At 71.1% G+C, this 221,322-nt stretch carries 215 protein-coding genes, 1 tRNA gene and 4 pseudogenes (2 of these 220 only partly in view); 140 read left to right on the forward strand and 80 right to left on the reverse strand.

Annotation, left to right across the window (positions count from 1 at the left end):
* The 4 genes from ACFZ8E_RS08885 to ACFZ8E_RS08900 all read right to left on the reverse strand — a co-directional run.
* A protein-coding gene (locus ACFZ8E_RS08885) for a potassium transporter Kup (RefSeq protein WP_243946310.1) crosses the window boundary here: on the reverse strand, positions 1-1,218 show its 5' portion. Its footprint begins 636 nt before the window's first position; only the first 1,218 of its 1,854 coding nucleotides appear in the window; it begins with the start codon at positions 1,216-1,218; its stop codon lies off the left edge, out of view.
* A 181-nt stretch (positions 1,219-1,399) separates the two neighbouring features.
* Positions 1,400-2,065 carry a dethiobiotin synthase gene (bioD, locus tag ACFZ8E_RS08890; protein ID WP_243946255.1) on the reverse strand — a complete coding sequence of 222 codons (666 nt, stop codon included), beginning with the start codon at positions 2,063-2,065 and terminating at the stop codon, positions 1,400-1,402.
* Positions 2,066-2,266: 201 nt separating this feature from the next.
* Positions 2,267-5,164 carry a preprotein translocase subunit SecA gene (secA, locus tag ACFZ8E_RS08895; protein ID WP_405042613.1) on the reverse strand — a complete coding sequence of 966 codons (2,898 nt, stop codon included), beginning with the start codon at positions 5,162-5,164 and terminating at the stop codon, positions 2,267-2,269.
* A 205-nt stretch (positions 5,165-5,369) separates the two neighbouring features.
* Positions 5,370-5,828 carry a hypothetical protein gene (locus ACFZ8E_RS08900; RefSeq protein WP_243936354.1) on the reverse strand — a complete coding sequence of 153 codons (459 nt, stop codon included), beginning with the start codon at positions 5,826-5,828 and terminating at the stop codon, positions 5,370-5,372.
* A 280-nt stretch (positions 5,829-6,108) separates the two neighbouring features.
* Here ACFZ8E_RS08900 and ACFZ8E_RS08905 point away from each other — a divergent pair, with 280 nt between their 5' ends.
* From ACFZ8E_RS08905 to ACFZ8E_RS08915, 3 genes are all read left to right on the forward strand, one after another.
* Positions 6,109-7,023 (forward strand): peptidylprolyl isomerase, encoded by a 915-nt coding sequence (locus ACFZ8E_RS08905; protein ID WP_243936355.1) that lies wholly within the window; start codon positions 6,109-6,111, stop codon positions 7,021-7,023.
* Positions 7,024-7,208: 185 nt separating this feature from the next.
* Positions 7,209-8,180, forward strand: a complete 972-nt coding sequence (locus tag ACFZ8E_RS08910) for a diguanylate cyclase domain-containing protein (protein WP_405042614.1) — start codon at positions 7,209-7,211, stop codon at positions 8,178-8,180.
* 9 nt (positions 8,181-8,189) lie between these two features.
* On the forward strand, positions 8,190-8,459 hold the full coding sequence (locus ACFZ8E_RS08915) for a hypothetical protein (protein ID WP_405042615.1): 270 nt from the start codon (positions 8,190-8,192) through the stop codon (positions 8,457-8,459).
* 48 nt (positions 8,460-8,507) lie between these two features.
* Here ACFZ8E_RS08915 and ACFZ8E_RS08920 read toward each other — a convergent pair whose 3' ends face one another.
* Complete coding sequence (locus ACFZ8E_RS08920) at positions 8,508-8,663, reverse strand: hypothetical protein (RefSeq protein WP_243933375.1); 156 nt, start codon at positions 8,661-8,663, stop codon at positions 8,508-8,510.
* A gap of 98 nt (positions 8,664-8,761) precedes the next feature.
* Positions 8,762-9,847 carry a ferrochelatase gene (hemH, locus tag ACFZ8E_RS08925; protein WP_405044351.1) on the reverse strand — a complete coding sequence of 362 codons (1,086 nt, stop codon included), beginning with the start codon at positions 9,845-9,847 and terminating at the stop codon, positions 8,762-8,764.
* Between the two features lie 163 nt (positions 9,848-10,010).
* On the opposite strand from hemH, the gene ACFZ8E_RS08930 reads away from it, so the two are divergent.
* The 3 genes from ACFZ8E_RS08930 (at position 10,011) to ACFZ8E_RS08940 (ending at position 13,297) form a co-directional block, all read left to right on the forward strand.
* Positions 10,011-10,964: a bifunctional 2-polyprenyl-6-hydroxyphenol methylase/3-demethylubiquinol 3-O-methyltransferase UbiG gene (locus tag ACFZ8E_RS08930; protein ID WP_243933377.1), complete on the forward strand. Its 954-nt coding sequence runs from the start codon at positions 10,011-10,013 to the stop codon at positions 10,962-10,964.
* Between the two features lie 114 nt (positions 10,965-11,078).
* Positions 11,079-12,611: a bifunctional metallophosphatase/5'-nucleotidase gene (locus ACFZ8E_RS08935; protein WP_405042616.1), complete on the forward strand. Its 1,533-nt coding sequence runs from the start codon at positions 11,079-11,081 to the stop codon at positions 12,609-12,611.
* A complete protein-coding gene (locus ACFZ8E_RS08940) occupies positions 12,608-13,297 on the forward strand; it encodes a uracil-DNA glycosylase (RefSeq protein ID WP_405042617.1) in 690 nt (229 codons plus the stop codon). The genes ACFZ8E_RS08935 and ACFZ8E_RS08940 overlap by 4 nt, the downstream gene beginning before the upstream one ends.
* Before the next feature lie 18 nt (positions 13,298-13,315).
* On the opposite strand, the gene ACFZ8E_RS08945 is transcribed toward ACFZ8E_RS08940, so the two are convergent.
* The gene (locus ACFZ8E_RS08945; RefSeq protein ID WP_243936403.1) at positions 13,316-13,747 is read right to left on the reverse strand and encodes a hypothetical protein; all 432 of its coding nucleotides are present in this window, start codon (positions 13,745-13,747) and stop codon (positions 13,316-13,318) included.
* A 350-nt stretch (positions 13,748-14,097) separates the two neighbouring features.
* Here ACFZ8E_RS08945 and ACFZ8E_RS08950 point away from each other — a divergent pair, with 350 nt between their 5' ends.
* A complete protein-coding gene (locus ACFZ8E_RS08950; RefSeq protein WP_405042618.1) occupies positions 14,098-14,577 on the forward strand; it encodes an AMP-binding protein in 480 nt (159 codons plus the stop codon).
* Between the two features lie 64 nt (positions 14,578-14,641).
* The gene (locus tag ACFZ8E_RS08955; protein ID WP_405042619.1) at positions 14,642-15,436 is read left to right on the forward strand and encodes an enoyl-CoA hydratase; all 795 of its coding nucleotides are present in this window, start codon (positions 14,642-14,644) and stop codon (positions 15,434-15,436) included.
* Positions 15,437-15,476: 40 nt separating this feature from the next.
* On the opposite strand, the gene ACFZ8E_RS08960 is transcribed toward ACFZ8E_RS08955, so the two are convergent.
* From ACFZ8E_RS08960 to ACFZ8E_RS08970, 3 genes are all read right to left on the reverse strand, one after another.
* Complete coding sequence (locus tag ACFZ8E_RS08960; RefSeq protein WP_405042620.1) at positions 15,477-15,974, reverse strand: DUF3016 domain-containing protein; 498 nt, start codon at positions 15,972-15,974, stop codon at positions 15,477-15,479.
* The gene (locus ACFZ8E_RS08965) at positions 15,971-16,186 is read right to left on the reverse strand and encodes a hypothetical protein (protein WP_147728766.1); all 216 of its coding nucleotides are present in this window, start codon (positions 16,184-16,186) and stop codon (positions 15,971-15,973) included. Before ACFZ8E_RS08965 ends, ACFZ8E_RS08960 begins: the two co-directional genes overlap by 4 nt.
* Before the next feature lie 147 nt (positions 16,187-16,333).
* A complete protein-coding gene (locus tag ACFZ8E_RS08970; protein WP_243936363.1) occupies positions 16,334-16,882 on the reverse strand; it encodes a helix-hairpin-helix domain-containing protein in 549 nt (182 codons plus the stop codon).
* 202 nt (positions 16,883-17,084) lie between these two features.
* Between ACFZ8E_RS08970 and ACFZ8E_RS08975 the strand changes: the two genes are divergently transcribed.
* Together ACFZ8E_RS08975 and ACFZ8E_RS08980 are read left to right on the forward strand one after the other, a co-directional pair.
* Positions 17,085-18,971, forward strand: coding sequence for an ABC transporter ATP-binding protein (locus ACFZ8E_RS08975; RefSeq protein ID WP_147858146.1), 1,887 nt, complete (start codon positions 17,085-17,087; stop codon positions 18,969-18,971).
* Between the two features lie 152 nt (positions 18,972-19,123).
* Complete coding sequence (locus tag ACFZ8E_RS08980; RefSeq protein ID WP_405044352.1) at positions 19,124-19,987, forward strand: cell envelope integrity EipB family protein; 864 nt, start codon at positions 19,124-19,126, stop codon at positions 19,985-19,987.
* A 15-nt stretch (positions 19,988-20,002) separates the two neighbouring features.
* Here ACFZ8E_RS08980 and ACFZ8E_RS08985 read toward each other — a convergent pair whose 3' ends face one another.
* Positions 20,003-20,314 (reverse strand): DUF3572 domain-containing protein, encoded by a 312-nt coding sequence (locus tag ACFZ8E_RS08985; protein WP_147728254.1) that lies wholly within the window; start codon positions 20,312-20,314, stop codon positions 20,003-20,005.
* Between the two features lie 79 nt (positions 20,315-20,393).
* On the opposite strand from ACFZ8E_RS08985, the gene ACFZ8E_RS08990 reads away from it, so the two are divergent.
* From ACFZ8E_RS08990 to ACFZ8E_RS09010, 5 genes are all read left to right on the forward strand, one after another.
* Positions 20,394-20,765 carry a response regulator gene (locus tag ACFZ8E_RS08990; RefSeq protein WP_147728258.1) on the forward strand — a complete coding sequence of 124 codons (372 nt, stop codon included), beginning with the start codon at positions 20,394-20,396 and terminating at the stop codon, positions 20,763-20,765.
* Positions 20,766-20,826: 61 nt separating this feature from the next.
* Complete coding sequence (locus tag ACFZ8E_RS08995) at positions 20,827-22,200, forward strand: PleD family two-component system response regulator (RefSeq protein WP_147728255.1); 1,374 nt, start codon at positions 20,827-20,829, stop codon at positions 22,198-22,200.
* Between the two features lie 189 nt (positions 22,201-22,389).
* Positions 22,390-23,343: an acetyl-CoA carboxylase carboxyltransferase subunit alpha gene (locus ACFZ8E_RS09000; RefSeq protein WP_243933411.1), complete on the forward strand. Its 954-nt coding sequence runs from the start codon at positions 22,390-22,392 to the stop codon at positions 23,341-23,343.
* Positions 23,340-24,089 carry a DUF1796 family putative cysteine peptidase gene (locus ACFZ8E_RS09005; RefSeq protein ID WP_405042621.1) on the forward strand — a complete coding sequence of 250 codons (750 nt, stop codon included), beginning with the start codon at positions 23,340-23,342 and terminating at the stop codon, positions 24,087-24,089. The genes ACFZ8E_RS09000 and ACFZ8E_RS09005 overlap by 4 nt, the downstream gene beginning before the upstream one ends.
* Before the next feature lie 152 nt (positions 24,090-24,241).
* A complete protein-coding gene (locus ACFZ8E_RS09010; RefSeq protein ID WP_405042622.1) occupies positions 24,242-25,735 on the forward strand; it encodes a L,D-transpeptidase family protein in 1,494 nt (497 codons plus the stop codon).
* A gap of 79 nt (positions 25,736-25,814) precedes the next feature.
* Here ACFZ8E_RS09010 and ACFZ8E_RS09015 read toward each other — a convergent pair whose 3' ends face one another.
* Entirely contained in the window at positions 25,815-25,988 is a 174-nt protein-coding gene (locus ACFZ8E_RS09015) for a YqaE/Pmp3 family membrane protein (RefSeq protein ID WP_147728777.1), read from the reverse strand.
* Positions 25,989-26,179: 191 nt separating this feature from the next.
* Here ACFZ8E_RS09015 and ACFZ8E_RS09020 point away from each other — a divergent pair, with 191 nt between their 5' ends.
* Positions 26,180-27,454, forward strand: coding sequence for a multidrug effflux MFS transporter (locus tag ACFZ8E_RS09020; RefSeq protein ID WP_405042623.1), 1,275 nt, complete (start codon positions 26,180-26,182; stop codon positions 27,452-27,454).
* 78 nt (positions 27,455-27,532) lie between these two features.
* Positions 27,533-28,045 (forward strand): DoxX family protein, encoded by a 513-nt coding sequence (locus tag ACFZ8E_RS09025; protein ID WP_243983611.1) that lies wholly within the window; start codon positions 27,533-27,535, stop codon positions 28,043-28,045.
* 33 nt (positions 28,046-28,078) lie between these two features.
* Here the strand turns inward: ACFZ8E_RS09025 and ACFZ8E_RS09030 are convergent, their stop codons facing one another.
* Together ACFZ8E_RS09030 and ACFZ8E_RS09035 are read right to left on the reverse strand one after the other, a co-directional pair.
* Entirely contained in the window at positions 28,079-28,495 is a 417-nt protein-coding gene (locus ACFZ8E_RS09030; protein WP_405042624.1) for an MAPEG family protein, read from the reverse strand.
* 41 nt (positions 28,496-28,536) lie between these two features.
* Positions 28,537-29,958, reverse strand: a complete 1,422-nt coding sequence (locus ACFZ8E_RS09035) for an MFS transporter (protein WP_405042625.1) — start codon at positions 29,956-29,958, stop codon at positions 28,537-28,539.
* Between the two features lie 265 nt (positions 29,959-30,223).
* Here ACFZ8E_RS09035 and ACFZ8E_RS09040 point away from each other — a divergent pair, with 265 nt between their 5' ends.
* The 3 genes from ACFZ8E_RS09040 (at position 30,224) to panE (ending at position 33,785) form a co-directional block, all read left to right on the forward strand.
* Positions 30,224-31,105 (forward strand): DUF3313 domain-containing protein, encoded by an 882-nt coding sequence (locus ACFZ8E_RS09040; RefSeq protein WP_405042626.1) that lies wholly within the window; start codon positions 30,224-30,226, stop codon positions 31,103-31,105.
* 183 nt (positions 31,106-31,288) lie between these two features.
* The gene (gene guaB / locus ACFZ8E_RS09045) at positions 31,289-32,782 is read left to right on the forward strand and encodes an IMP dehydrogenase (protein ID WP_147728108.1); all 1,494 of its coding nucleotides are present in this window, start codon (positions 31,289-31,291) and stop codon (positions 32,780-32,782) included.
* Positions 32,783-32,837: 55 nt separating this feature from the next.
* Complete coding sequence (panE, locus tag ACFZ8E_RS09050) at positions 32,838-33,785, forward strand: 2-dehydropantoate 2-reductase (RefSeq protein ID WP_243946285.1); 948 nt, start codon at positions 32,838-32,840, stop codon at positions 33,783-33,785.
* A gap of 36 nt (positions 33,786-33,821) precedes the next feature.
* Here panE and ACFZ8E_RS09055 read toward each other — a convergent pair whose 3' ends face one another.
* Entirely contained in the window at positions 33,822-33,992 is a 171-nt protein-coding gene (locus ACFZ8E_RS09055; protein ID WP_243933395.1) for a hypothetical protein, read from the reverse strand.
* Positions 33,993-34,194: 202 nt separating this feature from the next.
* On the opposite strand from ACFZ8E_RS09055, the gene ACFZ8E_RS09060 reads away from it, so the two are divergent.
* The 4 genes from ACFZ8E_RS09060 (at position 34,195) to ACFZ8E_RS09075 (ending at position 40,714) form a co-directional block, all read left to right on the forward strand.
* Complete coding sequence (locus tag ACFZ8E_RS09060) at positions 34,195-35,496, forward strand: RsmB/NOP family class I SAM-dependent RNA methyltransferase (protein ID WP_405044353.1); 1,302 nt, start codon at positions 34,195-34,197, stop codon at positions 35,494-35,496.
* A 64-nt stretch (positions 35,497-35,560) separates the two neighbouring features.
* Positions 35,561-36,559: an alpha/beta hydrolase gene (locus ACFZ8E_RS09065; RefSeq protein WP_147728848.1), complete on the forward strand. Its 999-nt coding sequence runs from the start codon at positions 35,561-35,563 to the stop codon at positions 36,557-36,559.
* Between the two features lie 136 nt (positions 36,560-36,695).
* Positions 36,696-38,252: a glutamine-hydrolyzing GMP synthase gene (gene guaA / locus ACFZ8E_RS09070; RefSeq protein WP_147728849.1), complete on the forward strand. Its 1,557-nt coding sequence runs from the start codon at positions 36,696-36,698 to the stop codon at positions 38,250-38,252.
* Positions 38,253-38,413: 161 nt separating this feature from the next.
* The gene (locus ACFZ8E_RS09075) at positions 38,414-40,714 is read left to right on the forward strand and encodes a spermidine synthase (RefSeq protein ID WP_405042627.1); all 2,301 of its coding nucleotides are present in this window, start codon (positions 38,414-38,416) and stop codon (positions 40,712-40,714) included.
* Between the two features lie 40 nt (positions 40,715-40,754).
* Here ACFZ8E_RS09075 and ACFZ8E_RS09080 read toward each other — a convergent pair whose 3' ends face one another.
* Positions 40,755-41,681, reverse strand: coding sequence for an acetamidase/formamidase family protein (locus ACFZ8E_RS09080; RefSeq protein WP_405042628.1), 927 nt, complete (start codon positions 41,679-41,681; stop codon positions 40,755-40,757).
* A 143-nt stretch (positions 41,682-41,824) separates the two neighbouring features.
* On the reverse strand, positions 41,825-43,354 hold the full coding sequence (locus ACFZ8E_RS09085) for an acyltransferase family protein (RefSeq protein WP_405042629.1): 1,530 nt from the start codon (positions 43,352-43,354) through the stop codon (positions 41,825-41,827).
* Positions 43,355-43,827: 473 nt separating this feature from the next.
* Here ACFZ8E_RS09085 and ACFZ8E_RS09090 point away from each other — a divergent pair.
* From ACFZ8E_RS09090 to ACFZ8E_RS09115, 6 genes are all read left to right on the forward strand, one after another.
* A tRNA-Arg gene (locus tag ACFZ8E_RS09090) sits at positions 43,828-43,904 on the forward strand.
* A 273-nt stretch (positions 43,905-44,177) separates the two neighbouring features.
* Positions 44,178-44,492, forward strand: coding sequence for a hypothetical protein (locus ACFZ8E_RS09095; RefSeq protein WP_405042630.1), 315 nt, complete (start codon positions 44,178-44,180; stop codon positions 44,490-44,492).
* Positions 44,493-44,887: 395 nt separating this feature from the next.
* Positions 44,888-45,310, forward strand: coding sequence for a sugar 3,4-ketoisomerase (locus tag ACFZ8E_RS09100; protein WP_405042631.1), 423 nt, complete (start codon positions 44,888-44,890; stop codon positions 45,308-45,310).
* The gene (locus ACFZ8E_RS09105; protein WP_405044354.1) at positions 45,307-46,404 is read left to right on the forward strand and encodes a DegT/DnrJ/EryC1/StrS family aminotransferase; all 1,098 of its coding nucleotides are present in this window, start codon (positions 45,307-45,309) and stop codon (positions 46,402-46,404) included. Before ACFZ8E_RS09100 ends, ACFZ8E_RS09105 begins: the two co-directional genes overlap by 4 nt.
* A complete protein-coding gene (locus ACFZ8E_RS09110) occupies positions 46,401-47,048 on the forward strand; it encodes a DapH/DapD/GlmU-related protein (protein WP_405044355.1) in 648 nt (215 codons plus the stop codon). Before ACFZ8E_RS09105 ends, ACFZ8E_RS09110 begins: the two co-directional genes overlap by 4 nt.
* A 47-nt stretch (positions 47,049-47,095) precedes the next feature.
* Positions 47,096-49,168 (forward strand): glycosyltransferase, encoded by a 2,073-nt coding sequence (locus tag ACFZ8E_RS09115; protein WP_405042632.1) that lies wholly within the window; start codon positions 47,096-47,098, stop codon positions 49,166-49,168.
* A 376-nt stretch (positions 49,169-49,544) separates the two neighbouring features.
* Here ACFZ8E_RS09115 and ACFZ8E_RS09120 read toward each other — a convergent pair whose 3' ends face one another.
* Both ACFZ8E_RS09120 and ACFZ8E_RS09125 read right to left on the reverse strand, forming a co-directional pair.
* Positions 49,545-51,119: a calcium-binding protein gene (locus ACFZ8E_RS09120; protein ID WP_405042633.1), complete on the reverse strand. Its 1,575-nt coding sequence runs from the start codon at positions 51,117-51,119 to the stop codon at positions 49,545-49,547.
* Between the two features lie 292 nt (positions 51,120-51,411).
* Positions 51,412-51,612, reverse strand: coding sequence for a S24 family peptidase (locus ACFZ8E_RS09125; RefSeq protein ID WP_405044356.1), 201 nt, complete (start codon positions 51,610-51,612; stop codon positions 51,412-51,414).
* Between the two features lie 176 nt (positions 51,613-51,788).
* Here ACFZ8E_RS09125 and ACFZ8E_RS09130 point away from each other — a divergent pair.
* The 9 genes and pseudogenes from ACFZ8E_RS09130 to ACFZ8E_RS09170 all read left to right on the forward strand — a co-directional run.
* A pseudogene (locus ACFZ8E_RS09130) lies at positions 51,789-52,277 on the forward strand (matrixin family metalloprotease); the annotation flags it as partial.
* A gap of 42 nt (positions 52,278-52,319) precedes the next feature.
* Positions 52,320-53,081 (forward strand): annotated as a pseudogene (locus ACFZ8E_RS09135) (hypothetical protein); the annotation flags it as partial.
* Positions 53,082-53,210: 129 nt separating this feature from the next.
* Positions 53,211-53,468, forward strand: a complete 258-nt coding sequence (locus ACFZ8E_RS09140; RefSeq protein ID WP_405042634.1) for a hypothetical protein — start codon at positions 53,211-53,213, stop codon at positions 53,466-53,468.
* A gap of 449 nt (positions 53,469-53,917) precedes the next feature.
* Positions 53,918-55,059, forward strand: a protein-coding gene (locus ACFZ8E_RS09145; protein WP_405042273.1) for an IS3 family transposase whose coding sequence is annotated in 2 segments (ribosomal slippage) — positions 53,918-54,185 and positions 54,185-55,059 — 1,143 coding nt in all. Because the reading frame shifts where the segments join, the coding sequence is not laid out codon by codon here.
* A 277-nt stretch (positions 55,060-55,336) separates the two neighbouring features.
* Positions 55,337-55,792 carry a hypothetical protein gene (locus ACFZ8E_RS09150; protein ID WP_405042635.1) on the forward strand — a complete coding sequence of 152 codons (456 nt, stop codon included), beginning with the start codon at positions 55,337-55,339 and terminating at the stop codon, positions 55,790-55,792.
* A 179-nt stretch (positions 55,793-55,971) separates the two neighbouring features.
* Positions 55,972-56,906 (forward strand): annotated as a pseudogene (locus ACFZ8E_RS09155) (DUF2891 domain-containing protein).
* 236 nt (positions 56,907-57,142) lie between these two features.
* Positions 57,143-57,304, forward strand: a complete 162-nt coding sequence (locus ACFZ8E_RS09160; RefSeq protein WP_187274833.1) for a YqaE/Pmp3 family membrane protein — start codon at positions 57,143-57,145, stop codon at positions 57,302-57,304.
* A 25-nt stretch (positions 57,305-57,329) separates the two neighbouring features.
* Entirely contained in the window at positions 57,330-57,581 is a 252-nt protein-coding gene (locus ACFZ8E_RS09165) for a hypothetical protein (RefSeq protein ID WP_147727082.1), read from the forward strand.
* A gap of 130 nt (positions 57,582-57,711) precedes the next feature.
* Positions 57,712-57,915, forward strand: coding sequence for a hypothetical protein (locus tag ACFZ8E_RS09170; protein ID WP_405042636.1), 204 nt, complete (start codon positions 57,712-57,714; stop codon positions 57,913-57,915).
* A 196-nt stretch (positions 57,916-58,111) separates the two neighbouring features.
* On the opposite strand, the gene ACFZ8E_RS09175 is transcribed toward ACFZ8E_RS09170, so the two are convergent.
* From ACFZ8E_RS09175 to ACFZ8E_RS09185, 3 genes are read right to left on the reverse strand one after another with little or no spacing between them, the layout of a single operon-like run.
* Positions 58,112-58,678 (reverse strand): YceI family protein, encoded by a 567-nt coding sequence (locus tag ACFZ8E_RS09175; protein ID WP_243934970.1) that lies wholly within the window; start codon positions 58,676-58,678, stop codon positions 58,112-58,114.
* On the reverse strand, positions 58,675-59,280 hold the full coding sequence (locus ACFZ8E_RS09180) for a cytochrome b (RefSeq protein WP_405042637.1): 606 nt from the start codon (positions 59,278-59,280) through the stop codon (positions 58,675-58,677). The genes ACFZ8E_RS09175 and ACFZ8E_RS09180 overlap by 4 nt, the downstream gene beginning before the upstream one ends.
* 52 nt (positions 59,281-59,332) lie before the next feature.
* Entirely contained in the window at positions 59,333-59,908 is a 576-nt protein-coding gene (locus ACFZ8E_RS09185) for a YceI family protein (RefSeq protein ID WP_405044357.1), read from the reverse strand.
* 137 nt (positions 59,909-60,045) lie between these two features.
* Here ACFZ8E_RS09185 and ACFZ8E_RS09190 point away from each other — a divergent pair, with 137 nt between their 5' ends.
* The gene (locus ACFZ8E_RS09190; protein WP_405042638.1) at positions 60,046-60,993 is read left to right on the forward strand and encodes a LysR substrate-binding domain-containing protein; all 948 of its coding nucleotides are present in this window, start codon (positions 60,046-60,048) and stop codon (positions 60,991-60,993) included.
* A gap of 70 nt (positions 60,994-61,063) precedes the next feature.
* On the opposite strand, the gene ACFZ8E_RS09195 is transcribed toward ACFZ8E_RS09190, so the two are convergent.
* Positions 61,064-61,441 carry a hypothetical protein gene (locus ACFZ8E_RS09195; protein WP_405042639.1) on the reverse strand — a complete coding sequence of 126 codons (378 nt, stop codon included), beginning with the start codon at positions 61,439-61,441 and terminating at the stop codon, positions 61,064-61,066.
* 97 nt (positions 61,442-61,538) lie between these two features.
* Here ACFZ8E_RS09195 and ACFZ8E_RS09200 point away from each other — a divergent pair, with 97 nt between their 5' ends.
* On the forward strand, positions 61,539-62,477 hold the full coding sequence (locus ACFZ8E_RS09200; RefSeq protein WP_147843371.1) for a LysR family transcriptional regulator: 939 nt from the start codon (positions 61,539-61,541) through the stop codon (positions 62,475-62,477).
* Between the two features lie 138 nt (positions 62,478-62,615).
* Here ACFZ8E_RS09200 and ACFZ8E_RS09205 read toward each other — a convergent pair whose 3' ends face one another.
* From ACFZ8E_RS09205 to ACFZ8E_RS09215, 3 genes are all read right to left on the reverse strand, one after another.
* Positions 62,616-64,268 (reverse strand): ABC transporter substrate-binding protein, encoded by a 1,653-nt coding sequence (locus tag ACFZ8E_RS09205; RefSeq protein ID WP_243935940.1) that lies wholly within the window; start codon positions 64,266-64,268, stop codon positions 62,616-62,618.
* 211 nt (positions 64,269-64,479) lie between these two features.
* Positions 64,480-66,111 (reverse strand): alpha-D-glucose phosphate-specific phosphoglucomutase, encoded by a 1,632-nt coding sequence (locus tag ACFZ8E_RS09210; RefSeq protein ID WP_405042640.1) that lies wholly within the window; start codon positions 66,109-66,111, stop codon positions 64,480-64,482.
* Between the two features lie 60 nt (positions 66,112-66,171).
* Positions 66,172-66,792, reverse strand: coding sequence for a WHG domain-containing protein (locus ACFZ8E_RS09215; protein ID WP_243935944.1), 621 nt, complete (start codon positions 66,790-66,792; stop codon positions 66,172-66,174).
* Positions 66,793-66,997: 205 nt separating this feature from the next.
* Between ACFZ8E_RS09215 and ACFZ8E_RS09220 the strand changes: the two genes are divergently transcribed.
* A complete protein-coding gene (locus ACFZ8E_RS09220; protein WP_405042641.1) occupies positions 66,998-70,417 on the forward strand; it encodes an acyl-[ACP]--phospholipid O-acyltransferase in 3,420 nt (1,139 codons plus the stop codon).
* 152 nt (positions 70,418-70,569) lie between these two features.
* Complete coding sequence (gene scpA, locus ACFZ8E_RS09225; RefSeq protein ID WP_243934943.1) at positions 70,570-72,735, forward strand: methylmalonyl-CoA mutase; 2,166 nt, start codon at positions 70,570-70,572, stop codon at positions 72,733-72,735.
* Positions 72,736-72,752: 17 nt separating this feature from the next.
* On the opposite strand, the gene ACFZ8E_RS09230 is transcribed toward scpA, so the two are convergent.
* On the reverse strand, positions 72,753-72,956 hold the full coding sequence (locus ACFZ8E_RS09230) for a hypothetical protein (protein ID WP_147727153.1): 204 nt from the start codon (positions 72,954-72,956) through the stop codon (positions 72,753-72,755).
* Positions 72,957-73,064: 108 nt separating this feature from the next.
* Here ACFZ8E_RS09230 and ACFZ8E_RS09235 point away from each other — a divergent pair, with 108 nt between their 5' ends.
* The 5 genes from ACFZ8E_RS09235 (at position 73,065) to ACFZ8E_RS09255 (ending at position 75,889) form a co-directional block, all read left to right on the forward strand.
* The gene (locus ACFZ8E_RS09235; protein WP_187274878.1) at positions 73,065-73,226 is read left to right on the forward strand and encodes a hypothetical protein; all 162 of its coding nucleotides are present in this window, start codon (positions 73,065-73,067) and stop codon (positions 73,224-73,226) included.
* A gap of 313 nt (positions 73,227-73,539) precedes the next feature.
* Entirely contained in the window at positions 73,540-74,154 is a 615-nt protein-coding gene (locus tag ACFZ8E_RS09240) for a hypothetical protein (protein WP_405042642.1), read from the forward strand.
* Complete coding sequence (locus ACFZ8E_RS09245; RefSeq protein WP_147727150.1) at positions 74,141-74,515, forward strand: transcriptional regulator; 375 nt, start codon at positions 74,141-74,143, stop codon at positions 74,513-74,515. The genes ACFZ8E_RS09240 and ACFZ8E_RS09245 overlap by 14 nt, the downstream gene beginning before the upstream one ends.
* Positions 74,516-74,563: 48 nt before the next feature.
* Positions 74,564-75,289 carry a di-trans,poly-cis-decaprenylcistransferase gene (locus tag ACFZ8E_RS09250; RefSeq protein ID WP_147859727.1) on the forward strand — a complete coding sequence of 242 codons (726 nt, stop codon included), beginning with the start codon at positions 74,564-74,566 and terminating at the stop codon, positions 75,287-75,289.
* A 69-nt stretch (positions 75,290-75,358) separates the two neighbouring features.
* Positions 75,359-75,889 (forward strand): ankyrin repeat domain-containing protein, encoded by a 531-nt coding sequence (locus tag ACFZ8E_RS09255; RefSeq protein WP_147842496.1) that lies wholly within the window; start codon positions 75,359-75,361, stop codon positions 75,887-75,889.
* A gap of 4 nt (positions 75,890-75,893) precedes the next feature.
* Here ACFZ8E_RS09255 and ACFZ8E_RS09260 read toward each other — a convergent pair whose 3' ends face one another.
* Entirely contained in the window at positions 75,894-77,060 is a 1,167-nt protein-coding gene (locus ACFZ8E_RS09260) for a transglycosylase SLT domain-containing protein (RefSeq protein WP_244029120.1), read from the reverse strand.
* 314 nt (positions 77,061-77,374) lie between these two features.
* Here ACFZ8E_RS09260 and ACFZ8E_RS09265 point away from each other — a divergent pair, with 314 nt between their 5' ends.
* The 11 genes and pseudogenes from ACFZ8E_RS09265 (at position 77,375) to ACFZ8E_RS09315 (ending at position 89,380) form a co-directional block, all read left to right on the forward strand.
* Entirely contained in the window at positions 77,375-78,568 is a 1,194-nt protein-coding gene (locus tag ACFZ8E_RS09265; protein WP_405042643.1) for an inositol-3-phosphate synthase, read from the forward strand.
* Positions 78,568-79,500: a hypothetical protein gene (locus tag ACFZ8E_RS09270; RefSeq protein WP_405042644.1), complete on the forward strand. Its 933-nt coding sequence runs from the start codon at positions 78,568-78,570 to the stop codon at positions 79,498-79,500. The genes ACFZ8E_RS09265 and ACFZ8E_RS09270 overlap by 1 nt, the downstream gene beginning before the upstream one ends.
* Before the next feature lie 95 nt (positions 79,501-79,595).
* On the forward strand, positions 79,596-80,780 hold the full coding sequence (locus tag ACFZ8E_RS09275; protein ID WP_405042645.1) for a class I SAM-dependent methyltransferase: 1,185 nt from the start codon (positions 79,596-79,598) through the stop codon (positions 80,778-80,780).
* Positions 80,780-81,802 (forward strand): Gfo/Idh/MocA family protein, encoded by a 1,023-nt coding sequence (locus tag ACFZ8E_RS09280; protein ID WP_405042646.1) that lies wholly within the window; start codon positions 80,780-80,782, stop codon positions 81,800-81,802. The genes ACFZ8E_RS09275 and ACFZ8E_RS09280 overlap by 1 nt, the downstream gene beginning before the upstream one ends.
* Positions 81,799-83,388, forward strand: a complete 1,590-nt coding sequence (locus ACFZ8E_RS09285; RefSeq protein ID WP_405042647.1) for a YcaO-like family protein — start codon at positions 81,799-81,801, stop codon at positions 83,386-83,388. The genes ACFZ8E_RS09280 and ACFZ8E_RS09285 overlap by 4 nt, the downstream gene beginning before the upstream one ends.
* On the forward strand, positions 83,385-84,251 hold the full coding sequence (locus tag ACFZ8E_RS09290) for a sugar phosphate isomerase/epimerase (protein ID WP_147727062.1): 867 nt from the start codon (positions 83,385-83,387) through the stop codon (positions 84,249-84,251). Before ACFZ8E_RS09285 ends, ACFZ8E_RS09290 begins: the two co-directional genes overlap by 4 nt.
* A complete protein-coding gene (locus ACFZ8E_RS09295; protein WP_405042648.1) occupies positions 84,248-85,483 on the forward strand; it encodes a glycosyltransferase family 4 protein in 1,236 nt (411 codons plus the stop codon). The genes ACFZ8E_RS09290 and ACFZ8E_RS09295 overlap by 4 nt, the downstream gene beginning before the upstream one ends.
* Before the next feature lie 17 nt (positions 85,484-85,500).
* Positions 85,501-86,259, forward strand: coding sequence for a PIG-L deacetylase family protein (locus ACFZ8E_RS09300; protein WP_405042649.1), 759 nt, complete (start codon positions 85,501-85,503; stop codon positions 86,257-86,259).
* Positions 86,246-86,904: pseudogene (locus tag ACFZ8E_RS09305) on the forward strand (uracil-DNA glycosylase). Before ACFZ8E_RS09300 ends, ACFZ8E_RS09305 begins: the two are co-directional and overlap by 14 nt.
* Before the next feature lie 145 nt (positions 86,905-87,049).
* Positions 87,050-88,087 carry a lysylphosphatidylglycerol synthase domain-containing protein gene (locus tag ACFZ8E_RS09310; RefSeq protein WP_147842486.1) on the forward strand — a complete coding sequence of 346 codons (1,038 nt, stop codon included), beginning with the start codon at positions 87,050-87,052 and terminating at the stop codon, positions 88,085-88,087.
* Between the two features lie 18 nt (positions 88,088-88,105).
* Positions 88,106-89,380, forward strand: coding sequence for an ATP-binding protein (locus tag ACFZ8E_RS09315; protein WP_405042650.1), 1,275 nt, complete (start codon positions 88,106-88,108; stop codon positions 89,378-89,380).
* On the opposite strand, the gene ACFZ8E_RS09320 is transcribed toward ACFZ8E_RS09315, so the two are convergent.
* The 8 genes from ACFZ8E_RS09320 to ACFZ8E_RS09355 form a co-directional block, all read right to left on the reverse strand.
* Complete coding sequence (locus tag ACFZ8E_RS09320; protein WP_147727057.1) at positions 89,371-90,735, reverse strand: sigma-54 dependent transcriptional regulator; 1,365 nt, start codon at positions 90,733-90,735, stop codon at positions 89,371-89,373. The two genes, ACFZ8E_RS09315 and ACFZ8E_RS09320, sit on opposite strands and share 10 nt — an antisense overlap.
* Positions 90,736-90,818: 83 nt before the next feature.
* Entirely contained in the window at positions 90,819-91,157 is a 339-nt protein-coding gene (gene fliN / locus ACFZ8E_RS09325; RefSeq protein WP_147727056.1) for a flagellar motor switch protein FliN, read from the reverse strand.
* 17 nt (positions 91,158-91,174) lie between these two features.
* Positions 91,175-91,786, reverse strand: coding sequence for a FliH/SctL family protein (locus ACFZ8E_RS09330; RefSeq protein ID WP_147859732.1), 612 nt, complete (start codon positions 91,784-91,786; stop codon positions 91,175-91,177).
* Complete coding sequence (locus tag ACFZ8E_RS09335; RefSeq protein WP_147728882.1) at positions 91,783-92,835, reverse strand: flagellar motor switch protein FliG; 1,053 nt, start codon at positions 92,833-92,835, stop codon at positions 91,783-91,785. Before ACFZ8E_RS09335 ends, ACFZ8E_RS09330 begins: the two co-directional genes overlap by 4 nt.
* 50 nt (positions 92,836-92,885) lie before the next feature.
* On the reverse strand, positions 92,886-94,502 hold the full coding sequence (gene fliF / locus ACFZ8E_RS09340) for a flagellar basal-body MS-ring/collar protein FliF (protein WP_147728883.1): 1,617 nt from the start codon (positions 94,500-94,502) through the stop codon (positions 92,886-92,888).
* Between the two features lie 220 nt (positions 94,503-94,722).
* On the reverse strand, positions 94,723-94,998 hold the full coding sequence (locus ACFZ8E_RS09345; protein WP_147728884.1) for a DUF1153 domain-containing protein: 276 nt from the start codon (positions 94,996-94,998) through the stop codon (positions 94,723-94,725).
* Positions 94,999-95,090: 92 nt separating this feature from the next.
* Positions 95,091-95,771 (reverse strand): flagellar hook assembly protein FlgD, encoded by a 681-nt coding sequence (locus tag ACFZ8E_RS09350; protein WP_243935999.1) that lies wholly within the window; start codon positions 95,769-95,771, stop codon positions 95,091-95,093.
* A 13-nt stretch (positions 95,772-95,784) separates the two neighbouring features.
* A complete protein-coding gene (locus ACFZ8E_RS09355) occupies positions 95,785-97,137 on the reverse strand; it encodes a flagellar hook-length control protein FliK (RefSeq protein WP_243948072.1) in 1,353 nt (450 codons plus the stop codon).
* 264 nt (positions 97,138-97,401) lie between these two features.
* On the opposite strand from ACFZ8E_RS09355, the gene mnmA reads away from it, so the two are divergent.
* The 4 genes from mnmA to ACFZ8E_RS09375 all read left to right on the forward strand — a co-directional run bounded on the left by mnmA (position 97,402) and on the right by ACFZ8E_RS09375 (position 101,750).
* Positions 97,402-98,559 carry a tRNA 2-thiouridine(34) synthase MnmA gene (gene mnmA / locus ACFZ8E_RS09360; RefSeq protein WP_243948074.1) on the forward strand — a complete coding sequence of 386 codons (1,158 nt, stop codon included), beginning with the start codon at positions 97,402-97,404 and terminating at the stop codon, positions 98,557-98,559.
* A gap of 51 nt (positions 98,560-98,610) precedes the next feature.
* Positions 98,611-99,261, forward strand: coding sequence for a class I SAM-dependent methyltransferase (locus tag ACFZ8E_RS09365; RefSeq protein ID WP_147729569.1), 651 nt, complete (start codon positions 98,611-98,613; stop codon positions 99,259-99,261).
* Positions 99,258-100,055 (forward strand): TVP38/TMEM64 family protein, encoded by a 798-nt coding sequence (locus tag ACFZ8E_RS09370; RefSeq protein WP_147860349.1) that lies wholly within the window; start codon positions 99,258-99,260, stop codon positions 100,053-100,055. The genes ACFZ8E_RS09365 and ACFZ8E_RS09370 overlap by 4 nt, the downstream gene beginning before the upstream one ends.
* Before the next feature lie 282 nt (positions 100,056-100,337).
* Entirely contained in the window at positions 100,338-101,750 is a 1,413-nt protein-coding gene (locus ACFZ8E_RS09375) for a sensor histidine kinase (RefSeq protein WP_405044358.1), read from the forward strand.
* Between the two features lie 3 nt (positions 101,751-101,753).
* Here ACFZ8E_RS09375 and bioB read toward each other — a convergent pair whose 3' ends face one another.
* The 4 genes from bioB to ACFZ8E_RS09395 all read right to left on the reverse strand — a co-directional run bounded on the left by bioB (position 101,754) and on the right by ACFZ8E_RS09395 (position 106,622).
* Positions 101,754-102,752 (reverse strand): biotin synthase BioB, encoded by a 999-nt coding sequence (bioB, locus tag ACFZ8E_RS09380; RefSeq protein WP_405044359.1) that lies wholly within the window; start codon positions 102,750-102,752, stop codon positions 101,754-101,756.
* A 47-nt stretch (positions 102,753-102,799) separates the two neighbouring features.
* Positions 102,800-103,792: a DUF808 domain-containing protein gene (locus ACFZ8E_RS09385; protein ID WP_405042651.1), complete on the reverse strand. Its 993-nt coding sequence runs from the start codon at positions 103,790-103,792 to the stop codon at positions 102,800-102,802.
* Positions 103,793-103,901: 109 nt separating this feature from the next.
* On the reverse strand, positions 103,902-104,786 hold the full coding sequence (locus ACFZ8E_RS09390) for a fumarylacetoacetate hydrolase family protein (RefSeq protein ID WP_405042652.1): 885 nt from the start codon (positions 104,784-104,786) through the stop codon (positions 103,902-103,904).
* 69 nt (positions 104,787-104,855) lie between these two features.
* A complete protein-coding gene (locus ACFZ8E_RS09395; protein WP_405044360.1) occupies positions 104,856-106,622 on the reverse strand; it encodes a PHA/PHB synthase family protein in 1,767 nt (588 codons plus the stop codon).
* Positions 106,623-106,803: 181 nt separating this feature from the next.
* On the opposite strand from ACFZ8E_RS09395, the gene ACFZ8E_RS09400 reads away from it, so the two are divergent.
* From ACFZ8E_RS09400 to ACFZ8E_RS09415, 4 genes are all read left to right on the forward strand, one after another.
* The gene (locus tag ACFZ8E_RS09400; protein ID WP_405042653.1) at positions 106,804-107,247 is read left to right on the forward strand and encodes a hypothetical protein; all 444 of its coding nucleotides are present in this window, start codon (positions 106,804-106,806) and stop codon (positions 107,245-107,247) included.
* 111 nt (positions 107,248-107,358) lie between these two features.
* Positions 107,359-108,576, forward strand: a complete 1,218-nt coding sequence (locus tag ACFZ8E_RS09405) for an LL-diaminopimelate aminotransferase (protein ID WP_405042654.1) — start codon at positions 107,359-107,361, stop codon at positions 108,574-108,576.
* A gap of 128 nt (positions 108,577-108,704) precedes the next feature.
* A complete protein-coding gene (locus tag ACFZ8E_RS09410) occupies positions 108,705-108,917 on the forward strand; it encodes a hypothetical protein (RefSeq protein ID WP_147842880.1) in 213 nt (70 codons plus the stop codon).
* Between the two features lie 152 nt (positions 108,918-109,069).
* Positions 109,070-109,405, forward strand: a complete 336-nt coding sequence (locus ACFZ8E_RS09415) for a hypothetical protein (RefSeq protein ID WP_405042655.1) — start codon at positions 109,070-109,072, stop codon at positions 109,403-109,405.
* A gap of 70 nt (positions 109,406-109,475) precedes the next feature.
* Here ACFZ8E_RS09415 and ACFZ8E_RS09420 read toward each other — a convergent pair whose 3' ends face one another.
* Positions 109,476-109,847: a DUF3140 domain-containing protein gene (locus ACFZ8E_RS09420; RefSeq protein ID WP_405042656.1), complete on the reverse strand. Its 372-nt coding sequence runs from the start codon at positions 109,845-109,847 to the stop codon at positions 109,476-109,478.
* Positions 109,848-110,044: 197 nt separating this feature from the next.
* Here ACFZ8E_RS09420 and prfB point away from each other — a divergent pair.
* A protein-coding gene (gene prfB, locus ACFZ8E_RS09425) for a peptide chain release factor 2 (protein ID WP_147728103.1) occupies positions 110,045-111,173 on the forward strand; the annotation gives its coding sequence in 2 pieces (ribosomal slippage) (positions 110,045-110,113 and positions 110,115-111,173; 1,128 coding nt in all).
* Between the two features lie 106 nt (positions 111,174-111,279).
* Here the strand turns inward: prfB and ACFZ8E_RS09430 are convergent.
* Positions 111,280-112,488, reverse strand: a complete 1,209-nt coding sequence (locus ACFZ8E_RS09430; RefSeq protein WP_405042657.1) for a peptidoglycan DD-metalloendopeptidase family protein — start codon at positions 112,486-112,488, stop codon at positions 111,280-111,282.
* A gap of 25 nt (positions 112,489-112,513) precedes the next feature.
* Positions 112,514-112,981 carry a peroxiredoxin gene (locus tag ACFZ8E_RS09435; RefSeq protein ID WP_243988534.1) on the reverse strand — a complete coding sequence of 156 codons (468 nt, stop codon included), beginning with the start codon at positions 112,979-112,981 and terminating at the stop codon, positions 112,514-112,516.
* A gap of 171 nt (positions 112,982-113,152) precedes the next feature.
* On the opposite strand from ACFZ8E_RS09435, the gene ACFZ8E_RS09440 reads away from it, so the two are divergent.
* On the forward strand, positions 113,153-116,617 hold the full coding sequence (locus ACFZ8E_RS09440; RefSeq protein WP_405042658.1) for a DUF3971 domain-containing protein: 3,465 nt from the start codon (positions 113,153-113,155) through the stop codon (positions 116,615-116,617).
* 25 nt (positions 116,618-116,642) lie between these two features.
* Here the strand turns inward: ACFZ8E_RS09440 and ACFZ8E_RS09445 are convergent, their stop codons facing one another.
* On the reverse strand, positions 116,643-117,038 hold the full coding sequence (locus ACFZ8E_RS09445) for a helix-turn-helix transcriptional regulator (RefSeq protein ID WP_147842453.1): 396 nt from the start codon (positions 117,036-117,038) through the stop codon (positions 116,643-116,645).
* Between the two features lie 107 nt (positions 117,039-117,145).
* Here ACFZ8E_RS09445 and ACFZ8E_RS09450 point away from each other — a divergent pair, with 107 nt between their 5' ends.
* On the forward strand, positions 117,146-117,892 hold the full coding sequence (locus tag ACFZ8E_RS09450; protein WP_405042659.1) for a glucose 1-dehydrogenase: 747 nt from the start codon (positions 117,146-117,148) through the stop codon (positions 117,890-117,892).
* A 78-nt stretch (positions 117,893-117,970) separates the two neighbouring features.
* Here the strand turns inward: ACFZ8E_RS09450 and tyrS are convergent, their stop codons facing one another.
* Positions 117,971-119,245, reverse strand: a complete 1,275-nt coding sequence (gene tyrS, locus ACFZ8E_RS09455; RefSeq protein WP_147726629.1) for a tyrosine--tRNA ligase — start codon at positions 119,243-119,245, stop codon at positions 117,971-117,973.
* Between the two features lie 221 nt (positions 119,246-119,466).
* Here tyrS and ACFZ8E_RS09460 point away from each other — a divergent pair, with 221 nt between their 5' ends.
* The 4 genes from ACFZ8E_RS09460 (at position 119,467) to ribB (ending at position 124,143) form a co-directional block, all read left to right on the forward strand.
* On the forward strand, positions 119,467-120,609 hold the full coding sequence (locus ACFZ8E_RS09460; RefSeq protein ID WP_147842455.1) for an anhydro-N-acetylmuramic acid kinase: 1,143 nt from the start codon (positions 119,467-119,469) through the stop codon (positions 120,607-120,609).
* Positions 120,610-120,664: 55 nt separating this feature from the next.
* On the forward strand, positions 120,665-121,762 hold the full coding sequence (locus ACFZ8E_RS09465) for a catalase family protein (RefSeq protein ID WP_243948100.1): 1,098 nt from the start codon (positions 120,665-120,667) through the stop codon (positions 121,760-121,762).
* Between the two features lie 139 nt (positions 121,763-121,901).
* Positions 121,902-122,996: a chorismate synthase gene (gene aroC, locus ACFZ8E_RS09470; RefSeq protein WP_147842457.1), complete on the forward strand. Its 1,095-nt coding sequence runs from the start codon at positions 121,902-121,904 to the stop codon at positions 122,994-122,996.
* A 70-nt stretch (positions 122,997-123,066) separates the two neighbouring features.
* A complete protein-coding gene (gene ribB, locus ACFZ8E_RS09475) occupies positions 123,067-124,143 on the forward strand; it encodes a 3,4-dihydroxy-2-butanone-4-phosphate synthase (RefSeq protein ID WP_147842458.1) in 1,077 nt (358 codons plus the stop codon).
* Here the strand turns inward: ribB and ACFZ8E_RS09480 are convergent.
* The 3 genes from ACFZ8E_RS09480 to ACFZ8E_RS09490 form a co-directional block, all read right to left on the reverse strand.
* On the reverse strand, positions 124,083-127,268 hold the full coding sequence (locus ACFZ8E_RS09480) for an efflux RND transporter permease subunit (protein ID WP_405042660.1): 3,186 nt from the start codon (positions 127,266-127,268) through the stop codon (positions 124,083-124,085). The genes ribB and ACFZ8E_RS09480 overlap by 61 nt on opposite strands.
* A 4-nt stretch (positions 127,269-127,272) precedes the next feature.
* Positions 127,273-128,382 (reverse strand): efflux RND transporter periplasmic adaptor subunit, encoded by a 1,110-nt coding sequence (locus ACFZ8E_RS09485; RefSeq protein WP_405042661.1) that lies wholly within the window; start codon positions 128,380-128,382, stop codon positions 127,273-127,275.
* A gap of 173 nt (positions 128,383-128,555) precedes the next feature.
* Positions 128,556-129,482, reverse strand: coding sequence for a histone deacetylase family protein (locus ACFZ8E_RS09490; protein WP_243936065.1), 927 nt, complete (start codon positions 129,480-129,482; stop codon positions 128,556-128,558).
* Between the two features lie 187 nt (positions 129,483-129,669).
* Here ACFZ8E_RS09490 and ACFZ8E_RS09495 point away from each other — a divergent pair, with 187 nt between their 5' ends.
* The 10 genes from ACFZ8E_RS09495 (at position 129,670) to ACFZ8E_RS09540 (ending at position 136,542) form a co-directional block, all read left to right on the forward strand.
* A complete protein-coding gene (locus tag ACFZ8E_RS09495; protein ID WP_147726986.1) occupies positions 129,670-130,248 on the forward strand; it encodes a L,D-transpeptidase in 579 nt (192 codons plus the stop codon).
* A gap of 392 nt (positions 130,249-130,640) precedes the next feature.
* Positions 130,641-131,084, forward strand: coding sequence for a hypothetical protein (locus tag ACFZ8E_RS09500; protein ID WP_147859001.1), 444 nt, complete (start codon positions 130,641-130,643; stop codon positions 131,082-131,084).
* A 149-nt stretch (positions 131,085-131,233) separates the two neighbouring features.
* A complete protein-coding gene (locus ACFZ8E_RS09505; protein WP_243934824.1) occupies positions 131,234-133,252 on the forward strand; it encodes an acetyl/propionyl/methylcrotonyl-CoA carboxylase subunit alpha in 2,019 nt (672 codons plus the stop codon).
* Between the two features lie 30 nt (positions 133,253-133,282).
* Entirely contained in the window at positions 133,283-133,513 is a 231-nt protein-coding gene (locus ACFZ8E_RS09510; protein ID WP_243948108.1) for a hypothetical protein, read from the forward strand.
* Positions 133,510-133,632 carry a hypothetical protein gene (locus ACFZ8E_RS09515; RefSeq protein WP_279596219.1) on the forward strand — a complete coding sequence of 41 codons (123 nt, stop codon included), beginning with the start codon at positions 133,510-133,512 and terminating at the stop codon, positions 133,630-133,632. The genes ACFZ8E_RS09510 and ACFZ8E_RS09515 overlap by 4 nt, the downstream gene beginning before the upstream one ends.
* A gap of 39 nt (positions 133,633-133,671) precedes the next feature.
* Positions 133,672-134,103, forward strand: coding sequence for a gamma-glutamylcyclotransferase family protein (locus tag ACFZ8E_RS09520; RefSeq protein WP_405042662.1), 432 nt, complete (start codon positions 133,672-133,674; stop codon positions 134,101-134,103).
* Positions 134,104-134,198: 95 nt separating this feature from the next.
* Positions 134,199-135,041 carry a formate/nitrite transporter family protein gene (locus tag ACFZ8E_RS09525; RefSeq protein ID WP_405042663.1) on the forward strand — a complete coding sequence of 281 codons (843 nt, stop codon included), beginning with the start codon at positions 134,199-134,201 and terminating at the stop codon, positions 135,039-135,041.
* 52 nt (positions 135,042-135,093) lie between these two features.
* Positions 135,094-135,375 (forward strand): acylphosphatase, encoded by a 282-nt coding sequence (locus ACFZ8E_RS09530; protein WP_405042664.1) that lies wholly within the window; start codon positions 135,094-135,096, stop codon positions 135,373-135,375.
* A 130-nt stretch (positions 135,376-135,505) separates the two neighbouring features.
* Entirely contained in the window at positions 135,506-136,264 is a 759-nt protein-coding gene (locus ACFZ8E_RS09535) for a DUF599 domain-containing protein (RefSeq protein WP_405042665.1), read from the forward strand.
* 47 nt (positions 136,265-136,311) lie between these two features.
* A complete protein-coding gene (locus ACFZ8E_RS09540; RefSeq protein WP_147726996.1) occupies positions 136,312-136,542 on the forward strand; it encodes a DUF3253 domain-containing protein in 231 nt (76 codons plus the stop codon).
* On the opposite strand, the gene ACFZ8E_RS09545 is transcribed toward ACFZ8E_RS09540, so the two are convergent.
* The 5 genes from ACFZ8E_RS09545 to epmA all read right to left on the reverse strand — a co-directional run bounded on the left by ACFZ8E_RS09545 (position 136,515) and on the right by epmA (position 140,878).
* Positions 136,515-137,339: a YdcF family protein gene (locus tag ACFZ8E_RS09545; protein ID WP_405042666.1), complete on the reverse strand. Its 825-nt coding sequence runs from the start codon at positions 137,337-137,339 to the stop codon at positions 136,515-136,517. The two genes, ACFZ8E_RS09540 and ACFZ8E_RS09545, sit on opposite strands and share 28 nt — an antisense overlap.
* 27 nt (positions 137,340-137,366) lie before the next feature.
* Positions 137,367-138,011: a dimethylmenaquinone methyltransferase gene (locus ACFZ8E_RS09550; RefSeq protein WP_405042667.1), complete on the reverse strand. Its 645-nt coding sequence runs from the start codon at positions 138,009-138,011 to the stop codon at positions 137,367-137,369.
* A gap of 119 nt (positions 138,012-138,130) precedes the next feature.
* Positions 138,131-138,751, reverse strand: a complete 621-nt coding sequence (locus ACFZ8E_RS09555) for a glutathione S-transferase family protein (protein ID WP_405042668.1) — start codon at positions 138,749-138,751, stop codon at positions 138,131-138,133.
* Between the two features lie 4 nt (positions 138,752-138,755).
* A complete protein-coding gene (locus ACFZ8E_RS09560; RefSeq protein ID WP_405042669.1) occupies positions 138,756-139,826 on the reverse strand; it encodes a lysine-2,3-aminomutase-like protein in 1,071 nt (356 codons plus the stop codon).
* Complete coding sequence (gene epmA, locus ACFZ8E_RS09565; RefSeq protein WP_405042670.1) at positions 139,823-140,878, reverse strand: EF-P lysine aminoacylase EpmA; 1,056 nt, start codon at positions 140,876-140,878, stop codon at positions 139,823-139,825. Before epmA ends, ACFZ8E_RS09560 begins: the two co-directional genes overlap by 4 nt.
* A gap of 202 nt (positions 140,879-141,080) precedes the next feature.
* Between epmA and efp the strand changes: the two genes are divergently transcribed.
* On the forward strand, positions 141,081-141,647 hold the full coding sequence (gene efp, locus ACFZ8E_RS09570) for an elongation factor P (RefSeq protein WP_147728635.1): 567 nt from the start codon (positions 141,081-141,083) through the stop codon (positions 141,645-141,647).
* Between the two features lie 19 nt (positions 141,648-141,666).
* Here efp and ACFZ8E_RS09575 read toward each other — a convergent pair whose 3' ends face one another.
* A complete protein-coding gene (locus ACFZ8E_RS09575) occupies positions 141,667-142,677 on the reverse strand; it encodes a DUF1624 domain-containing protein (RefSeq protein WP_405042671.1) in 1,011 nt (336 codons plus the stop codon).
* Positions 142,678-143,056: 379 nt separating this feature from the next.
* On the opposite strand from ACFZ8E_RS09575, the gene ACFZ8E_RS09580 reads away from it, so the two are divergent.
* The 8 genes from ACFZ8E_RS09580 to ACFZ8E_RS09615 all read left to right on the forward strand — a co-directional run bounded on the left by ACFZ8E_RS09580 (position 143,057) and on the right by ACFZ8E_RS09615 (position 148,565).
* On the forward strand, positions 143,057-143,665 hold the full coding sequence (locus ACFZ8E_RS09580) for a cold-shock protein (RefSeq protein WP_147728637.1): 609 nt from the start codon (positions 143,057-143,059) through the stop codon (positions 143,663-143,665).
* Positions 143,665-144,174: a DUF192 domain-containing protein gene (locus ACFZ8E_RS09585; RefSeq protein WP_405042672.1), complete on the forward strand. Its 510-nt coding sequence runs from the start codon at positions 143,665-143,667 to the stop codon at positions 144,172-144,174. Before ACFZ8E_RS09580 ends, ACFZ8E_RS09585 begins: the two co-directional genes overlap by 1 nt.
* Before the next feature lie 150 nt (positions 144,175-144,324).
* Positions 144,325-144,738, forward strand: a complete 414-nt coding sequence (locus ACFZ8E_RS09590; protein WP_405042673.1) for a hypothetical protein — start codon at positions 144,325-144,327, stop codon at positions 144,736-144,738.
* 81 nt (positions 144,739-144,819) lie between these two features.
* Positions 144,820-145,701 (forward strand): dienelactone hydrolase family protein, encoded by an 882-nt coding sequence (locus ACFZ8E_RS09595; protein WP_405042674.1) that lies wholly within the window; start codon positions 144,820-144,822, stop codon positions 145,699-145,701.
* 215 nt (positions 145,702-145,916) lie between these two features.
* Complete coding sequence (locus ACFZ8E_RS09600) at positions 145,917-146,375, forward strand: response regulator (RefSeq protein WP_147729357.1); 459 nt, start codon at positions 145,917-145,919, stop codon at positions 146,373-146,375.
* Positions 146,376-146,506: 131 nt separating this feature from the next.
* On the forward strand, positions 146,507-147,682 hold the full coding sequence (locus tag ACFZ8E_RS09605) for a chlorophyllase/cutinase-like alpha/beta fold protein (protein ID WP_243934773.1): 1,176 nt from the start codon (positions 146,507-146,509) through the stop codon (positions 147,680-147,682).
* Positions 147,683-147,710: 28 nt separating this feature from the next.
* Positions 147,711-148,307: a glutathione S-transferase gene (locus ACFZ8E_RS09610; RefSeq protein WP_405042675.1), complete on the forward strand. Its 597-nt coding sequence runs from the start codon at positions 147,711-147,713 to the stop codon at positions 148,305-148,307.
* A gap of 57 nt (positions 148,308-148,364) precedes the next feature.
* Positions 148,365-148,565, forward strand: a complete 201-nt coding sequence (locus ACFZ8E_RS09615; RefSeq protein ID WP_147729517.1) for a hypothetical protein — start codon at positions 148,365-148,367, stop codon at positions 148,563-148,565.
* Between the two features lie 9 nt (positions 148,566-148,574).
* On the opposite strand, the gene ACFZ8E_RS09620 is transcribed toward ACFZ8E_RS09615, so the two are convergent.
* The 3 genes from ACFZ8E_RS09620 to ACFZ8E_RS09630 are packed head-to-tail and all read right to left on the reverse strand — an operon-like array spanning position 148,575 to position 151,543.
* Complete coding sequence (locus ACFZ8E_RS09620; RefSeq protein WP_243948133.1) at positions 148,575-149,435, reverse strand: formyltransferase family protein; 861 nt, start codon at positions 149,433-149,435, stop codon at positions 148,575-148,577.
* Positions 149,435-150,202: an SDR family NAD(P)-dependent oxidoreductase gene (locus ACFZ8E_RS09625; RefSeq protein ID WP_405042676.1), complete on the reverse strand. Its 768-nt coding sequence runs from the start codon at positions 150,200-150,202 to the stop codon at positions 149,435-149,437. Before ACFZ8E_RS09625 ends, ACFZ8E_RS09620 begins: the two co-directional genes overlap by 1 nt.
* Positions 150,203-150,235: 33 nt before the next feature.
* Positions 150,236-151,543, reverse strand: a complete 1,308-nt coding sequence (locus ACFZ8E_RS09630; RefSeq protein WP_243948134.1) for a capsule biosynthesis protein — start codon at positions 151,541-151,543, stop codon at positions 150,236-150,238.
* A gap of 405 nt (positions 151,544-151,948) precedes the next feature.
* Between ACFZ8E_RS09630 and ACFZ8E_RS09635 the strand changes: the two genes are divergently transcribed.
* The 6 genes from ACFZ8E_RS09635 (at position 151,949) to ACFZ8E_RS09660 (ending at position 160,283) form a co-directional block, all read left to right on the forward strand.
* Complete coding sequence (locus ACFZ8E_RS09635; RefSeq protein ID WP_405042677.1) at positions 151,949-153,469, forward strand: capsular biosynthesis protein; 1,521 nt, start codon at positions 151,949-151,951, stop codon at positions 153,467-153,469.
* A gap of 10 nt (positions 153,470-153,479) precedes the next feature.
* On the forward strand, positions 153,480-154,976 hold the full coding sequence (locus tag ACFZ8E_RS09640; protein ID WP_243948138.1) for an LTA synthase family protein: 1,497 nt from the start codon (positions 153,480-153,482) through the stop codon (positions 154,974-154,976).
* 215 nt (positions 154,977-155,191) lie between these two features.
* Entirely contained in the window at positions 155,192-156,361 is a 1,170-nt protein-coding gene (locus ACFZ8E_RS09645) for a polysaccharide biosynthesis/export family protein (RefSeq protein ID WP_405042678.1), read from the forward strand.
* 726 nt (positions 156,362-157,087) lie between these two features.
* Complete coding sequence (locus ACFZ8E_RS09650) at positions 157,088-157,618, forward strand: MucR family transcriptional regulator (RefSeq protein WP_405044361.1); 531 nt, start codon at positions 157,088-157,090, stop codon at positions 157,616-157,618.
* 196 nt (positions 157,619-157,814) lie between these two features.
* Positions 157,815-158,636, forward strand: a complete 822-nt coding sequence (locus tag ACFZ8E_RS09655; protein ID WP_405042679.1) for an alpha/beta fold hydrolase — start codon at positions 157,815-157,817, stop codon at positions 158,634-158,636.
* Positions 158,637-158,783: 147 nt separating this feature from the next.
* The gene (locus ACFZ8E_RS09660; protein ID WP_243949537.1) at positions 158,784-160,283 is read left to right on the forward strand and encodes a Do family serine endopeptidase; all 1,500 of its coding nucleotides are present in this window, start codon (positions 158,784-158,786) and stop codon (positions 160,281-160,283) included.
* 30 nt (positions 160,284-160,313) lie between these two features.
* On the opposite strand, the gene ACFZ8E_RS09665 is transcribed toward ACFZ8E_RS09660, so the two are convergent.
* Positions 160,314-161,891, reverse strand: coding sequence for a bifunctional diguanylate cyclase/phosphodiesterase (locus ACFZ8E_RS09665; protein ID WP_147728138.1), 1,578 nt, complete (start codon positions 161,889-161,891; stop codon positions 160,314-160,316).
* A gap of 254 nt (positions 161,892-162,145) precedes the next feature.
* Here ACFZ8E_RS09665 and ACFZ8E_RS09670 point away from each other — a divergent pair, with 254 nt between their 5' ends.
* The 10 genes from ACFZ8E_RS09670 to ACFZ8E_RS09715 all read left to right on the forward strand — a co-directional run bounded on the left by ACFZ8E_RS09670 (position 162,146) and on the right by ACFZ8E_RS09715 (position 171,199).
* The gene (locus ACFZ8E_RS09670) at positions 162,146-163,459 is read left to right on the forward strand and encodes a replication-associated recombination protein A (RefSeq protein WP_147728137.1); all 1,314 of its coding nucleotides are present in this window, start codon (positions 162,146-162,148) and stop codon (positions 163,457-163,459) included.
* A gap of 8 nt (positions 163,460-163,467) precedes the next feature.
* The gene (locus tag ACFZ8E_RS09675; RefSeq protein ID WP_405042680.1) at positions 163,468-163,797 is read left to right on the forward strand and encodes a GlpM family protein; all 330 of its coding nucleotides are present in this window, start codon (positions 163,468-163,470) and stop codon (positions 163,795-163,797) included.
* A 70-nt stretch (positions 163,798-163,867) separates the two neighbouring features.
* Positions 163,868-165,115, forward strand: a complete 1,248-nt coding sequence (locus tag ACFZ8E_RS09680; protein WP_405042681.1) for an Hsp70 family protein — start codon at positions 163,868-163,870, stop codon at positions 165,113-165,115.
* A gap of 70 nt (positions 165,116-165,185) precedes the next feature.
* Entirely contained in the window at positions 165,186-166,721 is a 1,536-nt protein-coding gene (locus ACFZ8E_RS09685; protein WP_405042682.1) for an RluA family pseudouridine synthase, read from the forward strand.
* A 166-nt stretch (positions 166,722-166,887) separates the two neighbouring features.
* Positions 166,888-167,265: a hypothetical protein gene (locus tag ACFZ8E_RS09690; RefSeq protein WP_405042683.1), complete on the forward strand. Its 378-nt coding sequence runs from the start codon at positions 166,888-166,890 to the stop codon at positions 167,263-167,265.
* 22 nt (positions 167,266-167,287) lie between these two features.
* Positions 167,288-167,947: an HAD-IA family hydrolase gene (locus tag ACFZ8E_RS09695; protein ID WP_243949530.1), complete on the forward strand. Its 660-nt coding sequence runs from the start codon at positions 167,288-167,290 to the stop codon at positions 167,945-167,947.
* Between the two features lie 41 nt (positions 167,948-167,988).
* The gene (locus tag ACFZ8E_RS09700) at positions 167,989-168,783 is read left to right on the forward strand and encodes an ATP12 family chaperone protein (RefSeq protein ID WP_405042684.1); all 795 of its coding nucleotides are present in this window, start codon (positions 167,989-167,991) and stop codon (positions 168,781-168,783) included.
* 220 nt (positions 168,784-169,003) lie between these two features.
* Complete coding sequence (locus tag ACFZ8E_RS09705; protein ID WP_147727895.1) at positions 169,004-170,536, forward strand: acyl-CoA carboxylase subunit beta; 1,533 nt, start codon at positions 169,004-169,006, stop codon at positions 170,534-170,536.
* 76 nt (positions 170,537-170,612) lie between these two features.
* Positions 170,613-170,873, forward strand: coding sequence for a type II toxin-antitoxin system HicA family toxin (locus ACFZ8E_RS09710; RefSeq protein ID WP_243949527.1), 261 nt, complete (start codon positions 170,613-170,615; stop codon positions 170,871-170,873).
* On the forward strand, positions 170,870-171,199 hold the full coding sequence (locus tag ACFZ8E_RS09715) for a type II toxin-antitoxin system HicB family antitoxin (protein WP_147727897.1): 330 nt from the start codon (positions 170,870-170,872) through the stop codon (positions 171,197-171,199). Before ACFZ8E_RS09710 ends, ACFZ8E_RS09715 begins: the two co-directional genes overlap by 4 nt.
* Before the next feature lie 15 nt (positions 171,200-171,214).
* Here ACFZ8E_RS09715 and ACFZ8E_RS09720 read toward each other — a convergent pair whose 3' ends face one another.
* From ACFZ8E_RS09720 to ACFZ8E_RS09735, 4 genes are all read right to left on the reverse strand, one after another.
* Complete coding sequence (locus ACFZ8E_RS09720; protein ID WP_147843707.1) at positions 171,215-171,661, reverse strand: ABC transporter ATPase; 447 nt, start codon at positions 171,659-171,661, stop codon at positions 171,215-171,217.
* 61 nt (positions 171,662-171,722) lie between these two features.
* Entirely contained in the window at positions 171,723-172,643 is a 921-nt protein-coding gene (locus ACFZ8E_RS09725) for a metallophosphoesterase (protein ID WP_405042685.1), read from the reverse strand.
* A 147-nt stretch (positions 172,644-172,790) separates the two neighbouring features.
* Positions 172,791-173,015 (reverse strand): hypothetical protein, encoded by a 225-nt coding sequence (locus ACFZ8E_RS09730; RefSeq protein ID WP_147843706.1) that lies wholly within the window; start codon positions 173,013-173,015, stop codon positions 172,791-172,793.
* Positions 173,016-173,215: 200 nt separating this feature from the next.
* Complete coding sequence (locus tag ACFZ8E_RS09735; RefSeq protein WP_147859561.1) at positions 173,216-174,607, reverse strand: aminotransferase; 1,392 nt, start codon at positions 174,605-174,607, stop codon at positions 173,216-173,218.
* A gap of 124 nt (positions 174,608-174,731) precedes the next feature.
* On the opposite strand from ACFZ8E_RS09735, the gene ACFZ8E_RS09740 reads away from it, so the two are divergent.
* The 5 genes from ACFZ8E_RS09740 (at position 174,732) to greA (ending at position 179,058) form a co-directional block, all read left to right on the forward strand.
* A complete protein-coding gene (locus tag ACFZ8E_RS09740; protein WP_147843704.1) occupies positions 174,732-175,268 on the forward strand; it encodes a hypothetical protein in 537 nt (178 codons plus the stop codon).
* A 199-nt stretch (positions 175,269-175,467) separates the two neighbouring features.
* Positions 175,468-176,622 (forward strand): cell wall hydrolase, encoded by a 1,155-nt coding sequence (locus ACFZ8E_RS09745; protein WP_147862922.1) that lies wholly within the window; start codon positions 175,468-175,470, stop codon positions 176,620-176,622.
* A gap of 205 nt (positions 176,623-176,827) precedes the next feature.
* Positions 176,828-177,421, forward strand: coding sequence for a hypothetical protein (locus tag ACFZ8E_RS09750; protein ID WP_405042686.1), 594 nt, complete (start codon positions 176,828-176,830; stop codon positions 177,419-177,421).
* 99 nt (positions 177,422-177,520) lie between these two features.
* Positions 177,521-178,507, forward strand: a complete 987-nt coding sequence (locus ACFZ8E_RS09755) for an MDR family oxidoreductase (protein WP_405042687.1) — start codon at positions 177,521-177,523, stop codon at positions 178,505-178,507.
* Positions 178,508-178,590: 83 nt separating this feature from the next.
* The gene (gene greA, locus ACFZ8E_RS09760; RefSeq protein ID WP_405042688.1) at positions 178,591-179,058 is read left to right on the forward strand and encodes a transcription elongation factor GreA; all 468 of its coding nucleotides are present in this window, start codon (positions 178,591-178,593) and stop codon (positions 179,056-179,058) included.
* Between the two features lie 21 nt (positions 179,059-179,079).
* Here the strand turns inward: greA and ACFZ8E_RS09765 are convergent, their stop codons facing one another.
* Positions 179,080-179,973, reverse strand: a complete 894-nt coding sequence (locus ACFZ8E_RS09765) for a LysR family transcriptional regulator (protein ID WP_243949519.1) — start codon at positions 179,971-179,973, stop codon at positions 179,080-179,082.
* A 140-nt stretch (positions 179,974-180,113) separates the two neighbouring features.
* Here ACFZ8E_RS09765 and wrbA point away from each other — a divergent pair, with 140 nt between their 5' ends.
* Positions 180,114-180,713 carry an NAD(P)H:quinone oxidoreductase gene (gene wrbA, locus ACFZ8E_RS09770; protein WP_147728527.1) on the forward strand — a complete coding sequence of 200 codons (600 nt, stop codon included), beginning with the start codon at positions 180,114-180,116 and terminating at the stop codon, positions 180,711-180,713.
* A 178-nt stretch (positions 180,714-180,891) separates the two neighbouring features.
* Here wrbA and ACFZ8E_RS09775 read toward each other — a convergent pair whose 3' ends face one another.
* On the reverse strand, positions 180,892-181,905 hold the full coding sequence (locus tag ACFZ8E_RS09775; RefSeq protein ID WP_405042689.1) for an L-threonylcarbamoyladenylate synthase: 1,014 nt from the start codon (positions 181,903-181,905) through the stop codon (positions 180,892-180,894).
* A 144-nt stretch (positions 181,906-182,049) separates the two neighbouring features.
* Here ACFZ8E_RS09775 and ACFZ8E_RS09780 point away from each other — a divergent pair, with 144 nt between their 5' ends.
* From ACFZ8E_RS09780 to ACFZ8E_RS09815, 8 genes are all read left to right on the forward strand, one after another.
* Positions 182,050-183,795, forward strand: a complete 1,746-nt coding sequence (locus ACFZ8E_RS09780) for an acyl-CoA dehydrogenase (protein WP_243949515.1) — start codon at positions 182,050-182,052, stop codon at positions 183,793-183,795.
* Between the two features lie 202 nt (positions 183,796-183,997).
* Positions 183,998-184,765, forward strand: a complete 768-nt coding sequence (locus tag ACFZ8E_RS09785; RefSeq protein ID WP_405042690.1) for an enoyl-CoA hydratase-related protein — start codon at positions 183,998-184,000, stop codon at positions 184,763-184,765.
* Positions 184,762-185,604, forward strand: a complete 843-nt coding sequence (locus ACFZ8E_RS09790) for an SDR family NAD(P)-dependent oxidoreductase (protein WP_405042691.1) — start codon at positions 184,762-184,764, stop codon at positions 185,602-185,604. Before ACFZ8E_RS09785 ends, ACFZ8E_RS09790 begins: the two co-directional genes overlap by 4 nt.
* Positions 185,605-185,637: 33 nt before the next feature.
* A complete protein-coding gene (locus ACFZ8E_RS09795; protein ID WP_147728141.1) occupies positions 185,638-186,498 on the forward strand; it encodes an NAD(P)-dependent oxidoreductase in 861 nt (286 codons plus the stop codon).
* Between the two features lie 86 nt (positions 186,499-186,584).
* A complete protein-coding gene (locus ACFZ8E_RS09800) occupies positions 186,585-187,589 on the forward strand; it encodes a magnesium transporter CorA family protein (RefSeq protein ID WP_147728142.1) in 1,005 nt (334 codons plus the stop codon).
* A 56-nt stretch (positions 187,590-187,645) separates the two neighbouring features.
* Entirely contained in the window at positions 187,646-188,410 is a 765-nt protein-coding gene (locus tag ACFZ8E_RS09805) for an SOS response-associated peptidase (protein ID WP_405042692.1), read from the forward strand.
* Positions 188,411-188,649: 239 nt separating this feature from the next.
* Positions 188,650-189,123, forward strand: coding sequence for a hypothetical protein (locus ACFZ8E_RS09810; protein ID WP_405042693.1), 474 nt, complete (start codon positions 188,650-188,652; stop codon positions 189,121-189,123).
* Between the two features lie 37 nt (positions 189,124-189,160).
* Positions 189,161-189,379 carry a hypothetical protein gene (locus ACFZ8E_RS09815; protein ID WP_243931806.1) on the forward strand — a complete coding sequence of 73 codons (219 nt, stop codon included), beginning with the start codon at positions 189,161-189,163 and terminating at the stop codon, positions 189,377-189,379.
* 149 nt (positions 189,380-189,528) lie between these two features.
* Here the strand turns inward: ACFZ8E_RS09815 and ACFZ8E_RS09820 are convergent, their stop codons facing one another.
* A complete protein-coding gene (locus ACFZ8E_RS09820; RefSeq protein ID WP_405042694.1) occupies positions 189,529-190,779 on the reverse strand; it encodes a class I SAM-dependent RNA methyltransferase in 1,251 nt (416 codons plus the stop codon).
* On the reverse strand, positions 190,766-191,533 hold the full coding sequence (locus ACFZ8E_RS09825; protein ID WP_243949505.1) for a TlyA family RNA methyltransferase: 768 nt from the start codon (positions 191,531-191,533) through the stop codon (positions 190,766-190,768). Before ACFZ8E_RS09825 ends, ACFZ8E_RS09820 begins: the two co-directional genes overlap by 14 nt.
* A gap of 133 nt (positions 191,534-191,666) precedes the next feature.
* Between ACFZ8E_RS09825 and ACFZ8E_RS09830 the strand changes: the two genes are divergently transcribed.
* Together ACFZ8E_RS09830 and ACFZ8E_RS09835 are read left to right on the forward strand one after the other, a co-directional pair.
* A complete protein-coding gene (locus ACFZ8E_RS09830; RefSeq protein WP_147729999.1) occupies positions 191,667-192,224 on the forward strand; it encodes a superoxide dismutase family protein in 558 nt (185 codons plus the stop codon).
* 222 nt (positions 192,225-192,446) lie between these two features.
* Positions 192,447-192,794 carry a glutathione S-transferase N-terminal domain-containing protein gene (locus tag ACFZ8E_RS09835; protein WP_405044362.1) on the forward strand — a complete coding sequence of 116 codons (348 nt, stop codon included), beginning with the start codon at positions 192,447-192,449 and terminating at the stop codon, positions 192,792-192,794.
* A 30-nt stretch (positions 192,795-192,824) separates the two neighbouring features.
* Here ACFZ8E_RS09835 and ACFZ8E_RS09840 read toward each other — a convergent pair whose 3' ends face one another.
* Positions 192,825-194,174 carry an MFS family transporter gene (locus ACFZ8E_RS09840; RefSeq protein ID WP_147729610.1) on the reverse strand — a complete coding sequence of 450 codons (1,350 nt, stop codon included), beginning with the start codon at positions 194,172-194,174 and terminating at the stop codon, positions 192,825-192,827.
* A gap of 244 nt (positions 194,175-194,418) precedes the next feature.
* Here ACFZ8E_RS09840 and ACFZ8E_RS09845 point away from each other — a divergent pair, with 244 nt between their 5' ends.
* On the forward strand, positions 194,419-195,264 hold the full coding sequence (locus tag ACFZ8E_RS09845) for a DUF1236 domain-containing protein (protein ID WP_405042695.1): 846 nt from the start codon (positions 194,419-194,421) through the stop codon (positions 195,262-195,264).
* A gap of 186 nt (positions 195,265-195,450) precedes the next feature.
* Here ACFZ8E_RS09845 and hrcA read toward each other — a convergent pair whose 3' ends face one another.
* Positions 195,451-196,545, reverse strand: a complete 1,095-nt coding sequence (hrcA, locus tag ACFZ8E_RS09850; protein ID WP_147728964.1) for a heat-inducible transcriptional repressor HrcA — start codon at positions 196,543-196,545, stop codon at positions 195,451-195,453.
* Positions 196,546-196,693: 148 nt separating this feature from the next.
* On the opposite strand from hrcA, the gene rph reads away from it, so the two are divergent.
* From rph to ACFZ8E_RS09870, 4 genes are all read left to right on the forward strand, one after another.
* Positions 196,694-197,407, forward strand: a complete 714-nt coding sequence (gene rph, locus ACFZ8E_RS09855) for a ribonuclease PH (RefSeq protein WP_147728963.1) — start codon at positions 196,694-196,696, stop codon at positions 197,405-197,407.
* Positions 197,404-198,036 (forward strand): RdgB/HAM1 family non-canonical purine NTP pyrophosphatase, encoded by a 633-nt coding sequence (rdgB, locus tag ACFZ8E_RS09860; protein ID WP_147728962.1) that lies wholly within the window; start codon positions 197,404-197,406, stop codon positions 198,034-198,036. The genes rph and rdgB overlap by 4 nt, the downstream gene beginning before the upstream one ends.
* A gap of 49 nt (positions 198,037-198,085) precedes the next feature.
* A complete protein-coding gene (hemW, locus tag ACFZ8E_RS09865; RefSeq protein WP_147844311.1) occupies positions 198,086-199,264 on the forward strand; it encodes a radical SAM family heme chaperone HemW in 1,179 nt (392 codons plus the stop codon).
* A 230-nt stretch (positions 199,265-199,494) separates the two neighbouring features.
* Positions 199,495-199,800 (forward strand): EamA family transporter, encoded by a 306-nt coding sequence (locus ACFZ8E_RS09870; RefSeq protein ID WP_405042696.1) that lies wholly within the window; start codon positions 199,495-199,497, stop codon positions 199,798-199,800.
* A gap of 14 nt (positions 199,801-199,814) precedes the next feature.
* Here ACFZ8E_RS09870 and ACFZ8E_RS09875 read toward each other — a convergent pair whose 3' ends face one another.
* The gene (locus tag ACFZ8E_RS09875) at positions 199,815-201,065 is read right to left on the reverse strand and encodes a penicillin-binding protein activator (protein ID WP_405042697.1); all 1,251 of its coding nucleotides are present in this window, start codon (positions 201,063-201,065) and stop codon (positions 199,815-199,817) included.
* A 195-nt stretch (positions 201,066-201,260) separates the two neighbouring features.
* Here ACFZ8E_RS09875 and rsmI point away from each other — a divergent pair, with 195 nt between their 5' ends.
* Together rsmI and ACFZ8E_RS09885 are read left to right on the forward strand one after the other, a co-directional pair.
* Positions 201,261-202,229, forward strand: coding sequence for a 16S rRNA (cytidine(1402)-2'-O)-methyltransferase (rsmI, locus tag ACFZ8E_RS09880; RefSeq protein ID WP_405042698.1), 969 nt, complete (start codon positions 201,261-201,263; stop codon positions 202,227-202,229).
* Positions 202,216-202,596 carry a YraN family protein gene (locus ACFZ8E_RS09885; protein WP_405042699.1) on the forward strand — a complete coding sequence of 127 codons (381 nt, stop codon included), beginning with the start codon at positions 202,216-202,218 and terminating at the stop codon, positions 202,594-202,596. Before rsmI ends, ACFZ8E_RS09885 begins: the two co-directional genes overlap by 14 nt.
* A gap of 7 nt (positions 202,597-202,603) precedes the next feature.
* On the opposite strand, the gene ACFZ8E_RS09890 is transcribed toward ACFZ8E_RS09885, so the two are convergent.
* A complete protein-coding gene (locus ACFZ8E_RS09890; protein ID WP_147729180.1) occupies positions 202,604-202,993 on the reverse strand; it encodes a response regulator in 390 nt (129 codons plus the stop codon).
* Between the two features lie 271 nt (positions 202,994-203,264).
* On the opposite strand from ACFZ8E_RS09890, the gene ACFZ8E_RS09895 reads away from it, so the two are divergent.
* Genes ACFZ8E_RS09895 through ACFZ8E_RS09915 form a run of 5 tightly spaced genes read left to right on the forward strand, consistent with a single transcriptional unit; the run spans position 203,265 to position 206,662 of the window.
* Positions 203,265-204,194, forward strand: a complete 930-nt coding sequence (locus tag ACFZ8E_RS09895) for a glycine betaine ABC transporter substrate-binding protein (protein WP_405042700.1) — start codon at positions 203,265-203,267, stop codon at positions 204,192-204,194.
* Positions 204,191-205,366 carry an ABC transporter permease gene (locus ACFZ8E_RS09900; protein ID WP_243949491.1) on the forward strand — a complete coding sequence of 392 codons (1,176 nt, stop codon included), beginning with the start codon at positions 204,191-204,193 and terminating at the stop codon, positions 205,364-205,366. The genes ACFZ8E_RS09895 and ACFZ8E_RS09900 overlap by 4 nt, the downstream gene beginning before the upstream one ends.
* 5 nt (positions 205,367-205,371) lie before the next feature.
* Positions 205,372-206,094 (forward strand): ABC transporter permease subunit, encoded by a 723-nt coding sequence (locus ACFZ8E_RS09905; RefSeq protein WP_405044363.1) that lies wholly within the window; start codon positions 205,372-205,374, stop codon positions 206,092-206,094.
* Between the two features lie 57 nt (positions 206,095-206,151).
* Positions 206,152-206,481: a DUF4258 domain-containing protein gene (locus ACFZ8E_RS09910; protein WP_246694926.1), complete on the forward strand. Its 330-nt coding sequence runs from the start codon at positions 206,152-206,154 to the stop codon at positions 206,479-206,481.
* On the forward strand, positions 206,465-206,662 hold the full coding sequence (locus ACFZ8E_RS09915; RefSeq protein ID WP_405042701.1) for a DUF2283 domain-containing protein: 198 nt from the start codon (positions 206,465-206,467) through the stop codon (positions 206,660-206,662). Before ACFZ8E_RS09910 ends, ACFZ8E_RS09915 begins: the two co-directional genes overlap by 17 nt.
* 104 nt (positions 206,663-206,766) lie before the next feature.
* On the opposite strand, the gene ACFZ8E_RS09920 is transcribed toward ACFZ8E_RS09915, so the two are convergent.
* On the reverse strand, positions 206,767-207,870 hold the full coding sequence (locus tag ACFZ8E_RS09920; RefSeq protein WP_405042702.1) for a L,D-transpeptidase family protein: 1,104 nt from the start codon (positions 207,868-207,870) through the stop codon (positions 206,767-206,769).
* A gap of 122 nt (positions 207,871-207,992) precedes the next feature.
* Entirely contained in the window at positions 207,993-209,042 is a 1,050-nt protein-coding gene (locus ACFZ8E_RS09925) for an extensin family protein (protein ID WP_405042703.1), read from the reverse strand.
* Between ACFZ8E_RS09925 and ACFZ8E_RS09930 the strand changes: the two genes are divergently transcribed.
* From ACFZ8E_RS09930 to ACFZ8E_RS09940, 3 genes are all read left to right on the forward strand, one after another.
* Positions 209,041-209,718, forward strand: coding sequence for an alpha/beta fold hydrolase (locus tag ACFZ8E_RS09930; protein WP_243945876.1), 678 nt, complete (start codon positions 209,041-209,043; stop codon positions 209,716-209,718). The two genes, ACFZ8E_RS09925 and ACFZ8E_RS09930, sit on opposite strands and share 2 nt — an antisense overlap.
* An 89-nt stretch (positions 209,719-209,807) precedes the next feature.
* Positions 209,808-211,886, forward strand: coding sequence for a M3 family metallopeptidase (locus ACFZ8E_RS09935; protein ID WP_405042704.1), 2,079 nt, complete (start codon positions 209,808-209,810; stop codon positions 211,884-211,886).
* A gap of 108 nt (positions 211,887-211,994) precedes the next feature.
* The gene (locus ACFZ8E_RS09940; RefSeq protein ID WP_405042705.1) at positions 211,995-212,807 is read left to right on the forward strand and encodes a hypothetical protein; all 813 of its coding nucleotides are present in this window, start codon (positions 211,995-211,997) and stop codon (positions 212,805-212,807) included.
* A 19-nt stretch (positions 212,808-212,826) separates the two neighbouring features.
* Here the strand turns inward: ACFZ8E_RS09940 and ACFZ8E_RS09945 are convergent, their stop codons facing one another.
* From ACFZ8E_RS09945 to recQ, 8 genes are all read right to left on the reverse strand, one after another.
* Positions 212,827-213,036, reverse strand: a complete 210-nt coding sequence (locus ACFZ8E_RS09945) for a hypothetical protein (protein ID WP_405042706.1) — start codon at positions 213,034-213,036, stop codon at positions 212,827-212,829.
* Between the two features lie 286 nt (positions 213,037-213,322).
* The gene (locus tag ACFZ8E_RS09950; RefSeq protein WP_405042707.1) at positions 213,323-214,222 is read right to left on the reverse strand and encodes an NAD(P)/FAD-dependent oxidoreductase; all 900 of its coding nucleotides are present in this window, start codon (positions 214,220-214,222) and stop codon (positions 213,323-213,325) included.
* Between the two features lie 137 nt (positions 214,223-214,359).
* Positions 214,360-214,698, reverse strand: a complete 339-nt coding sequence (grxD, locus tag ACFZ8E_RS09955) for a Grx4 family monothiol glutaredoxin (RefSeq protein WP_147727610.1) — start codon at positions 214,696-214,698, stop codon at positions 214,360-214,362.
* A 30-nt stretch (positions 214,699-214,728) separates the two neighbouring features.
* Positions 214,729-215,229 carry a DUF29 family protein gene (locus ACFZ8E_RS09960; protein WP_405042708.1) on the reverse strand — a complete coding sequence of 167 codons (501 nt, stop codon included), beginning with the start codon at positions 215,227-215,229 and terminating at the stop codon, positions 214,729-214,731.
* Between the two features lie 23 nt (positions 215,230-215,252).
* Positions 215,253-215,489 carry a BolA/IbaG family iron-sulfur metabolism protein gene (locus tag ACFZ8E_RS09965; protein ID WP_147727612.1) on the reverse strand — a complete coding sequence of 79 codons (237 nt, stop codon included), beginning with the start codon at positions 215,487-215,489 and terminating at the stop codon, positions 215,253-215,255.
* A gap of 25 nt (positions 215,490-215,514) precedes the next feature.
* Positions 215,515-217,734: a phosphoribosylformylglycinamidine synthase subunit PurL gene (gene purL, locus ACFZ8E_RS09970; protein ID WP_405042709.1), complete on the reverse strand. Its 2,220-nt coding sequence runs from the start codon at positions 217,732-217,734 to the stop codon at positions 215,515-215,517.
* A gap of 154 nt (positions 217,735-217,888) precedes the next feature.
* The gene (locus ACFZ8E_RS09975; RefSeq protein WP_243945872.1) at positions 217,889-219,082 is read right to left on the reverse strand and encodes a hydrolase; all 1,194 of its coding nucleotides are present in this window, start codon (positions 219,080-219,082) and stop codon (positions 217,889-217,891) included.
* Between the two features lie 639 nt (positions 219,083-219,721).
* A protein-coding gene (recQ, locus tag ACFZ8E_RS09980) for a DNA helicase RecQ (RefSeq protein ID WP_147859671.1) crosses the window boundary here: on the reverse strand, positions 219,722-221,322 show its 3' portion. It continues 250 nt past the right edge of the window; 1,601 of the gene's 1,851 nt are visible here — the last part of the coding sequence; its start codon lies beyond the right edge, outside the window — the gene reads right to left on this strand; the stop codon is at positions 219,722-219,724.

Below are 221,322 nucleotides of genomic sequence, written 5' to 3' on the forward strand. Positions count from 1 at the left end.
GGCCCCAAGGAAGACGAGGTCGATCAGCAGGAAGAAGCCGTTCACCGCCAGGATCGCCACGAGGTTGTAGCCCCATCGGTGGGCGATCAGCGCGGCGAGCAGCGTGGTGATCGCCATCAGCAGCGACACGGCAATGCCGTAGGCGCCGGCGAGCGCGTCGGACGATTCGAAAATCACGACGGCGGCGATGGTGGCGGCGGCGAGGAGCCAGTTCACTGCCGGCACGTAGATCTGCCCACGCTCCTCCGAGGCGGTCTGGACGATGTGCATCGGCGGCAGGAAGCCGAGCTGGACCGATTGCTGGGTCAGCGAGAACACACCCGAGATGATCGCCTGCGAGGCGATCACCGTCGCCATCGTCGCCAGCCCGATCAGCGGGTAATGCGCCCAGCCCGGCGCGAGCCGGTAGAACGGGTTCTCGATCGCGTCCGGCGAGGCCAGCAGCAGCGCGCCCTGGCCGAAATAGTTGATCACCAGGGCCGGCAGCACCAGGGCGAACCACGCCACGCGGATCGGCCGGGCGCCGAAATGCCCGAGGTCTGCATACATCGCCTCGCCGCCGGTGACCGCGAGGAAGGCCGCGCCCAGCATCGCGAAGCTCACGTGCCAGCCGGCATGGAGCAGGAATTCCACCGCCTTCAGGGGGTTCGCCGCCTGCAGGATCTCCGGCTTGTGCAGAATGCCGCCGATCCCCATCAGCGTGAGGACGACGAACCACAGCAGCATTACCGGCCCGAAGATCCGCCCGATGAAGGCGACGCCCTTGCTCTGCACCAGGAACAGGGCGACGAGGATCGCGATCGTGATCGGCACGACGTAGCGGCCGAGCGCCGGCGCATCGACCTTCAGGCCCTCGATCGCCGAGAGCACCGAGATCGCCGGGGTGATCGCGCCGTCGCCGTAGAGAAGCGCCGCGCCGATCAGCCCGACGACGAGCAGCAGCGCCTTCCACGAGCGCGGCTTCGCATGGCGCGCGCCCAGCAGCGCCAGCATCGCGACGATGCCGCCCTCGCCGGCATTGTCGGCGCGCAGGATCAGCACCGCGTATTTCAGCGAGACGATCAGGATCAGCGCCCACAGGATCAGCGAGACCGCGCCGACCACCGCGATGGGGTCGGCGTTGCCGCCGCCGCTGGCGGCCCGCACCGCCTCCTTGTAGGCGTAGAGCGGGCTGGTGCCGATGTCGCCGTAGACGACCCCGAGCGCCCCAAGCAGCAGGGCCGGGCGGAACCTTCGTGCGGCGGCGGGCTCGGCGCCCCCCTCCGCACGGACATGACTTTCACTCACAGAACGCCCCGCCCTCGTCGTTTCGCGGCGCGACGCTAGCAGGCGCCCGGCGCCCGTCCATCGGAACCGTGCATCGCCGCCGACGATCGCGTCAATGTGTGTCGGCCCGACGTCAGATCAGGGCGGCGAGCGCATCCGGGCAGGGCGCATCCCGGGCGATGACGATCACCGGCACCTCGGCGTGGCGCGCGATCGCCTCGGCGACCGTCTCGGGCGGCGTCGGCGCGCCGGTGCTCTCGTTGACGACGATGGCGAGGACCGGGATGTCGGCCGCCCGGCAGGTCTCGTAGGCCGTCAGGGCGTGGCTGATCGCCCCCAGATAGCTGCCCGAGACGAGGATCGCCGGGCAGGCGAGCGACCACAGCCAGCCGAGGCCGGTCGCCTCCTGGGTCACCGGGCTCATCAGGCCGCCGACGCCCTCGACGATCAGCGTGCCCGTCGCGGCCTCCATCCGCTCCAGGCACCACGTGACGATGTCCTCGAGGACGGGCGCTTGGCCCTCGAGAGCCGCCGCCTGGTCGGGGGCGAGCGGCGCCGCGAAGCGCCACGGCGAGCAGGCCGCGACGGCGGCGGCCGTGACTGCGATCCCCTGGGCCGCCAGAAGCTGCGCCGTATCGCTGCCGGCAAAATCCGGGTCGCCCATCGGCGGCACGCCGCTTGCGACGGGCTTCAGCGCCCGCACGTCGCGTCCGTCGGCGCGCAGGCGCCGCACGATCGCCGCGGTGACGTAGGTCTTGCCGATCTCGGTGCCGGCGCCCGCGATGAAGACGGTCGTCATGGATGATGGATCCCGCGGCGCACCGGTTCTCGCGATGGCGACCGTCCGCCGACCATCGATCGAGGCCGAACGAAACGTCGCCCGCACATCCCATCCCAAGTCATCCCGGGCCCGCCTTTCAGCGCCCCGGGATGACGGGGCGGGTGGAGCGCCCCTGAACGAGAACCCAACGGACGGGAGCGCCGTGACGAGAGCAGGCGCTCAGGCCGTGAAGCTGCCGTGGCAGTGCTTGAACTTCTTGCCCGAGCCGCAGGGGCAGGGCTCGTTGCGGCCGACCCGGCCCCAGGTGGTCGCGTCGTCGGGGTCGCGCTCCAGCACGGCCCCGTCGGCCGACAGCCCCTGGGCGGCGTAGCCGTAGGCCGGCCCGCCGCCGCCGTCGCTCCCGGTGCCGCGGCCGGCATAGTCCATCTCGTTCTCGCCGGTGACCGGATCGAGGTGCTGGGCGAACATCTGCGGCAGGCCGGGGGATAACCCGAACGGGTTCGCCTGGGCTTCCGGCTCCTGGAACATGATCTCGACGCGCGAGAGCTGGCTGGTGACCTGCTCGCGCAGCTGCGTGACGAGGCCGTTGAACAGGTCGAAGGCCTCGGACTTGTACTCGTTCAGCGGGTCGCGCTGGGCGAAGCCGCGCCAGCCGATCACCTGGCGCAGGTGGTCGAGCGTCACGAGGTGCTCGCGCCAGAGGTGATCGAGGGTCTGCAGGAGCACCTGCTTCTCGATGTAGGTCGTCACCTCGGCACCGTTCTTCTCGGCGCGGGCGGCGTAGGCGGTGTCGGCGGCCTTCTTCAGGCGCTCGCGCATCTCCTCGTCGGCGATGCCCTCTTCCTTGGCCCAATCCTCGATCGGCTCGTCGAGGTTGAGGATCTCCGTCACGCGCTCGCGGAGGCCGGCGACGTCCCACTGCTCGGCGTAGGCGTTCTCGGGAATATGGGTCGCGACGAGGTCGTCGATCGTGGCCTGGCGCATCTCCTCGACGGTCTCGGACACGCTGTCCTGGCCCATGAAGTCGCGGCGCTGCTCGAACACGACCTTGCGCTGGTCGTTCATGACGTTGTCGTACTTGAGCACGTTCTTGCGCATGTCGAAGTTGCGCGCCTCGACCTTCTGCTGCGCCTTCTCGATCGCCTTGTTGATCCACGGGTGGATGATCGCCTCGCCCTGCTCGAGGCCGAGCTTCTGCAGCATCCCGTCCATGCGGTCGGAGCCGAAGATGCGCATCAGGTCGTCCTGCAGCGACAGGAAGAACTTCGAGCGGCCGGGATCGCCCTGGCGGCCCGAGCGGCCGCGGAGCTGGTTGTCGATGCGGCGCGATTCGTGGCGCTCGGTGCCGATGATGTAAAGGCCGCCCGGCAGCGCCTTCTTGCGGCCGGCTTCCGGATCGGCCGGCTCGCCCGACGCCAGCACCTTGGTGCGGTTCTCGGCGATCTCGGCCTTGATCGCGGCGACCTTGGCGTCGCGCTCGGGGCCGTCCTCGAGGCCGGCGAGCTCCTTCTCGACGCGCATCTCGACGTTGCCGCCGAGCTTGATGTCGGTTCCGCGACCGGCCATGTTGGTGGCGATGGTGATCGCGCCGGGCACGCCGGCCTCGGCGACGATGTAGGCCTCCTGCTCGTGGAAGCGGGCGTTCAGCACCGCGAAGCGCTTGGTGACGCGGCCCTCGCGCGCGGCGGCGTAGACGTCGGTGAGCGCATTCGGATCGGAATAGTCGAGCAGGGTGAAGCCGGCCTTCTTGAGCAGCTCGGCGATCAGCTCGGACTTCTCGATCGAGCCGGTGCCGACCAGGATCGGCTGGTGGCGCGCATGCGCCGTCTCGATCTCCTCGATGATGCCGGCGTACTTCTCCTCGACGGTGCGGTAGACCTGGTCGTCCTCGTCGACGCGCTCGACCTCCTTGTTGGTCGGGATGTCGACGACCTCGAGCTTGTAGATCTCGGCGAACTCGTCGGCCTCGGTCGAGGCCGTGCCGGTCATGCCCGCGAGCTTGTCGTAGAGGCGGAAGAAGTTCTGGAAGGTGATCGAGGCCAGCGTCTGGTTCTCGGGCTGGATCGTCACCCGCTCCTTCGCCTCGAGAGCCTGGTGCAGGCCCTCCGAGTAGCGCCGGCCCTGCATCATGCGGCCGGTGAACTCGTCGATGATCACCACCTCGTCGTTCTTGACGATGTAGTCCTTGTCCCGGGTGAACAGCGTGTGGGCGCGCAGCGCCTGGTTCACGTGGTGGACGATGGTGACGTTGTGGCCGTCGTAGAGGTCGCCGTCCTTGAGGATGCCGGCGTCGCGCAGCGCGTCCTCGATGAACTCGTTGCCCTCCTCGGTCAGCGAGACGGTGCGCTGCTTCTCGTCGAGGTCGTAGTGCGAGGGCACCAGCATCGGCATCAGCGCGTCGACGGTGACGTAGAGCTCTGAGCGGTCGTCGACGGGGCCGGAGATGATCAGCGGCGTGCGCGCCTCGTCGATCAGGATCGAGTCGACCTCGTCGACGATCGCGAAGTTGTGCCCCCGCTGCGCCAGCTGGGACATCTCGTACTTCATGTTGTCGCGCAGGTAGTCGAAGCCGTACTCGTTGTTCGTCCCGTAGGTGATGTCGCAGGCGTAGGCTTCCTTGCGCTGCTCGTCGTCGAGGCCGTGCACGATCGTGCCGACGGTCAGCCCGAGGAAGCGGTAGACCTGCCCCATCCACTCCGCGTCGCGGGCGGCGAGGTAGTCGTTGACGGTCACGACGTGGACGCCCTTGCCCGACAGCGCGTTGAGGTAGACCGGCAGCGTCGCCACCAGCGTCTTGCCCTCGCCGGTCTTCATCTCGGCGATGCCGCCCTCGTGCAGCACCATGCCGCCGATCAACTGCACGTCGAAGTGGCGCTGGCCGAACACGCGCTTGGCCGCCTCGCGCACGGTGGCGAAGGCGGGAACGAGGATGTCGTCGAGGCTCTTGCCGGCCGCGAGCTCGGCCTTCAGCATGTCGGTGCGGGCGCGCAGGGCGTCGTCCGACAGCACCTGGATCTCGGCTTCGAGCTCGTTGATCGCCGCGACGCGGGGACGATAGCCCTTCACGCGCCGGTCGTTCGACGAGCCGAAAATCTTCTTGGCGAGGGCACCGAGCATCGTGAACCTGCAAACGGGAAAGCCCGTCGGCGATCTCCCGCAGACGGCTGGCCTTGGCTGAGTTGGCCGGGCTTATAGAGGTAAATATCGCGGGCCGCATCTAAAAGAGGCCGGCGCGCGATGGGCTGCGCAGAGGCGCTTCGGCCCGGATCCGAATCGGTGCCGCCTCGCGCGGCCCGTTCGCGGGCGGCCGTCGCCCGCGGCGTCAGTTGACTTCGCAGAACCCCACGCCGGCGCCGACGATGCGGTCCGACGGGCACCACGGGCCGGCGACCCGCACCGGATGCGGCGACGGCTTCGCACGCTCCGCGATCGGCGCGACGGCGACGGGCGCGACGGCGACGGGCGTCAGCCCGCGCACCGTCTCCCGTGCCTGCGTCCACGGCTCCGTCCGTGGCGACGCCGGCTCCGTTGCGCGAGGCGGTGCGATCGGCAGGGGAACGCCAGCGCTCGCGATGCGCTCGGTCGCGCGCGGCGGGACCGGAGCCGCGGCGGACGCGCTGCCGATTCCCAGGCGCAGGCGGAACCCGCGTGCCTCGGCGGAGGACGGCGTCGCCGCGAACGCGAAAGCGGTCGAAGCCGCGAGCACGATCCATCCGATCTGCGAGATCCTGCGCATCCGCCCCTCCGTCGATCCGGCAAGCCTGTGCCGGCGCGCGTTCACGAAGGTTCAAGAAACGGAGTCAACGGAATGCTTTCCCCGTGACGGGCGAGGACGGGCGGACGCGACGGCGATGGACCGCGCGCGCATCCTTTCCTCATCTGCGCCGTGCTCCTGCGACCTCATTTCCGTCATCCCTTGCGCCTTGCCTTTGCGTGCGACGCGAGCCACCTGTCTCGCCGATTCCCGCGGCTGCGATGCCGCTTCCTCGAAGCCCCGTGCGAGACCGTCCGGCGCCGTGCCGCGACGGGTCGGGGCGGAACCGTCCAGGAACGCCAACGCCATGTCGAAGACCCAGACCCTCCGCGGCGCGAGCGCGCTCGCCCTGGCGCTCGCGCTCGGCGGCACCGCCTCCGCGCAGACGCCGACCCCGGCGGCGCAGCCCTCCGTCGCCGCCGCGGTGCTGCCCTCGCCCGACAGCGTCGTCGCCAAGGTGAACGGGATCCCGGTCACCGCCGGCGACATCGCGGTGGCGGCCGAGGATCCGGCCCTGTCGCTGCCGGGCGTCGACGATGCGCAGAAGAAGGGCCTGCTGGTCGACTACATGCTCGACCTCAAGGTCGGCGCGCAGGCGGCGGACGCCGCCAAGATCGGCGACACGCCGGACTTCAAGCGCAAGCTCGCCTACTTCCGCGACAAGCTCCTCCTCGACGAGTACCTGGAGCGCGAGGCCAAGAAGGCGGCGACGCCCGAGGCGGCCCACGCGCTCTACGACCAGTCCGCCAAGCTGATGAAGCCAGAGGAGGAGATCCACGCCCGCCACATCCTCGTGGAGAACGAGGCCGAGGCGAAGAAGATCGCCGCGCGGATCAAGGGCGGCGAGGACTTCGCCAAGGTCGCCGCCGAGACCACCAAGGATGCCGGCTCGAAGGCCGAGGGCGGCGACCTCGGCTGGTTCTCGAAGGACCGGATGGTGAAGGAATTCGCCGACGCCGCCTTCAAGCTGCAGCCCGGGCAGGTTTCCGATCCGGTCAAGTCCCAGTTCGGCTGGCACGTGATCAAGGTCGAGGAGAAGCGCAACAAGCCCGTGCCGACCTTCGACGAGCTGAAGGAGCAGATCGATCAGGCGCTGATCCGCAAGGCGCAGCAGGATCTGATCCTGAAGCTCCGCGCCGACGCCAAGGTCGAGCGCTTCGACGAGAACGGCAAGCCGATCGCCGCGCCGGCCCCGGCCTCCGAGGAGCCGAAGAAGCCCTGACCGCGGCGGCCGCCCGACGTTCGCTCGCGCCGAAGCGTGGCAGCCGCGGGCTTCGGCGCGGCTCGCGGCGTCTGAGATGTGATGATGGACCGCTCATGCACGGAATTTGAGCCTAAGGATCAACATTTGCGCAAGGATCGTGTGAAAGAGTGCCCAACGAGCGGGGCGGCAGGAAAATCATCGCGATGCCGTCGGAGCAGGTTCTGCTGAAGCCCCGCTTGGCACCGATGATCTGGCTCACCGAGACCGCGGCGCCGGTCTGCGTCGAGATCAGCGACGGGCTGCGGCGGACGTTGTTCCGGCGAATGTCCTCGCTGATCTCCGGCTCCCTCGTCGGGCTGATCATCATCGCGATCCTGCTGTACCGGAACCCGATCCCGGCATTCTTCGCCTGGGCGGCCGTCGATACGATCCTGGTCCTGTTCCGTTTCGCCGTCATCGGCCGGTTGATGCGGATCCTCCGAGATCCCTCGCTCCGCCGTCCGAGGGACACCCTCGTCGTCGATGCCTTCATCGCCGGCAGCGTGCTGTGGTGCGCGCAGATCGGCGTCGGCGCCTTCCTCTGCATGAGCTTGGGCGATCCCGTCCTGGCGGTGTTCGGCACCATGCTGTCGACCGGGATCGTCGGGGCGATGTGCGCGCGCAATCCCGGCTCGCCGCGCATGGTCAAGCTGCAGATGGTCCTGATCATCGTGCCCTACGCGGCCGGCGCTGCGATGGGGCCGGAGCCGTGGCTGTGGCCGATCGCGCTCATCGCCCCGCTTTATCTATGGGGAACGATCAGCATCAACCGAGAACTCCACATCGATTACCTCAAGATGCTGATGGCCCAGCAGGAAAGCAGCCACCTCGCCCTTCACTGCAGCCTGACCGGCCTGCCGAACCGCAGCTCCTTCAAAGCGCGCCTCAAGGCGGCCGAGCGGAACGCTTCGGTGCTCTTCCTCGACCTCGACGGCTTCAAGGCGGTGAACGACCAGCACGGGCATCCGGCGGGCGATGCGCTCCTGACGGCCGTCGGCGAACAGATCCGCGGCTGCGTGCCGGATCCCGCCGACGTCGCGCGGCTCGGCGGCGACGAGTTCGCGATCCTGGTCCATGCCGACGACGAGCGCACGATCGCGGCGATCGCGACCCGCCTGATCGCCGAGGTGGCATGACCCTACGCCTTGCCGACGGGGTTGGTCGTCCGGGTCGGCCTCAGCATCGGCATCGCGACCCGGCGCGACGCGGACACCGACCCGATGCTCCTCCTGCCGGAAGCCGATCAGGCCCTCTACGAGGCGAAGCGGGCCGGCAAGGGCACCTATCGCTGGTTCCAGCCGGCGAACGACGCCGACCTCTCCAGCCAAGTGCGAGAGCTTCGCGACATGCTCCCGAAGGCGCAGACCGTCCGCGAGCACGGCTTCGAGGCCGGTCTCTCGGTCACGCGCGCCTAGGGGGCGACGCGCGCCGGCCCCCCGGTCGACGCCGAACCGAGCGCGGCCTCACTTCACGTCGGGCGTCAGGTAGGAGGAGGTCGCCGGGCGGGCGGCACCGACGATCCCGAGTGCAGCCAGCTCGTCGGTGCGCCGGCGCGATGCCAGGATGTCGAGCACCGCGACGACCAGCCAGGGACACGCGATCCCGATGAAGAACGCCATCTCATCACCCTTGCTGATCCGGGCCGCCCGGCATCGAGAGCTGGATGATAGCCCGGCGCCGGGGCTTCGCAAGATGTCGTGCGGGTCGATACGGGTGATCAGACCCAGCCCTGCAGCTCCCGCCGCACCACGGTCTCGATCACCTTCATGCCGAGGTCGCTGTCGTTGAGGCAGGGAATGTAGGCGAAGCGCTCGCCGCCGTTGTCCTCGAAGTAGTGCCGGTTTTCGCCGTCGAGCTCTTCCAGCGTCTCCAGGCAGTCGGCGGTGAAGCCCGGCGCGACGATCGCTATGCGCTTCACACCGGATTTCGCGAGCGTCTGCACGGTCTCGTCGGTGTAGGGCTTGAGCCACTCCTCGTTGCCGAAGCGCGACTGGAAGGTCGTCCGCATCCGCTCGGTCGAGAAGCCGAGCTCTTCGCGGATCAGGCGGCCGGTCTTCACGCACTGGCAGTGATAGGGGTCGCCCTTGAGCAGGTAGCTCTTCGGCACGCCGTGGAACGAGGTGAGGATCACCTCCGGCTCGAAATCGAGCTTGGCCAGCCCCTCGCGGATCGAATCGGCCATCGCACGGATGTAGACGGGGTCGTCGTGGTACGGCGCCGAGACCCGCACGGTCGGCTGCCAGCGCATCTGCATCAGCGCCTTGAACGCCTGGTCGCAGGCGGTGGCCGAGGTCGCGGCGGCGTATTGCGGGTAGAGCGGCACCAGCAGGATGCGGTCGCAGCCCTGATCGAGCAGGGCCTGGATCCGCAGGGCGACCTCGGGCTTGCCGTAGCGCATCGCCCAGTCGACCACGACCTTGTCGCCCATCATCGCCTGCAGGCGCTCGGCCTGGCCGCGGGTGATGGTCTTGAGCGGGCCCTCGTCGCGCTCGTTGTTCCACACGCTCGCGTAGTCCTTGCCCTTCGGGCCGGGACGCTTGGTCAGGATGATCAGGTTGAGCAGCGGCCACCAGATCAGGCGCGGCACCTCGATCACCCGGCGGTCGGACAGGAACTCCTTGAGGTAGCGGCGCATCGGCCAGTAGCTCGTGCCCTCCGGCGTGCCGAGGTTCATCAGCAGCACGCCGACACGGCCCCAGCGGACCGTGGGGTGATCGGCCGGAAGGGTGCCCGCGCCGGCCGCACGGCTCGGCTCGACGGTGGAGACGGCCGACAGGGACGCCGGTTCGACGCGTTCGTTCATGGTGAGGTTCTCGGCCATGGCGGCCGCTTCCTGTCCTGGGCCGCCGGGCGCGCGGCGACGTTGAGGCCGCGCGCCCGCATGACGGCGGTGCTGTTGTGCGGGATCGGATATCTAACTAGAGCACGAAGCCTGCCAGCGAAGGTCCGGCCGACGAGAGCGCGACATGCAGTCTCCCCGCTACTTCCTGAACCACTTCATGCCGTTCACCGGCTACCCCTACACGGGGGCGCCCACGGCCTGCAATCTGTGCGGCTCGACGGAGAGCGTCACCGTGGCGGAGACCGATCGACGCCTGAAGACGCTGAAGTCGATCGCCTGCGCCGAATGCGGCCTGATCCGCACCGACCCGATGCCGACGCCGGCCGAGCTGGCGGATTACTACGCCCACGCCTACCGCGCCGACTACCAGCTCGCCTTCGCGGGCGGCCCGCCGCGGGTCCATCTCAAGCGCTCGGCGCGCGAGGCGGCGTTCCGGGCGGAACTGCTCGCGCCGAAGCTGGTGCCGGGCGCCCGCCTGCTCGATTTCGGCTCTGGATCGGGCGAGTTCCTGGCCGCCGCCCGGGCTCGGGGCTGCGAGGCGATCGGTGTCGAGCCGGGCCGCGACTATTCCGCCTATGCCCGCGCGACGCACGGCGTCGAGGTGCTGGACGACGCCGCCGACGACCAGTTCGCACCGGGCACGTTCGACGTGATCACCACGCACCACGTCATGGAGCACCTGCGCGACCCGGCCGACGTGATGGAGCGGCTGGCACGCTGGCTGAAGCCCGACGGCGTGCTCTACGCCGCGGTGCCGAACATGGCCGCCACCGGCAAGCCGCCGCACGAGCGATTCCACTTCGCCCACGTCCATGGCTTCGTGCGCGACACCTTCGACCTCACCGCACGCCGCGCCGGCCTCGTGCCCGACACCAATTACTGGCGCGAGGACACGACGGTGGTCTACCGCAAGACCGATGCGCCGCCGGTGCCGATCCGCGCGCCCGGCCTCGCCCAGCGCCTCGCCGAGGAGCTGAAGCCGATGCCGGCCGCGGCCTACCTCGCTTCCGGCGCCTGGATCTGGCCGATGGTCCGCCGCAACGCCAAGGCGGTGCGCGAGACCTTCTCGGCCCGCTAGGACATCGTCTGCGGGCGGGCCGGGCTTCACCGCGCGCGAAGATGCTCCAAGGACCGTCGTGCGCGCGTCACGTCGGCGGGGGTAGGCTGGGCTTTTCCGCCAAGACGCAACGCCATGCCTCGCCCCAATCGCCGCCAGACCTTCGGTCTCGGCATCGGCGCCGGCCTTTCGGCCGGCCTGCCCGCCATCGCGAACGCGACCGAGCCAACGGCGCCCGAGCCGACGCTGACGCTGCTCCTCGTCAACGACGTCTACCTGATGGGCGAGGTCGACGGGCGCGGCGGGTTCGCGCGGCTCAATGCGATCGTGAAGGCCGAGCGCGACCGCGGTGTCCCGGTGCTCTACGCCCATGCCGGCGACACCCTGTCGCCCTCGCTGATGTCGGGGTTCGACAAGGGCGCCCACATCGTCGACCTGCTGAACCTCGCCCCGCCGGACGTGTTCGTCCCCGGCAACCACGAATTCGATTTCGGGCCCGCCGTCTTCCGCGAGCGCATGGCCGCCGCCGCCTTCCCGTGCTTCGCCGCCAACCTGCGGAACGGGTCCGGCCGGCCGTTGCCGAGCCTGCGCGATCGGCAGATGCTCACCCTCGGCGGCCTGCACGTCGGCGTCACCGGCATCGCGTTGGCCGCGACGCCGGAGAAATCCCAGAGCGGCGATCTACGCTTCGGGCCCGAGCTGGAGACGCTGGCCGCGCAGGCTGAGGCGCTGCGCGCCGACGGCGCGGATCTCGTCGTGGCGATCGTCCACACCGCGCGCGCGACCGATCTCGCGATGCTGGCGGCGGGCCATGCCGACATCCTTTTGTCGGGGCACGACCACGACCTCGTGGTGCAGTACGACGGGCGCCGCGTGCTAGCGGAATCGAGCAGCGACGCGCATTACGTCACCGCCATCGACATCCACGCCAGCGTCTCGACGGCGGGCGGCACGCGGCAAGTGACGTGGCGGCCGAGCTTCCGAATCCACGATTCGGCGACCGTCGCACCCGATCCGGATACGCTGACCCTCGTGCGCAAGCTCGAGGGCGACCTGTCGCGCCGGCTCGACGTGCCGGTCGGCGAGACCGCCTATCCGCTCGACAGCCGCATCGTCTCCGTGCGCGCCCGCGAGGCGAGCTTCGGGAGCCTCGTCGCCGACGCGCTGCGGGAGGCGACGGGCGCCGACATCGCGGTGATGAACGGCGGCGGCGTGCGCGGCGACCGCCTGTACCCGGCCGGCACGATGCTGACGCGGCGCGACATCCTCACCGAGCTTCCGTTCGGCAACACCATCGTGTCGGTGGCGATCACCGGCGCCCAGGTCCGCGCGCTGCTGGAGGCGGGGTTTCGCGAGCTCGGCCGCCCGGCCGGCCGCTTCGCGCAGGTCTCGGGCCTGACCGTCCGCGTCGATCCCGATGCGCCGGCGGGCGACAGGATCGTCTCCGTCCGCGTCGGCGATGCGCCGCTGGACCCGGCCCGGACCTACCGGGTCGCCGCCAACAACTTCCTCTACGAGGGGGGAAACGGCTACGGCGTGCTGGCTCGGGGGCGGACCTTGATCGGCGCGACGGATGGCGGGCTCGTCGCCACCGCGGTGATCGACTATGTCGCCCGCCACGCCCCGATCACCGTGACCGAGGGCGAACGCATCCTGATCGGCCGATGACCGAACCGACCGTCTCCGCAGCGCTCGCCGCGTTCCGGCAAAGCGCTTCCCCGTGGCTCGCCTTGCCGTTCTTCGCGGAGGGCGCGGCGGATATCGTGGCGGCACGGGTCGACGAACGGATCGCAGCCGGCGCGCAGGTCTTGCCCGCGCCCGGCAACATCTTCGCCGCCCTGGCGCTGACGCCGCTGCCCGCGGTGAAGGTCGTGATCCTCGGGCAGGATCCGTATCCGACGCCGGGCGACGCCAACGGGCTCGCCTTCTCCTATGTCGGCTCCCGGCGCCTGCCGGCCTCGCTCAAGGTGATCCTGGCCGAGGTCGAGCCGGGCAAGGCGACGCGCGGCGACCTCACGGCCTGGGCGCACCAGGGGGTGCTGCTCCTCAACAGCGCACTCACCGTCGAGGCGGGCCAGGCCGGGGCGCATCTTCGGTTCGGCTGGGCGAGGCTCGCCGACGAGGCGGTCGCGGCCGTCTCGGCGCGCGCCGAGCCCGCCGTGTTCCTCCTGTGGGGGGCACAGGCGCGGGCGCGGGCCGCGCTGATCGACCGATCGCGACACGGCGTGCTCGAATGCGGCCATCCGTCGCCGCTGAACCGGGCGCGCGACTTCCCCGGCTCGGACCCCTTCGGCCGGGCCAACGCGTGGCTCGCCGAGCATGGGTCGGCGCCGATCGCGTGGCGCCTTCTCTGACGGCTCCGTCCCGCAGCGTTACTGGGCGGGCTTCGGCGCCGGTGCCGGTTGCGCGGGCGTGTCGGCGCCGGCGGGCGGCGCGTCGGCTGCGGCCGGCAGCAGCACGTCCTTCGCGACCGTGCCTTCGGGGCCGTATTCGCCGGCGACGGCGAGGCACGCCTTCTCGCGATGCTGGGCCATGTCGTTCGACATCAGCGCGAACATCGACTGCACCCGGCCGCCGAACGGGCCGCGCGGGCTGACGTCGGCCGATCGGGTGCCCTGCTTGACCAGCAGCGCCTCGAAGGTGTCGGTCCCGATCCGATAGCCGCAGACGTTCGACGCCGCGAAGATGTAGGCTGCGAATTCCAGCGCCCGCGGGGCCGGGGCGTTGCGGATCTGCGCCGCGGCGGGCTGCGCGGCGAGACCGAGGCTCAGGAGGGCGGCCGCGGCGGCCGGCGTGGCGAACATGCGCATGGGCGAAAGTTTCCTCATCGTCGTCGACGACTTCTTGCGAGTCGTTGAGACGGGCGAGATACGCCGAACGGTGAACGCCGCCCAGGGGGAGCGGCCCGACGGATTGCCTCAGGCCGCGCAGGACAAAGGTGAAGGTCGTTCGTGGTTAAGCGTTACCTGCGTTGCAATCGATAGCGGCGTTTCTACCGCGTCACTGGCCGTCCCGGTCCCTCGTCTGCCTTGCGGAACCGCGGAACTTGTTTCGACTTGATCCTGCCCTACGCGGGGGTTCGAAGCCTGCTATTAACCGGTGGCGAGCAGATCGGAGTCCGACATCTTCCGCAATGAGCCGGACTGGACGCCGCATGCACTTCGCCCTCGACCACCGCGCAGAGCCAGATCCCGCCTTCGTGCCGCCGTCGCTGCGCCTCGCCGAACCGAGCGACGCACCCTCGGGCGAGCGCCGCAACCGCTACGCCCGCTGGGCCCTGCACGAGGGGCTGGGGGAGGGCGACGTCGTCGCCCTGCTGATGCGCAACCAGCCCGACGTGCTCGCGATCTGGCAGGGCCTCGGCTCCGTCGGCGTCACCGTGATGCCGCTCGACCTCACCCTGCGCGGGACCGCGCTCGCCCGGAGCCTCGACGCGATCGGCCCGCGCCACCTGTTCGTCGACGCCGGCCTCGCGGAGACGCTGTGCAGCGTCCAGGGCCTCGTCTCGGTCCAGCCGCTGGTGTGGTGGCACGGCGGCGCCGACTTCGCCCGCATCGACCTCGAGATCGCCGAGTACGACGACGCCCCGCTCGCCCCGCAGGCGCTGCCGGCGCTGCCGGCGCGCCGGGCCTGAGCCATCCTCGAAACCCGACGCGTCCGTGATAGGCTCCTCCGGCCATCGACACGGGAGCCAGGGCATGTCCTCGACCGCGCAGACCGACGCGCCGCTGCTGCTTCGCGCGGATGCCGAAGGCATCGCCACGCTGACGCTGAACCGCGGTCCGGCCCGCAACGCGCTGTCCCTCGGGCTGATGGCGGCCTTGCAGGATGCGCTCGACGCGATCGCCGAGGATCGAGCCGTGCGCGTCGTCGTGCTGCGCGGCGCCGGGCCGGCCTTCTGCGCCGGTCACGATCTCAAGGAGATGCGCGCGCATCCCGGGCGCGAGGCCGCGGCCGAGGTGTTTTGCGCCTGCTCCCGGCTGATGCTGGCGATCACCCGGCTGCCGCAGCCGGTGATCGCGCAGGTTCACGGCATCGCCACCGCCGCCGGCTGCCAGTTGGTCGCGACCTGCGATCTCGCGGTCTGCGCCGACGACGCCCGCTTCGCGACGCCCGGGGTCAACATCGGCCTGTTCTGCTCGACCCCGATGGTCGCGCTCTCCCGCGCGGTGCCGCGCAAGGCGGCGATGGAAATGCTGCTGCTCGGCGAGCCGATCGACGCCGCGGAGGCGTTGCGCATCGGCCTCGTCAACCGTGCGGTGCCGACCGCCGATCTCGATGCGACGGTGCAGGCGATGGCGATGCGCATCGCGGGCAAGTCGGCGCGGGTGGTGGCGATCGGCAAGGAAGCCTTCGGCCGCCAGGCGGAGCTCGGCCTCGAGGAGGCCTACGCCTACGCCGCCGAGGTCATGACCCGGAACATGATGCTCGCCGACGCCGACGAGGGCATCGATGCCTTCCTTCAGAAGCGCACGCCGCGCTGGCCGGCGTGAGCCGCGGTCGAGCCGCGCGGTTCGGCGCGCGAAACGTCCGTCAGCCGCGGCCGGCCGGAACCGGGAAGCGGCGCGCGAACCAGTCGCGCAGCACCGCACGCTCGTAAAACAGGCCGCCGGTCGAGAAGCGTGGGTTGGCCGTCAGCATGAAGTTGGGGTCGGTGACCGTATCCTCGCCGCTGGCGACCACCCGCTTGCCACGCCGCAGTGCGTAGGCGAGCCGGATCCGCGGCGGCGTGAAGTCCTGGACGATCCGCAGGCCGCTCGGCGTGCCGAAGCCCGGCCGCTCGTACCCGGCGAGATCGATGTCGAGGACGGTGATGTCGAGGCTCTCGTCGGGGCCGAGGCGACGGCTGCCGAGGTCCTGGAAGATCCGCGTCATCTCCGCCAGCGTCAGCCGCAGGCTCCGGCCGGAGGACGCCCAACGGTCCTCCGCGTCGGTGAAGCGCTCCGGCGCGACGTAGCGCACGCCGACCTGCGCGACGGCGGGACCGCCGAGCGCGAGACCCGTCAGGGCTGCCAGGACGACGCGCCTCATTGCTTGGCGCGGTTGATCACGGCGAGCAGCGCGCGGGCGACCGGCTCGGTCACGTTGCGGCGGTACTTGCGGTGGACCAGCTGCCCGTTGTGGTAGACGTCGTGCTCGACGTAGAGCCGCTCGCCGTCCCACCGCACGATGTTGTCGGTCTCGGTCGTCTCCTCGACGCCGAGGTCGTCCCGAAGGATCGCGCTGCCGGTCTGGGTGAACATGCGCAGCTCCTCGCACCTTGATCGGGGATCGCCCGCGCAGACGATCCGTCCGTAGGGTCCACAATAGGCAACCGGCGCAGGCTGCGCCAGTTGCGGCACCGCTCCGGCCCCCGACAAGGACAGCTCGGCTTCGCGGTCGCGGGCATCTCAGCGGATCGTGATCTGATCCTTGATCTTGTCGTAGGTCGCGCGGCTGAGCACGCGCTTCGACAGCAACTGGTCGATCGTCGTGTAGGGCCGGCGCTGGATGATCGCCCGCCCGATGCTGCCGCCGCCGCGCAACCCGTTCAGCTCCGCCAGCGATGCGGTGTTGAGGTCGACCAGCGCCAGCGCGCGCGGTCCGGCGCTGTCGCCGGCCTCGTTCACCTCCGCCTGACCGGTCGGTTGCGGCTCCGGCACGGATTGCGAGAGAACCGGGGCTTCCGCGGTCGGCTGGGGTGCCGGAGCGGGTGTGGGCGCGGGATCCGGCGATACCGGCGGCGCGGCGATGCCCGCTCGAGGCGCTGCGGGGGACGGGACCAGCGTCGGCGTCCCGACCTTTCGCGGCGCCGGGGCGACGGATGCCGGCGGCACGGCGACAGGCGGCGCCTGCGCCGGCGACGGTGCGTGCGGCAGAAAATACTGGATCAGGGCGGCGAGGCAGCCCGCGACGACCAGCAGAAGCGAGATCCGCAGAATCGTCGAACCGCTCAGCATCGCCCCTCCCATCCGTGTTGTTTGGCAAACGCTTGGCAAGTTTTGCAAACGCTTGGCAAGATAGAGACGTTGCGCTGCCGGAGCAAAGCACGGCGTAGACGATCGGGCCGGCCGTCAACAAGCGTCGGCGCGGAAGACCTTCGGACGGCTCGCGGGGCCTTCGGCATCGACGCCGGCTCCGCGCCGGCCCATACCCGCCGGGATGCCGACCGCCCGCCTCGACCCCGCCCTGGCCGCTCCGCTCGCCGCCGCCAGGCGACACATCTCCGAACGCTTCGGATCGCTGCGCTACCTGCCGGCCCTGTTCGCGCAGGTCCGCGCCGCGAGCCCGCGCCTGTTCGCCGCCAGCCTCGCCCTGCGCCTCGTCGGCGCCGGGCTGCCGGTGGCGACCCTGTGGCTCGCGAAGCTGATCCTCGACGCGATCGTCGCGGAACATGCCCGGCCGCGGGCGACGCCGATGAGCGTCGATGCGTGGCTCTCGGACCCGCACCTGTCGCGGCTCGCGGCCTTGGTCGCGGCCGAACTCGCCCTGGCGATCCTCTCCGACCTGATCGGACGCCTCAGCACGTTGGTCGACGGGTTGGTCGCCGACCTCTATTCCAACGCCGCCTCGCTCCGGCTGATGCGCCATGCGGCGGCCCTCGACCTCGCGCAGTTCGAGGACAGCGCACAGCAGGACCGGCTTGAGCGGGCGCGCCGGCAGGTCACCGGGCGCACCAGCCTGATCGCCCAGGTGTTCGGGCAGGGGCAGGCCCTGGTGACTTTGCTCTCGTTCGCCGCGGGCGTCGCGGTCTACACCCCGTGGCTGATCGTGCTGATCGCGGCGGCGCTGGTGCCGGCCTTCCTCAACGAGGCGCACTTCACCCGAGCCGGTTACCGCCTCGCCTGGATCCGCACCCCGGAACGGCGGCGGATCGACTACCTGCGCTACCTCGGCGCCAGCGTCGAATCGGCCAAGGAGGTCAAGCTGTTCGGCCTGAACGGCTACATCACCGACCTCTATGCCGGCCTCGCCGACAAGGTGGTGGCCGACAACCGCGCGCTGGCGATCCGCCGCGCCGGCTGGGGCGGCGCCTTCGCGGCGCTCGGCACGCTGGCTTACTACGCCGCCTACGCCGTCATCGTCTGGCGCACCGTGGCGGGCGGCTTCTCGATCGGCGATCTCGCCTTCCTTGCCGGCGCCTTCCAGCGCTTGCGCGGGCTGATCGAGGGCCTGCTGCTCGGGTTCACCCAGATCGCCGGGCAGACGCAGTACCTCGAGGACCTGTTCTCGTTCTTCGCGATCGCGCCGTCGATCCGCTCGCCCGAGACCCCGGCACCCCTGCCGGCGACGATCCGGCAGGGCCTCGCCTTCGAGGATGTCGGCTTCCGCTATCCCGGCGTCGACGCGTGGGCGGTGCGGCACCTGAGCTTCACCCTCGCGGCGGGCGAGACCCTGGCGCTCGTCGGCGAGAACGGGGCCGGCAAGACCACCATCGTCAAGCTGATGACCCGGCTCTACGACCCGACCGAAGGGCGCATCCTGCTCGACGGCCTGCCGCTGCAGGCCTACGACCTCGACGCGCTCCGCGGCCGCATCGGTGCGATCTTCCAGGATTTCGTCCGCTTCGACCTCACCGCCGGCGAGAACGTCGCCGTCGGGCGGATCGAGGCCCGGGACGATGCCGAGCGCATCGGCCGTGCGGCTGTGCGTGGCCTCGCCGACGCGGTGATCGCGCGCCTGCCGGCCGGATACGACCAGCCCCTCGGCAAGCGCTTCGACGGCGGCGTCGACCTGTCCGGGGGCCAGTGGCAGAAGATCGCCCTGTCCCGGGCCTACATGCGCGACGCCGAGATCCTGATCCTCGACGAGCCGACGGCCGCGCTCGACGCGCGCGCCGAGTACGACGTGTTCCGCCGCTTCCGCGACCTCAGCGCCGGGCGGGCCGCGGTGCTGATCTCGCACCGCTTCTCCACCGTTCGGATGGCCGATCGCATCCTGGTGCTGGAGGACGGAAAGGTGCTCGAAGCCGGTACGCACGACGCGCTCGTCGCCCTCGGCGGACGCTACGCCGAGCTGTTCGAGCTTCAGGCGGCCGGCTACCGCTGATCCGGCGCCCGGCATTGCTCCGGGCCCGGCACCCACTACCTGCAGCCTGCGCCTCAACTTCGGCCGTCACCGCCTCGGGAGTTTCCACGATGCCACGCCACGCCACCGCCCTCGTCGCCGCGTTCCTCGCCGGCGCGGCCTGCTTCGGCGGCATGGCCCATGCGGCACCGGCCACGCCCGACGCCTCGGCCAAGCCGGCGCCCGAGGCGGCAAAGCCCGAGGATCCGAAGCCCGGAAAGCCCGAGCCGGTGATCCTCGCCAACCACAAGGCGGTCTACGACCTGTCGCTCGCCTCCACCGGCGGGACCCGGGCGGTCGAGAGCGCGCGCGGGCGCATCGTGATCGAGTTCAAGGGCGACGCCTGCCGCGGCTACACCATGCAGACCCGCCAGGTGACGGTGCTCGAATCCGGCGAGAGCGGCAGCCGGACCTCGGACCTGCGCAACACCACCTTCGAGGGCGGCGAGGCCCGCGATTTCCGCTTCCGCACGGTGACGGTGCTGAACGGACAGCCGAGCCCGGCCGTCGACGGCACCGCGGATGCGAGCGGCGACGCGTTCAAGGTCCGGCTCAAGGAGCCGAAGAAGGACCAGTTCACCGCCGCTGGCCCGGTGCTGTTCCCGAGCCTGCACATGCGCCGCCTCGTCCAGGCCGCGCGGGCCGGCGACACCACGATGTCGGCCAAGGTGTTCGACGGGTCGGACGACGGCCGCAAGGTCTACGACACCCTGGCCGTGATCGGCCGCCGTGCGTCGGCGCCGGCGAACGCCGCCGCGTCGGACCGCGACAAGCCGCTGCACGAGGGTGCGATGGCCGCCGTGCCGCACTGGCCGGTGACGCTGAGCTACTTCACGCAAGGGGAGGGCGAGCGCACGCCGATCTACACCCTCACCTTCGACCTCTACGAGAACGGGGTCAGCGGCGCGCTCAAGCTCGACTACGGCGACTTCGCGATCCTCGGCGACATGACCCGCCTCGAGCTCGACAAGGCGCCGGACAAGCCGTGCGCCCCGTAGCCGGCACGCGGCCCTTTAGAACTCGTCGGATTGTTGCGGCGAGAGCCGTCGCCACGCCGCCGCGATGCGCTCGGGCTTGATGTCGAGCCCCTGCGCGCAGGCGAGCAGCACCGGCTCGTCGCCCATGACGTGGTCGAGCACGCCGACGAGGAAGGCCGGGTCGGACAGCGACGCGCGGACGTCCTCGGGCGACAGCCCGGTCGCGTTGAGGAACGGGAACAGGCGGTCCTCGTCGGCGACCATCCAGCCGAGCACGTCGACGGCCAGGTTGTGGTCGGCGGCGGTGGCTCGCGTCGACCCATCGTCTTGAAGTGATTTGCGATTCATCAACATCTGTCGCTTACAAAGGCGTGAGGTCGGGTAACGTCCCGTAAAGGACGCGCGGCGGCACCGGGATCGAAGCGTGATGACGAAAACGGTGTTGATCGTCGAGGACAACGAACTGAACATGAAGCTCTTCAACGACTTGTTGGAGGCCCACGGTTACGCGACCCTCAAGACGGCCAACGGCATTGAGGCGATCGAGCTCGCGCGTGCCCACCATCCCGACCTGATCCTGATGGACATCCAGCTTCCCGAGGTTTCGGGGCTCGAGGTGACCAAGTGGCTCAAGGAGGACGACGACCTCAAGCACATTCCCGTCGTCGCCATCACCGCCTTCGCCATGAAGGGGGACGAGGAACGCATTCTCGAGGGCGGTTGCGAGGCATATTTGTCCAAACCGATCTCCGTCGCGAAGTTTTTGGCAACGGTTCGCACGTATCTTGCCGACAAGTAGGGTCCGGATCGAGCCCTCGACGGCGCCTGCGATCGCCCGCTGAAACCTTGTGCGAGGAACGATGTCGGCCCGCGTCCTGATCGTCGACGACCTCTTCCCGAACGTGAAGCTTCTCGAAACGAAGCTCGCGCTGGAATACTTCGACACCGTCGCGGCCATGAACGGCCCGGACGCGATCGCAATCTGCGAGAAGGGCCTGTGCGACCTCGTCCTCCTCGACGTGATGATGCCCGGCATGGACGGGTTCGAGGTCTGCCGCATCCTCAAGAACAACCCTCTCACCGCGCACCTGCCGGTGGTGATGGTCACGGCCCTCGACCAACCCTCGGACCGCCTGAAGGGCCTCGACGCCGGCGCCGACGATTTCCTGACCAAGCCGATCGACGACACCGCGCTGTTCAGCCGCGTCCGCAGCCTCGTGCGCCTGAAGGCCGTGACCGACGAGCTGCGTAGCCGCGCGCTCGCCTCGCGCGAGTTCGGCATGGGCGACCCGCTGGCGCTCGCCACCGCCGAGACCGGCCTCAACGCCAGCCTGCTGCTGGTCGAGGATCGGCGCGGCTCGGCCGAGCGGATGGCGGCGGCGCTCGGCCAGTTCCACGCGGTCACGCTCGAGACCGATCCGCAGGCGGCGATCCACGTGGCGGCCGAGGGCGGCTTCGACCTCGTCCTGGTCAGCCTCGACCTCGAGGGCTTCGACGGGCTTCGCCTGTGCAGCCAGCTGCGCAACCTGGAGCGGACCCGGCAGGTGCCGCTGATCATGCTGGCCGAGGCGCATGACCGCGCCCGCATCGTGCGCGGCCTCGATTTCGGTGTCCACGACTACCTGCTCCGCCCGATCGACCGCAACGAGCTGGTCGCGCGGGTCCGCACCCAGATCCGCCGCAAGCGATTCTCCGAGGTTCTGCGCAGCGCGGTGCAGGCGTCGATGGAGATGGCCGTCACCGACGGGCTCACCGGACTGCACAACCGGCGCTACCTCGACAACCACCTCGCCGGCCTGTTCTCCGATCCGCGGCTGCGCGAGCGCCCGGTCGCCGGGCTGATCCTCGACATCGATCACTTCAAGGCGATCAACGACACCCACGGCCACGAAGCCGGCGACGAGGTGCTGCGCACCTTCGCCGACCGCGTCCGCCTGCACACCCGCACCATCGACATCGTCGCCCGCTACGGCGGCGAGGAGGTGGTCATCATCCTGCCCGATGCCGGCCTCGCCGAGGCCCACGCCATCGCCGAGCGCATCCGCGAGCGGATCGAGGGCATGCCGTTCTCGATCCATCGGGACACCCGCAGCGTCCCCGTCACCGTGTCGATCGGCGTCGCGACCCGTCAGCCCGAGGATGTCGGCCCCGGCGAGATGCTGAAGCGCGCCGACCTCGCGCTCTACCGCGCCAAGGCGCTGGGGCGGAACCGCGTCGAGGCCCAGGCGGCCTGACCCGTCCGATCGTCGCCGGATCCGGCGCGCACGCTCGGAACGGACGCGCATCCCTGCGGCGAAGGTCCGCCGGTTGACACCCGTCCGCGCTTCGCCAACACCCTGCGCCGTTCGCGGCCGGGGCCTTCGGCACCAGCGCCGCAGCCGCACCGGCCTTCGGATGGGAGTACTGTGACGACGATGGCGGCGATGCGCTCCTACCTCGATTTCGAGAAGCCCGTGGCCGAGCTTGAGGCGAAGCTCGAGGAACTCCGCGCCGTCGGCGCCCGCGACGGCGCCGTCGCGATCAGCGAGGAGGTCGGGCGGCTGGAAGCGAAGGCGGCGCAGGCGCTGGCCGAGATCTACGCCAACCTCACCCCCTGGCAGAAGACCCAGGTCGCCCGGCATCCGCAGCGGCCGCACTTCGTCGACTACTGCACCGGGCTGATCGAGGATTTCACGCCGATGGCCGGCGACCGCGGCTTCGGCGAGGACGCGGCGATCGTCGGCGGCATGGGTCGCTTCCGCGGCCGGCCGGTCTGCGTGCTCGGCCAGGAGAAGGGCGCGACCACCGAGACGCGCCTGCGGCACAATTTCGGGATGGCCCGCCCGGAAGGCTACCGCAAGGCGGTGCGCCTGATGGAGCTCGCCGACCGCTTCGGGCTGCCGGTTCTGGCCTTCGTCGACACCGCCGGCGCCTTCCCCGGCATCGAGGCCGAGGAGCGCGGCCAAGCCGAGGCCATCGCCCGCTCGACGGAGGCCTGCCTCGGCCTCGGCGTGGCGAACGTCGCGCTGGTGATCGGGGAGGGCGGGTCGGGCGGCGCCATCGCGCTCGCCACCGCCAACCGCGTCCTGATGATGGAGCACGCGATCTACGGCGTGATCTCGCCCGAGGGCGCCGCCTCGATCCTGTGGCGCGACCAGGGCCGTGCGCCCGACGCCGCCACCGCCATGAAGATCACCGCGCAGGACCTGATGCGGCTCGGCATCATCGACACCATCGTCCCCGAGGCGACCGGCGGCGCCCACCGCGACCGCGCCGGCGCCATCGCCGCGGCGGGCGACGCCCTGGCCGGCGCGCTGGCCGAGTTCGACGGCGTGGCCCCCGACGAGATCCGCGACCGCCGCGCCCGCAAGTTCCTCGAGATCGGCCGGCGCCTGTGAGCCGGCCGGAACCCGGCGGCCCCTACGGCACCGGCTTCCTGCGCGGGCTCGGACGCAGGCTCGGCGGCCTGCTCGGCAGCGAGCGCGAGCCCGGCGCGGTCAACCACGTCTCCCTGGGCGCCCATTGCCAGATGGCGCACGTGCTGAAGACGCTCGGGTTGCGTACCTGGTCGGGGCCGTTCGACTGGATCTTCACCATGCCGGGGATGGTTCGCGACTGCCTCGCCGACGACTTCGCCGCGCTCCTGGATCGATCGCAGCTCGAGACCATCCCCCTGGACGAGCGGCAGGGCGAGGGCATCTGGCGCGGGCGCCACCGGCTGTATCGCGAGCGCTACGGGCTCGCATGCGTCTTCAACCACCACGACCCGGCCTCGGACGAGGCCGATTACCGCTTCCTCGCCGAAGGGGTCCGCCGCCTGCGGATCGCCCTGTCGAACCCCGTCGCCGAGAACCGATTCTGGCTGTTGACCCACCTCCACACGCCGCCCGAGGTCGCCTACGGCATCTGTGACGTTTTGGCACAGCGGGGATCGGGGAACCATTTAACCTTTCTGCAGCACCTGCCGGGAGGCCCCGCGAGGCGCGTCGTCGCGGCCGAGCCGACGCGCCCCGACCTGCGCTGGCTGACGGTGGAAACCCCTTCCGCATCAGTCGGTTTGCGCCTGGCCGACCCGGTCGACGACGCGTTCCTCGTCGACCTGATCGCGGCGGAGTCGCGGCGCACCCTGCGCCCGTCCCCGTGATCCACATCGGGGCCGGTGGCGCCGAGGCCGGCGGGGGGCGGATCCTTGCGGTAACGGAGGCGTAAGCTTACCAAAGCTAGAGAGTGGGGGAGTGACGCACGACGGCTGCCGACAAGGCCCGCGCGCGGTGTGTTCGAGGACGAGGTTCCCCCATGGCTGTGCGCCGGTTCGCCGTTGCAAGTCTCCACAGAGCGTCCCGCCTGATCGCGCCCGTGGCCGTCGCGGCCGCCCTGTCCCTCGGCGGCTGCCAGGACGGGATGATCAACGGCGCCTCGACGCGCTCGCTCACGCCGATTCCGCCCCAGACCCTGTCCCTGATGCAGACCAAGGGGATGCAGCAGAGCGACCCGATCCTGATCCGCGCCTACAAGAAGGAAGCGGAGATGGAGGTGTGGAAGCGCGGGACCGACGGTCGCTACGCGCTCCTGAAGATCTACCCGATCTGCCGTTGGTCGGGCCAGCTCGGGCCCAAGCGCAAGCAGGGCGATCGCCAGGCGCCGGAGGGATTCTACACGATCACCCCGGGCCAGATGAACCCGAACTCGTCCTACTACCTTTCCTTCGACACCGGTTTCCCAAACGCCTACGACCGGGCGAACGGCAGCACCGGCAACTACCTGATGGTCCACGGCACCTGCTCGTCGGCCGGGTGCTTCGCGATGACAGACGCGTCGATGTCGGAGATCTACGCGGTCGCGCGCGAGGCCTTCGCCGGCGGCCAGCGCGCGTTCCAGTTCCAGTCGTATCCGTTCCGGATGACGGCACAAAACATGGCCAAGTACCGGAACGACCCGAACGCCCCGTTTTGGCGCAACCTCAAGGAAGGCGCCGACTATTTCGAAGCCCTGCGCGACGAGCCGAAGGTCGGGGTCTGCGGCACCAAGTACGTATTCGGCGGCGCGGATGCCGCCGCCGGCTCGTGCACGCCGAAGGTCGATCCGCTCGTCGCCGAGAAGCGCACCCACGACAACCAGGAGATCGCCGAGCTCGTCGCCAAGGGCACGCCGGCGACGCGGGTGGTCTACGACGACGGTGGCGGCAACCCGGTGTTCCGCGCCGAGCAGACCACCGCCTCCGCCAACCTCGGCGGCACCGAGACCGAGCTGCCCTACAGCGCCAAGGATTACGGCCGACACAACCTCGGCGACGTCAGCCGGCCGGAGAGCCTGGCTGCCGGCCCGCGCGAGATCGAGGTCGACGCCAAGGGCCGTCCGGTGATGCTCGCCGCCGCGCCCGAGGCGCCGATCCCGACCAAGGCCGCGGCGTCAGCCCTCGCCAAGGGCGGCAAGGCGGATGCGGGCAAGCCCGGCACGGCCAAGCCCGACGCGATGAAGCCCGGCACGCGGACGCTGATGGCCAAGCAGCCCGACCCCAGCGACGATGGCGTCAAGGAAGCCGCGAAGGCCAAGCCGGCGCGAATCACGGTCGCTGGCGCTGATGACGATCCGAGCACCTACCGGACGCTGCTCGGCAAGGTCTTCGACAAGGACGCGACGCCGACACCCGCGACGCCGACGGCGGACGCGGTCGTTGCCGAGCCGGTGAAGGTCGCCGCGCAGACCGTCAAGGTGGCTCACGCCGCGCCGCGCCCGGTGCGCAAGGTGACGACGACCGCGCTTCGGACGGACAAGCCCGAGAAGCCCTGACCGATCGCGACGCGCTCGGTCAAACGAAGACAGCCGCCGGTCGCGCGACCGGCGGCTGTCTTCGTTTCGGCGATGCCGCTCAGAGCAGAGGGCGGTCGCGGTTCATCAGCCAGAGCGCGTGGATCATGCCGGGCAGGCCAAACATCAGCGTCAGGACGATGTTGAGGAGGAACTGCAGGCCGATACCGTTGGTCACGAGCACGGCGATCGGCGGCAGGAAGATCGCGAGAAGGATGCGGACGAGCGTCGACACGGGAACTCCGGGTATGCAGCGAGTGTTGGCGATGCAACGAAGCTAGGCCGTTTCCGTTCCAGCAGCCGGCGGGGGATCTCCTCGGCGTCCCGTGCATGCGCCGGCCACATCCCCGCCGCGAACCGCCCCGATGAGGCGGCCCGTGCGGCCCTTCCCGTCGGAGGTGTTCCCGCGCCGCCAAGGGCGTTCCCGTGACAGCACCGATCCGGCCCCATCCGCCCGAAGGCCAGGCGATCCCGCGCGCGCGTCCCTGGACCGGGCCGGGCTTCGTCGAGTTCGTGGCCATCGTCGCGCTGATGATGGCGGTCACCGCGATCTCGATCGACAACCTGCTGCCGGCCTTCCCGGCGATCCAGGCCCGTTTCGGCGTCGTCGACCCGAACCACCTGCAATGGCTGATCTACGTCTACATGATCGGCTTCGGCTCGGCCCAGATCGTCTACGGCCCGGTCTCCGACGCCCTCGGGCGACGTCCCGTGCTGATCGGCAGCCTGCTGGTCTACGTCGCCGGAACCCTGCTCGCGATGGTCGCGCCGTCGTTCGGATGGCTGCTCGCCGCTCGCGTGATCCAGGGGCTCGGCGCGGCCGGCGGCCGGGTGCTCTCGACCGCGATCGTGCGCGACCGCTTCGCCGGGCGCGAGATGGCGAGCGTGATGTCCTTCACCATGATGGTGTTCCTGATCGTGCCGATGATCGCGCCGGCGATCGGCGGGGCGATGCTCGCGCTCGGTTCTTGGACCTACGTCTTCGTCTCGATGCTCGCGCTCGCGGGGCTGCTCGCGCTCTGGTTCCTAGCGCGCATGCCCGAGACGCTGCATCCGGAATACCGCCGGCCGCTCTCCTTCGCCGCGACGGGGCAGGCCCTGCGGACCACGCTCGGCTGTCGCGTCGCGATCGGCTACGCCACCGCCCTCGGCCTGCTCACCGGCTGCATCATGGGCTATGTCGGCTCGGCCCAGCAGGTGTTCGACACCGGGCTCTACCACCTCGGCGCGCTGTTCCCCCTGGCCTTCGGGCTGGTCGCGGGCGCCATGGGCGCGGCGACCCTGGTCAACGCCCGGGTGGTGGGCCGCCTCGGGATGCGGGCGCTGTCGCATGCGGGGCTGACGGCCTTCGTCGCGGTGGCGCTCGGGCAGGTCGCGATCGGGCTCGCCTATGGCGGGTACCCGCCGCTGGCGCTGTTCCTCGCGGTGCTCGCCGGCAACCAGTTCCTGATCAGCTTCGCGATGCCGAACTTCAACGCGCTCGCCCTGCAGCCGCTCGGCGCGATCGCCGGCACGGCCTCCTCGTTCCTCGGGTTCTACACGACGATCCTCGGCGCGCTCTGCGGCTTCGCGATCGGCCAGTGCTTCGACGGCACGACCCTGCCGATCGCCTTCGGCTATGCCGGGCTCGGCGCGGCCGCACTCCTCGTGGTGGCGTGGACCGAGCGCGGAAAGCTGTTCCGCGGCGGCGTTTCCGGTTGAGCGCGGGGGCGACTTAACCCGGTCTTCAGCGGTGCGGACGACGATGCCGTCCTCGCCTCAGACCACCGGAGACCACCCGTGATCGCCCGAGCCCAGGACGGACTGCTTCTCGCCGCGCGCCTTCTGCTGGCGGCCGCGCTGCTGCCGACCGGCATCGCCCGCGCCCTCAACGTCTCCGGTTTCGCGCTGACGCTGGCCGGCGCCGGCGTGCCGGCACCGAACGCGGTGGCGACGCTCGCCGTCGTCGTGCAGGTGTTCGGGCCGCTCGCGCTGATCGTCGGCGTGCTGCCGCGGATCACCGGCGTCGCCCTCGCCGGGTTCGCCGGGCTCACGGCGATGCTGCTCCACGCCTTCTGGCAGTTCTCCGGCCCGGCGGCCGCGGCCGAGCGCACGCTGCTGCTCGCCGACCTCGGGCTCGCCGGCGGCTTCCTGATCTACGCGCTCGCCGGACCCGGCGCCTGGAGCTGGCAGGGCTGGCGCGCCGACGCGACCGGCCGCCCAGCGGCGAAGCCCGCAGCGAAGCCCGCCGCCAGGGGCGCCCCGAAGGCGAGCGCCAACGCGAACCGGCCGCGCCGGGCCAAGGCCGCTTGAGGCGGCCGCGCCGGAGCATGCGCTCCGAGCGGCCTACCGCGACCCCAGGGCGATCAGGCCGAGGTGCCCGGCGATCCCGAGGAACGCCACGAAATTGATCCCGAAGACGCGTCCGCGCAGCTTCACGTCGTCGGTCAGGGTCTGCACCGCCGTGTGCACGACCCGGCCGGCGACGAACAGCCAGGCGCAGGCGACGTCGAACCGCCCGACCTCGCCGAAAGCCGCCAGAAGCGCGACGCAGCCGACCATCAGCACCGGCAGCTCGAACTGGTTGGCGAGGTTGCGGGTGATCCGCGCGATCGGCCGCGGCTCGTCGCGACCGAGGACGAAGGCGTCGTACGCGACCTCGCGGCGGCTCACGGCGCGCAGGCGCGCCACGGACAGCCAGACGTAGAGCGCCACGATCAGCCCGATCTGAACGATCAGCGGTTGCAGGATCGAGACGTTCACGCGCAGCCTCCGCGAGCGGACCGTGGGAGGGGAGCCTGCACCTATGGCCGGCCCGGTGCGGCGGCGGGCGCGGCACGCGCGATCATCCGGCCCGAGACCTCGGCGCCGGCATCCGGCGCGAGCTGGCGGAAGGCGAAGACCGAGACCGCCGAGATCAGCGCGACGGCGAAGAAGGCCGGGCCGAAATCCGCCGCCATGATCGCGCTGCGGCCATGCCATTCGGCGGCGCCTTCGAGCGCCAGGGCGCCGAGCGTCACGCCGAGGCTCAAGGAGATCTGCTGCGCGACGCTGGCGAGGCTCGTGCCCGCGCTCATCTCGGACTTCTCGAGGTCGGCGTAGGCGATGGCGTTCACGCAGGTGAATTGGATCGAGCGCAGGCAGCCGCCGAGGAACAGGATCCCGAGCATCAGCCAATGCGGGGTGTCGGCGGTGTAGAGGCCGTTCACCGCAAGGAAGAGCGCGGCGAGGACGGCGTTCGCCACCATCACCGGTCGGAAGCCGTAGCGGCGCAGGATCCGCGGGCCGATCGTCTTCACGAACATCGCGCCGGCCGCCGCGGCGAAGGTGATCAGCCCGGATTGCAGCGGATCGAGCCCGAAGCCGACCTGGAGCATCAGCGGGAGCAGGAACGGGATCGCGCCGGTGCCGATGCGGAACAGGCTGCCGCCGACCACCGCGATGCGGAAGGTCGGATGACGCATGAGGTCGAGGCGCAGGATCGGATGCGCCATCCGCCGCGAGTGCCGACAGTAGAGCGCGAGCAGCACCGCGCCGCCGCCGAGGCTCGCCCAGGACATCCAGGCCGGCAGCAGGTGGCGGCCGGTCGAGGCCAGCCCCAGCATCAGCGCGGCGAGCCCCGGCCCGAGCATGGCGAAGCCGACGAGATCGAGCGGCGGGCGCTCGGGCTCGCGCACGTCCTCGAAGAACAGGGTCGCGAGCACGATCCCGACGATGCCGATCGGAATGTTGATGAAGAAGATCCAGCGCCAGTCGAGATAGGTGGTGATCAGGCCGCCGAGCGGCGGCCCCATGATCGGGCCGATCAGCGCCGGGATCGTCAGGTAGGCCAGCGCCGAGACGAGCTCGGCCTTCGGCACGCTGCGCAGGATCACCAGGCGGCCGACGGGCACCATCATCGCGCCCCCCAAGCCCTGCAGGAACCTGGCGGCGACGAAGCCGGCGAGCCCGCTCGAGACGGCGCAGGCGACGGAGCCCGCCATGAACACCGCGATCGCCGCGCGGAACACCGTGCGCGATCCGTAGCGGTCGGCCATCCAGCCGCTGATGGGGATGAAGATCGCCAGGCTGACGAGATAGGCGGTCAGCGCGAGCTTCAGGGCGATCGGATCCTCGCCGAGGCTCTGAGCGATGGTCGGCAGCGCCGTGGCGATCACCGTCGAGTCGGTGTTCTCCATGAACAGGGCGGTGGCGACGACGAGGGGGACGATCTGGGATGCGCGCATCGGGCCGGGCAAGCGTTCGGGGCACCCGGCATCGTGGCGACGGCCGGGCGTGCGGCGCAGCGCTTGACACGGGATGCGCGCCCGGTCGATCCGTGGCGGATCGGCCACGCTTTGTTTCCGAACATGGCTGAACCGCGCCGCAACCCTTCCGAGCAGGCCGGATCGGCCTTAAGCTTTACGGTAACGATGCCGTGTCCCCGCGCGGCGCCCCGCTCCACGGCGGCGGCGCCCGGGACGACGCGGCGACACCCGCGAAAGTGACAGGATGCTTCGTCCGCCGACACTGCCCCGCTCTCTGCCGCGGCTCGTCGCCGCGTCCGCGGTGATGTTCGTCCTCGGCGCCTGCGGCACCGTGCTCCTCAACGATGTCGGCTCGCTCAGCCGCTACGACCGGCTCCGGGCCAGCACCGAGGCCTCGACCACGGCGCGCCTCTACGCCGACGCCGACGCGCTCGCCCGGACCAGGACCGTCCGGATCATCCCGACGCAGTTCCCGGCCAACGTCTCCGGTGCGGTCGGCATCAGCGAGGCGGAGCGCCGGCTGGTCGCCAACAACGCCGACCGCGCGCTCTGCTACGAGCTGTCGCTGCGCTACGACGTGGTGTCGAGCCGCAGCGCCGACCTGACCGTGCGCGCCCAGGTGACCCGCGTCGACCCGACCGACCTGATCGGCGCCGGCGCCACCATCGGCACCTCCGCCGCCGTCACCGTCGCCGGCCAGGTCGGCATCGGCTTCGCCGAGGGCCTCGGGCGCATCCCGATCCCGCGGGTGCCGATCGGGCTCGGAAGCCTCACCGTCGAGGCCGAGGCGCTCGACCGCCGCCACGAGCAGCGGGCGGCGATGGTCTGGGGCGGGGCGGCCAACTCGTTCACGAGCCAGCCGCGCTACTCGCACATCAGCGACGCCTACGATCTCGCCGGCGATTTCGGCCAGGATTTCGGGTTCTACCTCGCCACCGGCGAGGACCCGTTCAAGGCGCCGCTGACCCTGCCGAACTGGAACCGCATCCGGGTGACCACGCTCGGCGAGGCGCCCCTCGACCCCGATTGCGAGGCGTTCGGCCGGGCGCCCGGCCTCGATGGGATCCTCACCGACTACATCGGCCTGCCGCCGGACTATTCCGACAAGGGGCCGCGCGTCCGCTGAGGCGGGAAGGGCGGTCGCGGACGCCATGCGGCGGACGCAACCGGCCCACGCGGGGTTTATCCCGTGCCGCGCTGGGTTGCCGCCTTTGCGGGCACCACACCGCATGATACTGGCCCGTGCCAACCCGCTCCATGCCGAACCCGACCTCGCGTCGGCCCGGCAGCCCTTCAGGACCGTTGGCTCATGGCCCGTATCAGCTCCGCTTCGATCATCGAGGGCCTGACCTTCGACGACGTTCTCCTGCGTCCGGCCGCCTCGTCGGTGATGCCGACCGAGGTCAACGTCGCGACGCAGCTGACGCGCACCATCAGCCTGAACCTGCCGATCGTCGCCTCGGCGATGGACACCGTCACCGAGGCGCCGATGGCGATCGCCATGGCCCAGAACGGCGGCCTCGGCGTCATCCACCGCAACCTCGAGCCGGCGGAGCAGGCCGAGCAGGTCCGCCTCGTCAAGAAGTACGAGTCAGGCATGGTGCTCAACCCGATCACCATCCATCCCGACGAGACCCTGGCCGACGCCTTCGAGGTGATGAAGGCCAACCGCATCTCCGGCATCCCGGTGGTCGAGCGCGGCCCGAACGGCTCGCGCGGCAAGCTCGTCGGCATCCTCACCAACCGCGACGTGCGCTTCGCGACGCATCCGGCCCAGCCCGTCTCCGAGCTGATGACCCGCGACCGGCTGATCACGGTGCGCGAGGGCGTGACGCAGGACGAGGCCAAGCACCTCCTGCACCAGTTCCGGATCGAGAAGCTGCTCGTGGTCGACGACCACTTCCGCTGCATCGGCCTGATCACGGTCAAGGACATCGAGAAGCAGGTCACCTACCCGAAGGCGGTCAAGGACGAGCAGGGCCGGCTGCGGGTCGCGGCGGCTACCACCACCGGCGACCAGGGCTTCGAGCGGGCCGAGCGCCTGATCGATGCCGGCTGCGACGTGATCGTGGTCGACACCGCGCACGGCCACTCGATCAAGGTGCTCGACAGCGTGCGCCGGGTGAAGCAGCTCTCCAACGCCGTGCAGGTCATCGCCGGCAACGTCGCGACCCGCGAGGGCACGCAGGCGCTGATCGACGCGGGCGCGGACGCGGTGAAGGTCGGCATCGGGCCGGGCTCGATCTGCACCACCCGCATCGTCGCCGGCGTCGGCGTTCCGCAGCTCACCGCGATCATGGAGGCGGTCGAGGCCGCCCACGACGCCGGCATCCCGGTGATCGCCGACGGCGGCATCAAGTATTCCGGCGACCTCGCCAAGGCGATCGCCGCCGGCGCCTCGGTGGCGATGCTCGGCTCGCTGCTCGCCGGCACGGACGAGGCCCCCGGCGAGGTGTTCCTGTACCAGGGCCGCTCCTACAAGAGCTACCGCGGCATGGGCTCGGTCGGCGCGATGGCCCGCGGCTCGGCCGACCGCTACTTCCAGGCCGAGGTCAACGACACCCACAAGCTCGTGCCCGAGGGCATCGAGGGGCAGGTGCCGTACAAGGGCCCCGTGGCGGCCGTCCTGCACCAGCTCGCCGGCGGCCTGCGCGCCGCCATGGGCTATGTCGGCGCCCCGAGCGTGCCGGAGTTCCAGGAGCGCGCGCAGTTCATCCGCATCACCAATGCCGGCCTGCGCGAGAGCCACGTCCACGACGTGACGATCACCCGCGAGAGCCCGAACTACCCCTCGCGCACCTGAGGCGGGGCGGCGTCACGGGCGGGTCCGGCGGGAAACGGTGTTTCGGAGAGCGACGATGCGGGTGCTGGTGGTCGGGGCCGGGGCGACCGGCGGCTATTACGGGGCGCGGCTCGCGGAGGCCGGGCGCGACGTGACCTTCCTCGTCCGCCCGGCGCGCGCGGACAAGCTCGCGGCGAACGGGCTCGTCGTGGAAAGCAAGCTCGGCGACCTGCATCTCGCCGCGCCCAAGACCGTCACGGCGGCCGCGCTGCCCGCGGCCGGCGGCTTCGACCTCGTCCTGCTCTCGTGCAAGGCCTACGACCTCGCCGGCGCCCTCGACGACCTCGGGCCGGCGGTGGGGGACGGCACCGCCATCCTGCCGATCCTCAACGGGATGGCGCATCTCGACGCGCTGGACGCGCGCTTCGGCGCGGCCAGCGTGCTCGGCGGCTCCTGCGCCATCGCGGCGACGCTGGGGCCTGAGGGCGCAATCCGCCACATGAGCGACTTCTGCACGCTGACCTTCGGCGAGCGCGACGGCTCCCGATCCAAGCGCTGCGACGCGATCGAGACGCTGATGCGGGACGTGAAGTTCCAGCCGCGCCTGTCCGACAGGATCGTGCTGGAGATGTGGGAGAAGTGGGTGTTCCTCGCCACGCTGGCCGGCGCGACCACCCTGATGCGCGGCACCGTCGGCGACATCGTCGGGGCCGAGGGCGGCCGCGACTTCATCGCCGGCCTGCACGACGAATGCCTCGCCATCGCCGCGGCGAACGGATTCGCGCCGCGCGAGAAGGTGGCGGCCCAGGCCCGGACCACGCTGACCACGGAAGACTCGCCGCTCACCGCCTCTATGCTGCGCGACATCGAGGGCAGGGGCCGGATCGAGGCCGACCATGTCGTCGGCGACCTGATCGCCCGCGGGCGCTCGGCCACGCCGGACACCGCGCTGCCGCATCTCGAGCGGGTCTTCACCGGCCTCAAGACCTATGAGCGCCGCCGCGCCCGCGAACAGGCGGCCTGAGATCTCGGCCCGCGCGGGCCGGGGTCCGGAGATCCTTCAGTAGCGCGGGCCGGGAGGCGGGGGCGGGTTGCCGTATTCGAGCTGCGTCTTGGCATCGAGCGGGCGCCGCGGCGGCGGCGTCAGGTCGGGAGCGGCCGGTGCGGTGGAGCAGGCGGCGACCGCCAGCATCAGGATGCCGGCGAGGCTGAGGTGGATCACGGGCGACATGGGTTCTTCCGGCCTTCGCGACGGCGGGTTCCGTCGGAGCCTGCAGGTCTGAGCGCCGATCGTGCCGGAAGCTCGGCCGTATCGTGTCCGCGGCGCGGGTTAAGCGTGGCCGTATCGTGGCCGCGCGGATTTCCTTCGACAGGCGGGGCGCTGCGGGTCTATCGCGCTCGCGACACGCCTTCATCCGACAAAGGAGACCGTCCTGACTCCAGCCGCCCGCTGCGCCGCCGCCATCGAGGTGCTCGCCGACATCGCCGGTCGTCGCCGACCGGCCGCTGACGCCCTCAAGGATTGGGGCCTGAGCCACCGCTTCGCTGGATCGGGCGACCGCGGCGGCATCGCCAGCCTCGTCTACGACGCCCTGCGGCGGCGGTCCTCGGCCGCCTGGATCATGGGCGACGACGGCCCGCGCGCGGTGCTGCTCGGGTCGCTGCGGCTGCAGCAGGGTCTCGCCGCCCCCTCGATCGCGGCGCTGTTCAGCGGCGAGGGTTTCGCGCCGGAGAAGCTCAACGACGACGAGGCACGGCGCCTGGCCGAGGGAAACCTAGCCGACGCGCCGCCACACGTCGCGGGCGACGTCCCCGAATGGGTGCTGCCGCAGCTGGAGGCGATCCTCGGCGCCGATCTCCTGCCGGAGCTGAAGGCGCTCGCCCGGCGTGCGCCCCTCGACATCCGCGTCAACGCCCTCAAGGGCGACCGCGCGGCGGCGATGCCGGGCCTCGCCCACCATGCGGCCGCGCCGACGCCGCACGCGCCGATGGGCCTGCGCGTCTCGATCGGCGCGGACGGGCGCGGGCCGGCGCTGCATGTCGAGCCGGAATTCCTCGACGGCTGGTACGAGATCCAGGACGAGGGCTCGCAGCTCGCCGCCATGCTGACGGGCGCCGGCGAGGCTGAGACGATCGTCGACCTTTGCGCCGGCGGCGGCGGTAAGACCCTGGCGCTGGCGGCACTGACCGGGAACGGCGGTCGCCTGATCGCCACCGACGACGACCCGCGCCGCCTCGCGCCGATCCACGAGCGCCTGAGGCGCTCCGGCGCGAACGCGGAGGTGCGCACGCCCCGCGGCGGCCGGGTGCGCACGGACGTGCTCGCCGACCTCGACGGACAGGCCGACCGCGTGCTGGTGGACGCGCCCTGCACCGGCACCGGCACCTGGCGCCGCAACCCCGACGCGAAGTGGCGCCTGCGCCCGAACAGCCTCGCCGCGCGGGTCGCCGAGCAGGCGACGGTGCTCGACCGCGCCGGCCGGCTGGTGCGCCCCGGCGGCCGCATCACCTACGTCACCTGCTCGCTCCTGCCGGCGGAGAACGACGACGCGGTGGCCGGCTTCCTCGCGCGCGGCGCCGGGGCCTTCGCGGTCGTGCCGGCACGCGACGTCGCCGAGGCCCATGCCCCGGGCTTGGCGGAGACGCTGCGCTTCACCGCGCATGGGCTGCAGATGAGCCCGGCGCGAACCGGCACGGACGGGTTCTACGTCGCGACCCTGGCGCGAGCCGGCTGAGGATCGCAACCGCTCCGTCCAGCCGGCGTTGTCCGAGCGATTCCGAAGACACCGCAGGAGACCGATGGGCCTGGACCGGAGAACGCTCCTGGCTGCGACCGCGGCCGCGATGGCGGGGCAGGGCGCCGCGCATGCCCAAGCCCCGCCCAACCCGCCGGGCGAGCTGGTCCCGGCCCTGCCGCGGACGGCACCCGGCGCGCAGCTCCAGGTCATCGATCTCTGGCCGGGCGATCCGCCGGGCGGCGGCGAGGGTCCGGATCCGAACGGCTACCGCTTCGACGAGACGGCGCGCGGCGTCATCACCAAGGTCGAGCGCCCCTGCCTGCTGGTGATCCGGCCGGACAAGCCGAACGGATCGGCGATGATCGTCGCGGCCGGCGGCGGCTACCGCTTCATCGACATCGGCAACGAGGGCGTGCCCGTCGGCCAGATGCTGACGGCGGCCGGCATCACCGTGTTCCTGCTGATCTACCGGCTGCCCGGCGAGGGCTGGGACAACGGCCCCGATGCACCGCGGCAGGACGCGCAGCGCTCGGTGCGGCTGGTGCGGGCGCAATCCACCGAGCTCGGCATCGATCCCGCCCGCGTCGGGGTGCTGGGCTTCTCGGCCGGCGGGCACCTGATGGGCGAGACCGCGGTCGGCAACCAGAACCTCTACCCGCCGGTCGACGCGCACGACGCCCTGCCGTACCGCCCGGCGCTCGCCGGGCTGCTCTATCCCGTCATCACCATGAAGGCGCCGTTCGACGGCACCTCCACCCGCCGCGTGCTCGTCGGCGACGAGGTCACCGAGGTCGAGATGCGGACCTACTCGGTCGACGTGCAGGTCCGCGCCGACACGCCGCCGATGTTCATGGCGCAGGCGATGGACGATCCGATCGCGGTCTGCGACCACGTGCTCCTGATGTTCACCGCCCTGCGCAAGGCGAAGATACCGGCCGAGATGCACCTGTTCGAGCGCGGCGGCCACGGTTTCGGGCTCGGGCCGCCCGGCACGCCGGTGGCGGCGTGGCCGAACCTGTTCCTCGCCTGGCTTCGCGTGCGCGGGTTCCTGGCGACGTGATGGTCACCGCGCGCTCGCGCCTCCGCCCGTGCGCCGAGGGGGAATCCCGTGCCCATGCGCGTCGTGAACAGGCTCGCGCGGCCCGCATGCGACGGCTGCGTTGCACGGCGCAATCGCCTCGTCTAACGCGAGAAGCATGAACACCGACCACGACAAGATCCTGATCGTCGATTTCGGCTCGCAGGTGACCCAGCTCATCGCCCGGCGCGTCCGGGAGGAGGGGGTCTATTGCGAGATCGTGCCGTTCACCAAGGCGGCGGAGGCCTTCGCCGAAACGCGGCCGAAGGGCGTGATCCTGTCAGGCGGCCCCGAATCGGTGACGAGCGACGCCTCGCCGCGAACCCCGCAGGTGGTGTTCGATTCGGGCGTCCCGGTCTTCGGGATCTGCTACGGCCAGCAGACGATGGCGGCCCAGCTCGGCGGCGAGGTCGAGGGCGGCCACCATGCCGAGTTCGGCCGCGCCGAGATCGAGATCATCTCGGAATGCCCCCTGTTCAAGGGCGTCTGGCACGTCGGCGAGCATTACCCCGTCTGGATGAGCCACGGCGACCGGGTCACCAAGCTGCCCGACGGCTTCACCACCGTGGCGATCTCGAAGAACGCCCCCTTCGCGGCGGTGGCCGACGAGGCACGCAATTACTACGCGGTGCAGTTCCACCCGGAGGTGGCGCACACGCCGCACGGTGCCCTGCTGATCCGCAACTTCGTGCGCGACATCGCCGGCTGCTCGGGCGACTGGACCATGGGCGCCTACCGCGCCGAGGCGATCGCCAAGATCCGCGAGCAGGTCGGATCCGAGAAAGTGATCTGCGGCCTCTCGGGCGGCGTCGATTCGTCGGTGGCGGCCGTGCTGCTGCACGAGGCGATCGGCGACCAGCTCACCTGCGTCTTCGTCGACCACGGGCTGCTGCGCATGGGCGAGGCCGAGGAGGTCGTGCGGCTGTTCCGCGACCATTACAACATCCCGCTCGTCCACGTGCAGGCGCAGGACCTGTTCCTCGACGCCCTCACCGGCGTCAGCGACCCCGAGGAGAAGCGCAAGACCATCGGCCGCCTGTTCATCGACGTGTTCGACGCGGAATCGAAGAAGATCGGCGGCGCGGCGTTCCTGGCCCAGGGCACGCTCTACCCGGACGTGATCGAGAGCGTGTCGTTCTCCGGCGGCCCCTCGGTGACGATCAAGAGCCACCACAACGTCGGCGGCCTGCCGGCGCGCATGAACATGAAGCTCGTCGAGCCGCTGCGCGAGCTGTTCAAGGACGAGGTCCGCGTGCTCGGGCGCGAGCTCGGCCTGCCCGACGCCTTCGTCGGCCGCCATCCGTTCCCGGGGCCCGGGCTCGCGATCCGCTGTCCCGGCACGATCACGCCGGAGAAGCTGGAGGCCCTGCGCAAGGCCGACGCGATCTACCTCGACGAGATCCGCCGCGCCGGCCTCTACGACACGATCTGGCAGGCCTTCGCGGTGATCCTGCCGGTCAAGACCGTCGGCGTGATGGGCGACGGGCGCACCTACGACCACGTCTGCGCGCTGCGCGCCGTCACCTCGGTCGACGGCATGACGGCCGACTTCTACCCGTTCGACATGGCCTTCCTCGGCCGGGTCGCGACCCGGATCATCAACGAGGTCAAGGGCATCAACCGCGTCACCTACGACATCACCTCGAAGCCGCCCGGCACGATCGAGTGGGAATGACCCGGGTTTTTGCTGCTTGCATCGCGGCACGGCCGATCAGGGCTACGGACCCGCACATTATTTCTCTTGAGTCATGAAGATGGTGACTGGTCGATGAGGGACAGTTAATGCCGCTCGGCTAACCTTCGCGCCTCGCCGCCTCGGGTGGGGGATTGCGAACCATGACCGCCAGCAAAGCCGAACCGATCGGCGTCGACCCGTCCGGCCGGACGGCAGCGATCGGCCGCGACCTCGTCCAGACCCTCGTATTCGCAGGTACGCTGCTCCTGGCGGCGTTCCTGCTCTTCGTCCTGCAGCCGATCTTCACCAAGCGCGTCCTTCCCGTCCTCGGCGGCACGCCCGCGGTGTGGTCGGTCGCGACGGTGGTGTTCCAGGGGCTGCTGCTCGCGGGCTACGCCTACGCGCATGCGACGACGCGCTGGCTGTCGCTGCGTGCCTCGGTCGCGCTGCACGGTCTCGTGCTGCTCGCCGGGGCGGCGTTCCTGCCGATCACGGTCTCGCTGGACGCCGCGGCGCAAGGCGGCGACGAGGCCGTCTGGCTCGTCGGCCTGTTCCTGGCCTCGATCGGCGCGCCGTTCTTCGCCCTGTCGGCGAGCGCTCCGCTGCTGCAGGCGTGGTTCGCCCGGTCCGGCAACGATCGGGCACAGGATCCGTACTTCCTCTACCGCGCCTCCAATCTCGGCTCGTTCTCCGCCCTGATCGCCTATCCGCTGGCGATCGAGCCGATCCTCGGGCTCGCCGAGCAGACCAGGCTGTGGTCCGCCGGCTATGCCGCGGCCGCGGCCGCGGTCGCGGCCTGCGCGCTCACGGTCGTCGGCCGAGGCGGCGCGCACGGGATCGTCGCGCCGGCGCGGACGACCGGCACGGCGCACGCGGCTCCGAGCCTGGCGCGGCGCGGCGCCTGGATCGGCCTGTCGGCCGTCCCCTCCGGCCTGCTCGTCGCCGTGACGGCGCACATCACCACGGATGTGGCCGCCATCCCGCTGATGTGGGTGCTGCCGCTGGCGCTCTACCTCCTGACCTTCGTCATCGCCTTCCGCCCACTCGCATCCTGGCCGGACCGTCCCCTGGCCGCCGCGCAGGCTTGGGGGACCGCGATCGTCCTCGGCGCGGCCGTGGTCGGCCGGCTGCCCTTCGCCGTCGACCTGCCGCTCAGCCTCGGCCTCTGCTTCGTCGCCGGCCTCGTCGCCCACCGCGCCGTCTTCTGCCTGCGCCCCGAGCCGGGCCGGCTGACCGAGTTCTATCTCTGCACCTCGCTCGGCGGGATGGTCGGTGGCCTGTTCGCGGCCCTGATCGCGCCGCGGCTGTTTGCGACGATCGCCGAATATCCGATCCTGCTGGTGGCGGCGCTCGCCTGCCGTCCCGGCGTCTTCGTCCGCGCCCGCCCCGTCGGCATCGTGGCGATGCGTCGCCTTGTCGGGACGCTTGCCGGGCTGGTCGGGCTCGCCATCCTCGTCCGCTACGCTCCCGACGCGGCGCCGCGCGCCGCAGCGGGCGCGATGATGACGGTCCTGCTGCTGAACTGGCGCGCGCCGCAGGCGGCCTTCGGCTTTGCCGCCCTGTTCTGCGGGCTGGTGCTGGCGATGCCGCATCTGACGATCCAGGACATCGAGAGCCGCCGCAGCTTCTTCGGGGTCCACCGCATCGAGACCGATCCGCAGGGACGCTTCCGCCTGCTCTCGCACGGCACGACCCTGCACGGCGCCATGCGCATCCGCGAGGACGACGGCAGCCCGGTTGTCGAGCCGCCGGAGCCGACGACCTACTACGCCACCGGCAACGCCATCGCCGACGTCCTCGAGGTCGCCCGGCGTGCCTACGGGCCGGTGCCGCGGGTCTCGGTGGTCGGGCTCGGGGCCGGCAGCCTCGCCTGCCAGGCGCGGGCCGGGGAAGCCTGGACATTCTACGAGATCGATCCGGTGGTCGTCGCGATCGCGCACGATCCGAGCCTGTTCCGCTTCCTCTCCGCCTGCGCGCCGTCGGCCCGCATCGTCCAGGGCGACGCCCGCCTGACCCTGGCCCGCGCGACCGAGCCGACCCGCGTGCTGATCGTCGACGCGTTCTCCTCGGACGCGATCCCGATGCACCTGCTCACCGGCGAGGCCCTGGCGCTCTACCGCGACCGCCTCGACGCGCAGGGGGTGCTGGCGCTCCACATCTCCAACCAGCATTTCGACCTGCGGCCGGCGCTCGCCCGTGCCGCGGCGGAACAGGGCCTCGCGCTTCTCCAGCGCATCGACCCGATCGTCGAGCCGATCGAACGGCGTTTCCGCGCTCCGGCGATGGTGGTGATCGCAACGCGCGATGCAACGATCCGGCGGGAGGCCGCGCGGCTCGGCTGGACGCCCGTCGTCCCCGACATGACGCGGCGGCCCTGGACGGACGACTACGCCAACGTGCTGGAGGCCTTCCTCGACATGATGCGCCCGCGCGGCGACGCCACGCCCGCGCCCGAGCGCTGACCGGGTTTATCGATCGGCGCCGGCGCGCACCGGGCGAAGCTCACAGGGCGGTCTTGGGCATGAGCATATGGACGCCCTTGTTGCCGTCGACCGTCTGGGTGATGCGCAGGTTTCCGGCGAGCGAGCACAGCATGTAGGCCTGGTTGCGGGTCAGCCCGGTGCGGGCGCAAACGTGGCGCACCGCCTGCCGCATCGCCTCGTCGAGGCTCTCGTGCAGGCCGATCGTCATCAGGTCGGTGGGCGTCTCGGCGAACGGCCACTCGTAGCCGAGGTCCTTGCGCACGGTCAGGCGGAAGGTGCCGGTGAGGCCGGTCTCCAGCGCCGTGATGCAGACCTCGCCGTCGCCCTGCACGCCGTGGCCGTCGCCGGCGTAGAAGCCGGCGCCCGGGTTGTAGACCGGCAGGTAGAGGGTCGAGCCGACCTTCAGCTCCTTGTTGTCCATGTTGCCGCCGAAGCCGCGCGGCACCGCGGTGCCGACGCGGCCCCAGGCGGCGGGCGGCGCCGTGCCGAGGATGCCGAAAAACGGGTCGAGCGGCAGCTCGGTGCCCCAGGGCAGCACGCAGACGCCGCGCGCGACGTCGATGTCGGGGTGGATGGTCTCGTACTCGGTGAACTCGTCGGGCAAGGTCCCGAGCAGGGGCAGGATCGAGACGAAGCCCCAATCCTGCCGGAACGCCTGATCCAGGATCTCGACCTGCAGCACGTCGCCCGGCTCGGCACCGCGGACATGGACCGGCCCGGTGACGAAGTGCAGCCCGGGGCCGGGGACGCATTGATCGAGCACCGCGAGGTGCTCGGCCGAGACCCGCGCGGGATCGGGATGCAGCGACTCGCGTCCGCCGGCGGGGAAGGAATGGAGGGTGACCGTGTCCCCGGACGCGATCTCGAGCACCGGCGGCAGCGCGGCGTCGAAGTAGCCGAGCACCATCTTGTCGGGGGTGGCCGGGATCTCGTGATGCGTCGGCATGTGCGCTCCTCGGCTCGGATCACAGGTCGCGGCGTCGCGCTCGGCGACGCGGCGGAACGCGGATGCAATCGACGAACCAGGGCCCGGCATCGCCACGACGCATGCCGGTTATCGCCCACCGCCCCCGCCGACGTGGATCCCGATCACCACCCGGCTCGCGGGACGGCGAGCGCCGTCATCAGGCCGGTCTCGTCGACGAGCGCCGCGACCGCGTTCTCCCGGCTGCAGGAATCGGCAGGGATGCGCAGGCGATAGCCGATCCGCCGCTCGCCCATCGCTTCGAAGCCGGGCCGAGCCGCGAGGTCCCGGCGCAAGCGCCGCGGCTTGTCCAAGGCGGCGAGGCGCCCGCCGCAGAACAGGGCGAGATGCAGGCTTCGGCTCGGCTGGTCCGGGTCCAGCGCGTAGGCCCCGACCAGGAGCTCCGTCGGGGAGATGCGCTCCACCGTCTCGACGGCCGTTCGCAGGGTGGGGGGCAGGGCGAGGCCTCGCGCGGCGATGGCCGCCTCGGCCGCCGCCCGCGACGTCCATGCCGCGGCGGGCAGGGCGGCGACCGCAGCGCGGGCCCGGCTCTCGGCCCAGTCGTTCCGCGCCGTCTCGGCGCTGCCCCAGAGGGCGCAACCGGTGAACACGACGAGGAAGGCGGTCACACCCCGCCTCAGCGCGACCGGACCCGCAGCGTCGATCCTGCCGCGAACGCGCCGATAGAACGCGACGTCGAGGGGCCCGAGGAGCGCGGCGGCCAGAAGCGAGCCCGCGAGGCAGACGCCGGCATAGGCAGGCCCCGACCAGTCCGGCGGGCAAGCCCAGCCCGCCAGCAGCAGCACCGGCGGATGCGCGAGGTAGAGCACGTAGCTCCAATCCCCCAGCGCGATCGTCCCCCGCGCCACCGGCCCCTCCCGGCGGACGGGCGGCGCCGTGACGGCGGCGCCCACGATCAGCACCGCGGCGACGCCACCGAGCCAGCGCGCGGCCGCCGTGTCGACGAAGACGCAGAGCACCAGGAAGGGCAGGGCGAGGAGCGCCGTCGCCGGACGCATCCAGCCCGACGCGATCAGCCGCGGCAGCAGCAGGCCGCCCGCGAAGGGCGCACAGGCCGCCGTGACCGGCACCAAATAGAGCGGCGGCGGCATTAGGCTGCGGCTGTCGGGCGGCAGCAGCGGAAAGGCGACCGCCAGCAGGACGAGCCAGCCGGCGGCGAGGGGAACGAGGCGCCGCGCCTGCCCGGCCGAGGCCAGGAGGAACAGGCCGACATACAACGACAGCTCCAGGGCGAGCGTCCACTCCACGTTGAGGGGCGAGCTTCGCGCGCCTCCGGGCGCGAGGGACAGGGCGAGCACGGACACGCCGCCGAACTGCAGGCCGAGCGCCGCGAACAGGCCGGCGAACAGCACCACCACCGCGACGTAGGTTGGGAAGATGCGGCTGACCCGATGCGCGAGGAAGACGAGCGGCGCATCGCGGGTGACGAGCCGGGCCATCAGGAAGCCCGACAGGGCGAAGAAGATCGCCACGCCCCAGACGCCCATCAGGGTGTCGAGGGTCGCGAACGGCCGTGCGGCGCCACGCAGCGCCTGGGCATACACGGCGACGTGGTGCACCAGGACGAGGCTCGCCGCGAACGCCCGCAGAAGCTGCAGGTTCGCCAGCGCCCCGCCGGGCCGCGCGATGCTCACGGCCGCCAGGGCGCCGCCTCCCGGCCCCGAATGCGTCGGGGCCGTGACGGCGGGAGGATGATGTCGGTCGAGACGAGTCTGCATCGCCGGCGCTTCGAACGGTGTTGCACGCTGAGCGTCGCAGCGCGGATGCCCGCCAGAAACGATCAGAAACATGGCCGATACAAGATGGCCGTACCGTCTTTCGCCGGGTCTGCCGTTTGGGCCACAGTATGGGGATACCGGTATCGCTCGAACACTTTGCCCGGATGGCGTGCGAAGCCTCGCTCGGATCGCAGAACCCCGATCCCCCGCATCGCCGGCCCGGGGCACCATGGCGCGATGCGCGCCGCGGACGGCGACATGCGCCGTGACGCCTCGCCGATCGTTGGAGCGCGGCAACGGCGACCCACGCCGTCATCCCCCCGGCCTTCGACCCCGCGACAGCCCCGTTGCGCCGCGCAGCGGCATCGGCTAGGAAATCGGCACGGTCAGCACCCGTAGCTCAGCTGGATAGAGCGTTGCCCTCCGAAGGCAAAGGTCACACGTTCGAATCGTGTCGGGTGCGCCAATCTTCTCAACGACTTAGCGCTTTTGGATTGGTCCGGCTCACACAGCCGGCCCACATAGCCATTGCACGGGGCTTCGGTCATGGAGAAGATGGCTGAGGTGTCACGGCTGTCGTCGTCCCTCGCCGCGCGGGTTCGCTACGCGCAGATAGTTCGAGGTCCGATCCTGCCGACACAGATCGCAGCGCTTTTGGATGCAGCGAGGCTCCTTCAGGCTCAGGGTGAGACCTGGCCGCCGCTAGTGGCGCGAGTTCTCCGCGACATAGCTCTCCATCTTGAGCGGCTTGACGCCGAAGGCTGACTGCATTGAGCTGTGTCGGACACCAAAGCGATACTGCCACGGCAGGCGCTGCGACGAGACATCTGGCCCCGCTGACCACCGCACGCTGGCCGTGCCATCAGCGGGCATGATCCGGGTTATCAAGCACATTCTCATCGAGCCCACGGCCGATCGGGCTGATCGCATCGAAAGCATCCGCACGGTTATCCTAGCGGCGTTCCCGGACGCGACGACCGAGATCGTCCCCGGCCTGCTCGACGATGACCTCGTGGTCGAAGTTCGGGTTCCGCTCTGGCAACTCGACGAGTGACAGGCCATGCGGAAAAGCTGGGGTGACTTCAGCGCGGTTGGGCACGATATTGAACGGCGCATCGCTTGAGCTCGCAACCGAGCGGACCGGCGCGGCGCTCATCGCAGTTGCTAAGGTGCTTAGCCACTCAGGCAGGCGTTGGCATTCAAGCATTCTGCTCATCCCGCACCGTCATCTGTCGCTGACACCTTCGGTCGGACCGCCCCGGACCTGGTATCGCCGGCAGTCAGACCTGTCCCGTTCAAGACACCACGTTTGCTTGAGAGGTATCTAAGACCTCCTGCTTCGCCGGTCCGCCCGGCAAATTATCCCGACAAATCCTAGGATAGTCTGGCAATTGCACGCGATCTTGTGATCGAGTAATTTAAAAAAATAGATCTCGAGATTAAGAAAACATGATCTATAGGGAGATCATCGAAGGCGCCGATCTCGTGCCGCAGGTCGTGCACAGTGATGCCAGGGGAAATCTCGTTTCCTTCGAAGAATTCGGCAACGTTCCTTTTTGCCCCAAACGCGTCTTTGTTATTATGTCGGACCGTCCGGGGCAGGACAGGGGTGGTCATGCCAATTCCTGTGATGAGTTGATCAGCGTCATCAGCGGCGCGGTGACGATCGAGATCGACAACGGCCGCACTCGTAGCTCCGTGCGCCTCGACAGTTTCGACGAAGCCCTATGGATCCGTGCGGGCATCCTTATTGTGTTGAAGGATTTCGCGCCGGGTACCGCGCTCGTCGTCTGCGCGTCCGAGCGCTACGAGGACACGCGCCATTTCGACCGCCCGCGCATGATCGTGAAGCGGCCCGTGTGTCCGGCATGATCCCACAGGCGGCGCCGCCGCTGCGGATCGCTCGGTTCCGAGAGGAAATCGACGCGAGCATTGCCCACGTCCTCTCCGGTCCGTCTTACATCTTGGGGGAAGCAGTCGCTAAGTTCGAGGCCGCCTTCGCCGTGACGGCGGGTGTCGAGCACTGCATCGGCGTCGCCTCCGGTACCGACGCGCTGGCGCTCGCCCTGCGGGCGTTGGGAGTCGGGCTCGGCGATGAGGTGCTGTTGCCCTCGCTGACCTTCGCCGGCACCGCCCAGGCGATCCTGCATTGCGGTGCCGTCCCGGTCTTCGTGGAGGTCGATGCTACCACTCGCTGCATCGACCCGGTAGCTGCGGAGCGGGTTATCGGTCCCCGCACTGTCGCCCTAGTGCCGGTCCACCTGTTCGGCCACCCGGCCGACATGCACGCACTGATGGTGCTGGCGGATAAACACCGCCTCGCGGTGGTGGAGGATTGTGCCCAGAGCCACGGCGGCACCCTCGACGGAAGAGCGCTCGGCAGTTTTGGTCACGCAGCGGCTTATTCCTTCTACCCAACCAAGAACCTCGGCGGGGTCGGTGACGGTGGTGCCGTGGTTACGGCGGACCCGGCTATAGCCGACCGCTTAAGGCGCCTACGCTGTTATGGCTTCGCAGCGGGTGAGCGGGTGAGCGGCGGGATCGGCTTCAACTCCCGTCTCGATGAGATCCAGGCGGCGATCCTCCTCGCTCTGCTGCCACATCTAGCGGAAGCCAATGCTGAGCGAAGGGCAAGCGCAGCTCGCTACCGGGCGCTACTTGCGGGGATGGGGATTGGCATGCCGCCCGAGCAGGCCGGAAGCGTTTATCATCAGTTCGCGGTGACGGTTCCCGACCGGGACAGGCTGAAACACCGCCTAGATGCGGCGGGGATCGGCACGGCAGTTCATTACGCGCCGGGCCTGCACCGCCACCCGGCCTTCGTCGATGGCGCCCGCACTCCCCTACCGATTACAGATGCGCTGGCAGACAGTCTCCTCAGCCTGCCGATCCAGCCCGAGGTTGCGTCGAACCACGAGGAGCGCGTGGCTTTGGCGATCCGAGGACCCGTTCATTGCGCGGAGTGATCCTGTACGGAATCGGTTCGCCGATCGTGGTCGATGTTGAGGAGAGCCTGTACCGGGCAAACCTGTCCCTTGTCGCTGGCATCGCCAATCATCCGGGGCCGGCCCATCTGCCAGAGGGCGCTCGGATTCTTGTGCCTTCCGACCTCTCCGTCGAGGAACGAGACCTGCCTTTCCTCGTGCCCCTGTTCACGCCGGGCCACCGGCGGGCGGCCGCTCAAGAGGCCGCGCGGCACGGCCTCAGCCGACCGCTAACCCTGATCGACCCGAGCGTCGCCGCCCCACGTCATCTGGAGATGGGGCCGGGCTCCTACGTCAACGCTGGATGCAGCCTCGGCTCTGGCAGCGTGTTCGGGGCTTTCGTCTTCATCAATCGTGGGGCAAGCCTCGGCCACCATGTCCGAGGCGGCGAATACGTTTCGGTTGGGCCCGGCGCCGTACTCGCCGGCCATGTCAGCCTTGGCACGGGCGCCTTCGTCGGCGCAGGGGCGACGATCTTACCGGAAGTGTCCATCGGAGCGAACGCCGTTGTTGGTGCGGGCTCGGTGGTGACGAAGGACGTACCGGACGGTTGCCTTGCGCTTGGCAACCCGGCTCGGATCGTCCGCCAGAACATCGGCGGCTATAGAGGGCTCGCCACTTTATGACTCGGCCTGTCGTCCACCTCTACACACTATGCTGGGACGAAGCCGACATGCTCGGCTTCTTTTTCCGGCACTACGATCCCTTCGTCGACCGCTACGTGATCTACGACGACGGCTCGACGGACGGCTCGCGCGAGATTCTGCACGCCCACCCTAAGGTGGAATTGCGCGACTTTCCCCGCACGGATCCCGATTCCTTCGTGCTTTCTCACCGGGCAATGCAGAACGAGGCCTGGAAGGAGAGTCGTCATAGGGCAGACTGGATCGTTGTTACGGCCATCGACGAGCACTTACACGTGCCCGGCCGCGCCATGGCCGATTACCTCGCTGAGGAGGCCGACCGGGGCGTCACTCTGATTCCGGCGCTGGGCTTCGACCTAAACCACATCGAGATGCCCGATGATGCGGGCTTACTCGTGGAGCGCATCACGCGCGGGCGCCCGCGCCTCGCCTTCAATAAGCTCAGCATCTTCAAGCCCGAAGCACTTCGCGAGACTGGCTTCGGGCCTGGGCGGCATGGGGCAACGCCGGAGGGCGACCTCGTCCTGCCCCCGCACGACACCCTCCAGCTCTGGCACTACAAGCATCTCGGCTTCGAGCGGAACGCAACCCGAGAGACGATCCAGGCCGAACGGCTTGGGCAAACAGACCGCGCGGAGGGTTTCGGCCAGCACTACTTATGGGGACGCGACCGCCTGCGCGTTTTCTGGGACGAGATGGAGCGCGAGAGCATCGACCTCGCCGTCGCTGATGCGGGATCCCTCGCCATCCGGCCTCTCTGGTGGGAGGAGCATGGGATGCGGCGGGCCAATCCGGCGCCTTTGCCGCGCCTCGTGCCAGCGGCGCCGGGGGCCGTGCCAACTGTGTCGGTGCTTATAAAATCATACCAGCACGCGCCCTATGTCCGGCAGACAATCGAAAGTGTGCTCGCCCAATCCTTCCAGGATTTCGAGATCGTCGTCACTGACGACGGCTCAACCGATGGTACCGCCGATATCCTGCGCGGCTTCACCGATCCGCGCATTCGCCTCGAATGCCGGCGCGAGAACCAGGGCATATCGGCGGCAATGAATGCTACCGTTGCGCGGGCGCGGGGGCGCTATCTTGCGATCCTCAACTCCGACGATTGGGCGCTGCCGGGTCGTCTTCGGCAACAAGTCGGCTTCCTGGATGCGCATCCGGACGTCGCCGCAGTGTTCGGGATGCCCAGAGCCGTGGATGAGGCAGGCTTACCGACGCAGGCCTACAACGATTTCACCCTGCCGCTGCGCTTCGCAGACTTCTCCCGACGAACATGGCTGCGCTTCTTCTTTTTCCGAGGCAACATCATCTGCGCGCCCACCGCGATGATCCGCAGGGAGGCCTACGAGGCCGCCGGCCCCTACGACCCGCGGCTGACGAATATGCAGGATTTCGACATGTGGATTCGCATGGTGATGGCTGGGCAGCACATTCACGTCCTGCCCGACAGCCTGACGGCGTTCCGCATCCGCGACAACATGGCCAACGCCAGCGCTCCGAGCCTGGAGGCGCGCCTCCGCTCGACCTTCGAGCATTCCATGATCCTGCACCGGTTCAAGGTGATGAGTGAGGTGCTGTTCTCCGAGCTGTTCGACCCTGAGGAGATCGCCCATCCCGACGAGCCGCTTCCCCTGCGCCTTGCCCAGCTCGCGAGTGAGATCGATGCGGCCGTGTTCCGAAGCTTTGCCCTGCACACCCTCTACGAGGAGGCGCACACGCCGAAGCAGCTCGCCGACCTGCGCGACTGGAGCAGCCGGATTGACGTCCTCGGCCTTCGCGGAATCGAGGAACGCGAGAACCGGCTCCACGCCATGGCCGCCGAGCGGGAAGCACTCGCTGCCGACCGCGATCGCATCGCCGCGGCACTAAGGAACGAGGAGGAGGTACTTGCGCAGGGGCGCGCTGCGGCCGAGGCCGAACGGGTCGTTTCCGTCGAGCGCCTAGCCCGTGCGGAGGCGGACTGCGTCCAACTCGCGGCCGAGCGAGACGATCTTGGCGCACGGCTGCACGCAGCCCTCCAGATACAGCAGCGTATGGAGAGGACTCTGTGGTTTCGCTCAGCCCGTGCCGTGCGCAAGGTTCGCCGGATGTTTCACGCCTGACACACGCTCTCGTACTTTCATGCCGGCGATGATCCCAACTATTGCTGGTGCTTCGATGAGCCCGACAGGTATCTCGGCACGTCGAGTTGCGACATCCTGGAAGCGCTGCCGGAGGCGCGCCAGGTTGTAGGCGCCACGCCGTTGCACGGCGGACGCCCGACGGTAAGCCGACGTCCGAATCTCAAACTTCGTACTCCTAGGTGCGCTTCGCGGCGAGGCTGGCATGAGCCGGTACGACCCTGCCATGGTCATGGCCGCGGCCAAAGATGGCGTCGCATGCGTCGATCAGGATCAAAACAGATAACGATCCGCAAAAATCGATGACCGGAGCATGTTTGCCCCGGCCAGGATCTATCAGCAGTTCTAATTGTAGCGGTTAGGCGACTGGATGGAAAACGCCATCAGCATAGGCACTACGACCCTCGATGGCGCCGTACTGAAGGTAGTGTTGCATCGGATCGATCCCGGCAGCCTTCACGTCCGCGTTGGCCGCCTCGTACGCGTTGGTGTCGAAGCTCGCCGACGGATCACGGCCCTCGTGCCAGCCGAAGCTGTCGTAGTGCGCCAGCGGATCGATGTTGGCCGCCTTCACATCGGCGTAGGCGTTCAGGTAGCCCTTGGTGTCGAACACCGCGTTCGGGTTGCGGCCCTCATGCCAGCCAAAAGCTTCGTAGTGATTGTAGGCGAAGGCGAAGCTGTCGCCGCCAGCCGTGAGCGCCGCCTTGGCCACGTCCGTGTTCGACAGGAGGTAGTACTCCGCGTCAAAGCCAGGATGCACGCCGAGATCGCCGGCCTTGCCGATAGCCGCATAAGCCTGCCGGCCCTCCGCTTGTCCGTAAGCAAGGTAGTGACCCAACGGATCGAGCCCGGCAGCCTTCACGTCCGGATTGTGCGACAGGTACAACTCGTTGTCGAAGTTGGCCGACGGGTCGCGGCCTTCCTTCCAGCCGAACTGATCGTACTGAGTTAGCGGATTGATGCCGGCCTTGGCCACATCCGCGTTAGCCGCGAGATACCCAGTGGTTGAGAAGTCCGCATTCGGGTTGCGGCCCTCGTGCCAGCCATACTGGTTGTAGTGCGTCTCAGGATCGGCTCCCGCAGCGAAAACATCCTTGTTGTTCACGTAGTAGTACAGATCGTCGACCAGGGCGGACCCGGTGTTCTCGTTGACCGTGCCGTCTGTGAATTGGAAGTGCTCGAAGCCCGACAGAACATTGTGTGCACCGTTGGGACCGTCGAGCACCGTATGCCCAGCTGCATCGTAACTTATCGAGGCATCCGTCAGCTTGAAGCCCAGCACAACGGTGTCATCACCGGCCCCGCCGCTCATAAAATTCGATCCGGCCCCTCCGACGATAACGTCGTTCCCTGCGCCGCCGATTATTGCGTCAGAGTTCGTGGAGCCTACGAGGATATCAGCCCCGGAATTCCCACTAATCGTGACACCATCCGAGAACGCAATATCAGGGAGGTTCGGCGTCGCACCGAGAGTGAGGTTCTGATAATTCTGCGTTGGTTCAGTGCTTGGACCAAATAGAAGTCCATTCACCAGCCCCAAAACGCCGCTCACGGTATCGGGAATAATGCCGGTGGTGTGACTTCCAAAATCTACCGGGATCGGCACACCATCGTAGCTCGCGATTGAATTGCCGCCAGCGCTAACTTCGATATGGTCGTAGTATCCACTGGCCGATACAGATCCAGACAATGACAATAATCCACGGTCGGCCGTCACGGTGAACATGCCGGAGTACTGGTAGGTTACTCCGCCTTGCGTGAAGGAAAGACTGGAATAAGTGTCGACCTCGTGTCCAGGCAGAATACCGACCAGAGGATCATTATTCGTGCTGACTAACCCTTCGAAATGGGCGTTGTCGGAAGAGGTGATCCCCTGAACCCAGAGGTTCGGGGTGTAAAAACCATTGGGTGTGCTGACAGTCACGGACGACATCACAGGCACCTCTGAAACCCTTGCAGAATCGCATGGTCCATGGTGGTGCCGCCGCCCTCGAACGCAACCCTCGGTTGCGTTCGAGCATGATTTAGGACTACGCAGATGCGGCCTCGAAGACATTTTGGCCGAGTAGCTGCAGCCCCAAAGCGTTTCGTTCCGGCCTCAATCAGCGAATGCCCGACGCCGATCCGGTCGCGCAGGCGCGGCGCCCGACCACTCACGACAGCCGCCCGCGGGCGAGGTGCCAGCGGATCGAGAAGCGCAGCACGCCCCAGATCTCGACCTCGCCTTACTCGTCGACGGCAAACGCCGGCATCTCCGGGTTGTCGAAGTCGAGGCGGCCCCGGTTGCCGGCCATCCGGTAGCGCTTGCACGAGAGCTGCCCGTCGACCACCGCCACGACGACGGAGCCGTCCTCCGCCCGGAGGCTGCGGTCGATATAGGCAGGTCGCCGTTGAGATCTACGATGTGTCCGACCAACACGTGATATTAAAGCCGTTCAGCGATGTGCTGGCCAACCGGCAGGCGCGGTAGCATCGATGAGGGCCGACTGCCGCGATGCTTCGCGCTGGCCACCGCCCTTTGTTCTGACCTTTCAGTAGACGCCATATTTACTGGCGAGGAGGCATAGTCGCTCCATCACAATGACCCCCCCGGAGGCTGAGCATGGTGGACTACGTTCTGGAAGGCCCCCGCTGGGGCGCCGGTGCCACAGGCTCAGGCGGAGGCACCGTTACATGGGCGATATCAGGGTCTGTTCCCGCGAGCTTCGTCCCCGTCATCGCAGCCGCTTTCGCCGACTGGACGGCGCACGCCAACATCGCATTCCAGCAGGTGTCGACGACCGCCGGCGCCGGCATCGCGTTCGCCGACAGCTCGATCGATGGCGCAAGCAACACACTCGGAGTCACAAGTTACAGCTATTCAGGAAAACAGTTCCAATCCGCAACGATCACCTTCGATAGCGACGAAGACTGGCACGCCTCGGCCAGCCACATCGTCAGCAAGGATCATGCAGACCTGTTCCTCGTCGCACTGCATGAGATCGGCCATGCCATCGGCCTCGGTCATTACAACGCCACGCCCGCCGTCATGAACGCGGTTCTTAACCCGAGCGTGACGGATCTCGTCGCATCCGACATCCATGGAGGCCAGGCGCTTTACGGCCAGCCTGGATCAACCGGCACGCAGGTCTCGCTTGTCGACGACGCCTTCTACCGAAGCCACTACCCCGACGTGGCCGCCGCCGGCATGGATTCGACGTCGCACTACAACCAGTACGGTTGGCACGAAGGACGCGATCCCAACACGGCATTCTCGACCGTAGGCTACTTGGCGGCCAATTCGGACGTGCGCGCCGCCGGCTACAATCCGCTGGCCCACTACGACACCAACGGGTGGCACGAGGGACGCGACCCCTCCGCGGGTTTCGACAACGAACTCTATCTCGCCCACAATCCTGATGTCCGTGCAGCAGGGATCGACCCTCTCATCCACTACCTGCAGCACGGTCAGGCCGAAGGGCGCCAGGCCTATGCCGCAGTCGGCCGCGCCACGGATCTCGCAACGCATCCTGGCTTCGACGCCGAATACTACCTCTTAGCAAACGCCGACGTGGCGCGCGCGGCGATGGCTGCCGGCGGAGACAGCTTCGCCTTCGCCTACAACCATTACGAGACGAACGGCTGGCACGAGGGACGCAATCCCAACGCCGTGTTCGACACAGCCGGATACCTCACCGCGTATGGTGATGTACGCGGATCCGGGATGGACCCCCTCGCGCATTACGAGACCTATGGGTGGCGCGAGGGACGCGACCCGTCGGCGACCTTCGACACCCACGCCTACGAGGCGCATTATGCGGATGTCGCCGCAGCCCACATCGACCCGATGCTGCACTTCCTCCAGTACGGCGGCGTCGAAGGTCGAACCGCTTTCTCCGACGGGCACTTCGGATAATTCCGATCTGCTGAGCGCATCGCGCGGCTAGTCACAGTCTATGGTGCTGTGCGTCAGAAGTGACTGAAGGCCTTGTTACGCCGCCCCGCCCGCGCCCCTATCCTCGCCGGCCCACATCCGGCGAGACCCATGGTATCACCAGCACCGATTCGAACCGCGCCCTCCGATGTCCAGGCCTGGCGCGACGCGCTCGAGGCGATGAAGCCCACGGTGCCGCCCTGTCCCGGCCTCTCGGCGCAGCGCTGGCAGGAGATGCGCGAGGCGGTGATCGACTTCCTCAACCGGTTCGGAGAGGGCGCCGTCGCGCTCGGCTGGACGGCCACGGACCTGTTCGGTGTGTATTCGACCGTCGGTGTAGTTCGCGTCGACTACTGCGGCGGCCGATGATGAACGCCCGCCGGGTCGAGGCCATCGGCGACACCTGGATCCGGTACGGAAACCAGACCTTTCGGCGGGATCGGCCGGGGCGGCCTGTTGGCGTGCCGGTGTGGGAGCTCAGGTGGTAAGGAGATCCGGATCATGAACCAGCCGGACTTCACTAGCGCGCACGTTGGCGCCCGGAAGTCCCTGCGGACGGTGGATTAGGAAGGGAACACCGAAGCGCAGCGCGGAGTGATCCGGTTGAGCTTCTCCATCGAAGTTAGTCGGGGTTGTGCTTCCACCTCTTCCAAGAATGGCGGCACACGGCTACCGCAGTCAATGTCGCTGCAATCCCGAGCAGGGCCACGAGGCAGATGCCAATGAGGTTGATCAGATCCATGCCGGCCATCTGGCCTGACCGGCTGGCTTTGGACCGGGCTGATTGAGAGGATCAGCCAGGACCAAAGGAGTTGGACATGCGGCGAGGCCAGAAGACGAACGCGGAGCAGGTCGTGCTCAAGCTGCGTCAGATTGAGGTGCAGACGGCCCAGGGCAAGAGTTTGGCCCTTGCATGCAGGGAGGCGGAGATCTCCGAGCAGAGTTACTACCGCTGGCGCAAGGAGTACGGCGGCCTTCAGGTCGATCAAGCCAGGAAGATGAAGGATCTGGAGCGCGAGAACGCTCGTCTGCGCCGGCTCGTCGCCGACCTTTCTCTAGAGAAGCAGGTGCTGGCGGACGTCGCCTCGGGAAACTTGTAGCCCCCGAGCGACGCAGGCAGGCGGTGAACGGCATCCGCGAGAAGTACGGCCTCTCGGAACGTCACGCCTGCCGGATCGTCGGTCAGCACCGCGGCACGCAACGCTACGTGCCTACCGTGCTGGCCGACGAGGATGCACTGACCCAGGCCATGATCGCCCTGGCGTCCGAGTACGGACGCTACGGCTACCGCCGAGTCACCGCGCTGCTACAGGCAGCCGGCTGGCAGGTAGGCAAAGACCGGGTTCAGCGCATCTGGCGTCGCGAGGGGCTGAAGGTCCCCAGCCGACATAGACCCCGCAGCCGCTTGTGGCTGAACGACGGCTCCTGCGTGCGGCTACGACCGCTTCATCGCAATCACGTCTGGAGCTTCGACTTCGTGCAAGCCCAGACGCACGATGGGCGCTCTCTGCGCATCCTAACGCTGATTGACGAGCACAGCCGTGCCTGCCTCGCGCTGAAGGTGGCGCGGCGCATCAACAGCGTCGGCGTGATCGAGGCGCTGGCCGACGCGATGTGCCTGCACGGCATCCCGGAGCACATTCGCTGCGACAATGGCCCAGAGATGATCTCCAAGGCGTTGCGCAAATGGGTCGCCAAAGCTGGCTCACAGATCCAGTACATCGCGCCAGGATCCCCGTGGGAGAATGGCTACTGCGAGAGCTTTAACGGCAAGCTGCGCGACGAGTGCCTACGCCAGGAGATCTTCTACTCGCTGAAGGAGGCGCAGATCGTGATCGGTCTCTGGCAAACCACCTACAACCGCGTTCGACCGCATTCGTCGCTGGGCTATCGGCCGCCCGCGCCCGTCAGCTACCCGGGTCTGGCCTTCCGGCTACCCATGGCCGCCACCATGCAGTAGCCTCTCAATTGGCTCGGTCCAAAATACCGGTCAGGTCACTCCTCACCCTGCAGTTCCAGGGGCGGGGCGCGATTGGCTCGACGCGCGCAACCGGCGCATCGCCGCGATCACGACGGAGGATGCGGCCCGTGCGATCGGCCGCCTCTTCGGGGACGGGGCGATGCTCACGACGATCGTCGGCGATCCGCCGGCCGGAGCCGACGCCTGACTGGATCGGGACGGCATCCCGCCGGCCCGGCGCCCGCGAGGCGCGCATCGAGACGAGGGGAGCAAGCGGATGAGGACGATGGTTCATGCGGCCGTGATGGCGGCGGCGATCCTGGCCGAGCCCGGCCTGGCGGCGGCGCAGGCGAGGCGCCCCGATCCCGGCCTGGAACTCGGCGGCCAGGACTCGCAGTACAACAGCGACACCAAGGCGATGCGCAACCAGCTGCAGGGCGGGGCGAAGGAGCTCGGCGGGGCGAAGGAGCTCGGCGGGGCGAAGGAGCTCGGCGCCGCGGCGGCCCCCGCGCCGGTCCGCAAGGCGGCCCGGCCCGAGAAGACGTTCGGCCCCGACCTGGCCGCCTTCGTGGCCGCCCCGGTCGGCGTGATCGTGACGCCGATCAACGCGGGCCTGCGCGCCTTCGACGCCGCGATGGCGCCCCTGAACGACGCCCTGCGGCCGATCACCGGTCCGCTGGTGCTGGCGCCGCCCCCCGCCCCGGTGCCGGTGCCGGTGGGACCCGGCAAGTAGGCGGCCCATCCAGGGGCGCGAAGCGGACCGGGACGCCGCGGGCGGCCCCAGGCCCGGCTTCGCGCCGCCTCGCCGGGAGATCCGCATTGCGCCACAGCTTGACCCCAGAGGTCGCCCCCCGCTTCGCCGTCGTGACGCTCGGGCATGTCACCCGGGAATATCCGAACCACCTGGCCCATGTGCTGCGGGGACCGGAGGATGCGGCCACGCCGGAGACGCTGCACCCAGTCTTTTACGGCAGCTACGATTGGCACTCGTGCGTCCACGGCCACTGGCTCCTGGCGCGCCTGCTCCGCCGCTTCCCGGACAGCGCCGAGGCGCCCGCGATCCGCGCCCTGTTCGATCGGCAGATGACGGACGGGAAGATCGCCGGCGAGTGCGCCTATCTCGCCGCCCCGACCGCGCGGGGGTTCGAGCGCCCCTACGGATGGGCCTGGCTCCTGAAGCTCGCCGACGAGCTGCGGCACCTGCCGGAGACGCGATGGTCCGCGCGCTCGCTCCCCTCGCCGGATTGTTCGCGCAACGCTTCCGGGACTTCCTGCCGATCGCCGGCCACCCGGTGCGCGTCGGCACCCACCCCAACACCGCCTTCGGCCTGCGGATGGCCTTCGACCATGCCGAGGGAACCGGCGACGCGGCCCTGGCCGGGCTCCTCGCCGACACGGCCGAGGCCTGGTACGGTGAGGATGTCGACTGCCCGGCCTGGGGCGAGCCGGGGGGCGACGAGTTCCAGTCGCCCAGCCTGATCGAAGCGGAATGCATGCGACGCCTGCTCCCGTCGGCACGCTTCCTCCCGTGGCTCGATCGCTTCGTGCCGCGCCTCGCCCACGGCCAGCCCGCAACTCTGTTCGCGCCGGTCGTCCCGACGGATCGCAGCGACGGCAAGATCACCCATCTCGACGGTCTCAACCTGAGCCGGGCCTGGTGCTTCCGCGCGCTGGCCGAAGCCTTGCCGTCGGGCGATCCCCGCCGGCCGATGATGCTGGAAGCAGCCGAGGCGCATCTCGACGCCAGCCTCCCGCACCTGACGACGCACTACATGGGCGCCCACTGGCTCGCCAGCTTTGCGGTGCTGGCGATGGGTACCGAAACCGCGAACGCCCGGGAGGGATGACCTTCGAGCCGGAGGAGCGGGGCGGCCCGGAGCGGCAGCCGAAAACGCCGACCGCCGATCCGCGACGGTCGGTCAAACGACAACGCATGCCAACCGTTGCGACAGGCTCCCTCACCGCGCCCACGCCGCTTGGGCGAGCCTGAGTCGGAACAAATCGGGCTGAAACAGCCTGAGTGTGCGGGGCAGCATCGCCGACGCCGTGCGGCCGCCGACATCGTCTGGGGATGCGACGCGCCATGGTCATGATCATCATCTGCTTCCTGGCGCCCTGGCTGGCGATGTTCCTGCGCGGGAAGGTGATCCAGGGCATCCTGTGCATCCTCCTCCACATCACCGTCATCGGCTGGATTCCGGCAACGATCTGGGCCCTGGTGGTCACGCGCAAGGAAGCTGCGTAGGGGCGTCGGACCCGGGGAGGCTTTCATGCAGAGCAGGCTCGCGAAGACGATCATCGGGGCAATCCTCGCCGTCGCCCTGGCCGTCGCCGTATCCTACGGCTTGATCACCCAGCAGACCGCCGATCAGATCCAGACGAAGGCCGACCAGACATTGCAGACCGGCCCTGGTGTTCCGCCGGCCGGGCCCGGGCAGCCGGCGCCGGCGCCGCCGAACCCACAGGCGCCGACGCAGCCCGGCACGACGCCGGCAACCCCACCCGCGGCGCCGCGGCCATGAGGAGGTCGCAGCCGGCACCGAGGCGCGAGATGTCGGATCCGCCGCGATGAGGTCGAAGGGCCGCTCCGCATGAGGGCGCCTCCGGACCCGGCAGGCTCCCGGAGTGCACCTCCATCCGAAGGATAGGCCCATGCTGATGACCGTGCTTCTGCTGGCCTTCCTCGGCATCCTCGTGGTGATGCTGGTGACGCGCCAGCATATCGGGCGGCTCGGATCGCTGGCGACGCTGATCGCAGCCGCGGCGCTGGCCCTCTGGCTGATCGACAGCGGCCTGGTCCCGGGGTCCAAGGGCCCGCTCGAGGGCGACCGGGCGACGACGTTTCGCGACCGGTGATCGCCGTTAGTCGACGGGCGCGGTCGCGCCGAGATCCCGACCGGCTGCGCCCTTGCGCCGCCGGTCATCCGCGCCTTCGGCTTCGTTCGGCGCGGCCTCGGCCGCGTCGGCTCGGAAATGGCTCCGGCTCGGCGAAGGACGACCGGCAGCGTGCCGGCCGAGGTCGCAGGCAGCCGGTACTTCGAGCATCGCGATCCTAGCGCGCAGCGTCCTTCCGGCGCGCCACGAGATCCAGGTCGACGCCGACCTCGAGGGCGACCCATTGGCCCGACGCCCACGGCCCCTGCCCGACGCCGAAATCGGTGCGCACGAGATCGAGATGCCCGGTGGCGTGAGCGGCATCGCCGGCAAGGGTGAGGCGGAAGGGCAGGGTCGCGTCGCGGCGGATGCCGCGGATCGTGAGGCTGCCGACGGCCTCGTAGGCGTCGCCGCCCCTGGGCACGAAGCGCGTTGCCTCGAAGCGGGCCTGAGGCGTCGCCTTGGTGGCGAACCAGTCGGCCTGCGGCAGGGCCTCGTCACGCTGGACGTCGCCGGTCTCGGCGCTGGCGAGGTCGACGGTCACCAGCGCATGCCCGGTCTCCGGGGCGGCCGGGTCGAAGGCGATCTCGGCCTCGAAGCGCTTGAAGCGGCCCTTGAACGGGACGCCGACCTGAACCCCCGAGAAGCCGAGGCGGCTCTTGGCCGGGTCGACGGCCCAATCCGCGGCCTCGGCGCAGGCGGGTGCGGCGAGGATCGCGGCGGCGAGCAGCAGGCGATACGTCATCGGGGCGAAACCTCGCGGCGGGTGGGGCCGAGCGACGGCAGCATCCGCCGCAGGGTGTCGTCCCGCAGGACGAAATGGTGCCGCAGGGCGGCGCCGGCATGCAGCACGAGAAGGGCGATCAGGAACCAGGCGCCGGACGCATGGACCAGCTTCAATCCGGCCTCGACCGCCGCCTTGTTCGGGAGGTCCGTGACGATCGGCAGATGCGGCCAGGGCACGACGCCGTACAGGACCGTCGGGATGTTGAACGGCGAGGCCGAGACCAGCGCCCAGCCGACCAGGGGCATCGCGATGATCAGGGCGTAGAGCACGGCGTGGGCGAGATGCGCCGCGCCCCGCTCCAGGGCCGGCATCGCCGCCGGCAGGGGCGGGGGCCTGTGGAAGGCGCGCCAGCCGAGCCGGAGCAGCGACAGCACGAGCACGGTGATGCCGACCGACTTGTGCCACTGGTAGAGCTGGAACCGGCGCATCGGCGCCAGGTCCGCATGCGTCATCGCGAGGCCGATGCCGAGGAGCGCGAGCACCAGGGCCGCGATCGCCCAGTGGAAGGCGATCGCGACGCGGGTGTACCGGAGCGGGGCAGGGGCCACGGCCTCGGGCATGGTCGTTCCTGGCATCGCGATCTCGGGGCCGGCGGTCGTGCGCGGCTTGGGCCTATTCGGTGCGCTCGAACGCGCCGGCGATGGTGAGGTGCAGCTCGTCGCCGATCAGCGGCACGTAGGTCTTCACGCCGAATTCCGAGCGCTTGATCGTGCCCTTGGCGTCGAAGCCGACCGTGTACTTCTTGCTCAGCGGGTTCACGCCGGCGCCGACCAGGGTCACGTCGAGAGTCACCGGCTTGGTCACGCCGTGGAGCGTCAGGTTGCCGGCGACCTTGGCCTTGTCCTTGCCCTCGGGCGTGACCTTGGTCGAGACGAAGGTCATCTCCGGGTACTTGGTCGCGTCGAGCCACTGGTCGCCCTTCAGCTCGTCGGTGAGCTTGGAGCTGGTGGTGTTGACCGACGCGACGGGAATCGTGATCTTGAGGCTGCTCTGGGCCGGGCTCTTCGGCTGAAGGTCGAGGGTGCCCGAAACCTCGGAGAACCCGCCGGAATAGTTCGAGAAGCCCATGTGCGACACGGTGAACCCGACCTGGGTGTGGCCGGCATCGACCGCGTAGGCGCCGGCCTGGATCTGGGCCGGGTCGCGGGTCGGCGGTGTCTGCGCCAGCGCCGGGGCGGCGGCGAGCATGAGTGCGATCGACAGGGCGGAGGGGCTGAAGGGCTTCACGAAGAGCTCCGGGCTCGCTGGCACGGCGGGATGCGCCGTTCGGAGGCGCCGAGATAGGCCGCTTCCCAGCGGTGCGGAAGCGCGGTAACCGGAGACGCATGGTTGCGATTCCGGAAACCTTCACCGGGCATCTCGACGACGTGCGTGCCTTCTGCGCGGTGGTCGACCTCGGCAGCGTGACCCAGGCGGCGGCCTTCGTGCGCGAGACCAAGGGCAGCGTCAGCCGCCGCGTCTCGCGGCTGGAGGCGGTGCTCGGCGTGACGCTGCTGGCGCGAACCTCGCGCGCGGTCTCGCCGACGGCCGACGGGCTGGCCTTCCACGCCCGCGCCCAGGAGAGCCTTGCGCTCCTCGACGAGGCTTTGGAGACGGCGCGCGGCGCCCGAACCGAACCGCGCGGGCACCTGCGCGTCACCGCCTCCATCGATTTCGGCGTCGAGGTGCTGCCCGATCTCGTGGCGAGCTTCCGCGCGCGCTACCCGCAGATCACGATCGAACTGCTGATCACCGACAACCGGCTGGACCTCGCCGCCAACCGCGTCGACCTCGCCCTGCGGCTCGGCGGCGCGCATCCGGACAGCGGCTACATGGCGCCGATCCTCGCCGAGCTGACGATCGGCCTCTACGCCGCCCCGGCCTATCTCGCCCGGAAGCCGGCTCCGGCCGACCTCGCCGGGCTCTGCGACCACGACGTGGTGTTCTCGCGCGAGCGCGTCGGCGCCTCGCAGATTGCGGTGTCGGACCGGCTTGGGCGGGAGGCGCTGATCGACGTGCGCCCGGTGGTGCGGGCGACGGATTTCGCCACCGTGCTGCGGTTGACGCTGGCCGGCGTCGGCATCGGCCACATCCCGAGCCTCGTCGCCGCGAAGGCGCTGGGCGCCGGCACGCTGGTTCCGGTGATGCCCGATTGGGCGAGCCGCGGCGGGACGCTCCGGGCGGTCAGCCTCGCGGGGCGCGAATTGCCGGCGCGGGTCCGGCTGTTCCGCGAGCATATCCGCGCGGAGGTGGCGCGCGCGTCGTCCGGTCGGCGGCTCCATGATCCGGCCTGACGGCGTCTGCCGGCTCCCGGCCTCGTCGCGAGGACGGGAGGGTCGGCACGGCCGGGCATGCCCGGAGCGCTCAGTCGACGGCCGCGGCTTCCAGCGTGACGGCCTTGGTCCGGGAGGGCTGGACCAGGATGCGGTCGCCGACGCGGCGGATCTCGATCGTCTCGGCGGGCGAGTCGGCCGGGCGCGGGGTCGAGAGCGTCACGCTCTGGTCGTCGGCCAGGACCGTCTCGAAGCGGACGGCGGGGGCTGCGGCGCGCGGCGCCAGGGTGACAACGACACGATACCCTTTCGGCTCGGCGGTGTAGTAGGCGACGCCGGACAGGGTCCCGAGGTCGACGCTGCCGGCCGCGGCCGGCTTGATCTCGGCTGCGCCGGCACTGCCGAGGCCGGCGGTGAGGGCGACGATGGCCGCGAGGGCGACGGTGCGGCTGCGAGTCTTGATGGACATGATCGTGTGACCTTCGTGCTGCCAAGGGCCCGATGCCCTTGCCTTGGTCACGAATATGTTCTGCAGTGCAGCATGGATCAAACCGATCGTATCGCTGATGACTATCGATCACATCGATCTTAGCCGCATCGACCTGAACCTGCTCGTCGCCCTCGACGCGATGCTGGCCGAGCGCAGCGTGACCCGCGCCGCGGCTCGCATCGGCATCGGCCAGTCGGCGATGAGCTCGAGCCTCGCCCGCCTGCGCCGGCTGTTCGACGACGAGCTGCTGACCCGCGCCCCCGACGGCATGCGGCCGACGCCACGCGCCCTGGCGCTGGCCGAGCCCGTCCGCGCGGCCCTGCGGCAGATCCAGGCGATCGTCCGGCGCGAGGCGGCGTTCGATCCGGCCACGACCGAGCGGACCTTCACGGTCAGCCTGCCGGACAGCACCGAGGTGCTGCTCGGGCCCCGGCTGCTCGGCTACCTGCGCGCCGAGGCGCCGGGCATCCGCCTTCTGCTGCGCTCGGTCGACCGCACGCACATCCTGGAGGAGCTCGATGCCGACCGGGTCGACCTCGCCATCGGCTTCGGGTTCGAGGGGCAGACCCATCACAAGCAGCGCCTGCTCTACCGCGACACCTACGTCTGCCTGTTCGACGCCGGCCAGGTCGGGCTAGCGCCGCCGATCTCCCTGGACGATTACCTCCGCTTCCCGCACATCCTCACCAGCCTGCGCGAGACCGCCCACGGTGTCGTGGACGACGCGCTGGCCAAGCTCGGGCGGGCGCGGACGCTGGCGCTGACGACGCCGCGGTTCCTGGTGGTGCCGTTCCTGGTGCGCGCCGCCCCGGTGATCACGACGATGCACGCGCGGCTCGCGACCTACTTCGCCGACGCGCTCGGGCTGACGGTGAGCCCGGCGCCGGTGGAGCTGGACGCGGTCTCGGTCTCGATGCTGTGGCACGCCTCCTACGACGACGACCCGGCCCACCGCTGGCTGCGGCAGGTGCTGGTGCGGCTGGCGGGCGAGACGGCCGAGGTCGAGAGGCTTTAACGGGGTGGGGCAGGGGGCCGGCGCATCGCCGACCCCGCATCCCTGACCACGCTCTTCCCTCCCCCCTCTGCGGGGGAGGGAGTACCCGTCACGCATCTGCTGCGCGATCCGGTAGCGAAGGAAACCCGCGCCGCCCCATCACGCCAGCGTCGTCAGGTCCTGGAACCAGTGCTGGGCCTGGGTGTAGCCCTTCACCTTCGGCGAGAGCGCGTGCGGGTTGGTGTCGTGCACGACCCAGACCTGCACCGCCTCGTCGACCACGATCTCGTGGATGCGGGCCAGCAGCTTGTCCTGCTCCGCCGGGTCGAGGCTGGCCTTGACCTTGTCGCAGAGCGCATCGACCTCGGCGTTCTTCCAGTGGCTCCAGTTCACGCCGTTCGGGGCGATCTGGCGCGAATCGTAGAAGCGCAGGATCGCGTAGAACGGATCGGAGGTGACGTAGGCGATGTTGCCGGCCGAGACGCCCTTTTGGCTCGGGTCGGCCGCGCCCTGGCGCCAGCCGGTATAGGCGACCTCCAGCTCGACGGTCTTGAACTCGACCTGGATGCCGATCTCGGCCCAGCTCTGCTGGATGAACTCGTTGATCGGCAGGGACAGCATCTGCCCGGTGCCGCCGGTGGGGATCAGGATCGTCGCCTTGACCGGGTTCTTCACCGAGAAGCCGGCCTCCTCCACGAGCGTCTTGGCCGCCGCGACGTCGGTCTTGATCTGGAAGGTCGGCTTGCCGAACCACGGGCTCGACGCCTGCACCTGCCCGACGGCCGGGGCGGCCAGGCCGCCCATCAGCTGCACCACGCCGTCGCGGTCGATCGCGAGGTTGGCGGCCTTGCGCAGGCGGATGTCGCGCCAGGGCGAGCCCTCGACCATCGAGAGGTGGTAGTTCCAGACATGCGGCGTGTCATTGCCGACGATCCGCATGCCGGCGGCCTTCAGACGCGGCACGGCGTCGGGCGCGGGCAATTCGATCAGGTCGACGTTGCCCGACAGGAGCGCGTTCACGCGGGCGAGGTCTTCGGGCACGCAGGCCAGCGTCAGCTTGGCGAGCTTCGGGGCGCGCTTGGGGTTCCAGTAGGCCTCGTTCGCCACGAGCTCGAGGCGGACGCGGGGCTGGAGCTGGCCGATCTTGTAAGGCCCGGTCCCGGAGGGCTGGAACGCGAACTTCGACCAGTCGCGCCCGGCCGCCTCGAACCCGGCCGGCGACGAGATCAGGAACCACAGCATCTGGTAGGGGAACAGGCTGTCGGCGGTCTTCGTCGTCACCTGCACGGTCATCGCATCGAGCTTCCGATACGACGCCACGCCGGGCAGGCGCGGCCTCACCTGGGCGGCCTGGCGCTGGTCGAAGTGCGGCGCCTCCTTGTTGAGCACCTTGTCGAAGTTCCAGATCACCGCGTCCGCATCGAAGGCCGAGCCGTCGTGGAACTTCACCCCGTCGCGCAGGTGGAACGTCCAGTTCTTGCGGTCGGCCGGGTCGCTCTCCCAGGACGTCGCGAGGCCGGGCACCATCCTGCCGGGGCGGTCCGCAACGTCGAGCTCCCAGGCGATCAGCGGATCGTAGAGGGTCAGCCCGGTGAACTGGTAACCGCCCGCGCCCTTGTCCGGCTGCCCGGTGGTGAGCGGCAGGTCCGACATCGAGATGCCGTAGGTCAGGGTGCCCGCGGGTTTGCCGCCGGGCGCCGAGCCCCCCTGAGCGAGGGCGCCGGGCGCGGCGAGCGGCCAGCCCACCCCGAGCGCGCCGAGGGCGGCGCTGCCGAGCATGAGGTTGCGGCGCGTGAGCGAAGTCTTGTCCATCGGGCACTTTTCGATCGCGGAACGGGAACGATCCGCGCGACGAAAGAAAACGGCGACGCCCTCCGTCGATCGGACGGCATCACCGATCCACGGGCAAGGAGGACCTCCTTGCGTTCCGCCGCGCGGGCTCGTGCCGACATGGGAGGCACACAATATGCCAAGCGCCGCCCGGCACCTCCGCAACCGGTAGTCTACCGGGATCGGTTCCGGCTCACGTCACCACGCTCGGCTCGGCCCGTCCGGTCAGCGCCTCGATCTCCGCCAGCTCGCGGGCGACGGCGACCAGCGGAGCCAGCACCGCGGCGACCGGCCGCTCGAGCCGGTCCGGCGCCGCCTCGTAGCGCTCGATGTAGACGCGCAGCGTCGCGCCCGCCGTGCCGGTGCCGGACAGGCGGTAGACGATGCGGGCATCCTCCGCGAAGGTGACGCGAATGCCCTGGCGCTCGCTCACCGAGCCGTCGACCGGGTCGACGTAGCGGAAATCGTCCGCCGCCGAGACCGTGACGTCGCCGATCCGCCGGCCGGGCAGCTCCGCGAGCTTGTCCCGCAACCCGTCCATCAGCCGGTTGGCGGCGTCCGAGGCGATCTCCTCGTAATCGTGCCGGGTGTAGTAGTCGCGCCCGTACTCCGCCCAGTGCTCGCGCACGATCGCGTCGGCGCGCTTGCCCGTCGCGGCCAGGATGTTGAGCCAGAGCAGCACCGCCCACAGCCCGTCCTTCTCGCGGACGTGGTTCGAGCCGGTGCCGGCGCTCTCCTCGCCGCAGAGCGTGATCAAGCCGGCATCGAGCAGCGTGCCGAAGAACTTCCACCCGGTCGGCGTCTCGTAGGCACCGATCCCGAGGCGGGCCGCGACGCGGTCGGCCGCGCGGCTCGTCGGCATCGAGCGGGCGATGCCGGCGAGCCCGGATGCGTAGCCGGGCGCGACGCTGGCGTGCGCCGCCAGGATCGCGAGGCTGTCGCTCGGGGTCACGAACAGGCCCGGCGCGACGATCATGTTGCGGTCGCCGTCGCCGTCCGAGGCCGCGCCGAAATCCGGCGCGTCGGGGCCGAGCATCAGCTGGTAGAGGTCGTGGGCGTGGACCGGGTTCGGATCGGGGTGGTGGCCGCCGAAATCCTCCTTCGGCTCGCCGTTCACCACCGTGCCGGGCTCGGCGCCGAGCATGCCTTCGAGGATCGCGTGGGCGTAGGGGCCGGTCACCGCGCTCATCGCATCGAAGCGCATGCGGAAGCCGGAGGAGAACAGGCGGCGGATCGCGTCGAAATCGATCAGCTCGGCCATTAGCGCGGCGTAGTCGGCGACCGGATCGATCACCTCCACGATCATGTCGCCGATCCGCGTCGCCCCGACCTGGTCGAGGTCGAGGTCGGGCACGTCGGCGATGCGATATTCCGTCAGCGTCTTCGTCGCGGAATAGATCGCCTCGGTGACGCTCTCGGGCGCCGGGCCGCCGTTGGCGGTGTTGAACTTAATGCCGAAATCGCCGTCCGGCCCGCCGGGATTATGGCTCGCCGAGAGGATGATGCCGCCGATCGCGCCGGCTTTGCGGATCACGCAGGACGCGGCCGGCGTCGAGAGCAGGCCGCCCCGGCCGACGAGGACGCGGCCGAAGCCGTTGGCGGCGGCGATCTTCAGCGTGGTCTGGACCACCGCGCGGTTGAAGAAGCGCCCGTCGCCGCCGAGCACCAGGGTCGCGCCCTCGCGGCCGGCGACGGACTGGACGATCGCCTGGACGAAGGTCTCGACGTAGTGCGGCCGGCGGAAGTGGGCGACCTTCTTGCGCAAGCCGGACGTGCCGGGCTTCTGATCGGAGAACGGCGTCGTCGGCACGCGTTTCAGGACCATGGTTCGCTCGATCTCTCAGGGACTTTCCGCCCAACAACCCGGTTTCGCGGGAGCGGTCAATCAGCCCGCCGGATCCGCCGCCAGGAAGCGGGCGACGAGCATCCGCGCGAGGTCCGCGGGGGCGGCGTCGGTCAGCGCCCCGAGCTTGCCCGAGGTCGAGAGCGAGGCGAGCCCGTGCAGCGACGCCCACAGGGCGGCCACCGCCTGGGCGCGCTCGGCGGCGTCGGGCAGCAGCGGCTGCAGCGTTCCGTCGACGAGGCCGGTCGCGGAGGCCAACGCCTCCCAGTACCAGTCCGGCACCGCGGCGCCGCGCGCGGGCGCCTGGTCGGAGACGAGGCTCCAGATCGCCGGATCCGCGGCGACGAAGGCGAGGTAGGCGGAGGCCAGGGCCGCCGCGTTCGCCCGCGGCGACCCCGCCGGGTCGAGGGCCGCCGCGAGCGCGTCCCGCAGCCGGGCGAAGGTGCGGGCGTTCACCCGCAGCAGCACCGCGTCGAGATCGCCGACCGCATTGTAGATCGAGTTCGGCGCGTAGCCGATCGCGGCGGCGAGCGGCCGCATCCCGAGGGCGCGCACGCCCTGGTTCCGGACGATGCCCTCGGCGGCCTCGCAGACCAGCGCGAGGAAGCCGGCCCGGTCGACGTCGCCGCGCGGGCCGGCGGCGCGCTTCTTAACGGTCTTCACGCTATGCATCCGCGGTGTCCCGTGCGGTCGCGCACGGGATGCAGCGATAGATTGCACGGCGTGCAAGAACAAGCTTGCGCGCCGCCCGCGATCGCTTAGTTTGCACGTTGTTCAAATCCCGTCGTCCAGCGTGGATCGCACCGGGTCCGGGATTTGACGCGACCGCACGGGTTGAGCCAGTCATGGCCCAGCCGGGGAGACCGCCATGTTCCGTTCGCTGATGACCGCCCGGCGTTTCGCGCCGCTGTTCTGGTGCCAGTTCTTCTCGGCCTTCAACGACAACTTCCTGAAGAACGCCCTCGCCTTCCTGATCCTGTTCAAGGTCTCGCAAGGCGGCGATTCCGATTCCGGCATCCTGGTGACGCTGGCGAGCGCCGTGTTCATCGGGCCTTTCTTCATCCTGTCGGGCCTCGGGGGCGAGCTCGCCGACCGCTACGACAAGGCGGTGATCGCCAAGCGGCTGAAGTTCGCCGAGATCTTCGCCGCCGGCACCGCGGTGCTCGGGTTCTTCCTCGCCTCGGTGCCGATCCTGTTCGTCGCGCTCGGGCTGTTCGGGACGATCGCGGCCCTGTTCGGGCCGATCAAGTACGGCATCCTGCCCGACCACCTGCGCCGCGAGGAGCTGCCGGCCGGCAACGCGCTGGTCGAGGCCGCGACCTTCCTCGCGATCCTGCTCGGCACGATCGCCGCCGGCTTCGCCAGCGCCATGGGCGGCTCGCACCTCGTCTTCGGCGGCCTGATCATGGCCTTCGCCGTGCTGTGCTGGCTCGCGGCACGGGCGATCCCGCGCACCGGCGAGGGCGCGCCCGACCTGCAGGTCGACCGCAACGTCGCGCGCTCCACCGTGGCCCTGCTGCGCGACCTTTGGAGCGACCGCCGCCTGTGGCGCGGCTCGATCATCGTCAGCTGGTTCTGGCTCGTCGGTGTGGTGGTGCTGTCCTTGCTGCCGCTGCTGGTGCGCCACGACTTCAACGGCTCGGAGACGGTGGTCACGTTGCTGCTCGCGGTGTTCTCGGTCGGCATCGCGCTGGGCTCGGGCCTGGCCTCGTGGCTGTGCAGCGGGCGGATCGTGCTGCTGCCCACCCCCGTCGGCGCGCTGCTGATGGCCCTGTCCGGCCTCGACCTCGCCTGGACGGTCGCCCACCACGCGCCCGAGCCCGGCGCGATGATCGGCGCCGCCAACTTCCTGCGCACGGGCTCCGGCCTGCGGGTGGCGATCGACTTCCTCGGGCTGGCCATGGCCGGCGGCCTCTACATCGTGCCGTCGTTTGCCGCGGTGCAGGCCTGGACCGACAAGGACAAGCGCGCCCGCATCATCGGCGCCGTCAACGTGATGACCGCGGCCTTCATGGTCGGCGGCACCTTGGCGCTCGCCGCGCTCCAGGGCGCCGGCTTCTCGAGCGCGACGCTGCTGGCGCTCGTGGCGGTGCTCAACCTCGTCGTCGCGGTCGTGGTCCTCGTCACCCTGGAGACGAGCCCGTTCCGCGACTTCCTGTCGATCCTGTTCCGGGCGTTCTACCGGCTCGAGGTGCGCGGGCTCGACAACGTCGAGAAGGCCGGCGCGAACTGCATCGTCGCCCTGAACCACGTCTCGTTCCTCGACGCGCCGCTCGCCCTGTCGCTGCTCGACCAGGAGCCGGTCTTCGCCGTCGATCACGGCATCGCGCAGCGCTGGTGGGTGAAGCCGTTCCTGCGGGTCACCAAGGCGATGCCGCTCGATCCGACCCGGCCGCTCGCCACCCGCTCGCTGATCAACGCGGTGAAGGGCGGCGAGACCCTGATCATCTTCCCCGAAGGCCGCCTCACCGTCACCGGCAGCCTGATGAAGGTCTACGACGGCGCCGGCCTGATCGCCGACAAGTCCGGCGCGATGGTCCTGCCGGTGCGGATCGAGGGGCTCGAGAAGACCGTGTTCTCGCGGCTGTCCCGCGATCAGGTGAAGCGGCGCTGGTGGCCGAAGGTGGTCGTCACGGTGATGCCGCCGGTCAAGCTCGGGGTCGACCCGGAGCTGAAGGGCAAGGCGCGCCGGCAGGCGGCGGGCGCGGCGCTCTACGGCATCATGTCCGAGCTGGTGTTCGACACCACCGACATCGACCGGAGCGTGATGACGGCGCTGATCGCGGCCGCCGAGCGCTTCGGCTGGCGCCGCACGGCGCTGGAGGATCCGGTCTCGGGCAAGCTCACTTATTCGCGCCTCGTGATGGGCGCCAACATCCTCGGCCGCAAGCTGATGCCGTTGGCGGGGGAGGGGCGGGCGATCGGGCTGATGCTGCCCAACGCCAACGGCGCCGCGGTGACGTTTTTCGCGCTGGCCTCCGCCGGCCGGGTGCCGGCGATGATCAACTTCTCGGCCGGCGCGGCCAACATCCTCTCCGCGTGCACGGCGGCGCAGGTGACGAAGATCCTCACCTCGCGCGCCTTCATCGAGAAGGGCCGCCTCGGGCCCCTCGTCGAGGCGATCAAGGATAAGGTCGAGCTGATCTACCTGGAGGACGTGCGCGCCACGATCACGACGGGCGACAAGATCCGCGGGCTGCTGGCGGCGCGCAGGCCCCTCGTGGCGCGGACCGGAGAGGATGCGGCCGCGATCCTGTTCACCTCCGGCTCGGAGGGGACGCCGAAGGGCGTGATGGTCGCCAACCGCGGCATGCTCTCGAACGTCGCCCAGGTCGCGGCCCGGATCGATTTTGGGCCATCCGACAAGGTGTTCAACGTGCTGCCGATCTTCCACGCCTTCGGGCTGACCTCGGCGCTGGTGCTGCCGCTGGTCTCGGGCGTGCCGGTCTACCTCTACCCGTCGCCACTGCACTACCGGATCGTGCCGGAGCTGGTCTACGGCTCGAACGCCACGGTCCTGTTCGGCACCGACACCTTCCTGACCGGCTACGCCAAGGTGGCGCACGCCTACGACCTGCGCAGCTTGCGCTACGTCGTGGCCGGCGCCGAGCCGGTGAAGGATTCCACCCGCCGGACCTACGCGGAGAAGTTCGGCCTGCGCATCCTCGAGGGCTACGGCGTCACCGAGTGCGGACCGGTGGTCGCGGTCAACACGCCGATGTTCAACCGCTTCGGCACCGTCGGGCGCCTGGTGCCGGGCATGGAGCACCGCCTCGACCCGGTCCCCGGCATCGAGGAGGGCGGCCGCCTCGTGGTGCGCGGCCCCAACATCATGCTCGGCTACCTGCGCGCCGAGAACCCCGGCGTGCTGGAGGCTCCCGTGGATGGGTGGCACGACACCGGCGACATCGTCGCCATCGACGCGCAGGGCTTCGTCGCGATCAAGGGCCGCGCCAAGCGCTTCGCCAAGATCGCCGGCGAGATGATCTCGCTCGCCGGCATCGAGGCGACCGCCGCTGACCTGTGGCCGGACAGCCCGAGCGCGGTGGCCGCGGTGCCGGACGCGCGCAAGGGCGAGCGGCTGGTGCTGTTCACCCAGCGCAAGGACGCGACGCGCGCCGCCTACCAGACCTTCGCCAAGGGCCGGGGCGCGCCCGACCTCGCGATCCCGGCCGAGGTGGTAGTGGTCGACGCGATCCCGATGCTCGGCACCGGCAAGGTCGATCAGGTAGCGGTGACCAAGCTCGCGAAGGAGCGCGCGGGCGGGCAGGAGGCGACGGCGGCGTGATCGCTTAGGGCACGTCTTCCCTCCCCCTTTGCGGGGGAGGGGTGCGACCGGAATATCCTGTCGCCGTGTCGCCTTGTCGAAGAGGGCTGTCGCGTCTGATCGGGTCTCGCCTATAATGGCGAAAAGTCCGGCCCCCTTCGAAGAGCCCGCCCATGACCTCCCGCATCCCGAACTTCGCCGAGATCGCCTGGGGCGCGGACGCCGTCGCCGTGCCGCCGCCGCCGTCGGGGGAGCCGTGGATGACGCCCGAGGGCATTCCGGTGAAGACCCATTACGGGCCGGACGACCGGGCAGGGCTGGAATTCGTCGACACCTATCCGGGCGTCGCGCCGTACCTGCGCGGGCCGTACCCGACGATGTACGTCACCCAGCCCTGGACGATCCGCCAGTATGCCGGCTTCTCCACGGCCGAGGATTCGAACGCGTTCTACCGGCGGAATCTGGCCGCCGGACAGAAGGGCCTCTCGGTCGCCTTCGACCTCGCGACCCACCGCGGCTACGATTCCGACCACCCGCGCGTCTCGGGCGACGTCGGCATGGCCGGCGTGGCGATCGATTCGATCTACGACATGCGGACGCTGTTCTCCGGCATCCCGCTCGACGAGATGACCGTGTCGATGACGATGAACGGCGCGGTGCTGCCGATCCTCGCGCTCTACATCGTCGCCGCCGAGGAGCAGGGCGTGCCGCCGGAGAAGCTCGCCGGCACGATCCAGAACGACATCCTCAAGGAGTTCATGGTCCGCAACACCTACATCTACCCGCCCAAGGGCTCGATGCGGATCATCTCGGACATCTTCGCCTACACCTCGCAGAAGATGCCGAAGTTCAACTCGATCTCGATCTCCGGCTACCACATGCAGGAAGCGGGCGCGACGAACGACCTCGAGCTCGCCTACACGCTGGCCGACGGCGTGGAGTACATCAAGGCGGGGCTGGCGGCCGGGCTGACGATCGACAAGTTCGCCCCGCGGCTGTCGTTCTTCTGGGCGATCTCGACGAACTACTTCATGGAGATCGCCAAGATGCGGGCCGCGCGCCTGATCTGGGCCAAGCTCGTGAAGGAGTTCGAGCCGAAGAGCGAGAAGTCGCTGCCGCTGCGCACCCACTCGCAGACCTCGGGCTGGTCGCTGACCGCGCAGGACGTGTTCAACAACGTCACCCGCACCTGCATCGAGGCGATGGCGGCGACGCAAGGGGGCACCCAGTCGCTCCACACCAACGCGCTGGACGAGGCGCTGGCGCTGCCGACCGACTTCTCGGCGCGCATCGCCCGCAACACCCAGCTGTTCCTGCAGCAGGAGAGCGGCACCACCCGCATCGTCGACCCGTGGGGCGGCTCGTACTACGTCGAGAAGCTCACCGCCGACATCGTCGCCCGCGCCTGGGAGCACCTGCGCGAGGTCGAGGAGCTCGGCGGCATGGCCAAGGCGATCGAGGCCGGCATCCCCAAGCTCCGGATCGAGGAGGCGGCGGCGCGGGCCCAGGCCCGGATCGATTCCGGCCGCCAGACCATCGTCGGCATCAACAAGTTCAAGCCCGACGACGAGATGAAGATCGAGCTGATGCGCGTCGACAACGGCAACGTGCGCACGCTGCAGATCGACAAGCTCAAGCGTCTGCGCTCCGAGCGCGACCAGGCCGACGTCGATGCGCGGCTCGCCGCGCTGACCGCGGCGGCGGAAGGGGAGGGCAACCTGCTCGAGCTCGCCGTCGAGGCGGCGCGCGCCAAGGCGACGGTGGGCGAGATCTCGGATGCGCTGGAACAGGCCTGGGGCCGGCACCGGGCCGAGATCCGGTCGATCTCGGGCGTGTACAAGCGGGAGGTGGGTGGCATGTCGCCAGCGGTCGAGCAGGTGCGGGGGCTGGTCGAGGCCTTCGAGGAGAACGACGGGCGCCGCCCGCGCATCCTCGTCGCCAAGATGGGCCAGGACGGGCACGACCGCGGCCAGAAGGTCATCGCCTCGGCCTTCGCAGACCTCGGCTTCGACGTCGACATCGGGCCGCTCTTCGCGACGCCGGCGGAGGCCGCGCGGCAGGCGGTGGAGAACGACGTCCACATCGTCGGCGTGTCGTCGCTGGCGGCCGGCCACCTGACGCTGGTGCCCGAGCTGAAGGCTGCGCTGAGCGAGCAGGGCCGCGGCGACGTGATGATCGTGATCGGCGGCGTGATCCCGCCCGGCGACTACGATGCGCTCTACGCCGCCGGCGCCTCGGCGATCTTCCCGCCGGGCACGGTGATCGCGGAGGCCGCGGTCAAGCTGATCGAGGAGCTGAACGGCCGGCTCGGCTACGCCGCCCGGCAGGCCGCCGAGTAGCGCGCCCCCAAAGAGCGCTATTCCGAAGGCGTCTGCGTCTGCGAGGCCGGCGCCGACGGCGTGATCGAGCCGGTGGCCTCGGGGCCGCCGGCGCGGAACATGGCCTGGGCCGACTGCTCCGCCCGCTCGCGATCGAGCTTCTGCGCAGCCAGCAGCGCGCAGACCACGAGTAGGCCCACCCCGAATACCGCCTTGGCCGTCGTCCAGATGCGATCGAGCATGCCAAATGGTGGCATGCCGTCGGTTAGCGGGATGACAACGCCGGCGCTTTTCCCGCGGCCCGGCGCGCCGATCGCCCGGGCGATCCGGGCGCCGGGCCGAAGCAACTGTTGCGCTACTTGGTCTTCTTGCCGGCGGTCTTGATCGCGGCGCTAACCATGTCCTTCGTCGAAGGCGCCGCAGCAATCGTCTTCGAAACCACCTTCTTCGGTTTCTTCGTCTCGCGATTTCCGCGCTTGTTCTCGGATGCCATCATGCTCTCCCGCTGGTGATCGCGGCGATGATGGCACGGTTTTACGAAATCGCGCCCTACAAAACACTTGCCTCACGCAATCGCGAGACGCGCGAAGACATCCGGGCAGATGCCCGGGCCCTCGCGACGGGCCCGGTCGCCGCCGGGCGGGCCGCATTCGCGGCGCGCAGCCCGTCACGGCGGTCGACGACGACGAGGTCGCGCCGCCCCCTGATCCACGAATGCCAGCGACTTCGCCACAAATGAAACCAACGGTTGCAATAATTCGCTTGCCGCGTATGCGGCCTCGGGTTACTTTGCAATGCAAAGCGCGATTCGACGCCGGAGAGCCCATGCACGACCTCGACAAGGCGCTGGCCGACATCGTCGCTATCCGCTCGCAGATCGCACGGGACACCGCGTTCCGCGGCCTCGGCTCGGCGGCCCTGGCCGCCACCGGGGTGCTCGCCCTGGCGACCGCGTGCGGTCAGGCGCTCTGGCTCGGCGATCCGGACGCGCGGCCGCTTCTGTTCTTCGGCCTGTGGATCGCGACCGCCTGCGCCGCGGGCGGTCTCATCGGCATCGAGACGGTTCGGCGCTCGCGCCAGCTGCATTCGGGTCTTGCGGACGCGATGGTGTGGAATGCGATCGAGGGGTTCATGCCCGCCGCCGGGGCGGGCGCCTGCCTCGCCCTGGTGATCGTGCGCTTCGCCCCCGATCAGGTCTGGATGCTGCCGGGCCTGTGGCAGGTGCTGGTCGGCCTCGGCCTGTTCGCCTCGGCGCGGATCCTGCCGCGGGCGGTGCAGGGCGCGGGCGCGTTCTACCTTCTCGCCGGCCTGACCGCGCTGGCGGTCGCGGGCGAGACCCGGGCGCTCTCGCCCTGGCTGATGGGCCTGCCCTTCGCCATCGGGCAGGGCTGGCTCGCCGTCGTGATGTCCGGCACCGGAGGCGGCGATGGCGATCTCTGATCGGGCCGACGGCCGCTTCTCCTACGACGGTCTCGATCGGGTGATCCACGAGAAGGCGCGGCTCAGCGTGCTGACCTCGCTGGTCGGCCATCCGAAGGGCTTGGCGTTCCCCGACCTGAAGCGCCTGTGCGGGCTCACCGACGGCAACCTCAGCCGCCACCTCGCGGTGCTGCAGGAGGCCGATCTCGTCAGCCTGGAGAAAGGCCACGCCCATAACCGTCCGCAGACCCTGTGCCGGCTGACGCCGGCGGGGCGGGCCCGTTTCCTCGAGTACCTCGGCGTCCTGGAACAGGTGGTGCGCGACGCCGCCAAGGCCGCCCGCCTGCCGGAATCCGGCCACCTCAACACCACCCCGGCCTGACGGCCGACCGCCCGCCATCCGCGCCGCCCCCGACCGGAGCCTTCCACGATGCAAAGCCCCACCGACACCAGGCCGGGCCTTCACGCCGCGATCATCATGGACGGCAACGGGCGCTGGGCGACCCGGCGCGGGCTGCCGCGCGCGGCCGGCCACCGCACCGGGGTCGAGGCGATCCGGCGCACCGCCGAGGCCTGCCCCGAGCACGGGATCGGCACGCTGACCCTCTACGCCTTCTCCAGCGACAACTGGCAGCGCCCGGCCGACGAGGTCGGCGGCCTGATGCGGCTGCTGCGCGTCTACCTGCGCAACGAGACGGCGCGGCTCGCCCGCACCGGCACCCGCCTCAGCGTCGTCGGCCGCCGCGACCGGCTGCCGGCCGGGCTGCCCGAGGCGATCGAGCGGGCCGAGGCCGCGACCGCCGCCGGGCGCAAGCTGCACCTGCGCATCGCCGTCGACTATTCCGCCCGCGACGCGATCCTCGCCGCCGCCGCGCGGCTCGCCGGCCAGCCCGCCTCGCGCGAGGCGTTCGGAGCGGAGATCGCCGGCGCGATGCACGGCTCGCCGGTGGACGTCGACCTGCTGATCCGCACCGGCGGCGAGCAGCGCCTCTCCGACTTCATGCTGTGGGAGGCGGCCTATGCCGAGCTCCACTTCACCGAGCGGATGTGGCCCGATTTCGGCGAGGCCGACCTCGCGGCCGCGATGGCCGAATTCACCCGCCGCGACCGCCGCTTCGGCGGCTTGAGCGCACCGAAGGTCTCGGCTGCGGCCTGACCGGACTGGACAGGACGGGGGGTCGGCGCCAGATCGGCGGTGTCGCTCCCCTGGCTCGAAGATCGCTGCATGTCCGCTGACGCGTCCCCGCCCGCCCTCGACGACGAGACCGTCGCCTTCGCCGGTCGTCTGTTCCAGTATGCGCGGATGGGGCATGCCGCCGAGCTGGCGGAGTTGTTCGGGCAGGGGCTTCCGGCCAACATCCGCAACGATAAGGGCGACAGCCTGCTGATGCTGGCGGCCTACAACGGCCAGGCCGAGACCGCCCGCGTCATCCTGGAGGCCGGCGGCGACCCGGAACTTCCCAACGACCGCGGCCAGACCCCGCTCGCCGGCGCCGCCTTCAAGGGCGACGTCGCGATCGCGACGCTGCTCCTCGTCCACGGTGCGGCGGTGGACGGCACCGGCGACGGCAGCCGCACCGCGCTGATGACCGCGGCGATGTTCGACCGCACCGAGATCGTCGACCTGCTGCTCGCCCACGGCGCCGACCCGGACCGCCGCGACGCCGCCGGCCAGTCGGCCGCCGACATGGCGCAGGCGATGGGCGCGCAGAACACGCCGGCTCAGCTCGCGAACGCGAAGCGACCCGGCGCCTGAGCGATCACTCGCCGTCGGGCGGCAGCGCTTCGGTGACCTGGACGCGCTGGGCCGGCGGCTCCGCCGCGGGCTCGGCCGTCTCGACCGCGGCCGCGACGGCGGCGACGCCCTCGTAGCGCGACAGGCGCCGGTCGATCATACCGTCGATCCGGTCGTAGACCTCGGCCACCGTGAGGTGGCGCCGCGCCTTGCCGGCGGCCTTGTCGGCCTTCTGCGTGAACAGCGCCCGATTGGCCCGCGCCGCGCTGCGGAACTCGCGCTCGGCGACCTCGTCCGGGCGGTCGGCGCTCATCGTCAGGAATCGCCCGGCGCTCGACGTGCCGAGGAAATGCGCGAAGTACAGCTCCGACGTGGTCAGCGCCCGGCCGACGCGCGCCTCGATGCGCCCGCGGTCGCGCTTGATCAGCTCCGCCGCCATCAGCGCGGCGACGTAGGGGTCCTTGCGCAGCGACAGCACCCGGTCGCGCATCGGCGCGGCGACGGTGATCGCGGCGCCGCGGCCCTTCACGGCGGCCGCCTCGGCGTCGAGGCCGTAGCGGGCGCCGAAGTCGCGGATCATCTCGAGCCAGGTGGCGGTGACGAACTGGAACAGGCCCTCGGCCGACGAGGTCTGCGCCTTCACGTCGGTCGCGAAGCTGGATTCCTTGTCGGCCAGCGCCATCAGGTAGACCGGGTCGACGCCCGCTGCGGCGGCGGCCTTCAGGATCGTGTCGACGATCCGGCGCGGCACGCCGACCTTGCCGAAACGGATGGTGTCGTCGGTCTCCGGCGACGGCTGGGGCAGGGCGGCGAGGTCGCCGGCGATCAGCGCGCTGGTGGCCGGTTCCTGCTCGATGACGGGAACGCCGCTCCACTCGGAGGGGTTGTGGGAAGGTCCGGCGCTGGCCAGGTCGATCGCGGCGCGGGGACGCTCGTCGATCCGGTCGTGGGCCGAGGCCGCCGGCGCGAAGGCGGCCTGCGGCACGACGAACCCGGCGAGCAGGGCGGCCAGCCCCAGCGCGGCGCTCCTGCGGCGCAGGGCGGACGGGCGGCGAAATCCGGCCTCGTTCCGCGGCGTCCCGCACACGGCCCGCGGCAGCCAAACCACGGTGTCCACTTCACAATTCGACTCGATAGGCACGAGTCGGCTCACGTCGTCGGCGCAGAGCGCCGGCTCCGGGAAAACCCCCATTGCTGGTCCTTTTCGTGCCGCGGCGTTCATCGGCCGGGCTTCGATCAAGCGGCGGCTCTATCGCCGGATGCCGTGACCACAATGGGACGGCTCGGTGATCCAAGCGTGGCACGCTTAAGGAGCGGTTAACGCTCTCTTTTCACGCATTCTTAACCAGCCGTTCGGGTCCCATTCAGCCCTAGGTTGGCACAAAGATGTCGCATTCGGGCTTGGAACGTTGCACCCGAGCGCCAGTTAGCATGGGCCACGCAGGGCGGTCCGCATCGGCCCGTTCGAAGTCCCTGCGTCCGAAGCGTTTAAGGAATTTTCTCCCCATGAGCATGCAGACCGGTCGTCGCGTCGGCGTTGCGTTCGTCGGCATGGGTGGCGCCGTCGCCACCACAGCCATCGCCGGCATCGAGATGATCAAGTCCGGATCGAACCGCCTCGACGGTCTGCCTCTCGCGGGCGTCGCAGTCGCCGGAATGGCCGACTACAAGGATCTCGTCTTCGCCGGATGGGATCTGAACGGTGACGATCTCGCCTCCGCCGCGCAGGGGCACGGCGTGCTCACCAAGCAGGACATCGAGAACGGTGCCCAGGTGCTGAAGGGCATCCAGCCCTGGCCGGCCGTGGGCAGCGCGAAGTTCTGCAAGAACATCGACGGCGCAAACCGCATCGTCGCCGCCGACCATCGCGAGGCGGTGTCGATCATCGCCGCCGACCTCCGCCGCTTCAAGCAGGAGAGCAACCTCGACGAGGTCGTGGTGGTGAACCTCGCCTCCACCGAGCGCTGGCCCGACCTCACCGCCGCCGTGCTCAACTCGACCGAAGCCTTCGAGAAGGGCCTCGATACCAGCGACGAGCACATCTCGCCGGCGATGCTCTACGCCTATGCGGCGATCAAGAGCGGCGTGCCCTACGCCAACTTCACCCCGAGCATCGCCGCCGACGTGCCGGCGCTGCTGTCGCTCGCCACCGAGATGAACGTTCCGGTGGCCGGCAAGGACGGCAAGACCGGCCAGACCATGATGAAGACGGTTCTCGCACCGGCCTTCAAGGCGCGCGCCCTTCACGTCGACGGCTGGTTCTCGACCAACATCCTCGGCAACCGCGACGGCCTCGCCCTCAACGACCCGGCCTCGCTGCAGTCGAAGATCAACACCAAGGGCACGGTGCTCGACTCGATCCTCGGCTACCCGGTCGAGGATCACCTGGTCCACATCCACTATTACCGCCCGCGCGGCGACGACAAGGAAGCCTGGGACAACATCGACATCACCGGCTTCATGGGCCAGCGCATGCAGGTGAAGGTCAACTTCCTGTGCAAGGACTCGATCCTCGCAGCCCCGCTCGTCATCGAGATCGCCCGCGTCCTCGACCTCGCCAAGAAGCGCGGCGACGGCGGCGTGCAGGAGCAGCTTTCGACCTTCTTCAAGGCGCCGATGGTGGAGAACGGCCACGGTCCCGAGCACGATTTCGGCAAGCAGGGCAAGATGCTGCTCGATTGGCTGGACGGCGACCGCTGATGTCGGACGGCGTTCCGGCGACCGGCGCGTCCGGGCCTGCGGCGCCCGCCGAGCTGCGCGACCTGCTCGTCGAGATGAACGATCTCAAGCGCGTCCGGTCCGCCGGACGCGTCGGCTCCATCGCCGAGCGTCTGTTCGCGCAGGGTTGGAGTGCCCTGACGGGCGGAGCACCCGCCGAGGATGTGGCGCTCGACGTCGCCGCGACGGCTCTGGCCGCGACGCGGCTGTGCGATCTCGATGCCGCATTCCTGGCCGCTGCGGGCCTGCCGGACGAGGCCGTGTCGAGCGTCCTCGTCGAGGGGTTCGACAGCGTCACGACGGCGCTCGATCCTCACCTGCGCGATGCGCTTCGCGACCGGCTTCGCCATCGTGCCGAGCATCCGCAGGGCACGGTACCGGGTTTCGTCGCGAGCCTGGCGCAGCAGCCGCGGGCGGGCGTCACCTGTCCCGGGCGTCCCCGCATCCTGCTCGAGCCCCCCGAGAACCATGCCGAGCACTGCCTCGTGGTCGCGGTCTACGGCGTCGTTCTGAGCCCGTTCTACCGGGCCGATCCGGCCACCGTGTTCCTCGCCGCGATGGCGCATCACTTCCACAACGCCGCGATGCCCGATGCCGGCTTCACCGGCGAGATGCTGCTCGGCGACCATCTCGGCCCGATCATGGCGCGGACGACCCAATGGGCGCTCGACGAGCTCGACGGCCCGCTGCGGGAATCGGTCGAGCGCGCTCGCGCGGTGCTGCCGGACGACGCGACGGCGGAAGGCCGGGCGTTTCATGCGGCCGACTGCATCGACCGCGTGCTGCAGATCGCGCAGCACCTGCGCGCGGCCTCGCTCACCATGGGCACGGTGCTCGACGAGATGGAGCTGGTCCATGCCGGGCCGGTCAAAGGCTTCCACGATCGCGTGCTCGCGGATATGCGCATTCCGTAGAACCGACGTCGCGGCGCTCGTTCCGCGACGGACATACGACGCCATTCCCGCCATGCCGTTCCTGCCGTGACCGCGCCCGCGGCATCAGAGTTCCGATGATTCCCTTCGACCTGCGGTCGCCCGCGACCGGCCATGCGCTGAAGCCCGACACCGCGCATTCCCTGCGCGATGCCGACGCCGGCGAGCGCTGGCCGGTGGTCGACGGCATCCCCTATCTCCGGGTCGGCCGCGCCGACCTCGTCGCCCGCGTTCTCGCGCATCTCGACGCCGGCGAGGACGACGCGGCGCTCGCGCTCCTGCTCGCCGATCAGGACGATTGGTGGACCGGCCCGCCGGCCGAGCCGGCGGACCTCTACGCTCTGATCGCCGGCCGCGCCACGGCGACCCTGCGCGATGCCGTCCGCCTGCTCGGCTGGGGCCGCGTCGGCGATTATTTCCTGCACCGGTGGAGCGACCCGACCTATCTCGCCGGCCTCGCCTTGCTCGAAGCGCACTGGAACGATCCGGTCTGCGTCTTCGAGTTCGCCTGCGGCATCGGCCACTACCTGCGCACCCTGAAGCAGCGCGGCTGCAAGGTCGCGGGCGCCGACGTGGTCTTCGCCAAGCTCTGGGTCGCCCGGCACTGGGTAGTCGGCGCCGGTGCGCAGCTCGTCTGCTTCGATGCCGGCTCGGCGCATTGGCCGATTTCGGGCGCGCCGGTGGACCTCGTCGTCTGCAACGATGCCTTCTACTTCCTCGACGAGAAGGCGATGCTACTCGACAACCTCCGTCAGAACGCCGGCGACGACGGCTGGCTGGCGCTCAGCCACATCCACAACAGCGACCGCCCCGGCTTCTCGGCCGGCCGCGCCGTCTCGGCCGACGAGATCGCGGAGCTATTTCCCGACGCCCTCGTCTACGACGACGCCGAGCTGACCCGGGCCTTGGTCGCGGCGCGGGCGCCGAGCCCGCGCGCGCCGTCGGAGCTGCGGGCCTGCGAGGCGTTCTCGGTGGTCGCCGGGCCGGGGATGCGGCCGGCGCCGCGTTCCGTCGTGGACGGGCTGACGCTGCCGAAGGCCGGCGCCGACCTCGTCCTCAACCCGCTCTATCGCCGCGACGAGACGGGCGGGTATGCCATCGCGTGGCCCTCGGAGCGCTACGAGGCCGAGTACGCGCCGCACGTCACCTACCCGCTGCGATCGCACGGTCCCGACAGGCTGGTCTTTTCCGGCGGCATCGAGGCGGCGGAGATCGGACGCGTGCGCAGCCGGGAATTCGTCGATCTCCCGGAGCGCTGGTGATGGATGCCGTCCGCTGGGGCATCGTCGGCTACGGCTGGGTCGCCCGCGACTACATGGCGCCGGGCATCCGCGCCGCCGAGCACCGCCTCGTCGCGGTGTGCGACCCGGGGGCGGCCTCCCGCGCCGCCGCCGAGGCCGAGGGCGCCCGCGCCTACGACAGCCTGGACCGGCTGGTCGCCGACCCGGAGATCGAGGCGGTGTACGTCGCGACGCCCAATCACCTCCACCGGCAGGCGGTCGAGGCGCTGGCGGCGTCGGGCAAGGCGATCCTGTGCGAGAAGCCGATGGCGGCGAGCCTCGGCGACGCCGAGGCGATGGCCGCAGCGGTCGCACGGTCGGGGGCGTTCTACGGCACGGCGTTCGACCAGCGTCATCATCCCGGCCATCGCGCCCTGCGCGACCGGATCGCCGAAGGCCGGCTCGGCACGGTGACGGCGATCCGCATCGTCTACGCCTGCTGGCTCGGGCGCGACTGGGCGGCCTGCCCCGGCCAGGACAACTGGCGCATCGATCCGGCGCAGGCCGGCGGCGGCGCCTTGATGGATCTGGCGCCGCACGGCCTCGACCTCGTGGACTACCTCCTCGGCGAATCGCTGATGGACATCGCGGCCCTCACGCAGGCGCGGGCCCAGGATTACGCGGTCGACGACGGCGCGCTGCTGATCGGGCGGACCGAGAGCGGGGTGCTGGCGAGTCTCAACGTCGCCTACAACTGCCCCGACGCGCTGCCGCGCCGCCGCCTCGAGATCGTCGGCACCAAGGGCCTGCTCACCGCGATCGACACGATGGGCCAGACCGCCGGCGGCACTGTGACCTTCACCGACGGTGCGACCGCCGCCTCCGAGCCCGTCGCCTTCGACGCGGAGGCGTCGCCCTTCACCGAGCAGGTCCGGGCCTTCGGTTCGGCGCTGCGGCGTCCGGCGGAGCGGGAGGCCTACTCGGCGGCACGCGACCTCCACACCATGCGGCTGATCGCGCGGGCCTACGGCGCGCTCGCCCCAGCAGACGGACCGAACACGTGACTGAGAACGACCAGGACGACCGCGCCCGCGATCCGCGCATCAAGGCGCCGCGGCCCTACAGCTTCGGCGGCCCGCGCCGGATCGAGGGGCTGCCGCAGAACCTGCCGGAAACGGTGCGCGCCTATCTCGACATCCTTCCGCCGGGCCGGATCGTCGGGTTCCCCCTGGCGCCGCTCGACCGCACCGGCATCCCGGTTTGGTTCGTCTCGCTGTTCCTCGACGATCCGTTCTTCGTCGGCGCGATGCCGTCCGGCATCGGCTACGGCGCCACCGACGACGAGGCGCTGATCGGCGCGGTCGCCGAGATCGCCGAGAACCTGATGCCGTCGCTCGCGGTGATGCCGCGCAAGAAGGAGCGCGCGAGCTACCACGACCTCGTCAAGGTCTACGGCGCCGGCTCGGTCGCCGACCCGCTGACCCTCTGCCTGCCGGCCGGCTCTCCGGTGGGGCGCGACACGGTGCTGGAATGGACCGCGGCGACGCGCGCCAAGACCGGTGCGATCGTGCTGATGCCGCTCGACATCGCGGCCACCGATTATTTCGAGCTGTCGGAGGGCTACAAGCCCTTCACCAACCTGATCACCAACGGCCTCGGTGCCGGGCCGGACGTGCCGTTCGCGCTCGGCCACGGCGTCCTCGAGCTGCTGCAGCGCGACGGCAACGGCCTCCTGTTCCGTGCGCTCGACCAGGGCGTGATGCTCGACGTCTCGGAGGGCCTCGGACCCGAGACGCGGGCGATGCTCGACCGCCTCGACGCGCTCGGCATCCGGGCGCTGCCGAAATTCGCCACCGACCAGTTCGGGCTGACCAACCTCTACGTCGTCGGCTACGACAAGGATCCGGCCGACGCCCCGGTGCCGATCGCGCTCTCGGCCTGCGGCGAGGCCTGCGACCCGGATCGCGAGCGTGCGCTCCGCAAGGCGTTGCTCGAGTTCCAGGCCGCCCGCGTGCGCAAGGCTTTCGGCCACGGGCCGCTCGCCTTCGCCGAGCGGGTGACGCCGCCGGGCTACGTCGGCGCGTTCATCGAGAAGGCGCTGCCGAGCCTCGACCTCGAGGAGAGCCGGGCGCTGAAGGCCATGCTCGAATGGATCGTGCTGCCCCCCGAGGGCCTGCGCGACGTCCTGAAGGACACAGTCTATTCCGAGCGGGCGACCAAGGCGTTCACCGACCTGCCGACGACCCCAGCCGCCGACGGTCACGCGCGCGGCAAGATCGCCTGCGACCGGCTCGACGAGGCCGGGTTCGACATCCTCTACGTCGACTGCTCGCCGGTGGGCGGCGCGGTCGGCGTTGTCAAGGCGATCGTGCCGGGGCTCGAGGTCGAGACCATGAGCTACTACCGCATCGGCGAGCGCAACGCCCGCAAGCTGATCGAGCGCGACCACCCGCTGATCACGTTCGGCACGCCAAGCGAGACCCTGCTGCCGGTTCGGCTGACGCCGGAGGCGATCGAGCGCTTCGGCGGCCAGCCGCTGTTCGACACCGCGCTGGCGGAGTCGATCGTCGGCAGCCACTATCCGCTCTACCGCGAGCCGGAATCGCACCATGCCCCGTTCCGGCTGGAGCAGACGGGGAGGGCCGCGTGACGCTTCGCTTCGCCTACAACACGAACGGTGCGGCCAACCATCGGCTCGACGACGCGATCGACTTGATCAAGGGCGCCGGCTACGACGGCGTCGCCCTGACGCTCGACATCCACCACCTCGACCCCTTCGCGGAGGGCTGGGCGACGGAGGCCGGCCGGGTTGCGAGCCGCCTGGAGAAGTTGGAGCTCGGCTCGGTGATCGAGACCGGCGCCCGCTTCCTCCTCGATCCGCGCGCCAAGCACGAGCCGACGCTCGTCACCGCAGACGCCTCGGCCCGCGCGCGCCGCGTAGGCTTCCTCAAGCGTGCGATCGACATCGGCGCGATGCTGCATTCCGAGGCGGTCTCGTTCTGGGCCGGGGTGCCGCGACCGGGCGTCGACCCGGCCGAGGCGCGGGGCTGGCTCGTCGAAGGCTTGACCGAGGTCGTGGCCTACGCCGCGGAGAAGGGGGTGGTGCCGTGCCTCGAGCCCGAGCCGGGCATGCTGATCGAGACGCTGGACGACTTCGCCGCGCTCGAGGTGGGAGGCCTGCGCCTCGCCCTCGACACCGGCCATTGCCTCGTCACCGGCGAGCGCGACCCGGCGGCGGCGGTCCACGAATTCGCCGGACGCATCGGCACGGTGGCGATCGAGGACATGAAGCGCGGGGAGCACATCCACCTGCCCTTCGGCGAGGGCGACATGGACGTGCCCGGCATCCTCGAGGCGCTGGAGGCCATCCGCTACGACAAGCTGATCTGCGTGGAGCTGTCGCGCGAGAGCCATCGCGCCGACGCGATGATCCCGGCCTCGCTCGAATACCTCCGCAGCTGCCGGCGCGACGGGCCGCCCCTTCCGGACGACCAGGAGACCCGGCGGCAATGAGGATCTGCTTCGTCAGCCGGCGCTACTTTCCGGCGATTTCCGGCATGAGCGTCTACGCGCAGAACCTGCTGCGCGAGCTGGTCCAGGCCGGCCACGACGTGACGATGGTCTCGCAGTATCGCGGCGACGCGTTCGGCACCCGCGTCTACGGCGGCGGCCCGCCGCCCGCGGTGCCGGGCGTGCGGGTGATCGGCCTCGAGCAGGTCGGCGAGCAGACGAGCGGCGACTTCGAGCGCGACATCGACACGATGGTCGCGACCATCCGCGACGAGCACGCGCGCAAGCCCTTCGACGTCCTGCACGCGCAGTACGGCTACCCGACCGGGTGGGCGGTGCTGCTGGCGTCCAAGGCGCTCGGCGTGCCGAACGTGGTCTCGATCCAGGGCGGCGACGGGCACTGGGTCGGGTCGTGCTGCGAGACCCACCGGGTCGCGATGTGCGCGGTGCTGGCCCACGCCAACGCCCTGCTGATCGGCGGCGCCTCCTTCGTCGACGAGGTCTGCGACCGGCTCGGCTCGGACCTGGCCCGCTTCACCATCGTGCCCGGCGCCGTCGACACCGCGCGGTTCGCCCGCGGCGGCGACGGCCTGCCGGCGCCCCATGACGGACCGGTCCGCCTGTTCTATCACGGCCGCGTCGACCGCCGGAAAGGCGTGCTCGACTTCATCCAGGCCTTGGCGATCCTGCGCGAACGCGGCACGCCGTTCGCCGCCACGATCTCGGGCATCGGCCCCGACGTGGAGTCCTCGCACGCGCTGGCCGCGGAACTCGGGTTCTCGGACGCCGAGATCCGCTTCACCGGCTACGCCGATTACGATACCGTTCCGAGCCTCTATCGACAGGCCGACGTCTTCGTGTCGCCGACCTACGCGGAAGGCTTCTCCAACACGATCCTGGAGGCGATGGCCGCGGGGCTCGCGGTCGTGTCCTGCCACGCGGTCGGCGTCTCGGACTGCCTGCGCGACGGGGAGAACGGCCTCCTGACGATGCCCGGCGACGTGCCGGCGCTGGCCGAGGCACTGACGCGGATCGTCACCGACGCGACCTTGCGCCGCCGCCTCGCCGGGGCCGCCCTGGAGGAATGCCGCCGGGTGTACTCCTGGACGGCGGTCGGCCGGCAGATCATGGCGGTCTACGGCGAGGTCGTGCACGCGGCCCCGGCGACGGACTTCGCGGACACGCTCCCGCACGATCCGGCCTGCCGCTTCCGCGCCGAGCCGCACCTGCTCTAGCCGCAAGCCCCGATCCGATGCCCACCGCGCTCGCCCTGTCTCCCCACCTCGACGATGCCGCCTTCTCCTGCGGCGGCACGCTGGCGACCCTGGCCGCGTCGGGCTGGCGCGTGGTGATGGCGACGGTGTTCACGCAGAGCGTCCCCGGCCCGACCGGGTTCGCGCTCGCCTGCCAGCTGGACAAGGGGCTCGACGCGTCGGTGGACTACATGCGCCTGCGCCGCGCCGAGGACGAGGCGGCGGCCCGCTGCCTCGGGGTCGAGGTGCGTCACCTGCCGTTCCGCGAGGCGCCGCACCGCGGCTACGGCTCGGCGCCGGACCTCTTCGCCGTGCCCCGTGCCGACGACGGCATCGTCGAGCACCTGGTCCCCGCCTTCCGGGCGCTGCTCGACGACATCGCACCGGACCTGATCCTCGCGCCGCAGGCGATCGGCGGCCATGTCGACCACCTGCAGGTGGTCGCGGCCTTCCGCAGGACCGGGTCGCGGCAGCCGGTGCTGTGGTGGCGGGATTTCCCCTACACCGTGCGCGACACCGTGCCGAAGGCGCCGCTCGCCGCCTCCTTCGCCGGCCTGCCGGTCCGCCAGGTCGACCTCGATCGGGCCGCGCAGGAGGCGAAGGCCGAGGCCTGCGCCGCCTACGCGACGCAGCTAGGCTTCCAGTTCGGCGGACGCGCGGCGCTGATGGACCGTCTCGGTGCCGAGGGCGGGCGCGAACGCGTCTCGGTCGCGGGCATCCTGCCCGACGGCTGTCCCGGGTTCGATGCGGCCGCCTGAGCCCGGCACGCCGAAGAGCCTGGCCGATCCGGAGGTTCTGGCAGCGCGACGGGCGATCCGCGATGCCGGCCACGTCGCGCCGCTCCGCGCGATGGCAGCCCGGATCGCCCGAGAGTTCGACGCCGCCGTTCCCGACCCGGATCCCCTCGACGGCGGCATCCAGGCACGCCTGCTGCTCCTGCTGGAGACGCCGGGACCGGCGATCGTCCGCACCGGCTTCGTCTCGCGCGACAACCCCACCGGCACCGCGGCCAACCTGTTCCGCTTCCTCGCGGAGGCGGGGATCGCGCGGGCCGACACGCTGATCTGGAACGCGATCCCGTTCGTGATCCATGCCGAGGGCGCCCTGAACCGGGCGCCGCGCCGCTCCGAGATCCATGCCGCGGCGCCCTGCCTCGCCCCGCTGCTCGCGCTCCTGCCCGACCTCGCCGTCGTCGTCCTGTCCGGCCGCGTCGCCGGCATGGCGCGTGAGACCATCGCCGTGCTGAGGCCGGGTCTTCCGGTGGTCGCGATCCCGCATCTGAGCCCGCATACGTCTGCACCGCGCCGGACGTGGCCGCGCGCATCCGCGCCGGGTTGGGCGAGGCCGGCGTCATCCTGCGGACATGCGGCACGGCGAGAACCGGCTTTTCCGTGCCCGATTGAGAACGAGCCGGTGCGGTCGCTGGCCTTGGAGCGCCGATGGTTCTACATGCGGGGCAACGGGCAACGGCCCGAAACATCCGGCATCGAACCCGCGGCCCGCTCGCCGGCCGGGCGGGATATCCGGCGGAGGCGGACGCCGATCGGAATGAACGTCCACGATCAGCATCGCGGAACGCGCGATCATGCCGAGACGGCCGCGCCAGACGCGCCGATCCCGGCCGACGGCACGGCGGGCAAGGGCCGGCGCAGCCGCTACGCCTGGCTCGGCACCGCGGCGAGCATCATCCTGTTCGCCGTCTCGCTCGGCGTCCTGTGGAAGCTGGTCCAGACCGTCACCTGGGCGGATCTGCGCAAGGCGTTCGTCGAGGCCAGCTCCGACCAGCTCGGCCTCGCCTTCCTGTTCGTCTTCGTCAGCTACCTCTTCCTCACCGGCTACGATGCACTCGCCCTGCGACAGCTGCGGATCAAGGTGCCCTACCGGATCACCGCGCTCGCCTCGTTCACGAGCTACGCGGTGAGCTTCACGCTCGGCTTCCCGCTGCTGACCGCCGGCACGATCCGTTACTGGATCTATGCGCGCCAGGGCCTCACCGCGGCGAAGATCGCCGCGCTCACGGTCATCGCCGGCTTCACCTTCTGGCTCGGCATGGGCGTGGTGCTGGGCTTGAGCCTGATCATCGAGGCGAGCCAGCTCGCGGGCCTCGCCTTCACGTCGATCCGGATCAACCAGGGCGTCGGGCTGTTCGCGCTGGCCCTGGTGCTCGGCTATCTCGGCTGGGTCTCAGCCAAGCGCCGGCACGTCACCATCCGGCAATGGCGCCTGGAGCTGCCGGGCGCCTCCGTCTCCCTGGGGCAGATGGTGGTCGGCATCGGCGACGTCTGCGCGGCGGCCGCCGTGCTGTACGTGCTGATGCCGGCGGGCCTCTCCATCGGCTTCACCACCTTCCTGGCGATCTACGTCCTCGCGGCGATGCTCGGCATCGCCTCGAACGCGCCCGGCGGGCTCGGCGTGTTCGAGGCGACGATCCTGCTGGCGCTGTCGAGCCTGCCGCGGGAGCAGGTGCTGGGCTCTCTGCTGCTGTTCCGGATCTGCTACTACGTCGTGCCCTTCGTCACCGCGCTGGCGATGCTCGGCGCCTACGAGATCGTGAAGCGGGCGGGCCGCGCGCGCGGAGAGCCGTGAGCCTCGGCGGCCGCGAGCATGCCTGAGGCCGCCACGAGCCGGACGGCCTGGACCAGCGCGGCGACGGCGGTCTCGCTCGTCGGTCTCTTCGCGTACCACCGCGGCCTCCTCGACGGGCCGATGATCGCGGCGGGGCTCGCGGCGATCTGCGTCGGCGGCTTCCTCGCCGCCCGCGGGCGCGACGCGATCGCCGCCGCACCGAGCCTGCGCCAGACCGATCGCCACGCGGTCGCCGAGGCGCTGCTCGCCAACATCCCCGACCCGGTGATCCTCATCGACCGCCGCGCGGTGGTGATTGAGGCGAACCCGGCGGCGCGGGCCCTGCTGCCGGCCTTACGCCTGCGCCACCCCCTCTCCTTCGCCCTGCGCGCGCCGGACGTGCTCGACGCGGTGGAGGCGGTGCTGCGCACCGGCGCGCCCGCGAAGACCACCTACGCCGTCCGCGTGCCGACCGAGCGCGCCTTCGAGGTCCAGATCGGCGCGCTGCCGATGCCGGAGGGCGGCCAGCCGAACGTGGTGCTGTTCCTGCGCGACCTCACCGCCGCGCGGCGCCTCGAGGCGATGCGGGTCGATTTCGTCGCCAATGCCAGCCACGAGCTGCGCACGCCGCTGGCCTCGCTCCTCGGCTTCATCGAGACGCTGCAGGGCCCGGCCCGTGCCGACGCGCCGGCCCGCGAGCGCTTCCTCGGCATCATGCACAGCCAGGCGCAGCGGATGACCCGGCTGATCGACGACCTGCTCTCGCTCTCGCGGATCGAGCTGCGCGAGCACGTGGCGCCGACCCAGGTGGTCGACCTCGGCACGATCGCCCGCCAGATGGTCGATGCGCAAGGGGCGCTCGCGGCGGCCCGCGGCGTCGCGGTCGTCCTGGAGGCGGGGGAGGGCGCGTATCCGGTGCTCGGCGAGCCGGACGAGCTGCTGCGCGTTGTCGAGAACCTGATCGAGAACGCGGTGAAGTACGGCGGCCGCAGCGTCGTCGTCGGCCTGGCGCGGACGCGCGACGCGCTGCTCGGCAGCCGCATCGTGCTGAGCGTGCGCGACGACGGGCCGGGCATCGCCCCCGAGCACCTGCCGCGCCTGACCGAGCGCTTCTACCGCATCGACGTGGCGTCGAGCCGCCAGAAGGGCGGCACCGGGCTCGGCCTCGCCATCGTCAAGCACAGCCTCAACCGCCACCGGGGCCGCCTCGCCTTCGAGAGCGAGGTCGGTGCCGGCACGGTGGTGCGCGTGACGCTTCCCGAGCACCGCCCCCGCGCCGCGGCGGAGCCGACGGCGGAGGCCGATCAGCCGTAGGCGGCGATCGCCCGGGCGGAGCCGGGCTCGGCCACCTCAAGCCCCGAGCCGACATACTCGTTGAGCTTGTTGCGCAGCGTCCGGATCGAGATGCCGAGGATCTTGGCCGCATGGGTGCGGTTGCCGAGGCAATGGTCGAGGGTGTCGAGGATCAGGTCGCATTCGACCTGCGCCACGGTGCGGCCGACGAGCCCGCGGGTCGCGGCTTCCGCCACCTGGGCCGCGCGCGTCGCGGCACCGACCGGCGCGGCGATCGAGTCGCCCTCCGGCGTCAGGATCGCGTCGGCGCCGATCTCAGGGCCGGAGGCGAGCAGCACCGCCCGGTGCAGGGTGTTCTCGAGCTCGCGCACGTTGCCGCGCCACGGGTTCTTCAGCACCATCTCCTGCGCCGCCCGCCCGAGCGGCCGCACCGGCACGCCGTTCACCTCGGCATACTTCTTGGCGAAGTGCGCGGCGAGCTCGAGGATGTCGGCCGGGCGCTCGCGCAGGGGCGGCAGGCGCAGGTGGACGACGTTGAGGCGGTAGAACAGGTCCTCGCGGAACGTGCCCTTGCGGACCTCCTCGGCGAGGTTGCGGTTCGAGGTGGCGAGCACGCGGATGTCGACCTTGACCGGGGCCGAGCCGCCGACGCGGTCGATCACCCGCTCCTGCAGCGCCCGCAGCAGCTTGGATTGCAGGCGGACGTCCATCTCCGAAATCTCGTCCAGCAGTAGCGTGCCGCCGTTGGCCTCCTCGAAGCGGCCGATGCGCCGGGCGACCGCGCCGGTGAAGGCGCCCTTCTCGTGGCCGAACAGCTCGGATTCGAGCAGGGCCTCGGGGATCGCGGCGCAGTTGACCGAGACGAACGGCTTGTTGCCGCGTGCCGACTTCTGGTGGACGTGGCGGGCGAGCACCTCCTTGCCGGTGCCGCTCTCGCCGGTGATCAGCACCGAGGCCTCCGAGCGGGCGATCTGCTCGGCCAGGCGCACCACCTTCTCCATCGAGGCGTCGCGCCAGACGAAGGCGCGTCCGTCCGCCGAGACCGCCTCGAGCACGGCGGCGATCAGGTCCGGGTCCGGGGGAAGGGGGATGTACTCCTTGGCGCCCGCCTGGATCGCGGCGACGGCGGCCTTCGCGTCGGTGGTGACGCCGCAGGCGACGACCGGGGTGCGGATGCGCTCCTCGCTGAGCGCCGCGACGAGGTCGCGGATCGAGAGCCCGACATCGATCATGATGAGGTCGGCGCCCTTGGCGCGCAGGACGTTCAGCCCCTGCGCGACGCCGTCGGCCTGGGTCACCGCCGCCCCGCGGTTCATCGCGATCTTCGAGGCGGTGATCAGCTCGCCGTTGAGCCGTCCGATGATCAAGAGCCGCATCGCGGTGTCTCCGTTCTAACTGTGTCGGCGCCGCGGACCGCCCCGTCGTGCACGGCGGAGCGCGGGGCCCGGGTCTCAAGAGGTCAGCGGTCGCCCTTGACGATCTCGGTCATCGTCACCCCGAGGCGATCCTCGACCAAGACGACCTCGCCGCGGGCGACGAGGCGGTTGTTGACGAAGATGTCGACCGCTTCGCCGACCTTGCGGTCGAGCTCCAGCACCGCCCCGGGGGCGAGGCGGAGCAGGTCGCCGATCGGCATCCGCACGGCACCGAGCACCGCCGACACCATCACCGGCACGTCGAAGAGCTGCTCGAGGTCGGATGCGCTCTTGGGCGTCGTCGGCACGTCGCGGATCGAATCCTCGCCCGCGAAGGCCGGATCCTGGTCGCCGAGCTGCGGCAGGCTGAAATCGTCGGACATCGAGCTCTTTCGATTTCTCAGGGTTCGACGGTGGTGCCGAGGGCATCGAGGACCGCGGCCTCGATGCGGGCGCGCTCGCGCACGATCCCGCCGTCGGCCCACTCGATGCGGGCGTCGCCCGACGCCATGTCGGGATCGCCCAGCACCACGAGGCGGCCCTCGTAGCCGCGCTCGCGCGCCAGCCGCTTCATCAGCCCCTCGGCCTCCTCGACGAGGCCGTCATGGACGCGCACGACAAGGTGCGGCACGCCGCGCAGGTGCTGGAGGGCGGCACGCGCCGCCTCGCCGATCGCGGCGAGCGGCCGGGCGTCGAGGGCGTCGCCCGCGATCTTGCGGGCGAGCAGCACCGCCACCTCGACCGCCTGGTCCTCGCGCGCCACGTCGCGGGCGTCGGCCTGCGCGATCAGCCCGGCGGCGGCGAGCGACAGGCGGGTCATCGCATCGGACAGCCGCGCCTGCGCCTGGGCCTCGGCCTGGGCGCGGCCCTCCTGCACGCCGCGGGCGTGGGCGTGGGCGGCGGCCTCGTCGGCGGCCTCGGCCGCGCGCACGCTCTCGCGGCTCGGCTGCGGCCGGCGGAAGTCGGTCTCGAACAGGAACGGCGTCTTGGCCGGAGCGGGCTTGGCGTTCAATAGACCAGCTCCTCCTCGGCGCTGTTCTTGGCGATCATGATCTCGCCCTTGTCGGCGAGGTCCTTGGCGAGCTCGGTCATCTTGGCCTGGGCCTCGTCCACCTCCTTGAGGCGGATCGGGCCGATCGAGCCCATCTCGTCGGTGAGGTTCTTGGCGGCGCGGGTCGACATCTGCGCCAGGAAGAAGCCGCGCACGCGCTCGTCGGCGCCCTTCAGCGCCCGGCACAAGGTCTCGTTGTCGACCGAGCGCATCAGCGTCTGCACGCTGCCGGGATCGAGCTTGAGCAGGTCCTCGAAGGTGAACATCAGCTCGCGGATGCGCTTGGCCGAGCCGCGGTTGCCCTGGTCGAGGGCGGCCAGGAACCGGCCCTCGGTCTGGCGGTCGAAGGCGTTGAAGACGTCGGCCATCATCTCGTGCGCGTCGCGGCGGGCGGATTGCGCGATGGTGGCGACGAACTCGACGCGCAACGTCTCCTCGATGTGGCGGAGCGCCTCCTTCTGCACGGTCTCCATCCGCAGCATCCGGTTGAGCACGTCGATGGCGAATTCCTCCGGCAGCAGGGTGAGCACCTTGGCCGCGTAGTCGGAGCGCACCTTCGACAGCACCACGGCGACGGTCTGCGGGTACTCGTTGCGCAGGAAGGCGGCGAGGATCTCGGGATCGACCTGGGCGATCGAGGCCCAGACCCGCTTGCCCGAGGCGCCCTTGATCTCGGCCATGATCATCGAGACCTGCTCGGTGGGGAAGATCTTCAGCAGCAGCGACTCCGTGCGCTCGAAGTTCGAGGTGATGCCCCCGCCGGTCGACAGCCGCGAGACGAAGTCGATGATCAGCTTCTCGACCGTCTCGGCTTCCAGCGATCCGAGCTGGACCATCGCGTGCGAGACCGTCTTGATCTCGTCCTCCTCCAGGCGCTGCCAGATCGGCGCCCCCTCGGCCTCGCCGAGGAGCAGCAGCAGCGCGGCGGCACGTTGCGGCCCCGGCATCGACGCGAACGCCGATCCCCCGAGGTCCTGCAAGCTCTCACCCAGTCCCGCACCCGCCGCCATCGTCCCGTCCCCTCCTCAAAGCCACTCGGTCGTCGTTCGCATCGTGCCGGCTACGGCGTTTCCTGGATCCAGTTGCGCAGGACCTCGACCGTCTCGGACGGGCTGGCGCGGACCATGTCGACCACCCGCTGCACGGTGTCGGCCTGGATCTGCCCGTTGATCTTGGCGAATTCCATCAGCCGGGCGGTCTGGTTCTCCCGCGGCACCAGGATCGTGCCGCCGGCTTCGATGTCCACCCCGCCCGCCGCGCCCGCCGCACCGAGCAGCGGCGTCGCCGCCGGGTCGGAGGCGAGCACGCGGCGCAGCAGCGGACGCACGACGACGAGCAGCACGATCAGGGTGAGCAAGGCGAGCACGCCGAGCTCGACGAACCGCATCACGTCTTCCTTGGTCGGGCTGAGCAGCGACTGGATCAGCGTCGGCTCGACGAAGTCGGCCGGGGTCGGCGCCTCGGCGAAGCGCAGGTTCACCACTTCGATCTGGTCGCCGCGCGCCTTGTCGAAGCCGACGGTGCTGCGCACCAGGGCCGCGATCCGCTCGATCTCGGCCGCCGGCCGGGGCTGGTAGGCGACCTTGCCGTCGGGGCCGGGCGCGTAGGCGCCGTCGACCAACACCGCCACCGAGAGGCGCTTCACCCGGCCGCCCTCGACCACCTCGGTCCGCGTGACCTTGGAGATCTCGTAGTTCGTGGTCTCCTCGTTCTTGTTCGAGGAATCCTTCGGCGCGGGCGCCTTGTCTTGGGCCGCGCCGGGCAGCTCGTTGCCGACGCTGACCGAGCCCTCGTTGTTGGCGGTCTGCGAGGCCTCGGTGCGGGTCTGGCTCGAGCGTACCACGCGGCTCTCGGGGTCGAAGGTCTCCGAGCGGCTCTCGACGCGGTTCATGTCGAGCTCGGCCGAGACCTGGACGCGGGCACGGCCCGGCCCGACGATGCCGGCGACGATCTCCTCGATCTGCGAGCGCAAGCGGCGCTCGAGTCCGGTCTGCTTCTCCTCGAAGGCGCCGGCCTCGCCCTGCTCGCCGCGGGCGCCGTCCGCCAGGAGCCGGCCGCGCTCGTCGACGATCGAGACGCGCTCGGGCTTCAGGCCCTCGACCGCGGAGGCGGCCAGGTGCCGGATCGCGCGGACCTGGCCGGCATCGAGGTCGCCCATCAGCTTTAGGACGATGGCGGCGCTCGGCAGCTCGCGGTCGCGCTCGAACAGGCGGCGCTCGGGCAGGACGAGGTGGACGCGGGCGGCCTGGACCCGGCCGATCGCCCGGATCGAGCGCGACAGCTCGCCTTCGAGCGCGCGCAGGTGGTTCACGTTCTGGACGAAGTTGGTCGACGAGAACGCGTCGCCCTTGTCGAAGATCTCGTAGCCGACGCCGGCCTGGCTCGGCAGACCCTTGCCGGCGAGGTCCATGCGCAGGCGGGGCAGGTCGGCGCGCGGCGCCATCACGGTCTGGCCGGTGTCGCCCCGGGTCTCGTAGCGGATGCCGCGGGCATCGAGGTCGCGCACCACGGCGGCCGCATCCTGGGCCGACAGGTCGGCGAACAGCACGCCCATGTCGGGGCGCGAGACCCGCAGGATCACGAAGGCGAAGAAGCCGATGAGGGTCAGCGTCACCGCCGCCATCGCGGCGAGGCGCGCCGGTCCGAGCTTGGTGACGAGATCGAGAACCGGCTTCACGGCTGTTACGCGCCCACCCCAGGCGGGCGCCGCGATCGGCCCCGCCCGGCAGAATTTGCCCAGGCCGTGGTTAGCGGGCGGTTAACGAATGGCCGCCGCCCCTCCATCGCCGAGGCCCTCCAAGCAGCGAAGCCGCATCCGCGGGAGGCGGATGCGGCTTCGCGTGAAACCGGCGGCGACCGCGCGGGCTGAACCGCGCCGGCCGGGGCACGGGGTCGAGTCAGTGGCGGTAATGCTGGATGCGCGTGGTGCGCAGGCCGGCAAGGCCGTGCTGGTCGATCGAGAACTGCCAGCTCAGGAACTCCTCGGTGGTGAGGGTGTAGCGCTGGCAAGCCTCTTCCAGGCTCAGGAGACCGCCGCGGACGGCGGCCACCACTTCGGCCTTCCGGCGGATCACCCATCGACGGGTGCTCGTGGGCGGCAGGTCGGCGATCGTCAGGGGACTTCCATCGGGCCCGATCACGTATTTCACTCTCGGGCGGTGCGGTTCGGTCATGATACGCTCTACAACTCGACTGACCTGTCGAGCCATCAACCTACTTGCGCGGGCTTAAAACATGTTGAAGCGGATCACTCGGAAGTGATTCGTTATCCCGAGGTTGTGGACAACCCGATCCCGGTGACGCTGGAGAGCGGCACGCGTGAGGTGCCGATGACCAGGACCGGGTTGGCCCCGCTGAGGTCGACCTCGTCCACGGTGCCGGTTGTCTCGGTCGCGACCGAGACGGCGGCGCCGGTCGCATCGGTGGCCGAGACCTTGATCGAGTAGGTGCCCGCCGCCGAGGCAAGCCCGGACGAGTTCTTGCCGTTCCAGGAGAAGGTCTGGGGGCCGGCGGCGAGCGACGTCGTCTGGGTGCCGACGACGTTGCCGTTGGAATCGGAGATCGTCACCACCGCCTTGGTCGCCGCGCGCGCCGGCGTCAGGCTCCAGGTCGCGGAGCCGTCCTTGAGGTCGGCGGTGGTGCCGTCGGTGGTGATGGTCTTGCCGATGTAGCTCGTGGCCGAGGCCGAGCTCGCCGCCTTGCTGCTCGCCAGGATGCTGTCGAGGCGGTCGTTGCCCTTGAGCTGCTGCTCCACCTGCGCGAACTGCACCAGCTGCTGGGTGAACTGGTTGGTGTCCATCGGGTCGAGCGGGTTCTGGTTCTTCAGCTGCGTCGTCAGCAGGGTCAGGAACTGCGTGAAGTTGCTCGCCAGCGTCGCGCTGTCGGCGGTCTTGCCCGTGCTGCTCGATGAGGCCGCACTGGTCAGGCTGGAAATGCCGCTGGTCATCGTGGGAGCCTCCTCAGATTCGGATGTCGAGGCCGCTCAGGCCCCGGAGCGCGCGCGTCGGCGCGATTTCCGCGACGGCGGCCTCGGAAGGGGTGCCGGGCGGGGCGCTGCCGCGGCCGGGCTGCCCGCCGCGCTGCGCGGTCTCCCCGCCGGATCCGCCGTCGCTGCGCAGCGACATCGTGATGCCGCCCTGCGACGGGTCGAGCCCGGCCTGGGCCAGTGCCTGCTGCAGGCTGCCGGCATCGCGCTGGAGCATCGCCAGGGTCTCGACGCGCTCGACGACGAGATGCGTCGTGACGGTGCCCTTGTCCTTGTCGATGTCGAGGGTGACGTCGACGCGGCCCAGCTCGAGCGGATCGAGCCGGATCTGGAACTCGCTCGATCCGGCGAGCGACCGCAGCCCGATCGTCATCGGCACCTGGCCGAGCGGCACCGGCGCCGCTGTCGGCTGGGCCGCGGCCTTGTCCGCGGCGATCGGCGAGGAGCCGGACGGCGCGGCCTGGGCCCTGGCGACGGGGTCCGGCGTCGCGGGGCCGGCCGACGCGGCGTCGGTGAGCGCGGCGAAGAGGTCGGCCTTGGCCGCCGTGCCCGGCCCGGCATCCGCGCCGGCCACCGCATCGTCGCCCGTCGCGTCCGCGGGCGATGCCGTCCCGCCGGCGATCTCGGCGAGCCCGGCGGCCGCCGTCGTGCCCGCGACGCCGACGCCGGCTGCCGCCGTCGCGCCGGTGCCGGCCGACATCGCCTTCGCGGCGGCGCCGAGACGCGTCGGAGGCGCAGCGGCGAGGACGAGCGCGAGGGTCGGGGTCGCGAGAGCGACGTCGGCCGCCTTCGGGTCGGCACCCTTCGCGTCGGCGGCCTTCGCGTCGGTGACCTTGCCGTCCTCGGTCTCGGCCGCCGCGGTCTTCGTCGGCGCCGGCTTGCCGGCGGAGGCCGCCGAGGCGTCCTCCGTCGACGGCGCATCGTCCTGGGCCGGCGCTTCCGCCTCGGGCTGGGTCGGGCCGGCATCGCGGGCGGTCGCCGCCATGCCAAATCGCGAGGGAGCGGGATCGGACGGCGCGGCACCCGCGCCCGGCGCGGCCGGATCGGCCTTCGCGGAAGCATCGCGGATTGCAGCGGCGCGGGCCGTTTTGGCGTCGGCGGCAGCGAGGTCGGCGGCCTTGGCACGGTCGGCCCGGCCGGCGGCGGTCGCGTCCGCGCTGCGCTGGCGCTCGGCGGCGTTGCGGGCCTGGGCGTTGTCCTTGGCGGTGGCGGCTTCGAGATCGCGGCCGAAGCGGGCATGCGCCGCCGCATCCGCCAGGTCGCGCGTCGTCGCGCGAGCGGATGCCCGCGCCGCCGCATCCACGAAGTCCGTCGTTCCCACCGCCATGCACGCTCTCCTGCGGGAGGCGGAGCAAGCGACAGGCCAGCGCGTACGCCGAGCCAAGAGACTGAGAAACATCGTCTTTCGGCGACGGACCGGCTGGGGGATCATGCCGCCGCGGGCCGATGCTGCCGCGTGCCCGGCAGGACTTGCCGGGGCGGTCGACCGCGGCGATCGGGACGCGCCCTGGAAACGCCGAACGACACACACTATAGACAGGCCCGTGCGGCGGGATCTTCGCAGACCCGTGCCGCCGTCAGACCCGGCGCCATGAACTCCCTCGATCTTGCCAAGCCCCCGCACGAGACGCGCGTCGTCGTCGCCATGTCCGGCGGCGTCGATTCCTCCGTCGTGGCCGGGCTGCTGAAGCGCCAGGGCTACGACGTCGTCGGCATCACCCTGCAGCTCTACGACCACGGCGCCGCGACCCATCGCAAGGGCGCCTGCTGCGCCGGCCAGGACATCCACGACGCCCGCCGCGTCGCCGAGCGCCTCGGCATTCCGCACTACGTCCTCGACTACGAGGACCGCTTCCGCGACGCGGTGATCGACCGGTTCGCCGAGAGCTACCTGGCCGGCGAGACGCCGATCCCGTGCGTCGAGTGCAACCGCTCGATCAAGTTCCGCGACCTGCTGGCGACCGCCCGCGACCTGGACGCCGACTGCCTCGCCACCGGCCATTACGTCGCGAGCCGGGCGCTGCCGGGGGAGGGCGGGCGCCGCGCGCTCTACCGCGCCCTCGATCCGGCGCGCGACCAGAGCTACTTCCTCTACGCCACGACGCAGGACCAGCTCGACTTCCTGCGGTTCCCGCTCGGCGAGCTGCCCAAGGACGAGACCCGACGCCTGGCGCGCGAGCTGGAGCTGGTGGTGTCGGAGAAGCCCGACAGCCAAGACATCTGCTTCGTGCCGCAGGGCCGCTACGCCGACGTGATCGCGCGGCTCCGCCCCGACGCCGCGCGGCCGGGCGAGATCGTGGATCTCGACGGCCAGGCGCTCGGGCGCCACGAGGGCATCATCCACTACACGGTCGGCCAGCGCCGCGGCCTGCGCGTGGCCTCGCCCGAGCCGCTCTACGTGGTCCGGCTCGAGCCTGACACCGCCCGCGTGGTGGTCGGCCCGCGCATCGCGCTGGCGACCCACCGCATCCGGCTCACCGACGTGAACTGGCTCGGGTCACCGGGCCCCGTCTCCGACATGGCGGTCGCGGTGCGCGTGCGCTCGACGCGCGAGCCGCGCCTTGCCCGGCTCGACTACGACCCCGCGACCGGCGCCGCCGAGATCGTCCTGGCCGTGCCCGAGGACGGGGTCTCGCCGGGCCAGGCCTGCGCGATCTACGCCGACGAGACCCCGCGCGGACGCGTGCTCGGCGGCGGCACGATCCGCCGCATCGACGCGGCCTCGGCGGGCGCGGCGAGAGCCGCGTGACCCGACGCGGCCCGCTCTGAACATCCCCCTCGAGACCGGAAGAGAACACGAATGCTGAGCGAGCCGGAGGCCGGGCCGAGCACCGCCCTGATGCGCAAGGCCTATGCCCGCTGGGCGCCGGTCTACGACGTGGTCTACGACAAGCTCACCGAGCCGGCCGCCCGGGCCGCGGTGGCCGCCGCCGCCGAGAGCGGCCCGCGCATCCTCGAGGCCGGCGTCGGCACCGGCCTGTCGCTCGGCTACTACCCGCGCGCCAGCTTCGTCTGCGGCGTCGACCTGTCCGAGGACATGCTGAAGCGCGCCCGCCGCAAGGTGCAGCGCCGCGGCCTTACCCACGTGAAGGGCCTGCAGGTGATGGACGTCTGCCGCCTCGGCTACGCCGATGCGTCGTTCGACGCGGTGGTGGCGCAGTTCCTGATCACCCTGGTGCCCGACCCGGAAGCCGCCCTGTCCGAGTTCCTGCGGGTGGTCCGCCCCGGCGGCGGCATCGTGCTCGCCAACCATTTCGGGCAGACCGAGGGACCGGTGGCGAAGGTCGAGGAGATCGTCGCGCCGCTCTGCACGAAGATCGGCTGGTCGTCGGACTTCAAGTCGACCCGGATCGAGGCCTGGGCGCGGCGCAACGGCGTCGAGTTCATCGGCGTCGCGCCGACCTTCCCGGGCGGGTTCTTCAAGATCCTGCGGATGCGTAAGCCCGCGTGACCGCGGCCGGCGCGACGCCGCCCGAGCGTCCGCGCTCCGCCCGCCGCCGCGCGCTGCGCTGGCTGCCCCTGGCGCTGCTGATCGCGCTGTCGATCGCCGTGCTGGTCTCGGGCGCGTCGCAGCTCCTCAGCCTCGACCGGCTGCTCGAGTCGCGGCAATGGCTGCGCGCCTTCGTCGAGGCGGACCGCCCGCGCGCCCTCGTGCTGGCCTACCTGATCTATGTCGGCTCCGTCGTCGTCTCGGTGCCGGCGACGCTGATCCTCACCATGGTGTGCGGCTTCCTGTTCGGCATCGTCACCGGCGCGATCGTCGCCGTCTGCGCCGCCACCACAGGCGCCGCGATCGTCTTCGCGATCGGCCGCGGGCCGGCCTCGGACCTGCTGCGGCGGGTGGCCGGCCCGCGGCTCGGCGCGCTCGCCGAGGGGTTCCGCAACGATGCCTTCGGCTACATCGTGTTCCTGCGTCTGCTGCCGCTGTTCCCGTTCTGGATGACCAATCTCGGGCCGGCCGCGTTCGGCGTGGCGCTGCGCACCTTCGTGCTCGCCACCGCCTGCGGCCTGCTGCCCGGCGCCTTCGTCTACGCGGCGACCGGCGCCGGCATCGAGGACGTGGTCGCGGCCCATGCGGACGCGAAAGCAGTATGCCTGTCCGCCGGCGGCAGCGATTGCGACAACGCGCTGAGCTTCCGCGCGCTGGTGACGCCGCGGATGGTGATCGGCCTCGGCGGCCTCGGCCTGTTCGCGCTGCTCTCGATCGGCCTGCGGCGGCGCTTCATCCGGCGCAACGCGGGCTGATCCGCGGGACCGCTCGACCTTCGCGGGACGCGATTATCCCCACGCTGCGTACTGAAAATCGCGTTCGCGCGCCGATCCCGGGGGTGATGCCCCCTCGACGCTTCCTCGGCCCGCGGGCTACGAGGGATGATCGTGCCACCGTCTCGGCCAGGGGATGCGGGTGGCGACGGGACGTTCGCGAAGAGGCACGGGGTCGCCGCGCTTTCCGGGGCCGGGATAGCAGTGGTCGCAAGGACTGACACGGACTCGACGGAGGCGGCAGAGCGCGACGCGCCCGTCGCGGTGCCGCGTTCCGACCGCTGGCTCAAGCGCCTCGGCCTTTCCGGACGGCTCTTCCTCGTCACCGTCGCCTTCGTCGCGGCGATCGAGATCCTGATCTTCGTGCCCGCGGTCGCGAATTACCGCCTGTCCTGGCTGTCCGACCGGATCAGCGCCGCGCAGGTCGCGGCCCTCGTGCTCGATGCCAGCGAAGGGCACCCGGTGTCCGACGAGCTCGCCCGGCGCCTGCTGGCCGGCGTCGGCGCCCGCGCGATCGCGGTCCGCGACGGCGACACCCGCCAGCTCCTGTCGATCGAGCCGATGCCGGACCGGGTCTCCGACACGGTCGACCTGCGCAACCGATCGATCTGGTGCGCCATCCGCGGCGCCTGGCGGACGCTGACCGAACCGGTCGACGAGCCGATCCGCATCGTCGGCCAGGGCTGGGAAGGCTTCGACCTGGTCGAGATCATCCTCGACGACGCACCGCTGAAGCAGGCGGTGGTCGATTTCGCGATCCGGCTGGCGGTGTCGTCGCTGATCATCGCCACCGCAGCGGCCGGGCTCGTCTTCTTCGTGCTGCAGACCCTGATCGTGCGGCCGGTGCGCCGGCTCGCGCGCAACATCACCGCCTTCGCCAACGACCCGGAGGGGGCCGACCGGATCATCACGCCCGCGCCGCGCAGCGACGAGATCGGGCTCGCCGAGACCGCGCTGGCGCGGATGCAGCGGACGCTCGCGGACCAGCTGCGCCAGAAGCGCCGGCTCGCCGAGCTCGGGCTCTCGGTCGCCAAAATCAACCACGAGCTGCGCAACCTGCTGACCGGAGCGCAGCTGCTCGGCGACCGGCTCGAGGAAACCTCGGACCCGACGGTGCAGCGCGTGGCGCCGCGCCTCGTCGCGACGCTGGGGCGGGCGATCCGCTTCTGCGAGGCGACGCTGGCCTACGGCCGCGCCGCCGAGCGCACGCCGCGCAGCCGCGCGTTCGCGCTGGCCCCGGTCCTGGCGGAACTCGCCGATCTCGCGGCGCTCTCCGCCCACGGCCGCGTCCGGGTCGTGACCGAGGTCGCCCCCGAGCTGACAGTGTTCGCCGATTCCGAGCAGATCGGGCGGGCGATCGGAAACCTGGTGCGCAACGCCGTGCAGGCGCACGACTTCACCGAGGCGAACGTGGCCTCGCCGGAGGTGCGGATCACGGCCGGGCGCGAATGCGCCGGTGCGGTGACGATCCTGGTGGCCGATAACGGTCCCGGCCTGCCGGCGCGGGCGAAGGAGCACCTGTTCGAGGCCTTCCAAGGCTCGATGCGCTCGGGCGGCACCGGGCTCGGCCTCGCCATCGCCTCCGAGCTCGTGCGGCTGAACGGCGGGACGCTGTCGCTCGACCCCGCCGCCGAGGGCACCCGGTTCCGGATCGTGCTGCCGGACGCCGAGGCCTGAGGCCTACTCGGCGGCTTCCATCATGGGCGTGGCCACCGTGATGCCGATGTCGCGCAGCAGGGCGGCGTCGGAATCGGTCTCGTTGTTGGCGGTGGTCAGCAGGCGCTCGCCGTAGAAGATCGAGTTGGCGCCGGCGAGGAAGCACAGGATCTGCGCCTCGCGGGTCAGCCCCTTGCGCCCGGCGCTGAGGCGCACCCGCGCCTTCGGCATCACGATCCGCGCGGTCGCGCACATCCGCACGAGGTCGAGCGGGTCGACCGGCGGGCGGTCCTCCAGCGGCGTGCCCTCGACGGCGACGAGGGCGTTGATCGGCACGCTCTCGGGATGCGGCGCGTGGTTGGCGAGCACCTGGAGCATCGCGGCCCGGTCGGTCACGCCCTCGCCCATGCCGACGATGCCGCCGCAGCACAGGCCGATGCCGGCCTCGCGCACGTTCTCCAGGGTCTGGAGCCGGTCGGCGTAGGTCCGGGTCGAGATGATGTCCTCGTAGAAGTCCGGGCCGGTGTCGAGGTTGTGGTTGTAGGAGGTCAGCCCGGCCTCGGCGAGCCGCCCGGCCTGGGACGGCGTCAGCATGCCGAGGGTGACGCACGCCTCCATGCCCAGGCCGCGCACGCCGCGGACCATGGCCAGCACCGCGTCGAATTCCGGGCCGTCCTTCGGCTGGCGCCAGGCGGCGCCCATGCAGAACCGGTGCGCCCCGGCCGCCTTCGCCTCGGCGGCCTCGCGCAGCACCGCGTCGACCGGCATCAGGCGCTCCTTGGCCATGCCGGTGCCCTTGTGGTGGGCCGATTGCGGGCAGTAGGCGCAATCCTCGGGGCAGCCGCCGGTCTTGATCGACAGGAGCGAGGCGCGCTGGATGTCGGCCGGATCGTTGTGGGCCCGGTGCACAGAGGCGGCGCGAAACACGAGATCGAGCAGCGGCAGGTCGTGGATCGCGCGGATCTCCTCGACCGTCCAGTCGTGGCGGATGGCGGGGGCGGCGGGGAGCGGGGTCGGCTGCATCATGCGCCCATGAGGCGAATCCGCGGGCGAAAATCAAGCCGTCCGGCTCAGGCCGCCGCACCGCGCAGGCGCGACAGGCCATGCCAGGCCGGCGCGATCACGAAGCTCGTCAGCGGAATCAGCAGGCCGCCGACGACGAGGCCGACGAGACCGGAGCCGGCGGCCGTCACCAGCCATTCGGCAACGCCGGACAGGGCGGGCGGCAGCAGGCCGGCGACCGCTTCGGAGGCCGCATGCAGGGCGTGGGCGACCTGCGGCAGGCCGTAGGTCTCGAGCCCGTGGACCAGGATGCCGCCGCCGACCCAGATCATCGCCGCCGTGCCGACCATGGCGAGCAGGGCCAGGAACGGCGGCATCCCGGTGACGATGCCCCGGCCGAGCGCGCGGGTGACGCCGCCGAACGCGGAGGTCGAGGTGCTCGCCGCCATCGCCAGACCGGCGTCGTCCGCCTTCACGATCAGCGCCACCGCGCCGTAGACGAAGGCGGTGATGCCGACGGCCACCAACGCCATCACGGCGGCCTTAGTGGCGACGCCGCCGTCGGGCAGCGCCGCCAGGGTGATCGCCATGATCTCGGCCGAGAGGATGAAGTCGGTCTTGATCGCGCCCGAGACCTTGCGGTCCTCCATCGCCCGGCCGTCGCCGGCGGCATCGCCCGGGGTGTCGTCGGCGTGGCCGGCATGCGGGAACAGCGCCTCGTAGACCTTCTCGGCGCCCTCGTAGCAGAGGTAGGCGCCGCCGAGCATCAGCAGCGGCGTGATCGCCCAGGGCGCGAAGGCGCCGAGCGCCAGGGCGGCCGGGAGCAGGAACAGCAGCTTGTTGCGCAGCGACCCCAGCGCGATCCTGCCGACGATCGGCAGCTCGCGCTCGGCGGCGAAGCCGACGACGTAGCGCGGCGTCACCGCCGCATCGTCGATCACCACGCCGGCCGCCTTCACGCCGGCCTTGGCCGCCTGGGCGGCGACGTCGTCGAGCGAGGCCGCGGCGACCTTGGCGATCCCGGCGATGTCGTCGAGAAGGGCGATCAGACCGATGCTCACGTGACGGCGTCCTCCGAGGTACCGAGCCTTCTGTGCAGAGGACGTTCACGAAGTCGAGAGCGGATCGCCGTCCGTCGCGGCGGCACGACCGCAGCGTCGAGGAAAAGCGTCAGTTCGTGGGCTCGCCGGCGGAGACCTTCGCGGTCCAGTCGTCGAAGGCAATCACCGGCTGGCGCTGCTCGCCCAGCCCCTCGATGCGCACGATCATCTCGTCGCCGGCCTTGAGATAGCGCGGCGGCTTCATGCCGAGGCCGACGCCGGGCGGGGTGCCGGTGGTGATGATGTCGCCGGGCTCGAGCATCATGAAATGCGAAACGTAGGCGACGAGCTGGGGCACGTCGAAGATCATCGTCGCGGTCGAGCCGGTCTGCATCCGCTGCCCGTTCACGTCGAGACTCATCGCGAGGTTGCCGAGGTCGGGGATCTCGTCGAGGGTCACGAGCCACGGGCCGAGCGGCCCGAAGGTCGGGCAGCCCTTGCCCTTCGTCCAGGTCGGGCCGCGCTCCATCTGCCATTCGCGCTCGGAAACGTCGTTGCAGATGCACACGCCCGCCACGTAGTCGAGCGCCTCGTTGGCGTGGACGTAGGAGGCGCGGGAGCCGATCACCACGGCGAGCTCGACCTCCCAGTCGGTCTTGGCCGATCCCTTGGGGATGATCACCGTGTCGTTGGCGCCGACGATGCAGGACGGCGCCTTGTTGAAGACGATCGGCTCGGACGGGATCGGCGAGCCGGTCTCGGCGGCGTGATCCGCGAAGTTCAGGCCGATCGCGACGAAGTTGCGGGTGCCGCCGACGCATGGGCCGAGCCGGGTCGAAGCCGCCAGGAGCGGCAGCGTCTCCGGGTCGATCACGCGCAGGCGGTCGAGCGCTTCGGGCGAGAGCCCGGGCCCGGTGATGTCGCGCAGGACCGCGGACAGGTCGCGCAGGCCGCCGTTTCCGTCGATCAGGCCCGGCTTCTCGTCTCCCGTCGCTCCGTGCCGAACCAGCTTCATGTGCGCCCCCCGTTTCGAACGATCCTGACGCGGAAGGTGGTCGCCGCGGCAGGCGGGTCAAGCCGACGCTCAGGCCTTCATGCGCACGTAGGTGCCGGGGGCGGGCGCCAGCGAGGGCAGCGCGTCGCCGCCGGGCTTGCGGGCGGACACGCGCTCGGGCGCCTGCGCCTCGAGCCACTTGAACCAGTACGGCCACCACGAGCCCTTGCTCTCGGTGGCGGCCCCGAGCCAATCCTCCAGGCGCCCTTCCGCCTTTCCGCCGGTCCAGTAGCCGTATTTCGGCTTGGAGGGCGGGTTGACGACGCCGGCGATGTGGCCGGAGCCGGCCAGCACGTAGTCCACCGGGCCGCCGAACTTCGACGAGCCCTCGAACACCGAGATCGCCGGCGCGATGTGGTCCTCGCGGGTGGCGAGGTTGAACACAGGCACCGTCACCTTCTTCAGGTCGAGGCGGATGTTGCCGAGCACCATCCGGCCCTGCGCGAGGTTGTTCTCGAGGTAGCAGTTGCGCAGGTAGAAGGCGTGGTTGGCCGCCGGCATGCGGGTGGCGTCGGCGTTCCAGTACAGTAGGTCGAAGGCGCTCGGCGGCTTGCCCTTGACGTAGTTGTTGACGACGTAGGACCAGATCAGGTCGTTCGGCCGCAGCATGTTGAACGCGTTGGCCATCTTGGCGCCGTCGAGGTAGCCGCGCTCGGCCATCTGGGTCTCGATCTGCCGGATCTGCCCCTCGTCGGCGAAGACCTTGAGGTCGCCGGCATGGGTGAAGTCGACCTGCGTGGTCAGGAAGGTCGCGCTCTTGATGCGCTTGTTGCCGGTGGCGGCCTGCATCGCGAGTGTGACGGCGAGCAGCGTGCCGCCGACGCAGTAGCCGGCCGCCGCCACTTCCGTCTCGCCGGTGGCGACGCCGATCGCGTCGATCGCCGCCTCGATGCCCTCGCGCATGTAGGACTCGAAGTCCTTGTCGCGGTGGCGCTCGTCCGGGTTGACCCAGGAGATCACGAAGACGGTGAGGCCCTGGTCGACCATCCAGCCGATCAGGCTTTTCGCCGGATTCAGGTCGAGGATGTAGAACTTGTTGATCCACGGCGGCACGATCAGGAACGGGCGCTTCAGCACCGTCTCGGTGCGCGGCGCGTACTGGATCAGCTCCATCAGGTCGTTGCGGAACACCACCTCGCCGGGCGTCACCGCGACGTCGACGCCGAACTCGAACGCGTTCCGGTCGGTCTGGCGCACGCGCAGCTCGCCGGCGCCGGCCTCGATGTCTTCCTGCAGCATCTTCATGCCGCGGACGAGGTTGGCGCCGTTCTCCTGCAGCGTGTGCCGGATCAGCTCGGGGTTGGTCATCACGAAGTTCGAGGGCGAGAGCGCGCCGGCGAGCTGGCGCAGGTAGAACTGCGCCTTGTGGCGGGTGTGCTCGTCGATGCCCTCGGCCTCGTTCACCAGGCCTTCGGCCCAGCGGGTGGTGATCAGGTAGCCCTGCTTGATGAAGTCGAAGTACGGGTTCGACGACCATTCGGCGTCGGCGAACCGCGCATCCTTCGGCTCGGGTTGCGCCACCGGCTCGGCCTCCTGACCCTGGAGGCGCATCCACGTCGTGCCCCACAGGGCGACGAAGGCCTCGCTGAGCTTGGCCTGCGCCTCGAGCGTCCGCTTCGGATCGGAAAGCCACGTCTCGGCCACGGTGCCGAGGGTGCGCACGAGCTCGCTCGCCTCTTGCGGCGGCTTGGGCTGGACCGGCAGGCCGTCCTCGGGAGCGACGTAGCGCGCGGCGGCCCGTCCGAGCTGTTCCATGAACTGGCCCGCATTGCGCGAGAGGGCCTCGAAATCGAGCATCGCGGGCGTCGTCGGCTGCGTCGTCACGCGTGATCCACTCCCTGGCTTCGTCCGCGCCGGCAGCGCGGGCGGACCCGAGCACCCGCCCCGGAGGGCGGTCCGAGCCTCGTTTCCGCCAAATTAACGCGCCAACCCCGAATTTGCCCAGCGCGGCAGGCGCGAACGGCGATATAACTGCGGCATGACCTCAACTTGCGACAAGGTTCCGGATCCCGGCACGACCTCTCCGGGCGGGCCGTCAAATCCGTCCGGCTCCGCAGCGCAGGGCATCACGTTCCGGCGCCTCCTCGGCACGCTCGCGCTCTGCGCGGCGGCGGCCACGGGCGCCTGCTCCTCCGACCTCTCGCCGATCAAGACGCTGGCGGTCGAGGCCGGCTACGGCCCGAAGGCCGTCGCCGCGCCGGACTTCGTCGCGAACTCGCGGCCGAAGGGCGGGACCGAGTTCATGCCGGTCGGCGTCTCCGCTCCGGCGCGTCCGGTGCGGGCGAAGTCGGCCGAGAGCCAGAAGGCGCTGGAAGCCGAGCTCGAAGGCGCCCGCGGCCGCAACGAATCGCGGGGCCGGGCCGCGGAGAGCGCCGGCAAGGCGACGAAGCCGGCGAGCGCGCCGGCTCAGCCGGCACAATAAGGCCGATATTCGGGGTCGGCGGCAGGCCGCTTCGATGTTAGAGAGGCCGACCGCCACCCGTCGGGGCCACCAGTGCCGCCCCACGGGATCCGCGCCGATGGACAGATGGCCATGACCGATTTTCACCGCATCAAGCGCCTGCCCCCCTACGTGTTCGAGCAGGTCAATCGGATCAAGGCCGCCGCCCGCGCCAACGGCGCCGACATCATCGACCTCGGGATGGGCAACCCGGACCTCGACGCCCCCAAGCACGTCATCGCCAAGCTGTGCGAGACGGCCGGGCGCCCGCGCACCGACCGCTACTCGGCCTCGAAGGGCATCGCCGGCCTGCGCCGCGCCCAGGCCGGCTACTACCAGCGCCGGTTCGGCGTGAGCCTGAACCCCAACACCCAGGTGGTCGCCACCCTCGGCTCGAAGGAGGGCTTCGCCAACATGGCGCAGGCGATCACCGCGCCGGGCGACGTGGTGCTGGTGCCGAACCCGAGCTACCCGATCCACGCCTTCGGCTTCCTGATGGCGGGCGGCGTGATCCGCTCCGTCCCGGCCGAGCCGACGCCCGCGTTCTTCCCGGCGCTGGAGCGCGCCATGGCGCACTCGATCCCGAAGCCGGTGGCCCTGGTGGTCTGCTACCCGTCGAACCCGACGGCCTACGTGGCGACGCTCGACTTCTACCGGGACCTCGTCGCCTTCGCGAAGCGCCACGAGATCATCCTGCTCTCGGACCTCGCCTATGCCGAGGTGTACTTCGACGGCGAGCCGCCGCCCTCGGTGCTGCAGGTGCCGGGTGCGATCGACGTGACGGTGGAGTTCACCTCGCTGTCGAAGACCTATTCCATGGCTGGCTGGCGCATGGGCTTCGCCGTCGGCAACGAGCGCCTGCTCGCCGCGCTGTCGCGGGTGAAGTCCTACCTCGATTACGGCGCCTTCACGCCGATCCAGGTCGCGGCCACCGCCGCGCTCAACGGGCCGGACGATTGCATCCAGGAGATGCGGGCGATCTACAGGAAGCGCCGCGACGCGCTGGTCGAGTCGTTCGGCAAGGCCGGCTGGAAGATCCCGGCGCCCGCCGCCTCGATGTTCGCCTGGGTGCCGATCCCGGAGAAGTTCAAGGCGCTCGGCAGCCTCGAATTCTCGAAGCTCCTCCTCGAGAAGTCGGACGTCGCGGTGGCACCCGGCATCGGGTTCGGCGAGTTCGGCGACGACTTCGTCCGCATCGCCCTCGTCGAGAACGAGCAGCGCATCCGCCAGGCGGCCCGCAACGTCCGTCGCTTCCTCGAGACCGCGGACAAGACGCTGCACAACGTCGTGCCGCTGGCCAAGAGCGCCTGATCCCGATTGTTGCGGCGGGGCGACAGGCCCGGCCAAAGCGCGATGGGTGTGCTGCATGTGCTTGTCACCCGCCGGCCCCGTGCGCAGGGTCGGCGGCAATGATCCGCACTCGCGTCCTCGAGGCTTGCATGCGTCGCCTGTCCCTGCCCGCCGCCCTGCTGCTGGCGGCAGCCGCCTCGGCCTGCGCGCCGAACCCGATCGTCGCCCGCGACCCGATTCCGGCGCCGGGCCCCGATGCGGCCTTCGCCTGCGATTCGCGCCCGCTGGTGCTGAACGCTTTCGACACGACCTGCAAGCCGATCGCCCGGCAGCCGGCGGTCGTGCTGCATTCCAAGGGCTGATCGAGGCCGATCGAGAGCCGACCGACCGGGGCTTCCGGTCGGTTTTTCCGGGGGCGACGCCGCGGCCGACGCGTCGCGGCGACGGACACGCGGCCGTGCATCGGGCATGATGCCCCGACGATCGAACCCGCCCCTCAGCGACGGAGCACGCGATGAACACCTTCCTCCGACACGGCCTCGCCGCCGGCCTGTTCGCGCTCGCCGGTGCCGGTGCCGCCCAGGCCCAGTCCGGGGCCTACGTGTTCCAGGGTCCGGACGGCCCCACGGTGCTGCAGGTCGACGGCGCCAACCGCCCGATCGTCCCGCCCGCGCACCCCGACCTCGCGGTGCCGGCGATCGCCGTGCCGCAGGTGATGAACGGCGGCGGCTACGGCATCACCGGCTTCAACTACTACGACAGCGGCCTCATGGAGGGCCGCACCGATCCCCGCGCCAAGCGGCGCTACGTGCTGGCACCGGCCTGGATCGCCGGCTACGGCCAACACTGACGGGCTCGACGCGGCGCGCTGATTTTCCAACGCGCCGCGCGGATTTCGTCGACGCGCCGCGCGATCCGGCTCAGTCCTTCGACGGGTCGTGGCCCCAGTTCATCAGCGACCGCGCCCAGGCTGAGTCGGGATCGTTGCGGGACTTGCCGCCCTGCGCGAGGTGCCGGCGGACGTAGCCGACGACCTTGCGCATGTGGCCGTAATCGTCGTCCGTGAGGTCGGCCTTCTTCTTGGCCTTGATCTCGAGGATGCGGCGCCCCTCCTTGTGCCCGGTGGCCTCGCCGCCGCCGGACTTCTGCCCGACCGACTTGCTGGCGTCGGAGTCGAGATGCTTCCTCAAGGCGGCGGGCGTCATGTTCACCGCCGCGTCGAACTCTTTCCGGGTCTGCTCGCGGTCGTGCTCGGCGTCGTCCCGCGAATCCTTGTCCTCGGCCTTCGTCATCGCGCGTCCCTCCCGATCGGGGTGAAAATCCCCGGTCAACGCACGAGGCGGCCGTGGTTTCACGGGTCGGCGCGGGTGGGACCGTCGCATGAACTCGGCACGCGCCATGGGATGGGAGCCGTTTACAGGGGCGCCCGCCGCCGGTATCACCCCGCTCGACCTCTTTGAGCCCCCGACACAAGCGACACACCCTCGAAATGCGCGCCGAGATCGAGCAAGCCTCGGATGCCGCCAAGCAGTCGATCGGACTGCTGAGGAGGCATCTTTGACTGGGATACCGTCGATAAACGACTCGCGGAGCTGAATGCGGCGTCCGAGAACCCGGAACTGTGGAACGACGCCGACGCCGCGCAGAAGGTGATGCGCGAGCGCCAGCAGCTCGACGAGGCCGTGGCCGCCATCCGCAAGCTCGAGCAGGACCTCGACGACGGGGCGATGCTGATCGAGCTCGGCGAGACGGAGGGCGACGAGGCCTCGATCCGCGAGGGCGAGGCCACGATCCTCACCGTCGAGAAGGAGGCGGCCGGCCGTCAGGTCGAGACGCTGCTGTCGGGCGAGGCTGACGGCTTCGACACCTATCTCGAGGTCCATGCGGGCGCCGGCGGCACCGAGAGCCAGGATTGGGCCAACATGCTCCAGCGCATGTACGGCCGCTGGGCCGAGCGCCGGAAGTACAAGGTCGACATCGTCGAGTGGTCGGACGGGGAAGAGGCCGGGATCAAGGGCGCCACGCTCCTGATCAAGGGCCACAACGCCTACGGCTGGCTCAAGACCGAGTCCGGCGTGCACCGCCTGGTGCGCATCTCGCCCTACGATTCGAGCGCGCGGCGGCACACCAGCTTCGCCTCCGTCTGGGTCTACCCGGTGATCGACGACCGGATCGAGATCGAGATCAAGGAATCCGACTGCCGGATCGACACCTACCGGTCGTCGGGCGCGGGCGGGCAGCACGTCAACACCACCGACTCGGCGGTGCGCATCACCCACAACCCGACCGGGATCGTGGTGGCGTGCCAGCAGGAGCGCTCGCAGCACAAGAACCGGGCGACCGCCTGGAACATGCTGCGCGCCCGCCTGTACGAGGCCGAGCTGAAGAAGCGGGAGGAGAAGGCCAACGCCGAGGCCGCCTCCAAGACCGACATCGGCTGGGGCCACCAGATCCGCTCCTACGTGCTGCAGCCCTACCAGCTCGTGAAGGACCTGCGCACCGGCACGCAGTCGACCGACCCGGACGAGGTCCTCGACGGCGACATCGACCCCTTCATCGAGGCGTCGCTGGCGCAGCGCCTGTACGGGGCGACGGAGAAGGTCGAGGACATCGACTGAGGCGGCAGGACGGGAACCGTTTTTCGTCCATCGAACCCTTGCCATTCCGGGCTCGCCTCGGGCGCCCCGGAATGGCGGGACACGCGACGTCGCGCCGGCCGCGACGTCAGGGCCCACCGCCCTCGGCGAGTTCACGCCCCGCCTCCAGGAACCCCAGCGGGTCGACCGGCTCGCCGTCGATCCGGGTCTCGTAGTGCAGGTGCGTGCCGGTCGAGCGCCCGGTCGAGCCGACGCGGCCGACCAGATCACCGGCGCGGAGCCATTGGCCGGCCCGTACCGCCATGCGCGACAGGTGCGCGAAGCGCGTGACCACGCCGTGGCCGTGGTCGATCTCCACCATGTTGCCGTAGCCGCCGGTGGCCTCCGCCGTGACGACGCGCCCGGGCGCGGTGGCCAGCGCGGGCTCGCCCATCTCTGCCTTCAGGTCGAGCCCGGTATGCAGCGCGAGCCCCCGCGTGAACGGGTCGAGCCGCGGCCCGAAGGTGCTGGCCACGCCGCGGTCGCGCGGCAGCGGGCGGTCGAGCGGCAGGCGGGCGGCGAGCCGGCGCAGCGCCTGGGCATCGCCGACGGTGCGGGACGCGACCGCGAGGGCGTCGGCGAACGGGCTCGGATCGATCGGCACGAGCGGCCCGCCCAGGCCCGCCGCGGCCGGACGCTGCAGGTCGATTCCGGTCCGCTCCAGGGCGCGTCGCAGACGTCCGAGATCGCTCGCCGCCCGCTCGGTGATGCGGTCGAGCCCGAGCACCTGCGCCGCCGCGAGGCCGTCGAGCCGCCCGGCGAGGACCGCCACCTGCAGGTCGGTCTCGCGCGCGCTGCGACGCCCGGGCCGCGCCTCGACCCCGCGCAGGCCGAGATCGCTCTCGCCCGCCGAGGATGGGCCGGGCAGCGAACCGGTGGTCGGCGGATCGATCGGGTCGGACGACGCGTCGTCCGGCCGCGCGAGACGGGCGAGCACGGCCTGCCGCCGCTCCAGATCGTTCTGGCGGGCCGTCAGCCCGTCGAGGCGCGCCGCGACGGCGACCTGCGCCTCCGCCCGTGCCGAGCCGCCGCGGTCGAGCTCGGCCCGCAACGCGGCGAGGCGCGCCTCGTAGGCCGTCTGCATCGCGCCCTGCCGCGCGACGAACCCGGCGAGGATGTCGTCGTGGAACAGCACCAGCCCGCTCGCGCCGGCGGCCCACAGGCCGGTGACGAGAAGGGCAGCGGCGAGAAGCCGGCTCCTGCGGTGCGGAAGGCTGGCGGAAGGGGTCATCGATTCGGGCCCGATGCCGAGGCCGCCATCGAAGGCCGACAGGGTTAAGAAACCGAGAACCCTCATGCCTCCCGCGGGATGCGGGATCGGCTCAGGGGAGGGCGCGGGCGGCCTCGAGCACCTCCTCGGCATGGCCCGGCACCTTCACCTTCGGCCAGATTTGCGCGATGCGACCGTCTCGGTCGAGCAGCATCGTGGTGCGCTCGACGCCCATGTACTTGCGCCCGTACATGCTCTTCTCGACCCAGACGCCGTAGGCCTCGAGCATCGCCTTGCCCTCGTCGGAGGCGAGCGGGAAGGCGAGGTCGTGCTTGGACGCGAACTTGTCGTGGCTCTTCACCGAGTCGGGCGAGACCCCGATCACGACGGCGTCGGCCGCGTCGAAGTCGGCCAGCCTCGCGTTGAAGGCCTGCGCCTCCAGAGTGCATCCGCTGGTGTCGTCTTTCGGGTAGAAGTAGAGCACGATCTTGTGACCGACGTGCTCGCCGAGCTGGAGCGTCTTGCCGCCGGAGCCGGGAAGGGTGAAGTCGGGAGCGCGTTCGCCTTGGGCGAGGGGCATCGTGCCATCCTTTCGGCCGATTGATGGTGTGCTTTGGCGCGGTGCCGGACCATCCGATGCCCGCGCTTCGGGCGCGAGAGCCGGATACGCTCCGGAAACGCGTCGTCACGAGGTTGCGTCCTAGAATGAGCGCACGTTGCGAAACAGCGGACGCGCCGATGCAAGGTCTTCATGCCTGAGGAAGAGGCCCGGCCTGAGGATACGCCCGGCGGCGGGCAGACGCGCAAGGCCGTTCGGTGCTGGACGCGGCGCTGCCTGTGGACGGCCGCCGCCCTCGTCGTCGTGCTCGGCCTCGGCCTCGGGGGCGGGGTCATGCGCCTCGCATACGGGCCCCTGCAGATCGACGGCCTGTCGGCGCGGGTCTCGTCGGCGCTCGCCGACCGGATCGGGCCGGGCTGGCGCATCAGCCTGCGCGACAGCACCCTCGAGCTCGACTCCGAGAACGCCCTGGCGCTGCGCGTCAGCGGGCTCGACATCCGCAACCCGCAGGGCGCCCTCGTGGTCCGCGCGCCGCTCGCCCTCGTCAGCATCGATCCCTGGAGCCTGCTGAAGCTCGCGCCGACGCCGCGCTCGATCGAGTTCCGCGACGTGCAGATGACGGCGCTCGTCCACCGTGACGGCTCGATCGCCTTCGCGGCCGCCGAGCCGGCGCATCCGGGCGACGCCTCGCCGCACACGCCGCCGAGCGTGGACGCGGCGCGCGGCATGGTCTCGCCGCTCTCGGCCGCAACGGCCTCGATCTTCGGCGTCGTGCTCGACTCCGCCGGCGTCGTCGGCGCGCTCGACCGCGCCCGCATCACCAATGCCCGCCTCACGCTGATCGACGATGACGCCCGCGAGCGCGCGGTGTTCGAGCACGTCAACGGCCTGTTCGGCCGGGACCCGAACCAGGACGCGCGCCTGTTCGAGCTGCGCATCGACGGGCCGCACGGGCAATGGCGCTTCGGCGGCACCCTGCGCGAGGCCGGCGGCCCGCGCCGCACCGGGATCATCACCCTCGACGACCTGCCGGCCACCGACCTGCTGCTGCTCTCCGGCCAGTCGAAGCTGCCGATCACCACCGACCTGAAGCTCTCGGCGCGGGCCGACGTCGCCCTCGACGGCGGCCGCATCGAGGCGATGAAGGCGACGCTGCGCACCAGCGACGGCACCTTCCTCGTCGAGGAGAAGGACTTCAACCCGGTCACCGTCGAGAGCCTGAAGGCCACGGTGAGCTGGGACGAGACCGCCCGGGTGATGACGCTCGACGGGCTCGACTACCTCGGCGCCGGCAACGCAGTGAACCTCACCGGCACCTGGGCCGTGGCCAAGCCGGGCGAGGAATTCGCCTGGACCGCGACCCTGTCGAGCCGGAACGCGACGCTCCGGGGCGCCGCCCCCAAGGACAAGCCGATCACCATCGCTGCGATGGACGGGCACCTCACCGGCCGTGCTGGCGGCGTCGCGATCGACAGCTTCGCGATGAGCGGCGACGGCATCCACGGCAACATGTCCGGCACCCTCGGCACCACTGCCGACGACGACGGCCTCACGCTCCACGTCACCGCCAGCGACAGCGAGGCCCGCACGGCGCTGCGGCTCTGGCCGGAGAACATCGCGCCGGGCGCGCGCAACTACCTCGTCGACGAGCTGCGCGCCGCCCGCATCGAGGCGGTCGACATCACCGTCGACATGTCGGGCGCCGAGCTCGCCGCGGCGACGCGGGGCGACCCGATGCCGGACAACGCGGTGCATATCGACTTCCGTGTCTCGGACGCGACGCTCGAGGTCTCGCCCGACGCGCCGCCGCTGACCCGAGGCAACGTCGCCGGCACGATCACCGGGCGCTCGACCCGGATCAGGAACGTCACCGCCGACATCCGCATGGCCGACGGGCGCGCGCTGAACATCACCGAGGGCGCCTTCGTCATCCCGGAGATCTCGCCCGACAAGGTCGTGGCGGATATCGGCCTTCGCCTGTCGGGCGGCGCAGACGCGCTGGCGGCCCTGCTGCAGACCAAGATGTTCAAGGCGCTGTCGGGCGTCGATCTCGACCCGTCGACGGTGAAGGGCCAGGCCGACCTGCGCATCGGCTTCCCGCTCGACCTCAAGCACATCCCCGACCTGCCCGACCTGCCGGTCGGCGTCTCGGGCACGCTGAACGACCTCGCCGTCGACAAGGTCGTCGGCAAGGATAAGCTCGAAGCCGGCCGCTTCGCCGTGACCTACGACCCGCGCGGCTTCACCCTGAAGGGCGACGCCAAGCTGTCGGGCGCGCCGGTCTCGATCGACATGCATCAGGCCAAGACCGGCGGCACCGGCGAGGTGCTGGTGAACCTGACCGTCGACGACGCCCTGCGGGCGCGCAAGGGCCTGCCGACGGCCCCCCAGCTGAGCGGCCCGATCGCGGTCAAGGCCACCATCCCGCTGGTCAAGGCCGGCGCCACGAAACCCCCGATCCGGGTCGAGGCCGACCTCGCCCGCGCCGGGATCGACGGCCTGCTGCCGGGCCTGAGCAAGGCCGCGGGCAAGGCCGGGCGCCTGACCTTCTCCCTGGTCGATACCGGCCCGGGGATGGACCTGCGCGACATCGCCCTCGATGCCGGCTCGACCACGGCCCGCGGCAGCGCCTCGATCACCGGCGAGGGCGGCCTCGAGCGGGCGGACCTGACCAACCTCAAGCTCTCGCCCGGCGACGACATGCGCGTCACGCTGGATCGCAACGGAAACGGCTACCGCGTCGCGGTGAAGGGGGCGGTGGCCGACGCGCGCCCGTTCCTGAAGATGCTGACCGCGCCCGAAGGCAAGTCGCAGCGGGACGCCAACCCGAAGGACATCGACGCCGACATCCAGCTCGGCATCCTCACCGGCTTCAACGAGGAGGCGCTGACCAACGCCAGCGTGAAGCTTTCCATGCGCGGCAAGGACGTGCGCTCGGCGGCGATGAGCGGCAAGTTCCGCTCCGCCCCCTTCGTCGCGAGCGTGACCAAGGGCGAGCGCGGCACGCCGACGCTGGCGATCGAATCCGGCGATGCCGGCGCGACGCTGCGCTTCGTCGACGTCTACCGGCGGATGTACGGCGGCCGGCTCAATCTCGGCATCGTGCTGAGCGACGGGCCGCAGGCCGGCGTGGTGCAGATCCGCGAGTTCGCGCTGCGCAACGAGCCGGCCCTGTCCAGCATCATGGCCCAGGGACCGGAGACGGTGGAGACCGTCGATGCCCGCGGGCGCAAGCGCACGGTCGCGGGCCAGGGCAGCGCGGTCTCGTTCGACCGGATGCGGGCGAACTTCGTCCGCTCGGGCTCGCGCGTCGACTTCTCCGATGCGGCGATCTCGAACGCAGCGATGGGCTTCACGCTGTCGGGTTTCCTCGACACCGCCCGCGAGCGCACCGACATCAACGGCACCTTCGTGCCGCTCTACGGCCTGAACAACATCGTCTCGCAGGTGCCGCTGATCGGGCCGCTCCTCGGCGGCGGCCACAACGAGGGCCTGTTCGCGGTCAACTTCCGGGTCTCCGGCAGGCTCAACGCGCCGGACGTCAGCGTGAACCCGCTCTCGGCGGTCGCGCCGGGCTTCCTACGAAAACTCTTCAGCGCGGGCGGCGGCTCGAACTTCGCCGACGGCGTGCCCCCGGCGGTGCAGGGCGACCGCTGAGGCGGCCGATCCGCCGGCGGGCGGCCTACTCCGCGGGCGACGCTTCGCTGCCGCGTGCCGCGGGCGCCGACGGGCCGGCACCGGGCGACCCGTCGCAGGCTCCGGACGCGTAGGCGTTGATGATCGCGCCGAGCAGGCCCGGAAAGCGCGCCTCGACCTCGGCGTAACGCGACTCGTTGCGCATCTCCACGCCGTGGCGCGCACTGCGGATCAAGCCGGCTTCGCGCAACACCTTGAAGTGCGTCGACAGCGACGATTTCGGGATCACCCGGTCTCCGAGGGCGGAGACGGCCGAGCACGCCTCGACGCAGCCCGCGCGCATGATCCGTGCGAAGATCGCCGCGCGGTTCGGATCGGACAGGGCGTGGAGGATCGCGTCCGGGCGCACGTCCTCCATCGCGGGATGGAACAGGGATCTCATGATCTCGGCATATGGGGGCTTGATCCGCGCGACATTAGTTCCGAAATCCCGAACTATGGGAATACGGCGGCCATCCCGGTGCCGGCCCATGCCGAGGGTTAGCATACATGTCCAAGCTCGCAGGCAAAGTCGCCGTCGTGACCGGCGCATCGAAGGGCATCGGTGCCGGCATCGCCAAGGCGCTGGCACAGGACGGCGCGGCGGTCGTCGTGAACTACGCATCGAGCAAGGCCGGCGCCGAGGCGGTCGTCGCCGCGATCACCGCGGCCGGCGGCCGGGCGATCGCGGTCCAGGGCGACGTCTCTCAGGCCGCCCAGGCGCAAGCGGTGATCGAGGCGGCGGTGACGGCATTCGGCCGGCTCGACGTGCTGGTCAACAATTCCGGCGTCTACGACTTCGCGGCGATCGAGGAGATCACCGAGGCGCATTACCGCAAGCTGTTCGACGTCAACGTGCTCGGCGTGCTGCTGGCGACCCAGGCGGCCGCCAAGCACCTCGGCGAGGGCGGCAGCATCGTCAACATCTCGTCGGCGATCACCCACGTGCATACGCCGACGGCGGCGGTCTATGCCGGGACGAAGGGCGCCCTCAACGCGATCTCGGGGGTGCTCGCCAACGAGCTGGGGCCGCGCCGGATCCGGGTCAACACGGTCAGCCCGGGCTACGTGGTGACCGAGGGCACCCATTCGGCCGGCATCGCCGGATCCGAGATGGAAGCCGGCTTCGTCGCGCAGACCCCGCTCGGCCGCGCCGGCGCGCCGGACGACATCGCCCGGGTGGTCGCCTTCCTCGCCTCCGACGACGCGCGCTGGCTCACCGGCGAGGTGATCACCGCGAGCGGCGGCATCCGCTGACGAACGGCCCCGCATGACGAACGGCCCCGCATAAAGACGAAGCCGAGCCCGGTCCGGGCCCCGCTTCGCCGCGAGCGGTCACGCCACGCGCAGCAGCACGTGGCGCTTCTTGCCGAACGAGAGCTTGATCACGCCGGTCTTGGCGAAGTCGGCGGTGCGCAGCACGGCACGCTCGTCGGTGAGGACCACGTCGTCGATGCGCAGGCCCCCGCTCTTGATCTGGCGGCGGGCCTCGCTCGTGGACGGCACCAGCTTGGCGTATTCCGGCCCGAAGGCGCTGAGCACGCCGAGGCCGGCATCGACGAGGTCGCGCGAGACGGTGACGCTCGGCAGGTCTTCGGCCAGCGTCCCCTCGACGAAGGTCTTCCGCGCGGTCTCGGCGGCGGCGTCCGCCGCCTCGCGGCCGTGCATCAGCGCCGTCGCCTCGGTGGCGAGCCGCACCTTGGCCTCGTTGATCCCGGCCCCGCCCTTCGCGGCGAGGTCGGCGATCTCGGGCAGCGGGAGGAAGGTGAACAGCTTGAGGAAGCGCGCGACGTCGGCATCCTCGGTGTTCCGCCAGAACTGCCAGTAATCGTACGGCTTCAGCATCCCGGCATCGAGCCAGACCGCGCCGGCGGCGGTCTTGCCCATCTTGGCGCCCGACGCGGTGGTCAGCAGCGGGCAGGTCAGCCCGAGCAGGCCCGGGACGCCCATGCGGCGGCCGAGATCGATGCCGTTGACGATGTTGCCCCACTGGTCCGACCCGCCCATCTGCATGGTGCAGCCGTGGCGGCGGTTCAGCTCAACGAAGTCGTAGGACTGGAGGATCATGTAGTTGAATTCCAGGAACGAGAGTTCCTGATCGCGCTCCAGCCGCATCCGCACGCTGTCCATCGACATCATGCGGTTGACCGAGAAATGGCGACCGACGTCGCGCAGCATCTCGATGTAGTTCAGCTTGGTCAGCCATTCGGCGTTGTCGACCATGATCGCGCCGGTCGCCGAGCCGTCGAAGGCGAGGAACCGGGCGAAGGTCTTCTGGATGCCGGCCTTGTTGGCCTCGATCTGCTCCAGGCTGAGGATCTTTCGCGATTCGTCGCGCCCCGAGGGGTCGCCGACGCGGGTGGTGCCGCCGCCCATCAGCGCGATCGGCCGGCCGCCGGTCTTCTGCAGCCAGTGCAGCATCATGATCGACAAGAGGTGGCCGATATGGAGCGAGGCCGCGGTGCAGTCGTAGCCGACGTAAGCCGTGAGCCGCCCCTCGGCCGCGGCCGCGTCCAGCGCGGCGAAGTCCGAGCACTGGTGGACGTAGCCGCGCTCGCTCAGGACTTTCAGGAACTCGGATTTCGGCGCGAAGGGCTCGGCGGCGGTCATGGGAGGCTCGGACTTCTCGGTTCGAAGCGGGCGGCTCCGGCACGGGACCGGACCGGTCCTGCGCGCTGGCGCGTCCGCTCGCAAAAGGGCATGAGGCGGCTGAGTGTCACTCGCAAAACCTCCGTCGCGTCGTCGTCGCCATCTCGGGCGCCCGCAGGGATCGGAGGTTTTGCGAGGGTCACCCATAGCAGGACGACCGGCGAAAGGCACGGGGGCAGGTCATGACCATGATGCGCGCGATCGGCCTGATGAGCGGCACGTCGCTCGACGGCGTGGACGTCGCCCTGATCGAGACCGACGGCGAGGCCGTCCACGTGGTCAAGGGCCACAACAACTACCTCGAACCCCTGGGGCCGACCGGCTACCGCGGCTATTCCGAGGACGAGAAGGTCCTGCTGCGCGCCGCCACCAAGGACGCCGAGGGCGTCGTCGCCCCCGGCGACCGGCCCGGCCGGCTGCCCGAGGCGGAGGCCTTCGTCACCGAGGCGCATGCCCAGGCGGTCGAGCAGTTCCTCGCCGAGAACGGGCTCTCGGCCGCCGACATCGACGTGATCGGCTTCCACGGCCAGACGGTGATCCACCGCCCGGACCAGCGCATCACGATCCAGATCGGCGAGGGGCAGGCGCTCGCCGACCGTTTGCGCATTCCGGTCGTCTCCGACCTGCGCCGCGCCGACATCGAGGCGGGCGGCCAGGGGGCGCCCCTGGTGCCGGTCTTTCACCAGGCGCTGGCCGCGGCCTCGGGGTTCGAGGGCGCCTACGGCATCCTCAACATCGGCGGCGTCGCCAACGCGACCCTGGTCGACGCGAAGGGCGGCGTGATCGCCTTCGACACGGGGCCCGGCAACTCGCTGATCGACGAGTGGATGCAGGAGCGCGAGGGCAAGAATCTCGACGACGGCGGCCGCACCGCCGCGCGCGGGCGAGCCGACGAGCCGCTGCTGGCGTGGCTGCTGACGCACCCGTTCTTCTTCCGACGGCCGCCGAAATCGCTCGACCGCAACTGGTTCTCGCACAAGCTCGCGGGCCAGCTCTCGACCGAGGACGGCGCGGCGACGCTCACCGCCTTCACGGCCCGCGCGGTCGCCCGGGCGCTCGACCATGCCCCGGAGATCCCGGCCCGCTGGATCGTCGCCGGCGGCGGCGCCCGCAACGGCGAGCTGGTGCGGCTCTTGAACTATCACCTGCGCGCCGAGATCACGACGGCCGACGCCATCGGCTGGTCCTCGGCCTTCCTCGAGGCGCAGGCCTTCGCGCACCTGGCCGTGCGCTCGCTCAAGGGTCTGCCGATCACGTTTCCGTCGACCACCGGCGTGCGCGAGCCGATGACCGGCGGCGTCCTGGCGCGACCGCGGGATACCTGAGCGCCGAGCGCGGTTCACCCTGGAGCGATTCTCGAAGAGCTTCAAAGCGAGCCCCATGACCGACCGCGCGACCCCGATCCGCTACCACGACAACGTCGAAACCCCGGCCCCCGACGAGAACCACGTCATCGACGAGATCATCGCCTCGATGACCCGCGAGAGCGAGACCACCGCCGCACGCTACAAGCACGCCGTGCGCGCCTCGCACGCCAAGATCAGCGGCATCGTCGTCGGCGAGCTCCAGGTGCTGCCGAACCTGCCCGCGGAGCTGGCCCAGGGCCTGTTCGCGACGGCGGGCACGCATCCGGCGATCGTGCGGTTCGCGCAGGGGCCGGGCGAGCTCCTGAAGGACAGCGTCTCGACCCACCGCGGCATGGCGATCAAGGTGCTCGGCGTCGCCGGCGAGAAGCTCGCCGGTCACGCGGCCGACACCCAGGATTTCGTGCTCGCCACCGGGCCGGTCTTCCCGAACCCGGACGCGAAGGGCTTCCTCGGCAGCATGAAGCAGCTCGAAGCCGGCACCAAGGCGCCGGAGGCGGTGAAGGTCGCGGTCTCGGCGACGGCGCGGGCGGCCGATTCGGTCGTGAAGGCGGTGACCGGCAAGAGCGCGCCGCTGCTCGATTTCTTCGGACACCAGCCGCTGCATCCCCTGGCCGAGCCGTACTACTCGCAGGCGGCGCTGCGCTACGGCGACCATATCGCCAAGATCGCCGCGTTCCCGGCCGCGCCCGCGCAGGAGGCCCTGGCGAAGGAGGAGCTTCACCCCGGCGACGACCCGGACACTTTCCGCCACGCGGTCGCGGCCCTCTTCCGCGGCCAGGAGGTGGTGTTCGAGATCCGCGTGCAGCTCTGCCTCGACCTGAACGACATGCCGATCGAGGACGCCTCGAAGGAATGGTCGGAGGAGGCCAGCCCCTACCGCACCGTCGCCCGCCTCGTGCTGCCGGCGCAGGACGCGACGAGCGAGACCCGCCGCGCCTACGCCGACGACGTGCTCTCCTTCCGTCCCGCCCACAGCCTCGCGGCGCACCGTCCGCTGGGCTCGCTGATGCGGGCGCGGCTGAAGACCTACCAGGCGCTCTCGAGCTTCCGCCATGCCCGCAACGGCGTGCCGGAAACCGAGCCGCGCGCCATCGAGGAGGTGCCGGCCTGATCGCCCGCATGAGCGCCGCCAGTCGGCGTCGCGCCGAACGCTCTCCCTTCCCTTCGGGGGAGGGAGGCGGCCACCCGACGCAGACGCAACGCGGCCCCGATTTGTGCCTCCGCCGCCCGCGCGCTAGAGCACGCGCACGATGTCCCACAACACGTTCGGCCACCTGTTCCGCGTCACCACCTTCGGCGAGAGCCACGGGGTCGCCCTCGGCTGCGTCGTCGACGGGTGCCCGCCCGGGCTGATGCTCGAGGCCGAGGAGATCCAGGCCGAGCTGGACCGGCGCAAGCCCGGACAGTCGCGCTTCACCACCCAGCGGCGCGAGCCGGACCAGGTGAAGATCCTGTCGGGCGTGTTCGCCGACGACCGCACCGGGGGCCGCCAGCTCACCACCGGCACGCCGATCGCGCTGATGATCGAGAACACCGATCAGCGCTCGAAGGACTATTCCGAGATCCGCGACAGCTACCGCCCGGGCCATGCCGACTACGCCTACGACGCCAAGTACGGCATCCGCGACTATCGCGGGGGCGGGCGCTCGTCGGCGCGCGAGACCGCGGCGCGGGTCGCGGCCGGCGCCATCGCGCGCAAGGTGATCCCCGGCGTCACGATCCGCGCGGCTTTGGTGCAGATGGGTCCGCACGCGATCGACCGGTCGCGCTGGGATTGGGAGGCGGTCGGCGCCAACCCGTTCTTCTGCCCTGACGCGGCGACCGCGAAATTCTACGAGGACTACCTCGACGGCATTCGCAAGGACGGCTCGTCGATCGGCGCAGTGATCGAGGTGGTGGCCGAGGGCGTGGCACCCGGCCTCGGCGCGCCGATCTACGGCAAGCTCGACGCGGAGCTGGCCGCCGCGATGATGTCCATCAACGCGGTCAAGGGCGTCGAGATCGGCGACGGCTTCGCCTCGGCGGCGCTCCGCGGCGAGGACAACGCCGACGAGATGCGCGCGAGCAACGACGGGCGCCCGACGTTCCTGGCCAACCATGCCGGCGGCGTGCTCGGCGGCATCTCGACCGGCCAGCCGATCGTGGTGCGGTTTGTCGTGAAGCCGACCTCGTCGATCCTCACGCCCCGGCGCACGGTCACGGGCGACAACCGCGACGTCGACCTGATCACCAAGGGCCGCCACGATCCCTGCGTCGGCATCCGGGCCGTCCCCGTCGCCGAGGCGATGATGGCGTGCGTGCTCGCCGACCACCATCTCCGCCATCGGGGGCAGGTCGGCACCTGACTTCGGCGCCTCACGTCGGCGCCCGACGCCCGACCGTCCCCGGACGCAAAGCCCATTCGAGTACCGAACCGTGCCCCACACCTCCGTCACCTCCGCCATCGAAGCCTTCGCCCGCGGCGAGATCGTCGTCGTCACCGACGACGACGATCGCGAGAACGAGGGCGACCTCGTCGTCGCCGCGATCCATTGCACGCCGGAGAAGATGGCGTTCATCGTCCGCAACACCTGCGGCATCGTCTGCGCGCCGGTGACGGTCGCGGAGGCGCGCCGCCTCAACCTCGCGCCGATGGTCGCCTCGAACGACGCGCCGCTCGGCACCGCCTTCACCGTCACGGTGGACGTGAAGCACGGGCTGACCACCGGCATCTCGGCCGAGCAGCGCTGCAACACCGTGCGGGCGCTCGCCAACGGCAACATGGGCGCCGACGACTTCGTCCGCCCCGGGCATGTCTTCCCGCTGATCGCGCGGGACGGCGGCGTGCTGATGCGCTCAGGCCATACGGAAGCCGCGGTCGACCTGTGCAAGCTCGCGGGCCTGCCGCCCGTCGGCGTGATCTGCGAGCTCGCCAACGACGACGGCACGGTGATGAAGGGGCCGCAGATCGCGGCCTTCGCCGAGACGCACAGCCTCGCCCGCGTCTCGGTGGCCGACCTGATCGCCTACCGCCAGGCGCGCGACAAGCTGGTCGAGCGCGTCGGCCACTTCCCGGTCGAGACCGAGTTCGGCCCGATGACGGGCTACGCCTACACCACGCCGTTCGAGGCGATCCAGCAATTCGCCTTCGTCCACGGCGACATCGGGGACGGCCGCAACGTGCTGGTCCGGCTCCATCGCTCGGACGTCGTCGCCGACGTGATCGAGGGCGGCCGCCAGATCGAGACGGTGATGCGCCGGTTCGCGCGGGAGGGCCGCGGCATCCTCGTGTACCTGCGCGACGGCACCGCCGGGGTTCCGCTGAACCGCGTCGCGGACGAGGGCACCGAGGCGCAGCGCGTGCGCCAGTGGCGCGAGGTGGGCCTGGGCGCGCAGATCCTGCGTGACCTCGGCGTGGTCTCGATCCGCAACCTCTCGACCTCGGCCCGCGCCTATGTCGGCCTGTCGGGCTTCGGGATCGAGATGCTCGGCGACGAGCCGCTGGAGGGATAGTCCGCGACGAACCGGCCGTAGCGCAGCGCCAAGGCCGGCAGGATCGCGAGGTTCAGCACCGTCGAGGTGACGAGCCCGCCCAGGATCACGATCGCCATCGGACCCTCGATCTCGCGCCCCGGCTCGCCGGCGCCGAGCGCCAGCGGAAGCAGGCCGAGGCCGGTGACGAGGGAGGTCATCAGGATCGGCACCAGCCGGTCGCCGGCGCCCTCCGCGGCGGTGGCGGCGTCCCAGCTGCGCTCCTCGCGGGCGACCATGTGCTCGTAATGGGCGATCAGCATGATCGCGTTGCGCAAGCTGATCCCGAACAGGGTGACGAAGCCGACGATCGAGCCGAGCGAGACCACCGCGCTGGTCGCCGCCACGGCGAGCACGCCGCCGACGAAGGCGAAGGGCAGGTTGACCAGCACCAGGACGAGGTTGCGCACCGACCCGGTCACCACCGCGAGCAGCAGCACGATGCCGAGGCCGGCGAGCGCGGAATAGGTCAGCAGGTCGGCGCGCGCCCGCGCCTGCGTCTCCGCGGCGCCCTCGAAGGCGACGTAGACGCCGGGCGGCAGGGTCACCTCCTTGGCGACCTTGCGCTTGGCCGCCTCGACGAAGGAGGCCACGTCGCGCCCCGTCACGTTGGCGGTGACCGCCTGCACCCGCTGCGCGCCCGCGTGCTGGACCTGGTAGCGCCCGGCCGTCTCGTAGACGTCGGCGACCTGGGTCAGCCGGATGTAGCTGCCGCTCGTGGTCCGCAGCGGCAGGTCGCCGAGGCGGGTGAGGTGCGCGCGGGTCGCCCGGTCGAGGACGACGATGACGTTGAAGACGGCGTTGCCCTCGTAGGCCTGGCCGACCACGTCGCCCTGGTAGGCGGTACGGACGATCTCCAGCACCTCGATCGCGTCGAGGCCCCAGTGGCGCAGGTCGTTCCGGCGTAAGGACACGGTGATCTGCGGCAGGCCGGCGGGCGATTGCTGCTGCACGTCGGCGGCGCCCCGCACCTCGGCGAGTTCGCGGGCGACGTCGCGGGCCGCCGCCTCGATCCGGTCGAGGTCGGCGCCGAACACGTTGATCACCACCGGCGCGGTGTAGCCCGAGACCGTCTCCTCGATGCGCTCGGTGAGGAAGGTCTTGAGCGAGAACGCGGCGCCGGGCGTGCCCGCCATCAGAGCGCGGATGCCGGCCTCGCTCCGCCCCTGCGCCGCGCCGTCGAGGCCGGGCTCGAGGTCGATGTGGATCTCGCTGTAATGCGTGCCGGCCGTGTCCTGGCCGGCCTCGGCCCGTCCGACCTGCTGCGCCACGGCGCGGACGCCGGGCACCGCCTTGAGCCCGGCGGTCATGCGCGCGCCGAGCCGCAGCGATTCCTGCAGCGAGGTGCCCGGCGCCGCCGCCATGTGCAGGATCAGGTGGCCCTCCTTGAGGTCCGGCAGGAAAGTGCCGCCGAAGAAGGGCAGGGCGGCCGCGCCGGCGAGGGTGAGGAGGACGGCCGCCGTCGCCGCCCAGCCGAAGCGCCGCTCGACGGCCCCAAGCATCCGCGCGTAGGCGGCGCGCGCGATCCGCATCACCGGGGGATCGCGCGCGGGCAGGTCCTTGCGCGCTACCAGCGCCATCGCGAGCGCCGGGGTCACCGTGAGCGCCACCGCGAGCGAGGCCACCACCGCCAGGACGTAGGCGAGCGCCAGCGGGCCGAACAGGCGCCCGGCGACGCCGGTGAGCGCCAGCACCGGCAGGAACACCAGCAGCACGGCGAAGGTGGCGTAGGCCACCGCGCCCCGCACCTCGAGGATCGCGTCGCGCACCACCCGCGCGACCGGAAGCGGCACGGCGAGGCGGCGGTTCTCGCGCAGGCGCCGCACCGCGTTCTCGATGCCGATCACCGCGTCGTCCACCACCTCGCCGATGGCGATGGCCAGCCCCCCGAGGGTCATCGTGTTGAGGCTCTCGCCCATCGCCCCGAGCACCAGCACGGCGGCGAGCAGCGAGAGCGGGATCGCCACCGCGCTGATGACGGCCGTGCGCCAGTCGAACAGGAACACGAACAGCACCACGACGACCAGGATGCCGCCGAGCGCCAGCGCCTGCAGCACGTTGCCGTTGGCCTGGGCGATGAAGTTCGCCGGGCGGAAGAGGTCGCCGCGCAGCACGATGCCGTCGCGCGCCAGCCCGGGCCGAAGCTCGTCGAGGGCCGCCTCGACCCGGCGCGTCGCCTCCAGGGTGTTGGCGCCGATCTGCGCACCGACCATCAGGAGGATGCCGGGCCGGCCGTCGACGAGCGCCGCGCCGATCGGCGGCTCGGGGGCGGCGACCACGGTGGCGACGTCGCCGAGCACCACGCTCGCGCCGCCCTCGTTGACGAGCACCGTGCGGGCGATCTCCTCCGGCGTCAGCGACTGCCCTTCCGTCTGGAGGGCGATGCGCTGGTTGGGGGTGTCGACGAAGCCGGCGCCGCGCACCCCGGTGGCCTTGCGCGCGGCCACGAGCACGTCGTTCAGGCCGAGGCGGAAGCGGATCAGGTCGTGCGGCCGCACCTCGACCTGGAAGGCGCGCACCGCGCCGCCGTAGACCGAGACCTGGGCGATGCCGGGCACCGCGAGCAGCCGCAGGCGCACGCGCCAGTCGGCGATCGTGCGCAGGTCGAGGGCGGAGCGGCTCTCCGAGGTCAGCCCGACCAGGAGCACGGTGCTGGTCGAGGAGGTCAGCGCGGTCATCGCCGGCGGCAGCACGCCCTGCGGCAGGCGCCCGGCGAGGCTCGCCAGCCGCTCGGTCACGAGCTGGCGCACCCGGTAGATGCTGCTGCCGGCGGTGAAGGTGGCGGTGATGACCGACAGGCCCTGGATCGAGCTCGACCGCAGGGTGGCGAGGCCGGGAAGCCCGTTGACGGCGACCTCGACGGTCTGGGTCACCAGGATCTCGACCTGCTCCGGGTTGAGCCCCGGCGCCTCGGTCTGGATCACCACCGAGGGCGGCGCGAACTCGGGGAAGACGTCGTACTTCGCCTGACCGAGGCTGGCGGTGCCGTAGACCAGCAACGCCAGCGCCAAGGCCACGACGATGCCGGGGAAGCGGATCGCGAAGGCGACCAGGGCGGCCTGCGGGCCGACGGGATCGGGCGCGGCGGGGCTTTGATCGGACGACATCGGCTCAGTCGTCGTCCGCGCCGCCGGCTCTCTGCACCTGGGCCTTCATCTCCTCCGACAGCAGGGCCTGCGCGCCCCGCATCACGATCTCGGTCTCGCCGGCGAGATCCGCGACGATGAAGCCGTCGCCCGAGAGCGCGGGGTCGGCGCCGAGCGCGTGGCGGGCGAACCCGGTCTCGCCGACCGCGCGGTAGAACCAGGCCCCGCCCTGCCAGTGCACGACCGCCTCCTCGGGCACGAGCACGCCGGTGGCGGCCCGCGACGAGGTAATGAAGGCCAGCGTGCTCATGCCGGGGAGGAGGCCGCTGTCGCCGGAGACCGTGTAGAACGAGCTGAGGCCCTGGATGCGCTGGTCGGTGCGGGTCGCGGCCGAGACGAAGCGCAGCGCCACGCGCTCGCTCTGCGGCGGCACCTCCGCGAAGGCCGCGCCGGGCCGGCCCTTCAGCGTCTCCCCGGGCGGCAGCGTCACCTGCACCAGGAAGTCGGCGCGCTCGATCAGCCGGGTCACGAGGACCGAGCGCTCGACGATGCCGCGGCCGATCACCGGCCCCCATTCCTGCTGCGCGGTGGCGCTGAGCGTCCGCACCTGCGACTGCGCTGCGGCGAGCGCCGCCTGGTCGGTCTGGAACGTGCCCTCGGTGGTCTCGATCTGCACCTGCGTCGCGTAGGGCCCGAGGGATTTGGCGCGCTGGAACGCGGCGCGCGAGACCTCGACCCGCGCCTGCGCGGTCTGCAGCTGCGCCGTCGCGGCGGCGTAGGAATTCGTGAGCTCCGTCACCCGCGCGAGGTCGAGGACGCTGCCGTAGGCCTGGATCTCGATCGGGTGCGATTCGGGCTGCCGCCGTGCGGTCTCGAGGCCGATCCGGGCGCGTTCCTCGGGCGTGAGCACCACGACGACGCGTCCGCCCTCGACCGCGGTGCGCTGGGGGGCAGCGAATGGCGTGGGCTTGGCGGGGGCGGGGGCGGACCTGGCCGCATCGCGCGCCACGAAAAGGTTCGTCAGCCGTGAAGCGACCTGCCGAACGTCGTCGCCGGCGAAAGCCGCGACGAGCGCCACACCGGCCAGCCCGATCGCCGTCGCCCAAACCAGCCCGTAGCCACGCCTCTGCCGCACCCGATCCACCCCATCGACGAGCGGCCGTCATGCCGGCCGACGCCGGGCGTGGCATTACCACATAATCCCGGTTCCGATTGCCGAATAATCCTGAAACCCGACGATGACGATCGTTGGCTACACTTTCCCGACGATCCCCCCTCTCGGGGGAGGGAGGGCACCCGATCTTTCCCTCATCGCCCCATCAGCGCGTCGACATGCGCCGACACCGAGCGGCCGAGGCCGTCGAGGCTGTAGCCGCCCTCCAGCATCGAGACGAGGCGGCCGCCGGCGTGCCGGTCGGCGACCTCCATCAGCTTGCGCGTGGCCCAGCCGAAATCGGCTTCGGTCAGGCGCAGGTTGGCCAAGGGATCGAGGTGGTGGGCGTCGAAGCCGGCCGACAGGATGATCACGTCGGGCGCGAAGGCGTCGACGCGGGCGAGGATGCCGGCCTCGAACGCCTCGCGGAAGACCGCGCCGTCGTCGCCCGGGCGCAGGGGCACGTTGACGATGGTGTCCTTCGCGCCGCGCTCGGAGGCCGCGCCGGTGCCGGGAAACAGCGGCATCTGGTGGGTCGAGGCGTACATCACGTCGGCATCGTCCCAGAAGATGTCCTGCGAGCCGTTGCCGTGGTGCACGTCCCAATCGACCAGCGCCACGCGGGTCGCGCCCTTGGCGCGGGCGTGGCGCGCGGCGATGGCGGCGTGGTTGAACAGGCAGAATCCCATCGCCCGGGTGCGCTCGGCATGGTGGCCGGGCGGGCGCATGGCGACGAAGGCGTTGCTGCATTCGCACCCCATCACCGCATCGACCGCCATGATGCCGCCGCCGACGGCGCGAAGCGTCGCCTCCAGGCTGCCCGGGGACATCAGCGTATCCGAATCGATCGCGACCATCCCGTCCTTGGGCGAGGCCGCGACGATCGCCTCGACATAGGCGGCGGGGTGGGCGAGCGTGGCGACCGAGGCCTCGGCCTGTGGCGCCATGGTGCGGACGAGGCCGGAGAAGCGCTCGTTCTCCAGGACGCGCTCGATCGCGCGGATGCGGTCGGGCCGCTCGGGATGCCCCTCGGGCACGGCGTGGTCGAGGGCGGCCGGGTGGCTCACGTACAGGGTCGTCACGATCATCCCTCCGGCTGTGCGCGCCGCCTCGCTGCGGACGCACCTGTCGCAAAGCGGCAACAGCGCTTGGCATTGTGCCCGCGGGCAACGCGGGACGCTACGCCGAAGTGCCTCGTCCGCCTATGCTTCGGTCAGTTTCCGTCAACCCTGGTTCGAACGGCGGAAGCCCACTCGAGAGAGGCCCGCCATGCGCTTCGCCCCGATCATCGCGTGTGCCGTGCTGCTCTCGGGCTGCAACTTCAAGGCGGTGCCCGATCCGGCTCTGTCGGCACGGGACACCGCCTTCATGGCGCTGGTGCCGGACGCCGAGTTCGACCCGCACTTCGCCCGCTACCAGGTCACCGACCCGACGAAGGAGCAGCCCGGCACCATCGTGATCGAGACGATGGAGCGGCAGCTCTACCTCGTGCTGCCCGACGGCAAGGCGATGCGCTACGGCGTCACCGTGGGCGACGAGGCCTATGGCTGGAAGGGCACCGCCACGGTCGACCGCAAGGCGGAATGGCCGGCCTGGAACCCGCCGGCCGAGATGATCAAGCGCTGGCCGCACGTCCACCCGATGCAGGGCGGGCCGGGCAACCCGCTCGGCGCCCGCGCGCTCTATCTCTCCGACAAGGGCCGCGACACGCTCTACCGCATCCACGGCACCAACGAGCCGGAGAAGATCGGCCAGGCCGCGTCGTCCGGCTGCATCCGCATGCGCAACATCGACGTGGTCGACCTGTTCAACCGCGTGCCGGTGGGCGCGACGGTGATCGTGCGCTGAGGGCGGACGACCTTCGGTCCGTTTCCCCTCGTCGTTCCGGGGCTGCGAAGCAGAGCCCGGAATCCAGAACCGCCGACGCCAGCCGGATCCGCCACCGCCGGCGGCTCTGGATTCCGGGCTCGCCTGCGGCGCCCCGGAATGACGGGATAGCGGTGAGCGGGTGACGTTTCATCTGCGTTCCCGGAGAGCGGGCGACGATCGTGCGGTCTCGACAGATGCCGGCATGTCGCTCGAAAAAAGCAAGATTCTCGAAACGCTCATTCGTGAGCACGCTTTAACCTGAACGCCGGTTCAGATTTGGCCGTTAACCTCTGAAGACGATCTCGTCTCCTACAGTCCAATACACACGAGGACAGGCGGCGACCGAACAAAGGTCGCGGAGGAATTCGGTCATGATCAACGTTTCTCTTCAAGACTTCTGCAACCATGCCGTCGCCGAGGGCCGCATTGCGTCGGCCGCCGTGCAGGTTCTGCTGCGCGACGTGCTGCCGGACGGCATCGCCCATCGCGACGAGGCCGACATGCTGATCGCGCTGGAGCGGGCGGTGCCCGACGCCGATCCGGCCTTCGCCGACGCGCTGGTCGCCCTCGTGGTCGACTTCGCGGTCTGGGGCGAGCGTCCCTCGGGCTACGTCGACCGCGCGGTCGCCGCCTGGCTTTCGGCGTCGCTCGCCGGCCTCACCGGCCCGACGCCGGCCGGCGCGCGAATCGCCGTCGAGATCGTCCGGGAGGCGCAGGGGAGCGCCGAGGCGCTGATGGTGTTCGCGATGGAAGCCAACCGCTGGACCCGGGAGCCGGCCAGGACCGACCGGCCGCGCTTCGCGCTGGCCGCTTGAAACGAGACCAAAAACTTTTGACCGCGGTCGCCCAGGCATCGGCCGCCGGCACAGCTTCCGTCGCCTGCGGATCTGCTTTATCGGGAACGCTCTATCCGGCTCACGCCAAGCCGCTTCCTGAAGACGACCAGACCCGAGCGCGATAAAAGATGTTCGACAAGATCCTGATCGCAAACCGGGGCGAGATCGCCTGCCGCGTCATCAAGACGGCACGGCGCATGGGCATCAAGACCGTGGCGGTCTACTCGGACGCCGACCGCGATGCGGTCCACGTGGCGATGGCCGACGAGGCCGTCCACATCGGCCCGGCGGCGGCGGCGCAATCGTACCTCGTCATCGAGAAGATCATCGACGCCTGCAAGCAGACCGGGGCGCAGGCGGTGCATCCGGGCTACGGCTTCCTGTCCGAGCGCGAGGCCTTCGCCAACGCGCTCGCCGAGGCCGGCATCGTCTTCATCGGCCCGAACGCCGGCGCCATCGCCGCGATGGGCGACAAGATCGAATCCAAGAAGGCGGCGGCCGCCGCCAACGTCTCGACGGTGCCGGGCTTCCTCGGCGTGATCGAGAGCCCCGAGCACGCCGTCGAGATCGCCGACGGCATCGGCTACCCGGTGATGATCAAGGCGTCCGCCGGCGGCGGCGGCAAGGGCATGCGCATCGCCTACGCCTCGGGCGAGGTCGCGGAGGGCTTCGCCCGCGCGAAGTCCGAGGCCGCCTCGTCCTTCGGCGACGACCGGGTGTTCATCGAGAAGTTCATCACCGATCCGCGCCACATCGAGATCCAGGTGATCGGCGACAAGCACGGCAACGTGGTCTACCTCGGCGAGCGCGAGTGCTCGATTCAGCGCCGCAACCAGAAGGTCATCGAGGAGGCACCCTCGCCCCTTCTCGACGAGGCCACCCGCCGGAAGATGGGCGAGCAGGCGGTCGCCCTGGCGAAGGCCGTGGACTACGATTCCGCCGGCACGGTCGAGTTCGTCGCCGGCCAGGACAAGTCGTTCTACTTCTTGGAGATGAACACCCGCCTCCAGGTCGAGCATCCGGTTACCGAGATGATCACCGGCGTCGACCTCGTCGAGCTGATGATCCGGGTGGCGGCCGGCGAGACGCTGCCGCTCACGCAGGATCGGGTGACGCTCGACGGCTGGGCGGTGGAGAGCCGCGTCTACGCCGAGGATCCGACCCGCAACTTCCTGCCCTCGATCGGCCGGCTCACCACCTACCGGCCGCCGGAGGAGGGCACGTTCGGCACCGGCAAGGTCCGCAACGACACCGGCGTAGAGGAGGGCGGCGAGATCGCGATCCACTACGATCCGATGATCGCCAAGCTCGTCACCTGGGCGCCGACCCGCGCCGAGGCGATCGAGCTCCAGGCCGAGGCGCTCGACGCCTTCGCCATCGACGGCATCCGCCACAACATCCCGTTCCTCGCCGCCCTGATGGCGCATCCGCGCTGGCGCGAGGGGGCGCTGTCCACCGGCTTCATCGCCGAGGAGTTCCCGGAAGGGTTCTCCGCGCCCGAGCCGAAAGGCGCGGTGGCGCAGCGGATGATGGCGGCCGCGGCCGCGATCGACCACAAGCTCAACGCGCGCAAGCGCGGCATCTCCGGCCAGATGCGCGACCCCGCGCTGCTGCACTTCGAGCGCGACCGGGTGGTGATGCTGGCCGGCGAGGCCTTCCCCGTCACCGTCGATCCGCACGAGGATGCGCTGGCGCAGAACTGCCTCGTCGTCACCGAGGCCGACGGCACCGCCCACGTCGTCGAGAGCGACTGGCGCCCGGGCGAGCCGGTCTGGACCGGCACGATCGGCGCGCAGCGCGTCGCGATCCAGGTGCGCGGGCTGCTCAACGGCGTCGCGCTCCAGCATGCGGGCGCCGCGGCCGAGGCCCGCGTCTACACCCGCCGCGAGGCCGAGCTCGCCGCGCTGATGCCGGTGAAGGAGGATGCCGGCTCCGGGAAGCAGGTGCTCTGCCCGATGCCCGGCCTGGTGAAGCAGATCCTGGTCACCGAAGGCCAGGAGGTGAAGAACGGCGAGGCCATCGCCATCGTCGAGGCGATGAAGATGGAGAACGTGCTCCGCGCCGAGCGCGACGCCACGGTGGCGAAGGTCCACGCCAAGGAGGGCGAGAGCCTCGCCGTCGATGCGGTGATCCTGGAATTCGCCTGACTCGCGTCAGCGTCCTGAGACCCGGCGGCGATGAGCCTCGTTCACAACGAGCAGACGAAACTGCTTGCGACCGGGCTCAACACGATCGCCGCCGCGTTCATCATCATCGGGGTGGTGACGCCGGTGACGGCCGTGAGCTTCGGGATCGCGAACGCCCCCAAACCGACCGCCGTGGCCGTGTTCTTCGCCGGGGTCTGGCTTTGCACCGGGTTCGGCATACATTGGATCGCAAGGCGCGTCCTGCGGAGCCTCAAACCATGAACTCCGGTGAGATCTTCGTCATCTTCGTCATTCCGGCCATCATGCTGACCGTGGCCTATCTCGCCATGCGCGCCAATGAATGGGCGATCCGCCGCGACGATCGGAAGTCCGGCGAGTAACCGGGGGTTCCCCGACCCGACCGGTTCGCACCGAAATCCATGCCTCTCTACTTCGCCTACGGCGCCAACATGGATGCCGCCGCCATGGCCTCCCGCTGCCCGGCTTCGCGGCTGATCGGGCAGGGCCGGCTGCACCGCCACCGCTTCATCGTCATGCGCGAGGGCTACGCCTCGGTGGTGCGCGACGGGCGCCACACGGTCTGGGGCGTGCTGTGGGAGCTGGCCCTCGCCGACGTCCCCGCCCTCGACCGCTACGAGGGCGTTGCCGGCGGCCTCTACGTGAAGGCCTCGCAGCCGGTCGCGACCGCGGGCGGCGTCAAGCGCGCGCTGATCTATCTCGGCCGCTCCACCGCCTGCGGCGTGCCGAAGCCCAGCTATCTCGAGGCCGTGCTCGCGGCGGGCGAGGCGGCGCAGCTGCCGGCCCCCTACCTGCGCGAGGTGCGCGGCTGGCGTCGCGGAGCGCCGACCTAGGTGCGACGCAGATGCCGCGGCAGCAACGCCCGGTTTGGCCCTGACCTTGCCTTCTCCCGGATCGCAGAACATCGAACACCGGGAGCCTTCCGCCAATGGACTTCGTCAAACCTACGGACATGGCCGCGACCATGAGCGATTCGGGCGTCATGCGCGCCGAGCTGTCGATCCGTGACATGCTCGTGCGCGGCATGATGGCGGGCGCGCTGCTCGGCATCGCCACCAGCCTCGCCCTCACCGGGGCGGTGCAGACCGGCGTGCCCTTCGTCGGCGCCATCGTCTTTCCCGTTGGCTTCGTGATGATCGTGTGCCTCGGGCTCGAGCTCTGCACCGGGAACTTCGGCATCCTGACGCTGTCCTGGATGGAGAACCGGATCGGGTTCGCGCCGATGATGCGCAACTTCGCCTGGAGCTTCATCGGCAACCTGCTCGGCAGCGTGCTGTACGCGCTGCTCCTGGTGATCGCGCTGACCAACGCGTGGCACACGCCCGTCGCCGGCGTCGCGCAGAAGCTGGTCGAGATCGCCTCGGCCAAGACGATCGCCTACGAGAACCTCGGCACGGCCGGGATGCTGACCTGCTTCGTCAAGGCGATGCTGTGCAACTGGATGGTCTGCCTCGGCGTGACGATGTCGATGATGTCGACCTCGACCTTCGGCAAGATCCTCGGCGCCTGGCTGCCGATCTTCCTGTTCTTCGCGCAGGGGTTCGAGCATGCGGTGGTGAACATGTTCGTCATCCCCGCCGGCATGATGCTCGGCGCGCCCGTCCATTTCAGCGAGTGGTGGCTGTGGAACCAGATCCCCGTCACGCTGGGCAACTTCGTCGGCGGGGTGCTGTTCATCTCGGTGGCCTGGTACCTGACCTACCGTCAGAAGACCGTCGATCCGGCCCGCGTCGAGGGCCGTCCGCAGGGCCGCGCCGCCATCGCCCGCTGAGAACGACCCGACGCGGCCGGACGCCTCCGGCGTCCGGCCGCGTTGTGCCGTCATGAGCGAGATCAGAAGCGTCGCCGTCGTCGTCGTCGGCCGGGTCCAGGGCGTCACCTATCGCGCCTGGACCCGGCGCGAGGCCGAGGCGCGCGGCCTGTCGGGGCACGTGAGCAACCGCGCGGACGGCGCGGTCGAGGCCGCGTTCACCGGGCCGGCCGACGCGGTCGAGGCGATGGTGCAGGCGTGCTGGGCCGGGCCGCCCGGCGCCCGCGTCGAGCGGGTCGAGGTGACGGCCGGCGAGCCGTCCGCCGGCGCCTCCGGGTTCGCGATCCGGCGGTGAGGGGACCCGCGCATGGACGGCCTGCTCCGGCGCGCCTCGACAGCGCGCGCCGCGCCGGGGTAGCCATCCCGCGGTCCCGATGCGCCCACGGCCGGCGCGGCGCGCGGGCCCGATGGGCACCCCAGGGACGATGACCGACCTCCCTTCCACCACGCTGCTCGCCGCCTACCTGCCCTCCGGGTTGTCGCCGATCGACCTCGGCGCGCTGATCTACTTCGTGCTGGCCTGGCTCGGCTACGGCCTCTCCGTCGGGCGCCTGCGCGGGCGGATGGTGTCGCTGAGCCAGATCATGAACGCGCAGCGCGAGGAGTGGGCGCGCCAGCTGATCGTGCGCGACAACCGCGTGGTCGACACCACGATCAACGCCTCGCTGCAGAACGGCACCGCCTTCTTCGCCTCGACGTCGCTGATCGCGCTCGGCGGCGTGCTCACCCTGTCGCGCTCCGGCGACGACGTGCTCAACCTGTTCGGCACGCTGCCCTTCGGCACGATCGCCACGCGCACGACCTGGGAGATCAAGGTCGCAGGGCTCGCGGTCGTGTTCGTCTATGCCTTCTTCAAGTTCGCCTGGGCCTACCGGTTGTTCAACTACAGCGCGATCCTGCTCGGGACCGTGCCGCCCAAGGGCTCGGGGGCGAGCGAGTCCGCGATGCTGCGCGCCGCGCGGCGCGTGGCGGCGATGAACACCGCGGCCGGGCTCCACTTCGCCCGCGGGCAGCGTGCGTTCTTCTTCGCGTTGGCGTATCTCGGGTGGTTCGTCAGCCCCTATTTCCTCGTCGCCTCGACGACGGCGGTCGTGTTCGTGATGTGGCGGCGCCAGTTCGTCTCCGAGATCCGCGCGATCCTGCTCGCCGACGGCGCCCCGCCCGTCGAAGGATCCACGCCGTGAGCGACGACCGCACCGGAACCCGCAGCGAGGACGCGATCGAGGAGACGATGCTGCGTCTCGTGGCCGAGCGCGGCCCCGGCAAGACCATCTGCCCCTCGGAGGTCGCACGCGCGCTGGCGGGGTCGGATCCGGACCAGTGGAGCCCCCTGATGCAGCCGGTGCGCCGCATCGCCGTGCGCCTGACCAAGGCCGGCCGCCTCGCCATTCTGCGGAAGGGCAAGCCCGCCGATCCGGACGATTTTCGCGGGATCTACCGGTTGTCGCTCCCCGAAGGCTGATCCGCCGGCCCCGGCAGCAGCGCGTCGGTGTAGCCGGCGAGCCGGTAGACCGCGAGGCCGATCCATTCCTTCACCGCCAGGTCGAGCACCAGCAGCCCCTCCGAGGCGAAGCTGCCGAAGCGCAGCGCGTCGCGCGGGCCGCGGGTGCGGTAGTCGACGGGGAAGGCGACGACGTTGAAGCCGGCCGCGCGGAAGCAGCCCATCGCCCGCGGCATGTGGAAGGCCGAGGTCACCAGCAGCCAGCGCTCGCCCGGCTTCGGCTGGGCCATCGCGGCGGAGAACAGCGCGTTCTCGCGGGTGTTGCGCGAGCGGTTCTCCAGGATCAGCCGGGTGCGCGGCAGGCCGAGGGTGTCGGCGTCGCGGCTGACGATGTCGGCCTCGGCGATCGCCCCGTCGACGAGGCTGCCGCTGCCGCCGGAGAACATCAGCCGCGCCTGCGGGTAGCGCCGGGCGAGATCGGCCATGTAGATCGGCCGCTCGCCGGCATCGTTGACGACCACCTGCCCGCGGCCGGACGACAACCCGGCCTCGATCCCGCCGCCGAGCACGATGATGCCGTCGGGCGGGCGATCGTCGGCGTAGGCCGGGAAGCGCTGCTCCAGCGGCAGCACCGCCCAGGCCGAGAGCGGCGACAGGCCGCCTGCGAGCAGGCCGAGGAGGCCGAACGCGCTCAAAGCTCCGCCGAGGCGCCGCCGCGCGGTCGCGAGCGTCAGCGCGACGCCGACGAGCCCGACGAGGGCGAAGACGTTCGACGGGGTGATCAGGAAGAAGATCACCTTCGAAAGCGGGAAGAACATCGGCGCGGGTCCGGCGGGCGTCGGACCTCAGGCCTTCGTCTCGGCTTCGTAGCGGGCCAGGGTTTCGGCGTCCGGCGGCAGCAGGGTGGCGAGGCTCGCGCCCTTCTCCGCCTCGCGGGTGAGCCAGAGATCGAGGCGCTGCTGCTCGACCGCCTCCAGCGCCACCGCCTCGGCGATGTCGGCCGGGATCACCACCACGCCGTCGGGGCCGCCGACCACGACGTCGCCGGGATGCACCGCGGCCCCGGCGCAGGCGATCGGCTCGCCGGAGCCCGCAAGCTGAAGCGTACCCTCGCCCGGCGCGAACGCGGCGTCCCAGACGGCGAGGCCGCTCTCGGCTGCGAGGCAGCCGTCGGTGACGAGGCCGGCGACGCCGCGGGCGGAGAGCCGCGCGGCCAGGATCGCGCCGAAGGGAAGGGCGAGCCCGGAGCGGCCGGTATCGATCACGACGACGGCGCCCTCGGGCACCGCCTCGATCGCCTCCGCGAGCGAGCGCGCGACCTCGCCGCGCGCCGGAATCATCCGCAGCGTCACGGCCGGCCCGACGGCTCGGCCCGAACCGGCGATGCCGGAGAGCGCGCAGGCCGGGACGCCGCGGCGCGCCAGGGCGCGGGCGAGGCTCGCCACGGTGACTGCGGAGAGGGCGTCGCGCAGGGTCGGGTCGAGGGCCATCGGGGTGCGGTCTCCGGGCAGGCTGCCTGACGCCCAAGTGGGTCGCGCAGGGGCGAGGGCAAGGCGGGCAAGGGTTGAGCAGGGCAGGGGCAAGGCCGGTCGGCCAGGACGTGCCGGCGTCAGCTGATCGGTGCGGCGAAGATCCGGGCGGCGGCGGGCCGCTGCGCCAGCGCCGCGTACCAGCGCCGGATCTCGGGCCGCTCGACGCGCTCCGCCGGCAGGGCGAGCCAGCGGTGGGCGGCGCAGCCGAGCGCGATGTCGGCGATCGAGAAGCGCGTGCCGACGACGAAGGTTCGGTCGGCGAGGTGCCGGTCGAGGATCGCGGCGAGGACCTCGGACCGTTCGAGCGAGCTTGCGATGAGGGCATGGTCGCGCGCATCCGGCGCGGCGCGGTAGAGCTGCCAGAACGCGTCGCGCATCGCCGGGGTGAAGCTCGTCGCCTGCCAGTCGAGCCATTGCTGCACCTGCGCCCGCTCGCGCCGGTCGTCGGGCAGGCGAAGGGCGCCCTCCGCGCCGTCCGCGAGGTAGCGCAGGATCGCGTTCGACTCCCACAGGGCGAAGTCGTCCTCCTGCAGCACCGGCACCAGGCCGTTCGGGTTCATTGCCCGGTAGGCGGGGTCGGCGACGACGCCGTGCGCGCCGCCGGCCTCGACCCGCTCGTAGGCGAGGCCGGATTCGTCGAGCCCCCAGAGGGCCTTCTGCACGTTGACGGAGTTCGCCCGCCCCCAGAGCCTGCGCATCGGCTTATTCCTGCTCGCTCGCCTCGGGCCGATACGGCTCGGGCGGATAAGCGTGCACGCCGCCGTTCGGATCGGTGATCCGGGTGCCGTCGCGGTCCGCGGCGACGTAGCCCGGCCCGACCGGAACCTTGCCGTGGCCGCCGGGGATGTCGAGGACGTAGGTCGGCTGGGCCAGCCCCGATAGCCGGCCGCGGAGCGTGCGCATCAGCGCCTGCCCGGCATCGAGCCCGGTGCGCAGGTGCGCCGTGCCCGGCGCGAGGTCGCCGTGATGCAGGTAGTACGGCTTGATCCGGTTCTCGACGAAGCTCCGCATCAGCGCCTCCATCACCGCCGCATCGTCGTTGACGCCGGCGAGCAGCACCGTCTGGCTCACCATCGGGATCCCGGCGTCGACCAGCCGCGCGCAGGCGGCCCGCGCCTCGGCGCCGAACTCGCGGGCGTGGTTGGCGTGCAGGGCCACGAACACCGCCCGGCCGAAGCCTTTCAGCGCGGCGATCAAAGCGTCGGTCACCAGGGCGGGGCTCACCACCGGCACGCGGGTGTGGACCCGCAGGACCTTGACGTGGGGCACGCACTCGAGCCGCCGCGCGATGTCGGCCAGCCTGCGCGGCGAGAGCGCGAACGGGTCGCCGCCGGTCAGCACCACCTCCCAGATCGCCGGGTCGGCGGCGATGTAGGCCAGCACCGCATCGAGCTCGGCCTCGCTCAGCGTGCCGGCGCCTTCCGGCCCGACCACCTCGCGGCGGAAGCAGAAGCGGCAATAGACCGGGCAGACGTGGAGCGGCTTCAGCAGCACCCGGTCGGGATAGCGGTGGACGAGGCCGGGCATCTTCTCGTGGACGGCGTCGCCGATCGGGTCGGCGCGTTCCTCGGCCGCAGTGACGACTTCCTCCGCCCGCGGCACGAACTGGCGGGCGATCGGGTCATGCGGGTCGGCGGCGTCGATCAGCTCGGCCATGTCGGGGGTGATCGACACGGCGTAGCGCGCGGCCACCGCCCGCAGGGCCGGCAGGTCGGCCGGCGCCACGAGGCCCGCGGCGGCGAGCTCGTCCGGGCTGCGCAGCGGGCGGTTCATCGCGTTCCGCCTGCGACGGGGGTCCAGATCACGTCCTCGATATGCGGCGCGCCGGTCGCGAGCATCACCAGCCGGTCGAAGCCGAGCGCGCAGCCCGACGCCTCCGGCATCACCGCCAAAGCGTCGAGGAAGTCGTCGTCGATCGGATAGGTCTCGCCGTAGACGCGATGCTTCTCCGCCATCTCGCAGGCGAAGCGCCGGCCCTGCTCGGCGGCGTCGGTCAGCTCGCCGAAGGCGTTGGCGAGCTCGACGCCGCAGGCATAGAGCTCGAACCGCTCCGACACCCGTGGGTCGTCCGCGCTCGGGCGGGCGAGCGCCGCCTCGCTCACCGGGTACTCGCACAGGATCGTCGGCCGCCCGTGCCCGAGATGCGGCTCGATTCGCGCCACCAGCACGCGGCTGAACAGGTCGGCCCAGGTGTCGTCGGCGGCCACCCGCAGGCCCGCTTGCGCGACCGCGGCGGCGAGCCCGTCGCGGTCGGTGGCGCCGTCACGGGACAGGGTGGCGAGGAGGTCGATGCCGGCATGCCGGTCGAAGGCGTCGGACAGCGTCAGCCGCTCCGGATCGGCGAAGGGATCGCAGGTCCGATCGCGATGGCGCAGCCGCGCCGTCGCCGCCGTCTCGGCGGCGAGCCGCAGCAGGTCGACGCAGTCGGCCATCAGCACGGCGTAGGGCTCGCCGGCGCGATACCATTCCAGCATCGTGAATTCGGGATGATGCAGCAACCCGCGCTCGCGGTTGCGGAAGACGTGGCCGAGGCTGAACAGCCGCGATTCGCCGGCCGCCAGCAGCTTCTTGCAGGCGAATTCCGGCGAGGTGTGGAGGTAGAGCGGCGCACGCATCCCGTCGCCGCCGATCGCCTCGGTGGCGAAGGCGGAGAGATGCGCCTCGTTGCCGGGCGAGACCTGGAGGCAGGCGGCCTCGACCTCGACGAAGTCGCGGGTTGCGAAGTGGCCGCGGAGCGCATGGGCGATGCGGTTGCGCAGGATCAGCAGCGGGCGCCGGTCGGCGTGCCGGTGCGGCGCCCACCACGGGGAGGGGGCTGCCGTCACCGGGCGGCCCTGCGATCGGCGGATCGGACGTTTCCGGCTTCGAACACGCGCGCTCCCGGCGGACCGATACTGGCGCGGCTGGCAACCGGGCCGCGGATAGGATAGTGCCGGAGCCCGATATCGCTCTCGAGGGATATGCCTCTCCCGCGGGGCACCGCGCTAGGCGCGCGAACCCCGCCTTGTCAACGCAGGACCTGACCCCGTGAAGGTGATCGCTTCTACCCTCCGCAAGGGCAACGTCGTCGATAAGGACGGCAAGCTCTACGTCATCCTGTTCGCGGAGAACATCCATCCCGGCAAGGGCACCCCCGTGACGCAGCTCGACATGCGCCGCATCACCGACGGGGTGAAGGTGTCGGAGCGCTACCGCACCACCGAGCAGGTCGAGCGCGCCTTCGTCGAGGACAAGGAGCACACCTTCCTCTACAGCGACTCGGAGGGGTTCCACTTCATGAACCCGGAGAGCTACGAGCAGATCCAGGTGCCGGCCGACGTGGTCGGCGACGCCGCCCCCTACCTGCAGGAGGGCATGGCGGTGATGGTCTCGCAGCACAACGGCGTGGCGCTGACGATCGAGCTGCCGCAGCGCGTCGTGCTCGAGGTCGCCGAGACCGAGCCGGCGATGAAGGGGCAGACCGCCTCGTCCTCTTACAAGCCGGCCACCCTGTCGAACGGCGTCCGCACCACCGTGCCGCCTCACATCGCCGCCGGCACCCGCATCGTGGTGATGACCGCCGACGGCGCCTACGTCGAGCGCGCCAAGGACTGAGGCATCCCGGAACGGGGGGCTACGGCGGCGGCGCCGTGCCCTCGGAGGCCTCGTAGCAGCGCTGCGACAGGCCCTGCGCCCGCATGCGCTCGGGCACGGTGAAGCCGCGGCCCTCCACCGACCACAGGCCCTCCCTGCGCAGGGCGTCGGCGGTGCAGCGTGCCGCGATCCGGCACGAGCCCGGCTCGCCCCCGGTGCGGGTGCAGGTCTCGACGTAGTCCGCCCGAGACTTCGCCAGCCCGGCGCGCGGATGCGGCCCGGTCAGCGCGACCAGGCCCGTCAGCGCCCCGAGCAGGAGCGGCTGGTGTACGAGGTAGATCGCCAGGCTGTGGCGACCGGCGAAGGTCGCAGCCCGTGCGCCTCGGCTCCGCGGCTGCCAGAGACCCGCCCGCGAGCGCGCGAACCAGGGCAGGGCGATCCGGCCGAGGGCGACCCCGAGCAGCACGATCCCGAACCACGGGAACAGCGGCACGTAGTCGTTGGTCTGCGGCGTCAGCCGGCCGAGTCCGAGGAAGAACAGCGCGGGCGCATCGAGCAGCGGATGCGCCACGAGGTGCAGCAGCGCCACGACCAGGGCGCCGGCCAGCGCCGTCACCACCGCCGGCACGAACAGGAACGGCAGCGCCAGCACGCTCGACACCGCGATGCAGTGCAGGATGCCGAAGAAGATGAAGCTGTCCGGGAAGGCGTAGAACGTCGCCAGGGTGATCAGCGCCGCCGCCCCGCCGACCCGCAGCAGCCGCAGGGCGGTCGGCCGCAGCCGCACGCCGCGGCCGTTCATCAGCACCAGACCGACCCCGACCAGGACCAAGAACGTTCCGGCGATGACGTGCGCCGCGACCCGCCCCGCGGGCGACAGCGCGACGTTCTCGGGCGTGAGGCGGAGGTACCCGAGGTCCCAGGTCAGGTGATAGGCGGCCATCGCCGCGAGCGCGGCGGCACGCCCCGCATCGATCGCCGGGATCCGGCGGGACACGACGGTAGGCGCTTCCGGCGCGTTCGTCGGGGCGAATGTGGGATCGGGTGGCATGGCCGGCCCCCTAAGCACCATTCGCCGCGCGCGGCCATGGGCGGCTCCGAAGATTCGTGCGGCGGACGGCGCGTCAACGGTGCTCCCGCCACCTGCTGCGCCGCGGCAGCAGTCACGAGAAAGTGACCGAACTCGGTTGTTTCCGCCGGGAGCGTTCCGATGGGATCGGCCGGCGCAAAAGCGTGAGTCCGGACACGGACTTGGGCCTGCTCGATGCTCGCCGAACCGGCACGGATCGCTGCGGAAGCGTGCCGATCGGGCCGGCCATTGCCATCGGACCGTCCAGGCCTGCCGGGCAAAGAGGCTTTCGCCGCTTCAAGACTTCGTTAATCCTGGCCGGGAAACGCACGTCGCGATTCGGTGTAGGTTGCTTATCGACATGTCTGACGGGTTCGGATCAGGGCCGGCAAGCTCACGGGCAACGGACGGCGCGGGCATCGGCGCCTCATCGCAGGCCGACGTCGAGGAGCCGCTCGACCTCGTCGAGGTGTCGGGCCGGATCAAGTGGTTCGACGTCGCCAAGGGGTTCGGCTTCATCGTCCCCGACGACGGCATGCCCGACGTGCTGCTCCACGTGACCTGCCTGCGCCGCGACGGCCACCAGAACGCCAGCGAGGGCGCCCGCATCGTGGTCGAGGCGACCGAGCGCGCCCGCGGCTGGCAGGCCTTCCGGGTCCTGTCGCTCGACCAATCCTCGGCCACGCACCCGTCCGAGCTGCCGCTGCCGCGCACCCATGTCAGCGTGACGCCGACGAGCGGGCTCGAGACCGCCGTGGTGAAGTGGTTCAACCGCCTGCGCGGCTTCGGCTTCCTGACGCGGGGCGACGGCACGCCGGACATCTTCGTGCACATGGAAACCCTGCGACGCTACGGTATCGCCGAATTGAAGCCCGGCGAGACGGTGCTCGTGCGATACGGCGACGGCTCCAAGGGCGTGATGGCCGCCGAGGTCCGGCTGCCCGACGGAGCCGTTCCGTCCTCGCATTGATGGTGTTGCGCTTGTCTCGCGTCCGAAACCTTCTCGCCGGCGGCCTGTCCCTCGGCCTCCTCGGCATGGCCGCCCTGCCGTCGGCGCTCGCTCCCGCCTCGGCCCAGGAGGCGCGACAGGCCAGGAGCCAGACCGAGCCGCTGAGCATCCGCTCCAAGGACGGCACCCACCGTTTCGACGTCGAGGTGATGCGCGACGATGCCGGCCGCACCCGCGGGCTGATGTTCCGCCGCACGATGGCGCCGAACCACGGCATGCTGTTCGACTTCGAGCGGTCCGAGCCGGTCGCGATGTGGATGAAGAACACCTACCTGCCGCTCGACATGCTGTTCATCCGCGCCGACGGCACCATCGCCCGAGTCGCTGCCGACACCGAGCCGCTGTCGACCGCCATCATCGCATCGCCGGAGCCGGTGCTCTCGGTGCTGGAGCTGAATGCCGGCATCGCCGCCAAGCTCGGGATCAAGGCCGGCGACCGCGTCGAGCACCCGCTGTTCCAGGCACGCTGACCCGGAGCGCCGTCGCGCCGGGAAAATATGAACACATCGAGAACATCGCGCTTGACGCCCGTTCCGTTGCGGATCACTGTTCCTCGTATGTTCCACGTGGAACAGGCGCGCGATCGTCGCGCCTCTTCCGCGAAGGTGGCGAGGATCCCGATGATCGACGCAACTATCGCCTCTTGCGCAAAGGCCGTCCTGTTCCGCAACGCAGACTGGACCCTGTCGGGCGAGGGCCTGGAACACCGCACGACCGGCTACTTCATCGGTCGCGACGTGCTCGCCGCCCGCCGCGCTGAGGGCCTGTGGGACTGGCCGCTGCAGATGGCCGAGAAGAGCTGGTGCCGGCCGAGCCTGTTCCGCGAGGCGTTCCTGACCGCGCTCGACGCGTTCGGCATCGCGCGCGACGCCGGCCTGAGCCAGGCCTTCGCTCTCGGCTTCGGCTTCCGCGCCGGGCAGGCGGCGCAGGCCGACGGGTTCGTCGCGCTCGCCGACCTGCTGCGGCCGCAGCCCGCGCCGCGGCCCGTCCCGGTGCCGGCGCGCCGGCCGGCGCGGGTCTCCGCCGGCGCCTGAGCGTCCCGCCCGGGCGGCTCCGCACGGTTGACCCGGGCCCGGCGGCGTGGTGCGCTGGCCGGAGGGTTCGAGGAGCACGGCATGACGCACGACAACGAAGGCGGCGGCGAGGGCCTCGACGGATTGATCGTCCCGCCGCTGTCGCGGCGGGGCTTCGTGATGACGAGCCTCATCAGCGGCTTCACCCTCGCGGTGACGCCGGTGGAGGCGCAGGTCATCCACACCGACGACACCGGGATCGAGGCCGGCGAGGTGCGGATCCCGGCGGCCGACGGGCCGATGCCGGGCTATCGCGCGGTCCCCGAGGGGGCCGGGCCGTTTCCGCTGGTGCTGGTGATCGAGGAGATCTTCGGCGTCCACGAATACATCAAGGACATCTGCCGTCGCCTGGCCAAGGCCGGCTACTGCGCCGTGGCGCCGGAACTCTACGCCCGACAGGGCGACCTGTCGCAGATGACCGACCCCAAGCTGATCATCCGCGACGTGATCTCGAAGACGCCGGACGCGCAGTGGATCGGCGACCTCGACGCCACCGTCGCCTGGGCGACCTCCGCCGCCAAGGGCGATCCGGCGCGCCTCGGGGTGATGGGCTGGTGCCGCGGCGGCCGTGCCGCCTGGCTCTATGACGCCCACCGCCGCGACCTGAAGGCGGCGGTCGCCTGGTACGGCCCGCTCGGCGGCGACGCGACCGACATCCAGCCGCGCAGCGCCGGATCGGTCGCCGGCCAGCTCAACGCACCGCTGCTCGGCCTCTACGGCGGCGCCGACACCGGCATCCCGGTCGCGACCGCCGAGGCCGCCCGCGATGCGGCGAAGGCCGCCGGCAAGCCGGTGGAGCTGGTCGTCTACCCGGAGGCCCCGCACGGCTTCCATGCCGATTACCGGCCGAGCTACCGCAAGGAGGCGGCCGAGGACGGCTGGCGCCGCGCCCTCGCATTCCTGAAGGCGAACGGCGTCGGCTAGGTCGCGCCGACGGGCCGCGACCAGCGGTCACGGCGGGGCGGGCACGCTCCTTCAGGGTTGTGTGCCCTATCCGACACGGCGGGGACGACCGGTTTATGCCAGGATGGGGCCGGGCGGCGCGTGCACGCACGGGTCGACCCCCGTTCGCATCGACGATGGCGATGAACGACCGATCCGAGGGGCCGACCATCCGGCCCGCTTAGAGTGTCCCGGCTATGACCGACGTGAACCCGCCCGGACAGAAGCCCGTCATCCTCGTGGTGGAGGATCAGCCGGACGAGCGCTTCCTCGCCGCGACCCTCCTGGAGGAAACCGGCTTCACCGTGATCGAGGCGGAGACCGCGGAGCGGGCGCTCGCCATCCTCAACGATCGCGGCGACGAGGTCAGCGTGGTCTTCTCGGACGTGCGCACGCCGGGACCGATCGGCGGTTTCGAGCTGGCGCGGATCATCGGCGTCACGTGGCCGCGGGTGCGCGTGCTCCTCACCTCGGGCGATGCCGGCGACCAGCCGAGCGACCTGCGCGTCTCGGCGACCTTCATCCCGAAACCGTGGCGGGCCGAGGACATCCTGGCCTGGGTCGAGCAGGCGGCCGGGCGCCCGGCCGGATCGTCGACGGGGCCGTCGGTGATCGGCCCCGGCGGCAAGCTGGTCCCGCACGCCCTCGAACCCTGAGGCTTCGCCGTGCGAACCCCGCCCCGGTGCAGGGCCTACCGCGAGGCGGCCGGCGCATCGCCCCGGGGGCCGAATCTGCTATGCCGGCCCGCGAGCGGTCCGCCCCCCTTCTCGAAGCGATCGAGCCGTCCATGTTCCTGAAAGACCATCGCGGCCCGTTGGCCGCGGGCCTGTTCGGCCTCCTCGTCTCGGTGCTGCCCGCCGCGGCCGCGGCGCCGCCGGCCCAGCCGAACGACGGGCCGGGCGGCGTCGGCGACCGCAAGCTCACCATTGTCAAGCGCGCGGTCGGGCGCACCGGCGCCTCGACCTTCGTGTTCCACGCCGCCGGCGCGGCCCCCGCCGAGGGGCGCCCGGTTGCGGTGCTCCTGCACGGCTGGGGCGCCACCAACCCGCAGAGCTACGGCGCCTGGATCGACCATCTCGCCCGCAACGGCTGGCTCGTCCTGTTCCCGCGCTTCCAGGACGTGAACCGGACCCGGCCCGTCGATGCGGTCGCCAACGCGGAGGGCGCGCTCAAGACCGCCTTCGAGGCGCTGGCCGCCGACGCGGAGGGCAAGCCCGACCTGGGGAAGGTCGCGCTGATCGGCCACCTCGCGGGCGTCCCGCTCGCCATGGACATCGCGGCCGACGCGAAGGCGCAGGACCTGCCCGTGCCGAAGCTGGTGTTCGGGGTGATGCCGGGCGGCATCGCCAGCGGGCCGAAGTCGCGCGGCATCGTGCTCGGCGATCTCGCGAAGATCGCGCCGCAGACGCTGCTGATCGCCATGATCGGCGATCGCGACGCCCGCGCGGCCGACCTGGCCGCCCGACGGCTGCTGCGTGAGGCGAGCGCCGTGCCGACGGAGCGCAAGCTGTTCATGCGCGCGCTTTCCGACGACCACGGCTTCCCGGCGCTCACCGCGACGCTTGCGGCGCCGGCCGGGCTCGATGCCGCGTTCGACGGCGCGGCGATCAAGCTGCCGGCCGACCCGAAGGACACCAAGCCGCCGCCGTTCAAGTGGTCGGCCGACATGTCGCTCTCCGGCGAGCAGCAGACGCTGGTGGCGCAGATCAACAACGCCCGCGCCGACACCCTCGACTACCTCGCGTTCTGGAAGACCTTCGACCTCGCGGCGACCGCGGCCTTCGCCGGTCAGGACGCCACCGGCCTGAAGACCAATCCGCGCTTCGGCGACATGGAGCGCTGGGCCGACGGCTGGCCGGTGAAGCGCCTCTTCGTCGAGACGCCGCGCGCGAGCCCGCCCGCCGCCGTCACGCCGGCGGCGACGGCCGGCACCGTCCCGGCCAAACCCGCCGCCCGGCGCTGATCGCGCCGCCCACGCCGACGAGACCCCGATGAAGCTGTTCCATTCCCCGACCTCGCCCTTCGTCCGCAAGGTGATGGTGGCCGCCCACGAGCTCGGCTTGGCCGAGCGCATCGAGACGCTGCCGAGCGCCGTCCACCCGGTGACCCGGGACGGGCGCGTGCTGAGCGTGCATCCGCTGGCGCAGGTCCCGACCCTGATCCTCGACGACGGCGCGGCGATCGCCGACAGCCGGGTGATCTGCGAGTACCTCGATGCGCTCGCCGGCGGCCACCTGTTCCCGGCGCCGGGCGCAGCGCGCTGGACCGCGCTGAACCTGCAATCGACCGCCGACGCGGTGCTCGATGCCGCCCTGCTGATCCGCTACGAGCTGACCGCGCGACCCGAATCCGAGCGCTCGCAGGCGTGGATGGACGGGCAGACCGCCAAGATCGTCAGCGCCCTCGACTGGTTCGAGACGCAGGCGCCGTCGCTCGCGGGCGTCGACATCGGCACCATCGCGCTCGCCTGCGCCCTCGGCTACCTCGACCTGCGCTTCGCCGAGCTCGGCTGGCGCGCGAGCCGACCGGGCCTGGCCGCCTGGTTCTCGACCTTCGGCGAGCGGGCGTCGATGCGGGCGACGGCCTGACGCGACCGGCGCGGTTCTTGCGGCGGCCGGCATTGTCCGAGAGTGGGATGCCGAGCCATGCCCGATTTCGTCGCCGCGCTGCTTGCCGCCGCCGCCTTCTGCCTCGTCCTCATGGCCCTGAACGCGCTCACGCGCGGGCTGGTCCACTGGCATCTGGCGCCGTCCGACCTCGCCGAGAACGGCTTCCTGCAGCTCGGAGGCGCCGTGGTTCTGGCCCGCGTCGCCTACCGGCGCGCTCCGGTCCGCCGCATCACCTAGGCCGCCGTATCAAGCGCCGCGCGCCGACAGGCTTAGGGCTTCGCGCAGGTCGCCGACATCGGTGAGATAGCGGCCCCGGCGGCGCATCGCCTTGAGGAAGCCGGCATCCGGGAACGGGCAATAGGGCAGCACCGGCACGGTGCGGCCTTCCGGCACCGCGCCGTCGCGGGCGATATCGGCCAGCACCGCATCGAGCAGGTTCCGGCCGTGCTCGTGCAGCAGCACGGCGGCGCGGGTCGCGGTCACGTCCGCGGGCAGCGCGACCGGCGCCTGCTCGAGGATCGCGCCGGCATCGATCGCCACGGCGAGCCGGTGGACCGTCACGCCGAAGGCGTCCGGCCCCTCGGCCAGCGCATGGATCGTCGGCACCGGCCCGCGATGGCGCGGCAGCAGGCCGGGATGGACGTTGAGGCCACCGAGCCGCGCCCGCGCGATCGTCTCGCCCGCCAGGATCTGGTCGAAGTGAAAGGTGACGATCAGGTCCGGCCCGTGCCGCCGCAGGAGATCGGCGACGTCGGCGCCGTTGACGTCGTCGACCGTCAGCGTCGGGATGCCGTGCCGCCGGCACAGGGTCGCGAGCGGCGTCGCCTCGGGCGAGCCGGTGGTGCCGGCGATGCGCTGGGTCAGCGGCGCGACCGGGCGGAGCAGGTCGGGCAGGCCGAAATTCACCGCGAGGTAGGGCAGAAAGGCCGGCCCGGAGCGGGCGAGATGGCGCCGGACCTGCCCGACGAGGCCGCCGGTCGAGGGCCGCTCGGCATTCGACAGGCCGACGAAGGCGATCTCCGCGGCGTGGTCGGCCACGAACCGGCGCACCGCACGCGCGTTCGGCAGCGCCTCGAGGGCGAAGAGCGCGATGCTGGGCTTGGGCATCAGCGGCGCGGCCGCAGCTGGAAGCGGAAGGCGCGCATGGCGGCGGTGCGCAGGAATTCCGGTGCGACGAGGCCGGCCCGGGCGAGGTGGAAGAGCACACTCGGGAAGGTAACGATCTCCCGGTTGCGCACCAGCCCGCGGGCGATGCGCTCGGCGGCCTGATCGGCGCTCATCTCGAGCGGCCGCCAGCCCTTGAGCTGGCCGCCCATCGGCGTCTTCACGTAGCCCGGCATCACCACGTTGACCCGCACGCCCCTCGGCGCGAGCTTGGCGCGCAGGGCCTGCCCATGCGCGACCAGCGCCGCCTTGGTGCCGCTGTAGGATGGGGCGTCGGCGAGCGGCGCGTAGGCGGCGAGCGAGGAGATCAGGGCGATCTGCCCGCGCCCCCGGGCCGCCATGGCGGTGACGCAGGGCAGCACGACGTTGAGGCAGCCGACGAGGTTGATGTCGAGGGTCTCGAAGGCGACGTCCTCGCTCTCGACCTCGCCGGTCGGATGGCCGCCGTTGACGCCGGCATTGGCGATCACGAGGTCGATCGGGTCATCCCCGTCGAGGGTCCTGATCCAGGCGCGGACCGCCTCGCGGGCGCGCAGGTCCAGGGGCACGACCGTCGCCTCGGCGCCGCGGGCGCGGCACGCGGCGGCCACCGTTTCGAGGCGGCCGCGGTCGCGGGCGTTGAGGGTCAGGCGGTTTCCGGGCAGGGCATAGCGGCGGGCGAGCGCCGCGCCGATGCCGCTCGACGCGCCGGTGATCAGGATGTGGGGCATGATCCGGGTGCTACCGCGCGCCGGTCGGCCGAATCAATACACCTCGGCGAGACGGCCGGCATCGGCCTCGCCCTCGCGGATCGTCCGGGCGGCCGCGACCCGGGCGTCGGGGAGCGCCGCCTCCATCCGCGGGACCGTCGCGGCGACGGCGCGGGCGATGGCGGCCTTGGAGAAGTAGCCGCCGTTCACCTGCGTCCGGTGCAGCACCACGCGGCGGAAATCCGACATCAGGCCGAAATCCGGAGCGGTCGGTGCGGTCCAGAACCCGTCGATGTCGCCCTGATGGGTGAGGCCGGGCATGTTGTAGATCGCGGTGCCGAGCGCCATCGTCGGCCGGCCCATCTCCAGCGAGAGCATGCCGACGGTGCTGTTGACGATCACCACGCCGCGGGCGCCGGCGATCAGGCTGGGCAGCTCGCCGCCGTCGATGAAGTCGAGGCGCTCGCTCACGCCGTGGCGGCGGGCCGAGGCGCGGGCGAACTTGCGCCAGTTGATCAGGCCGGCATCGAGGGGGTGGAGCTTCACCAGCAGCCGGGTCGGCGCCTGCGAGGCCTCTGCGAAGGACTTGATCACCCGGTCCATGAAGCCCTCGACCCCGAGGAACGGGGAGTGCACGCGGATCTGGTAGTCGCTGTCGAGCTGGAGCGGCAGCAGGAAGTAGTCGCAGCCGACCGCGTTGTAGATCTCGTTGCAGCGGGCGGCCTCGCGCCTGGTCCGGCCGCGGCGGGAGAACTTCTTGATCCAGCCGGCATATTCCATCGCGATATGCGTCGGGCGGTGGCTGCGGAAGCGCGGGTAAAGGTAGGGGAAGCAGACGTTGGCGACGTTGTAGCCGACGTCCCAGATGCTGCGCAGGGCCATGTCGCCGGTCGAGGGCATCGCGCGGCCGGGCTGCGGCAGGCGGCGCGCCAGCGCCCGGACGCCCTCGGCGGTCTTCGGAAGGGTCGAGTACCCGTTCACGCCGCCGAGCTCGCAGGTGATCCAGTTCGGGCGGATGTAGCCCTCCTCGAACACGTGGACGCGCAGGCCGCGGGCGACCGCGACGGCGCGCGCGACGACGTGATAGGGGCGGCAATCGCCGAACAGGACGATGTCGGTCACGCCGTAGGTGGCGACGTAGGCGTCGAGCCAGCGCTCCCAGCCGGGCCGGGTGCCGCGGTAATGGTCCGCGTCGCCGCGCCAGAACAGCCAGTCGCCGGGACAGAAGTTGATCCGCCGCACCCGATGCCCGCGGGCGGCCAGGGCGCCGCCGAGATCGGAGAAGAAGGTCGAGGCGAGGCCCTGGAGGAAGAGGAACGTCGCCGGGCTCGCATCGACGGAATCTGGGCGAGGCTGAAGCATTCCGGGGCGCTCTGTACCTTCAGCGGACGGGACGGGGCAGCCACCACGGGTCGCACGGCCGAGTCGGCCCGGCAATCCGGGGCCGTTCCGCCCCGCACGATTCCGCCGGGCCGTGGCCGTCCCGCAACGCCGTCGCGGCCGGCCCCGAACGGGAACGAGCTAGGAGCCAATCGCGGCGGCGATATGTCCGGGGGGTGTCCGTTCATGTCCCGCTCATCCGCCCGCCCCAGGAAGCATTCGCCTGCCGCGGATGAATTGGGCTAAAGCCCGCGGGTCCGGGCAGGAACGCGTCGAGGCCGGCGCGACCCGTCGCTCGGCCCTCACGATGGGTCGCGGGATCCCGGCAGGCGATGCCGGGCGCCGCCGCGTGACCCGCCCGGCCCGGAGCCCTCGACCGAAATGGTGATGCGCCCGATCCTTCCCGACACGCTGTTTCCCGTCGGCCGCACGATCCGGCTGCTGCGCGCCGAGATCGAGGCCGCCACCGGCAGCCGCTTCGGCGCGCCCGGCCTTCGCGGCCGCGCCGTCGTCTGGCGCGACGGGCCGGCCGCCCGGCTGCTGCGGCTCGCCGGCCGTCCCCCGCTCGTCGTGGCGCCCGGGCCGCTGCTCAGCCCTTATGACAGCGCCGAGACCGGGTTCTCGAGCCTGATCCTGACCTTGGCCGGCGAGCCGGTCGGAGGGCGCGAGACGCCGGGCCTGCACCATTTCGACCCCTGGACGCGGGCGCCGATCGACCGCGCGGCCTGCGCCGAGCGCGTCGCCTGGCTCCGGGCGCGGTTTTCCGAGAACGCGCGGCGCGTCGTCTACGTGGGCATCTCGCGCTGGAAGCGGCCGGCGCTCGACGCCTTCGCCGTCGGCCCGAAGGGCACGCCGATCCACACCATGACCGTCGCCGACGCGGTCGCCGCCGCGAAGCGCCACGACGGGCAGGTGCTCGCCTGGGCGACGCGCGCGCCGGAGGCCCTGGAGGCGGCCTGCGCGGAGGCCGGCCTGCCGCTGGCGCGGGTCGAGGACGGCTTCCTGCGCTCGGTCGGCCTCGGGGCGAGCCTGCAGCCCGGCGCCTCGATCGTGGTCGACGATCGCGGCATCTACTACGATCCGCGGCGCGAGAGCCGTCTCTCGCGGATCCTGGCCGAAGCCGAATTTTCCGACGCCCTGGTCGCCCGGGCGAAGTCCTTGCGCGAGACGATCGTCGCGCGGCGCCTGAGCAAGTACAATGTCGGCCTCACGGTCGCCGCGGGCGCGTGGCCGGCGGACCGGCGGATCGTGCTGGTGCCGGGCCAGGTCGAGGACGACGCCTCGGTCCGCTACGGATCGCCGAACGTGCGCTCGAACCGGGCGCTGCTGCAGGCGGCGCGGGCGCGCAACCGGGACGCCTTCCTGCTCTACAAGCCGCATCCCGACGTGGAGGCCGGGTTCCGCCCCGGCGCGATCCCCGAAGCCGAGGCCCTGGGGCTCGCCGACCGGATCGTCTCGGGCCTGAGCATCGTCGACCTGCTCGACCGGGTGCACCACGTCGAGACGATGACCTCGCTCGCCGGCTTCGAGGCGCTGATCCGGGGCCTGAGCGTCGCGACGCACGGGCGGCCGTTCTATGCCGGCTGGGGCCTCACCGAGGATCTCGCGCCCGGCGCCGACCGCGGCCGGACGCTCGCCCTCGACGAGCTCGTCGCCGGCGCGCTGATCCTGTATCCGCGCTACCTCGATCCGGTGGCGATGAAGCCGTGCGGCCCCGAGCAGCTGCTCGACCGCCTCAGCGCCGCCCGCGCCGCGGCGCCCCCGAGCGCCCTCGCGCTCGGCCGGCTCGCCGGCTTCGGCATGCGGGCGCGCTACCGCCTGCTGAACCCGATCGTGCGGGCCCTGCGCGCCCGGCGCGGCGTCGCGTCCGGCGACAAGCCCGTCACCCGGAAGCCCGGGCAAGGTTGAGCCGAGCACGATGTCCTTCCTCCTCGCGACGGTGGTCGCCTTCGTCCTCTGCCTCGCGATCGAGTTCCGCTTCGGCGACGTGCCGGGGCGCGCGAGCCGCAGGCCCGGCGACCTCGCCATCCGGCTCGGTGCCTACGGGCTGATCCTGCTGTTCTGGTTCGTGTTCTCGTGGCGCCCGTGGCTCGCGGCGTCGAGCTGCGTGCTCACCGTCGCGATCCTCCACCTCGTCAGCCACCTGAAACGCGCGGTGATCGGCGAGCCGCTGGTGTTCAGCGACTTCGCGCTGCTGCCGCAGGTGCCGCGCCATCCGCAGCTCTACTACGTGCCGCCGGTCACCAGCCCGCGGATCGCCGTGCCGCTCCTGCTCGGGCTGGCCGGCATCGCGCTGTGGTACCGGATCGAGCCGAGCCTGCTGCCCGCCTCCGCCGGCGGGGCCCTGGCCGCCGTCCTGGGCCTGCCGCTCGGCCTCGCCGCCCTGCTCGTCGCCGCCGATCGCGGGCCGTTCGCCGGCCGGGTCGCCCGGCGGTTCCCGCAGCCGGAGCTCGAAGCCGACCTCGCCCGCTACGGCCTGCCCGCCTACCTGATCGCCTACGCGCTGCGGTGGCGGAGCGAGCGCGGCGGCCCCGCGGCCGTCGCAGCGCCCGCGATCGCGCAGCCGCCGGGCGACGACGTCGTGGTGGTGATCCAGCTCGAATCCTTCCTCGACCCCGAACGGCTCGGCGGACCGCACCTGCCGCTGATGGACCTGATCCGGGCGCGCGCCAGCGAGCACGGCCGCCTGCGGGTGCCGGCGCACGGCGCCTACACCATGCGGACCGAGCACGCCGTGCTCACCGGGCGCGGCGCGCGCGATCTCGGCTTCGGCGTGTTCGACCCCTATCTCGCCTCGGGCGGGAACGAGCCGGACAGCCTCGCCCGGACGGCCCGGCGGAACGGCTACGCGACCACCTTCGTCCACCCGTTCCATCGCGACTTCTTCCGGCGCGCCCGCGTCATGGAGGCGTTCGGCTTCGACACCCTCGTGATGGAGGAGGCGTTCGGCGACGCGCCCCGCGTTGGACCCTATGTCGGCGATGCGGCTTTCGGTGAGCGCGTGCGCGCCGAGGTCGCGGCACGGCGCGGGCCGCTGTTCCTGTTCGGCGTCACCATGGAGAACCACGGCCCCTGGAAGCCGGGACGCCTGCCGGGGATCGACGACCCGGTCGCCCAGTACCTCCACCACGTCGCCGCCGCCGGGCGCATGGTCGAGGACCTCGTGGCCGCGCTCGCGGGCCTGAACGCGACGCTCTGCATCTACGGCGACCACGCGCCCGCCCTGCCGACCTGCCGGCCCGGCTTCGGCGGCACCGCCACCGACTACGCGCTGTTCCGGTTCGGCCACGCCGACCCGGCCGCGCCGCGTCGGGTCGACCGCACCGCCGACGATCTCGGGCGCCGGCTGCGAGCCGCAATCGGCCGGGCCGCGACGTCGGCGGATGGGCCAAGCGTGGCCGTGCCACGGTCGTGACGCAATGCCGGGCGATGTCCGGCGCGCGTGCTCGAGCCGTCGTTAAAGCGATCGCAGGCTTTGGCGCGCAACGTCGAGGCTCCAGCCATGCGCGCGTCGTCCGCCGACACTTCGGCACGGACCTCGGTGGCGCGGGCTCGCGACGAAGACGACAGGGTCATACGGGCGTTGCGTGCCGGTCTCACGGAGACGGGCACGGCTCCGGGAGTTCGAAGATGGTTCGTTTCACGGCGCTGTTCGCGCTGACGGCCTGCCTCGTCGGCGGCTGCTCGGTTCTCCCGGCTTCGGGTCCGACGGCGCGTGCCGTGGAGGCGGGGGCGGAGCTGTCGACGCCGGAGGGGCTGCTGGCGCGCTACGAGCTGGTGGACGTGACCCCGGCGGTGATCGAGGCCCTGCGCGGGCGCCCGCTCGACAGCCTGCTGGCCTCCTTCGGCGACAAGCGCCCCTCGATCGAGCCGGTGATCGGCGTGGGCGACTACGTCTCGGTCTCGGTCTGGGAGGCCGGGTCGGGCGGCCTGTTCTCCGGCCCGCTCGTCGCCGACCGCTTCTCCGCCGGCTCGAAGTCGGCGCTGATCCCCGAGCAGGCCGTCGGCCGCGACGGCGCGATCTCGGTGCCGTATGCCGGGCGCATCCACGTCGCCGGACGCCGCACCCAGGACGTCCAGACGCTGATCGAGAACGAGCTCGCCGGCAAGGCGATCCAGCCGCAGGTGCTGGTCTCGGTCACCAAGCCGATCTCCCAGGCCGTCACCGTCACCGGCGAGGCGGTGGCCGGCGCCCGCCTGCCGCTGTCGACCGGCGGCGACCGCCTCCTCGACGTCGTGGCCTCCGCCGGCGGCGTGCGCTCGCCCGTCTCCGAGACCTTCGTGCGCCTCTCGCGCGGGGACCGCACCACCACCGTGCCGATGACGACCCTGGTGGCCAACCCGCGCGAGAACATCTACCTGCGCCCCAACGACGTGCTCACCCTGGTGCGCGACCCCCAGACCTTCCTGGCGGTCGGCGCGCTCGGCAACGCCACCGAGCTGCCGTTCTCGGCCGAGGGCATCACGCTTGCCCAGGCCTTGGCCAAGGCCCGCGGCCTGTCCGACTTCCAGGCCGACCCGGCCGGCACCTTCGTGTTCCGCTTCGAGCCGGCCGCCGTCGTCCGCCGCCTCAACCCGGCCTCGCCGCTCCTGACCACCCCCGTGGTCCCGGTGGTCTACCGCATCGACATGCGCGACCCCAACAGCCTGTTCACCTCCCAGGCCTTCCGCATGCGAAACCGCGACCTCGTCTACGTCTCCAACGCCCCCTTCACCGAAGTCTCCAAGGTCGTCAGCGTCTTCTCCACCGTCGCAGGCCCCGTCGCATCCGCAGCCTCCGTCTACGCCTACTCACGGTAGGCGACGACCGGCTCGCAACGCCCCCGGACGCGGTTCCGGGACAATCCCGTCGTGCCGCGGCGCCGACGGCGAGCCCGGGCGGGAGGGGCACGCCCGTCGGGTTCGACGTCGAGGTCGGATCCGGCGCGGCAACCGCCGCAGGACGGTCGCGTCGGCCACCGGCGTTCTCGCGTGGCATCCTCGTCGATTCGACGCGCGAACCTCGGATCATGCCGGTCGGCGCCCGAGCGCGCCTCGGCGTGCCGTCGACCGCCCTTGGCGGATCGACCGCCGCGGTGATCGCGCAACGCGAATCACCTGCCCTTCGCCGGGAACGGCCCATCCGGGCTTTCGCCCGTCGGTCGATCGCTGCGCCGCGCACCGCGCAGCGCCCTAGCAGCGAAAAACGGCTAGTCCATCGGTACTAGAACCACCTGACCGATACGCCGAGCAAGGTGTTGCGGCGCGCGATCGCCGCAGGATCGGCATCAGGATTTTTTCCCAACAACCATGGATTGGTGCGACCGCGCGGGAGAATTGCGCACAATTTAGTTCGAATCGGCCGACATTTCCGAACGTTTGTCCGCATCGCTGACGTTCTTGATCTGCGCGTTGCGCCGGAGTACCGCCGATCAGGCCGGAATTCCTCAGGATTCGGTCAAAAACCCCGAAATAATCTTGCCGGGTGCCGAAACTGAGCTTACGGTTCGAACTATCACCCGAAGTCAGAATGACGGTACGAAGATCATGAGTGAACCAGACATCGACAAGGCCCGCTTCATCACGTTGGCCGCGGACATCGTCTCCGCCTATGTCAGCAACAATCACGTCCAGAGCGCCGAACTGCCGAAGCTTCTGAGCGATGTGCACGAGGCGATCGTCGGCGTGTCTGGTGCAAATGGCCCGGTCGCCGAGGTCGGGCCGCAGAAGGCGACCGCGCAGGAAATCCGTCGCTCGGTCACGGCGGATTACCTGATCAGCTTCGAGGACGGGAAGCAGTACAAGACCCTGCGCCGGCACCTGACCCTGCGCGGCCTCTCGCCCGAGCAGTATCGCGCGAAGTGGGGCCTGGCGCCCGACTATCCGATGACGTCGCAGAGCTATTCCGAGCAGCGCTCCGAGCTGGCCCGCGCCCTCGGCCTCGGCCAGCAGCGCCGCAAGAACGTGGCGAAGGCCGCCCCGTCCGAGCCGGTGGTCACCGAGGAGGAGGCGCCCGCCGCCGAATCCGAGGCGCCCGCCAAGAAGACCCGCGCGCCCCGGAAGAAGAAGGACGCCTGAGGACCCGCCTCGGCGACCCGGGACGCGACGACACGAGACCTGCGATGCGGAAGGCCGGAGGCGGGATGTCCCCTCCGGCCTTTCTGCATTCTACGCGGCCTCGGAACGTTCGGCGCGTCGTCGGCTTGCTTTCGGCGACAGGCTTGCGCGCCGGCCGGGCGGTCGCCGCGGAAGACCATCCGAGCAGGAGCGAGACATGGCCTTCATCGAGACAAGGGACGGCACACGGCTCTACTACAAGGATTGGGGCACCGGCCGGCCGGTGGTGCTGATCCACGGCTGGCCGCTCGACGCCGACATGTGGGAACATCAGATGCCGGTGCTCGCCGAGGCGGGCTACCGGGTCGTCGCCTACGACCGCCGCGGCTTCGGCCGGTCGGACCAGCCCTGGACCGGCTACGATTACGACACCTTCGCCGACGACCTGAAGGCGGTGCTCGACCACCTCGACCTCCGCGACGCCGCCCTGGTCGGCTTCTCGATGGGCGGCGGCGAGATCGCCCGCTACATGTCCCGGCACGGCGGCGCGCGCGTCGCGAAGGCGGTGCTGGTCTCCGCGGTGACGCCCTACCTCCTCAAGACCGGCAACAATCCCGACGGCGTCGACGGCAGCCTCTTTCAGGGCATGATCGACGGCCTCGTGAAGGACCGTCCGGCCTTCCTGGCGAACTTCGCCAAGACCTTCTTCGGCGCCGGCGTCTTCCACTCGCCGGTCTCGACGGAGACGATGACCTGGGCCGGCAACCTGGCGATGCTGGCCTCGCCTAAGGCGACGACCGCTTGCGTGAGCGCCTTCGGCACCACCGACTTCCGGGCCGACATGGCGCATTTCACGGTGCCGACGCTGGTGATCCACGGCGACGACGACCAGACCGTGCCGATCGCGGTATCGGGAAAGGCGGCCGCCGCCGCGATCCCCGGTGCGGCGTTCGTCGTCTACGAGGGCGCCCCGCACGCGGTGCCGTTCACCCATGCCGAACGGTTGAACGCCGACCTGCTGGCGTTCTTGAAGGGCTGAACGCGTGCGTGCGCGAGCCCGGGATCGGGCTCTCGCGCGCCGCATTCGGCCGCGATAGACAGGCCGCAAACGCCCGTCGGTCCGGGCCGGCCCGCGCCGCCGCGGGCGGCCCGGCGCCCCGACGACCCCGAGCGCCCGGAGCCCTGCATGCCTCGCCCGTCCACCCCGATCGTCCTGGTCGCCGCGCTGATGCTGTCCGCCGGCCCCGCCGCCGCGCAGATGGCCAAGACACCGGACGTCAAGACACCGGACATGAAGACCCCGGATGCGCCGCCGCTGAAGTCGGCGATGCCCGAGAAGGCGGCGCCGACGGGCAAGGGCGAGGTGCAGCTCTCCTTCGCCCCCGTGGTGAAGCGGGCGGCGCCCTCGGTGGTGAACGTCTACGCCTCGCACATCGACAAGCGGCCCAACGCCCGCACCAGTGCCATGGACGAGTTCATGCGCCGGTTCTTCGGCGCGGAGGGCGGCCGCGGGCAGGGCGGCGCCCCGGGCGAGCGGGCGCAGAAATCCCTCGGCTCCGGCGTCATCGTCGACGCGTCGGGGCTGATCATCACCAACAATCATGTCATCGACAACATGAACGAGGTCCGCGTCTCGCTGGCCGACCGGCGCGAGTTCGAGGCAACGATCGTGCTGCGCGACCCGCGCACGGATCTCGCCGTGGTGCGGATCACCAACCCGACCGGCGGGCTGATCCCGATGCCGTTCGGCGACTCGGAGAGCCTGGAGGTCGGCGACTTCGTGATGGCGATCGGCAACCCGTTCGGCGTCGGCCAGACGGTGACGCAGGGCATCGTCTCGGCGCTGGCGCGCACCCAGGTCGGCTCGTCGGACTACCAGTTCTTCATCCAGACCGACGCCGCGATCAATCCGGGCAATTCCGGCGGGGCGCTGGTCGACCTGCGCGGGCAATTGATGGGGATCAACACCGCGATCTACTCGCAGTCGGGCGGCAGCCACGGCATCGGCTTCGCGATCCCCGCCAGCATGGTCAAGGCGGTGGTCGAGACCGCCAAGAACGGCGCCACCACCGTGCGGCGGCCCTGGCTCGGCGCGCGGGTGCAGAGCGTGACGCCGGACATCGCCGAGAGCATGGGCCTCGACCATCCGACCGGCGTGCTGGTGGCGAGCCTGCAGGCCAAGAGCCCAGCGGACGAGGCGGGGCTGAAGCGCGGCGACCTGATCCTGACGGTCGACGGCTTGAGCGTCGACGACCCGGAAGCCTTCGGCTACCGCTTCGCGCTCAAGGGCATCACCGGCCAGACCAAGTTCGGCATCCTGCGCGGCACCAGCCGCAGCACGCTCCCGGTCAAGCTGACGCCGGCGCCCGAGACGCGGCCGCGCGACGTGCTGAAGGTCCGCACGCGCTCGCCGTTCTTCGGCGCCACGCTGATCAACACCTCGCCGGCCGTCGCCGAGGAGATGCTGACGGACTTCCCCGTCGACGGGGTCGCGGTGCAGGCGGTCGACGAGAATTCGATCGCGGCGCGCGCCGGCCTGCAGAAGGGCGACATGCTGGTCTCGATCAACGGGCAGCCGGTCTCGACGACGAAGGACGTCGAGCGCGCCACCCGCACCGTGCAGAGCGCCTGGGAGATCGCGATCAACCGCAACGGCGAGGTGCTGACCTCGATGTTCGGCGGCTGAGGCCAGACCGGCCCGGACGCGATCCCGGCCTCAGGCCGCCTGGAACGCGATGGCGGTGGCCTGGATCTCCTCGAGCGGCTTGCCGATCAGCGCGGTGATCGCGTCCTTCGGCATCGGGGCGCCGAACAGGTAGCCCTGGCCGTAGTCGCAGCCCTGGTCGGAAAGCCAGTCGACGCTGGCATCGGTCTCGATCCCCTCGGCGGTGGTGACCAGCCCGAGGCTGGCGCCGAGCTTGATGATCGCGTCGACGAGCTTGGCCCGCTCGGCGCTCATGGTGATGGTGTCGACGTAGGTGCGGTCGATCTTCAGCTTGTCGAACTTGAGCTCGCGCAGGTGGTAAAGGCTGGAATAGCCGGTCCCGAAGTCGTCGAGGGCGATGCGCACGCCGAGGTTCTGCAGCGAGGTCAGGGTCGTGCGGGCCGCCTCCAGGTCCTGCACCAGGGCCGTCTCGGTGATCTCGACCTCAAGGCGGCTCGGGGAGAAGCCGGTCTCGGTCAGGATCGCGAGGATGCGCTCGCACAGCCAGCGGTCCTGGAACTGCTGCGGCGCGATGTTGACCGCAAGCTGGAAATGGGGCGGCCAGTCCCGGGCGTCGAGGCAGGCCTGGCGCAGGAGCTTCATACTGAGCTCGGCGATGAGGCCGGTCTCCTCCGCGATCCCGATGAAGCAGGCCGGCGCGAGCAGCCCGCGGACCGGGTGCCGCCAGCGGGCCAGCACCTCGACGCCGACCAGCGTCTTCTCCGGCAGCGTCACCACCGGCTGGTAGTACGGCTCGATCGCGCCGCTCGCGATCGCCTCGCGAAGCTCGCTCTCGAGCTGGGCCCGCGCCTTGAGCTCGATGTCCATCGCGCTCTTGAACACGCGGAACACGCCGCGGCCGTCCTTCTTGCCCTGGTACATCGCGAGGTCGGCGGCATGCAGAACCACGTCGGCATCCGCCTGGTCGGCCGAGATCAGGGCGATGCCGATGGTCGCGCCGACCTTCAGCTCGTTGCCCTGCCACTGGATCGGCGCCGCGATCGCCGCGATCAACCCTTGCGCGAGCCGGGTCAGGCCGTCGCTGCCGCCGTCGAGCGGCACGAGCAGGGCGAACTCGTCGCCGCCGAGCCGGGCCGCGAGGCCGGCGTCGGGCGTCAGGGCGGACAGGCGCTCGGCGACGGCGCACAGCACGGCGTTGCCGGCCGCGTGCCCGTAGATGTCGTTGACCGGCTTGAAGCGGTCGAGGTCGACCAGGAGCACCGCCTGGGTCGGGACCAGGGTCGCGGCCGCCCTGCGGCGCTCCAGCGTCTCCAGGAACAGGCGGCGGTTGGCGAGCCCGGTCAGGACGTCGTGGCGTGCCACCGCCTCGGCCTCGGCGGCGGTGATGTCGCGCTCGCGCATCGCCACCCGCAGCAGCAGGGACTTCCGCAGGCTGGCGACGAACACCGCCATCCCCATCAGCGCCACGAGCATGAACTCGTTGGAGAGCTGGTGCGCCTGGACGAAAGCATTGAGCCAGGAGAAAACCTCAAATTGAATTCCGATGACCCATAAACACGCACCGATCATCAGCAAGCAGAGAACCTCGTAAAGCTCTCCTTCGCCCCAGCTGCCGCGTTTTCCGATCATGAACCGTCCCCCCGATCGGTCTCACCCTGAGCACGGGCGAGCTTAAGGGAGTCTCACGCGTCCTGGCGGCGGCAGGCGGCGCGGCTCGTTTGGCGGACGCCGGACGAAGACTTCGGTCGCGGGGGTAAATGGAGCCTTTCGCCCTTCGTCGGGCACACGCGCCCGCGTCGGCGCCGATCCCGGCCGCTCGAATCAGGCCGACCCGACGTTCGGCGGCCCTTGCCGAGGGAGGGGCGCAGGGTGTTGATGCCGGCATGCCCGACCTGTTCGCAACCGCCGGCCTCGATGCGTCGGCGCCCCGCCCGCTCGCCGACCGGCTCCGGCCCGGCACGCTCGCCGAGGTCGTCGGCCAGGATCACCTCACCGGCCCGGACGGCGCGCTGACGCGGTTGCTGCGTGGGCGGACCTTCGGCTCGCTGGTGTTCTGGGGACCGCCCGGCACCGGCAAGACGACGGTGGCGCGCCTGCTCGCGCACGAGACCGACCTGCATTTCGAGCAGATCTCGGCGATCTTCTCCGGCGTGCCCGACCTGCGCAAGGTGTTCGAGGCCGCGCGCAAGCGCCGGGCGACGGGGCAGGGGACGCTGCTCTTCGTCGACGAGATCCACCGCTTCAACCGGGCGCAGCTCGACGCCTTCCTGCCGGTGATGGAGGACGGGACGGTGACGCTCGTGGGGGCGACCACCGAGAACCCGTCTTTCGAGCTCAACGCAGCGCTGCTGTCGCGCGCCCGCGTCCTGCTGTTCCGCGCGCTCGACGACGGCGCCATCGCCAAGCTGATCGCGCGGGCGGAGGACCTGACGGGCCAGGCGCTGCCGCTCACCGAGGAGGCGCGCGGCGTGCTCGTGCGCATGGCCGACGGCGACGGGCGCGCGGCGCTGACCCTGTGCGAGGAGGTCTGGCGCTCCGCCAAGCCCGACGAGATCCTCGACGCGGAGGTGCTGCAGACGCTCGTCCAGCGCCGCGCGCCGATCTACGACAAGGCGCAGGAGGGCCACTACAACCTGATCAGCGCGCTGCACAAGACGGTGCGCGGCTCGGACCCGGACGCGGCCCTGTACTATCTCTGCCGCATGCTCGACGGCGGCGAGGACCGCCTGTTCATCGCCCGCCGGCTGGTGCGGATGGCGGTGGAGGATATCGGGCTCGCCGACCCGCAGGCGCTGGTGATCACCACCGCCGCCAAGGACGCGTTCGACTTCCTCGGCAGCCCCGAGGGCGAGCTCGCCCTGGCGCAGGCGGTGATCTACCTCGCCTGCGCCCCGAAATCGAACGCCGCCTACGAGGCCTACAAGGCCGCGACCCGCATCGCCAAGGAGCACGGCTCGCTGCCGCCGCCGCGCACCATCCTCAACGGCTCGACCAAGCTGATGAAACGGCTCGGCTACGGCGAGGGCTACCGCTACGACCACGACGAGCCGGAGGCGTTCTCGGGGCAGGATTACTGGCCGGAACGGCTTGGCCGCCAGCACCTCTACGCGCCGACCGACCGCGGCATGGAGAGCCGCTACCGCGACCGGCTCGCCCACTGGGAGCAGCTTCGGAAAGCGCGGCGCGAGGAGGGATGAGCGCCGGCATGGACGTCCTCCTGAAAGGCGTGGCCGGCGGCCTCGTGACGATGGCGATCGTGCTGGCCTCGCGCCGCGGCAACGTCCTGCCCGGCATCCTGCCGCTGGCGCCGACCTTCGCGATCATCGCGCTGCTCGCGGTCGGGGCGAAGGGCGAGGCCGGCGCCTTCCGCGAGACCTGCCTCGCGGGCGTCCGCACGATTCCCGCCTACCTCGTCTTCCTCGCCGTGGCGTGGTGGCTCGGCGGGTTCTGCGACCATCGCGTCGCCCTCCTCGGCGGGCTTTGTGCATGGCTGCTGGCCGCGCTCGCGATCTTCCTCGCACCGCGCTGGCTGTGAACGCTGGACCGGGGGCCCGCCAGCCTGTAGGGCACCCGCCCCCCGACCCTTCGCGAAAGACAAAGACCCGATGGCGGCCTGCGGCCTCGATTTCGGCACGTCGAACACGACCCTCGGACACCGCGCCGCGCCGGGTCCGCGCCTTGTCCCGCTGGAGGGGCGCCACGTCACCATCCCGAGCGCGATCTTCTTCGAGCCGAACCGCGAGGCGGTGATCGGCCGGGCGGCGACCGAGGCCTATGTCGAGGGCACGCCGGGCCGGATGATGCGCAGCCTCAAGTCGGTGCTGGGCTCCGGCCTGATCGTGGAGACGACCCCGGTCGGGCGCGAGCGCGTGCGCTTCCGCGACGTGATCGGGCGCTACCTCGCCGCGGTGAAGGCGCGAGCCGAGACCGCGGCCGGCGAGACCTTCGACACGGTGGTGCACGGGCGCCCGGTCCACTTCGTCGACGGCGACGCCGAGGGCGACCGCCGGGCCGAGGACACCCTCCGCGAGATCGCCGAGAGCATCGGCTTCCGCCACGTCTCGTTCCAGTACGAGCCGATCGCCGCGGCGCTCGACCACGAGCAGAGCGTCCGCAGCGAGGAGATCGCGCTGATCGCCGACATCGGCGGCGGCACCTCGGACTTCTCGATCGTGCGGCTGTCGCCCGAGCGGCATGCCAAGGCGGAGCGGGCCGACGACATCCTCGCCAACGACGGCGTCCGCATCGGCGGCACCGACTTCGACCGCTTCCTCAGCCTCGGCACGGTGATGCCGCTGCTCGGCCTCGGCAGCCCGATGAAGCGCCCCGAGCTCTCGGTGCCGAACGCCTATTTCCACGACCTCGCCACGTGGTCGAGCATCAACCGGCTCTACAACGCCAAGACCCTGCGCGAGATCGCCGAGATCATCCGCGACGGCGCGCGTCCGGACCTCGTCGAGCGCCTGCGCACGGTGGTCGAGCTGGAGCGCGGGCATTCGCTCGCCATCGCCGTCGAGGGCGCCAAGATCGCCGCCTCGAACGACGGCGCCTCCGAGGTCGATCTCGATTGGGTCGAGCCGGGCCTGGCGGCCTCGGTCGACCGGACGGCCCTCGTGTCCCACACCGAACCGCTGGCGGTGCGGATCTCCGAGCGGGTTGGGCGCTGCCTCGCCCAGGCGGGCTTGCGCGCGGACCGGATCGATTCGCTGTTCCTCACCGGCGGCTCCACCGGCCTGCCGCATGTCCGCCAAGGTCTGACGTCCTGCCTGCCCGGCGCCCGCGTCGTCGAGGGCGACACCTTCGGCTCGGTCGGCATCGGTCTCACCATCGAGGCGATCCGCCGGGCGGCCTGAGCCGCGACGCCGGCCTGCCGTGCGGCGAGGGCGAATTGTCGCCGCCGCGGGCGGGTGCTAACGCCCTCGCATGACAGGCAATCCACCACGCGGCGGCGGCTCGGCCGGGAAAGGCTCCGGCCGGGGCCCGGACAAGGGCGCAGGCAAGACCGTCGGCAAGGGCTCCGGCCGTCCGCCCGCCGCGAAGTCCGCGGCCGGCAAAGCCGCGGCCGGAAAGGCCGCCTTCGGCAAGAGCGCGAGCCGCGGCCCCCGCGCCGGCGGTCCCGGGAAGCCGCGATTCGGCCGGCCCGAGCGCGCCGGCACCGGTCCGCGCAGCTCGGCGCTGGACGCGGCCCAGCGCGCCGCGCAGCTTCGCGGCGACGACGCGACCGGACGGTCGCCCTGGGGCGAGGTCGAGGGGGCCGAGCCGGCCCCCCGGCCTGCCCGCGCGCCGCGGCGCCCGGCGCCGGAGGAGCACGCCTCGACGGAGCAGACCCGCGCCGAGGCGTCCCGTACCAAGCCGGCGATCGCGCGGGCGACCCGTCCGCGGCCGGCCGACGAGATGCCGGCGCCCCTCGCCGAGGGACCGACCCGGCGCCAGCAGCGCGCGGCGGCCTCGGCGACGCTGGCGTCCGGCGTGCAGACGCTGACCGTCGAGACCGACGAGGCCGGGATGCGGATCGACCGCTTCCTCACCGCGCGGTTCCCGCAGCTGCCCTTCGCCCGGGTCCAGAGCATCGTCCGCAAGGGCGAGCTGCGGGTCGACGGCAAGCGCGCCAAGCCCAACGACCGGCTCGAGCCGGGCATGGCGGTGCGGGTGCCGCCGCTCAAGCTCGACCAGCCCGCCGACCGGCCGCGCAACCCGGTGCGGGACCAGAACGACGCCGAGTTCATCCGCTCGCTGATCCTCTACGAGGACGCGGACATGATGGTGCTGAACAAACCGTTCGGCCTGGCGGTCCAGGGCGGTTCGGGCACCGTCCGGCACGTGGACGGGCTGCTCGAGGCGCTGGCCGGCCCAGACGGGCAGAAGCCGCGCCTCGTCCACCGCCTCGACAAGGACACCGCCGGCTGCCTGATCGTCGCCAAGACCCGGGTCGCGGCGGCGACGCTCGCCAAGAGCTTCCGCTCGCGGGCGGCCCGGAAGATCTACTGGGCGCTCACCGCCGGCGTGCCGCGCACGCCGCAGGGCCGGGTCTCGACCTACCTCGTCAAGGAGGAGCCGACCGATGCCGACGCCCGCATGCGGATCGCCCAGCACGGCGAGGAGGGCGCCACCCACGCGCTGACCTACTACGCCACCGTCGACCAGGCGGCGCAGAAGGTGTCGTGGCTGTCGTTCAAGCCGGTGACCGGGCGGACGCACCAATTGCGGGCGCATGCCGCCCATATCGGGCATCCGATCGTCGGCGACCCGAAATACTTCTCGGTCGAGAACTGGGCGCTGCCCGGCGGCATCCAGAACCGGCTCCACCTGCTCGCCCGCCGGATCGTGATCCCGCATCCGCGCACCGGCAAGCCGATCGACGTGAGCGCGCCGCTGCCGCCGCACATGGCCCAGAGCTGGAACCTGCTCGGTTTCGATGCCGCGCGCTACGACCCGATCGTCGACGCGCCGGAGGCGTGAGGCCAAGCGTTCGTGATCGCGGCGGCGCCCGGCCGTCGTGCACCGCGCGGGCCGCGAGGGTTGGCAACCGCCCCACGAGGCTCATATCCTCGAAGTGCATTGGGCCGGCGGCCATCCGCCCTGGGCACCCGGCCGACATCGACCCTCGTGGTGAGACCTGATCGACATGAAGCTCACGACGCTGGCCTGCCTCGCCGCCCTCGGCCTGCTCGGCCCCGAGACGCTGGCGACGGCCGCGCCCGCGGCGCCCCCGAGCGCGCAGGCGCAGCCGTCGCTGGGCCGCGCGGGGCCGCCCAGCGCCCGCAGCGGCGACAAGCGGCGGCGTTCGTACGCCGCGTGCAACCGCGCCTCGCATGCGCGCGCGCTCCACGGCGGCAGGCGGCGCCGATTCCTGATCCGGTGCAAGCTCGGCTACGAGCGGCCGCGCACCCCGTCGGCGGCGCAGCAGCAGGCGGCCCCGACGGCCGCATCGGCTCCCGCGACGGCGCCCGCGTCGGCCCCGCCGACGCCATCGGCGCCGGCTCCCGCGGAGCGCAGGCCGTGAGGCGGCCCTGCCGTCCCGGCACGTGAAGCTCGTCGTCTTCGACGTCGACGGCACCCTGGTCGACAGCCAGCATTTGATCGTCGCCGCGCAGGGCACGGCGTTCGCCGAGAATGGGCTTCCGGCGCCGAGCCGCGCCGAATCGCTCTCCGTGGTCGGCCTCTCGCTGCCGCAGGCGTTCCGGCGCCTCGTCGGGGACGACGGCCCGGTCGCCGAGCTGTCCGAGAGCTACAAGCGTGCGTTCAACGCCCTCCGGCTCGACCCGGACTACGAGGAGCCGCTGTTTCCCGGCATGGGCGAGCTGATCGCGCGGCTGCACGCCCGCGACGACGTGCGGCTCGGCATCGCCACCGGCAAGTCGCGGCGCGGCGTCGACCACCTCGTCGCCTTCAACGGCTGGGAAGGGTGGTTCGCCACCACCCAGACCGCCGACGACGCACCCTCGAAGCCCGATCCCGCGATGCTGCTCCAGGCGATGGCGGAGGCGGGCGTCGGCCCGTCGGCGACCGTGATGGTCGGGGACACCAGCTACGACATGGCGATGGCGGTGGCGGCGGGCGCCGCGGCCATCGGCGTCGCCTGGGGCTATCATGCCGCCGGCGCCCTGTTCGGCGCCGGCGCCGTGACTGTCGTGGACACGGCCTCGGCTCTCGGCGACCTGTTCCGGGACGGGTCCGGCGGCTGATCGGGCTCGCGAAACCGCACCCGATCGCCTATCTCCGAACCATGAGCGACGACGTCACGCAAGACTGGCTGGGCCAGCCCTCCGACACCCCGCGCCCCGACCCGATGCGGGCGGTGCGCGACCACGGCAAGCCGGTGCTGCCGAAGCGCTTCTACAAGGAGACCGGGTTCGCGGAGGGCGCGGGCGGCTTCCGCCTGACGCTGGACGGACGCCCGGCCAACACGCCGGCGCGCAACCCGCTGGCGGCGCCGACGCGGGCGCTGGCCGAGCGCCTCGCCGCCGAGTGGGCGGCGCAGGGCGAGACCATCGATCCGGCCAGGATGCCGTTTACCCGGCTGATCAACACCGCGATCGACGGCGTCGCCCCGCGCATGGCGGCGGTGGCCGAGGATCTGTGGCTCTACGCCGGCACCGACCTCGTCGCCTATCGCGCCGGCTCGCCCGAGCGCCTGGTCGCGGCGCAAGCCGAAGCCTGGGACCCGATCGTCGCGTGGGCGCGCGAGGCGCTGGGCGCCCGGCTGATCCTGAGCGAGGGCGTGATGCACGTCGCGCAGCCGGAGGATTCGGTCGCGGCCCTGCGCCGGGCGGTGTCGGCGATCGACGACCCGTTCCGGCTCGCCGCCTTCCACACCCTGACGACCTTGGGCGGCTCTCTGCTGATCGCGCTGGCAGTGCTCGCCGGCCGCCTCACCGCGGAGGAGGGTTGGGACGCGGCCCATGTCGACGAGACCTACCAGGCTGCCGTCTGGGGCGCCGACGAGGATGCCGCGACCCGGCTCGCCGGACGCAAGGTCGAGTTCCTGGCCGCGGCCGAGGTGGCGGCGCTCGCGCGCTGAGCGAAGTGGTCGCGCTGGCGCGCCCGGCGAGGTGGCGGGCCAGGCTTTGCCGGAGCGGTCGCGCACCGGAAAATTCGCCTTGTCGCCTCGCCAAATCAGGTTCAATTCCCCGGCGCGGAACCGCGTGCTAAGGCGCTTCGAAGCTTGAGCGGGCCGGCCTCCTCGGCCAGCTTAGGCAAGACAAGACTCTTCCGACGCCCGAGGCAGGACCGCTCGACCCATGAAGGACATTCTGGAAAAGCTCGAGGAGCGCCGGTCGCTCGCCCGCCTCGGCGGCGGCGAGAAGCGGGTCGACGCCCAGCACAAGCGCGGCAAGCTCACGGCGCGCGAGCGCATCGAGCTCCTGCTCGACCACGGGTCGTTCGAAGAGTTCGACATGTTCGTGCAGCACCGCTCGACCGATTTCGGAATGGAGAAGCAGAAGATCCCCGGCGACGGCGTCGTCACCGGCTGGGGCACGGTCAACGGCCGCACCGTGTTCCTGTTCTCGAAGGACTTCACCGTGTTCGGCGGCTCGCTCTCCGAGACGCACGCGCAGAAGATCATCAAGGTCCAAGACATGGCCCTGAAGATGCGCGCCCCGATCATCGGCATCTTCGATGCCGGCGGCGCGCGCATCCAGGAGGGCGTGGCGGCCCTCGGCGGCTACGGCGAGGTGTTCCGGCGCAACGTCGCGGCGTCCGGCGTCATCCCGCAGATCTCGGTGATCATGGGGCCGTGCGCGGGCGGCGACGTCTACTCGCCGGCGATGACAGACTTCATCTTCATGGTCCGCGACACGAGCTACATGTTCGTCACGGGCCCCGACGTGGTGAAGACCGTCACCAACGAGGTCGTCACCGCGGAAGAGCTCGGCGGGGCCAAGGTCCACACCACGAAGTCGTCGATCGCCGACGGCGCGTTCGAGAACGACGTCGAGGCAATCCTCCAGATCCGCCGGCTGCTCGACTTCCTCCCGGCCAACAACATCGACGGCGTGCCGGAGATCGAGAGCTTCGACGACCCGCTGCGGCTCGACAAGTCGCTCGACACGCTGATCCCGGACAACCCGAACAAGCCCTACGACATGGGCGAGCTGATTCGCCGGGTCGTCGACGAGGGCGACTTCTTCGAGATCCAGGCGGCCTACGCCCGCAACATCATGACCGGCTTCGGCCGGATCGAGGGCCGCACGGTCGGGTTCGTGGCCAACCAGCCGATGGTGCTGGCGGGCGTCCTCGACTCGGACGCCTCGCGCAAGGCCGCCCGCTTCGTGCGCTTCTGCGACGCCTTCTCGATCCCGATCGTGACCTTCGTCGACGTTCCGGGCTTCCTGCCGGGCACCGCGCAGGAATACGGCGGCCTGATCAAGCACGGCGCCAAGCTGCTGTTCGCCTACTCCCAGGCGACGGTGCCGCTGGTGACGATCATCACGCGAAAGGCCTTCGGCGGCGCCTACGACGTGATGGCCTCCAAGCACGTCGGCGCCGACCTGAACTACGCCTGGCCGACCGCGCAGATCGCGGTGATGGGCGCCAAGGGCGCCGTCGAGATCATCTTCCGCAGCGAGCTCGGCGACACCGACAAGATCGCCGCGCGCACCGGCGAGTACGAGGACCGCTTCCTGTCGCCGTTCGTGGCGGCCGAGCGCGGCTACATCGACGAGGTGATCATGCCGCATTCCACCCGCAAGCGCATCGCGCGGGCGCTGGGCATGCTGCGCACCAAGGAGATGGAGCAGCCCTGGAAGAAGCACGACAACATCCCGCTCTGAGGGCGGGAGGCAACGAGGTGCGGGTCGTCGACCGCACCGCGAAGGCACGTCTTGTGATACTGGCTGCTGATATCATATGAAGCTCGGCGGACGGCATCGGACGACGCTGGCGGCGATCTTCGCCGACCCCGTGTGCTCGGGTGTCGTCTGGTCCGACATCGAGTCCCTGATGAGCGCGTGCGGCGCGGAGATCACGGAAGGCCGCGGGTCGCGGATCCGGGTGGCCCTGCACGGGGTGCGGGCGGTGTTTCACCGGCCTCATCCGCAGAAGGAGACGGACAAGGGCGCGGTCAAGTCGGTGCGACGCTTCCTGATCGAGGCTGGAGTCACGCCATGACGACGATGCAGTATCGGAACTACGAAGCCTCCGTCGAATACGATGCGGAAGCCGATATCTTTCACGGCGAGGTCTTGGATCTCCGCGACGTGATCACGTTCCAGGGCCGGTCCGTCGACGAGCTGAAGCAGGCGCTCGCCGACAGCGTCGAGGATTACCTAGCCTTCTGCGCCGAGCGCGGGGAAGAGCCGGAGAAGGCCTTTTCCGGGCAGTTCGTGGTGCGCGTCGAGCCGGGCCTGCATCGCGCGCTGGTCTCGTCGGCACGCCGGGCCGGAATCAGCCTCAACAAGTGGGTCGCCCGCACGTTGGAGCAGGCGGCCGATTGAGGCGGCCCTCCGCGCTCAGCTCCGGTCGCTGTGCTCGATCACGGCGCACATCGTCAGGGGGCCCTTGTCGGTGCCCGAGACGGAGCAGGTGATGCGGGCGCCGCCGGCGTCGACGTTGCTGTGGCGCAGGCGGCTCGCCGCCTCGCGGGCCTTGTGGGCCGCCGCCTCGATCACGTCGGCCGCGATGCCGGTGACGGCGTGGCCGGCCTTGCCGAACAGGGCGTAGTAGCCGTCGGGCGGGGCGTCGCCGCGGAACTGCGCGCCGACCGACGAGAGCTGCGGGCCGCCGCAGGACAGCGTCAGGGTGGTGCCGTCGCCGGCCGTGAAGTTGGCGAAGTCGGCGCTGCGGTTGCCGGGACTCGCCGTCGTCGCCTTGGCGACCTTGTCGATCAGGTCGCCGCATTCGTCGGCGAGCGCCGGGACGGGCAGGGCGAGGATGAGGCCGACGAGGAGCGCGCGCATGCCGAGAACGTAGCGTGCGTGCGCGAAACGGCCAGCGCCGGCGCGTGAGGCGTCTCGCCGCTCAGGCGGTGGGCGCCGGGCTCGACCCGAGCTCGAGCAGAACGATCTCGGGCGGCACGCCGAGGCGGACCGGGATGCGGCTGACGCCGAACCCGCCCGAGACGATCATGTGGCGCCCGTCGGTGACGACGTGGCCGTAGGAATAGTCGTGCCCGTGGATCGGGCGGATCGCCGGCGAACGGCCGAGCAGGCGGATCTGGCCGCCATGGGTGTGCCCAGCAAGCGTCAGCGACACCCGCTCCGGCACGTCGACGAAGGCGTCCGGCTCGTGGATCATCAGGATCACCGGCGCCGCGTCGGTCACCTTGGCCATCGTCGCGGGCAGGTCGTCGCGACCGCTGTCGTCGTCGAAGACCAGGAACGGCTGCTGGTCGCCCAGCCCCGCGATCCAGAACGGGTGCCCGTCCTTGGAAAGGCGCAGCGCGTCGTTCTCCATCACCGGGATGCCGACCGCCTGAAGCACGCGGCGTGCTTCCGGCACGCCGCCGCGGGCCGCCTGAGCGGCCGCGTCGTCCCACCAATCGTGATTGCCAAGGATCGAGTAGGTGCCGAGCGGCGCGCGCAGGCCCGCAACGAGCCGCGCGAACTCGGGCAGCGGCACGCGTTTCCAGGCGATGCGGCCGGCGGCCGGATAGTCGCCGAGCATGAGGATCAGGTCGGGCGACAGCGCGTTCGTCGCGTCGACGATCTCGGCGACGCGGTCGAGCGGCATGAACGGCTCGCAGACGTGGAAGTCGGCGAGCACCGCGACCTTGAGGGCGAGCCCCGGCGTCCAATCCAGCAGGCGCGGGGCGTAGCGGGTCACCACGAGGCGATGCAGCGGCTCGACGCCGAAGGCGTAGGCGCCGGTCGAAAGCCCCGCCGCAGCGAAGGTGCCGCCGATTCCGGTCAGGACCTGCCTGCGGCTCGGCAGGATCAGCATGGAAGCCTCGGGTTCGCGTCTGTCGGGCGCTCCTAGCGCGGCACTCCGGCGAAAGCGCGGCGCGGGCTGGGAGCGGGCGACGATGACGCGAACCCGTCGAGAAAGTCTGAACCGAACCGTCGGGAACGGGGCGGTTCGCGCGATCGGTCAGTCGATCGGCGCATCCTCGTGCACGATGCCGAGCACGCCCTTGCGGTTGGTCCGCGGGGCGACCTTGCCGGCCGGCTTCACCGAGTGGGCGGCGGCGGCGAGCGCCGGAAGCGCGAGGGGACGGAAGCCGTAGCGGGCCTCGGCCTGGTCCATCTGCCGGCGCTCGGGCTCGTGAGCCTGGGCCTGCATCTCCGAACCTTGCATCGCATCGGGGGCGTACATGGGTTTGCGTCCTGTGGTCGTTCGCGTGACGGTCGCGCCGTCGCTTCGTGCCCCCACGCCGCTCCAGGGCGGTGGCGGGCGATTCGAGATCATCCCCCGGGTCCTGAGCCGGCGGATGAACGATAAGGGTGCAGCCGGGATGAACGCAGGCTTAAGAAAGCGCTGCCGCGTCGCAGCATTCCAGGGGGCGCAGTACGGTGCTAGAGGGATGGCATCGCCTCCAGCCCTTCGGCGCGGATCCACGCCGCGGTCCGGTCGAGCGCCCGTGTCAGGCGGTCGAACAGGGCGTCGATCTCGTCCGCGGTGATGATCAGCGGCGGGCAGACGGCGATGCGGTCGCCCATCAGGAAGCGCACGATCAGCCCTTCCGCTTGCGCGAAGGCGACGCAGCGGGCGGCCACCCCGGCCTTCGGCTCGTACTGCCGGCGCGAGGCCTTGTCGGCGACGATCTCGAGCCCGCCGATCAGGCCGAGGCCGCGCGCCTCGCCGACGATCGGGTGCTCGGCCAACGCGGACAGCCGCGCCTGGAAGTGCGGCGCCTTCGCCGCCACGCCCTCGACGATGCGCTCGCGCTTGTAGATCTCGATGGTCTTCAGGGCGACGGCGCAGGCGACCGGGTGGCCGGAATAGGTGGTGCCGTGCCCGAAGGTGCCGATCTTCCGGCTCTGCTCGCGCATCGCCTCGTAGAGCGGCTCGTCGATCGAGACGCCGCCGAGCGGCACGTAGCCCGAGGTCAGGGCCTTGGCGAAGGAGAGTGTGTCCGGCCGCATCCCCAGCGCCTCGCTGCCGAACCAGGTGCCGAGGCGGCCGAAGCCGCAGATCACCTCGTCGGCGATGAAGCGCACGTCGTAGCGGGCGAGCACCGCCTGGATCGCCGCGAAGTAGCCCTCCGGCGGGACGATGGCGCCGCCGGCGCCCATCACCGGCTCGGCGACGAAGGCGGCCACCGTCTCCGGCCCCTCGCGCAGGATCGTGGCCTCGAGCTCGTCGGCCAGCCGCTGCGAGAACGCCGCCTCCGTCTCGCCGGGCTCGGCAAACCGGTAGACGTGCGGGCAGCCGACATGGAGGAAGCCCGGCAGCGGCAGGTCCCAGTCGGTGTGGTTGGCCGGCAGCCCGGTCATCGAGGCGGTGGCGATGGTGACGCCGTGATAGCCGCGCTGGCGCCCGATGATCTTCTTCTTCTTCGGCCGGCCCAGCGCATTGTTCAGGTACCAGGCCAGCTTGACCTGCGTGTCGTTCGCCTCCGATCCCGACGAGGTGAAGAAGATCTTCGAGGTCGGGACCGGCATCAGCTCCTTCAGCACCTCGGCCAGCTCGATCGCCGGATCGTGGCTGCGGCCGGAGAACAGGTGGGTGAACGGGAGCTTGCCCATCTGCGCGCGGGCGGCCTCGACGAGCTCGCCGTTGGAGTAGCCGAGCGCCGTGCACCACAGCCCCGCCATGCCCTCGATGTAGGGGCGGCCTTCCGTGTCGTAGACGTGGACGCCCTCGCCGCGCTCGAGCACCAGCGGCCCGGCGCCCCGGTGCGCATCGAGATTGGTGTAGGGGTGGATCAGGGTTTCGACGTCGCGGACGGCGAGGTTCGAGAGCATGCGGGCGATCCGGTGCTGTGGCGCGTAGGCCCGCCACACTACCGACCCGATGCGGGCTCAGGTACCCCGGCAGAACCGCGCGGCCTCGGCCGGGCCCCTTTCGTAACCGCGAAGCCTCGACGCGATGCTCGATCCCGCCACCATCGTCGCGATGCCGGCCCCCGGCCGCGCCTGCGGCGCCTGCACGCTGTGCTGCAAGGTCTACGACGTGCCCGCGGTCGAGAGCGTCGCCGGGCAATGGTGCCGCCACACCCGGGCAGGGCGCGGCTGCGCGATCCACGCCGACCGGCCCGACCATTGCCGCGCCTTCCACTGCCTGTGGATGACGGAGAGCTGGCTCGGCCCCGAGTGGAAGCCCGACCGCGCCAAGATGGTGCTTAGCCTCGATCCGGTGAACCGCAACATGAACGTGCAGGTCGACCCCGGCCAGCCGAAGGCGTGGACGCGCGAGCCGTATTACGGGCAGCTGAAGGCCTGGGCCGCGGCCTCGCTGCCGATGAAGCGCCACGTGCTGGTCCACCTCAACAAGGCGACGACGGTGGTGCTGCCGGACCGGGACGTGCCGCTCGGGACCCTGACGCCCGACGACCGCATCACCATGCGCGAGCGCATGGGCCCGCACGGCCCGACCTTCGACATCGCGGTCGTCCGCGCCGCCTGAGGGCAACCGTCGATCGGGCGCCTTTAACCCCTCCGCAACCATACCGCGCGATAAATCCGCGACCGCCATCCTCGTACCGGAACCAGCCGGGAGGATCGTCGGGCGTGGCTTTTCCAGTACGGGTCGGTTCGGCGTGGGCACGAGACGAGGACGACGCGGACGGGGCCTCATCGGGCTCGGCACCGCCTTCACGCCCTGGATGGCCGGCCTCGGGCTGCTGGTCTCCTTCACGGCGAGCGCCGGCACCGAGACCAGCTTCGGGTCGAGCCGGCTGACCGAGAGCGACGCACGCCTGGTCCCGGCCCTGCCGGCCGGCACCGTGCTGATCGGCGCGAGCCTGCGCCGCGACGGCGCCGGCGCCCTCCTCACCATCGAGCGGGCGGACGCCGTCCGCGCCCGGCGCCGGGTCGGCGACGCGCCGCTGCAGGCCGATCTCAAGGCCGAGGCGCGGGTGTTCCCGATCGTGCAGCGCGGCGGCAAGGGCGATCCGGCGCGCGCGCCGGGCCCGAGCTTCGAGCGCACCGCGGCATCGTTGCGCGAAGCCGGCACGTCGCTGCTCTTCGCCAACCTCACCGGCAACGTCACCGGCCTGCTGACGCCGGGGACCGCCACCTGGAACCCGGACCTCGAGCCGGACGCCGGCTTCGTCCCCGTCCCCGATCTCGGGCTCGGGCGCGCCGACACGGGCACGCCCGGCGACGACGACGCGATCGCCGAAGCCGCGGAGGAACGCCGCGACGACGGCTCGACGCCGCCGGTGCCGCGCGCGGTCGCCCTGTCGTCGACGACGCCGGCGCCGGCCGACGCGACGCCGGTCGAGGTCGCCTCGGCCAGCCTGATGCTGCCGGGCCTCACCATCCGCACCGACCGGACGGAGCCGCCGGTGGCGCAATCGGTCCCCGAGGACGCCCGCCATCGCTACGCCGACCTGATCGGGCCGGACGCCATGGACAAGGAGCAGCGCTGCCTTGCCGAGGCCGTGTACTTCGAATCGCGCAGCGAGCCCGAGGCCGGCCAGGCCGCCGTCGCCCAGGTGGTGCTGAACCGCGTGAAGAGCGGGCTCTACCCGTCGAACGTCTGCGGCGTCGTTTACCAGAACCGACACCGCTACATGGGCTGCCAGTTCTCCTTCGCCTGCGAGGGCAAGGCCCTGCGCATCACCGATTCGGGCTCGTGGGCCACCGCCACCCGCATCGCGCAGTCGGTGATCGAGGGGCGCACCTACCTCGCCGAGGTCGGCGACGCGACGCACTACCATGCCGACTACGTCAAGCCGGGCTGGTCGCGGCGCCTGCGCAAGATGGACGTCATCGGCCGGCACATCTTCTACGAGCTCAAGCCCGGGCAGACGTAGGATTCGAGGACAACCAAAATTCTGCAATTCAATTCATCGAGGATTTACTTACGTAGACGGTAACTACGTACTCCGGATCGAGGGTTAATTTTACCCTACTTTCGGATAGCGCTTGCTTGTACAGCAACCCGACGGCCTCTTGAGCGTCGAGATGTGCGCGCCCTTCGCGTCATCCCTTTCGTTCCGCGTATCAGAGGAAGCCGTCATGACCGCGCCGGTCGCCCGAAACACCCTGCTCTTGGCCGCCCTCGCCGGTGCCGTCCTCGTCGCATCGCCCGCTTCGGCCGGCGGCTGCTACGGCTCCGAATGCTACCGCCACGTCTCGACCCCGCCGGTGTTCGACACCGTGCAGGAGAACGTGCTGGTGCGGCCGCCCCGCACGATCTACCGCACCACGCCGCCGGTCTACGACACCGTGTCGGAGCGGGTGATGGTCTCGCCCGGCGGCCGGACCTGGCAGACCCGGCGCGGGCCCTACGGCGAGCTGATCGGCTGCTGGGTCACCACCCCGCCGCAGTTCACGGTGGAGCACCGCCGCGTGCTGGTGCAGCCGGCCCAGTCGATCCCCGAGACGATCCCGCCGGAATACGCCAGCGTCAGCCGCCGCGTCCTCGTCGCGCCGGCCCGCTCGGGCTGGGTGCCGGTCGGGGGCGGCTACGGTGGCGGCTACCAGGGCGTCGGCTACGGCGGGCCGCGGTTCGGCTCGATCCCGGACGCGCTCGGCATCGCCGGCGCGAGCTCGGCCGATATCGGCGTCGGCCTCGGCTTCTCCTCGGGCAGCCTCTACGACGGCTACTGAGAGCCTCCGCCCGCATCGCCCCGCCGGAGCCCGACCCTCCGGCGGGTTGATTTCGCGCCGCTCCCGCCACAGGTCCCCCGAACGCATCGGGAGGCGAGCATGGCGCGGTTCAAGGCTTGGGTGATCGAGAAGGGCGAGGCCGGCCAGAGCCTGTCCTTCACCGATTTCGACGAGGCCGACCTGATGGACGGCGACGTCACCGTCCGCGTCACCCATTCGTGCCTGAACTACAAGGACGGGCTGGCGATGACCGGCGCGTCGCCGGTGGTGCGCCGTTTCCCGATGATCCCCGGCATCGACTTCTCGGGCGTCGTCGAGGCCTCCGACCACCCCGACTACAAGCCCGGCGACGCGGTGGTTCTCACCGGCTGGGGCGTCGGCGAGACGCATCTGGGCGCCTATGCCGAGAAGGCGCGGGTGAAGGGCGATTGGCTGGTGCCGCTGCCCGCCGGCCTGTCGCCGGAGCAGGCGATGGCGATCGGCACCGCCGGCTACACCGCGATGCTCTGCCTGATGGCGCTCGACGCCCACGGCCTGACCCCGAAGGACGGTCCCGCCCTGGTCACCGGCGCCTCGGGCGGCGTCGGCTCGGTCGCGGTCGCGCTGCTGGCGCGAGCCGGCTGGCACGTGATGGCCTCGACCGGGCGCGCCGGGGAAGCGGAGTATCTCAAGTCCCTCGGCGCCGCCGAGATCGTCGACCGCGACGAGCTCAGCAAGCCCGGCAAGCCGCTCGGCAAGGAGCGCTGGGCCGTGGCCGTCGACGCCGTCGGCTCGACGACGCTCGCCAACGTGCTCGCCCAGACCAAGGCCGACGGAGCGGTCGCCGCCTGCGGCCTGGCGCAGGGCATGGACCTGCCGACCTCGGTCGCCCCCTTCATCCTGCGCGGCGTGTCGCTGCTGGGCATCAACAGCGTGACCACGCCGCAGGCGAAGCGGCGCGCCGCCTGGGCGCGGCTGGCCGACGAGCTCGACCTGCAGAAGCTTGCGGCGATGACGAACCGCGTCGGCCTCGCCGAGGTCGGCAGGCTCGGAGCCGACATCCTCTCGGGCAAGATCCGCGGCCGGACGGTGGTCGAGATCGGCTGACGCGCGACGCCGAACGCCGACCGCCCCGGCGATGAGTCGGCTTCGGGACGGAACCGCGGCGCAAGCCGGGGCATTCTCGACCCATGAGCAGTGCATTCGTTCGCGAGAAGGAGGGCGGGGAAGCCTTCGAGGACCTCCCCGACCGCCCGATCTCCCCCCACACCAACTTCGTCACCCCGGCGGGGCTCGCGCAGATCGAGCAGGAGGTCGCGCGCCTCCAGGCCGAGCAGGCCCAGCTGACGCCCGACGACAAGGCCGATACCGCCCGCGTCACGCGCGACCTGCGCTACTGGACCACGCGGCTCGGCACGGCCCAGCTCGTCGAGACGGTCGAGGGCGACACCGTGCATTTCGGCTCGACGGTGACCGTGCGGCGCGAGGACGACACCCGCCAGACCTTCCACATCGTCGGCGAGGACGAGGCCGATCCGGCCAAGGGCTCGATCGCCTACGTCGCCCCGCTCGCCAAAGCGATCACCGGCAAGAGCGTCGGCGACGTCGTCGAGGTGAACGGGCAGGAAGTCGAGATCACCGAGATCAAGGCCGGCTGACCGTCGGTTCGTCCCGCCCGGCTAAGCCGTTCCGTCGTTCGCCGTACGGCCCTCGATGACCGGGCGCAGCGCGACGACCGCATCGCCGACGAAATCCATGAAGGCCCGGACCCGCACCGAATGGCGCAGATCCGGGTGCGTCAGCATCCACAGGCCGTCGGCGAAGTGGGGATCGGGTGGCCGCAGCCGGCGCAAACCTGGTTGCCGATCGGCGCTGAGGCAGGGCAGCAGGCCGATGCCGATGCCGGCCTCCACAGCCTCGCACAGGCCGGCGACCGTGTTCAGCTGCATCACGATGCGGTCCGGGTCACCGTGCTCGGCGACGAAGCGCAGGAACCTGCCGTCGCCGACCTGCTCCGACGGCGCCACCCAATCCGCACGCCGCGGGTCGCGATCCGTATCGTCGGCGCGGCCGTAGAGGGCCCAACCGACGGTCGAGAGGCGGCGCCCGAACAGGTTCTGCGGCGGGTCGTTGCTGGCGCGGACCGCCACGTCGGCATCGCGGCGCGAGAGATTCAGCGCGTCGTCGGACACCACAACGTCGAGGCGGATCCCCGGGCAACGGGTGCGAAAATCGGCGAGGATCGGCATCAGCAGGTCGGTGACCAGGCCCGACGGCGCGGTGATGCGGAGAAGGCCGGTCGGTTCCGAGGCGCGCCCGGCGACGTCGCGGGCGAAACGCGCGGCGGTCTCCTCCATCGCGCCGGCCGCCTCGACCATCGCCATCCCGGCCTGCGTCGCCGCGTAGCCCGCACGCGAGCGCTCGAACAGGCGTGCGCCGACGGACGCCTCGATCGCCGCGAGGCGCCGAAACGCGGTCGAGTGGTTGATGCCGAGGCGTGCGGCGGCCGCGGTCAATCCGCCATGGTCGGCGATGGCCTTCACCAGCCGAAAGTCGTCCCAGGGCGTCGCCATCCATCGACCTTGCATTCACGCAAGATCGTTCTTGCAGATCGGGGCATTTGCGCAAAGCCCGGCGGGTACGATCTTCGGGCGAGCGCGAGGCGGCCGCCGATCCCGGCATCGCCGCCCGGCCATGCGAACGGAAGCCGACGATGACGAAGATCCTGGTGCTGTACTATTCGTCCTGGGGCCACGTGGAGCAGCTCGCCCACGCCGCCGCCGAGGGCGCGCGCGAGACCGGCGCCGAGGTGCACGTGAAGCGCGTGCCCGAGCTGGTGCCGGAGGAGGTCGCCAAGCAATCGCATTACAAGCTCGACCAGCCGGCCCCGATCGCGAAGCCCGAAGAGCTGGCCGACTACGACGCGATCATCTTCGGCACGCCGACCCGCTACGGCAACATGGCCGCGCAGATGAAGCAGTTCATCGACCAGACCGGCGGCCTCTGGGCGACGGGCGCCCTCGTCGGCAAGGTCGGCTCGGTGTTCACCTCCACCGGCTCGCAGCATGGCGGGCAGGAGACCACGATCACCAGCTTCCACACCGTCCTGCTGCACCACGGCATGGTGATCGTCGGGCTTCCCTACTCGTTCAAGGGGATGAGCGACGTGCAAACGGTGTCGGGCGGCACGCCCTACGGCGCCAGCACCATCGCCGGCGGCGACGGCTCGCGCCAGCCGATCGCGATCGAGCTCGAGGGGGCGAAGTTCCAGGGCCGGCACGTGGCCGGGATCGCCGCCAAGCTGGCGGGCTGACGCCGTCGAGGGCCGGGGCGGTTCGCTGCCTCGGCCCGCCGCTGCCGGAAAAGCGCAAGAAAAAAGGCTCGGATTGCTCCGAGCCTGGAAGGAAAAAGGCCATTGGGGGCTGAACTGGCCTTCGTGATGGGGAAACAGCCCTCGCGACCCCCGGTTCCACGCCGGACGAAAGATTTTTTCAGCGCGGGGCGGCGGCCCGTCCGAGCCGGTCCAGGATCGCCTCGCCGAGGCCGTCGGCGGGGATCCAGCATACTGCGATCGTCGCGGCTCCCGACGCGTCGAGGTCGCGCAAGGCGGCGAACAGGCGGGACGCCGCCTCCGTGAGGTCGCCGCGCGGAGAGAGGTTCGAGACCGCGCGCGCGCGCTCGATCCCCACCGGGCGCGACGCACCGAACAGCAGCACCGCCTCCTCGGGCTCGACCACCTCGGCGTCGAGCCGCAACGCAGCCCGCGGCGCGTAGTGCGAGGCCAGGAGGCCGGGGCCGATCGGCCGGGCCGCATCGTCCTGCGCCGGTGCGGCCAACGCCGTCCCGAGCACGGCCGCGATCGCCGCGCGGGTGATGCCGCCGGGCCGGAGCAGCCGCGGCGGGCCGCCGAGGCAGGCGATCACCGTCGATTCGACCCCGACCGGGGTGTCGCCGCCGTCGAGCACGGCCGCGATCCGCCCGTCGAGGTCGGCGAGCACGTGGTCGGCCCGCGTCGGGCTGACCCGGCCCGAGCGATTCGCCGACGGGGCGGCGACGGGGCGGCCGATTGCGGCGAGAAGATCGCGGGCGAGCGGGTTGGCGGGAACCCGCAGCGCCACGCTCGGCAGGCCGGCACGCGCCAGGTCGCACACGGTGGTGCCGCCCGAGGCCGGCACCACCAGGGTGAGCGGGCCCGGCCAGAACGCCTCCGCGAGCCGAAGCGCGTGGTCGTCGAACGTGCCCTGACCCTCGGCGGCGGTGCGGCCGGGCAGATGGGCGATCAGCGGGTTGAAGCGCGGGCGCGCCTTCGCCGCGAAGATCCCGACGACCGCCTCCGCATCGGTGGCGTCGGCGCCGAGGCCGTAGACGGTCTCGGTGGGGAAGGCGACGCAGGCGCCGGCCCGGATCAGGCGCGCCGCCTCCGCCACGCCCGATCCGTCGCCCGGGAGGCGGGCCGTCGGGCGCCGGCCCGAGGCCGGGGCGGGGATTGACGCGAGATCGTTCATATATAAACCATCTCCGGCGGTGACGGCGGGGCCGGTTCGGGCGTATGCCGTCAGCGGAGGGCGTGGGCCTAGCGTGCCCCCGCGCCGACCGTCAAACGAGACGCCGAGGCACGGTCGAACCGGGCCGGGCGGGAGGAACAGCCGATGAGCTACCGCGCACCCGTGTCCGAGATGGTGTTCACCCTGCAGCACATCGCCGGGCTCGACGGCACGGGCGCGCTCGGCATCGAGGACGCGGACGCGATCCTCACCGAGGCCGGACGCCTCGCCGCCGACGTGCTCGCCCCGCTGAACCGCATCGGCGACCGGCACGGCGCGACGCTCGCGGACGGCGTCGTCACTACGGCGCCGGGTTTCGCAGACGCCTACAGGACATTCGTCGCCGGCGGCTGGAACGGGCTCACCGCCGACCCGGACCATGGCGGGCAGGGCCTGCCGCAGGTGCTCGACGCGGCCTGCACTGAGATGTGGAACGGCGCCAACCTCGCCTTCGGCCTGTGCCCGCTGCTCACCGCCGGCGGCATCGAGGCGCTGGCGGCGCACGGCTCGGAGGATCTGAAGGCGCGCTACCTCGGCAAGCTCGTCTCCGGCGAGTGGACCGCGACGATGAACCTGACCGAGCCGCAGGCCGGCTCGGACCTGGCCGCGATCCGCACCCGCGCGGAGCCGGCCGGCGACGGCAGCTACCGCATCGTCGGCTCGAAGATCTACATCACCTACGGCGCCCACGACATGGCCGAGAACATCGTCCACCTCGTGCTCGCCCGCCTGAAGGATGCGCCCGCGGGCACCCGCGGCATCTCGCTGTTCCTGGTGCCGAAGGTGCTCCCCGACGGGTCGGAGAACGACCTGCGCTGCTCGGGCCTGGAGCACAAGCTCGGCATCCACGCCTCGCCGACCTGCTCGATGGCCTTCGGCGACAACGGCGGCGCCGTCGGCTGGCTGATCGGCGAGGCGAATCGCGGGCTCGCCTGCATGTTCACGATGATGAACAACGCCCGCCTCAATGTCGGGCTGCAGGGCGTGGGCATCGCCGAGGCGGCGACGCAGCGGGCGCTGGCCTACGCCCGCGAGCGCCGGCAGGGAAAAGCGGCGGCCTCCGCCGAGACGAGCGCGATCGTCGCCCATCCGGACGTGCAGCGCATGCTGCTGACGATGAAGGCCTGCACCGCGGCCGCGCGCGGCATCTGCTACCTGACCGCGGCCGCCCTCGACGCGGCCGAGGGGCCGGAGGGCAAGGCGGCGCTCGACCGCGCCTCGCTGCTGACGCCGGTGGCCAAGGCGTTCTCGACCGACATCGCCAACGAGGTCGCCTCCCTCGGCGTGCAGGTGCACGGCGGCATGGGCTTCGTCGAGGAGACCGGCGCGGCGCAAGCGATGCGCGACGCCCGCATCCTCGGGATCTACGAGGGCACCAACGGCATCCAGGCGATCGACCTCACCGGGCGCAAGCTCCCGTTGAACGACGGCGCCACGGTGCGCGCGCAGATCGCCGCCATGCGCCGGGTCGCCGAAGCCCTGCTCAAGGCCGCCGACCCGGCCCTCGGCCACGCGCCGGCGCGGCTGCGCGTCGGCATCGAGGCCCTCGACCGTGCCACCAGCCACCAGCTGGCGAGCCTGAGGTCCAACCGGCCCGACGCGGCCCTCGCCGGCGCGACGCCGTACCTGCGGCTGTTCGGCCTGGCCCAGGGCGCGGCCTGCCTCGCCCGCGAGGCGCTGGCCGCCCGCGCCGCGCTGAAGGCGGGCGAGACCGATCCGGCGCACGCCGCGCGGATCGCGCTGGCGCGCTTCTTCGCCGAGAACCTGCTGCCGGCCGCCGACGGGCTGGCCCAGGTGGTGATCGACGGCGGCGGGTTCCTGGACGATGCGGCCGCAATGCTGGTGGCGTGACCCAAGCCCTCCGCCCGTCATTCCGGGTCCGCGACGCGGAGCCCGGAATCCAGAACCGCAGGTGGCACCTCATCGAGCCCGGCCGGCGGCTCCGGATCCCGGGCGCACCTTCGGCGCCCCGGGATGGCGGGTCTGGAACGGAAACGGTGACATCGATCGGTCGCTGGCGAGGCCTGGAACGAATGATCAGGGGGAGGCGGAGATGAGCGAGCACGTGGCGATCACCGACGGCGCGGACGGCGTCCGGTCGATCACGCTGAACCGGCCCGAGAAGAAGAACGCGCTCACCTGGGCGATGTACGACGCGATGCGCGAGGCGCTGGCCTCGGCCGACGCGTCGGATGCCGTCGGCGCGGTGGTGTTCTCCGGGGTGCCCGGCATCTTCTGCGCCGGCAACGACATCGCCGAGTTCGTCTCGCGGGCGGAAAAGGCGTTCAGCGAGGCGCCCTCGCTCCGCTTCATCCGGCAGCTCGCGCGCACGGCGACGCCGATGGTCGCGGCGGTCGACGGGATCGCCGTCGGCATCGGCACGACGCTGACGCTGCACTGCGACCTCGTCTACGCCAGCCCGACGGCGCGCTTCCGCATGCCCTTCGTCGAGCTCGGCCTCGTGCCGGAGGCGGCCTCGAGCTACCTGCTGCCGCGGCGGATCGGCCGCCTCAAGGCGACCGAGCTGCTGCTGCTCTCGGAGATGTTCAGCGCGGATGCGGCCGAATCGCTCGGGCTCGTCAACGCGGTGATGCCCTCCGACATGCTGCTGGAGCACGCCCTCGGCCAGGCCGCGCGCCTCGCCGCCCTGCCGCGCGGCGCGCTCGCCGCCTCGCGAAAGCTGATCCGCGGGGACCAGGCCGCGGTCGAGGCGGCGCTGGACGCCGAGGCCGAGGCGTTCGACCGGCAGCTGCGCACGGAGGAGGCGCAGGGCGCGTTCCGGGCATTCCTCGCCCGGTCGAAGCCCGGCCCGAGGCCGTGACGCCCGACCTCGGCCAGAAGATCTGCCTCGTCGCGGGCGCCTCGCGCGGCGTCGGGCGGGGCATCGCCCGGGCGCTCGGCGAGGCGGGGGCCACGGTGGTCGTCACCGCCCGGTCGAGCGAGACCGGGCCGCGCACCGAGCAGCGCGCCGAATCGATCGAGGACACCAGCCGCGAGGTCGACGCCGCCGGCGGCGAGGGCCATCACTACCTCTGCGACCACACCAGCGAGCGCGCCGTCGATGCGCTCGTCCACTGGACCCTGCGCCGCTTCGGCCGCATCGACGTCGCGGTCTCGAGCGTCTGGGGCGGCAACGAGGGCTACGACGGCGAGCGCTACCCGGACGGGACCGGATGGGGCACGCCGTTCTGGCGCCGCTCGGCCGAGCCGTTCGCGGAATTCGCCCGCGTCGGCCCCTATCCCGGCCTGCTGCTCGCTCGCGCCGTGGCGCCGGGGATGATCGCGGCCGGATCGGGCCTGATCGCGCTGGTCTCCTTCGGCACCGAGGACGGCTACCTCGGCGACGTCTACTACGACCTCGCCAAGGCGACGACGAACCGCCTCGCCTTCGCCTTCGGGGAGGAGCTGCGCCCGCACGGCGTCACCGCGCTCGCCCTTTCGCCGGGCTTCGTGCGGACCGAGCGCGTCTGCGACCTCGGGCAGGGCGCGCTCGCCACCGAGAGCCCGCTCTATGCCGGCCGCGCGCTGGCGGCGCTCGCCGCAGACCCCGACGTGATCGCCCGGTCGGGCCGGGTGATCCACGCCGGCGACATCGCGGCGGAATACGGTTTCACGGATGCCGACGGGACGCAGCCCGTCCGCTTCCGGATCAAGCCCTGACACGCAACGCCCGACCCCCGCGCGGAGGAAGCGATGACCGGTACCCTGGCCGACAAGACCCTGTTCATCACCGGCGCCTCGCGCGGCATCGGGCTCGCCATCGGCCTGCGCGCGGCCCGCGACGGGGCCAACGTGGTGATCGCGGCCAAGACCGAGACGCCCCACCCCAAGCTCGAGGGCACGATCCACACCGCCGCCGCCGCGATCGAGGCGGCCGGCGGCCGGGCGCTGCCGCTGGTGGTCGACGTGCGCGACGAGGATTCGGTGCGCGACGCCTTCACGCGCGCCGCGGAGACGTTCGGCGGCGTCGACATCGTGGTCAACAACGCCAGCGCGATCTCGCTGACCCCGACGCGCCAGACCGAGATGAAGCGCTTCGACCTGATGCATCAGATCAACACGCGCGGGACCTACATGGTCTCGAAATACGCGCTTCCCTATCTGGAAAAGGCGCAGAACCCGCACATCCTGATGCTGTCGCCGCCGCTCGACATGGCGGAGAAGTGGTTCTCGCCGCACCTCGCCTACACGATGGCGAAGTTCGGGATGTCGCTGTGCGTGCTCGGCCTCGCCGGCGAGCTGCGCAAGGCCGGCATCGCCGTGAACGCGCTGTGGCCGCGCACCACCATCGCGACGGCGGCGGTCAACAACCTGCTCGGCGGCGAGGCGCTGATGCGGGCGAGCCGCACCCCCGAGATCATCGCCGACGCGGCCCATACCCTGTTTCTGAAGCCGGCTCGCGAGATCACCGGCCAATTCCTGATCGACGACACGTTCCTGTCGCAGAACGGCGTCACGGATTTCTCGCAATACCGCGTCACCGCGGGCGTGCCCCTTGCGCCGGACTTCTTCGTGCCGGATGCAAGCGCGCCGCCGCCCCACGCGCTCGACTGAGCGCGTTCGTCCCTGAACGGCGCTCGCGTGAGCGCCCCCGCCCATGACGGCGCTCGACAGAGCGCCCATCCCCAGGTTCGCTCTTCGTGATCTTCATCCACCAGCCGGTCACCGGCACCGGCCAGATGCTGCTGGAGCGCCGCCCCCTCGAGCTGCAGGACCCGATCCCCGACGACACCGTCTGGCTCGACATGATCAAGCCGACGCGGGAGGAGGACCTCAAGGTCGAGGCCTTCATGGGCATCCAGGTGCCGACGCGGGAGGAGATGAAGGACATCGAGCCGTCCGAGCTGCTCTACGTCGAGGACGGCGCCCGCTACATGACCGGGCGCGTGCTCTCGAAGGTCAGCGATTCGGAGGATCCGGGGCTCGCCGGCATCACCTTCATCCTGCAGGGCCGCAAGCTCGTGACGGTGCGCTACGAGGAGCCGCAGGCGTTCCGGATGTACACCCAGCGCGCCGGCCGGGCGACCGGCAGCGGGCCGACGGGGACGCCCTCGGGCGAGACCATCCTCGCCGGCCTGATCGAGGCGGTGATCGACCGCGCGGCGGACGTGCTCCAGCTCCAGGGCGAGCGCATCGACCGGCTCTCGGGCAAGATCTTCGAGGTCCAGGCCGACCCGAGCGCGCGCAACACCGCGCTCCAGGACACGCTCCGCGCCCTCGGCCGCCACGGCGACCTGATCTCGAAGCAGCGCGAGAGCCTCGTCTCGATGGAGCGCATCCTGCTCTCGCTCTCGGCCACCTACCGGACGGCCAAGGCCCCGCGCGAGCTGCGCGAGGACGTGCGCTCGACCCTGCGCGACCTGCAATCGCTCGAGGAGCACGCGACCTTCCTGTCCTCGAAGATCCAGTTCCTGCTCGACGCGACCCTGGGGCTGGTGAACCTCGAGCAGAACAACATCATCAAGCTGTTCTCGGTCATGGCGGTGGTATTCATGCCGCCGACGCTGATCGCTTCGATCTACGGGATGAACTTCAAGACCATGCCGGAGCTCGACTGGAGCTTCGGCTACCCGATGGCGGTGGTGATGATGGTCGTCGCCGCCGTGCTGCCTTACGTGTTCTTCCGCTGGAAGAAGTGGCTCTAGACGGCCGCCGCGCGCCGCCGCGGGCGGCGATCGCCGGCGGATAGGAACCTCTCGGGATGTGCGGACGCTTCTTCATCGCCCAGGCGCCCGAACGCTTCGCCGAATTCTACGGCTACCCGGAGCGCCCGAACTTCCCGCCGCGCTACAACGTGGCGCCGACGCAGCCCGTGCCGATCGTGATCGCCGAGGGCGGCGCGCGGCATTTCCGGCTGGTGCGCTGGGGATTCTGGCCGAGCTGGCTGAAGGACCCCAAGACCTTTCCGCTGGTGATCAACGCGCGGGTCGAGACCATCCTGGAGAAGGCGACCTTCCGCGGCGCGGTGCGCCACCGCCGCTGCGTCTTCCTGGCCGACGGCTTCTACGAATGGCGGCGCGAGGGCACCGGACGCAGCGCGGTGCGGACGCCCTTCGCGATCCGCCGCGCGGACGGCGCGCCGATGGCGCTCGCCGGCCTGTGGGAATCCTGGCTCGGGGCGGACGGCTCGGAGATCGACACGGCGGCCATCGTCACGACGGGCGCCAACGGAACCATGGCGGCGGTGCACGACCGGATGCCGGCGATCCTCGCGCCGGAGCAGGTCGCACCCTGGCTCGACACCCGCGCGGTGGATCAGGCCGAGGCGGCGGCCCTTTGCCGACCATGCCCGGACGACTGGCTCCGCCTCGACCCGGTCTCCGACCGGGTGAACGCCGTTCGCAACGACGACGCGGCGTTGATCGAGCCGGTCGGCCGGCCTCAGCCGGCCATCCCACCGGCGGATCGTCCAGCAGCCGAACAGCCGCGGTCCAGCGACGAGGACGCGCACGGCAGCCTGTTCTGAACCGGCACACGCGGTAACAGAAACGTGAGGCGGACATACAACTTATGTTGGTGTCACTTCTCGCCGGCCGAGTGAACGTGCATCATCCAACCGCCTATGATCCTTTTTTGTTGGTTGGGGCGCAGCAGCTGTGCCCCCGACCCTATCGAGGCACGACGTGGCCGGCGTTTGCGCACCGGGTCCACGAAAGCGTGTTGCGCAGGTCACGCGACAAACAAGCCTGAACATCAGACGTTGATTTGACGCAAAACTGTCAGCGCCCTACCGTCTATTGCTTTCGCATTTGCACGATCATCGATTTCATCACCTGCGAGATCATATCCATGATTGCTTATCGATGCGAGAAAGCAGCTCTCAAGACCCGGATACGACAGAGCCGTCGGCGCATCGGGCATTCGAACGATCTGATGGCGCTGTCCCGCTTGGCGATCGATCGGTCGCGCGAGGCGATCCGATCCTCGAGCACGCGTTTCGCCCCGGCGTGGCAGGAACCGAAGCAGGCCGTCTCCGTCGGCGCCGTCCAGATTCTCCTGGAGGACATGAACGGCGAGGCGCTCGATGCGGTCGTCGAGGACTTCTCCGCCGCCTACCGCGAAGCTGTGGCGACCGGGAACGACGAGGCCGCCGACATCGTGCGGAAGGCCCTGGTGATCCTGGGTCGCCATCTCGCCAACAGCCTTGGGCCGAAGGCGGCCGGAGTCTCGATAAATTGATTGGCTCCGTGGGAGGCCGTGCCTATGAGGTCGTCTTGTGAAAAAGCCGGATGCCCATCTGTCCATCGCGCGCGCGAGCCTCGAGCGGATCGCGCAAACGCTCGATGAGCCGGTCAGCACGTTCTTCACGGGGGGCGAGCCCGAATCCCGAGAGGCCGAGACCTTGGCCCTCGTCCGAGCCTTCGACCGCATCAGGGATCCGCAGGCCCGCGCCCGCTGCCTGACCTTCGTGACGGCCGAGGCCGACCGCTCGTAGCCGGCCCCACCCCGTGTGCGGCCCCGCGCCTTCGCGGCGACCGACCCGCACGGAGCGACGAGGTTCGACCTCTTCCCTGCCTCCGGGAGGCGTGACGCTCCCGTCGCGTCCGCGCGGGCTCGGTACCGCGTCGAGGCGGCCGCCGGCCGCTACAGCCGGCGCTTGACCGCGACCGCCCTGCGGAACACGCCGACCATCTCGACGTGGCCCGAGTACCGGAACTGGTCCACCGGGGTGACCCGCTCCAGGCCGAAGCCCGCCGCGACCAGGGTCGCCGCGTCGCGGGCGAAGGTCCCGGCGTCGCAGCTGACGCCGACGGCCAGCGGCACCTTGGATTCCGCGATCTGCTTCGCCTGCGCCTGTGCGCCGGCCCGCGGCGGATCGAAGACCACGGCGTCGTAGCCGTTCAGATCGTGGGCGAGGACGGGGCGGCGGAACAGGTCGCGGGCTTCCGTGGTGACGCCCTTCAGGCCGAGCGCGGAGCGATAGGACCGCGCGATGCCCGCCAGCGCGCCGGCCTCGCTCTCGACCGCGTGGACGGCAGCGGTGCGCGCCATCGCCAGGGTGAAGGGCCCGCAGCCGGAGAACAGGTCGACGGCGCGCTTGGTCTTCTTGGTGAAGGCGTCGCGCACCAGCCCGGACAGCGTCGCCTCGCCGGCCGCCGTCGCCTGGAGAAAGCCGCCCGGCGGCGGATGGAGGCGCGCGTCGCCCGAGGCCACCGTGACGGCCTTGCGCTCCACCACCACGTCGCCGTGCAGCGACAGGCGGGCGAGGTCGAGCTCTCCGGCGAGCCGCACCAGCGTGGCGCGCACGCCGGCCTCGACCGGGCCGTGGCCGCGCAGGTCCACATCGAGCCCGGCTTCGGTCGCGGTCACCGCGACGTCGAGGGGCTTTCGCCCGTGCCCGAGGGGCGCACTGAGCGCCCGCGCGATCTCGGGGGCCCGATGCAGGGCCGGCACGGTGATCGGGCAATGGTCGATCGCGACGAGGGCGTGGCTGCGCGCGGCCATCAGCCCGGCCTCGGCCCGGCTCTCGACCTCGCGGACGTGCAGGGTGATGCGCCGGCGGCCCTCGCCGTGGGCGTCGATCAGCGGATCGGGAGCGCGGTCGAGCCCGGCTTGGGCCAGGGCGTTGGCGACCTGCGCGTATTTCCAGGCGGCGTAGGGCTCGGGCGCGAGGTGCTGTGTCGCGCAGCCGCCGCAGCGGGTGAAGTACGGGCAGATCGGGGCGATCCGATCGGGCGAGGGCGTCTCGATGCCGAGGAGCTCGCCGCGCCCGCCGTCGCGCCGGATCGCGACGCGCTCGCCCGGAAGCGCGAAGGCGATCGCCGTGCCGTCTTCGGCGATGCCGTCCCCGCGCGCGCCGAGGCGACGGATCGTGACGGTTTCAGATGCGGTCATCGGGTCTTTCGTGCGGTCGATCGGCGCGTGCGCCGACGAGGAATTCGGTGTTGCCGTCCCCGCCCCGAACGGGGGAGGGGATCAGGCCGAAGATCGTGAAGCCGAGGCCGGCGAGGGTGCGGCGCACCGCATCGCAGACCTCCGCGTGGACGGCGTCGTCGCGGACGATGCCGCCGCGGCCGACGCGCTCGCGGCCGGCCTCGAATTGCGGCTTGATCAACGCGATCAGGTGCGCGCCCGGCGCCAGCAGCCCGGCCACCGCCGGCAGCACGAGGCGCAGGGCGATGAAGCTCACGTCGATGCTGGCAAGGCAAGGGGCAGGGTCGAGGCTGCCCGGCGCGAGGGTTCGGATGTCGGTCCCTTCGCGGTTCGTGACCCGTGGGTCGGCGCTCAGACTGGCGTGAAGCTGGCCGTGCCCGACATCGACCGCGACGACCCGCGTCGCGCCGCGGCGCAGGAGCAGGTCGGTGAAGCCGCCGGTCGAGGCGCCGACGTCGAGGCAGGGGAGGCCGGCCGGATCGAGGCCGAAGGCGTCGAGGCCCGCCTCGAGCTTCAGGCCGCCGCGCGAGACGAAGGGGTGGGGCGCGCTGGCCTCGATCGCCGCGTCGGCCGGCAGCCGCTCGGAGGCGCGGGTGACCGCGCGCCCGTCGGCCCGCACGAGGCCGGCGGCGATGGCGGCCTGCGCCCGCGCCCGGCTCTCGAAATGGCCGTGCTCGACTAGCAGGAGGTCGGCCCTGATCCTGTCGCGCGTCATCGAGGCTGGTTCACGGGGAAGGGGTCACGAATGGTCCGGCCGCCGGGCTGCCCGGGCGGCGCGATCGAAGAAAGCCCTGTCGGAGGACCGGATGACGGCCTAACTAGCCCGACGTGGAGAGGAGAGCCATCACATGACACGCACCCTGCCGTTGCTCGCAGCCCTCGTCGGCTTCGCATCCGGCGCCACCGGAGCGCTCGCGCAGACCCCGCCGGCCGCGGAGTCGGCCCCGGCCGCCGCACCCCAGACCTTCACCGGCGAGATCAAGAACAACAAGGGCGAGCCGATCGGGACGCTGACGATCCGCGACGGCGCGAACGCGCTGGTGATGCGGATCGCGATCAAGGCCGGCGGCCTGCCGCCCGGCTGGCACGGCATCCACTTCCACGCGGTCGGCGACTGCTCCGACACCGACAAGTTCATGAACTCGAAGGCGCACGTGAACCATGACCAGAGCAAGCACGGCCTGCTCAACCCCGACGGCCCGGACGAGGGCGACCTGCCCAACGTCTACGCGGCGGCCGACGGCTCGGTGAACGCCGAGGTCTCCAGCGAAACGCCGCTGACGGGCGACGGCGGCCTCCAAGACGGCGACGGCTCGGCGCTGATCGTCCACGCCAACGAGGACGACCACACCACGCAGCCGATCGGCGGCGCCGGCAACCGCATCGGCTGCGCGGTGATCAAGTGACCCGCACGACGATCCGCTGAGGGGCACGAGGCCCTCGGTCGAAGGCGGCCGACGCCCGACGAGGGATGTCCCGGTCCGTGCCGACCGGCGGATCGGTCGGATCCGACGCGGCGGCGCGGTCCCCGGCCGCGCCGCCGAGCGCTTCCGGCCCGCTACCGCGGGACTGCCCGACCCACTTCGACGACGAGGACGACCGACGCCGCGTTCAAGCCGACCGTCTACCTGAAGGCGGGCTGCCCGTTCTGCTTCAAGGTCCGCCTGTTCCTGCTCGAAACCGGGCAGCTGGATCGGGCGGACCTGCGCGAGTTCGTCCCCGGCGACGCGGCGGAGACGTCGATCCGCAGCCGGCTCGCGCCGGCGGTCGAGACGGTGACCTTCCCGACGGCCGAGCTTGCGCCCGGCCGGTTCACGACCGAATCCGATGCCATCGTCGCCCATTTCGCGGGGCGCGCCGGCGTCGCGCCCGATGCCTTGCCGACCTACCAGGCCTATCTCGGCGGCGTCTTCAAGAACCTCCAGTCCCTCTACCGCGAGAACATGGAGCTCAAGAACCGGTCCCGGACGGCCTGACGGGCATTCCGCGCGACGGCAGGGCCGGGCTCAGGCCCGCGCCAGGCGCGGCTTGCCTCCGAGCGCCTCCTCCACCGTGCCGTCACCGTCGAGATAGCCGTGGACCTTCGGGTTCGGCATGATCAGCGAGGCGACGAAGGCGATCGCGAGCAGGATGGTGACGTACCAGAAGAAGCTCGATTCCATCCCCGCCTCCTTGAACCACAGCGCCACGTATTCGGCGGTGCCGCCGAAGGTGGCGTTGGCGAGGGCGTAGGACAGGCCGACGCCGAGCGCGCGGACCTTGGTCGGGAACAGCTCCGCCTTCACGATGCCGCTGATCCCCGTGTAGAAGCTCACCGCCAGCAGCCCCAGCGTGATCAGGCCGAAGGCGACGTAGGGGTCCTGCGTCGCGCCGATCGCGGTCATCAGCGGCACCACCATCAGCGTGCCGAGGCCGCTGTAGAGCAGCATGTTGGCCTTGCGCCCGATCCGGTCCGACAGCGCACCGAACAGCGGCTGGACCATCATGTAGACCAGCAGCACCGCGGTCATCGTGCGCGAGGCCGTGCCCTTGTCGAAATGCGCGGTGTTGACGAGATACTTCTGCATGTACGTCGTGAAGGTGTAGAACACCAGCGAGCCGCCGGCGGTGTAGGCCAGGACCACGCAGAATGCGCGCCAATGCTTGGCGAGCTCGGAGAAGGTGCCGGCGTTCTCCTTGTCGGAGCCCGCAGTCTCGGCGAGCGAGCGCCGCAGGTAGAGGGCGACGATGGCGGCCACCGCCCCGAGGAAGAACGGGATTCGCCAGCCGAAGCTGTGCAGCTGCGCCTCAGTGAGCGCAAACTGCAGCACGATCAGCACCAGCGAGGCCAGGAGCTGGCCGCCGATCAGCGTCACGTACTGGAACGAGGCGAAGAATCCGCGCTGACCCTTCAGCGCGACCTCGCTCATGTAGGTGGCGCTGGTGCCGTACTCGCCGCCGACCGAGAGGCCCTGGAGCATGCGCGCCAGCAGCAGCAGCACGGGGGCTGCGGCGCCCACGGTCTCGTAGGTGGGCAGCAGGCCGATGAACAGCGAGCCGATGCACATCATCAGGACCGAGATGACCATCGAGGTCCGGCGCCCGACGCGGTCGGCGATGCGCCCGAACAGCCAGCCGCCGATCGGCCGCATGAAGAAGCCCACGGCGAAGATGCCGGCGGTCTGGAGAAGCTGGCTGGTGGAATCGCCCTTCGGGAAGAACGACGACGCGAAGTAGATCGCGAAGAAGGCGTAGCAGTAGAAATCGTACCACTCGACCAGGTTGCCGGACGACGAGGCGACGATCGCCCGGATGCGGCGGCTGCGGTCGGCCGCCACGTCTTCGGCGGTTGGCGCGATCCCGATCGAGTCGGACATGCTGGCTCCCTGTCTCCGTCGTTCGGACGGCGCATTCTTGATACGGGCGACGTTACAGGCGGGGACCGGGACCGCCTAGGCCGCGTGGGCGCGCGAACGAGGATGCCCACCGCCCGTGTCACGTCGTCTCCGAGCGGCAGGCTCCGACGGAACGCTTTTCGGGACTGTACCGTTTCGGGGCGGTGACTTCGTCGGTCGGCGACGGACGTGGCCTTTCAACAATAACGGGACGGGATCGAGCGCCATGAACAAGATCTTTCGCGGAACGGTGACGGCCGCCGTGCTGGTGCTGGGCACGGCCACGGCCTTCGGCCAGGGCGGCCCCGGCGGCGGTGCCGGCGGGCCGGGCGGCGGCGGCGGACCGGGCGGCGGCGCCGGCGGACCGGCGGGCGGTGCTGGCGGCGGCGCCGGCGGTGGCATGCGCGGCGGTGCAGGCCCTGGCGGCGGTGCTGGCGGTGGTGCCGGCGGCGCGATGCGCGGGAACGACGCCGGCGGCCCGGCGGGCGGCGCGGCCGAGCGCGGCGGGCCGGGCAGCGGTGCCGATCGCGGGGCGCCGGGCGGTGCGGAACGCGGCGGTGCGATGCGCGACGACGGCCCCGGCGGTAAGCCCGGCGCCCGCGACGAGCGCGGCGGCCCCGGGCGCAACGAGACCGGCGGCCCCCGCGGGGATCGCGACGGTCCGGCGGCGCGCGACGGACGCGGCGACCGTGATGGTCCCGGCGCCCGTGACGGCCGGGGCGATCGCGACGGCCCCGGTGCCCGCGGCGACCGCGACGGTCGTCCGGATCGCGGCGCCCGCGGTCCGCGCGGCGGCGGCGAGGCCCGCGGCGCCTATGGGCGTCTCGGCGGCGCCGAGCGCACCCGGTTCCGCCAGGACCTGTTCCGCAGCGGCGTGCCGCGCCTGGCGGCCGGCGCCTTCGCGCTCACCGTCGGCACGGCGATCGCCCGCAGCTATGAACTGCACCGCCTCCCGCCGGCGATCGTCGAGCTGGCACCGGAATACGAGGATTACAGCTACGTCCTCGTGGACGACGACATCGTCATCGTCGATCCGGACACCTACCAGATCGTGGACGTGATCCGCGGCTGAGGCGAAAACCCGCGCCGGCCTGCCCTCCCTCCTCTGCGGGGGAGGGTGTGCCTCGTGGCGGCAAGGGTCGGGAGAGGCGGGTGCGTCGTCCGGATACGGCGCTCCCCCTCTCCCGATGTGCTTCGCGGGCCGACATTCCGCGCCAACCGAGGGGCGCGGCGGCGCATCGGGCGAGCGGCCCCGGCCCTACGTCCCGCGGTCGAGCATCCGCGAGACGACCCGCGCCGTGTAGTCGACCATCGGCACGATGCGGGCGTAGTTCAGGCGCGTCGGGCCGATCACGCCGACGACGCCGACGATGGTCTGCGAGCCGTCGCGGAACGGCGCCGCGATCAGCGACGAGCCGGAGAGCGAGAACAGCTTGTTCTCCGAGCCGATGAAGATCCGCACCCCGTCGCCGCCCTCGGCGCGGGCGAGCAGGTCGATCACGTCCTTCTGCGTCTCGAGGTCCGAGAACAGCAGCCGCATCCGCTCGAGGTCCTCGATCGCGCGAAGGTCGTCGAGCAGGTTGGCCTGCCCGCGCACGATGAGCTGGCGGGCCTCGCTCGGGCCGACGGACACGGCGAGGCCCGCATCGACCAGGCGCTCGGTGATCGCGTCGAGCTCGCGCTTCATCGCCTGGCGACCCGCCTCGATCTCGGCGCGCAGGCCGCCGAGGGTGCGGCCGTGCAGGCGGGCGTTGAGGTAGTTCGACGCCTCCTGCAGCGCGCTCGCCGGCAGGCCCGGCGGCAGGTCGAGCAGGCGGTTCTCGACCGAGCCGTCGTCGGAGACGAGCACCACCAGGGCGCGTGCCGGATCGAGCCGCACGAACTCGATGTGCTTGAGCTGCACGTTGGTCTTGGTCGTCAGCACCACGCCGGCTCCGCGCGAGATGCCCGAGAGCAGGCTCGACGCCTCGGCCAGCGCCGAATCGAAGGTGTGCCGCGAGGCCGCCGCCCGCATCTGCGCCTCGATCCGCTCCTGCTCCTCGCGGCCGACATCGCCGAGCTCGAGCATCGCGTCGACGAAGAAGCGCAGGCCCAGCTCGGTCGGCAGGCGCCCGGCGGAGGTGTGCGGCGCGAAGATCAGCCCGGACTGCTCCAGGTCGGACATCACGTTGCGGATCGAGGCCGGCGACAGGGTCATGGGCAGGATGCGCGCGAGGTTGCGCGATCCCATCGGCTCGCCGGTGGAGAGATAGCCCTCGACGATCTGCCGGAAGATCTCGCGGGCACGCTCGTTCAGCGCGGCGAGGGCCTGCGCCTGCGGCGGTTGGGAGAAGGGTCGGGAAAACTCGGTCACGCGCGGTTCCTGGCCGATGATTGTGTCCCGCTAAAGCCTGCGGATCAATCCATGGGCTTCTCATACGGCGCTCGGGCGCTTCGGGTTGCCGCGTGTGGCGGCGCAGCCTAAGCACCCCGCTCGAATTCGGGAATCAGGAGAACGCCGCATGCGGCCTTCGAAGCGCGCGGCCGACGAGTTGCGCAAGGTCACGCTCGAGCGCTCGGTCGCCCGCTACGCGGAGGGCTCCTGCCTCGTGACCTTCGGCGAGACCCGGGTCCTGTGCACCGCCTCGCTGGAGGAGCGCGGGCCGCACTGGCTGCGCGGCTCGGGCAAGGGCTGGATCACGGCGGAGTACGCCATGCTGCCGCGCGCCACGCACGAGCGCACCCGCCGCGAGGTCAATTCCGGCAAGCCCTCGGGCCGGACGCAGGAGATCCAGCGGCTGATCGGGCGATCTCTGCGCGCCGTCACCAACCTGCCGGCGATGGGCGAGAAGCAGATCACCGTCGACTGCGACGTGATCCAGGCCGACGGCGGCACCCGCACGGCATCGATCACCGGCGCCTGGGTCGCGCTGCACGAGTGCTTCGCCTGGATGCGCGCCCGCTCGATGATCTCGGTCGACCCGCTGCGCGACCACGTCGCCGCCATCTCCTGCGGCATCGTCAAGGGCGCCGCCGTGCTCGACCTCGACTACGCCGAGGATTCGGGCGCCGAGACCGACGCCAACTTCGTCATCACCGGCACCGGCGGCCTCGTCGAGGTTCAGGGCACCGCCGAGGGCAAGCCGTTCTCGGAGGACGAGCTGCTCGCGCTGCTCCGGCTCGCCAAGGGCGGCGTCGCCGACCTCGTCGCCCTCCAGAAGCAGGCGATCGCATGAGCCACCGCATCCTCTCGGGCCGGGTCGTGATCGCGACCCACAATGCCGGCAAGCTGGTGGAGATGCGCGAGCTGCTCGCGCCCTTCGGCGTCGAGGCGGTCTCGGCCGGCGAGCTCGGGCTCGCGGAACCCGACGAGACCGGCACGATGTTTTCCGAGAACGCCGCGATCAAGGCGGTCGCCGCCGCCAACGCCGCGGGCCTGCCGGCCTTCGCCGACGATTCGGGCCTGTGCGTCGATGCGCTCGATGGGGCGCCCGGGCTGTTCTCCGCCCGCTGGGCCGGGGCGTCCAAGGACTTTTCCGGCGCGATGGCGCGGATCTTCGCGGAGCTGGACCTGCGCGGGGCGAGCGACCGGAGGGCGCACTTCGTCTCGGCCCTGGTGCTGGCCTGGCCCGACGGCCACACCGAGCTGTTCGAGGGCCGCGTCTTCGGCGACCTCGTCGAGCCGCGCGGCACGGCCGGCTTCGGCTACGACCCGATGTTCCGGCCCGACGGCTTCGACCGCACCTTCGGCGAGATCGCGTCGGAGGAGAAGCATGGGGTCGACTGGCAGACCGGCGACGCCCTCTCGCACCGGGCACGTGCCTTCGTGAAGCTCGCCGCCGCATGCCTGCGCCGGCCGGGCTGAACGGATCGGGCGATTGCCAAACGGCGCGCACGCGAGCACATCGCGTGCGATGACCGACCGTTCAGGCCCGGACCACCCGACCCGCGATGCGGGCTTCGGCGTCTACGTGCATTGGCCCTTCTGCGCCTCGAAGTGCCCGTATTGCGACTTCAACAGCCATGTCCGCCACGCGCCGGTGGACGAGGCGCGCTACCTCGCGGCCTTCCGCGCCGAGATCGCGCACGTGGCGGGGCGCACCCCCGGCCGCACCGTCTCGAGCATCTTCCTCGGCGGCGGCACGCCCTCGCTGATGCAGCCCGCGACGGTCGCCGGCATCCTCGATGCCATCGCCGCAGCCTGGGGCGTCGAGCCCGGCGCCGAGATCACGTTGGAGGCCAACCCGACCAGCGTCGAGGCCGGGCGCTTCCGGGGCTACCGCACGGCCGGGGTCAACCGCGTCTCCCTCGGCGTCCAGGCCTTCGACGACGCTTCGCTCAAGAGCCTCGGGCGGCTGCACAGCGCCGAGGAGGCCTTCGCCGCGATCCGGGTCGCGCAGGGCGCGTTCGATCGCAGCTCGTTCGACCTGATCTACGCCCGCCCGAACCAGACCGCCGCGGCGTGGCGGCGCGAGCTCACCGAGGCGATCGGCCGGGCGGCCGAGCACCTCTCGCTCTACCAGCTCACCATCGAGCCCGGCACGCCGTTCTACGGGCTCGCCGCCGCCGGCCGGCTGGTGCCGCCCGACGACGAGACCGCCCGCGCGCTCTACGACGTGACCCAGGAGGTCTGCGACCGGGCGGGCCTGCCGGCCTACGAGATCTCGAACCACGCGCGTGCCGGCGCGCAGTCGCGCCACAACCTGCTGTACTGGCGCTACGGCGAATATGCCGGCATCGGCCCCGGCGCGCATGGCCGCCTCGTGACGGAGGCCGGCCGCCTCGGCACCGTCACCGAGAAGGCACCGGAGGCCTGGCTCGCCCGGGTCGAGCGCGACGGCCACGGCATCGCCGAGACCGAGACGATCGCCGGCGCCGACCAGGGCGACGAGTTCCTGATGATGGGCCTGCGCCTGTCCGAGGGCATCGATCCGGCGCGCTATGCCGCGCTGAAGGGCCGCCCGCTCGACGGGTCGCGGGTCGCGGCGCTGATCGGCGACGGCCTCGTGGCGCGGCTCGACGGCGGCCGCATCGCCGCGACCGCGCGCGGCGCTCCGGTGCTCAACGCCGTGGTCGCGAGCCTCGCGGCGTGATGCCGAACGCCTCCGCGCGCGCGTCGAAAGCCGATTCGTGAGCCGGCGATGACGTCGGCCGTCATCGGCCTCGTGCTGCTCGCGGCGCTGCTGCATGCCGGGTGGAACACGCTGCTGCGCGGCGGCGCGGACCGGCTCTGGACCAATCAGCGTGATGAACTTCACGGTCGGCGGGCTCGGGCTCCTCATCACCCTCGCGGTCGAGCTGCCAGGTCTTCGACACCGCGGCGATGGTCACCGTCCACCGCGCGTCTCCGCTCTGGCTCCTGCTGACGCGCGGATCGGCGGCCCTCGGCGGGCGGCCCGCCGCGGTCGCGCGCGCCGTCGGCGGGGGCGCCGCCTCGCTGCTGGCCTACGCGGCGGTGATCTGGGCGATGCGGCTCGGGGCGATGGGGCCGGTCTCGGCCCTGCGCGAGACCAGCGTGGTCTTCGCCGCGCTCCTCGGCCGCGCCTTCCTGGCGGAGCGCCTGACCGCCGGCTGCATCGCCGCCTGCACGGTCGTCGCGGCCGGCGCGGCGATGATCGGCCACGGCTGACGCGCGGCGGAGGCTCAGGTGCCGGGTTTGGCCAGGGCGCGGGGCGCCGGGCTGACCACGCTCGATGCGTTGTTGCGGATCTCGTGGACGGCGAGCGCCCGGTCGCTCAGGCCGTCGGCGCGGAAGCGGAAGGTGCCGTCGACGCCGGCGAACCCGGCGCTCTTGGTCAGGGTCGCGTCGGCGAAGCGCTGGGTCCCGTATTGCCGCGCGAGCGCCGCACTGAGCGAGACCGCGTCGTAGGCCAGCGAGGCGACCCGCGGCGGGCTCGTGCCGAACCGCGCCTGGTAACGCCCGGCGAAGTTGCCGAATCCGCCGGTGTCCGGTGCGGCGAAGCGGCCGCCCTGCAGGGCCGGCAGCGCGAAGAGCCGCGGCTCGTTCCAGACCGCGGTGCCGATCGGCCGGACGCGGGACGGCGCGAAGCCGGCCTTGGTGAGCGCGGCCGCCACATTCGGCAGCCCGTCGGCGGTCTCGGGCAGGAACAGGGTGTCGGCCTGCGCGCCCGGTCCGGTGATCAGGCCGCCGAGGCGCGCGATCGCCGGCTCCGGCGCGCCGGGGGCGTAGCGCTCGATGCCGACGAGACGGGCGCCCTTGCGCGCCACCGCTTCGCGGAACTGCGCCTCGACGGCGTTGCCGTAGGCGTTCTCGGGGATCAGCGCGGCGAAGGAGCGGCGCCCGCCCGCGACCGACTCGTCGACGATCCGGTCGACCTCGGCCTGCGGGAGGAAGCTCAGCAGGTAAGTGCCGGGGCCGGCGACGCTCGCATCGGTCGAGAACGCGATCACCGGCTTGCCCGCGGCGCGCGCCGTCGCCGAGGCGGCCGCGACGTTGGCGGCGAAGAGCGGGCCGAGCACCAGCTCGGCGCCCTCGGCGATGGCGGCGCTCGTCGCCTCGCGGGCGCCGTCCGGCGAACCGCGGTCGTCGCGCACCAGGATCTGGAGGTCGGGCTGCTGGTATTCCTCGATCGCGAGCTCGGCCGCGTTGCGCATCGCCGCCCCGAGATTGGCCCCCTGGCCCGAGAGCGGCACGACGAGGGCGACCTTGACCGAACCGGTACCGATCCGGCCCGGCGCCGAGGCGGCGGCCGGCGTCGAGCCGGGAACGGCGTCGGCGGGCGGTGCGAGGCCGGGAGCGAGTTCGGCCCGCGGCGGCGGCGCGGCGCGGACGGAACGCGCCCGGTCCGGAAAGCCGATGCAGCCGGCAAGGGCGAGGATCACGGCGAGGGCGGCGCCGGCCCGGAGGGCGCGGGGCGGGACACATCGCGCCATCGCGAAACTTCCTTCCCGTAAAGATCGTCCACGCGGGATCGTGGCTCTGGCTTAAAGCGTGGACCCGAAAAGTAAACGCGCCGATGTCGCAGGATCGCGCGCGCCCCCGGAAAACACGAATCAGCGGGGGTTCGCGGCGGTTCGGCGGCCGCGAGCAAATTCCGCTCGGCGGCTTGGCGTGGCAAGGTCCGCGCGATGACACAGCGAATCGAGCCCGCACGCCGCCCCCGCAGGGACGGGCCGGCCAAATCCACCGCGACCAAGGTTGCGACCTTCACCGCCTTCGGGCTAGCGACGGAAGCGGAGCCGCTCGCGCCGGGCCTGCACGTGGTGGCGACGCCGATCGGCAACCTGCGCGACGTCACGATCCGGGCGCTCGCGACGCTGGCCGCCGCCGACGCGGTGCTCGCCGAGGACACCCGCGTCACCCGGACGCTGCTGATGCACTACGGCATCACCACGCCGCTCGTCGCCTACCACGAGCATTCGAACGCCGCCGTCCGCGAGCGCATGGTGCGGCGGATGCTGGACGGCGAGGCGCTGGCGCTGGTGTCGGATGCCGGCACGCCGCTGGTCTCCGATCCCGGGTTCAAGCTGGTCCAGGCGGCGATCGAGGCGGGGATCTGCATCACGCCGATTCCCGGCCCGTCGGCGGTGATGACGGCGATCGTCGCCGCCGGCCTGCCGACCGACCGGTTCTTCTTCGAGGGTTTCCTGCCGCAGAAGGCCGGCGCCCGCCGCAACCGGCTCTCGGCGCTGGCGACCGTGCCAGGCACGCTGGTCCTGTTCGAATCGCCCCACCGCCTGCCGGAAATGCTGGCGGACGCGGCGGAGGTCCTCGGCGGCACCCGTCCCGCGGCCTTGGCGCGCGAGCTGACGAAGATGTTCGAGACGATCCGCCGCGGCACCCTGGCCAGCCTCAACGACACCTTCGCGGAGGAGGGCGCCCCGAAGGGCGAGGTCGTGGTGGTGATCGGGGCCGCGCCGGACGAGGCCACCCCGGAGGAGGCCGATGCCGGCCTCGACGCCGCCCTGCGCGTCGCGCTCGCGCGGCACTCGATCAAGGATGCCGCAAGCCTCGTCGCCGACGAGACCGGGCAGCCGCGCCGCGCTGTCTACAACCGTGCGCTGGTGCTGGCTCGCGAGACCGATGCGGACGCCTGATGCCGCCCGCCGGAAGGCGACCGAACGCCGCGGGCGCCGGGCCGAATGGCTGGCGCTCGGCGCGCTGATGCTGAAGGGCTATCGCCCCCTGGCGATGCGGGTAAGCGCGTCGGGCGGCGAGATCGACCTGATCGTGCGCCGCGGCGGCACCATCGCCTTCGTCGAGGTCAAGGCGCGCGCGACGCTGATCGAGGCGCAGAACGCGATCGGCCGGGTCAAGCGACAACGCTTCTCGCGCGCGGTGCGGAGCTGGATCGCGCGGCATCCGTTCGCCGGAAGCCTGACCCTGCGGGCGGACGCGGTCTTCATCGGCGGACGCGGCTGGCCGGTCCACCTCGTCGACGCGTTCCCGATCGAGGGCCTGTAGCGGACGGTCAGGCGCGCGCGGCGCTGATCGCGCCGATGAGCGTGCGCTTGAGGTCGGCCTGGCTGAACGGCTTCTGCACCACCGGGCGATCGCGGAACGGCTCGCGGATGCCGGCGCCGCCGTAGCCGGTCGAGAAGATCAGCGGCAGGTCGCGCTTCGCGATCGCCTCGGCGACCGGGTAGATCGGCTCGCCGGCGACGTTCACGTCGAGGATCGCGACCTCGAAGGTCTCGCCCTCGGCCATCTCCAGGGCGGTCGAGAGGCGTGCCGCCGGGCCGACCACGGTGCAGCCGAAATCGAGCAGCATGTCTTCGAGCAGCATCGAGATCGCGGCTTCGTCCTCGACGACGAGCACCCGCTTACCCTGGAGAACGTCGTCGTTCGGTTCCGCGCTCACGCCGAGGTGTCTTCCTTGTCGATCCGCTCCGCTTCAACGGAACGTCGCCATGATGGCTGGTCGGATCCGATCGTCGCGCCAGGAGAACCAAGCGGGTACACCGGGCGGCTGAGGGGTCGCCCGGAACGCCGGTTGTGTCAAGCGTCCGGCGCGGGCTGTTCCGTCGGCAATGTTACACGGCGATACATTTCGCGATAGGGTGTGGCACGGTCCGCGTGAGGGCAGAACCCGCAATGGGCCGATCTTTTCCTGACACGACCGGATTTTTCCTGTGAGGGGTCGCCCCGTTCCGATCTGCGACCGCCGCGCCGTGCTGTTCGGCTTCGGCGCCGCCATCGCGGCGGCGCCCGCGCGCGGGCAGGGCGCAGTGGTGGTCGCCTCGAAGAGCGACACCGAGGGCACGCTCACCGGCAGCATGATCGCCCTGTGCCTGGAGGATCTCGGCATCCCGGTGCAGCGCCGCCTCGGCCTCGGGCCGACGCTGATCGTGCGCTCGGCCCTGATGTCGGGCGATGTCGACCTTTATCCCGAATACACCGGCAACGGCGCCTTCTTCACCGGCACCGAGGGCGATCCGGCCTGGAAGCGGGCCGACGACGCCTACGCCGCGATCGCGGCGGCGGATCGGGCCAAGGGCCTCGTCTGGCTCGGGCGGGCGCCGGCCAACAACACCTGGCTGATCGCGGTGCGCGGCAGCCTCGCCCGGCGCGAAGGGCTCGCCACCATGGCGGATTTCGCCGGGGCCGTGCGGCGCGGTTTGATCCTGCTCGCGGCCTCGACCGAGTTCGTCGAGAGCCCGGCGGCCCTGCCGTCCTTCGAGGCGGCCTACGGGTTCTCGCTGCCGATGAACCGCATCATCAGCCTGCCCGGCGGCGACACGGCGGTGACCGCGCGAGCGGCGGCGCAGGGCATCAGCGGCGTCAACGCCGGCATGGTCTACGGCACCGACGGGGCGCTCGACGCCCTCGACCTGACCGTGATGAGCGATCCGAAGGGCGCGCAGATCGTCTACGAGGTCGCCCCGGTGATCCGCGCCGACACCCTGGCGCGCCACCCGCGCATCCGCGAGAAGCTCGATCCGGTGTTCGCGCGCCTCGATGCCCATACGCTCCGCCGGCTCAACGCCCGCATCACCGTCGAGGGCCAGGTCGCCGAGACGGTGGCACGGACGTTCCTGCGCGACGCCGGCTTCATCGCTTGACGCCCGCAACGGAGGATCGACGCGGGGGCATCGGCCCGCCGCTGTTCGCCGCCGCCTTCCTCGGTGCGGTCTACGGCCTGCCGCTGCTGCGCATCGCGAAGAACCGCCTCGTCGTCGGCGAGCCTGTCTACGCGCTGGACGGCCTCGGGGCCCTGCCCGGATTCGGGCCGGAGATCGAGGCGGTGGCCGGGCTCGTGCTGGGCGCGGTGCTGCTCGCCCGGATCGGGCGGACGCGGATCGGCGTCGGCGCCGCCACCGTGCTCCTCGCCCTGGCCCTCGGGCTGCTGATGCTGGCGCTGGGCAGCACGGCCGGGGACCTTCTCGCCGGCGAGCCGCCGGCCGCCCGCGCCGGCCTCGCCTCCGGTGCCTGGACGGCGCTGCTGCTGCTCGCGGGCGGGCTCGCCCACCTCGCCCGCCGCATGGCCGTCCCCGGGCTCGAGGGCGCGCTCGCGGCCGCGTTCCTGGGCTTCGTCGCGCTGGCCGGCTCGACCGGGACGCTTGGGAGCCTGTCGCTCGCCGTCGAGTTCGCGGCGCGCAAGGACGTGGTCGGCGAAGCCTTGGTGCGGCATCTGCTGCTTTCGGGAAGCGCGGTGCTGCTGGCAGTCGGCGGTTCCGTGCTGCTCTCGCTGTGGCGACGCGGGCAGGGCCTCGTCGAGGTGCTGGTCGGCGGCATCCAAGTGGTGCCGGCCGTGGCCCTGCTCGGCGCGCTGGTCGCCGTCGCCTCGGGCCTGCTGCAGGCGGTCCCGGCGCTCCGCGAGGCCGGCCTCGGCGCGCTCGGGCCGGTGCCGGCGGTGATCGGCATCGCCGCCTATCTGCTGCTCCCGCTGTGGCGCGGCCTCGCTCTAGCGCTCGCAGCGCCGGACCCGGCGACCCTCGACGCGGCCGAGGCCCTCGGCCTGCCCCCACGAACGATCCTGTTCCAGGTGCGGCTGCCGATCGGCGCCGGCATCCTGCTTGGGGCGCTGCGCGTCGCCTGCGTCCAGGGGATCGGGCTCGCGACCCTCGGGGCGCTGGTCGGGGCCGGCGGCCTCGGCGGCATCGTCTTCGACGGCATGGCGCAGTTCGCCCCGGACCTGATCCTGCTCGGCGCGATCCCGATCGTCGCGCTCTCGCTCGTCGTCGAGCGGACCTTGAGCCTCGCCGAGGATCGCTGGCGCGGGACGCCGGCATGACCCGGCTGCGTGCCCTGCACCCGGCCCTCGGAGCCGTCGCCGCCGGCCTCGTGCTCGCGTGCTTCAGTCATCCGACCGTCGCCGCGGCGATCGTCTCGGCGCTCGGCGAGACGCCGCGGCGGGCGCTGCCGCTCAACCATCTCGGTGCGCTCGCCCTGCACCACCTGATCCTCGCCGGGACCGGCCTCGTCCTCGTCGCGATCACGGGAATCGGCCTCGGGATCCTCGCGACCCGCCCCGGCGCGGCCTCGGTCCGGGGCGGGATCGATACGCTGGCCGCCGCGGCGCAGGCGGTGCCGCCGGTGGTCGTGGTGGCGCTCGCCCTGCCGGTGCTCGGCTTCGGCGGCCCGCCGACCCTGCTGGCCCTGGTGCTCTACGGCATCATGCCGACGCTCCGCGGCACGGTCGGCGCCCTGGAGGCGGTGCCGGCGGAGACGCGCGAGGCCGCCAAAGCGCTTGGGCTCACCGCCCGTCAGACCCTGACGCGGATCGAGCTGCCGCTGGCCGCGCCCGCCATCGTCGAGACCTTGCGCACGGCCCTCGTCCTCGCCGTGGCGACCGCCGCGGTCGGCGCGCTGGCCGGCGCCGCGACGCTCGGCACGCCGATCGTCGCCGGCCTCCAGAACCAGAACACCGTGCCGATGCTCCAGGGCGCCGCCGCGACGGCGGCGCTCGCCTTCCTGTGCGACGCGCTGATGGTCGCGGCGGCAGGCCTGCTTCGCCGCTGATCGCCTCCTCGACGACGAAGCGCGAATCCAATAGGCCTGAATAGGAAAATACTCTACGTGAGGTACGCGACGTCCACCGGCTTCGTCGCACGCGAAGTCGGCTTCGGTCTTTTGGGAGGGCGTGTGCGGATCACCTACGGTACGCATGCCCTCGGCAATTTGGTGGATCGAGCACTGGAGCGCGTGTGGATCGAACGCACCGTGGCAGAGCCGGAAGAGACCGAGACGGACCCGAAGCACCCGGAACGAAGACGGGCCTATCGCTCAGTGCCGGAGCGCGACGGCAGGATGCTGCGCGTGGTATACGTGCCGACCGAAGATGGCGTGCACATCGTGACCGCATTCTTCGATCGCAGCCGGAGGCGCTCACGTGAAGTCGCGGTATGACGCTAAGACCGATGCGCTCTATGTGCGCTTCGCGGATACCCCCGTCGTCGAAAGCGAGGAAGTCCGTCCCGGCCTAGTCCTCGATTTCGATGCCGCCGGTCGGATCGTGGCGGTCGAAATCCTCGATGCATCGGAGCACCTGTCCACCGGTGCGGACCTCCGGCACCTGACGGCGGCCTGATCGCGGGAGCATTTCCAAGCGAGGTGGAAGCCCGCTCGCCGGAAGGACATGAGGCCGACCGACGGTTCGGAGCCGGTCGCCTCGACGACATGCGAGCGCCCGCTCTATTCGTCCTTGAACGACACCTTCGCCCCGCGGGCGACGTGGGCGGCGAGGTCGCGGGCGTTCCAGTTGGTCAGCCGGATGCAGCCGTGCGACTCGGTCTTGCCGACCTTCTCCGGCTCCGGGGTGCCGTGGATGCCGTAGGAGGGAATCGCGAGGTCGATCCAGACGAGGCCGACCGGGTTGTTCGGGCCGGGGCGGATCGAGAACTTCTTGCGGCTCTTCACGCCCTTGAAGCGGTACTTCGGATCGTAGGTGTAGAACGGGTCGAAGGCGACGCCCTTCACCTTGGTCTCGCCGCTCGGCGCGGGCTTCTCCTCGCTGCCGATCGAGGCCGGATAGTAGGCCAGAAGCTTGCCGTCCTTGCCGAAGGCGCGCACGTCGCGGCTGCCCTTGTCGACCTCGACGCGGTCGACCTTCGGGTCCTGCGGCAGGTCCTTGGCCTTGGGCTTGTCGAGGCCCATCGGCGCGACGCCCGCGACCAGGATCACCGTTCCGGCCTTGTCGAGGGGCTTGTCCGGGTTGAGCTGGCTCAGCAGGTCGCGGCTCATGTGGAAGCGCTCGGCCAGCATCTCGCGCGGGTTGGTGTAGCTCATCGCCTTCAGGTCGGCCTGGGCCTCCATCTTCGGCGGGATCGTCTCGACATAGGGGCCGGCCGCATCCGCCTCGGTGATGGTGTAGTCGGCGACCACCGGATCGCCGCCGGTGGCGGCGAGCTTGTCGAAGACGTCCTTCGTCAGCGTCTTCGTCGCGGGCAGGCCCTGCGCCACGGCGTAGGCCGAGAGCGCGCCCTGGAGGTTCTCGCCGTCGCGCCCGTCGATGGCGCCGGGGAAGAACCGCGCCCGGTCGAGCAGCACCTGGACCTTGATCGTCAGCGGATCGGGCCGGTCGTTCGCCTTCGCGGCCCCCGACGACTTCGCCTCGATCTTCTTCGCATCCGTCTTCGCATCCTGGGCCGGCTCGGCGAAGGTCGCGTCCCGGATCGCCTGCGCGCTCGGCGCCACGGGCTCGTTCTTGCCCGACGCCTTGGCCGGCTCCTTGTCCGATGCGGCAAGACCCTGGCCCGCGAGGCAGGCCAGGACGACGGCCGCGAGGCCGGTCCGCATCGTCGATCCGCACGTCATGGTCGAGGCTCCCGGAGCCGATTCGCTCCACGCGATCAAGTGTCGGCGAAGCGTGAGCGTTCCCCGCCAAACGGCACGGCGGCATCAGGTTTCCGCGACCGCCCTCACTGGCACAGGCGGTGCCCGGCGTTGCGCTCGCGCTCGTCGAGATGGAGATGGTTGGCGTGCGCGGCGTTCGAGCCGGGGCCGAGCACCGTGCGGAAGAACCCGCAGGCCCGCGCCCGCACCGCATCGAGGAAGCGCCCCTCGGCCGAGCCCTCCGGCATCGCCCCGACCGCGATCGGCGGACGGCCGGCGAAGGTGAAGCTCATCACATCGACGCCGTTGGCGAAGGCGTGCTCGCTGAGCTTGGCCTCGACGTCGTGGTTCTGCCCGCGGCACTCGTAGGAGGTGCCGATCGCGATCCCGGTCAGCGGCTGCTTCAGCTCGCGCTCGGCCGCGACCTGCGCCTCGGTCGCCCAGCGCGCCAGCGCCTCGGCGGCCGCACAGGTCAGCGTCGCCGATTGCGGAAGCGCGACGTCGGGCAGCCCCGTCACCTTCAGCGGCAGCGGCGTGCCGCACTGCCCGTTGACGATCGCCGGCAGCGGCTCGAACGCCGCGCCGAGGCGCTTCAGCCTGACCCGGCAGGCGGTGTCGTCCGGCGCCGCGACCTTGAGGCCGAGCGCCGCCTCGCCCGACAGCTCGGCCGGGCGCTCCGGGGGGAGCGGCGGCGGCACCGGCATCTCGCCGGGCTTGTCGGCGGCCTTGTCGCCGGGCTTGGCCTCCGCCGGGACCGGCGGTGCGCCGGAGGACGCGTTCGGGACGAGGTCGGGCGGGCGTTCCGGCGGCCTCGGTGCGGGCGGTGCGACGGCAGCCGGATCGGCGGGCGGCGCGGCGGGCTTCGTCTCGGGCGTCGCGGGCGGTGTCGCCGGCGCCGTCAGCGCGGCGGGGCGCTCCGGCGGGCGCGGCGGGTCGGTCATCGTCGCGCCCGGCGCCGTCGCGGGCTTCAGCTCGGCGGGCCGCTCGGGCGGCAGGGGCGGCGGCACGGGGACGGTCGCCTCGGGCGGATGCGGCTTCGACTCCTGTGCCCTCGCGTCCCGTCCCGCCGTCGTGGCAAGCAGGGCCGTGCCGGCGAGCGCGAACGCCGCGAACCGTCGAGACCGACCTGACGCCATGACTTATCCACCCCATCCGGCCGTCACCCGCGACACGATCCTGTGCGAGGGACGGCCCGTCACGATCGAGCGGTTCGCGCCGCGCGGCAAGGACGCGCCGGCCACGGCGACCGTCATTCTGCTGCACGATGCGGAAGGACCGGGCCCGGACCGTCCGGTCCGCGCCGAAGCCGCAGCTTTGGCGGAAGCCGGCTTCGCGGTGCTGCTGCCGCACTATCTCGAGCGGACCGGCGAGGCGCGGGTCGGGTTCTCCGGGATCAGCCGGCATTTCGGCGCATGGCGGGATGCCCTCGAGATCGTGCGCGCGCAGGTCCCCGGCCCGGTGGCGCTGGTCGGCCGCTCGCTCGGAGGCGCCCTCGCGCTGGCGCTCGCCGCGCGGGCGCCCGAGGCGATCGCGGCGCTGGTGCTGCGCTCGGCCTTCCTGCCGCCGGAACTCGGCAGCGGCCCGAGCGCCGGCCCCCTCGCACTGCCGCCGGTGCTGGCGCTGCACGGCGCCCGCGACGCCCTGGTCGGTCGGCGTCACCCCGAGGACCTGCACCGGCGGATGGCCGAGGCGGGCGGAAGCTGCCGCGTCCACCTCTACGAAGACCAGGGCCACGCTTTCGATCCGCGAACCGACGCCGACGCGGTGGCACGCGGTATCGCCTTCCTGAAGCGTGGGTTCGGGCCTATCTGAAGCGGGAGCGCGTCGAATCGCCGGCCGTCGACGGCCCAGGCCGGAACGCCGCCGGCCAGGGCACGGCGCGCGACATCGGGACCTTTCAGATGACGACAGCGCAAAACCCCGGGCTCGCCGACCTTCCGGCCGACAACCCCTTCTCCGAGACGGCCTGGGGCACGCCGGCCGAGCTTCCGCCGTTCGAGCGCATCCGCCCCGAGCACTACCTGCCGGCCTTCGAGGCGGCTTTGTCGTCCCACAAGGCCGAGATCGCGGCGATCGCCGGCGAGACCGCGGCGCCCACCTTCGCCAACACCGTCGCGGCGATGGAGCGGGCGGGCCTGGCCCTCGATCGGGTCGCCGGCGTGTTCTACAACCTCACCGGCAGCCACACGAACCCCGAGCTTCAGGCGATCGAGCGGACGATCGGCCCGAAGCTGTCGCGCCACGGCAGCGCGATCTACCTCAACCCCGACCTGTGGGCGCGCATCTCGGCGGTCGACGCCGACGCCGAAGGCCTGGGCGGCGAGGAGCGCCGGGTTCTGTCCCGCTACCGCACCCGCTTCCGCCGCTCCGGCGCCGACCTCGGGCCCGAGGACAAGCTGCGCGTCGCCGAGATCGCGGCGCGAATGTCGGAACTCGGAACCCAGTTCAGCCAGAACCTGCTCGCCGACGAGAGCAGCTTCCTGCTGCCCCTCGACGCGGCGGAGGACCGCGCCGGCCTGCCCGACTTCCTGATCGCCTCGGCGGCCGACGCCGCCAAGGAGCGCGGGGGCGCGCACAGCCACGCCATCACCCTGTCGCGCTCGCTGATCGAGCCGTTCCTGGTGTGCTCGACCCGGCGCGACCTGCGCGAGCGCGCCTACGAGGCCTGGATCCGCCGCGGCGAGGGCGGCGGGGCCACCGACAACCGCGGCATCATCCGCGAGATCGTCAGCTTGCGCGCCGAGCGGGCCAGGCTCCTCGGCTTCGACAGCTTCGCCCACTTCAAGCTCGACGACACCATGGCCGCGACCCCGGACGCGGCGATGGGCCTGCTGCGCGAGGTCTGGACCCCGGCCCGCAGGCAGGCCGGGGCCGAGCGCGACCGGCTCCAGGCGATCGTCCAGGCCGAGGGCGGCAACTTCGCCCTCCAGGCCCATGACTGGCGACACTACGCCGAGAAGCTGCGGCGCGCCGAGCACGATCTCGACGAGAGCGAGATCAAGGCCTACCTGCCGCTCGATTCAGTGATCGCCGCTTCGTTCGACACGGCCTCCCGCCTGTTCGGCCTGCGCTTCACCGAGCTCAAGGACGTTCCGCGCTACCACCCGGACGTGCGCGCCTGGCGCGTCGCGAACGCCGACGGCTCCGAGGTCGGCACCTTCCTCGGCGATTACTTCGCACGGCCGTCGAAGCGCAGCGGCGCCTGGATGAGCGCCTTCCGCTCGCAGGAACGGCTCACCGGCGACGTGAAGCCGATCATCGTCAACGTGATGAATTTCGCGAAGGCGCCCGCCGGCGAGGCGGCCCTGCTGTCCTTCGACGACGCCCGGACCCTCTTCCACGAGTTCGGCCACGCCCTGCACGGCCTCCTCTCCGACGTGACCTACCCGCTGCTCGCCGGCACCGCCGTGTCGGGCGACTTCGTCGAGCTGCCGTCGCAGCTCTACGAGCACTGGCTGGAGCAGCCGGAGGTGCTGCGGACCCATGCCCGCCACCACCGCACCGGCGAGCCGATGCCGGAGGCGCTGCTGACGAAGCTGCTCGCCGCCCGCACCTTCAACCAGGGCTTCGCCACCGTCGAGTACACCGCGTCGGCGATCGTCGACATGACGCTGCACCTCTCGGCCGAGGGCGAGAACGGGCTCGACGTGGGGGCCTTCGAAGCCGACGCGCTCGAGCGCATCGCGATGCCGGCCGAGATCAACATACGCCACCGCACGCCGCACTTCGCCCACATCTTCTCGGGCGACGGCTATGCGGCCGGCTACTACAGCTATCTCTGGTCCGAGGTGCTGGATGCGGACGCCTTCGACGCCTTCCGCGAGGCCGGCGACATCTTCGATCCGGCGACCGCCGCGCGCCTGCGCACCTACGTCTACGGCGCCGGCAACCTGCGCGACCCGCGCGAGGCCTACACCGCCTTCCGCGGGCGCCTGCCGAGCACCGAGCCGCTGCTGCGCAAGCGCGGGCTGGCAGCCTGACGGGGAAGGCCCGCGCCGCCTCGGCACGCGCGGCGCGGTAACCCTTCGGTAAACAAACGTCCTTAACCAAAGCTTTCGACAGAGATGCCGGACGCGGAGGCGAGGGCCATGACGACGATCATCGATTCGGCCGTGGAGAAATCGGCCGCCTCGCCGGAGGCCCTGCTGAAGGCCGCGGTCTCCGGCGCGAAGCCCGCCGAGAGCAAGGCGGCGGCGCCCGTGCCGACGGCTGCCAAGGCCGTCCGTCGCTTCGATGCGGTGACGATGGGGCTGGCGGGCGTCGCACTCGCGGTCGGCACGGTGCTCGGCGCCGGCACCGCGATCCTGGCGACGCCCCGGCCTCAGGGGACGGCGGTCGTCCTGGCCGAGATCAACGCGGCGCTCGAGGCCAACCGCTCGGAGGCGTCGCGCCTCGCCATCGCTTCCGATCGCCTCGACAAGTCGGTCGCGGCCCTCAAGGACGCTGCGGACGCCGCGCGCAGCGAGGCGAAGGCCCGCAGCGCCGCGCTGACCGAGAAGGTCGGCAAGACCGAATCCGCCCTGGTGGCGAAGATCGCCGCCCTCGGCGAGCGGATCGAGCAGGCGGAGAAGGAGCAGGGCGCCCGCCTCGCGGCGGGGGCGGCCCAAGCCGAGAAGCGCACCGTCGCGTCCGCCGCGCCGCCGGCTCCGGTCGCGAAGCCCGAGCCGGTTCAGACCGGGAGCATCCCGGACGCCAAGCCGAAGCCGGCGGTGATCGAGTCCTGGGCCGTCCGCGACGTGTACGACGGCACCGCAATGCTGGAGGATCGCCGCCGCCGCCTGGTGGAGGTCGCGATCGGCGACGCGATTCCGGGAGTCGGGCGGGTCGAAGCCGTCGAGCGGCGCGGGCGGGAATGGGTCGTGGTGACGCGTCAGGGCCTCGTCACGCCGCAGCCCTGGTAGGACGCGGCGCGCAACGCCGTCAGGTCGAGGCGATCGGCGTCTGGGTCAGCACGCCGGCGCCGACCGGGTAGCGCGGCTCGATCGTCATCGGGTCCGCCATGGCGGCGGCGCGCTGGCGGCCATGGGTGAGGGCGCGAGTCTGGGCGATGCGCGTCGGGTGCAGGATCGCCGCGAGCAAGGCTTGGCCTTCGAACTGGGTCCCGAGGTTTTTGGCGTCGAAGACGGGCATGACCGGCCTTGCAGAGACAGCGGAGCGTCGGCACCGGCGGCCGAGGAAACCTCGGCCGTACGTGAGTAACGGGGACAACCTGAACAAGTTCCGAAAGTTTCGAGAACGGAACTATTTTTTCATCGTTGCATTGCAGCGCCCCGGCCATGGTGTGAAATCGCACGCCGACTTCGCCTTTCGGCAGATGTCCAGACTACGCATCCGGCGCGACGTGGCTTCGCAAGTCGTCGGCAGCCCCGCGAAATGCACCCTGCGGATGCACGGCTAATTGCGTCTCTCGGAAACGTCAGCGGGTGTCCTCGCGCAGGAGCTCGGTGTTGACCGCGAAGGCCGCCATGGCGCCCTCGGCGGCGGCGACGATCGCGAACTGCACCCGGCGCGAGGCGTCGCCGGCCACGTAGAGCCCCGGTACGTCGGTTTTCTCGTAATCGCGCGTCGGCACCACGCCGGCCTCGTTCAGGGCGCAGCCCAGCTGCCGGATGAGCTGCGACGGCAGGCATCCCATCGGCATCAGGAACACCGCGCGGCAGGGCAGGGCGCTGCCGTCCGCGAAGGCGAGATGCGTCGGCCCCGCCTCGTCGCCGTCCAGGCGGGCGATCGGCGCCTCGACCAGCCGCACACCGTTTCGGGTGAGGCGCGCCCGATCGTCCTCGGAGAGGTCGGTCGGATGGCCGTCGGTGCAGAGCGTGACGTCGCCGCTCCAGGCCGTCAGCTCCAGGGCGAACCCCTTCGCGACGGGGCCGTGGGCGTAGGCCGCGATCGGCCGGTCGCGTGCCTCGTAGCCGTCGCAATACGGGCAGGAATGGACGCCGGTGCCCCAGTAGCGCGCGAAGCCCTGGATCGCGGGCAGGTCCTGGTGCAGGCCGGTGGCGAGGATCAGCCGGCGGGCGGTCTCCCGGGTGCCGTCTGCGAGCGTGATCGCGAAACCGCCGTCGATCGCGCGCGCTTCCACGACCTCGGCCTCGCGCAGCGCGACGGTGTCGTAGCGCTCGAGGTCGGCGCGGGCGAGGGCGCGAAGCTCGGCCGGCGGCGTGCCGTCCCGGGTGTAGACGCCCCAGGTCAGGCGGGCCGCGGCGTTGCGCGGGGTGCCGTGGTCGAGGAGCAGGACGGTGCGCCGGCAGCGCCCGAGGATGAGCGCCGCGTTGAGCCCCGCCGGGCCGCCGCCCACGATGATCACGTCGTGCATGATGACGCCGCGCCCGAGGCGCGCCTCCGGTTGCCCCTCTTGGGCTCAAGCCGGATCCGTGCCGAACGTTTCTCGGATGCGGACACGAAAAAGGGCGCCGCGGCGCCCTTCGTCGTCGTCCGTCCGCGAAGGCCGGCTCAGGCGGCGGCGGACTTCACCGGGACGCCCTTCTCGGCGAGGAAGGTCTGCAGCTCGCCCGACTGGAACATCTCGCGGGTGATGTCGCAGCCGCCGACGAACTCGCCCTTCACGTAGATCTGCGGGATGGTCGGCCAATTGGAATAGGCCTTGATGCCGTCGCGGATGCCGGCGTCGGCCAGCACGTTCACGCCCTTGAACGGCACTTCGAGGTAGTTGAGGATCTGAACGACCTGCCCCGAGAAGCCGCATTGCGGCATGGTGGGCGTGCCCTTCATGAACACGACCACGTCCTGGGACTTGATCTCGTTCTCGATCGTTGCGTTGACGTCGCTCATGGGTTCCGATCCTCGTTCGTTTCAGCAGATCTAGTGATGGTCGGCAGGCATTTCCAATGCCGAGGCCAACCGCTCCAGCGCCCAATCCATATCGAAGCTCTTCGCCACGATCTCGTCCGGATCGAAAGGCATCGTCGCCGGCAACCCAGGGACGAGGCTGTCGCCGTACATCTCGAGCGACACGGCGGCGTTCGCCTTCGCGGTGGTCCAGAGGTCTTCCCAGTCGATCCTCTGTCGCATGGAGCGCTTGTAGTTCCGGCGTGCCGTCGCCTGGTAGGCGACCACCTCGACCCGCCAGGATCGGGTCGATTGCGCGGACGGAGCCGAAAGGTACTTCGGGACATGGACGAGGACGATGGCACTCTCGACGCCCTGCGTCTGAGACCGTCCCAAGCCCTCGACCTCCTCGGCGATGTTCTCCCAAGCGCGCGCATTCGAGAGGTCGGGCCGAGCCGCCAGGACGCGCAGGCTCGCCGCCTGCTGCTCGGACCAGGTCACGATGTCGTCGTCGCAGAGGCTCGGCTGGTCCATCGGCACCACCGTGGAACGGAGGCCTAATCCTGCGGGACGCCCGTCGTCAGCGCAAGGGCGTGGAGCACGCCCCCCATCCGCCCCTGGAGCGCGCCGTAGACCATCTGGTGCTGGGCGACGCGGGTCTTGCCCTTGAACGCCGCCGACAGCACCGTGGCGGCGTAGTGGTCGCCGTCGCCGGCGAGATCCTTGATCTCCACCTTGGCGTCGGGCAGGGCCTCGACGATCATCCGCTCGATCTCGCGCGCGTCCATCGGCATCGGTCGGTTCCTCGGGTCGGGGGTGTCAGGCGGCTGCCAGAAGGCTCGCCATGTAGGCCGGCAGCCAGCCTTCGTGGGCGTCGCGGATCTCGGCGACCGATATGGTCTGCCCGCCCGGCAGGGTCAAACCGTCGCCCTCGACCACGCCGACCACCGACGCGTCGATGCCCTGCGCCGAGGCGGCGTAGAGGATGTCGGTCGCGGCCTCGGCCGGCACGGCGACGAGGTAGCGCGCCTGGTCCTCGCCGAAGAGGTAGGCGTGCGCCGGCATGCCCTCCGGCGCCTCGGGCAGCGTCGCGCCGAAGCTGCCCGCCATCGCCATCTCGGCCAACGCCACCGCGAGGCCGCCGTCGGAGAGGTCGTGCACGGTGTCGACCTGGCCCGAGGCGATGAGCCCGCGGACGAAGTCGCCGTTGCGGCGCTCGAGCGACAGGTCGACGGGCGGCGGCGCCCCCTCCTCGCGGCCCTCGATCACCGACAGGTAGATCGACTGCCCGAGCCACCCCTCGGCGGCGCCCACCAGCACCAGCACATCGCCCTCGCGCTTCAGGGCGATGGTGGCGTGGCGCGCGACGTCGTCGAGCACGCCGACGCCGCCGATGGTCGGCGTGGGCAGGATGCCGACGCCGTTGGTCTCGTTGTAGAGCGAGACGTTGCCGGACACGACGGGGAAGTCCAGCGCCTTGCAGGCCTCGCCGATGCCCTGGAGGCAGCCGACGAGCTGGCCCATCACCTCGGGCTTCTCGGGGTTGCCGAAGTTCAGGTTGTCGGTGATCGCCAGCGGCCGCCCGCCGACGGCGGTGATGTTGCGCCACGCCTCGGCCACCGCCTGCCGGCCGCCCTCGACCGGGTCGGCCTCGCAATAGCGCGGCGTCACGTCGGCGGTGAGCGCCAGCCCGCGGGGACCGTCCTCGACGCGGACGATCGCGGCGTCGCCGCCGGGCTTCTGCACGGTGTTGCCGCCGATGAAGTGGTCGTACTGCTCGTAGACCCAGCGCTTCGAGCACAGCTCGGGCGAGCCGACGAGCCGCTTCAGCGCCTCGGTCAGGGAGGCCGGCGCCGCGACGTCCGCGGCCTGGATCTCGGGCAGGTGCGTGTTGGCGATGTGCGGCCGGTCGTAGAGCGGCGCCTCGTCGCCGAGCTCCTTGATCGGCAGGTCGGCGACGACGTCGCCGTGCCACTTCACCACGAAGCGCAGGGTGTCGGTGGTCTTGCCGATCACCGCGAAGTCGAGGCCCCACTTCACGAAGATTGCCTCGGCCTCGGCCTCCATGCCGGGCTTCAGAACCATGAGCATGCGCTCCTGGCTCTCCGACAGCATCATCTCGTAAGGGGTCATGCCGGCCTCGCGGGCGGGCACCTTCTCGATGTCGAGCTCGACGCCCAGATCCCCCTTGGCGCCCATCTCGACGGCCGAGCAGGTCAGGCCGGCAGCCCCCATGTCCTGGATCGCGATGACCGCGCCCGACCGCATCAGCTCGAGGCAGGCCTCGAGCAGGAGCTTCTCGGCGAAGGGGTCGCCGACCTGCACGGTCGGGCGCTTCGACTCGGTCTCGGCGTCGAACTCGGCCGACGCCATGGTGGCGCCGTGGATGCCGTCGCGCCCGGTCTTCGAGCCGAGGTAGACGATCGGGTTCCCGACGCCCGAGGCCGCCGCGTAGAAGATCGCGTCGGCCTTGGCGAGGCCGACCGCCATGGCGTTGACCAGGATGTTGCCGTCGTAGCGCGGGTGGAAGCCGACCGCGCCGCCGACCGTCGGCACCCCGAAGGAGTTGCCGTAGCCGCCGATGCCGGCGACCACGCCCGAGACGAGGTGGCGCGTGCGGGGGTGGTCGGGCGAGCCGAAGCGCAGGGCGTTCAGGGCCGCGATCGGGCGCGCCCCCATGGTGAAGACGTCGCGCAGGATGCCGCCGACGCCGGTCGCCGCGCCCTGGTAGGGCTCGATGAAGCTCGGGTGGTTGTGGCTTTCCATCTTGAAGACGCAGGCGAGGCCGTCGCCGATGTCGATGACGCCGGCGTTCTCGCCCGGCCCCTGAATCACCCACGGCCCCGTCGTCGGCAATCCGCGCAGGTGCTTGCGCGACGACTTGTACGAGCAGTGCTCGTTCCACATCGCCGAGACGATGCCGAGCTCGGTCAGCGTCGGATCGCGCCCGATCAACCCACGGAACCGTTGGTACTCGTCCGGCGTCAGGCCGTGCTGGCGGACGAGCTCGGGCGTGATCGGGACATCGTTGCGGAACATGCGGCGGTCTCGACGAAAATCCGGTCCCGATCGGAGATGGCGCCGTCGGCAAGGTCGGCGCCGGCTCGGGAGTCGCCACGGCTCTAGAGGGTAAGCGCCCGCCCTGGCAACATTCGATCACACATCCGCCCGGCCCGTCCCGGGGTCGGAGCGCTCAGGCGCGGACCGGGACGGCCGTCGCGCCGCCTTCGGACGGGCTCGCCGGCCGCGCCCCGCACCGGCGGTCGATCGCCGCGTGCACCGGCTCCGGCCCGGAGACCAGGGCGATGTAGTCGAACCCGTCCGTGTCCAGGCTCGACATCAAGAGCTGGAAGTGCATCTGGAACAGGTTGAAGCGTCGGCCTCGGATGAGACGATGCTCGATCAGGTCCTCCAGCCGGACGTAGCGCGTGGCCGGGCGCCCGCGGTCGGGCGAAGGAACGTCGGAGGCGGTCAGCGGATCGCGCAAGTGGATCGACAGCCAGTCCCAGGGCGCGCGCACGTCGAGCCAGCGGATCTGGTCGGCGGCGGCGAAGCGCGCGAGCGCCGCCCGGAACTTCACCGCGGGGCGGTCGAGGGCGATCCAGGGGATCACGCTGCCCAGCGTCACGAACGAGACCGGCGTGCCGCGGGTGCCGAAGGCGGGATCGGCCGAGAGGATCCGGTCGAGCACCTCGACCCCGAGGAAGCTCGACGAGGAATGGCCGATCACCACGACTTCGTCGGCGGTGCCCTCGGCGGCGGCGATGCGCGCGGCCATGGCGTCGAGGCGCTCGGGCATCCGTGCTTCGCGGCCGGCGGCGTGGTCGTGGGTGAAGGCGGTGTCGTCGACGAGGTGGGCGCAGTAGAACGGCTTGCCGCGGGTGATCGCCATGATCCCGGCCAGGATCGCGTAGGCCGCGACCGGTACCGCGAGCCACGACCACGGCCGCCAGTCGGCCGGCAGCGCCAGCGGCGGCAGCGCGGCGAGCCCGAGGCTCAACGCCACGAACACCAGGAACAGGTACTGGACGCCGAAGATCACCATGGCGAAGCTGCGCCCCTCGCGGCGCAGGCGCCGTTCGTAGCCCGAGCGCCTGAGCCGCCACAGCAGGGCCGGCACCGTGAGGAGGCGCCGCCAGTTGGGGCGCGGGAAGCGCGCACGCACGATGTCGTCCCAGCGCAGCAGGCCGTAGCGCGTGCGGGTGCCCCCCGATTCGAGGGTCCAGTCGAGGCTGAGGCGGTCGGCGCTGCGCGACGGGTCGCTCACCGCGATGTCGAGCCCGCGGCGCGCGGCCGTCAGCCGGCTCTCGCGACGGAAGAGGCCCCAGTAGGTCTCGGGCTGGCGCGGATCGAAGCCGGGCAGGTAGAAGACCTGGCGCGTGACCACCTCTTGCGGATCGGCGGTGGGCGTGTCGCTGAATCGGGTGATGACGGAGCGTTCCGGCGCTGTTGCTGTCGAAGGATGCCGGCTCCCTACACGACGGCACGCCCCGGAGACGAGCGAAAAGACGCCGGCGTTATGATCCGCTGAGAAACTCGGGGGGCACCGCAAAGGGTGGCTTTCGGCCTGTCCGCTTCCGGGCGACGGATCGATCGAGGCGGACATCGCCACCCCGCCCGCTCACGGTTGAGAGCGGAGAAGGCCGAGCCGCAGCGCGCGGGCGGCAGATTGTCCGCCGCCCCGCCTGCCTTGGCGTCCATCCCAGACTGTACAAAAGTCGAATGGCACCCAAGCGGTCATACGTATCCGATGGGGGTTGGCCGGACCGAGGAAGTTGACCGGGCTTGGGTCGGTCCGCGAAAGCCGCTGCTTCAACCGCAAACACCCGGCAGTGGGCCACGGCGATGCCGTAGGACGCCTTCTCGCGGTCAAGGTTCGCTTCCCGCGCGGAATTGCGTTTGCTCGACCACCACGGATGGCTGCGTCGGAGGAGCGCCCACGACTCTCCGCACGTCTGGCGTGGGTCGCGAGAAGCTTGTCGAGCGAGCCTACAAGCTGAGACGTCGCCGATGCCGGCTCCGCCCGTCACGCCGCCGGGGGATGCGCCAGGAACTCGGCGATCGCGGCGACGAACCTTTCGCCGTAGGCCTCGCGCTTGCGCTCGCCGACGCCGTGGACGGTGCGCAGCGCGTAGAGATCCACCGGCTTGCCCTTGGCCATCTCGATCAGCGTCCGATCGGGAAACACCATGAAGGCGGCGATGTTGTCGGCGCGCGCGATGGTGGCGCGCAGGCCGCGCAGGTGCTGGAACAGGGCCTCGTCGGCCGGGCTCAGGTCGTCCGAGCCGGCGTCGCGCACGGCGCCCGCGCGGCGGCGCTCGCGCGGCTCGGCCGATTTCGGCTCCGGGTCGGGGCGGAGCTGCACCGGCTCGCGGCCGAACAGGATCGCCTCGCCCTTGTCGGTCATGGTGAGGCCGCCGTAGCCGTCGGTGTTCTCGGCCACCGCGCCGGCGGCGAAGAGCTGGCGCAGGATCGCGCGCCACGCGGCGACCGGCTTGTCGGCGCCGACGCCGAAGGTCTTGAGCTGCTCGTGGCCGTTGCGGCGGATCGGCTCGCTCACCTTGCCGTGGACGACGTCGCAGACATAGGCCGCGCCGTAGCGCTGCCCGGTGCGCACGATCGCCGAGAGGATCTTCTGGGCCGGGACCGTGCCGTCGACGAGCGTGACGCCGCCGCGGCAGAGGTCGCACCGGCCGCAATGGCCGCTGGCCTCGTCGAAGTAGGCGAGCAGCGATTGCCGGCGGCAGGCCGCGCCTTCGCACAGCGCGATCATCGCCTCGAGCTTGCGCCGCTCGACGCGGCGGCGCTCGTCCGGCACCTCCTTCTCGTCGATCTGGCGGCGGCGCAGGGCCATGTCGTCGAGGCCGTAGAGGGTCAGCGTGTCGGCGGGCAGCCCGTCGCGGCCGGCGCGGCCGATCTCCTGGTAGTAGCCCTCGACGTTGCCCGGCATGTCGGCGTGGCAGACGAAGCGCACGTCGGGCTTGTTGATGCCCATGCCGAAGGCCACCGTCGCGGTCATCACGACGCCGTCCTCCTGCAGGAAGGTGTCCTGGTTGCGCATGCGCGTGCCCTGGTCGAGCCCGGCATGGTAGGGATACGCGTTGAAGCCGTCCTTCTTCAGGCTCTCGGCCAGCTGCTCGGTGCGCTTGCGCGACGAGCAGTAGATGATCCCGCTCTCGGAGCGGCGGTGCTTGAGGAAGCGCTCGATCTGCCGGGTCGGGTTGTCCTTGGCGGCGAAGGTCAGGCCGATGTTCGGCCGGTCGAAGGAGTGGACGAAGGTCTTGAGGTCGCGCCCTTGGGGAAACAGGCGCTCGGCGATCTCGGCCCGCGTCGCCTTGTCGGCGGTCGCCGTCAGCGCCACGGTCTGGACGTCGCCGAGCGCCTCGCGGGCGCGGGACAGCGCGCGATATTCGGGGCGGAAGTCGTGGCCCCATTGCGAGACGCAATGCGCCTCGTCGACCGCGAGCCGGCGGACGCCTGCGCCGCGCAGCGCGTCCATGCAGCCGTCCATCAGCAGGCGCTCGGGCGAGACGAAGAGCAGCCGCAGCTCGTTCGCGCGGATCATCCGCCAGGTCTCGCGCGAGACCGATTCGGCCACCGACGAGTTCAGGGTCGCTGCCGCGACGC

Source organism: Methylobacterium sp. HMF5984, assembly GCF_045033435.1.
Taxonomy (GTDB): domain Bacteria; phylum Pseudomonadota; class Alphaproteobacteria; order Rhizobiales; family Beijerinckiaceae; genus Methylobacterium.

Excerpts from the sequence above, each read along its gene's own strand:
- ACFZ8E_RS09925 (WP_405042703.1), bottom strand. The coding sequence starts at position 209,042 with ATGGCGTCAGGTCGGTCTCGACGGTTCGCGGCGTTCGCGCTCGCCGGC.
- ACFZ8E_RS08945 (WP_243936403.1), bottom strand. The coding sequence starts at position 13,747 with ATGTTCGCCACGCCGGCCGCCGCGGCCGCCCTCCTGAGCCTCGGTCTC.
- ACFZ8E_RS09620 (WP_243948133.1), bottom strand. The coding sequence starts at position 149,435 with ATGCCCAAGCCCAGCATCGCGCTCTTCGCCCTCGAGGCGCTGCCGAAC.
- ACFZ8E_RS09350 (WP_243935999.1), bottom strand. The coding sequence starts at position 95,771 with ATGACCAGCGGCATTTCCAGCCTGACCAGTGCGGCCTCATCGAGCAGC.
- ACFZ8E_RS09625 (WP_405042676.1), bottom strand. The coding sequence starts at position 150,202 with ATGCCCCACATCCTGATCACCGGCGCGTCGAGCGGCATCGGCGCGGCG.
- mnmA (WP_243948074.1), top strand. The coding sequence starts at position 97,402 with ATGAACTCCCTCGATCTTGCCAAGCCCCCGCACGAGACGCGCGTCGTC.
- ACFZ8E_RS09245 (WP_147727150.1), top strand. The coding sequence starts at position 74,141 with ATGGCGATCTCTGATCGGGCCGACGGCCGCTTCTCCTACGACGGTCTC.
- ACFZ8E_RS09185 (WP_405044357.1), bottom strand. The coding sequence starts at position 59,908 with ATGCTCGCCGCCGCCCCGGCGCTGGCGCAGACACCGCCGACCCGCGAC.
- ACFZ8E_RS09935 (WP_405042704.1), top strand. The coding sequence starts at position 209,808 with ATGACGACAGCGCAAAACCCCGGGCTCGCCGACCTTCCGGCCGACAAC.
- ACFZ8E_RS09785 (WP_405042690.1), top strand. The coding sequence starts at position 183,998 with ATGAGCGAGCACGTGGCGATCACCGACGGCGCGGACGGCGTCCGGTCG.
- ACFZ8E_RS09260 (WP_244029120.1), bottom strand. The coding sequence starts at position 77,060 with ATGGGGGTTTTCCCGGAGCCGGCGCTCTGCGCCGACGACGTGAGCCGA.
- ACFZ8E_RS08920 (WP_243933375.1), bottom strand. The coding sequence starts at position 8,663 with ATGGCGTTCTTCATCGGGATCGCGTGTCCCTGGCTGGTCGTCGCGGTG.
- ACFZ8E_RS09240 (WP_405042642.1), top strand. The coding sequence starts at position 73,540 with ATGCACGACCTCGACAAGGCGCTGGCCGACATCGTCGCTATCCGCTCG.
- ACFZ8E_RS09175 (WP_243934970.1), bottom strand. The coding sequence starts at position 58,678 with ATGACGTATCGCCTGCTGCTCGCCGCCGCGATCCTCGCCGCACCCGCC.
- ACFZ8E_RS09945 (WP_405042706.1), bottom strand. The coding sequence starts at position 213,036 with ATGCCCGTCTTCGACGCCAAAAACCTCGGGACCCAGTTCGAAGGCCAA.
- ACFZ8E_RS09515 (WP_279596219.1), top strand. The coding sequence starts at position 133,510 with ATGAACTCCGGTGAGATCTTCGTCATCTTCGTCATTCCGGCCATCATG.
- ACFZ8E_RS09560 (WP_405042669.1), bottom strand. The coding sequence starts at position 139,826 with ATGAACCGCCCGCTGCGCAGCCCGGACGAGCTCGCCGCCGCGGGCCTC.
- ACFZ8E_RS09940 (WP_405042705.1), top strand. The coding sequence starts at position 211,995 with ATGACGACGATCATCGATTCGGCCGTGGAGAAATCGGCCGCCTCGCCG.
- hemH (WP_405044351.1), bottom strand. The coding sequence starts at position 9,847 with ATGAACGAACGCGTCGAACCGGCGTCCCTGTCGGCCGTCTCCACCGTC.
- guaA (WP_147728849.1), top strand. The coding sequence starts at position 36,696 with ATGAACACCGACCACGACAAGATCCTGATCGTCGATTTCGGCTCGCAG.
- ACFZ8E_RS09750 (WP_405042686.1), top strand. The coding sequence starts at position 176,828 with ATGACCGCGCCGGTCGCCCGAAACACCCTGCTCTTGGCCGCCCTCGCC.
- grxD (WP_147727610.1), bottom strand. The coding sequence starts at position 214,698 with ATGAGCGACGTCAACGCAACGATCGAGAACGAGATCAAGTCCCAGGAC.
- ACFZ8E_RS09265 (WP_405042643.1), top strand. The coding sequence starts at position 77,375 with ATGAGCATGCAGACCGGTCGTCGCGTCGGCGTTGCGTTCGTCGGCATG.
- ACFZ8E_RS09665 (WP_147728138.1), bottom strand. The coding sequence starts at position 161,891 with ATGATCGGAAAACGCGGCAGCTGGGGCGAAGGAGAGCTTTACGAGGTT.
- ACFZ8E_RS08955 (WP_405042619.1), top strand. The coding sequence starts at position 14,642 with ATGTCCTCGACCGCGCAGACCGACGCGCCGCTGCTGCTTCGCGCGGAT.
- ACFZ8E_RS09950 (WP_405042707.1), bottom strand. The coding sequence starts at position 214,222 with ATGCACGACGTGATCATCGTGGGCGGCGGCCCGGCGGGGCTCAACGCG.
- ACFZ8E_RS09440 (WP_405042658.1), top strand. The coding sequence starts at position 113,153 with ATGCCTGAGGAAGAGGCCCGGCCTGAGGATACGCCCGGCGGCGGGCAG.
- ACFZ8E_RS09510 (WP_243948108.1), top strand. The coding sequence starts at position 133,283 with ATGAGCCTCGTTCACAACGAGCAGACGAAACTGCTTGCGACCGGGCTC.
- ACFZ8E_RS09270 (WP_405042644.1), top strand. The coding sequence starts at position 78,568 with ATGTCGGACGGCGTTCCGGCGACCGGCGCGTCCGGGCCTGCGGCGCCC.
- ACFZ8E_RS08975 (WP_147858146.1), top strand. The coding sequence starts at position 17,085 with ATGCCGACCGCCCGCCTCGACCCCGCCCTGGCCGCTCCGCTCGCCGCC.
- ACFZ8E_RS09755 (WP_405042687.1), top strand. The coding sequence starts at position 177,521 with ATGGCGCGGTTCAAGGCTTGGGTGATCGAGAAGGGCGAGGCCGGCCAG.
- ACFZ8E_RS09670 (WP_147728137.1), top strand. The coding sequence starts at position 162,146 with ATGCCCGACCTGTTCGCAACCGCCGGCCTCGATGCGTCGGCGCCCCGC.
- ACFZ8E_RS09655 (WP_405042679.1), top strand. The coding sequence starts at position 157,815 with ATGGCCTTCATCGAGACAAGGGACGGCACACGGCTCTACTACAAGGAT.
- ACFZ8E_RS09465 (WP_243948100.1), top strand. The coding sequence starts at position 120,665 with ATGACCGACCGCGCGACCCCGATCCGCTACCACGACAACGTCGAAACC.
- ACFZ8E_RS09705 (WP_147727895.1), top strand. The coding sequence starts at position 169,004 with ATGAAGGACATTCTGGAAAAGCTCGAGGAGCGCCGGTCGCTCGCCCGC.
- ACFZ8E_RS09965 (WP_147727612.1), bottom strand. The coding sequence starts at position 215,489 with ATGCCGATGGACGCGCGCGAGATCGAGCGGATGATCGTCGAGGCCCTG.
- ACFZ8E_RS09365 (WP_147729569.1), top strand. The coding sequence starts at position 98,611 with ATGCTGAGCGAGCCGGAGGCCGGGCCGAGCACCGCCCTGATGCGCAAG.
- ACFZ8E_RS09660 (WP_243949537.1), top strand. The coding sequence starts at position 158,784 with ATGCCTCGCCCGTCCACCCCGATCGTCCTGGTCGCCGCGCTGATGCTG.
- ACFZ8E_RS09615 (WP_147729517.1), top strand. The coding sequence starts at position 148,365 with ATGCCCGATTTCGTCGCCGCGCTGCTTGCCGCCGCCGCCTTCTGCCTC.
- hemW (WP_147844311.1), top strand. The coding sequence starts at position 198,086 with ATGACCGACCGTTCAGGCCCGGACCACCCGACCCGCGATGCGGGCTTC.
- ACFZ8E_RS09295 (WP_405042648.1), top strand. The coding sequence starts at position 84,248 with ATGAGGATCTGCTTCGTCAGCCGGCGCTACTTTCCGGCGATTTCCGGC.
- ACFZ8E_RS09960 (WP_405042708.1), bottom strand. The coding sequence starts at position 215,229 with ATGGACCAGCCGAGCCTCTGCGACGACGACATCGTGACCTGGTCCGAG.
- ACFZ8E_RS09280 (WP_405042646.1), top strand. The coding sequence starts at position 80,780 with ATGGATGCCGTCCGCTGGGGCATCGTCGGCTACGGCTGGGTCGCCCGC.
- fliN (WP_147727056.1), bottom strand. The coding sequence starts at position 91,157 with ATGTCCGACGATTTCAGCCTGCCGCAGCTCGGCGACCAGGATCCGGCC.
- ACFZ8E_RS08905 (WP_243936355.1), top strand. The coding sequence starts at position 6,109 with ATGTCGAAGACCCAGACCCTCCGCGGCGCGAGCGCGCTCGCCCTGGCG.
- ACFZ8E_RS09055 (WP_243933395.1), bottom strand. The coding sequence starts at position 33,992 with ATGTCGCCCGTGATCCACCTCAGCCTCGCCGGCATCCTGATGCTGGCG.
- ACFZ8E_RS09000 (WP_243933411.1), top strand. The coding sequence starts at position 22,390 with ATGCGCTCCTACCTCGATTTCGAGAAGCCCGTGGCCGAGCTTGAGGCG.
- ACFZ8E_RS09100 (WP_405042631.1), top strand. The coding sequence starts at position 44,888 with ATGATCTATAGGGAGATCATCGAAGGCGCCGATCTCGTGCCGCAGGTC.
- ACFZ8E_RS09550 (WP_405042667.1), bottom strand. The coding sequence starts at position 138,011 with ATGGCCCTCGACCCGACCCTGCGCGACGCCCTCTCCGCAGTCACCGTG.
- ACFZ8E_RS09160 (WP_187274833.1), top strand. The coding sequence starts at position 57,143 with ATGGTCATGATCATCATCTGCTTCCTGGCGCCCTGGCTGGCGATGTTC.
- ACFZ8E_RS09870 (WP_405042696.1), top strand. The coding sequence starts at position 199,495 with ATGGTCACCGTCCACCGCGCGTCTCCGCTCTGGCTCCTGCTGACGCGC.
- ACFZ8E_RS09480 (WP_405042660.1), bottom strand. The coding sequence starts at position 127,268 with ATGTCGTCCGATCAAAGCCCCGCCGCGCCCGATCCCGTCGGCCCGCAG.
- ACFZ8E_RS09590 (WP_405042673.1), top strand. The coding sequence starts at position 144,325 with ATGATCGACGCAACTATCGCCTCTTGCGCAAAGGCCGTCCTGTTCCGC.
- ACFZ8E_RS09825 (WP_243949505.1), bottom strand. The coding sequence starts at position 191,533 with ATGACGCGCGACAGGATCAGGGCCGACCTCCTGCTAGTCGAGCACGGC.
- ACFZ8E_RS09520 (WP_405042662.1), top strand. The coding sequence starts at position 133,672 with ATGCCTCTCTACTTCGCCTACGGCGCCAACATGGATGCCGCCGCCATG.
- ACFZ8E_RS09170 (WP_405042636.1), top strand. The coding sequence starts at position 57,712 with ATGCTGATGACCGTGCTTCTGCTGGCCTTCCTCGGCATCCTCGTGGTG.
- secA (WP_405042613.1), bottom strand. The coding sequence starts at position 5,164 with ATGCTCGGTGCCCTCGCCAAGAAGATTTTCGGCTCGTCGAACGACCGG.
- ACFZ8E_RS09675 (WP_405042680.1), top strand. The coding sequence starts at position 163,468 with ATGGACGTCCTCCTGAAAGGCGTGGCCGGCGGCCTCGTGACGATGGCG.
- ACFZ8E_RS09320 (WP_147727057.1), bottom strand. The coding sequence starts at position 90,735 with ATGCGGCTCTTGATCATCGGACGGCTCAACGGCGAGCTGATCACCGCC.
- bioB (WP_405044359.1), bottom strand. The coding sequence starts at position 102,752 with ATGCAGCCGACCCCGCTCCCCGCCGCCCCCGCCATCCGCCACGACTGG.
- ACFZ8E_RS09765 (WP_243949519.1), bottom strand. The coding sequence starts at position 179,973 with ATGGCGACGCCCTGGGACGACTTTCGGCTGGTGAAGGCCATCGCCGAC.
- ACFZ8E_RS09415 (WP_405042655.1), top strand. The coding sequence starts at position 109,070 with ATGAACACCTTCCTCCGACACGGCCTCGCCGCCGGCCTGTTCGCGCTC.
- ACFZ8E_RS09530 (WP_405042664.1), top strand. The coding sequence starts at position 135,094 with ATGAGCGAGATCAGAAGCGTCGCCGTCGTCGTCGTCGGCCGGGTCCAG.
- guaB (WP_147728108.1), top strand. The coding sequence starts at position 31,289 with ATGGCCCGTATCAGCTCCGCTTCGATCATCGAGGGCCTGACCTTCGAC.
- ACFZ8E_RS09120 (WP_405042633.1), bottom strand. The coding sequence starts at position 51,119 with ATGTCGTCCGTGACTGTCAGCACACCCAATGGTTTTTACACCCCGAAC.
- ACFZ8E_RS09255 (WP_147842496.1), top strand. The coding sequence starts at position 75,359 with ATGTCCGCTGACGCGTCCCCGCCCGCCCTCGACGACGAGACCGTCGCC.
- ACFZ8E_RS09315 (WP_405042650.1), top strand. The coding sequence starts at position 88,106 with ATGCCTGAGGCCGCCACGAGCCGGACGGCCTGGACCAGCGCGGCGACG.
- ACFZ8E_RS09390 (WP_405042652.1), bottom strand. The coding sequence starts at position 104,786 with ATGAAGCTGGTTCGGCACGGAGCGACGGGAGACGAGAAGCCGGGCCTG.
- ACFZ8E_RS09735 (WP_147859561.1), bottom strand. The coding sequence starts at position 174,607 with ATGCTCTCGAACCTCGCCGTCCGCGACGTCGAAACCCTGATCCACCCC.
- ACFZ8E_RS09460 (WP_147842455.1), top strand. The coding sequence starts at position 119,467 with ATGACCATGATGCGCGCGATCGGCCTGATGAGCGGCACGTCGCTCGAC.
- ACFZ8E_RS09690 (WP_405042683.1), top strand. The coding sequence starts at position 166,888 with ATGAAGCTCACGACGCTGGCCTGCCTCGCCGCCCTCGGCCTGCTCGGC.
- ACFZ8E_RS09585 (WP_405042672.1), top strand. The coding sequence starts at position 143,665 with ATGGTGTTGCGCTTGTCTCGCGTCCGAAACCTTCTCGCCGGCGGCCTG.
- ACFZ8E_RS09635 (WP_405042677.1), top strand. The coding sequence starts at position 151,949 with ATGCGCCCGATCCTTCCCGACACGCTGTTTCCCGTCGGCCGCACGATC.
- ACFZ8E_RS09395 (WP_405044360.1), bottom strand. The coding sequence starts at position 106,622 with ATGCTCGATTTCGAGGCCCTCTCGCGCAATGCGGGCCAGTTCATGGAA.
- ACFZ8E_RS09115 (WP_405042632.1), top strand. The coding sequence starts at position 47,096 with ATGCTCGGCTTCTTTTTCCGGCACTACGATCCCTTCGTCGACCGCTAC.
- ACFZ8E_RS09830 (WP_147729999.1), top strand. The coding sequence starts at position 191,667 with ATGACACGCACCCTGCCGTTGCTCGCAGCCCTCGTCGGCTTCGCATCC.
- ACFZ8E_RS09780 (WP_243949515.1), top strand. The coding sequence starts at position 182,050 with ATGAGCTACCGCGCACCCGTGTCCGAGATGGTGTTCACCCTGCAGCAC.
- wrbA (WP_147728527.1), top strand. The coding sequence starts at position 180,114 with ATGACGAAGATCCTGGTGCTGTACTATTCGTCCTGGGGCCACGTGGAG.
- ACFZ8E_RS09040 (WP_405042626.1), top strand. The coding sequence starts at position 30,224 with ATGCTTCGTCCGCCGACACTGCCCCGCTCTCTGCCGCGGCTCGTCGCC.
- ACFZ8E_RS08960 (WP_405042620.1), bottom strand. The coding sequence starts at position 15,974 with ATGAGGCGCGTCGTCCTGGCAGCCCTGACGGGTCTCGCGCTCGGCGGT.
- ACFZ8E_RS09300 (WP_405042649.1), top strand. The coding sequence starts at position 85,501 with ATGCCCACCGCGCTCGCCCTGTCTCCCCACCTCGACGATGCCGCCTTC.
- ACFZ8E_RS09400 (WP_405042653.1), top strand. The coding sequence starts at position 106,804 with ATGACCTCAACTTGCGACAAGGTTCCGGATCCCGGCACGACCTCTCCG.
- ACFZ8E_RS09730 (WP_147843706.1), bottom strand. The coding sequence starts at position 173,015 with ATGTACGCCCCCGATGCGATGCAAGGTTCGGAGATGCAGGCCCAGGCT.
- ACFZ8E_RS09180 (WP_405042637.1), bottom strand. The coding sequence starts at position 59,280 with ATGCCCGAGGCCGTGGCCCCTGCCCCGCTCCGGTACACCCGCGTCGCG.
- ACFZ8E_RS09345 (WP_147728884.1), bottom strand. The coding sequence starts at position 94,998 with ATGACCGAACCGCACCGCCCGAGAGTGAAATACGTGATCGGGCCCGAT.
- ACFZ8E_RS08950 (WP_405042618.1), top strand. The coding sequence starts at position 14,098 with ATGCACTTCGCCCTCGACCACCGCGCAGAGCCAGATCCCGCCTTCGTG.
- ACFZ8E_RS09555 (WP_405042668.1), bottom strand. The coding sequence starts at position 138,751 with ATGCGCAGGCTCTGGGGGCGGGCGAACTCCGTCAACGTGCAGAAGGCC.
- ACFZ8E_RS09805 (WP_405042692.1), top strand. The coding sequence starts at position 187,646 with ATGTGCGGACGCTTCTTCATCGCCCAGGCGCCCGAACGCTTCGCCGAA.
- ACFZ8E_RS09680 (WP_405042681.1), top strand. The coding sequence starts at position 163,868 with ATGGCGGCCTGCGGCCTCGATTTCGGCACGTCGAACACGACCCTCGGA.
- ACFZ8E_RS08965 (WP_147728766.1), bottom strand. The coding sequence starts at position 16,186 with ATGTTCACCCAGACCGGCAGCGCGATCCTTCGGGACGACCTCGGCGTC.
- ACFZ8E_RS09195 (WP_405042639.1), bottom strand. The coding sequence starts at position 61,441 with ATGTCCATCAAGACTCGCAGCCGCACCGTCGCCCTCGCGGCCATCGTC.
- ACFZ8E_RS09820 (WP_405042694.1), bottom strand. The coding sequence starts at position 190,779 with ATGACCGCATCTGAAACCGTCACGATCCGTCGCCTCGGCGCGCGCGGG.
- ACFZ8E_RS09640 (WP_243948138.1), top strand. The coding sequence starts at position 153,480 with ATGTCCTTCCTCCTCGCGACGGTGGTCGCCTTCGTCCTCTGCCTCGCG.
- ACFZ8E_RS09725 (WP_405042685.1), bottom strand. The coding sequence starts at position 172,643 with ATGCTGATCCTGCCGAGCCGCAGGCAGGTCCTGACCGGAATCGGCGGC.
- ACFZ8E_RS09105 (WP_405044354.1), top strand. The coding sequence starts at position 45,307 with ATGATCCCACAGGCGGCGCCGCCGCTGCGGATCGCTCGGTTCCGAGAG.
- ACFZ8E_RS09715 (WP_147727897.1), top strand. The coding sequence starts at position 170,870 with ATGACGACGATGCAGTATCGGAACTACGAAGCCTCCGTCGAATACGAT.
- ACFZ8E_RS09920 (WP_405042702.1), bottom strand. The coding sequence starts at position 207,870 with ATGCGGACCGGCCTCGCGGCCGTCGTCCTGGCCTGCCTCGCGGGCCAG.
- ACFZ8E_RS09335 (WP_147728882.1), bottom strand. The coding sequence starts at position 92,835 with ATGGCGGCGGGTGCGGGACTGGGTGAGAGCTTGCAGGACCTCGGGGGA.
- ACFZ8E_RS09450 (WP_405042659.1), top strand. The coding sequence starts at position 117,146 with ATGTCCAAGCTCGCAGGCAAAGTCGCCGTCGTGACCGGCGCATCGAAG.
- rsmI (WP_405042698.1), top strand. The coding sequence starts at position 201,261 with ATGACACAGCGAATCGAGCCCGCACGCCGCCCCCGCAGGGACGGGCCG.
- ACFZ8E_RS09310 (WP_147842486.1), top strand. The coding sequence starts at position 87,050 with ATGAACGTCCACGATCAGCATCGCGGAACGCGCGATCATGCCGAGACG.
- ACFZ8E_RS09035 (WP_405042625.1), bottom strand. The coding sequence starts at position 29,958 with ATGCGCGCATCCCAGATCGTCCCCCTCGTCGTCGCCACCGCCCTGTTC.
- ACFZ8E_RS09435 (WP_243988534.1), bottom strand. The coding sequence starts at position 112,981 with ATGCCCCTCGCCCAAGGCGAACGCGCTCCCGACTTCACCCTTCCCGGC.
- ACFZ8E_RS09355 (WP_243948072.1), bottom strand. The coding sequence starts at position 97,137 with ATGGCGGTGGGAACGACGGACTTCGTGGATGCGGCGGCGCGGGCATCC.
- ACFZ8E_RS08910 (WP_405042614.1), top strand. The coding sequence starts at position 7,209 with ATGCCGTCGGAGCAGGTTCTGCTGAAGCCCCGCTTGGCACCGATGATC.
- aroC (WP_147842457.1), top strand. The coding sequence starts at position 121,902 with ATGTCCCACAACACGTTCGGCCACCTGTTCCGCGTCACCACCTTCGGC.
- ACFZ8E_RS09710 (WP_243949527.1), top strand. The coding sequence starts at position 170,613 with ATGAAGCTCGGCGGACGGCATCGGACGACGCTGGCGGCGATCTTCGCC.
- ACFZ8E_RS09210 (WP_405042640.1), bottom strand. The coding sequence starts at position 66,111 with ATGGTCCTGAAACGCGTGCCGACGACGCCGTTCTCCGATCAGAAGCCC.
- ACFZ8E_RS09720 (WP_147843707.1), bottom strand. The coding sequence starts at position 171,661 with ATGCGCGCGCTCCTCGTCGGCCTCATCCTCGCCCTGCCCGTCCCGGCG.
- ACFZ8E_RS09165 (WP_147727082.1), top strand. The coding sequence starts at position 57,330 with ATGCAGAGCAGGCTCGCGAAGACGATCATCGGGGCAATCCTCGCCGTC.
- ACFZ8E_RS09645 (WP_405042678.1), top strand. The coding sequence starts at position 155,192 with ATGGTTCGTTTCACGGCGCTGTTCGCGCTGACGGCCTGCCTCGTCGGC.
- bioD (WP_243946255.1), bottom strand. The coding sequence starts at position 2,065 with ATGACGACCGTCTTCATCGCGGGCGCCGGCACCGAGATCGGCAAGACC.
- ACFZ8E_RS08935 (WP_405042616.1), top strand. The coding sequence starts at position 11,079 with ATGCCTCGCCCCAATCGCCGCCAGACCTTCGGTCTCGGCATCGGCGCC.
- ACFZ8E_RS09745 (WP_147862922.1), top strand. The coding sequence starts at position 175,468 with ATGGCCGGCCTCGGGCTGCTGGTCTCCTTCACGGCGAGCGCCGGCACC.
- ACFZ8E_RS08995 (WP_147728255.1), top strand. The coding sequence starts at position 20,827 with ATGTCGGCCCGCGTCCTGATCGTCGACGACCTCTTCCCGAACGTGAAG.
- ACFZ8E_RS08940 (WP_405042617.1), top strand. The coding sequence starts at position 12,608 with ATGACCGAACCGACCGTCTCCGCAGCGCTCGCCGCGTTCCGGCAAAGC.
- ACFZ8E_RS09200 (WP_147843371.1), top strand. The coding sequence starts at position 61,539 with ATGACTATCGATCACATCGATCTTAGCCGCATCGACCTGAACCTGCTC.
- ACFZ8E_RS09080 (WP_405042628.1), bottom strand. The coding sequence starts at position 41,681 with ATGCCGACGCATCACGAGATCCCGGCCACCCCCGACAAGATGGTGCTC.
- ACFZ8E_RS09495 (WP_147726986.1), top strand. The coding sequence starts at position 129,670 with ATGCGCTTCGCCCCGATCATCGCGTGTGCCGTGCTGCTCTCGGGCTGC.
- tyrS (WP_147726629.1), bottom strand. The coding sequence starts at position 119,245 with ATGACCGCCGCCGAGCCCTTCGCGCCGAAATCCGAGTTCCTGAAAGTC.
- scpA (WP_243934943.1), top strand. The coding sequence starts at position 70,570 with ATGACCTCCCGCATCCCGAACTTCGCCGAGATCGCCTGGGGCGCGGAC.
- ACFZ8E_RS08985 (WP_147728254.1), bottom strand. The coding sequence starts at position 20,314 with ATGAATCGCAAATCACTTCAAGACGATGGGTCGACGCGAGCCACCGCC.
- ACFZ8E_RS08930 (WP_243933377.1), top strand. The coding sequence starts at position 10,011 with ATGCAGTCTCCCCGCTACTTCCTGAACCACTTCATGCCGTTCACCGGC.
- ACFZ8E_RS09500 (WP_147859001.1), top strand. The coding sequence starts at position 130,641 with ATGATCAACGTTTCTCTTCAAGACTTCTGCAACCATGCCGTCGCCGAG.
- ACFZ8E_RS09545 (WP_405042666.1), bottom strand. The coding sequence starts at position 137,339 with ATGTTCTTCCCGCTTTCGAAGGTGATCTTCTTCCTGATCACCCCGTCG.
- ACFZ8E_RS09885 (WP_405042699.1), top strand. The coding sequence starts at position 202,216 with ATGCGGACGCCTGATGCCGCCCGCCGGAAGGCGACCGAACGCCGCGGG.
- purL (WP_405042709.1), bottom strand. The coding sequence starts at position 217,734 with ATGTTCCGCAACGATGTCCCGATCACGCCCGAGCTCGTCCGCCAGCAC.
- ACFZ8E_RS09405 (WP_405042654.1), top strand. The coding sequence starts at position 107,359 with ATGACCGATTTTCACCGCATCAAGCGCCTGCCCCCCTACGTGTTCGAG.
- rdgB (WP_147728962.1), top strand. The coding sequence starts at position 197,404 with ATGAGCCACCGCATCCTCTCGGGCCGGGTCGTGATCGCGACCCACAAT.
- ACFZ8E_RS09610 (WP_405042675.1), top strand. The coding sequence starts at position 147,711 with ATGAAGCTGTTCCATTCCCCGACCTCGCCCTTCGTCCGCAAGGTGATG.
- ACFZ8E_RS09875 (WP_405042697.1), bottom strand. The coding sequence starts at position 201,065 with ATGGCGCGATGTGTCCCGCCCCGCGCCCTCCGGGCCGGCGCCGCCCTC.
- ACFZ8E_RS09740 (WP_147843704.1), top strand. The coding sequence starts at position 174,732 with ATGCTCGATCCCGCCACCATCGTCGCGATGCCGGCCCCCGGCCGCGCC.
- ACFZ8E_RS09420 (WP_405042656.1), bottom strand. The coding sequence starts at position 109,847 with ATGACGAAGGCCGAGGACAAGGATTCGCGGGACGACGCCGAGCACGAC.
- ACFZ8E_RS09275 (WP_405042645.1), top strand. The coding sequence starts at position 79,596 with ATGATTCCCTTCGACCTGCGGTCGCCCGCGACCGGCCATGCGCTGAAG.
- ACFZ8E_RS09075 (WP_405042627.1), top strand. The coding sequence starts at position 38,414 with ATGACCGCCAGCAAAGCCGAACCGATCGGCGTCGACCCGTCCGGCCGG.
- ACFZ8E_RS09700 (WP_405042684.1), top strand. The coding sequence starts at position 167,989 with ATGAGCGACGACGTCACGCAAGACTGGCTGGGCCAGCCCTCCGACACC.
- panE (WP_243946285.1), top strand. The coding sequence starts at position 32,838 with ATGCGGGTGCTGGTGGTCGGGGCCGGGGCGACCGGCGGCTATTACGGG.
- ACFZ8E_RS09845 (WP_405042695.1), top strand. The coding sequence starts at position 194,419 with ATGAACAAGATCTTTCGCGGAACGGTGACGGCCGCCGTGCTGGTGCTG.
- ACFZ8E_RS09685 (WP_405042682.1), top strand. The coding sequence starts at position 165,186 with ATGACAGGCAATCCACCACGCGGCGGCGGCTCGGCCGGGAAAGGCTCC.
- ACFZ8E_RS09430 (WP_405042657.1), bottom strand. The coding sequence starts at position 112,488 with ATGAGGGTTCTCGGTTTCTTAACCCTGTCGGCCTTCGATGGCGGCCTC.
- ACFZ8E_RS09930 (WP_243945876.1), top strand. The coding sequence starts at position 209,041 with ATGACTTATCCACCCCATCCGGCCGTCACCCGCGACACGATCCTGTGC.
- ACFZ8E_RS08980 (WP_405044352.1), top strand. The coding sequence starts at position 19,124 with ATGGCCCATGCGGCACCGGCCACGCCCGACGCCTCGGCCAAGCCGGCG.
- ACFZ8E_RS09575 (WP_405042671.1), bottom strand. The coding sequence starts at position 142,677 with ATGCCACCCGATCCCACATTCGCCCCGACGAACGCGCCGGAAGCGCCT.
- ACFZ8E_RS09595 (WP_405042674.1), top strand. The coding sequence starts at position 144,820 with ATGACGCACGACAACGAAGGCGGCGGCGAGGGCCTCGACGGATTGATC.
- ACFZ8E_RS09540 (WP_147726996.1), top strand. The coding sequence starts at position 136,312 with ATGCTGCGTCTCGTGGCCGAGCGCGGCCCCGGCAAGACCATCTGCCCC.
- ACFZ8E_RS09580 (WP_147728637.1), top strand. The coding sequence starts at position 143,057 with ATGTCTGACGGGTTCGGATCAGGGCCGGCAAGCTCACGGGCAACGGAC.
- ACFZ8E_RS09605 (WP_243934773.1), top strand. The coding sequence starts at position 146,507 with ATGTTCCTGAAAGACCATCGCGGCCCGTTGGCCGCGGGCCTGTTCGGC.
- ACFZ8E_RS09505 (WP_243934824.1), top strand. The coding sequence starts at position 131,234 with ATGTTCGACAAGATCCTGATCGCAAACCGGGGCGAGATCGCCTGCCGC.
- ACFZ8E_RS09410 (WP_147842880.1), top strand. The coding sequence starts at position 108,705 with ATGCGTCGCCTGTCCCTGCCCGCCGCCCTGCTGCTGGCGGCAGCCGCC.
- ACFZ8E_RS09205 (WP_243935940.1), bottom strand. The coding sequence starts at position 64,268 with ATGGACAAGACTTCGCTCACGCGCCGCAACCTCATGCTCGGCAGCGCC.
- ACFZ8E_RS09600 (WP_147729357.1), top strand. The coding sequence starts at position 145,917 with ATGACCGACGTGAACCCGCCCGGACAGAAGCCCGTCATCCTCGTGGTG.
- ACFZ8E_RS09445 (WP_147842453.1), bottom strand. The coding sequence starts at position 117,038 with ATGAGATCCCTGTTCCATCCCGCGATGGAGGACGTGCGCCCGGACGCG.
- ACFZ8E_RS09840 (WP_147729610.1), bottom strand. The coding sequence starts at position 194,174 with ATGTCCGACTCGATCGGGATCGCGCCAACCGCCGAAGACGTGGCGGCC.
- ACFZ8E_RS09525 (WP_405042663.1), top strand. The coding sequence starts at position 134,199 with ATGGACTTCGTCAAACCTACGGACATGGCCGCGACCATGAGCGATTCG.
- greA (WP_405042688.1), top strand. The coding sequence starts at position 178,591 with ATGAGCAGTGCATTCGTTCGCGAGAAGGAGGGCGGGGAAGCCTTCGAG.
- ACFZ8E_RS09650 (WP_405044361.1), top strand. The coding sequence starts at position 157,088 with ATGAGTGAACCAGACATCGACAAGGCCCGCTTCATCACGTTGGCCGCG.
- ACFZ8E_RS09795 (WP_147728141.1), top strand. The coding sequence starts at position 185,638 with ATGACCGGTACCCTGGCCGACAAGACCCTGTTCATCACCGGCGCCTCG.
- ACFZ8E_RS09065 (WP_147728848.1), top strand. The coding sequence starts at position 35,561 with ATGGGCCTGGACCGGAGAACGCTCCTGGCTGCGACCGCGGCCGCGATG.
- ACFZ8E_RS09630 (WP_243948134.1), bottom strand. The coding sequence starts at position 151,543 with ATGCTTCAGCCTCGCCCAGATTCCGTCGATGCGAGCCCGGCGACGTTC.
- ACFZ8E_RS09535 (WP_405042665.1), top strand. The coding sequence starts at position 135,506 with ATGACCGACCTCCCTTCCACCACGCTGCTCGCCGCCTACCTGCCCTCC.
- ACFZ8E_RS09010 (WP_405042622.1), top strand. The coding sequence starts at position 24,242 with ATGGCTGTGCGCCGGTTCGCCGTTGCAAGTCTCCACAGAGCGTCCCGC.
- ACFZ8E_RS09250 (WP_147859727.1), top strand. The coding sequence starts at position 74,564 with ATGCAAAGCCCCACCGACACCAGGCCGGGCCTTCACGCCGCGATCATC.
- ACFZ8E_RS08970 (WP_243936363.1), bottom strand. The coding sequence starts at position 16,882 with ATGCTGAGCGGTTCGACGATTCTGCGGATCTCGCTTCTGCTGGTCGTC.
- ACFZ8E_RS09190 (WP_405042638.1), top strand. The coding sequence starts at position 60,046 with ATGGTTGCGATTCCGGAAACCTTCACCGGGCATCTCGACGACGTGCGT.
- ACFZ8E_RS09150 (WP_405042635.1), top strand. The coding sequence starts at position 55,337 with ATGAGGACGATGGTTCATGCGGCCGTGATGGCGGCGGCGATCCTGGCC.
- ACFZ8E_RS08990 (WP_147728258.1), top strand. The coding sequence starts at position 20,394 with ATGACGAAAACGGTGTTGATCGTCGAGGACAACGAACTGAACATGAAG.
- ACFZ8E_RS09230 (WP_147727153.1), bottom strand. The coding sequence starts at position 72,956 with ATGCTCGATCGCATCTGGACGACGGCCAAGGCGGTATTCGGGGTGGGC.
- ACFZ8E_RS09220 (WP_405042641.1), top strand. The coding sequence starts at position 66,998 with ATGTTCCGTTCGCTGATGACCGCCCGGCGTTTCGCGCCGCTGTTCTGG.
- ACFZ8E_RS09775 (WP_405042689.1), bottom strand. The coding sequence starts at position 181,905 with ATGAACGATCTCGCGTCAATCCCCGCCCCGGCCTCGGGCCGGCGCCCG.
- ACFZ8E_RS09140 (WP_405042634.1), top strand. The coding sequence starts at position 53,211 with ATGGTATCACCAGCACCGATTCGAACCGCGCCCTCCGATGTCCAGGCC.
- rph (WP_147728963.1), top strand. The coding sequence starts at position 196,694 with ATGCGGCCTTCGAAGCGCGCGGCCGACGAGTTGCGCAAGGTCACGCTC.